Origin of the sequence: Lentzea sp. NPDC102401 (genome assembly GCF_044765805.1) — a bacterium.
In the GTDB taxonomy this organism is placed as follows: domain Bacteria; phylum Actinomycetota; class Actinomycetes; order Mycobacteriales; family Pseudonocardiaceae; genus Lentzea; species Lentzea sokolovensis.
This window is the reverse complement of record NZ_JBIWKS010000009.1, coordinates 1-229,450: the sequence shown is the minus strand read 5'-3', so window position 1 is coordinate 229,450 and position 229,450 is coordinate 1. Positions and strand designations below refer to the sequence as shown.

Here is a 229,450-nt window from a genome sequence, read left to right as displayed (position 1 = left end):
TGTCCGACGTGCTGGCCCGCGTCGAGCCGTTGATCGCCGCCCAGGCCGTTTCGGTACCGCTGTTCCAGATCGTCGATCTGCTCGGAGTTCTGCCGTCGGCGGTTTCAGGCGTCGACACCGGGGCACCCCTGGCGGGCGTGCTCAGCGGTGCACCCGAATGGCGGCGTCTCGACAAGTAGCCGGCGGGTGGGAAATCGCGTTGCGCGAATCCTTTTCGCGTTGCTACTTTCGGCCGTTCTCGTTGACAGAATTTCACTCGCCCGGTCAACGAACGCTGGCGCCCGGTAATCGGGCCATTGCGGCGTGCAACAACCTGTTTCCATTGGGTCACGATCCCCCTCTCAGGTAGTGACCGCCACCTCCACGGGTTCTTACCGTGCTGCCCACGATGTGCCGGTTCGGGGCGCGTATGGCACATCAACGTTATGGGCGTGCATGCCGACCAGGCCACGGCCGCCCAGTGCTAGGAGGGCACGTGTCGATGAGGAGATCCAAAGCACTTCCGGCGATCGCGCTGGTCGCCAGCGCGTCTCTCGTGCTGGGTGCCTGCGGTGGTGGCGGAGGAACCAGCGACGCCGACGGTGGCGACGCCACGGTCGCGGAGATGGCGACGGCCCGCGGTGAGTCCGCGGACGGCTACACCGCGCCGGATACGAAGCAGAGCGACCAGGTCGTCGTGTCGACCGACAAGCCGTTCACCTCGTACAACAACGCGACCGAGGACGCCAACCAGTCCTACAACACGTTCGCGTTGACGCTCGTGCAGCCTGGTGCTCACCTGCTGAACGGCAACAACAAGGTCATCCTGAACAAGGACGTCATGGAGTCGATCGAGGTCACCTCGAAGTCTCCGCAGGTCGTGACGTGGAAGCTGAAGAAGGGCGTCAGCTGGTCCGACGGCGAGGCCTGGGACTGCGACGACTTCTACATGGCGTGGTTCACGCAGAGCAACTCCTCGAAGAAGGCCGACGGCAGCAAGTACTTCAAGCCGGCCGGCACCACCGGGTACGACCTCATGAACGGTGAGTGCAAGGACGACCAGACGTTCGTCGGCACCTTCACCGCTCCGTACCCCGACTACGAGGACATGTTCAACAACGACGTCCTCCCGGCGCACATCCTCGAGAAGAACGCCGGCGTCGCGGACATCACCAAGCTGAACAAGGACTCCGCCGCCGCGGACATCCAGAAGGCCGCTGACTTCTGGAACGAGAAGTGGAACGGCTTCACCAAGGACCTCATGCCCGGTGCGGGCACCTACGTCCTGACCGGCTTCGAGCCGAACCAGTCGGTGACGCTGGAGCGCAACCCGAAGTGGGCCGGCAAGCCCGGTGGTCCCGCCAAGATCATCCTCAAGGCGATCCCGGACCCCGTCGCGCAGGCGCAGGCACTGGAGAACGGCGAGCTCGCCGTCAACTCCTTCGCCCAGCCGGACGCGAACGCGGCCACGAAGCTCAAGGGCCTCAACGCCCAGGGCGTGACGTTCGGCGCGGGCCCCGGCCTGTCGTTCGAGCACCTCGACATCCAGATGAAGAACCCGGTGCTGGCCAAGGAAGAGGTCCGCAAGGCCTTCTTCATGTGCGTCAAGCGCCAGGACATCATCGACAAGCTCATCAGCGAGGTCCAGGCGGACGCGAAGCCGATGGGCAGCCTCATCTTCTTCCCGAAGGACGAGGGCTACAAGGACGTCTACGCGGACAAGGCCAAGGGTGACGCGGCCGAGTCCAAGAAGATCCTGACCGACGCCGGCTGGGCGCAGGGTGCCGACGGCGTGTTCGCGAAGGACGGCGTCCGCGCCTCCTTCCGGATCAGCCACACCGACATCCCGCGTCGCAAGCAGACCGTCGAGCTGATCCAGGGCCAGTGCAAGGAAGCCGGCATCGAGGTCAAGGACGACACCGACCCGAACTTCCTCGACGAGCGCGTCTCCGCGGGTGACTACGACGTCGCCCTCTTCGCGTGGTCCGGCTCGCCGTTCAAGGGCGGCAAGAAGTCGATCTACGAGACCGGTGGTGGCCAGAACTGGCAGAACCTGACCGTGCCGAAGGCCGACGACGCCATGAAGCAGGCCGTCTCGCAGACCGCGATCGCCGAGTCCCTGAAGTACTGGTCGCAGGCCGACGAGGCGCTGGCCGGTGCTTACGGTTCGCTTCCGCTGTTCCAGATGCCGAACATGTGGGCCTTCAAGGGTCTCGACCGCGTGTACTTCCAGAGCTACTACGGCGCGCTGTGGAACGCCAACGAGTGGCAGACCAAGTAAATCGCCTTAGCTCATCAGCTGAAGTGCGCAACGCCTGACCGGGCGGGGCCGGACCACGAGTCCGGCCCCGCCCGAGCCGGGTTGCCCCCTAGGAGCCCGCCCGTGATCCGCTACATCATCCGGCGCCTGCTGATCTCCATACCCATCCTGCTGATCGGCAGCTTCGCCTGTTACGTCCTCGTCGCGACCGCCGGAAACCCGTTGGCGGAAATGCGATTCCGGCCCGGTGTCACCGAGGCCGACATCAAGGCCGCGGAGATCTCCCTGGGCCTGGACAAGCCTGTGATCATCCGTTACTGGAACTGGCTCACCGACTTCCTGTCGGGAGACTGGGGCCAGAGCATCGCCCTCGGTCAGGCCAAGACCGCTGTCTTCCCGGCCGTCACCGACGCGCTGTGGACCACCGGACGCCTCGTCATCGGCGCCGAGCTCCTCGCTCTGACACTGGGTGTCTCGGTCGGCGTGCTCGCCGCCGTGCGCCAGTACTCGATCTTCGACTACCTCGCCACCAGCACCGCGTTCCTCATGTTCTCGATGCCGATCTTCTGCGTCGCGGTCATCGTGAAGAACTACGGCATCCAGTTCAACAACGTCCTGGAGTCGATGGGGCTGGACCGCTGGCTCACCACCGCGGGCCCACGGCCGGGTGGCTTCAGCGGCAGCTTCGGTGAAGTGATCTTCAAGTACACCGGCACGTTCCTGCTTCCGACGGTCGCGCTGATGCTGATCAGCTTCGCCGCGTACAGCCGGTTCGAACGCGCCTCGATGCTCGAGATCCTGCACTCGGACTTCGTGCGCACCGCGCGGGCGAAGGGCATCTCGCAGAGCCGCGTGATCTTCCGGCACGCGTTCCGCAACGCGCTGATCCCCGTGGCCACGCTGTTCTCGCTGAACTTCGGTGGCGTGCTCTCCGGCGCGATCATCACCGAGACCGTGTTCGGCTGGGCCGGCATGGGCACGCTGCTGGTGAACTCCGTGCGGCAGTTCGACCCGCCGATGCTGATGGGCTGGCTCGCCATCACGGCCACCCTGATCGTGCTGTTCAACCTGATCGCCGACGTCGTGTACGGCATCCTCGACCCTAGGATTCGCCTTGGCTAACATCAACCTGGCGTCCGAGGGCGGAGTGGTGAACAGCGCTCCTCAGTCAGATTCCCACGAGTTCGACGCCTCCACGACCCGCACCCAGGGCCAGCTCGTCCTGCGGCGCTTCCTGCGCCACCGGCTCGCGATGGTGAGCCTCGGCGTCTTCGTCTTCCTGGTGCTCTTCGCGTTCGTCGGCCCGTTCATCTGGACCTACGACTTCGAGGACGTGACCAGCAAGTCCTACCAGCCGATGAGTGGCACCCACCCGCTCGGCACCACCCAGGTGGGCAAGGACATGCTCGCGCTGCTCATGCGCGGCACCGGCTACTCGCTGCAGATCGCGTTGATCGTGGCCGCCCTGGCGACCGCGATCGGCGTTACCTTCGGCGCCCTGGCGGGATATCTGCGCGGTTTCGTCGACACGGCGCTGATGCGCCTGGTCGACCTGCTGCTGATCATCCCGCAGATCGCGGTCGCCGCGATCGTCGTGAAGGGCTTCTCCGGCAGCTGGTACGTCGTCGCGCTGGTGCTCGCCGCGTTCGCCTGGATGCAGATCGCCCGCATCACGCGCGGTGAGACGCTTTCCTTGGCTCAGCGGGAGTTCATCGAGGCGGCGCGGGCCTGTGGCGCCTCCACCTCGCGGATCATCTTCAAGCACCTCGTGCCGAACATGATCGGCAGCATCACCGTCAACGCCACGCTGGCGATCGCGTCCGCGGTGCTCACCGAGGCCGCGCTGTCGTTCCTGGGACTGGGCGTCCAGCCCCCGGACACCTCGCTCGGCGTGATCGTGCTGGAGAACTACGGGCAGTTCCTGAACCGGCCGTGGCTTTTCTGGGGTCCGTTCATCGTGCTCGTGTCGCTCTCCCTGGCCGTCAACTTCATCGGTGACGGTCTGCGCGACGCGTTCGACCCGAGGCAGACGAAGGTGCGTGCCTGATGACCACTGTTTCCGAACTGTCGGAGGACTTCCTGCCCTCCGGCACCACCGCACCGCTGTTGTCGGTCAAGGACCTGTCGGTCACCTTCCCGACCGATGACGGCGACGTCCGCGCCGTGCGCAACGTCTCGTTCGACCTCAACGCAGGCGACGTGCTCGGCATCGTCGGCGAGTCGGGCTCCGGCAAGTCCGTGTCCTCCATGGCGATCATGGGCCTGCTGCCCCGCAACGCGGTCATCGACGGCTCGATCCGCTACCGCGGCGAGGAGCTGAACGGCCGCAGCTACAAGCAGATGCAGCCGTTCCGCAGCAAGCACATCTCGATGATCTTCCAGGACCCGATGACGTCGCTGAACCCCGTCTACACCGTGGGGTGGCAGCTCGCCGAGACCTATCGCGCGCACCACAACGTCTCCAAGAAGGCGGCGTGGGCCAAGGCGGTCGAGTCACTGGAACTGGTCGGCATCCCGCAGCCGGACAAGCGTGCGAGCCAGTACCCGCACGAGTTCTCCGGCGGCATGCGGCAGCGCGTGGTGATCGCGATGGCGATCATCAACGACCCCAGCGTGATCATCGCCGACGAGCCGACCACCGCGCTCGACGTGACGGTGCAGGCGCAGATCCTCGACACCATGCTGCGCATCCAGACCGAGACCGACGCGGCGATCGTCATGATCACGCACGACCTCGGTGTGGTCGCGGGCATGGTCAACCGCGTGCAGGTGATGTACGGCGGCACCGTGGTCGAGTCCGGCCCGGTCGACGACGTCTTCGAACGGCCGCGGATGCCCTACACGGTGGGACTTCTGGGTTCGGTCCCGAACCCGGCCACCCTGGGCAAGCGGCTCACCCCGATCAAGGGCGCGCCGCCGTCGCTGGTGAACCTGCCGACCGGCTGCTCGTTCTCGCCGCGCTGCCCGCTCGTCTCCGACGTGTGTCACGAGTGGGAACCGCTGCTGGAGGAGGCCGGCGCCGCGAACCACACGACGCGGTGCCACCGCTGGGAGCACCTGGCGACGTTCGAGCAGCCGCAGAAGCTGTTCCTGCACGACGAGATCGGCACGGTGGAGAACCCGGCCGCGTTCGCCGCGGCCAACCCTGACGAGTCGCTCGAAGTGACGGCCGTGCACGGATCCCTGATCACCGAACTGAAGGATGAGGAGGCGAAGTGACCGCGCCACTGCTGGAGGTCACCGACCTCGTCAAGGAGTTCCCCGTGCGGGGCAAGGGCATCATCCCGCGCAACACCGGTTCGGTGCAGGCCGTGTCCGGGGTGTCGTTCACGCTGCACCCCGGTGAGACGCTCGGCCTCGTCGGCGAGTCCGGTTGCGGCAAGTCCACGACCGGACGCGCGATCCTGCAGCTGCACAAGCCGACCTCGGGCTCGGTGAAGTTCGAGGGCCGCGAGCTGACGTCCATGAGCGCCAAGCAGTTGCGGCCGCTGCGCAAGGACATCCAGATCGTCTTCCAGGACCCGTACGCGTCGCTGAACCCCAAATGGCAGGTCAACGACATCATCGCGGAACCGCTGGTGATCCACGGTGTCGAAGGTGGCGTGCAGCGGCGGGTCAACGAACTGATGGAGCTCGTGGGCCTCAACCCCGAGCACCGCAGCCGTTACGCGCACGAGTTCTCCGGCGGTCAGCGCCAGCGCATCGGCATCGCCCGCGCGCTGGCGCTCAACCCGAAGTTCCTGGTGCTGGACGAGCCGGTGTCCGCTTTGGACGTCTCGGTGCAGGCCGGTGTCGTGAACCTGCTGGAGGAACTGCAGGAGCGGCTCGGGCTCGCGTACCTGTTCGTCGCGCACGACCTCTCGGTGGTGCGGCACATCTCCGACCGGGTCGCGGTCATGTACCTCGGCAAGATCATCGAGATGGGCGAGCGGGAAGCCATCTACGGCAAGCCGATGCACCCGTACACGCAGGCGTTGCTGTCCGCGGTTCCCATGCCGGACCCGAAGAAGGAACGCCAGCGGCAGCGGATCGTTCTGACGGGTGACGTGCCGTCGCCGGTCAACCCGCCGTCGGGGTGTCGCTTCCGCACCCGGTGCTGGAAGGCGCAGGACATCTGCGCCACCGAAGAACCGAAGCTGGAAAGGCGCGGTGGACCGGAGGGAACGTTGTCCGCCTGTCACTTCGCCGAGGAACGTTCGGTCGTTTAGCACCTCGCTGACCAGGTTCTTTCGGCCTGGCGCGGGGATCGCGAGATCGCGTCGGTCATCCGGTCAACCGCTCCTGTCGAATTCGGCGAAGCCCAATTCGACAGGAGCGATTCGGCCGGACGACCGACTTCCCGGCGATTTCGCCGCCCCTGCGGAGAAGGGGCCTTAAACACCGCTTTACTCTGATTCGGTGACGCTGACTGCCCCACCACGGTTGCTCTTCGTGCACGCCCACCCGGACGACGAGAGTCTCTGGACCGGCGGCACCATCGCGCGCTACGCCTCGGCCGGCGCGCACGTCACGGTCGTCACCTGCACGCTGGGGGAAGAGGGCGAGATCATCCCGCCCGCGCTGGCCCACCTCGCCGCCGACGCCGCCGACCAGCTGGGCGGGTACCGCGTGGGCGAGCTGAGATCAGCCTGCGCCGCGCTCGGCGTGACGGACCACAGATTCCTCGGCGGCATCGGCCGCTGGCGCGACTCCGGCATGGTCGACGTGCCGTCCAACGCGAAGGCGCGCGCGTTCGTCCAGGGATCGCTCGAAGACCAGACCGCCCAGCTGGTCGAGATCCTGCGCGAGGTCAAGCCACAGGTCGTCGTGAGCTACGACGCGTTCGGCGGCTACGGCCACCCCGATCACATCCGCGCGCACGAGATCACGGTCGCCGCGTGCGCCCAGGTCTCCGAGGTCGAGCGGGTCTTCTACGCGGTGACGTCCCGCGACGCCACGAACGCCGGTGTGGCCGCGCTGGAGAACGTCCCCGAGGCGTTCCGGCTGCCCGAGCCCGGCGAGCTCCCGGTGACGCCGGATGAAGAGATCACAACGGTTGTCGACGTGTCGGAGCACCTGACGGCCAAGCGCCGCGCTTTGCGTGCACACTCGACGCAGGTCAGTGTGTGGGACGGCGGATACGCGTTGTCGAACGACATCGCGCAGCCGCTGGTCGGTGCCGAGTACTACGTGCTCGCGAAGGGCTCACCGGAGGGTGCGGCCGCGGATCTTTTCGGAGGCCTGGGTGACCGTTAGTGCGATGACCGCAATCGCCGCCGGGTTGTTCTGGCGCTCAGCAGGGCACCTCGCGGCCCCACCCCCGCGCCCCCGTATGCCCGATATGAGGACGCGGGGGTGGGACCACGATGCACCCGTCTGACCACCAGAACAACGCGACGACGGTTAGCGGTCACCGCACTGGCTGGCGAGTCGTCTTCCTGCTGCTTCTGTGCGTCGAGGCAGCAGCACTCGCCGTGCTGGAAACGATGTTCCTGCCCCTGCGCTTCGACGGCACGCTGCTGCCGAGGCTGGGGGACTGGCCGTTCCCGATCACCATCGTGGTGGCCGCCGTCACGACGCCGTTGCTGGTGTCGTGGGCGGCCTCGCTGTCCGAGCGGGTCTTCACCGCCGCGCTGCCGCTGATCGTGTGGTTCCTGACGCTGATGGTGTTCGGCTACTTCGAGCCCGGTTACGCCGCGGGCAGCCCCGTCCTGCTGCTGCAGGACTGGCGCGGGCTGTTGTTGCTCGCCGGCGGCGCGTTGACGGGTGCGGTGGCCGTGGGGGCCGTGATGGCGCGCAACGCTGCCAACCGGCCCGGCCTCTACGAGACCGCCGGGATCCAGTAGCGGTAGCGGTGGTGCTCGGTGCAGCCGAGTTCCTCGTACAGCCTGATCGCCGGTTCGTTGTGCTCGGCGACCTGCAGCACGCACGTCGTGGCGCCCTGAGCGAGTCCCCAGCCGGCCAGCTCGCCCATGAGCCGCCGTGCGAGGCCCTGACGGCGATGTGACGGCCGTACGGCGAGCCGGGCGACGTGCAGGACGTCTTCGACCACGGCGCCCCGCACAGCCGCGATCACGATCCCGTCCTCGGTGATCGAGGCGAAGCAGACGTTGCCGCCGCTGCCGAGGACGTGCCGCTGGGCGGCGGAGAGCTCGGATCCGGCCGTCAGCTCCCACCATCCGGGAACATCACGGCTCTCGGCCACGCCGTCGGCGAACTTCTCCAGCGGGCCGGTCATCACCAGCGACTCCGCCCCGCCGGGGTGATCCAGGTCGACGATCCAGCCCGCGGCGGCGAACTCGGGTTCCGGTGATGAGCCCTTGATCACGTGGGCGGTGGGTTTGATGCCGTGCTCGCGGGCGAACACTTGAGCGGCCCTCAACGCGTCCGGTATCGGCATGCCGGGATCACCGCAGGTCAACGTGCTGTTGGCGCGGCCGGTGAAGCCGTCGGCGGCACGCATCAACCAGTCTCCAAGCGGAACTTCTGCCAGGACGGGCCATGCTCGCGCGCAGAGTGATTCCAGGTGATCCACGGTGTGCACACGTCCATCCTGACTATGTTGGCGAGGGAGTTTCCGGTCAGGAGTTGTGACGTGGCACACCGCACAGCTAAGGCAAGCCTGACCGGGTGATACTCGAACGTGCCGCGTACTCTCCGGCTTGCGCGGTGTGACCGATGAAGTTGGAGAGCGCAGTGACTTATGTGATCGCCCAGCCGTGCGTGGACCTGCTCGACAAGGCCTGCATCGAAGAGTGCCCTGTCGACTGCATCTACGAAGGCGACCGGATGCTCTACATCCACCCCGACGAGTGTGTGGACTGTGGCGCGTGCGAACCCGTGTGCCCGGTGGAAGCCATCTACTACGAGGACGACGTCCCCGATGAGTGGAAGGACTACACCAAGGCGAACGTCGACTTCTTCAACGAGCTCGGCTCGCCCGGTGGCGCGTCGAAGGTCGGCAAGGTCAGCGCCGACCCGGAGTTCGTGAAGGTCCTCGCGCCGCAGGCCGAGGGGCATTGATCATCAACCGCAGGGGCCCGGCGCTGCCGGACTTCCCGTGGGACCTGTTGGCAGGCCACGCCGCCAAGGCGCGCAAGCACCCCGGTGGCGTGGTCGACCTGTCGGTCGGCACCCCTGTCGACCCGGTTCCCGCGGTGATCCAGTCCGCGTTGTCGTCGGTCGCCGACATCCCCGGCTACCCGACCACCCACGGCACTCCTGAGCTGCGCGCGGCCTTCGTCGCCGCGGTGGAGCGCCGGTACGGGATCGTCGGCGTCGCGGAGGCGGCGGTGCTGCCCACGATCGGCTCCAAGGAGCTCGTGGCGTGGCTGCCCACCCTGCTCGGTGTCGGGCCGGGCGACGTCGTCGCGGTGCCCGCCGTCGCGTACCCCACCTACGAGGTGGGCGCGCTGATGGCGGGGGCCGAGGTCGTGCGCCTGGCCGACGGCGAACCGCCGCCCGCCGGCACGAAGCTGGTGTGGCTGAACTCGCCGTCGAACCCGACCGGCCGAGTGTTGTCGGCCGAGCAGCTGCGTGACGCTGTCGCCGCCGCACGCGCGGTCGGTGCGATCGTGGCGTCCGACGAGTGCTACCTCGCGCTGCCGTGGGACTCCTCGCCGGTGTCGGTGCTGCATCCGTCCGTTGTGGACTCCTTCGACGGTGTGCTCGCTGTGCACTCGCTGTCGAAGTCGTCCTCGCTCGCGGGCTACCGGGCCGGGTTCGTCACCGGCGACCCGGAGCTGATCGCGGGCCTGCTCGAACTGCGCAAGCACGCCGGCATGATCGTGCCGCGGCCGGTGCAGGAGGCCATGCGCGCCGCTCTCGAAGACGACGCGCACGTGGCCGAGCAGCGGTCCCGGTACCTGGCCAGGCGTGAGGTGCTCAAGCCCGCGCTGGAGGCGGCGGGGTTCACCGTGTCGCACTCCGAGGCGGGGCTCTACCTGTGGTCGTCGCGCGGTGAGGACGCCTGGGAGACGATCTCGTGGCTGGCCGATCGCGGCATCCTCGCGGCACCCGGCACGTTCTACGGACCGGCAGGCGAGAAGCACGTCCGGATCGCGCTCACGGCCACCGACGAGCGGATCGCCGCTGCCGTGGAACGCCTCAAGGCTTGAGGGCCGACCAGACCCTGCGGGTGAACTGGTTGGGCGGCACCGCGTCCGTCGTCAGACGCACGCTGGTGCTGATCTCCTCGCCGCTCAGGCCCAGGCCCAGCACGAGGTGCCAGTGCAGGTCCCAGAGGTCGGAGAACGCGTCCAGTTCCACGTCGGCGTCCGCGCTGACGTGGAGCACCGCCGGTTCCGCGACCCGCACGACGCGTTCGACCGCCCGCACGTCCCGCGTGTTGGTGCGGAAGCTGAACGCCAGGTCGACCGTCTCGCTGTCGAGCCCGTACGTCGCGTACGAGTGGCATCGGTGGTGCGGCAACGACAACGGCTGGTTCGTCTCCAGGTAGAGGTCGCCCTCGAACCGCAGCGTCGGCGAGTGCTGGCTCAGCGTCGCGCGGGCGCTGACGAACTCCCAGCCGGGCATGTCCAGCTTGGGCACCAGCAGTTCCAGCACCTCGCTGCGGCGCGCGGACCGCGTGCGTTCACCGGAGCGCCACGGGATTTCCCTGCTGTACGGCTCTTTCTTCGTGACGAACACGTACGGCGCGTTGTCGGTCTGCAGACTGAGGACGACGACCGTGCGGCCGCGCGCCCAGTCGAACGCGACGGTGGTCAGACCTGGTGCCACGCCGTCGAAGTGGCTCTCGACCCGAGGCCACCAGCTCGACAGCTCCTCGGCCAGCGCGCCTTTGACGTAGCGACCCTTCTCGTCGACGCCGACGATCCACATGGCCTCCGACCCGCGCGCGGCGTTGCACAGCGCGGCGATCTGACGGGCGGCCTTGCCGTGGTCGATCGGCCACTGCGTCTTGAACTCGACGAAGGAGTCCTCGGACTGGGCCCCCTCCAGGGCACGTTCGATCGCGGCGCGAGCGTTCAACTCAAGTCGCTGTTTCAGCACGTGCACCTCCTGGAGCCGGCAAGGGCCCAGTCTGCCTTCGCAGACCGGGCCCCGGACACCGAGTTCCGCGTCCTCAGTCGTTCGCGTGCAACGCGGCGTTCAGTTCGACGCCGGTGCCCTTCCGGGGCTTCACCTTCACCGTGCCGGTCACCGAGTCCCGGATGAACAGCAGGTTCGATTGTCCGCTCAAAGTGACCGCCTTGACGACCTCGCCGTCCGGCAACGTCACCTTCGTGCCGGCGGTGATGTAGAGGCCCGCCTCGATCACGCAGTCGTCGCCGAGCGAGATGCCCAGACCGGCGTTCGCGCCGAGCAGGCAGCGCTCGCCGATGCTGATGACCTGCTTGCCGCCGCCGGACAGGGTGCCCATGATCGACGCGCCGCCGCCGACGTCCGAGCCGTCGCCGACCACGACGCCGCCGGAGATGCGGCCCTCGACCATCGAGCTGCCGAGCGTGCCGGCGTTGAAGTTCACGAAGCCCTCGTGCATGACCGTGGTGCCGGACGCGAGGTGGGCGCCGAGCCGGACCCGGTCCGCGTCGCCGATGCGGACACCGGACGGGAGGACGTAGTCGACCATGCGCGGGAACTTGTCGACGCTGAAGACCGTCACCGGGCCGCGCAGGCGCAGGCGGGTGCGGGTCTGCTCGAAGCCGTCGACCGCGCACGGGCCGTGGTTCGTCCACACGACGTTCGTCAGCAGGCCGAACATGCCGTCGAGGTTCGCGCCGTGCGGCTTGATCAGGCGGTGGCTGAGCAGGTGCAGGCGCAGCCAGATGTCGTAGGTGTTCTCCGGGGCGGCGTCCAGGTCGATGACGACCTTGACGCCGACGACCTCGACACCGCGCTCCAGGTCCTCGCCGAGCAGCTTCGCGGCGGCCTCGCCGAGCGCTTCCGCGATCTCCGCGGACGAGACGCGGACGGTGCCGAGTTCCGCCGAGTCGCCGAGGGCGGGGGACGGGTACCAGGTGTCGAGGACGGTGCCGTCCGGGGTCACAGTGGCCAGGCCGATGCCGTATGCGGTGCTCACGGCTACCGAGCTTAGTCCGGTGCTCACACTCCGCCGCAGCTCGTGCTCGATCGCACGCGGGGCCTCCGCGTGCGGTACGAGCGCACGAAAGCTCCCCGCGTGCGGCCGAGTTCGGCTGGTCAGTCGGGCACTTCCGCCGAGAAGTACAGCGAGCCCAGGTCGCCCCTGGTCGCGATCAGGGCCTCGTTGCACTTCGACTGCCGCGCGTCGGTGCTGGACACGTTGTCGACCCGCACCTCACCGCACCGGTGCGCGTCGAAGTCGCCGATCGAGGTCATCAGCCGGGGCAGCACCTCGCTGACGTCCTGCCGGACGTGCTTGCCGCGCAACGACGTGTCCAGCCGCCGGGTCATGGTGCTGACCTCGCCGACCCACCCGGCGCAGTCGGCAGGGGTGAAGCTGTGCTGCGAGCCGCACGGCGCGGTGAACAACGCCCGGATCTCGCCGCACTGCCGGTCGCACGCGGCAGGAGCCTCGCCGCAGCCGGTCGCCAGGAGCAGCAGGGAGATGACCAGGAGTGTGCGCTTGATCACGCACAGCACGGTATCGGCTGAACGGCCCAACGCCCAAGCCGCCTGGGTAGGGTGACCGCGTGTCCGACACACTTGATCTCTTCGCCGACCCGATCGACCTGACGACCTCGCTGGTGGATGTGCGCAGCGTGTCCGGGGAGGAGGCGGAGATCGCGGACCTCGTGGAGCGGTCGCTGCGACTCCACGCGCCCCACCTGGAGATCACCCGATCAGGGAACGCGGTGCTGGCCCGCACGAACGCCGGCAAGGACCGTCGCGTGGTGCTCGCCGGGCACCTGGACACCGTGCCGATCAACCAGAACTTCCCGAGCCGTCGCGAGGGCGAGATCCTGCACGGCTGCGGCACCGTCGACATGAAGGGCGGCGACGCGGTCATGCTCGCGATCGCGGCCCTGAGCGAGAACGCGCGCCACGACCTCACGTTCGTCTTCTACGACTGCGAGGAGATCGAGGCCGAGCGCAACGGGCTCACCAGGATCGAGCGCGAGCAGAAGGACTGGCTGATGGGCGACCTCGCGATCGTGTGCGAGCCGTCCAACGGCACGGTCGAGGCCGGCTGCCAGGGCACGATGCGCATCGAGATCAGGACCACCGGCAAGCGCGCCCACACCGCGCGGGCGTGGATGGGCCGCAACGCCATCCACGGCCTGGGCGAGGCGCTGCGCAGGCTGGAGGCCTACGTGCCGCGCCAGCCCGAGATCGACGGCTGCCACTTCCACGAGGGTCTGCAGGCCGTGAAGATCAGCGGCGGCGTCGCGGGCAACGTCGTGCCGGACGAGGCCGTGCTCACGGTCAACCACCGGTTCGCGCCGGACCGCACGGTGGAGCAGGCCGAACAGCACCTGCGCGAGGTCTTCGAGGGCTTCGACGTCACCGTCACGGACTTCGCGGCCGGTGCGCTGCCGGGCCTGAACGCCCCCGCGGCCCTGGAACTCGTCCAGGCCGCCGGTGGCACGCCGGTCGCCAAGCTGGGATGGACGGACGTGGCGCGGTTCGCGGCGCTGGGGATGCCCGCGGTCAACTTCGGGCCGGGCGATCCGACGCTCGCGCACACCCAGGAGGAGAACGTGCCGGTCCAGCAGATCACCGGCTGTTTCGCCGTGCTTAAGCGATTTCTGCTGGACTGATCACTAGAATCTCAGTGATGACGGAAGAGAAGAAGAACGGCGCCGTCGACGAGCGCCCATCGGAGAAGCGTCGCGGCCCGGTCGTGGAGCGGCGTGATCGCAAGGACGACCGCACCACCACCACTGACCAGCGGCTGCTCGACTCCCGCGGCCCGTCGGACTGGGTGCACACCGACCCGTGGCGGGTGCTGCGCATCCAGGCCGAGTTCGTCGAGGGGTTCGGCGCGCTGGCCGAGGTGCCGAGCGCGGTGACGGTCTTCGGATCGGCGCGCACCGGCCGTGACCACCCGGAGTACCAGACCGGGCGTGAGCTGGGCGCGGCGCTGGCCGAGGCCGGGTTCGCGGCGATCACCGGTGGTGGCCCCGGCGCCATGGAAGCGGTCAACCGCGGTTGTTCGGAGGCCGGTGGCTTCTCGATCGGGCTCGGCATCGAGCTTCCGTTCGAGCAGGGCCTCAACCCGTGGGTCGACCTCGGCGTGAACTTCCGCTACTTCTTCGTGCGCAAGACGATGTTCATCAAGTACTCGCAGGCGTTCATCTGCCTGCCGGGTGGTTTCGGCACGCTCGACGAACTGTTCGAGGCGCTGACCCTGGTGCAGACGAAGAAGGTCACGAAGTTCCCGGTCGTCCTGTTCGGAACCGAGTACTGGCAGGGTCTTTACGACTGGATCCAGAACTCGGTGCTCCCCGGTGGCAAGGTCGGCGAGAAGGACCTCGCGCTGCTGCACCTCACCGATGACATCGACGACGCGGTGCGCGTGGTCAAGGACGCGCACAAGGCATGGGCGGACACGCACTGATGTATGTCGCTGTCTACTGCGGAAGTCTCGCGACCGTCCCGCAGAGCTACATCGACCTCGCCGCCGAGGTGGGGCGCCAGATCGCGGCACGCGGCTGGCACCTCGTCTGGGGCGGCGGGCAGACGTCGATGATGGGCGCTGTCGCACGGGAAGCACGTGCGGGCGGCTCGCACACCTACGGTGTGATCCCGAAGGGCCTGGCCACCAGGGAGATCGCCGACCGCGAGTCGACCGAGCTGCACGTGGTCGACACCATGCGCGAGCGCAAGAAGATGATGGACGACAAGGCGGACGCGTTCCTGACGCTGCCGGGTGGCATCGGCACCGCCGAGGAGTTCTTCGAGGTGTGGACGGCCGGTGTGCTGGGCATGCACGGCAAGCCCGTCGTGCTGCTCGACGTCGACAACCACTACAAGGGACTCGTCGAGTGGCTGACCGAGCTGCGGGACAAGGGTTTCGTCTCGCACGCCGCGTTGCAGTCGCTGATCGTCACGGACGACGTGTCAGTCGCTCTTGACGCTTGCGTCGTCTAGTCCCTTGGCCTGAGCCAGGATCTGGGTCTCCGGCAGGAGATCCGGCAACGGGCGGTACGGCGTCGCCGTCACCTCGAACCGCTTGCCGGACACCACCCTGCCCTGCCAGGAGCCCGCGATCTCGCCGTCCACCAGCACGGCGCCGCGCCGGCCGAGGACGCGGAAGATGTCCTTCTGCGCGGCCTTGTCCGGCAGCAGCAGGTCGCGGTCACGGGCCTGCAGGTACGGGTCGGTCGGCGGCAGCAGGCGGACCTCCGGCGGTTCGGCGTCGGCGATCTCCAGGTCCTCCGGCAGCCACGCCTTCTCACCCTCGACGGTCACCTCGACCAGGCCGTCCTTCGGCCACCGCTTCTTGACCTCGCGCGTCGACGTGCCGAAGTAACCGGCCACTTCGGACGGTCCGGCGGGGCCGTGCAGCGTCAGGTACCGGTGCACCAGCTCGTCGAAGCCCGCGGTCCTGCGCGGGACGCCCGGCCAGCCGTGGATGCGTTCGAACGTCACGGTCTTCTCCTCCGGGACGATCCGGAGACCCGCCGGCAGTGCGCCGAGGCGGAAGATCGGGTCGCTGACGTGCTCGGTCTGGCAGCCCCGGCACGGCTCGATCGTCTGCTGGGGAGCCAACGGGGTCAGGGCCTTGCTCACCTCGCCCTTGGTCATCGGCTTCGTGACGATCGACCTCATCGCGGTGGCGATGTGCCGCAGTGCCGCCACCATGTCGTCCGCCTTCGGCCGTGAGGCACGAGCGCGGGCGTCGGCGTCGCTCCACGGCCACAGCGCGCGGGAGAACGCCTTCAGCTCACCGTCGCGGTGCAGGTGGGGGGCACCGCGGACGGACCAGATGAGGGTGAAGTCCTCCGTCGACGGTGCGCTCAGGCGCGCGGCGAGACTCAGCAGGGCCGAGCCGGAGGTGTTGTCCTGGATGCCCAGTGACAGCACCGCCAGCTCGGCCGCGTCAGAGATCCGCCGGTCCAGTTCGTGCTGATGGATCCGGTGGAGGAGCACCTGCTGCCGGGTGAGGTCCACCCGGACATTCTTACGCCTTCGGAACCGTGAGGCTCGACGGTCCGAAGGTGACGGTTGAGCCGCGAGTTGATTCCGTCAGATAACGCGGGTCCACCGTGTCGATCACGAGCGCCAGCCGGTTGCCGGGTGCGACGTTCCACACCGTCGGTTCCAGCTCCACGTCGAGCGTCTGCGTGCGGCCCGCCCCGGTCACCTTGACCGGCTTGTGCGTGATCAGCGCGCCGAGCCCGAGCGGCCCCACCTCGTACAGGTACGCGAACAACGTCGTCGTCTCCGCACTCGGTGTGACCTGGAGCTTGAGCTTCGGCGTGCCGGCCACCGTCGTGCCGCGGGGGTAGTACGGCCCGCTCCACACGCCCGCGACGTTGCGGTCGACGAACGGCAGCGACACCCCGGTCGGGATGTTCAGGAACCCTTGCAGCGCACCGGAGAGCAGGATCGTGCCGCTGTCGGCCACCGTGCCCCAGCCCGCGGCGATCCGCCTGCCGTCGAGCTGCACGGTGTCCACGTTGCCGTTCGGCCAGGCGCCGAACGACTTCCACGCGCCGCCGTTGTTGGGCTTGAGCCGCACCGGCTGTTCGGCGTCGATGCCGTTGGCCGTGCCCTTGACGTAGCGGTCGAACCAGCGGCCGACCGACTCCCAGATCTCGTTGGGCAGCCCCGCCGCGCCGAACAGTTCGGCGGTGGCGTGGTCACCCGGCGAGAGCATGAGCCGCTTCGGGCCGGTCAGCCTGCCGTAGAAGTCCGTGATCTGGCCCGGCGCGAAGATGCCGTCGTTCCAGGCGTTGCCCAGCATCACCGCCGTGCCGTTGGCGTTGATCTGCGCGATCTTCTCCGCGGCCGACCGTTCCGCGGAGATCGGGACGACCTCCCAGAACCGGCCGTCGCGGTAGGCGTCCTCGGCTTCCTGCAGGACCGGTCCGGGACGTCCGGTGGCCTTGCCCGCCGCGAGCAGGACCTCGACGGCCTGCTTGTTGACGGTGTTGTTGGGGTAGAGCGAGCGGGCCAGGTCGGTCCACGTGCTCAGCGCCGCCGCGGCCTTGATGCGCTTGTCGTTCGCCGCGGCCAGCAGGGACTGCCCGGCACCGTAGGAGATCCCGGCCGCGCCGACCTTGGTGCCGTCGGCGTGCGCGTTGGCGATGGCCCAGTCGATGACTTTGCTGACGTCCCCGACGGTGTCCGGGCCGGCCACGTCGATCTGACCGCCCGAGTCCCAGAAGCCGCGGCTGGTGTAGCTCACCACGACGTACCCGGACTCCTTGGCGAGCTTGGCCGCCGCGCCCACGTACTCGATGTTGGGAACCGCCCAGCTGGACGGCATGACGAGCAACGGGAACGGGCCGTTGCCCAGTCCGGTCGGCTCGACGACGAGGGCCTTCAGCACGGTGCCGCCGACGCCGGGGATGGACCGGTACGAGATCTGGTGTCCAGGGGCCGCCGTGGCGGCAACGGGAGCACCGAGCAGGGTGGAGAGGAGTACCAGCACCAGAACAAGTGATCGTCGCACTCTGGTCCTCCTTGACCATGACGTAGATCACACAGGGTTTGTTACTGCGGAGTAAACCAGGTGGCTACTCATGAGTAGCAAGAAGCTGTGAGCCAGCTCACTGTCTACGCTGGGTGGTGTGAACCGATTCCGCGTCACTGAGTTGCCGAAAGACCGCGTGCTGGTCGTTGCGCATCTGACCAGCGCGGACGCAGTGACGCAGGCCGTCGCCGACGGCGCCGATGTCGTCGAGTTCGAGGGTGAACTGGAGTTGCCGTCACTGCGCGAAACGTTGGATGTGGTGACGATCCCAGCGGGGGACGAGGACTTCACGCTCGCGGCTGCCACAGTGGCTGCGATGTCCGGAGCACGCGCGGTTCGTGCTTCCGACGTACGGCAGGCGAGGAAGGTCGTGGAGATGGTCGCGAGCGTGACGGGCACCCGTCCGCCGGTCCGGGCGATGCGGGCGCTCGCCTGATGCTGCCCTCCGTCGAAGCCTGGTTCGCCTCGCACACCTGGCAGCAGCCGACCTGGACGCCGGACGAACTGGTCGCGTTGAAGCGCGGCCGGACCGTGTCCGTGGTGCTGCCCGCGCTGAACGAGGAGGAGACCGTCGGGGACGTGGTCTCCGTGGTCAAGCCCCTGCTCGGGACCTTGGTCGACGAGTTGGTGGTGATGGACTCCGGGTCGACCGACCGGACCGTGGAGGTCGCTTCCGCAGCAGGGGCACGGGTCGTGTCGCGCGAGGACGTGGTGCCCTGGCTTCCGCCGTTGCCCGGCAAGGGCGAGGTGCTGTGGCGGTCGCTGGCCGCGACCACGGGGGACCTGATCGTCTTCCTGGACTCCGACCTGGTGGATCCGGAGACCGCGTTCGTCACGGCGTTGCTGGGGCCGTTGCTGCTGGACGCCGACGTGCATCTGGTGAAGGGGTTCTACCGGCGGCCGTTGCGGCTCGAGAGCAGTGGTGGTGGTCGGGTCACCGAGTTGGTGGCGCGGCCGTTGCTGAACACGTTGCGGCCGGAGCTTTCCGGTGTGGTGCAACCGCTCGGCGGCGAGTACGCGGCCACCCGGTCCTTTTTGGAGTCGGTGCCCTTCGCGGCCGGCTACGGCGTGGAGATCGGCTTGTTGCTCGACGTGCACCGGGTGCACGGGCTGTCCGCGCTGGCACAGGTGAATCTGGGCGTTCGGAAGCACCGGAACCGGTCGTTGCTGCAGCTCGGTGCGATGTCGTCGCAGATCATGGGGACGGCACTGGCCCGGTGCGGTGTTGTCGCGGACTCCGGGCCGTTGACGCAGTTCGTGCAGGTCGGCGGCGAGTGGCTACCCGACTCGACCGACGTGCTCGTGGCTGATCGCCCCCCGATGACGCACGTGATCGAAAAGGGCTAGCTGCTCGGTCCGGTGGGTGACGACCAGGGCCGTGCCCTGGGAGTTGTTCAGGATCTTGCCGAGCACGCGGTCGGCTTGTTCCGGGTCGAGGCCTTCCGTCGGCTCGTCCATGAGCAGGACCTCGGGGTCGGCCAGCACTGATCTCGTGAGGATCAGGCGTTGCCGCTGGCCGCCGGAGATCTCCTCACCGCGTTCGCCGACGACCTGGTCCCAGTCGAGGTCCAGCTCGGCGATCCCGGCCGCGCGGTCGAGTTCCTCCTGCGTGGCATCGGGTTTGGCCAGCAGGACGTTCGTGCGGACCGTGGTGTGGAAGACGTGCGCGTCGGCCAGCGCGCCTTTGCTCGGTTCGAGGCGGTGGGCGATGGCGTTGAGCAACGTGGTCTTGCCCGCGCCGCTCGGGCCGACGATCGCCGTTTTGCCCTGCAGGTCAGGGGTTTCTGTCGGGTAGACCGGTTCGGGTTCGTCCGTGGGTTCCTGGCTCGGTCTGGTCATCGCCGCGAGCGGGACGGTGATCTCGAACGTGGCGATCGCGGCCATGACCAGCCAGGCCGGCTCGTGCAGGGCGAGCATGAGCAGGGCCACGCCGAACTGGACGGCGATCGCCAGCGGGGTCAGGTCGCGGGTGCGTTCCTCGCGGGACAGCTCTTTCGCGATCTTGGTGGCATTGCGGAGTTTCTCGTCGAACAGGCCGTAGGCGATCAGTTCTTCCTTGCTGTGGACCAGTTCGGTGGTGTGTTCGGTCAGCCTGGCGCGCAACGGGGTCAGGTCCCGCGGGGTGCGGATCGCGAGCCAGGGGAGCAGGGTCAGGGTGATCAGCAGACCGGCGATCAGCGGCAGCGAGAAACTTGACGCGACCGTGACGACGGCGCCGACCAGGGCTGCGGTGATCCACGGCAGGGTGGCGCGGAGTCTCGTGTCCAGCCGCTGGTCGACGTTCGTGACGATGCGGGTCAGCGCCGTGCCGGACGGGATGTGACTGCGGTGCGCGAGGTCGTCGTAGACCTGGCCGCGCAGTTCGACGGCCTCGCTGAGCACGGCCTTGTGGCTGGTCAGGCGTTCGAGGTAGCGCAGCGCGCCCTTGGCCAGCGCGAGCGTGCGGACGGCGACGATCGCCACGGTCAGCGCCTGCATCGGCGGGTGCTCGGCGGCGCGCATGATCAGCCAGGTCGCCGTGGCGGTGAGGCCGACGCCGGCCAGTTCGGCGAGCGTTCCTACGAGGATTGCGAGCTTCACACCGTCACCGTCCTGTCGACCTCGGTGAGCAATGTCGGGCGGTGCGCCACGATCACCGCCGTCCTGCCTCGCGTGAAGTCGCGCGTTGCCTTGAGCACCAGCGCTTCCGTTTCCGCGTCGAGGTGCGCGGTCGGTTCGTCGAGCAGGAACAACGCGGCCTGCTGCCGGTCCAGGGCGTTGGTCAGTGCCACCCGCTGCTGTTCGCCGGACGAGAGGTTCGCCGGGACGAGCGTGGGCCGTTGCGGTACCCACGACAGGGCTTCCAACCACTTCTCGTGGTCGAGCTCCTGGAGATCAACGCCGCCGACGAGCACGCGCCCGTCGTCGGGTCGCACGAAACCCAGCAGCAGCGCCAGAATCGTGCTCTTGCCCGCGCCGCTCGGGCCGACCAGCGCGATCCTTTCGCCGGGTTGGATGCGCAGCGAGAAGTTCCTGAGGCTGCGCACTGAGACGTTGTCGAGCACGATCTCGGCCTGGGCGAGATCCGGCGGCGCCTGGCCTGTGACTTCTTTTCGTACAGGCACTTTGGCGAGCACCTCCCGGCCCTGGGCGCTGGCGTGGTACTGGGCCCCTGCGGCTCTGAGCGGCAGAAACGCTTCCGGGGCAAGGAAGAGCACGAGGAGCGCGGTGTACAGCGGCACTCCGCCGTCCAGGAGCCTGAGCCCGACCGGCACGGCGACCATCGCCACCGACATCGTGGCGACCAGTTCCAGCACGAACGCCGACAGGAACGCGACTCGCAGCGCGGACATCGTCTCGGTCATGTGCTGCGCGGCCAGCTTGCGGACCGTCGTGGACTGAGCTTCGGCCCGCCCGAACGCCCGCAGCGTGCCGATTCCCTTGACCACGTCGAGGAAGTGCCCGCCGAGAGTGGCCAGCGCGTCCCACTGGCGGGCCGTTCGTTCACGGGTGTGCGCGCCGACCAGCGCCCCGAAGATCGGGATCAGCGGCAGCGTCGCGAGGATCGTCAGAGCCGCGGTGAGATCGGCGAACGCCAGCCTGATCACCACCGCGAGAGGCACGACCACGGCCAGAACCTGTTGTGGCAGATACCCGACGACGTACGGCGTCACGTCGTGCACGCCGCGAGTGACCAGGGTGGCGACCTCGCCGGCCTTGGTGCCGGGCGAGCGCAGGAACGCCACCCGCAGACGTGCGCGAGCCCGTTCGGCGGCCCGATGAGCCCACTCTCGGTGCACCCACCACACCAGCACCCTTGCGCTGATGACCAGGCACAGCAGGACAAGCCCGGTGCCGCCGCTCAGCACCGACGCCAGGAGTTCGGCCTGGGCCAGCACCAGGAACGGGATCGGGATCAGCGCGAGGAGATGGCGACGATCGACCATTGCACCAACACCACCAGCGGGATGATCGGGATCGCGACCCACGCGAGCAGGCCGAGCGTGTCGTCGTGCGCCATGAGTCCGGTGACGTCGATCGAGCTGAACGCGAGCGGGATCGGCAGCGCGCACAGCAGCGCGGTGACCGGGAACAGCTTCCACTGCCGGGCCTGGAACACCCAGCCGTGCACCGCGAACAGCACCGGCATCACGAACGCGACCGGCCATGGCGCGTGCAGCAGATGCGCCAGGAACAACCCCCAGCCCACGGACACCATCAGCGCGCCCGTGAACACCAGCCACCACCACAACCGCAGCTGCACGGCCGCCATGAACAGCACCAACCCGGCCAGGACCAGCGTGAACGTGCTGTGCGCGCCGGAGAGCAGTTCGCCTTCGAGGCGCGGGAACGCCGCGAACAGCACCCCGATCGCGGCGACCAGCCACACCTCGTTGCCGAGGAAGAACGGGTTCATGCGTTGTAGAGCGACCTCGCGTCTGCGGAACGGCAGCAGAAGTCCTGTGCCGTAGTCGAAGCCGGCCAGCGCGAAGTAGCCGACGGTCAGCGTGCCGAGCACGACGAGCCAGAGCGTTTCCATCACAGCGTCACCACCAGCGGCGAGACAGGAGCGGGCGTCACGTCCGGACCACGGCGGACCGCACGTGCGATCAACGCCCAGTCGGTGACGGCCAGCACGACGAACAGGAACGTGAAGACGATGAGCGACAACAGGATCTGCGAGGAGTCCACATGCGACACCGCGTCCTCGGTGCGCAGCAGGCCGTAGACCAGCCACGGCTGACGCCCGATCTCGCGGAACAACCATCCGAAGATGGCCGCCACGAACGGCAGCGGAATGCCGATCACCATGAGGTACAACGGAAAGCGCATCCGGATCACGGCGTCCTTGATCAGCAACGGCAGCGTGAGCCAGCTGACCGTCGTCAGCGTCATCCCGATGATGATCATGAACCCGAGTGGTGCCCCGATCCACGGCGCCGCCTCGGTCTTGTGCGGCTGGTACTGCGCGATCACCGGGAACTGCGCGAACCCGGCTCCGATCAGTGACGGCGTGGCCAGGGCCGTGGTGACCACGCCCATCCGCAGCGACCTCCGGAAGAAGTCGACCTCGGGCGTCCGCCTGATGAAGTGGTACGCCGAGACCCCGGTCATGAACACGCCGCCGACCGTGATGGACGCGAAGATCACGTGCATCAGCGCCGAGGTGAAGGTCGGGTTCGACAGCAACGCGTTGAAGTCGTCCAGCCGCACCACGTTCCCGTCGATCCGGTAGCCGACGGGGTGCTGCAGGAACCCGTTCGCCGCCATGATCCAGAACGCCGAGGCGAACGCGGTCAGTGCCGTCAGGTACAGCAGCGACAGGTGCACCCAGCGGTTCACCCTGCCCCAGCCGAAGATCCACAGACCGATGAACGTCGACTCCAGGAAGAACGCGATCAGCGTCTCCATCGCGAGCGGCGCGCCGAACACGTCGCCGGCGTAGGTCGCGAGGCCCGACCAGTTCAGTCCGAACTGGAACTCCATCACGATGCCGGTGACGATCCCCAGCGCGTAGTTGATCACGTAGATCCGTCCCCAGAACCGCGTCATCCGCTCGTGCACGGGCGCACCGGTGATCGTGAACCTCGTCTGCATGATCACCAGCAGGGTGACCAGACCCAGTGTGAGCAGCACGAACAGGAAGTGGAACGAGGTCGTCAGCGCGAACTGGAGGCGGGCGAGATCTACTGCGGTCATGGGTAGGGACGCTATGTGTAGGTCCGCTACTTATGAAGGCTCGAACGCGCATCTCAGGGGGATCTCAGGGCTGACCCTGAGCGGAGATTTCAGGGACCGCCGCCAGGGCTCGATCAGTAGACTCGCTACCCATGAAGCCCGACGCGCTCCGCGGCCACCTCGACGCGTTGCTGCTGGCGACGCTCGACGACAGGCAGCTGCACGGCTACGCGATCATCGAGGCGCTGCAACAGGGCAGCGGAGGGGCGCTGGACCTCCCGACGGGCACGGTGTACCCGGCATTGCGCAGGCTGGAACGGGCAGGCCACGTCGTCAGCGACTGGAGCACGGTCGGCGGACGCAAGCGCAGGACCTACAAGCTCACGCAGGCGGGGAAGCGCGCCCTGAACGCCGAACGCACCGCGTGGCGCGAGTTCACGACGGTCATCGACGGGGTGCTGGGAGGTGACGGCAAATGGGCACAGACGTGATCGAGCGCTACGTGACCGATCTCGGGTCACGGTTGCAGGGTTCTAAGAAGCAGGTCAGCGAGCTGCTCACGGAGACCCGCGACAGCCTCGCCGACGCCACCGAGGCGCACCTGGACCGCGGACTCACCGAGCGGGAGGCGCAGAAGCGCGCGGTCGAGGAGTTCGGCCCGGTGCGCGAGATCGCGAACGAGTACCAGGCCGAGTTGGCCGTCGCCTACGGCACGCGCACGCTCATCTGGCTGGCGATCGTGCTGCCGCTGATGCACATGGCGTGGGAGTACGGCCGGATGCTGCTCGTCGGCCCGTGGCAGGACTTCGGCGCGATGCCGCCCGCCTGGTACCTGTTCGTCGCCAAGGCCAACGACCTGACCAGCGGCATCGCGTCCGGGGCAGCGCTGGTGGCGTTGATCCTCGGCCGGGTGCTCGCCCGCAGGTATGACGCGAAACTGCTGGCCAGGATCGGCGCGACCATCGCGATCGCGGCTGTCGGCGCGGTGCTGCTGGGCAACGTCTCGATCATCGTGGCCACCGCGCACCTCGACGTGTCGCGGCTCGTGCAGTCGTTGCCGATGAGCATCGCGAGCCTGATCACCTGGATCGTGATCGTTCGTCTCGGTCTGCTCGCTCGCCGCTGCCTGAGCTGTGCCACGATCGTCGCGTGACCAACGCCCTGATCTACCTGATCGTGATGATCGCCGTCGCGGCAGTGGTGTTCCTGCTCGCGGCGTTGGTGTTCGGGCGCGGCGAGGAGCTCGCGCCGCTGCCGCCCGGTGCGTCGCCCACGCGGCTGCCGTCCGGCGACATCACCGCGGAGGACGTCCGCGAGCTGAAGTTCCAGCAGGTGTTCCGCGGCTACAAGATGTCCGAGGTCGACTGGGCGTTGCAGCGGCTCTCGACCGAGGTCGAGACGCTGCGGGCGCGCGTCGCGGAGCTTGAGGACGCCGAGAACCTGGAGAGCAGTGAGCACGGAGCTTGAGCTGACCGTCGAGGTGGCGGCGCCGCCGGACACGATCTTCCGGGCCATGTCGGACTGGGAACGCCAGTCGGAGTGGATCTTCGGCACCACCGTGAAGGTGGTCGCCGGTGACGGGAAGTCCGTCGGCAGCGAGATCGACGCCGTCACGCTGGGCGTCTCGGACCGCATGCGGATCACGCGCTGGGACCCGCCGCACGCCGTCGAGGTCCTCCATCTCGGCCGCGTCGTGCGCGGAACCGGTGTGTTCGCGGTGCGCGGCAGCCGTTTCGTGTGGTCGGAAAGCCTTGACGTGCCGTTCTTCTACCCGTTGGTGAAGCCGCTCTTCGTGCTGATGCTGCGACGGTCGTTGCGGCGCTTCGCCCGTTTCGCCGAGGAGTACCGGTGATCGTCCGCTGTCCCTGGGGCGACTCGACCCCGGACTACGCCGAGTACCACGACACCGAGTGGGGCGTGGAGCTGCACGGCACCCCCGAGTTGTACGAGCGGATGTCGTTGGAGGCGTTCCAGTCCGGGCTGTCGTGGATCACGATCCTGCGCAAGCGCGCGGCGTTCCGGGCGGCGTTCGGCGACTTCGACCCCCACCTGGTCGCGAAGTTCGGACCCGCCGACGTGGAACGGCTGATGGCCGACGCGGGCATCGTCCGGAACCGGTTGAAGATCGACGCCGCGATCCACAACGCCCGCGTGATCGTCTCGGAGGGCGTCGACCTGGACGCGCTGCTGTGGTCGTTCGCGCCCACTGATCACGTGCGGCCCGCGACGTTCGCGGACGTGCCGGCGATCACGGACGAGTCGAAGGCGATGGCCAAGGAACTGAAGAAGCGCGGCTTCAAGTTCCTCGGCCCCACCACGTGCTACGCGCTGATGCAGGCGACCGGCATGGTCGACGACCACATCGCCACGTGCTTCCGAGCTACTTCCCGCTGAACTTCGGGGCGCGCTTGTTCACGAAGGCGTCGACCGCCTCGCGGTGATCCTCGGTCGCGCCGCAGTCGGCCTGGGTGCGGCGCTCGGCTTCCAGCGCGTCCTCCAGGGTGCCGTCCGCCGCCGCAGCCAGCGCTTCCTTGATCTTCGCGTACGCCGTCGTCGGGCCCGCGGCGAGCTTCGCGGCCAGCAGGTGCGCGGTGGACAGCAGTTCCTCGTCCGGCACGACCTGGTTGACCATGCCGACCCGCAACGCCTCCTCGGCGCCGACGGGCTGCGCGAGCAGCATCATCTCCATCGCGCGGCCGTGGCCGATCAGTCGCGGCAGCGTGTAGGACGCGCCGGAGTCCGCGGTCAGGCCGACGTTCGCGAAGGCCATCAGGAACTTCGCCGACTTGCCCGCGATGCGCAGGTCGGCGGCGTAGGCGAAGGACGCGCCCGCGCCCGCCGCGCTGCCGTTGACCGCGGCGATCACCGGCTTCGGCATGCCGATCAGCTCACGCACGATGGGGTTGTAGTGCTTCTCGACGGTGTGCAGCGGCGCCGGATCACCGGCCTGCAGCAGGCCGATGTGCTCCTTGAGGTCCTGACCCGCGCAGAACGCCCTGCCCGCACCCGTGATCACCACCGCGCGCACCGACTCGTCCGCCGAGGCTTCACGAAGCGCGGCGAGGAACGACTCCTTCAGCGCGACGGTGAAGGCGTTGAACGACTCGGGGCGGTTGAACGTGAACGTGCGCACACCATCGGCGTCGTCGACGAGGAGCTCGGACACTGGACCTCCATCAAGCAGTGGAAACGTTGCGCACCGGCCGCAGGCACTCGTCGACGAACCGACTCGTGCCCGGCGCCAGCCGCAGCGTCTGTTCGTCGAAGAACGACGCTGCCGCGTGGCCCGGCCAGTCCGATGGCAACAGTTCAGCAGGAAGACCGGGATCGCGGAACAGGAACTTCCGCCAGGCGTGCAGCAGCTGCTGTGACGCCGCGAACGCCGCCGCGTCGTCCGTCTCGTCCACAACGGACACCTGCTCGTGCCAGTGCGCGACGAACCCGGCGTAGTCGCGGCCCAGCTCGGCCAGGTCCCAGGCCTTCGCGGCGAGCTCGGCGTCCGCACCGTCGTGTGAACCGTGAAAAGTTCGTGCGGGAACCTCTCCGGCGGCCAGCACGTCGGCCAGCTCCGGGGACGGCCGGGGAGCGATCCACGTCACGGGACCGAGCGCGCCGTAGCCGAGCAGTTGCAGTTCCGACGCCAGGTGATCGCGCGAGTCGCGGCCGGGGATCTCCTCCAGCACCACCACGTGCCAGCGACCGTCCCACGTGGACGGCCCGGTGCGGTAGATGCGGGCAGCGGCCTCGTCGAGCCGCCGTTCCCCGCGAGGTGTCATCGCGTATCCAGGCCCGTCAGGCAGCCGGGAGGGCTGCAACCAGCCCTGCCGGACCGTGCGGGACACGGCCGTGCGGACGGCCGGCGCGGCGAAACCCAGGGGCTCGAGCAGCCGGACGAGCGCGGCGATGGTGGCGGCGCCGCCGCGTTCGCGAAGGTGGCCGCCGTAGACGTCGAAGAGCGCGGAACGGGCTCGCACCCGGCCCATCCTGTCACGCCGCGCCCAGCTGCGCCGAAAGTGTTGCCTTGTCGTGAAAACAGGTGTTGATCAGGCACAAGTCAAGATCGACAAATGTCACCAGGACTCGCCAAAAGATCGGTTCGGTTTCGCCCCTGAGTCGCCATAGGGGAGAATGGAGCAGATCCGGCCCTGGCCGGACGGGGAAGATGTTGACGGAGGGAGCACGCGATGGCGGCCATGAAGCCCCGGACCGGCGACGGTCCCCTCGAGGTCACCAAGGAGGGACGCGGCATCGTCATGCGCGTGCCGCTCGAGGGTGGTGGGCGCCTCGTCGTCGAGATGTCGGCGGACGAGGCCAGCGCCTTGGGCGACGCGCTGAAGGCCGCCGCCGGCTGAGGCCTCCCGGTGAGAAGCACGTGAAGCCCCGGTTTCCACAGTGGAGACCGGGGCATCGCTTCGTTCCCGCCCTGGGTGAACTCGGTTCGGCCGGTGGGTGAGAATGAACGGTCCTTGATGCAATAGGGGAGGTCCAACCGTGGCGTCGACGGTGCCGTCAGTGCCAACCAAGCTCGTGGACGTCGAGGTGGCCACCTCGACGCGCCGCAACGTTCCGGCGGTCGTGCTCGCGGCCACCGGACCGGCGCTGGGACCGGGCGGCGACGGCATCGACGTCTCCGACCTGACCGGCAAGGCCGGCGAGGCGGTGCGGCACGACGAGGCCTGGACCCTCGGCGTCGGCACCGGGACGCTCGCCGACTACCGCATGGCCGGTGCGTCGCTCGTGCGCGCGCTGAGCGGCGAGGACGCGCCGAAGACGGCCGACGTCCTGCTGACCCCGGACTTCGACGCCGACAAGATGCGCGCGTTCGTGCTGGGCGCGGCGCTCGGTGGTTACCGCTTCAAGGTCACCGGTGAGGACGGCCCGCAGCGCGTCGGCTCGTTGCGGCTGATCACGGCCGACGACGGGTTCGAGGAGGTGCTCACGTCGGCCGCGCTGAAGGCCCACGCGCTCGCCACCGCGACCTCGCTCGCACGTGATCTCGCCAACACCCCGTCCAACGTCAAGGACCCGCGCTGGCTTGCCACGACCGCCGCCAGGCTGGCGGACAAGGTCGACGGGCTGCACGCCACCGTGCGCGACGAGAAGTGGCTGGCACAGCAGGGCTTCGGCGGAGTGCTCGCGGTCGGCGGCGGATCCGCCCGCCCGCCGCGGTTCCTGGAGCTGACGTACGGCACCACCGGTCCGCACCTGGTGTTCATCGGCAAGGGCATCACGTTCGACACCGGCGGCATCTCGGTGAAGCCCGCGGACGGCATGCACCTCATGCGCACCGACATGGCCGGCGGTGGCGCGGTGATCTCCGCGCTGCTGGCCGTGGCGCGCCGGCGGCTGCCGGTCAGGGTCACCGGGCTCGTTCCGTGCGCGGAGAACCACGTCTCCGGCTCCGCCTACCGGCCCGGCGACGTCGTGCGCCACTACGGCGGCGCGACCACCGAGGTGCAGAACACCGACGCCGAGGGCCGCATGGTCCTGGCCGACGCGATGGCGTACGCGGTGAAGAACCTGAAGCCCGACCTCGTCGTGGACGTGGCGACGCTGACCGGCGCGATGAAGGTCTCGCTCGGCCTGCGCACGGGCGCGGTGTTCAGCGCGTCCGACGAACTCGCGGCCGAGGTCGTCGCCGCGGGCGCGAACGTCGGCGAGAAGTGGTGGCGCATGCCGCTGCTGGAGGAGCACGTCAGTGCCGTCTCCAGCGAGGTCGCGGACTACAGGCAGTGCCCGCCCGGACCGGGTGGCATCACGGCGGCGCTGTTCCTGCAGAAGTTCGCGGGCGACGTGCCGTGGGCGCACCTCGACATCGCGGGTCCCGCGCGGTCGGAGAAGGTCTACGACGAGGTCGTCGCGGGAGCCACGGGCTTCGGCGCGCGGACGCTGATCGAGTTGGCTGAAAAATATTCACGTTAGTCCCTACGATCAGCCCATTCGAGACGGCGACGTTCCACGGCATGATGTGAGCGCCTTCACACCGTCGTAGAGGAGCGCTCGTGTTACTCCGCCTGGCTCTCGCCGTCTCGTTGGTATTAGCGGCCATATCTCCCGCCACCGCGGCCACGCCGTGGTGGGAACCGGTGGCGCGGCCCGCACAGGACTCGCAGATCAACGTGACCGGAGAGCCCTTCAAGGGCGTCGACGGGCAGGGCAGGGTGCGCGGGCTCGTCGACGCGCACAACCACCTCATGACCAACGAGGGCTTCGGCGGCAAGCTGATCTGCGGCAAGCCGTTCTCGGAGCAGGGCATCGCGGACGCGCTGAAGGACTGCCCCGAGCACTACCCGGCCGGTCTGGGCGCGATCTTCGAGGCGATCGTGACGGGTGACCTCGACGGCCACGACCCGGTGGGCTGGCCGACGTTCAAGGGCTGGCCGTCCTCCACGACGGTCTCGCACCAGCAGAACTACTACGCCTGGCTGGAACGGGCGTGGCGCGGCGGCCAGCGCGTGCTGGTCCAGGACCTGACGAGCAACGCCACGCTCTGCATCATCCACCCGTTCAAGGACAAGCCCTGCGACGAGATGCAGTCGGTCCGGCTGCAGGCCCAGCGCACCTACGAGCTGCAGGCGTTCGTCGACAAGCAGTTCGGCGGCGCGGGCAAGGGTTGGTTCCGCATCGTCACGTCGGCCGAGCAGGCGCGGGACGTGGTCGCGCAGGGCAAGCTCGCGGTGGTGCTCGGCATCGAGACCTCTGAGCTCTTCGGCTGCCGGACGTTCCTCGACATCCCGTTGTGCAACAAGGGCGACATCGACCGCGGCCTCGACGAGATGTACGCGCTCGGCGTGCGCAGCGCGTTCCTGTGCCACAAGTTCGACAACGCGCTGTGCGGCGTCCGGTTCGACTCGGGCACGCAGGGCGGTGTGATCAACGCGGGTCAGTTCCTGCGCACCGGCCAGTGGTGGCAGACCGAGCAGTGCAAGGGCCCGCAGCAGGACAACCCGATCGGCACCGTCGGCCCGAACGCGCTGATCCCGGCCTCGGCCGTCGCGCCCGCGTACGACCCGGCCAAGCGGTGCAACGTGCGCGGCCTGACGTCGCTCGGCGAGTACGCGGTGCAGGGCATGATGCGTCGGCACATGATGATCGAGGTCGACCACATGGGCGTGAAGGCCGCCGGCCGCACGCTGGACCTCGCCGCACAGGCGAAGTTCCCCGGCATCATCTCCAGCCACAGCTGGATGGACGCGCAGTGGACCGAGAAGGTCTACCAGCTCGGCGGGTTCGTGGCGGGCTACGAGAACAGCCCCGAGGGGTACGTCTCCCAGGCGGCCGCCGCGGAACCGTTGCGGCGCAAGTACGACGTGGGCATCGGGTTCGGCTCCGACTACAACGGCGTCGGCTCGCACCCGGCGCCGCAGACCGGCGTGACCTACCCGTTCCGCAGCTACCCGGACGGCCCGCTGGTCGACCGGCAGCGCACCGGTGAGCGGGTCTGGGACATCAACGTCGACGGCGGCGCGCACATCGGTCTGCTGCCGGACTGGGTCGAGAAGGTCCGTCAGCTCGGCGGTGACCAGCTGGTCCAGGACATGCTCGGTGGCGCCGAGTCGTACCTGAGGACGTGGTCGGGCACTCAGCGCTGGACGCCGTGAGTCCTGAGCGCGTGTTCGCGGAAGGCGCGGACGGCGGGCGGCAGCGGGTGGTCCTTCAGCCACGTCAGCCCGAAGATCCGGCCGGTGCGCGGGGTCAGCGGTAGCTCGCGCAGTCCGGGAGGTGGAGCGAACTCGGCGTGGGTCAGCAGTGCCACGCCGAGGCCCGCCGCCACCAGGCCCCGCACCGTCTCGATCTCCTGGCACTCGAAGACGTAGCGGGGCCTGAACCCGGCGGCCGCGCACATGTCGTCGGTGATCTGACGCAGGCCGTAGCCGTGCTCCAGGGTGATCAGGTCCTCACCCTCCAGGTCCTGGACCCGCACTGACTTCCTGGACTCCAGCCGGTGCTCCGCCGGCACGACGACGATCAGGGGCTGCTCGAACACGACCACCGACTCGAACTCGGGACCGACCGGCGGCGGGGCGACCAGCGCGAGGTCGATCTCGCCGCTCACGAGCTTGTCGATCACGGCCTGACGGGCGTTCTGGACCAGGCCGAACCGCACGTGCGGGTGCTCGGCGCGATAGCCGCGGACGAGTTCCGGCACGACCGCGCGGCCGAGCATGTGCAGGAAGCCCAGCACGACACGGCCCTTCTCCGGGTCGAGCTCCTCCTCGACCTCGCGCAGACCCGGTTCCAGCGCGGCCAGCGACCGGGTGGCGGCCTCGGCCAGCAGCCGGCCTGCCCGCGTGAGACGGACGCGCCTGCCGCTCTTCGTCATGATCGGTGCGCCGAGTTGCTCACCGAGCTCGGCGATCCAGCGGCTGACGGTGGGCTGGGGGAGCCCGACGCGTTCTGCGACCCGAGTCACGTGCTCGTCGGCGGCAAGTGCTTTCAGCACCGCCAGCTTCGGTGCCAGCTCCGATTCGTCCACGGATCGATTCTGGCGCATTTCCGTATTGGACGTATGGCTTAGCGTCGATCGTGTGAACAGGTTGACCGCGGCCATCGCCGCATCGGGGTTCGCGTGCTTCGCGCTGCTGTACACCCCGCAGCCGGTCATGCCGCAGATCGCCGCCGAGTACGGGCTGGGGCCGGGCAGCGCGTCGCTCGCGCTGTCCGCGGCGACCCTCGCGCTGGCCGTGGTGGTCGTGCCGATCGCGATGCTGTCCGAACGCGTCGGGCGTCGGCCGGTGATCGTGGTCAGCGTGCTGGTGGCGGCGTTGCTCGGGCTCGTGCTGCCGTTCGCGCCGAACTACGAGGTCTTCCTGGGCCTGCGGGTGCTGCAGGGCGTCGCGGCGGCCGGGGTGCCCGCGGCGTCCATGGCCTACCTCGCGGACGCGCTGGACAAGAAGAAGCTCGGCGCCGCGATGGGCGCGATGATCGCCGGGAACAGCCTCGGCGGGATGTCGGGGCGGCTCGTCACCGGGATGACGGTCGACTGGCTGGGATGGCGCGGCTCCGTGCTGCTCGCCGGCGTGTTCGGGCTGGTCGCGGCCCTGGTCGTGGTGTTCTTCCTGCCGAAGGCCAAGGCGATGCCGAAGCGCGCGCCCAGTGGCATGAAGGCGGCGTTGAAGGACCCGGTGCTGCTGTCGATGTACGTGGTCGCCGTGCTTCTCGTGGGCGCGTTCATCTCGTTCTACAACGTCGCGGGCTTCCAGCTCACCGGTCCGGCCTGGCTGGAGACGCTGGTGTTCCTGTTCTACGGGTTCGGCAGCACCTCGGCGGCGTTCGCGGGCAGGCTGGCCGACAGGTTCGGCCGCGGCAAGGTGCTGCTGCTGTGCATCGGCGTGGTGGCTCTCGGCGCCCTGGCGAGCCTGGTGTGGGTGCCGCTCGGCCTGGCGATCGTCACCGCCGGGTTCTTCGCGTCGCACACCACGGCGAGCGGCTGGGTCGCCGCACGGGCACCGGAGCACGCCCGCGGCCACGCGTCCGGGCTGTACCTGGCCGGGTTCTACGTGGGCAGCAGCGTCGGCGGGACGTCCGGCGCCACCGCGTACGAGGAGTGGGGCTGGGGCGGCCTGGTCCTGGTGATCCTGGGCTGGCTCGCCTTGGCGGCGATGCTGGCTCAGAACTCCAGGGCGAGGGTGACGCGCGAGTCGACCGGCGCGATGGTGGTCTTGCCGAGGCGTGACAGGTCCACCGTTCCGTCGACCATGCCGACCGAGACCGAACGGGTGTCCGCCGGGACCTCGACCACGATCGCGAACGGCAGCGGGCCGCCGTCGTAGCGGGCGCCGACCTGCCGGGCGGTCGACCCGTCCGGCAGCGTCACGGTGATCAGGTCCTTGGTGAGGAGGCCGCCCGCGGTGTCGGGCAGGTTGCCGGTCGCCTCGACCCGCACCTCCAGCAACGCCTTGTCCGGCGCGGAGATCGTGGCCACGTCGTACTGGCTCTCGCCGAGCTTGACCGGGCGCTGCCGGCCGAGCCTGACCCCGGTGACCTTCATGCCGAGCTCGCGGTCGCCGAAGCGGATCTTCTGCGTCTGGTCGGAGAACTGCGGGGGAGCGGCGGCGCGCTGCAGCACGTGCGGCGGGCTGTCGGTGCGCTTGCCGGACGGGACCTCGGCGCGCTGCTCCAGCGACTTGGCGCCGAGCGTGCCGAGCGTGAGCGACTCGGTGCCCTGCTGCGGGTCGGGCACGGTGTAGACGACGAACACCGAGCCGTTGGCCGGCAGCCGGTCGGCGGGCAGCACCTGGCGCTTGCCCGGCACCTCCAGCGCGAGCTCGGACGGCTGCGGGGCGAATCCCTGCCAGTTGGTGCGGTGGAAGCCGCTGTCGGTCTCGTTGAGCTTCTCGACCTTCATCCTGACCACGCGCAGCCGTGACCCGGCCTCCGCGCGCACCGTGCCCTCGGCGGTGAACCAGACGTCCGGGTTCGCCCAGCCGGTGACGGCGGTGCCGAGCAGGTCGTCGCGCAGCTTGATGTCGGCGTTGCCGAGGCCGAGGTCGACGTTGTTGCGCTTGCCGTCGTCGGGCAGCACGGCCAGGAAGTCGCGCCCGGCCGTCAGGTCCTGCTGCTTGGACGGGTCGAACTCCTTGCCGTCGGTGCGCACGAGCTTGCCGGTCGGCGTGCTGCGGTTGCCCTTCTCCGGCACCTGAGGTGACTGCACCTCGTAACGGACCTCGTCGCCCGTCTTGGTGACTTCCTTGAGCGGCACGGGCACCCAGTCGGTACCGGCACCGGTGCCGGGGACCTGGACCGGTCCGCACCACAGCCGCTTGTCGACCTCGGACTCAAGACCCGTCTTCTGGAACCAGCAGCTGACCGCGGCGGCGCCCGCCCGCGCTACGTAGCCGTACTCCAGCGTGTACGCGAGCTGCGCCTCGGCGTTCGCCTGCAGGTCAGAGGCCTCGGCGAGCTTCTTGCCGTCCACCGTGAGCTGGACCGCGGCCGGCTGGGCGGCGGGAGCTGTGGCACATCCGGTCACTGCCAGAAGGACCGTCAGACCCAGCACCGCACAACGCACAGTCCTCGCGCCCCTCACCAGTTGAAACCACAACGTCACTACTGGTTAAAGGCGGCGTTCACACTTTGGGGTTGCCCTGGGCGAGTGTGGCTCAAATCACACTGCGGTAGACCTCGACTGTTTGCGCGGCCATCGTCGACCAGGAGAACTCCTGCTCAGCGCGGGTGCGTCCGGCGGCCCCGAAACGCTTCGCGCGCTCGGGGTCTGTGACGAGTTCGTTGATCGATTCGGCGAGCTGCTGTCGATATGTCGACAAATCATTCTCGTCGTAGTGGACGAGAAGGCCCGTCTCGCCGTGCACGACGACTTCGGGGATGCCGCCGACGTCGCTCGCGACGACCGCCGTGCCGCACGCCATCGCCTCCAGGTTCACGATGCCCAGCGGCTCGTAGACCGACGGGCACGCGAACACCGTCGCGTGGCTCAGGATCTGCCGGACCTCGGCGGGCTGCAGCATCTTCTGGATCCAGAAGACACCCGGACGCGCCTGGGAGAGCTCGCTGACCGCCTGTCGGGTCTCCTCGGCGATCTCCGGTGTGTCCGGTGCCCCGGCGCACAGCACGATCTGCGCTTCCGGATCGATGTGGTGCGCGGCCGCGACGAGATGGCCGACGCCCTTCTGACGAGTGATCCTTCCCACGAACGCCACGATCGGCTTCGCGGGATCGATTCCACGAGACGTCAGGGCGTCCGTTTCCCCGACCGGGTGGTAGGCGACGCTGTCGATCCCGTTGCGGACGACGTGCACCTTCGCCGGGTCGAGCGCGGGGTAGGCGTCGAGCACGTCGATCCGCATGCCCTCGCTCACGGCGATGACTGCGTCGGCGTGTTCGTACGCCGTGCGCTCCGCCCAGGAGGAGATCCGGTATCCGCCGCCGAGCTGCTCGGCCTTCCACGGCCGGCGCGGTTCCAGCGAGTGCGCCGTCACCACGTGCGGGATCCCGTGCAGGAGTTTGCCCAGGTGACCGCCCATGTTGGCGTACCAGGTGTGCGAGTGCAGGAGGTTCGCCGCGGACACCGCGGCGGCCATCTCAAGATCGACCGCGAGGGTCGTCAGAGCCGCGTTCGCCTGCTCCAGGCTGTGCGGTGGGTTGTGGGCCGTGGCGTCCGATCGGGGTGCACCGAAGCAGTGCACGTCGACGTCCACGAGCTCGCGAAGATGGGGCACGAGGAAACCCACGTGCACACCAGCTCCACCGTAAACCTCCGGCGGATACTCCCGCGTCAGCAGCGCAACTCGCACGCACTCACCGTAGATCACGGACGTCCCTGTTGGGACAAACCGGTTTGCGTCTGGTTCGAGAACGATCGCACGGATAGGGTCACATACCGTGAAGGGGCAGCCGCACGTTCTCGGAATTGTGCTTGCCGGTGGTGAAGGCAAGCGCCTGTGGCCACTGACGGCCGACCGCGCGAAACCGGCTGTGCCCTTCGGGGGCAACTACCGGCTGGTCGACTTCGTGCTGTCGAACCTGGTCAACGCGGGGCTCGCGAAGCTCTGCGTGCTGACGCAGTACAAGTCGCACTCACTGGACCGCCACATCTCGACGACGTGGCGCCTGTCCAATGTGCTCGGTCAGTACGTGACACCGGTACCGGCGCAGCAACGCCTGGGCCCGCGCTGGTACACGGGCTCGGCGGACGCGATCTTCCAGTCGCTGAACCTCGTCCACGACGAGAAGCCGGACCACGTCGTCATCTTCGGCGCCGACCACGTGTACCGGATGGACCCCGGCCAGATGATCTCGCAGCACGTCGAGTCGGGCGCGGCCGTGACCGTCGCCGGTATCCGGGTGCCGCGCAACGAGGCCAAGGCGTTCGGGTGCATCGACAGCGATGCGTCGGGGAAGATCACCCGGTTCCTGGAGAAGCCTTCCGAGCCGCCGCACGTGCCGGACGATCCGGAAGTGACTTTCGCTTCAATGGGCAACTACGTCTTCACGACCGAGGCGTTGCTGGACGCGCTTCGCGGGGACGCGTTGAACCCCGACTCGGACCACGACATGGGTGGCGACATCATCCCCATGCTGGTGGACCGGGGGAAGGCGCACGTCTACGACTTCCAGGACAACGACGTGCCCGGCGCCACCGACCGGGATCGCGGGTACTGGCGGGACGTCGGGACCATCGACGCCTACTACGACGCTCACATGGATCTTGTTTCGGTCCATCCGATTTTCAACCTGTACAACCAGTTGTGGCCTATTCGGACGGCCACGCCGCCGTTGCCTCCCGCGAAGTTCATCGCTGGAGGGTCCGCTGAGGACTCGATGGTGGGGCCAGGGTCGATCATCTCCGGGAAGATCCACGGGTCGGTGATCTCTTCCGACGTGACGGTCGAGGTCGGGTCCGTGGTGCAGGGGTCGGTGCTGTTGCCCGGAGTTCGGATCGGCAAGGGTGCTGTTGTTCGGCGGGCTATTTTGGACAAGAACGTTGTTGTGCCCGACGGTGCGTTGATCGGTGTGGACGCTCCTATGGACCGTGAGCGCTACACGGTGTCCGCGAGCGGCGTCACCGTCCTGGGCAAGGGCGTCCGCGCCTACTGACTCGCCGCACGCGGGGACCTTTCGTTCGGTGAGACCGAACGAAAGGTCCCCGCGTGCGATGTTTCAGGGGCGGCGGGCTGCCACGAGGAGGCCGTCGCCCAGCGGCAGGATGACGGGCACGAGGCGGTCGTCCTCCTTCACCAGGCGCGCGATGTCCCGCATGGCCTGGGTCGAGTCATCCCGTTTGCTGGGATCCACGACGGCGCCGTGCCACAGGACGTTGTCGAACGCGATCACGCCGCCCGGGCGCAGCATGCGGACGCCGTGTTGCAGGTACTGCGGGTACTCGGGCTTGAAGGCGTCCACGAAGACGAGGTCGTACGCCGCGTCCGTCAGGCGTGGGAGGACGTCCAGGGCCTTGCCCATGATCAGGCGGGTGCGCGACGGGGAGATGCCTGCCGCCGCGTAGGCCTCGCGGGCAGCCCGTTGGTGTTCCGAGGCCACGTCTATCGAGGTCAGGATGCCTGATTGGGGCATGCCCGCCAGCAGGTAGAGGCCGCTGGTGCCCGCGCCGGTGCCGATCTCGACGACCGCGCGGGCCTGGAGTGCGGTCGCGAGGAACCGCAGGGCGGCGCCTCCGCCCGCGCCGATGGGCACGCAGCCCAGTTCCTGGCCGCGTGCTCGTGCTGCCAGGTGTACGTCGTCCTCGGGGAGGTACTGCTCGACGTACTCCCGCAGGGCCGATTCCGGGGTCACGGAGTAGCAGGTTAGTGCTTCGAGTGCCCAAAACGGGTGAACGTGGCCCGAACCGAGATTCTCAGGGTGCTCTCAGCCCACTCTCACGATCGTTTAAAGCGCGCGGGAGAAGGTACAGAAGCAACAAGCCAGGCTCTAGTCGGGAACAAGCCGGACCCGTCGCCCGTTGAGCCGCATAAGGGTCGCCGGGCGGCCCACATGGAGGTGCCGAAACACCTGATGCGCACGCAGTCGAGTTCTCCGGAGGCCGTCGCGCCCATCGAGACGGCCGACTGGACGCCGCCCTCGTGGGACGCGATCGTCCGTGAGCACGCGGACAGGGTCTACCGGCTCGCGTACCGCTTGACCGGCAACCAGCACGACGCCGAGGACCTGACGCAGGAGACCTTCATCCGCGTCTTCCGGTCGCTGGCGTCGTACAAGCCGGGCACCTTCGAGGGGTGGCTGCACCGCATCACCACCAACCTCTTCCTCGACATGGCACGCCGGCGCAGCCGCGTGCGCATGGAGGCGCTGCCCGAGGACAACGACCGCCTCGAGGGTGACGACCTGTCCCCTGAGGAAATCTATGACGAGAACCACCTGGACCCCGACCTGCAGGCCGCGCTGGACGAGCTCCCGCCGGAGTTCCGTGCCGCGGTCGTGCTCTGTGACGTGGAAGGTCTTTCCTACGAGGAGATCGGCGCCACGCTAGGGGTGAAGATGGGTACGGTGAGGAGCAGGATCCACCGGGGCCGCCAGGCTCTGCGGGTCGCGCTCGAACGCCGTCGTCAAGAATCGTTGCTGGAGGACTCTGCATGACCGACCTCCGTGGTTGGGGCCTGCCTGAGCAGCATCTCTTGCCGGATGCCGTGGTCGCGTTCGTGGACGGAGAACTGTCCTCGACCGCCCACGAGCGAGCCTCCGCGCACATCCAGCGCTGCGGCTTCTGCGCATTCGAGACCTTCACGCAGCAGCAGGCGCGCTCCGCGGTGCGCACCGCTTCGACGCCCACGGCGTCGGCCTCGCTGCTGGACAGGCTCGGCGCGATCCCCCAGGAGGTCGAACTGCCGTCCGCTCCGGACGGGCTCGCGATCACCGAGGACGGTCAGTTCGTCGCCGTGCAGAGGACGGACAAGCCCGCGTTCGGCTCAGGGCCGGTGCTGGGTTCGTCGAGACCTCTGGGCAGCAACGGCTGGTTCAGCGGCCGCCGTGCCCGCCAGGGTGCCGGCGTCGTCGTGAGCGGCATGTTGCTGGGCGCGCTCGCGTTCACCACGCCGGAGAGCGAAGCGCCCGCCACGACGCCGGTTCCGCAGAACGCCGGCGCGATCTTCGCGACCACCCCCTGACAGTCATTTCACTGTTCGTGAGGCACGCTGTAGTTCAGCACTCCTAGCGGAAAACTCGGGGAGAGATGAGCCAGCAGCCGCCCAACGGCCAGACGTCCACACCCGTTTCCGGAGTGGACGACGGAGCTCATCGCCGGCTCCGGCCACGGCCACTGGTGCAGCCGACGGTCGACCCCGCGTCCGCCACCGCCTTCGGCCGCCCGGACGGTGTCGCCGGGGCGTTCGCCGCGCGCGACGTGCCCGTGTCCCAGCTCCAGTCCGCGCCACCGCCTCCCGAGTCCCTCGTGACGGCGTTCGGTCGTCAGGGCTCTCAGGAGCTGTTGCAGCGGCCGCCGCAGCCCGTGTCCGACCCGGATCCGGACATCGATCCGGTGTTCTGGGGCGACAAGCCCGCCGGTGACCCGTGGCGCGACCCGGCCTCCGGTGCCGTGATCGGCCCGCCCGCCGTCGGTGAGGACCCGCCGGGCGAACCTGAGCGCAAGCCGGAGCCCGGTCCCCAGCTGAGCGTTCCCGAGCTGCTGTTCGGTCGTCGGGTGAAGCCCGCCGCGATGGCGTTGCTGCTCACGGTCGCGCTCGTGCTCGGCGCCGTCGGCGGTCTCGTCGGCTGGCTGATCGGCCGGGCCGGAAACCCGCTGACCGACTCGACCGTCACGCTGGCCGAGATCACCGAGGGCAAGGAACGTCCCGCCGGTTCGATCTCCGAGATCGCCAAGCGCGTCACACCCAGCGTCGTCTCGATCGAGTTCAAGGGCGCGAACGTCGCGGGTGTCGGTTCCGGCGTCATCATCGAGGCCGGCGGCTACATCCTGACCAACGACCACGTCGTCGCCCCGGCCGCGCAGGACTCCTCTGCCAAGCTCAGCGCCGTCTTCACCGACGGCACCCGCGCCCAGGCCCGCGTCGTCGGCCGCGACCCCAAGACCGACCTCGCGGTCATCAAGGTCGAGGTCACCAACCCCACCGTCCTGCAGTTCGGCAACTCCGACGACCTCCAGGTCGGCGACAGCGTGATCGCCATCGGCTCGCCGCTGCAGCTGTCCAACACCGTCACCGAGGGCATCGTCTCCGCGCTGCACCGCCCGGTGACCGCCGCCGGCGAGAACGGCGGCCCGCAGGTCACCTACGACGCGATCCAGACCGACGCCGCCATCAACCCGGGCAACTCGGGCGGCGCGCTGGTCGACTCGCGCGGCGCCCTGATCGGCATCAACTCGTCGATCCGCACCGAGACCGGCGGTTCGGTCGGCCTCGGCTTCGCGATCTCCGGCAAGCAGGCCCGCAAGATCAGCCAGGAGCTGATCCGCAACGGCCAGGTCAAGCACGCGGACATGAACGTCAACGTCAAGTCGGTGTCCGCCGAGACCTCCGAGGGCGCCCAGGTGCAGAACGTCCCCGCGGGTGGTGCCGCGGCGGCCGCGGGCATCCAGGAGGGCGACGTCATCACCAAGCTCGGCGACCGCATGGTCCGCAACGCCGCCGAACTGGTCGTCGCGGTCAGGGAGCACGAAATCGGCGAAACCGTGCAGGTGGTGCTGGCACGCCAGGGCCGTGAGCTCAAACTAGACGTGACATTGAAGAGCGACTGAGAAGTAGGCTGAGACCTGTGTTCGACAGCATCGGATGGGTAGAGATCCTCATCATCGTCGTCGCGGGTCTCTTCATCCTGGGGCCCGAACGCCTGCCATCGGCCGCGGCCTGGCTGGGCAAGACGGTGAGGCAGGTCCGCGAGTACGCGACCGGCGCGCGGGAGCAGTTGAAGCAGGAGATGGGCCCGGAGTTCGAGTCGCTCCGCAAGCCCCTCGAAGACCTGCGGGAGCTGCGCAACTTCGACCCGAAGCGCGCGGTGACCAAGCACCTCTTCGACGACCCCGAACCGACCAAGTCCAACGGCTACCCGACGCCGTCGACCCCGCCCGCGGCCGAACAGCGTCCGCTCGCACCGGGCGAGCGTCCACCGTACGACCCGGACGCGACCTGACCTCGTTCTGAAGTAACGCGGGGGGGGGGGGGGGGGGGGGGGGGGGGGGCGGGGGGCCCCCCCCCCCCCCCCCCGCGTTACTTGTGAAGCAGGGTTAGCGGCCTGCGGGGGAGACGTTGAGCAGGCGTCCCGCCAGTCCGCGCGAACGGACCGACAGCTTCGTGGCGATCTCGGTCAGCACCTGGGCGGCGGCCGAGTCCGGCACCGCCTGCACGATGGGCGTGCCCGAGTCGCCGTTCTCCCGCAGGCGCGGGTCGAGCGGCACCTGGCCGAGCAGCGGCACGTCGGAGCCGATGGCCTTGGTCAGCGACTCCGCGACGGCCGCGCCGCCACCGGTGCCGAAGACGTCCATGCGCGAACCGTCGGGCATCTCCAGCCACGACATGTTCTCGATGACACCCGAGACCCGCTGACGGGTCTGCAGCGCGATCGACCCGGCACGCTCGGCCACCTCGGCGGCGGCCTGCTGCGGGGTGGTGACGACCAGGATCTCGGCGTTCGGCACGAGCTGGGCGACGGAGATCGCGATGTCGCCGGTGCCGGGCGGCAGGTCGATCAGCAGCACGTCCAGGTCGCCCCAGAACACGTCCGCGAGGAACTGCTGCAACGCCCGGTGCAGCATCGGCCCGCGCCACACGACCGGCGTGTTGCCCGGGGTGAACATACCGATCGAGATGACCTTCACGCCCTGCGACTGCGGCGGCATGATCATCTTCTCGACCTGGGTGGGACGGCCCTCGACGCCCAGCATGCGCGGGATCGAGTGGCCGTAGATGTCCGCGTCGACGATGCCGACGGACAGTCCGCGAGCGGCCATCGCCACGGCGAGGTTCACGGTCACGGACGACTTGCCGACGCCGCCCTTGCCGGACGCGACGCAGTACACGCGCGTCAGCGAGCCCGGCTGGGCGAACGGGATGACCGGCTCTTCCGCGCCGCCGCGCAGCGTCTTGCGGAGCTCGGTGCGCTGAGCGTCGCTCATCACGTCGAGGTCGACTCGCACGGACGAGACGCCGTCCAGCGCCGAGACGGCCGCGGTGACGTCCTTGGTGATCTTGTCGCGCATCGGGCAGCCCGCGACCGTGAGGAAGATGCCGACCACCACGACGCCGTCCGCGCCGACCTCGACGTCCTTGACCATGCCGATCTCGGTGATCGGGCGGCGGATCTCGGGGTCCTGCACACCGGAGAGCGCCTTGCGGACGTCCTCGACGGTGGGGAGTGGCTGTGTGGTGGTCACCTGCCCCATGCTACGTCCGGTTCGCGCCTCTCCTACCGGCCGGTCACTTCTCCGCACAGGCCCAGGTCGTAGCCGGGAGGGCGCTGTCCGTAACATCGACGCCCGTGCCGGAATCGGGTAGTTCCCGGTTGCCCACCCGTGTCGAGCTAGGGGTGTGGCGATCGTTCCTCCGCGCGCATGCACGGATCACGAGGGTCCTCGAGGCCGAACTGATTGCTGAGCAGCGCCTATCGCTCGCGGCGTACGACGTGCTGGTTCAACTGGCCGAGACGCCTTCCATGCGCATGCGCATGACCGAACTGGCCGACGCCGTCCTGCTGTCCCGCTCTGGCGTGACCCGCCTGGTGGACCGACTGGAACGGGCAGGCCTCGTCGGGCGGGAACGCGCAGACGGTGACGGACGCGGCATCGTGGCCGTGCTCACACCGCTGGGCGCCGAACGTTTGCGCAGTGCCTCCACCACCCACCTCGCCGGCGTCGCCGAGCACTTCGGGGAGAGCTTCGGCCCCGGTGAGCTCGAGGCCTTCGGCCGCACGTGCGATCGCCTGGCCGCGGACGACGTCTTTCCGTGATCACGGTGGTGGGACTGGTGCACGTCGAGGCTGGCCGCCTCCTCGTTGTTCGCTCACGCAACAAGAAGGCCTTCTACCTTCCCGGCGGCAAGATCGAGCCAGGTGAGACCCCCGTTGACGCCGTGCGCAGGGAGGTCAGGGAAGAACTCGGCATCGAACTCGACGGCCCCGAGGTCCTCAAGCGCTACGTCGCCCCGGCCTACGGCGAGGGTGAGGGCGCGATGGTCGACATGACCTGCTTCACGGCCTCGCTGCTGGGCACGCCGCGGCCCACGAGCGAGATCGCCGAACTGACCTACGTGACGCGGGACGAGTACCGCGGGCACACCGAGACCGCACCCGCGATCCACGAGGTCCTGGCGGACCTGGTCGCGAGTGGACGGATCAGGACGTGATCCGGCGCACTTCCGCCATCACGTCGGCGTCCACGTCGGCCGGAGACAGTTCCGGGTAGTACTCCAGCGTCTCGTAGATGTCGCGCAGCGCCGCCAGCTCTTCCGCCTCCGGCAGGTCGTGGCTGAAGTGCTGATGCACCCACTCGGCCAGTTCCCGCGGTGACATCTCTCCGGCGAGCGTGCGCCGGGCCATCAGCCGCAGTCCTTCCTCTCTGCCGCCGTCGCTTCGGTACTCGTGGTGGTCGAGCCCGAGTTCCCGCAGCGCGTCCTCCATCAGCGGCGGAACCTCTTCCCACGCATGTTTCAGCGAGGCTCCGGCCAGCATGCTGACGGCGGGACCGTCGACGCCCGCGACAACCAGCTCGCAGGCCGCGAGCACGACGTCGGTGTCCCTGGTCTCGTTCACGTGCCACAGCGCCACGACGTCGCGGAACTCCTCGACCGTCAAGGCCGGACCTTCTTCAGGTTGTTCTGCTCCTTCACCAGCTTCTCCAGCTCACCGCGGATGAAGTCGCGCGTCGCCACCTCGCCCAGCGCCAGCCGCACGGCGGCCAGCTCCCGCGCCAGGTACTCGGTGTCCGCCTTGGTCTGCGCCGCCCGCGACCGGTCCTCCTCCAGCGACACCCGGTCCCGGTCGTCCTGCCGGTTCTGCGCGAGCAGGATCAACGGCGCGGCGTAGGCGGCCTGCGTCGAGAACGCCAGGTTCAGCAGGATGAACGGGTACGGGTCCCATCGCAGCGACACGGCCACGAGGTTCACCACGATCCAGGCGAGCACGATCAGCGTCTGCCAGAACAGGAACTTGCCGGTGCCGAGGAACCGCGCGAGTCGTTCGGAGAGCTGGCCGAAGGTGTCGGGGTCGATCGAGAAGCGGAAGCCGCGTGGTTCGCGCGGCAGGTCGAGTCTGCGCCGAGGCAGTTCAGGCATGGCTCAGTCCCGTCTCGCGCCAGTTCGCCGGCAGCAGGTGGTCCAGCACGTCGTCCACGGTGACGGCGCCGAGCAGGTGCTCGGCCTCGTCGAGCACCGGGGCGCACACCAGGTTGTAGGTCGCGAAGTAGCGCGTCACGTCGCTCAGCGAGGCGTCCGCCGACAGGGAGGTCAGGTCCGTGTCGAGCACTCCGGCGACGAGGTCGAACGGCGGTTCGCGCAGCAGTCGTTGGATGTGCACGCAGCCCAGGTAACGGCCGGTCGGCGTCGCGGAGGGGGAGCGGCACACGAAGACCATCGACGCCAGCGCGGGCGTGAGGTCGGGATTTCGCACTCGTGCCAACGCTTCCGCGATCGTCGCGTCCGGCGTGAGGATGATCGGTTCCGGTGTCATCAGGCCACCGGCCGTGTCGAACGAGTACTCCAGCAGGCGCCGGACCGGGGCCGACTCCTCCGGTTCCATCAGTTCCAGCAGCCGGTCCTTCATGCCTTCGGCGAGCTCGCTGAGCAGGTCCGCCGCGTCGTCCGGGTTCATCGCCTCCAGGATGTCCGCGGCGCGTTCCTCGTCCAGGTGCGACAGGACGTCCTTCTGGTCGTCTTCGGACAGTTCCTCGATGACGTCCGCGAGCCGTTCGTCGTCGAGCGCGTCCGCCACCTCGTAGCGGCGCTTGGGCGGCAGCTCGTGCAGGGAGTTCGCGACGTCGGCCGCGCGCATGCCCTCGAAGACCGCCACCAGCTGGTGCGCGCTCTGCGGCTGGCCCGCGATCTCGTTCACGCTCAGGCCGGCGACGTCCTCCCACCGCCACACCTGCACCGGCCCCTTGAGACTGAACCTGCCGGTCCGTTCGCGCCCGGCGACGCGGACCATGCGCCAGTCGCGGGTGCGGGTCACCTCCATCGCGGCGTCCACGACCACCGCGGTGGCGCCGTCCCCGACCTGGATCTTGGCGTCGAGCAGTTCGCCGATCACCAGCACCTCGTTGACGCGCTGGTGGAACGGCCGCAGGTTCACCGATCCGGTCGCGAGCGTCACGGCGTTCGGCTCGATCGAGGTGACCCGCAGCATCGGCACGAAGATCCGCCGGCGCGTCACGAGCTCGACGACCATGCCGAGCACGCGCGGCGGTTGCCGGTCGATGCGGAGGCTGATCACGACGTCACGGGCCTTGCCGACGGGTTCGCCGTCGGGGCCGAACACGGGAAGTCCGGCCAGCTGGGCGATGTAGATCCTGTTCACAGCCACCACAACACCCAGGCTAGATCAGGTCCGGGCCGCCCACCCGGCAATGTCGGCGCAGATCACCGCCATGTCCGCCATGTCCTCCTCCAGGCACCAGATCCAGTTGGCGACAGCGCGGTGCAGCGTCCAGTCACGCGCCTTCGCGACGTCCAGCTCCCCCGCGTCGCAGATCGCGAGGAAACGGTCGGTGAGCCCGCGGTGGCCGTCCAGTTCGTCGAACCTGTTCCACAGCAACGGAATCACGCAGTACTCGGGATCGCCGGACAGCGGTTTCGGGTCGATCACCAGCCACGGCTCGCGGTCGCCGCGCAGCACGTTCTGGTAGTGCAGGTCCTCGTTGACCAGCGTCGTGCCCATCGGCCTCGTCCCGGCCTCGCGGGCGGCGTCGAGCAGCTTCGCGGGGATCGCGGGATGGCTTCGGAGGGTGTTCGTGAAGCGCCGGATCTCGCCGGGAGCCTCGACACCGCGGTGGCGGCGCAGCAGCTCGCCGATCACCCCGATCGCCAGATCGACCGGCTCGTCGTCGAGCGAGTGCTGGTCGAGGCGTTCCAGCAGCAGTGCGCCGAGCTCCTCGTCGTGGCCGAGCAGCTGGACGGCGCCGTCGCCGTTGTAGAGCTTGAGCGCCAGCGGTTCCTGCGCGGTCTCGTCGTCGACCCAGCTGAGCTTGAGCACTGCTGGATGGCCGTCCGCTCTGCGGACCGGCAGCACGACGGCGCAGAACCCGTTCATCAGCGCGCCGTCCGGGGTGAGCTGCCAGCGGGCGCACGCCTTGGTGGCGAGCTTCGGCAGCTTCGCGACCCACTCGCCGGCGCCGTCGCCCAGACCCTCGCCGAAGCCCTCGGGCACGGTGATCATGAGCCGAACTCCAGCCGGTACACGGCGTCCCACTCCGGTGTGGTGTTGAGCCGGGCGGTCTTCAACGCCAGCGCCGTCTCGCCGTCCGGCTCCGTCAGGTGCGCGACGGCGGACGCGTCGATGAGGTGGGAGTGCGTGCTGGGGGAACGGACGGTGACGGTGACCTCTGCTCCATCGGTCAGTCCCGGCACCTCCGGTTCGGTGCCGCCGGAGATGATCCACAGCGCGTCGGCACGCCAGTGCGCGTGCACGAGACGGGGTTCGTGGCCGGGTGAGGTGATCCAGACGGCCGCCGCTTTCCGCAACGCCGCGTCCAGTACTCGAGTGATCTCCACCGGTTCAGCCTGCCAGGCTTTGTGAAACGGGACTCAGCGAATATGCGCCCGGAGATGATGCGTGCCACTGTGGCGCTCATAGTTACCGGCCGGTACAAGGAGGTACTCCAGTGGTCGACCAGCAGCGTCCCCGTCGCTCGTGTCTGGCGGTCCCCGGCTCGAGCCAGAAGATGATCGACAAGGCGCGCACGCTGCCGGCGGACCAGGTGTTCCTGGACCTGGAGGACGCCTGCGCCCCGCTGGCCAAGCCCGACGCCCGCAAGACCATCGTCGCGTCGCTCAACGAGGGCGGCTGGGGCGACAAGGCCCGCGTCGTCCGCGTCAACGACTGGACGACGGAGTGGACCTACCGCGACGTCACCGAGGTCGTCGAGGGCGCCGGCGCGAACCTCGACTGCATCATGCTGCCGAAGGTCCAGACGCCCGAGCAGGTCGTCGCGCTCGACTTCCTGATCACCCAGATCGAGAAGACGATGGGCTACGAGGTCGGCAAGATCGGCATCGAGGCGCAGATCGAGAACGCCCTGGGCCTGAACAACGTGAACGCGATCGCCACCGCGTCCCCGCGCGTCGAGACGATCATCTTCGGCCCCGCGGACTTCATGGCGTCGATCAACATGAAGTCGCTGGTCGTCGGCGAGCAGCCGCCCGGCTACGACGTCGGCGACGCCTATCACTACATCCTGATGCGGATCCTGATGGCCGCGCGGGCCCACGACAAGCAGGCCATCGACGGCCCCTACCTGCAGATTCGTGACGTCGACGGCTACAAGCGCGTCGCCGGTCGTTCCGCGGCGCTGGGCTTCGACGGCAAGTGGGTGCTGCACCCCGGCCAGATCGACGCGGCCAACGAGGTCTTCAGCCCGAAGCAGGACGACTACGACCACGCCGAGAACATCCTCGACGCGTACGAGTTCTACACGTCCGAGGCGGGCGGCAGGCGCGGCGCGGTGATGCTCGGCGACGAGATGATCGACGAGGCGTCGCGCAAGATGGCGTTGGTGATCTCCGGCAAGGGCCGTGCCGCGGGCATGACGCGCGCGAACGTGTGGACGCCGCCGGAGGACTGATTCCGTTACGGATTGTGCGCTACTTCACCATGAATGTCACTGGACGTGTTCGATCGTCACAGGTTGCGTTCAAAACTGGTGAAGTGGCGCACAATCCGTCACCGAAGTTTGCGGTTCGCCCCCGGCATGGGGGCATGCTCTGGGCATGTCACGTTCGAGTAACGGCAAGACGAGCAGACGGTTGCGGCTCTTCAAGCGTCGCGAGGACGACCTGCTCGAGCGCAGCTTCCGCAGCTGCCCGGGATGCGCTTCCGACGTCCACGTGTTCGCCGACGTCTGCCGCCACTGCGGCGGCGCCCTGGAGATCGCCCTCGCGGGCTGAGGTCCGCTAGTAGGTGTTGCCGTTCGCGGCCGCGATGATCGCGATGATGATGAACGCGAAGTAGAGCAGCCATCCGGCGATGACGAAGTAGCCGACGATCAGGCCGGCCATGGCCATCCCGTGCCCTTCCTCCTCGCCCCGCCTGATCTTCCCCATCGCGATGTGACCGAAGACGACGCCGACGATCGCCGTCACGCCACACGACACGAAACCCACGCAGGACAGAACCAGTGAGAGAATCGCGCTCTGCTGCGACTTCGGCGGCATGGGCGGCGGGTAGCCGTAGCCGTAAGGCGGCTGCTGGCCGTACGGGCCGGGCTGGCCGTAAGGCGGCTGCTGCTGGGCGTACGGATCCCCCGGCTGCTTCGGGTTGTACGGGTCGTAGGTCATGCGGGTCCCCCTAGAAGTGGTGAGGCGGGATCTTAAGGTCCTGCCTTTCAGTTCGTCGCGCGTGGGTGCGCGATTACACCTGTCAGGGATGCTGTTTCGGTACAGCAGGTGTCGCTGTTGTTGCGGAGAGCACACCCCGGTCGCAAACGGGCGTTAACCGGTCCATACTCGCCGGTAACCAAAGCCTTGGAAGGGAAGTGCGATGGCGCGCCTCGCCCAGACCGCGGGTCTCACGGACATCCAGGAAGAAATCCTCGCGACCGTTCGCACGTTCGTGGACAAGGAGATCATCCCGCACGCCCAGACGCTGGAACACGGCGACACGTACCCCGCCGACATCGTCGAGGGCATGAAGGAGATGGGTCTCTTCGGCCTGACGATCCCGGAGGAGTACGGCGGCCTGGGCGAGTCCCTGCTGACCTACGCGCTGGTGGTCGAGCAGATCGCGCGGGGCTGGATGAGCGTGTCCGGCGTCATCAACACCCACTTCATCGTGGCGCACATGCTCAAGCAGCACGGGACGCCCGAGCAGAAGCAGAAGTACCTGCCGCGCATGGCCACCGGTGAGGTGCGCGGCTCGTTCTCCATGTCCGAGCCCGAACTCGGCTCCGACGTCGCGGCGATCCGCACCCGTGCCGTGCGCGGCGACTCCGGCTACACGATCAACGGCCAGAAGATGTGGCTGACGAACGGTGGCACGTCCAACCTCACCGCCGTGCTGGTGAAGACCGACGAGGGCGCCGAGAAGCCGCACCAGAACCTCACGACGTTCCTGGTCGAGAAGCCCGAGGGCTACGGCGAGGTCCTGCCGGGCCTCACGATCCCCGGCAAGATCGACAAGATGGGCTACAAGGGCGTCGACACCACCGAGATGGTGTTCGACGGCTTCGAGATCGCCGCGGACCAGGTGCTCGGCGGTGTCACCGGCCAGGGCTTCCGGCACATGATGGACGGCGTCGAGGTGGGCCGCGTGAACGTGGCCGCCCGCGCGTGCGGCATCTCGATCCGCGCCTTCGAGCTCGCGATCGAGTACTCGCAGCAGCGCAGGACGTTCGGCAAGGCCATCGTCGAGCACCAGGCCATCGCCTTCAAGCTCGCCGAGATGGCGACCAAGGTCGAGGCAGCACACCTGATGATGGTCAACGCCGCGCGGCTGAAGGACTCGGGCCAGCGCAACGACGTCGAGGCCGGCATGGCGAAGCTCATCGCCTCCGAGTACTGCGCCGAGGTGACGCAGGAGTCGTTCCGCATCCACGGCGGCTACGGCTATTCCAAGGAGTACGAGATCGAGCGCCTGATGCGCGAGGCCCCGTTCCTGCTGATCGGCGAGGGCACCTCGGAGATCCAGAAGACGATCATCTCGCGCGGCCTGCTGCGCGACTACCAGTCACGCGGCTAGCCGCGAGTTGACGTTCGTCCGTTAGGGGCCAATCTTTCACGGGATTGGTCCCTGACGGTTTTCGCCCGCGGGCCATAAGGTTCGCTCACTTTGAGCACAGATCTGACACTTCCGAGACCTGTGTCGCCGCCACACGTGGTCCGTCTGGAGCTGGACACGTTCTCCGGCGTCGACCGTCCCGCGCTGGCCAGGTGGTTCGGCGACCTGTTCACCGGCGTGCTCGCGCCCCTCTGCCCGGCCTCGGTCGAGGAACTCGTGGCAGTGGCGCGCGACTACCACCCTTCCGACACAACGCCCTGGGGTCCGCCGGGTTATGCCCGGCTCCTGCTCTCTTCGGGTGACTTCACCCTTCCGTCGTGGTCGGCCGCCCTCGACGACCTGCCGTCGTTCCTGCGCGTGCAGCTCGTCCAGCTCGACTCCCAGGGCCTGCCCCTCGTGGACGACGGCTGGTGCGCGGAGATCCTGCTGAAGGACGATCCCGCCTTCCCGCACCAGATCACGGTCACGGCCGCGCGCTCGTTGTTCGGCGGTTGGATCTCCCATGCGGTGCAACAGAAATGGCTGGCGGTGTTCCGCTCGGGTGCCACGCTCGCGCAGGCCTGCGGTGGCTGGATCACGCTGGACCGCGTCGGCGTGCGGACCGCGCACGAGGTCGCCGCCGGCGTGGGCCTGGACGAATCCCTTTTCATGGCAGCGGAGTTGTCGCGCGGCCCGCACTGGGCGACGTTGCTGGGACCGCGTCAGGTCGCTGCTTTGGGCGGCGTGCAAGAAGTCTGCGCCACCGCGCCGGTTGTCGCTGTCGAGCATCTGGGTGGCGGCCGCATTCTTCTGCAGCTGACGGACCACCTCGACGAGGTGCCACCGGACGTCCTGCGCAAGCTGACCGAGTTCCTCACCCCGGTCCTGCACTGACCCGGCGAGATGCGCTGTCGTTTGGGACCCTGTCCTCCGTGAGGCCTTCACCGAAGACTGACGTGCTCATGGCCCTGGACGCCGCCCTGCGCTCCACGGGCTTCGTCCGCCGCGGCCACGTCTGGCTCCAGGAACGCGGTGACGGCGTCGCCGGCTGGCTCGGCTTCGGCCTGGCGGGTTCGGTGGAGGTCACCCCGCTGGTCGGCGTCTGCTTCCAGCGCTACGACGAGGTATGCCGCGCTCTCGGCGTCGGAATCCCCACCACACCTTTCGTTTCCGCACCCCTCGGTTCGCTGATGGGCGAGAAACCCTTGTGGCGCTGGACCTTCGAACCCGGCGGCGACCACACCGCGACCGCTTCCTCTTTGGTGAGCGCGTTTCTGAAGCACGGCAAGCCGTACATCGACAAGCACGCGAAGTGGGACGCGCTGGCCCGTGACCTTGTCGCGAGGCCCGAGTCGTTGCTCGACTTCGAACGGGCGCGGAAGCTGGCGATCATCCACGTGCTCAACGGGAACGCCGGTGCGGCCGGCGAGGTGCTGAAGAAGGAGCGGGAACGAGTCGCGGACAGCAAGGACGTCTACGCGAGGTCGTACCGCGCGTTCGCACACCGGTTCGAGCTGGTGTTCGCGAACTAAAAAACGAACACGTGTTCGAACCTGCTGGTGTCCATCTGGTGTCAAATGACCAGACTGCATTCGAAATGTCCGAACTCACAGTCTGCTCACACGTGATGGTCATCACCCATTCGGACTATAGGTATCGGACCGTTCGTTTGTGACTATTCGGCCGTAGATGTTTAGTCCGCGTGTTGTCGGGGGACATGCGCGTGACCACGGGGGACCCACTTGTTCGACCGCCGAGGGGCGGCGGGGCAGTCACGCCTGCGCGCGCCCAAAAAACTTGTCGGAGCACTTCTGGCCGTGACGATCGCGGCCACCGCTGTCGTCGTCACCGCCGGCGCGCCGAAAGCTCCACCGGTAGCAGTTCCCGTCACCGAGGCGCCGGACACCGGCAGTGCGCTGGTGGCCGCTCGCGCGCAGGGCACCGAGGTCGAGGCGCTAAACATGCGCACCTCGACGCGTGAGGTGTTCGCGCAGCCGGACGGGCGACTCAAGGCACTTCTCTCGGCGGCCCCGCAACGAGTGCAGAACGACGGCAAGTGGACGTCGATCAACACGGACCTCGCTCCCGAAGGCGGCGGAATCGCACCCAAGGCCACCGGGACCGGCCTCGTCTTCTCCGGCGGCGGTGCGACCGAGCCGCTCGTGCGGCTGAGCAAGGAAGGCAGGTCGTTCGAGCTGACCTGGCAGGGAAACCTGCCGACGCCGGCGCTCGACGGCCCGGTCGCGACCTACTCCGAGGTCCTCCCCGGCGTCGACCTGCGGATGATCGCGCGCAACGACGGCTACCAGCAGCTCCTCGTCGTGAAGAACCGCGAGGCGGCGAAGGAGGTCGCGCGCGTCCGGTTCGGCGTCAAGACCGACGGGCTCACGCTCAAGCCCGGTGAGAACGGCGCGTTCACCATGGTCGACGCGGCCGGCGCGACGGTGTTCGAGGTGCCCACGTCACTGATGTGGGACTCGAAGAAGCAGGAGAACCCGGAGGCGCCGCGCACCGACCAGCAGGTCGTCGGTGTGGAGCTCGCCGCCGACTCCCTCACCCTGGTGCCGCACCAGGGCATGCTCACCGATCCCGCGACGGTCTACCCGGTGTACGTCGACCCCGGACCGCACACCGGCACGAACGACGGCTGGACGACGGTCTACGACGACGGCACCAACGCGATGCGCGAGGGCACGCACTGGAACGGCTTCAACACCCAGGCCGAGGACCCGAACGCCTGGTGGATCGGGATCAACCCCACCGCCAGGTCCGGCAAGGCCTACGGGTGGAACCTGAAGACCAGGACGTACTTCCAGTACAACACCAGCTTCCTCGCGGGCAAGGACATCTCCTCGGCGAGGCTCGACGTCGCGGTCGTGCACTCGCCCACGTGCAACGTGACGCACAACCACCGCCTGTACCAGTCCCAGTGGGACGTCGGTTCCGGCACGAACTGGAACAACCAGCCGGCGGACTGGGGCTCGATCAGCGAGATCGGGATCCCGGCCGTGTACAGCGGCTGCTCGGGGCACAAGTACCTCTCCTTCACGGCGGGCAACTTCCCCGACCAGATCGACAAGGGCGGCAACTCGACGTTCTCGATCCGCGCCGCGGACGAGGGCAACCAGGACTACTGGCGGAAGTTCAACCCCGGCGAGTCGAAGCTGGTCATCTACTACAACGGCACCCCGAACACGCCGACCGAGCCGTCGACCGACCTGAACCTGCAGGCGTGTGCCAACTGCGACGGCATGCCGTGGGTCGGCGACTCCACGATCCAGCTGCGCGCGCGACTGTCCGATCCGGACGGTGACCAGGTCAACGGCGTCTGGGACGTGTACGACGACGTCGTTCCCGGCGATCCGGCGAAGCAGAACAAGCGCGTGCTCTCGTCCGGTCCGCACAACTCGGGTTCGCTGGCGGCGAAGGACGTCTCGCTCGTGAACGTCGAGGACAACCGCCTGGTCACGTGGTTCGTGGCGGCGTCGGACGGCGCGAAGCAGGGCGGCTACGTCATCGGGCCGAAGCAGTTCCGGGTCGACCGCAAGGCACCGGTGAACACGCCGGACGTCACGAGCCTCGCCTACCCCGCGGACAACCGGTGGCACGGCGGCACGACCGTGCCGGGCAGCTTCACCTTCACCGCCAAGGACGCCGACGTCGACAGGTTCGAGTACACCTGGAACGACGGCCAGTGGGGCGACGGCCAGGGGAGCGGCTCCGTGAACGCGGACCGGTTGGGCGGCACCGCCACCGTGACGCTGACGCCGCCCGGTGACGGGCCCCGCGACCTGTTCGTGCGCGTCAGGGACAGGGCGGGCAATCCCGGTCCGAAGCAGATCCACCACATCTACGTCCGCGCGGGCAGCGGCGCGATCGCCCAGTACGCGTTGGACGGAAACGTCAACGACAGCGCTTACTTGGGCGACCGGCACGGCACGACGCAGGGCAACGCGAGCTACGTCTCCGGTCCGCTGGGTTCCGCGTTGAGCCTGGACGGCTCGGGCGCCCACGCCACCGCGCCCAACGCGCTGCGCACGGACACGAGCTTCTCGGTGTCCGCCTGGGTGAAGGTGGACGCCGTCGACGACCACTGGGGGACCGCGGTCTCCCAGGACGGCAACGCCACCTGCGGGTTCTGCCTGAGGTACGAGGGTGGCTCCCGGCGTTGGGTGTTCCTGATGCCTCACAAGGACTCCGTCACGGAAAACGGAGTGGCTTTCGTGAGGTCGACGGAGGAACCCACCCCAGGGGCGTGGACTCACCTCACGGGTGTGTACGACGCGGCCGGCCTTCAGATGAAGCTGTACGTCAACGGCGAGTTGCAGGGCACCGCGCAGGCCAGCACCACACCGTGGAACGCGGCGGGCGGCCTGAGAATCGGTCAGGGGAAGGTCGGCAGCGCGAGCGACACCTGGTGGCGTGGTGGCATCGACGAGGTCCGGTTGTACGACCGCGTGCTCACCGACACCGAGGTGCGCGCCGAGGTCCGGCGCGACAACGTCCAGGTGGGCCACTGGCGGTTCGAGGAGGACCTCGCGACGGTCGCGCGCAACTCCGCGGCCACAGGCGAGTCCGCGGCGCTGTCCGGCGGTGTCTCGTTCTTCGAACAGCGGTCCCAGCCCAAGGACTACGCGCTGCGGTTCGACGGCTCCGGCCAGGTCCGCACCACAGGCCCTGTCGTGCGCACGGACAAGAGTTTCAGCGTCTCGGCCCACGTCACGCTCGCGGACACGAACGTCCCGATGACGGTGCTGTCGCAGGACGGCCCGGACTCCAGCGGGTTCGTGTTGCAGCAGAAGGACGGCCGCTGGCAGTTCGGCATGACCGAGGGCAACGGCAACACCGCCTGGAACGTGCTCGCACAGACCGGCCCCGGCACCGCGGTCAAGGACACGCCGACGCACCTGACCGCGGTCTTCGACTCCGGCACCAAGAAGGCGACGCTCTACGTGAACGGCCTGCAGCCCGCTGTGAGCGCCGCCGCGACCAAGCCGTTCTGGGACTCGGCCGGCGCGTTCGTCATGGGCAACGACCAGCAGGGCGCCGCTCTGCAGGGTGACCTCGACGACGTCCGGGTGTACAGCAGGACCCTGGCGGCGGACGAGATCGCCGACATCGTCGAGCTCGACGCCGGTCCCCTTCGCCAGTGGCGAATGGACGACCTGGGCGTCGACACGTCCGGCTACAACGGAACCGCGTCCCTCGGCGACCCGGTCAGCTGGGTCGGTGGGCAGAGCGAGAACTCCGACCCGAAGGACCTCGCTGTTCGTCTGACCGGTGTCCCCGGCGCGTCGCTCTACGCCGCACACGTCCTCGACACGTCGCGCAACTTCTCCGTCAGCGCCTGGGCCAGGCTCGACAAGGTCGTCGCGAACCAGTCTCCGACGGTGTTGTCGCAGGACGGCACCACGACGAGCGCGTTCCAGCTTCAGGCGACTCCGGACGGCCACTGGGCGTTCGCGATGTTCGAGGCGGACCAGGCAGGCGGTGGCGCGCGCCACGACCGGGCGATCGGTGCGGTGGCTCAGATGGGCGTGTGGACCCACCTGGTGGGTACCTACGACGCCGCGCGCGACGTGATGACGTTGTACATCAACGGTGTCGAGGCAGCGACCGCCGCGCACCCCAACGCGTGGAACCACGCAACGGGCCAGTTCCGGATCGGTCGCGGCCTGTGGAACAGCGCGCAGGCGGACTACTTCCCCGGAGCGATCGACGACGTCGAGGTCCACAACCGCGTCCTGTTCGCGGACGAGATCCGCGACAAGGCGGGCCGTGACCTCAGCCTCGTGCACAAGTGGCAGTTCGACGAGGGTGTCGGTGCCACTGCGGCCGATGCCGTTGGTGGCAAGGCGGGCACGCTGACCAACGCCACCTACGCGCCTGGCCACCTCGGCAACGCCTTGAGTTTCAACGGCACCAACTCCGCGGTGTCGACGGGCGCGGTGGCCCGCACCGACCAGGACTTCACGGTGTCGTCCTGGGTGTACATGCCGAGTGCGTGTTCCACGAAGTGCAAGAGGGTCGCTGTCAGCCAGGACGGTGTGCACAACAGCAAGTTCCGCCTCGGCTTCCTCAAGGACCGCGAGCACCTGGGCAACTGGATCTTCGAGATGACCGAGGACGACACCGACCTGACGAAGGTGACGATGGCAGCGGTCTCCGCGGTGCCGTCCGACATCGGCAAGTGGGTGCACCTCGTCGGTGTCTACGACAGAGCCACCAAGCAGGTCCTCCTGTACGTGGACGGAAGCCGGGTCGGTGAAGGCATGGTCAACTCGGTGTGGCAGCCGGGCGGCGGCGTCCAGATCGGCCGGGCGAAGCTCGGGAGCAACCCCGCCGAGTACTGGGCGGGCTCCGTCGACGACGTTCGGATGTACACGGGTGCGCAGACCAGTGAGGGCGTGTTCGGCCTCTACCAGTCCTACCCGTCGCAGGACCAGCCGGTCGCCACGCTGCCAGTAGCGGACGCCGGTCACTGGAAGCTGGACGAGACCACCGGGACGACCGCGGCCGACAGCAGCGGCAAGGGCAACAACGTCACCTTCAGCACAGGCACGAGCTGGGTCGGTGGCCGCACGAACGCCGCTGTCTGGCTCGATGGTTCCGGTGCCGCCGAAACCTCAGGGCCGATCATCGACACCTTGAGCGGCTTCACCGTCTCCGCCTGGGCGTACGCGCAGGCCGGCATCACCGGGAACCGCGCGATCCTGGGACAGGACGGTACGAGGCAGAGTGCGTTCGTGTTGTCCTACAACGGCGACTCGGGCAAGTGGGCGGTCGTCCAGCCGAGCAAGGACGAGGACGGAGCGCCGACGACGGTGCTGGTCTCGACCGAGCCGGTCAAGGTCGACCGGTGGACGCACCTCGCGGTCGTGTACGACGCCAACGCGAAGCAGCTCCGCTTGTACGTCAACGGTGTTCTGTCCGCGGTGAAGGTCGGCGCGGTCCTGTTGAACGCCACCGGCCCGTTCACCATCGGCCGGAGCAAGTGGAACGGCGTGAAGGGCAGCTGGTTCTACCGCGGTATCGACGACGTCCGGGTCTTCAGCCGCGCGCTGACGTCGGGCGAGGTCAACAAGGTCCACGACGACGTGCCGGCCAACGACACCGGTCTCTGGAAGTTCGACGAGAACGACGGCAAGGACAGCACGTGGCGCAACAACACCATGACGACCTCGGGTGGCGTCTCGTTCGTGCCGGGCGTGATCGGCAACGCGCTCAAGACGGATGGCACCGGCTCCGCGGCGACGCAGTGGTACGGCGTCAACACCCGTGACAGCTTCACCGTCGAGGCCTGGGCGAGGCTGGAACGCGACGACAAGACCTACACCGTGCTCGGCCAGGACGGCACCAACGTCAGCGCGTTCGTGCTCCAGTACCGGCCGGAGTCCAAGAGATGGGTCTTCGCCGCACCCGTGCAGGACTCCGACCAGGCGCCGATCGTGAAGGCGCAGTCCGCCGATCCCGCCGTCACGTGGCGCTGGACGCACCTCGCCGGCGTGTACGACCACGGTGCAGGCCAGTTGCGGCTCTACGTCGACGGCAAGCTCGCCGGCAGCGAGTCGGCCCGGTTGTGGCCTGCCGAGGGCGGGTTCACGGTGGGCAGGGCCAAGTGGGAGGGCAAGAACGCCGACGTCTTCGCCGGAGTCATCGACGAGGCGCGCGGCGTGGACGGCATGATCCCGGAGTCGAAGATCCTCGAGCACGCGTCGCGCCCGCTGCCGGCCGCCGGCTACCTCGGCCGGTACGTCAGCATCAACGGCACCGGCGAGCACTACACGGGCCTCACCTCGGTGGCGCCGCTGCCCAACTACCGCTACGAGGGGGTCGCGGGCCAGCCGGTGTCGCCGACCGAGCCGAACACGCAGCGCCTGTACTCGTGCAAGTCGGGCAACGACCACTTCAGCACGACCGCGGCGGACTGCGAGGGCGCGGCGCTGATCGGTGAGACCGGAGCGGTCTACTCGGTCAAGCCGACCAACATCCCGACCGTCGAGCTCAACCAGTGCGTGGTCAACGCCGACCGGTTCACGTCCCTGGCCTCGGACTGCGAAGGCCAGACCAAGGTGAAGCGCATCGGTTACCTGCGCGCCTACACACCTCTCGTCCGCTACCTCACGACGCAGTTCCCCTGGGACCACTGGAGCACCACCCAGGGAGTGCTGCCCGGCTACAAGTCGGAGGGCGTCCTCGGCTACCTGGCGATGACCAACGAGCCGGGCACCACCACGCTCTGGGTGTGCCGGGAAGGCACCGACACCTTCAGTTCGCTGGACTCGACCTGCGGCGGCAAGCAGAAGCTCGGTGGCGTCGGCAACATCTGGACCACACCGCCGGCGGGTATGGCCTCGAAGGAGCTGTTCCGCTGCCGTGCCAACGGCGTCGGCAACAGGTTCGACTCGGTGAACTGCGAAGGCCACCCGGTCGAGCAGTCGCTCGGGTACGTGCTCGTGAGCCCGCCGACCACCGCCGCGACGTTCTGACCTCTGGGGAGAAACGAACACCATGAAGCTCAAGCGCGCCCTCGTCAGAGGGCTGGCGGTCTGCCTCGCGCTCACGGCGGTCACCGCGACCGTCGAACAGCAGGCGATCGCCGCAGGCGGACCGTCGGTGAACGCACCGGACGTGAACTCCGTACCGGTGACGAACGGGGTGTTCTCCGCCCGAGGCCAGGACGACGCGTCCGCACGGGCGTTGCAGGGCAACCAGCCGGAGGCCGGTTCCCAGCAGGGCGGCGGCTCGTTCGCGGCGACACCCTTCTCCCAGTCGGCGTCGTGGGAGGTGTCGAAGCAGAGCGGTGACTTCGCCTGGTCGTACCCGCTGCGGGTGCCGCCTTCCCCCGGCGGGTTCAACCCGTCGCTCGGTCTGTCGTACCGGTCGTCCGCAGTGGACGGTCTCACCTCGGCTACGAACAACCAGCCGTCCTGGATCGGTGACGGCTGGGACCTGTCTGCGGGATTCGTCGAGCGTGCCCACGGTGCCTGTGCCGACGACACCACGGGAGGCACGACTCCGCCGAAGACCGGCGACCTGTGCTGGCGCAGTGACAACGCCACCGCCTCGTTCGGCGGCAGCGGCGGAATGCTGATCAAGGACGACGCCACCGGCGCATGGCGGCTGAAGCAGGACGACAGGTCGCGGGTGGAGAGGACCACCACGGCCGGCAACGGTGACAAGTTCAACGAGTCCTGGAAGATCACGACGGTCGACGGGACCCAGTACCTCTTCGGAACGCGCCCTGACTCGAAGTCGACGTGGACCGTCCCGGTGTTCGGCGACGACGCCGGAGAGCCCTGCCACGAAAGCACCTTCGAAGCGTCCTCCTGCGACCGTGCGTGGCGCTGGATGCTCGACAAGGTCATCGACCCGCGTGGCAACGTGATCCTCTACAACTACGACACCGAGATCAACAAGTACGGCAAGAACCTGAAGGACACGGCTGTTCCCTACGTGCGTGCGGGCACGCTGAAGTCCGTCGAGTACGGCCTGCGCGACGACGTGAACGCTCCTGCCACCGGCAGGGTCGAGTTCGGTCTGGCCGACCGCTGCGTGAAGGGCAGTGACTGCTCCTTCGCGAAGAAGGAGAACTGGCCGGACGCCGCTGTCGCCGAGAACTGCGACGGCACCACCTGCAAGGACAAGTACAGCCCCACGTTCTGGTCCACCAAGCGCCTGTCGACGATCACCACGCAGGTGCGCAAGGGCGACGGCTACCAGAACGTCGACCGCTGGACCCTGCAGCACGAGTTCCCGAAGACCGACGACGTCTACCAGGCCGCTCTGTGGCTGAAGGGCATCACGCACGCGGGACTGGTCGGCGGCGAGATCTCGTTGCCACAGGTGAAGTTCGAGGGAACGGCGAAGCCGAACCGCGTCGACACGCCCACCGGTATCGGGCCGCTCAACCGCTACCGCGTCACCGGCGTCGTCTCGGAGGCCGGCGGCACGACGACGATCAGGTACGCGGACCCGGACTGCGTGCCGGGAACGTCGATGCCGGCCAACCCCGAGACGAACGACAAGCGCTGCTATCCCGTGAAGTGGGCGCCGAAGGACGGCGCCGAACGGGAGGACTACTTCCACAAGTACGTGGTGGAGTCGATCACCACCTCCGACCGCGTGGCGGCCAGCTCCGACCAGATCGTGAAGTACGAGTACCTCGACGGTGCGGCCTGGCGCCGCAACCAGTCGGAGTTCGTCAAGGACGAGAAGCGGAACTGGAACGAGTTCCGCGGCTACGGCCGCGTCCGGGTGAAGGCCGGGCACGAAGGCAACCCCGAGCAGCCGGTCACGATGACCGAAGAACGCTTCTACCGCGGCATGAACGGCGACAAGCTGCCCAACAACGGCACGCGCGTCGCCAAGGTCAAGGACTCGGAGGGCGTCGAGCGCGAGGACTCGGACTGGCTGAGCGGGCTCAGCTTCGAGACCCAGGTTCACGACGGCACCGGTGAGACCGTCACCTCCAAGACCATCTCCACCCCCACCTGGGCAGGTCCGACGGCGACGCGGGGCGACTACAAGGCCTACTGGGTGGGGAACGCCTCCACCACGTCCTACACCGCGTTGCGGTCGGGCGGCTGGCGCAAGACGAAGACCGAGAGCAAGTACGACGACCACGGCCAGGTGACCGAGAGCAACGACCTCGGCGACCTGACCACGGCGTCGGACGACCGGTGCACCCGCACCTCGTACCGGCAGGACTCGGCCAGGTGGATCTGGTCCTCCGCGCTGGAGTCGGAGACGGTGGCCGTCCACTGTGGAGAGACTGCGGTCTTCCCGCAGCACTCGCTCGGTGCCGGCAAGTACACCTACGACGACAACGGGAACGTCGCGAGCGTTGCCACACTGGACTCGCGCCCGGCAACCGGCGCTGTCTTCGCAACGGTCGTCACGACGACCTATGACAAGTACGGTCGTGCGTTGACGTCGACCGACCCGCTCGGCAACGTGGTGACCACGGAGTACGCGCCCGCTGCCGGAGGTCCGGTCACGAAGGTGGTGGTGAAGGACCAGCTCGGCCACATCACCACGACCGAGGTCGAACCCGCCTGGGGTGTGGGGACGAAGCTCGTCGACCCCAACGAGAACATCACCGAGGGCCAGTACGACGCTCTCGGCAGGACCGTGCGGGTGTGGCAGGCGAACCGTCCCCGCGACGAGTACCCGGACGACCCGAACGTCAAGATCGACTACGACGTCAGCCAGGACAAGCCGAGCTCCGTCAGGACGACCGCCGTCAACGCCGTCGGCAACTACGTGAGTGGAACCGTCGTGTTCGACGGTCAGTACCGAACTCGTCAGGCGCAGAACGCGACGACCGGCGGCCGTCTGGTCGTCGACACGAAGTACGACTCGCAGGGCCGGGTGAGCCGGACGACGCAGCCGTTCTTCAACTCCGGTGCGGTCGACACGAACCTGCTGAGCTTCTCCGAGAACGACGTACCGGGACTCACCCGGACCGCGTTCGACGGCTCTGGCCGTCCGACCGCGTCGATCTACCAGGCCGGTGGGCAGGAGAAGTGGCGCAGCACCACCGCGTACGGTGGTGACCGAGTGGACGTGACGCCGCCGTCCGGTGGTACTCCGACCACGTCGGTGACCGATGCCCGTGGGCAGATGACGGAGCTGTGGCAGTACAAGGGCGCCACCGCGAGCGGTGAGCACGACGTCACCAGGTACTCCTACTCCGCTGCTGGAAACCTCGCCGCGACAACGGATGCGGCCGGCAACACCTGGCGCTGGCACCACGACCTGCGCGGCCGGCTGGTCAAGTCGGAGGACGTCGACCGAGGCGTCACCGAAATGACCTACGACGTGGCCAACCGGCTCACGACGAGCAAGGACGCGCGCGGAACGGTCCTCACCCACGAGTACGACGCCGCTGGGCGCAAGACCGCGGTGAAGTCCGGCGGAACGCTCCTGACGAAGTTCGAGTACGACACCGCCGAGTACGGCAAGGGTCTGCCGGCGTCGACGACGCGGTACGTCAACGGCAGGGCGTACATCAACCGGGTCCTGTCCTACACGTCGCTCAACAAGCCCTTGGCCGCCGAGGTGGAGATCCCCGACGTCGAAGGACTGCTCAAGGGTGTCTACAAGCGGTGGTTCACCTACAGCCCGGACGGAACCGTCACCGGTGAAGGTCTCGGCGCGGTGCCCGCGGCGAACATGCCGACCGAGTCAGTGGTGCACGGGTTCGACGAGTTCGGACGTCCGAGGAACACGACCGCGTCGCTGACTGGTCAGGGCACCGACAACCTCGTCAACACGACGGCTTACACGAGGCTCGGTGAGCTCTACCGGCTCGAAATGGGCAACACCGGCAAGCGCACCTGGTTGTCGTACTACTACGACAACAGCACCCGCCGGATGAACCGCTACATCGTCGACGCGGAAGTCGCGGCGCCGATGCAGGCGGACGTGAACTACGCCTACGACCAGGTCGGCAACATCACCTCGGTCGCGGACACGACGCAGGGACAACTGCCGGACCGACAGTGCTTCCAGTACGACCACCTCAGGAGGCTGACCGAAGCCTGGACGCCGACCGCGGGGTGTGACGTGGCGAAGTCCACGGGTTCCCTTGCGGGTCCCGCGCCCTACTGGCACTCCTACACCTACGACCAGATCGGCAACCGGCGCACGGAGGTCCAGCACGCGGCCTCCGGCGACACGACGAGGACGTACGACTACCCGGCGACGGGCGCGCCGAGGCCGCACGCCGCGAACTCGGTGACCACCACCGGTCCCGGCGGAAGCCGCCTGGACCAGTTCGCGTACAACGAGATCGGCGCGACGACCAGCCGGAAGGTGGCCGGCGCCGACCAGACCCTCGAATGGGATGCCGAAGGCCGGGTCACGAAGGTCACCGAAGGCTCGAAGGTCTCCGAGTTCCTCTACAGCGCCACCGGAGAGCGGCTCATCCGCCGCGACGCGGACGCGACCACCCTGTACCTGGGTGACGAGGAGATCAGGCTGGCCAAGGGCGCGACCGCGCCGACCGTGACGCGCTACTACCGCCACGGCGGCCAGGTCGTAGCCATGCGCGAGGGCAAGACCAAGGTCACGTGGCTTGCCTCCGACATGCAAGGCACCGCACACGTCGCGATCGACCGAGCCACGATGAAGGTCGATCGCCGCCGCCAACTCCCGTTCGGCGCCCCGCGCGGCACCAACCCGGTGTTCCCGGGCGAACGCGGGTTCGTCGGAGGGACCAACGACAGCGCCACGGGTCTGGTGAACATCGGCGCTCGTCAATACGACGCCGCGCTGGGCAGGTTCATCTCGGTCGACCCGATCATGGTCGTGTTGGACCCGCAGCAGTGGAACGCCTACGCGTACGCCAACAACTCGCCGATCACGTTCAGCGACCCGACCGGCCTCGCGTACTGCGACTACAACGTGTGCGAGGGCGACACCGGCTACAAGCCGAACGGCCAGCGCAACAACAAGGACGGCCAGTGCGTCCAGTACTGCGGCAACCCGCACAACGCACCGCCGCAGTCGAAGCCGAAGCCGGCACCCGCGTCACCCAAGATGTGCTCGACGTCGAGCGGCTACCCGGCGGCCGCCCCGTGCGGCTCGCAGGGCAGCGGCACGGCCGGCAAGAACGCGAGTGGCTATCCGGCCTGTCCAGGATGTGGCTCGAGAGGAAGCTCGGCGTTCACGCACCTGGTGCTCGACGGCCTCGGAATGGTCCCCGTCATCGGCGAGCCCGCCGACCTGACGAACTGCGCCGGGTACGCGACAGAGGGCCAGACGACTGACGCCGTCCTGGCCTGTGCAGGCGCAATTCCGCTTATTGGTTGGGGCGCGACCATCTACAAGTGGGTCCGCAACGCCGACCATGTGAAGGACGTCGGCCGCGGTGCCGAGGACGTCGTGGCGGCGGGTGCCAAGTGCGTCAACAGCTTCAGCGGTGACACGCAGGTGCTGATGGCGGACGGGTCGACCAAGCGGATCGACGAGATCGAGGTCGGCGACGAGGTCGCGGCCAGCCAGCCGGAGAGTGACAAGGTCGAGAAGCAGACTGTTGTCGCCGTCATCATCACCGACGAGGACAAGAGTTACGTCGACCTGACGGTGTCGACGCCTGAGGGCCCGAAGGTGATTCGGTCGACGGCGCACCACCCGTTCTACAACGCGACAACCGGTGAATGGGAGGACGCCGGTGAGCTTGAGGCCGGTGATCTGCTCAACACCCCGGGCAACGGCCGAGCTGAGCTGGTCTCGACCCACCACTACTTCTCGTTCATGCGCACCTTCAACCTCACGGTTGACGTTGTGCACACCTACTTCGTGGTCGCGGGCGCAACCCCGCTGCTGGTGCACAACACGGGACCCTCGACGTGGTGCACGGATGCGATGCGACTGGACGAGGCACCTGATATCGCTACAGGGCATGCCAACAAGAAGCACGGAAACGAGTTTCCGGGTGTGTCTGCCGAGGAACTCACCAAGCTTGCGCAGGACACGATCAGAAATCCGGCGCGGCAGAAGGATCTGGGTGGTGACAGGAAGGCGTTCCTCAACAAGGACGGGTCCACGATCGTGATCCACGATCCGCACCACGCGGACGGCGGTACGATTTTCCGGCGAGAACCGGAGAAGCTGGATGACTACTGGGCGGGGTTGAATTGATGTCGGAGAGTGGTGTTGCACCCAGTCGTGTGCTCAGCTCTGACGAAGTGGAGCTGCTCCGCAGGGCGCTTCTGGAGTGGGGTGGACCTGCCCACTGCAGTGAGGAAATGGCCGTGGGAATGGGGTTCAGGAGCGTTCAAGATCTGCTGGAAAAATGCCAGTCCTTGAGAGTGGAGCTTCATGAGGACCGCCCGCTCGAGGCGGTCGACTGGGCGCGGGTGCTGCTGGCGGTGGAAGTCGTCTTCGTGAGCGATCTCGTCGGCTCTGGCGTCGAATGGTCGACGACTACCGGCTTCGACGATGCGACCACTCTCTTGCGGTTGCGGGCGATCCAGCGAAAGTTGGCGAATACGATCAGTCCTTATTACGGAAAGACCCCCGCGTGAATGAGTAGATGGCCCGCGAGCGGAAGTTTCGGAGGCGTCCTCGCGCTGAAGCCCTGACTTCGCTGGCTGACTGATCCGTGCCGGACGGCGTGGTGACCGTGACGTGGTCGCGGACGCCACGCCGTCTTGTTCGGTCGATGCGTCGGCTGGCGAGTGCGGCATCGGCGAAACGCCTCACTTCCGGCAAAACACCCGTAGGCGCTTCGGCACCCCGCACCGGGCACTGGCAGGATGAGACGATCAGCGCGTCGCGACAGAGGTGGTCCCTGTGACGAGTCCGTTCGCCAACCCGAACCGGCCCGGCGTCCCCCCGCGCCTGCCCACCCCGCCGACGGGGTGGCCGATCGGCTCGTACGCCACGTACGAGGAGGCGCAGCGCGCGGTCGACCACCTGGCCACCGAGGACTTCCCCGTGCAGGACGTCATGATCGTCGGCGTCGACCTGATGCTGGTGGAACGGATCACCGGCAAGCTCACCTGGAGCCGAGTCCTCATGACCGGTGCGGCGAGCGGCGCGTGGTTCGGTCTGTTCGTGGGGCTCTTGCTCACCCTCTTCAGCCCCGAGCCGGGGGTCACCGTCGGGCCGGTGCTCACGGGTCTGATCACCGGTGTGTTCTTCGGGCTGGTGTTCGCGGCCGTCGGGTACGGGTCGGCGCGCGGTAAGCGGGACTTCCAGTCGGCCAGTCAGCTCGTGGCAAACAGGTACGACGTGTTGTGCCATCCGAAGTCGGCCGAGAAGGGGCGTGACCTGCTCGCACGGCTGGCGATGCGGCCGGTGAACCCCGGCAATTGAGACGCTCTACATGCCCATTGGTTCTGAATCGTTGCCTCTCTTGGTTGCGGCTCGTGATCACCCGGCCTAGGTTCATCTGACCGGTCCGCCCGGTGCGGCCGGTGGCACGACGAGGTGCCGGGCGCTGCGGTCTGGCTCCTCCGTGTAGTCGGGAAGGAGGCAGGGCCGATGGGTGCGACACGGCGCTATCGACTTGCCGCCGGAGTGGGAGCCGCGGTACTCGCGGCAGGAACGCTCACGGCGTGCGGGTCGGGCGACGGCGGCATCACCGTCAACGTCTACAAGTATCCCCAGGAGAACTTCCAGGCCATCGTCGACAGCTGCAACGCGAAGGCCGGCGGGCGATACAACATCGTTTACAACAAGCTGCCGCGTGAGGCGGACGGTCAGCGCGAGCAGATGGTGCGCAGACTCGCGGCCGAGGACGACAGCATGGACGTCCTCGGGCTCGACGTCACGTGGACCGCGGAGCTGGCGAAGGCGGGCTGGATCAAGGAATTCACCGGCTCCGTCAAGTCCCAGGTGGAGAGCGGCACGCTCAAGACGCCGCTCGACACGGCGACCTACGAGGGCAAGTTGTACGGAGCTCCGGACAACACGAACGTCCAGCTCCTGTGGTACCGCTCGGACCTCGTGCCCACGCCGCCGAAGACGTGGGACGAGATGATCTCCATGGCCGAGGCGCTGGTGGCGGAAGGGAAGCCCGGCCAGATCGTCGCGCAGGGGAAGCAGTACGAGGGGCTCGTCGTGCTGTACAACACCCTCGTCAACTCCAACGGCGGCACGATCCTCGACGAGAACGGCACCAAGGCCGTCGTCGACGAGAAGGCCGTGCAGGCGTTGGCGGCGTTGAAGAAGCTCGCCACGTCCAAGGCGATCGACCCGTCGTTCTCCAACGCGGCCGAGGACAACGCACGCCTCGCGATGGAGAACGGCAGTGCGGCGTTCCAGCTGAACTGGCCGTACGTCTACGCGGCGGCGCAGAAGAAGCCGGACTTCGCGAAGAACTTCAAGTGGGCGCCGTACCCCACCGTGAGTGGTGACGCCGCCAAGGTCACCGTCGGCGGGATCAACTACGCCGTCAGCAACTACACCACGCACGCGGACGAGTCGTTCGACGCGGTGTTGTGCTTGCGCGGTGCGGAAAGCCAGAAGGTCGCCGCGCTGAAGGACGGTGTGCCGCCGACCATCGAGGCCGTCTACGACGAGCCGGAGATGGCCGAGGCGTACCCGATGCGCGACGACATCAAGGAGACGCTGAAGAACGCGAGTGTGCGGCCGCGCACGCCCGCCTACCAGAACGTCTCGACGGTCATCTCCACGATCCTCTCGCCGCCCGCGAGCATCGACCCGCAGGCGACGGCGGACAGGCTGCGCAAGGAACTGCAGGACGCTCTCGACTCGAAGGGGGTGCTGCCGTGAGCCAGACAGCAACGGAAGACACGGCGACGACCGGGGCGACGCCTGCATCGGTCGCCCCCAAGAAGAAGGTCGCGCTGAGCGAGGGCAAGAGGGCCGAACGCCGACTCGGCTGGCTGCTCTGCGCGCCCGCCGCGATCACCATGATCGCGGTGACCGGCTGGCCGATCCTCTACTCGCTGCTGCTGTCGATGCAGAGGTTCGACCTGAAGTTCCCGGACCGCACCGAGTGGATCTGGTTCGACAACTACGTCACGGTGCTCAGCAGCCCGTACTGGTGGGACGCGGTCTGGGTGACGGTGTTGCTCACCGTCGTCACGGTCGCCGTCGAACTGGTGCTGGGCATGTCGCTCGCGCTGATCATGCACCGGGCGCTGGTCGGCCGCGGCATCGTCCGCACGACGACGCTGATTCCGTACGGCATCGTCACGGTCGTGGCCGCGTTCTCCTGGCGCTTCGCCTGGACGCCCGGCACCGGCTACCTCGCCGAGGCGCTCGGTGGCGATCCCGTGCTCACGGAGAAGATCCCGGCGCTGATGGTCGTGGGTCTCGCGGAGATCTGGAAGACCACGCCGTTCATGGCCCTGCTGCTCATGGCGGGCCTGGCGCTGGTGCCGGACGACCTGCTCAAGGCCGCCGCGATGGACGGCGCGAACGGGTGGCAGCGGTTCATCAGGATCACCGTGCCGATCATGAAGCCGGCGATCCTCGTGGCACTGCTGTTCCGCACGCTCGACGCGTTCCGCATCTTCGACAACCTCTTCGTGCTCACCGCGGGTTCGCAGGGCACGTCGTCGGTGTCGATGCTGACCTACAACAACCTGATCAAGGGCTTGAACCTCGGTATCGGATCCACGATGTCCGTGCTGATCTTCATCATGGTCGCGATCATCGCGTTCGTGTTCATCAAGCTCTTCGGCACCGCTGCCCCCGGCAGTGACGACGGAGGGAAACGCTGATGGCGGGCATCGGAGGAGCGGAGACCCCGGCCAAGAAGTGGGGCTGGGGCGTTCTCAACACGGTCGTCGTGATCTACGCGCTGATCCCGGTGCTGTGGATCGTGTCGCTGTCGTTCAAGTCGGCGGCGACGTTGTCCGACGGCAACTTCATTCCTCGCGAGTGGAGTCTGGAGAACTACCAGAACATCTTCTCGACGTCGGAGTTCACGCGGGCGTTGATCAACTCGATCGGCATCGCGATCATCGCGACCGCGATCGCCGTGGTGTTCGGCACGATGGCCGCCTACGCCATCGCGCGGCTGGAGTTCCCCGGCAAGAACCTGCTGGTGGGCGTCTCGCTGCTGATCGCGATGTTCCCGCAGGTCTCGCTGGTGTCCCCGTTGTTCGAGATCGAGCGCTCGCTCGGCCTGTTCGACACGTGGCCCGGCCTGATCCTGCCGTACATCACGTTCGCGCTGCCGCTCGCGATCTACACCCTGTCGGCGTTCTTCCGCGAGATCCCCTGGGAGCTCGAGAAGGCGGCGAAGATGGACGGTGCGACGCCGGGGCAGGCGTTCCGTCGCGTCATCGCGCCGCTGGCCGCACCGGGTGTGTTCACGACGGCGATCCTGGTGTTCATCTTCTGCTGGAACGACTTCCTGTTCGCGATCTCGCTCACCTCGACCGAGCAGTCGCGGACCGTGCCGGTGGCGCTGTCGTTCTTCACCGGCAGCTCGCAGTTCGAGGACCCGGCCGGGTCGATCGCGGCGGCCGCCGTGGTCATCACCATCCCGATCATCCTCTTCGTGTTGTTCTTCCAGCGCCGGATCGTCGCCGGCCTGACCTCCGGCGCCGTCAAGGGGTGAGTTGACCAATGGCAGAGATCGTTCTGGACAAGGTGACCAAGAGGTACCCCGACGGCGCGCTGGCCGTGCAGGAGGTCAACCTCGAGATCGCCGACGGCGAGTTCATCATCCTGGTCGGACCGTCCGGCTGCGGGAAGTCCACCACGCTCAACATGATCGCGGGCCTGGAGGACATCACCGACGGCGAGCTGCGCATCGGCGGGCAGCGCGTCAACGAGAAGGCGCCCAAGGACCGCGACATCGCGATGGTGTTCCAGTCCTACGCCCTCTACCCGCACATGACGGTGAAGGAGAACATGGCCTTCCCGTTGCGGCTGGCCAAGGTCGACAACGCGACGGTGGAGAAGAAGGTCAAGGAGGCCGCGGAGATCCTGGACCTCACGCAGCACCTCGACCGCAAACCGTCCAACCTGTCCGGTGGCCAGCGGCAGCGCGTGGCGATGGGCCGCGCGATCGTGCGCAACCCCAAGGCGTTCCTCATGGACGAACCGCTGTCCAACCTGGACGCCAAGCTGCGCGTGCAGATGCGCACCTCGGTGTCGCGCCTGCAGAAGCAGCTCGGCACGACCACCGTGTACGTGACGCACGACCAGACCGAGGCGATGACCCTCGGCGACCGGGTCGTGGTCATGCGCGGCGGTGTCGTGCAGCAGATCGGCGCGCCTCAGTTCCTCTACGACCAGCCGGCGAACCTGTTCGTCGCGGGCTTCATCGGCTCCCCGTCGATGAACTTCGTGCCGGCGACGCTGGAGAACGGCTCGTTGCGTTCGATCCTCGGCGACGTGACGCTGACGGACCGGGTGCGGCAGCTGGTGGAGGGTGCCGACGCGCCCCGCGAGGTGATCATGGGCATCCGCCCGGAGCACTTCGAGGACGCGGCACTGGTCGAGGCGGCGGCGCTGTCGTCGGGCGGCAAGTTCACGCACCAGGTGGACGTGCTGGAGTCGATGGGCTCGGACAAGTACGCCTACTTCAACCTCACGGGCGAACAGGCGGCCTCGGCGGAGCTCCAGGAGCTCGCGGCGGACGCGGGATCGGACGACGTGCCGGGTGACGGCATCTCGCTCGTGACGCGGCTGTCCTCGGCGTCCGACGCGGTGGAAGGCGCTTCGTCGGAGATCTGGTTCGACGCGGACAAGGTGCAGCTCTTCGACCCGTCCAACGGCAGGAACCTGACTTACACGGAACGGTGAATTCTCGTTTTCCGGGCCGCCTTCCCCTCGCGGGAAGGCGGCCCGTTTTTGTCACTCGAACGAGTGAGGGCTAAAGCCCTCGTGCACCTGGGACTGATTAGTCCGGCCCTATCTGCCCTGCCGAACTCGGTTCGCCATTGGGCGCTCGGCAGCGACATCTCATCGAAACGTGCTCTTCGCATCTCCGGACAGTCCGCACGCTTGTCGAAGGCGGGTACAGGACCACAGGGGAGTTCGGGAACCGCCGCCGAGTGAAAGAGAGCGTGCAATGGGGATCCTGGACGGTAAAGCGGTCGTCATCACGGGGGCAGGCCGAGGGCTGGGCGAGGCCTACGCCATGCACGCCGCCCTCGCCGGCGCGTCCGTGGTGGTCAACGACAACGACGGTGACCTGGCAGAACGGGTCGCGGAGCACATCCGCGAGTTCGGCGGCCGCGCTGTGGCCTCGAACCACACGGTCGCCGATCCCAGCGAGGCGGCCAAGATCGTGGACCTGTGCGTCGACGAATTCGGCCGTGTCGACGGCCTGGTGAACAACGCGGGCCTGAACTACGAGACCGCGCCGTGGGAGGACGACCCCGAGACGATCAAGCAGGTGGTCGAGGTGAACGTCCTCGGCGTCATCTATGTCGGAATCGCGGCAATGCGGGCGATGCGCGCCACCGGTGGCGGCTCCATCATCAACATTTCCTCCGGCGCCTCATTCGGCCAGCGCAAACTCGCCACCTATTCGGCGACCAAGGGCGCGGTGGCCTCACTGAGCTACTCGTGGGCTCTCGACCTGGAGTCCGAAGGCATCCGCGTGAACGCCGTGTGCCCTGTCGCGCACACGCGGATGGTGTGGAAGTCGGAACGTTCCCTGCGCGCCATCCCGGCTGACCGGACGCCGGGCAAGGTGGCGCCGCTCGTGCTGTTCCTGCTCTCGGACCGCGCCGAGGGCATCACCGGGCAGGTCATCCGGTGCAACGGCAGGCAGCTGCACATCGTCGGGCAGCCGTACTTCAAGCAGCCGATCCTGGAGAGCGACAACTGGGACACCGCTTCGGTGGAGCGGGCGTTCACGGGCGTGTTGCAGGCCCACCTCGAACCGTACGGGTTGGAGAAGAGGATGCCTCCCCGGCTCCGTGCGCTGGTGGAGCCTTCACAGACCGCCTGAGCCCGCGGGGGAGGTGTCGCTCGGCGCCCCGGGCGGCGCCTCCTCTACTTCCAGGCCGGATACGCGGGCGCGACCTCGGCGTAGCGCTCGCTCCAGTTCGGCGGGGTCTCGTTGCGCAGGAAGGCTTCCGCGCGGTCGAAGAACGCGTGCGTGCCGGGCGCGAATCCCTTGGCGTTGCGTTCGGACAGTCTGCGGTGGGTGAACTGGAGCAGGGTCTCGTCGCCGTCCGCGGTGAGCTCGTAGCGTACGACGCTGTCCTCCACGATGCGCTGGTGCCACTCGTGTTCGAAGACCGCGCGGCCGTTCGCCGGCGGCTGCCACGTCAGGATGCGGCCCGTGACGCGCTTGGCCTCCATCGGCGCGGGCGGGTCCTCGGGCTCGATGACGACCGTTTCGCCTTGCGGATCAACGGTTCCCTCACCGAACCACGCCTTGCGCTCGGCGTCGTCGGTGATGGCCGCCCAGACGCGGTCGATCGGGAACCGGAACCTGCGGTGGAACGTGAGGACGGCGTGCTCGCCTTCGGCGGTGATGGTGCCGAGGTCGTTCATTCGTTCTCCAGGTGCTGTCGAAGTGCGTCGAGGTGATCGCGCCAGAAGTGGCGGTACGGGGTGATCCAGTCGTCGATGCGTTGCAGGCCATCGGGTTTGAGCGCGTAGACGCGGCGCTGACCGTCCGGTCGCACCTCGACCAGGCCCGTCTCCCGCAGGACGCGGAGATGGCGGGACACGGCGGGCTGGGTCAGCGCGGGCAGGCTGTCCACGAGTTCACCCGCGGTGCGTTCGCGTTCGGCCAGCAGGCTGATCAGGTGCCGCCTGTTCGGTTCGGCTACTGCCTCGAAGACGTCCACGGTCAGTTTTATAACCCAGCACGTATATAAGCGCAAGTGCATATAGGCGTCCTGGTGACGTTTGCGCACGTCACACGGATGGCTGCGGAAATTGTCAGTGTCGCCTGTCACCATCGGGACATGGCCGAACGTAAACCCAGAGTCACCGACTGGAGACTTGTCGTGCAGTCCCGGCTCGACCGGGTGCGCGCGGATCTGGCCGCGCTCGGCCCGTCCGATCCGGTCGATCCCGAGGGCGACGTGTGGCGTCGCACGGCCGAGGAGCAGGCCGCCGTGGTCGAGGCGATGCTCGGCAGTCGCGAGCCGTGGTGGCGCATGCTGCCGTCGTGGTGGTCGGGCTGGCACATCGAACGTGCCTGGCGCGCCCTGCACGAGGCCGAGGTGGCCACGATCTCGGCGGAGCGCGGGTTCCTGGGGCGGTTGCCGGGTCTGCAGGCACGGGTGGCGCAGTACCTGGACGACGACGATCCGCGCCGCCGAGCCCTGGAAGCGTTGCGGCCGGGGGAGTTCACGCCCGCGGTCGAGCGCGCGATCGTGGTGGACGCGCTGCGTGCCGCCTACGACAACTCCGACTTCGCGCACGCGGGCTCCCGCGCGCTGCGCAACAAGCTGATCGCCGCGTCCCTGGTGCTGTTCGTGATCAACACGGTGCTCGGCGTCGTCGGCATCGTGAAGCCGGGCATCATCCCGCTGTGCGTCGACCCGAAGGAGAACGCACTGCCCACGGTCTGTCCCGGCGGCACGGCGAAAGCGTCCGGTGTGGACGTGTGGCTCGTGCAGGTGCTCGGCTCGTTCGGCGCGGTGCTGGCCTCCGTGGTCCTGCTCTTACGCCGCCGGCCATCGCTCTCGCCGTACGTGATGATCGGGTACCAGGCGCTGATCAAGATCATGCTCGGGGCGGCACTGGCGGTGGTCGGCATCCTGGCACTGGGCGCCGGCGTGACGAGCGGGCTGATCGGCATCCCTTCGGCGGCCGCCTTGCTGCTGTGGGCGGTCATCTTCGGCTACGCGCAGCAGATCGGCACCCGGCTGCTCGACAAGTACACCGACGAGGTGCTGGACCAGGCGCGGCCGCTGCCGGACGCGGACGGGCCGCGGGTGGCACCCCGGTGAGCGCGGGTCAGCCGGCCGTGCGCTGGTAGCCGATCAGCTCGCCGGTGCTCTGGTACCGGGTGAAGCCCGCCTTCTCCAGCACGCGGGCGGAGGCGGGGTTGGCCGGCTCGACGTTCGCGTGGACGGTGTGCACGCCGTCCAGCTCCAGCGCGAACGCGGTCAAGGCTGCGGTCGCTTCCGAGGCGTAGCCGCGTCCCTGGCGCGAGGGCACCACGCCGTAACCGATCTCCACCCTGCCGTCGGAAGGAGGCCAGAACAGGCCCAGCGATCCCACAACTTCATCGGTTGCCCGCTCGATGATCAGGCGATGGCCGGACGGAGACAGCCAGACCGGGTTCTCCAGGAGCACCCCGGCGATCACGACGTCGCCCTCGGAGGGGAAGTCGGCCGCCCACGACGGCAGGCGCGTTTCCCCCACCACGGCCTTCACGTCGAGCTCGGACCACGGACGCAGGATCAGGCGTGCGGTTACAAGATCAGTCACTCGGGCACGCTAGCCACGACCGGTGCGGCCGTGCGAGCGAGTTTCCTCGCGCACGGCGTTGATGACCTCGGCGTCCCATCGGTGCGTGCGGATGAGCCGGTACCGCTCCGCCGCGACCCACATGTACGCCTCGGTCTCGGTCCGGGCGCCGATCATGTCGGCCTGCCGCAGCATCGCCACGACCGGCGTGTACTCCTCGGCGTACCAGCGGCGCGCGACCTCGGCGCGGTCGAGGAACTGGCCCGTGTCCTGCATCAGCCGGAACCCCCACGCCTCGACGTGCTCGCCGAGTTGGGCGTAATGCCACGGGTCGGACAGCACCACGGCGGCACGGGCCTCGCCGGCCAGTGGCACGCGGTCCAGGAAGAGGCGCCGGTAGTCCTTCACGATCAGGTCGCCGCGGTACCGGATGCCGGAGGAGTTGATCCGCGTGATCACCTGCGTCACGTACGCGTCGATCGTGGTCAGCCCGAGGGCGTGCGCGACCGACACGCGGTGGTGGCCGTCCATGATGAAGTGCAGCTCGCCGATCCGGTAGACCTCGATCGGCGGCACGCTCTCGCCCCGGCGCGCGGCCAGGGCCAGTCGCTGCCACCGCTCGCGGACGCGGCCGGACGTCGGGCGGAAGCGGCGGTCGAAGTCGCGGGTGCGGTCGACGCTGCCGACGATCGAGTCCAGCCGGATCGACTGCAGGCCCAGGCGCTTCTCCGACGCCATGCCCAGCGCCTCCACCACCTCGTGGAACGGCAGCATGATGTTCACGTCGTCGGGTTCGCGGCGCAGCCAGGCGGCGAGACGCGACATCACCTGGCGCCGGCGGGCGCGCAGGAAGTCGCTCTCGGCGTCGGCGACGGGGAAACCGGTGTCACGTCTCATCGCGACCTCCCGAGATGTCCAGCACCTTCTGCGGAACCACGTTGATCACCCGGGTCGCGCCCAACGCGCGGTCCGGGCGTGGATGGCCGTGCGGATGAATGTGGCCGTGCAGCATGAACGACGGCTGCAACCGCGAGACAAGTCCGCGTAAACACTCGAAGCCGCGGTGCGGCGCGTCGGGTTCGTCGCCGCAGTCCAACGGCGGCGAGTGGGTCAGCAGCACGTCCACGCCACGTCCGTCCCGCAGCCTGCGCCACCCGGCCAGCCGGGACACCCGGCGGGCGCGGCGGGCCTGCTGCCGTTCCGTCCACTGGTTCGGGCCCTTGTTGTAGCGGATCGAACCACCGAGACCGGCGATCCGCAGGCCGGCGACGTCGACCACGCGTTCGTCCGCGTTCACCGCACCGGCTGGACCTGGCCAGCGCACCGGAACGCCCGCCTTGGTCCACAGGCCGCGCACGTTCGAGTAGCCCGACAGGTCGATGTCGTGGTTGCCGGGGACGAACACCAGCGGCTTGTCCAGCGCGTTGGCCAGGTGTTCCAGGTAGTCGAACGGCAGGTCACCCGCCGCGACGATCAGGTCCACGCCGCCGTGCTGGTGCACCTGATCGGTCCACAGCTGTTCGACCACCTCGTCCGCGACAGCCAGAATCCGAGCCATCCCAGCACTGTAATGAGGACTTTCCCCACATGACGGGCGGCAGCGCTGCCATTAGCGTGTTCACCGTGCTTGCCGAGCTGTTCGCCACGGCTGCCCACGGATGCCGCGACCGCAGTCCGCTGACCCAGCGACTCCTCACCGACGCCGCCGCAGACCTCCGGCGGGGTGGCGTCACGACCAGGATCATGGCGGGCTCCGAACGCGACCGGGAGGGCACCGCGCCCGGTCTGCGGTTCGCGGGCGCCGTCCACCGGCTCGTGCTCGAAGGCCGCGCGCCGGGCCTCGCGAAGCACTACCCGTCCGTCGGAGGCCAGCCGAACCTGCCGACGCTGTGGGAGGACGCGCTGCCCGCTGTCACCGAGCACGCGGACGTCCTGCGGCAACGCGTCCTGGCCACGGTCGTGCAGACCAACGAACCCGGCCGCAGCGCGCCCCTCTACGGCGGCCTGATGGTCGCCGCGCAGGAGGCGGCGAAAGCGGCCGACAGGCAGGTGCCGTTCTGCGTGCGGCTGCTGGAGGTCGGCGCGAGCGGCGGGCTCAACCTGCGCCCGCACCACGTCGGCTACCGGCTTCCGGACACGGTTCTCGGCGATCCGGACAGCCTGCTGGTCCTCGACCCGGAGTGGACCGGCAGGCCACCCGCGGATCTGGGTCACCGGCTGCGCGTCGTCGGCAGGGCGGGCTGCGACCTCACCCCGGTCGACGTGTCCACAGAGGACGGACGGCTGCACCTGAGCTCGTTCGTCTGGGCCGATCAGCTCGGCAGGTGGAACCGCCTGAGGGACGCGCTCGACCTGGCCGCCACGGATCCCGTGAAGGTCGACCGGTCGGCGGGCCCGGAATGGCTCGCGAACCAGCTCGCCCGCGCCGAACGCGACGTGCTCACCGTCGTCTGGCATTCGGTGGTGTGGCAGTACGTCTCGCCCGCGGACAGGGCGATGGGCAGGGCCGTGCTGGCCGACGCGGCCGCGAAGGCGACACCCACGTCACCGTTGGCACTGCTGGTCTTCGAGCCGCGTCGCACGGACGACGACTACCGGTTCGAGCTGCTGCTGAAGCTCTGGCCGGCCGGGATCTCGCTGAACCTCGGCCACGGCGCGGGCCACGGCACGCCGTTCACCTGGGACGTCACCCCTTGGGAGTGACGACGGGGTTCACCACGTACCGGCCGTCCTGCATCTCCACGGGCAGCCGGAACTCCGCGCGGATGCCGTCGTGCGTGTACTCGACGACGACGGCACCGTCGCGGTAGACGCCACGCTCCACCCGTGCGGTCTGGAACTGGTCCGCGGTCGACTTCGCGACGTCCTCTCCGCCGACCGCCAGCAACGGCTCCAGCTTGTGGAAGTCGTGTGCGCGCAACGCGTTCGTCACCTCGGAGGCGAGTTCATCCGGTGACGCGGTGCCCGGTGACGGCCAGGCCGCGATGCAGACGAACACCATCGCGAGCCAGCCGATCGGGAACACCAGCAGCCAGAACCTGAGGTTCGTCAGCCGCGCTTTCACGTCAGGGCGTTCCGCTGATGAGCACGAACACGGTGGTGATCCAGCAGAGCAGGAACGCGAGGATCCAGAAGCGGATGTTGGTGAGAATTCTGGTCATGACAGGGCCCCTCTACAACGAAGGATGCGGGCGAAACCGGGACTAGAGCCAGCGATTTCGGCGCAGTATTCGGTAGAGCGTCAGGCAGGCGATCAGGACCAGGCTCATGATCAGCGGGTAGCCGAACTTCCACTTCAGCTCGGGCATGTAGTCGAAGTTCATGCCGTACACACCGACGACCATGGTGGGCACGGAGATGATCGCGACCCACGAGGTGATCTTGCGCATGTCGGTGTTCTGCTGCAGCGTGATCTTCGCGAGCGTCGCGTCGACCAGCGTCGTCAGCAGTTCGTCGAACGCGGTGACGCGCTCGGACACCTCGGTGAGGTGGTCGTCGACGTCGCGGAAGAACGCCCGCACCTGCTCGGGGATGAGCGGCGTGTAGCCCTCCGCCAAGCGGCGCAACGGGTTCGCGAGCGGCATCACCGCGCGGCGCAGCTCGACGACCTCGCGCTTGAACATGTAGATCTGCTCCGCGCTCACCTCGGTGCGCGGCGCGAAGACCCGTTCCTCCATGCGGTCGATGTCGTCCTCGATGTGGTCGGTGACCTCGAGGTAGTTGTCGACCACCTGGTCGGCGATCGCGTGCATCACCGCGGACGGGCCGATCTCCAGCCGCTCCGGGTCGGCCTCCAGCACGTGCCGCAGCTTGGAGAGACCCGAGTGGTTGCCGTGCCGCACGGTGATGACGAAGTCCTTGCCCAGGAACACCATGATCTCGCCGGACTCGACGATCTCGTTGGCGGTGTCGGGGGATTCGTTCGTCACGTAGCGCACGGTCTTGAAGACCATGAAGAGCGTGTTGTCGTAGCGCTCCAGCTTCGGGCGCTGGTGCGCGTGCACCGCGTCCTCGACCGCGAGCTCGTGCAGGCCGAACGTCTCCGCGATGCCCTCGATCTGCTCGGCATCCGGCTCGTGCAGGCCGATCCAGACGAACCCGTCCTTGCGCTTGCTGACCTCTTTGACGGCGTCCGTGTGCGTCCAGCGGCCGGGCAAGCGCTTGCCGTCCACGTACACCGCGCAGTCGACCACGTAGTGCGACAACGGCACGGCGATGTGCGGAGCCGGGCGCTGCTGGGCGCCACGTCCGCGGATCGAGGGCAGGCTGGGCATGGTGGGTTCCTCCAGGTACACACGCCGGCGTGAACGTGCTGATGCACGACGGGCGTCCTGACCGGTGGAACGGAACTTCTAGATGGATCTAGAAAGCCACCTCGGTGAGGACGCGCTTGGTACTGGCAGGGTGGGGGTCCTTGCTCATTTCGGGGTCCTCACCTCCTAAGGGCGAAAGGCACGGGTGGTGGAAATCCTCACACACCGGTTGCCGAGGGTACTCCCTCCGCGTAAAGACTGTCTCCCCACCTGAGTCAGATCTCGATCACACGTAGTTGGAGGCGCGGTGCAGTTCGGTCGGTACTACGAGGAGTTCGAGGTCGGAGCGGTCTACAAGCACTGGCCAGGCAAGACGGTCACGGAGTACGACGACCACCTGTTCTGCCTGCTCACCATGAATCACCACCCGCTCCACATGGACGTGAACTACGCGGAGAACACGACGGACTTCGGCAAGAACGTCGTCGTCGGCAACTACATCTACTCGTTGCTGCTGGGCATGTCCGTGCCCGACGTCTCCGGCAAGGCCATCGCCAACCTGGAGATCGAGTCGCTGCGGCACGTGAAGCCCACGTTCCACGGTGACACGATCTACGGTGAGACCGAGGTGCTCGACAAGACGCCGTCCAAGTCGAAGGACGACAGGGGCGTGGTCTACGTGGAGACTCGCGGCTACAAGCAGGACGGCACGGTCGTGTGCGTCTTCAGGCGCAAGGTCATGGTGCCGAAGCAGTCCTACGGTGACGCTCGCGGTGGCGAGCAGCCGGGACGCCCTGAACCCAAGGAGTGAAGTGACTTCTCTGGATCTGGCACAACAACGGTTGCGCGCGTTCGCCGAGGAGGCCGCGGCGACGTCGCCGCTCTACGAGCACCTCGCGTCGCGTGCCGCCGCCGATCCGGAGGTCGCCGAACTGCTGACCGCCGCCAGCGAGGACAACGCCACGGGCGAACTCCTGCTGGCGGCGGCGCACCGGCTGGTGCAGGCCGAGCCGTTCCACCAGCTCTCGAACTACTACCCGTCGCTCGGCGGCACGTACGGCGCCGACGAGAACACCTGGCCGTTGTTCCGGGACTTCCTGCTGGAGCGCGGCGACCGGGTGCGGACCCTGGTGAGCACCCAGGTGATCCAGACCAACGAGGTGCGGCGCGCGGCCCTGCTCTACCCGGCTGTCGTGGCCGCGGCGAAGCAGGCGGGCGGGCCGATCGGGCTCGTGGAGGCCGCGACGACCGCTGGCCTGCTGCTCGGGCTCGACCAGTACTCGTACCGCTACCAGACCGCGGAGGCCGGTCAGCTCGTCGCCGGGCCGACGAAGGCCGCGCTGGGGCTGCACTGCGCGCTGGAGCTCGCGCCGGGCGCGGCACTGCCGAAGCTGCCCAAGACGGTCAAGGTGGCCGCGAAGGCCGGCATCGGGGTGGCGCCCGCCGACCTGGCCGACGAGGACGCCTACGCGTGGCTGGAGGCCTGCGTGTGGGCCGACCAGCCGGAACGGCTGCGTCTGTTCGGGGTGGCCTGCGGGGTGCTGCGCAAGAACCCGCCGCGCCTGGTGACGGGCGACCCGCTCACGGACCTCGCCAAGGCGGTCGAGCCGATCGACGCGCCGCTCGTCGTGATCTCCAGCGGGTCCGGACTGGACCTCGTGCCCGCATTGTCGGCTTTGGGAAGACCTGTCTGGTGGGCCGCGCACGAGGCCGGTGAGCTGCGGCTCATCCAGGTGCGTGACTCAGGCGTGGAGACGACCACTCTGGCGACCACCGAGGCTCACGGGCAACGTCTCGTTTGGCGTTGAACGCGGCCCCACTAACGCGTGAACCCTGATCAGGCCCTGGGCAGGCAGTTCCACTGGGAGAGCGCTTCCATGAGGCCATCCGTGGTCGGAAGTGTGTCCAAGGTCGCACCGTCGACCCAAGCGACATCCGATGCGTCGTCGCCCGCTCGGAGCACACCCGATGTGACCTGGCATTCGTAGTCGAAGATCGAATAAACCCCATTCGGGGCCGGTCGCTCCACGTGGCCGACGAGGCGTCCAACGGTGACGGAGAGTCCCGTCTCCTCGACCAGTTCCCTAGTCACGGCAGTCTCATCTGTCTCATCTGGCTCCACGCGACCCCCTGGGATCGACCACATGCCCTCACCAGGAGGATTGGCGCGTCGCACGAGCAGTAGTCGCCCATTCGAGTCATGAACGATGGCTCCGACGCAACGGATCGTGCGCTTGCTGCTGGCCGTCACGATCACGAAGCGTAGTCACACCGGAACGGCGGTGCTCTTCGCTACCCCGGCTGCGGTACAAATCTCCCAAGGTGCTGAATCGTGCTGTACAACGGTCACGAACGGCGCCAAACGGGTGCGACGCGGACGGGGTGGACACCGTGAACTTGAAGAAGATTCTCACTTTCGCTGGAATCGCCTTGCTGCTCTTCTTCCTCATCGCGGAGCCCCAGCAGGCGGCCCAACTGGTGCAGAACATCCTCAACTCGCTGAGGACCGCGGCTGAGGCTCTGATCACCTTCGTGCGCTCCGTCTTCTAGGCTTCCTGGTAACCGGCTACCCATCGCGGTGGCCGGGGGAGCAGGATGGACAGGGCAGTGCCTGGTACCAGGAAGGGCTGGTAGCGCATGTTCGCACCACGTGATCCGGACGACTACCTGCTCCAGAGCGAGCGTCGGGTCATCCGGGTGCGCAGGCACTGGTCCTATCTGATCTGGGACGTCCTGGAGGCGGCGGCGCTGCTCGCCGGCTTCATGATGATCTCGTACCTGCTCCCGGCGAACGCGGGCGTGATCCAGAACGTGCTGTGGTACGGGGCTTTGCTCGTGTTGCTGCGCGTTGCGTACTTCATCATCGAGTGGTGGGTGGAGCGCATCGTCGTCACCGACAAGCGCTTCATGCTGACCTCGGGCGTCTTCGAGACCAAGGTCGCGATGATGCCCATCACCAAGGTCACCGACCTCACCTACGAGCGCACCGTGGGCGGACGCATGTTCGGCTACGGCACGCTCATCGTGGAGTCGGCGGGTCAGATCCAGGCGCTGAACCGCCTGGAGTTCCTGCCGAACCCCGAAGAGGTCTACGACGCCATCTCGGAGCTGACCTTCGGCGACAAGAAGGCCCAGGCCGAGCGGTTCTCGATGATCAAGGCTCAGCGTGCGGCGCGCGGCAAGAAGATGGTCCCGTAACACGGGTCGTTGGTGACGTCGTCCACACTGGACGACGTGGTCATCGATCTGCACACCCATTCGTCCGAGTCCGACGGCACCGACAGCCCCGCCGACCTGGTGAGGGCCGCGTCCCTCGCGGGACTCGACGCGGTGGCGATCACGGACCACGACACGGCGGCGGGGTGGGCAGAGGCCATCGCGGCGTTGCCTCCCGGGCTGAGGCTCGTGCGCGGAGCAGAGCTGTCGTGCTCCTCGCCGGACGGCTACGGCCACACCATCACCGTTCATCTGCTGGCGTACCTGTACGACCCGACGCACGCCATGCTGATGAAGGAGCAGTCCCGCCTGCGCGAGGAGCGCAGGCAGCGGCTGCAGAAGATGGCCGAGATGATGCAGGCCGACGGCTTCCCGATCGACCCGGTCGACCTGATGTCCCGCCTGCCGTTCGACGCGCCGGCCGGACGCCCGCACCTCGCCCAGGCGCTGATCCGCGCCGGGGTCGTGACGTCCGTGGACGAGGCGTTCGCGACGTTCCTGACCGGCGGCCAGTACTACGTGGGCCGCACCGACACGCCCGTCGAGCGCGCGATCGAGATGATCACCGAGGCCGGCGGCGTCACCGTGCTCGCGCACCCCTTCGCCCGTTCCCGCGGCCCCGTCGTGGCGCCTGACGTCGTACGATCGCTGGCTTCCTGTGGGTTGGCCGGTGTCGAGGTGGACCACCCGGACCACGATCCCGAGACGCGACGGTCGCTCCGTTCGCTCGCCGACTCGCTGGGCCTGATCGTCACCGGGTCGAGTGACTACCACGGCACGAACAAGACGGTGCGGCTCGGCGCGGAGACGACGGCGCCGGAGATGCTGGATGCTCTGGCCGAGAGGGCGACAGGCGGCAAGATCCTCGTCGGATAGGGCGGTGTTGCGGTGTTCAACCTGCGGCTCTTCATCGAGGCCTCGATCACGTTGCTGGTGATCATGGACCCGCCGGGGACCGTGCCCGTGTTCCTGGGCCTGGTGGGTCGCAAGTCCCGCGAGGCGCGCAAGCAGGCGGCACGGCAGGGCGTGCTGGTGTCGTTCCTGGTGATCACGCTGTTCGCGGTGGCCGGCAACTCGATCCTGGCCTACATGCACATCGGCATCCCCGCGCTGCAGGGCGCGGGCGGCCTGCTGCTGTTGCTGATCGCGCTGGACCTGCTCACGGGCAAGGGCGCGACCAACCACCCCGAGGTCGAGGACGTGAACATCGCCCTCGTACCGCTGGGGACACCGCTGCTGGCCGGCCCCGGTGCCATCGCCGCGACGATCGTGTTCGTGCGTCAGGCGGACGGGGCGTGGGGTTCTTACCTCGCTCTGGCCGCGGCGATCGTGGCCGTGCACCTCGTGCTGCTGGGGACGCTGCGGTCCGCCGGCCTGCTGATCAAGGTGTTCAAGGAGAGCGGGATCCTGCTGATGGCCAAGATCGCCGGTCTGCTGCTGGCCGCGATCGCCGTGCAGCTCGTCGCGTCGTCGGTCGCGGGCTTCATCGCCTCGGGTGTCTAGCGCTCGATGTGGGCTTTCGCGCCGTCGATGATGATCGGGCGTTCGATCAGGCTCGGGTTGGCGACCATGTGCGCGATCCACTGGGCGCGGTCGTGCTCCAGGTCCTTGGGGTAGGCCGCTTCCTTGGTGCGGGCGATCTCCCAGGGTTGCTTGTTCAGCAGCGTCAGGACGTGGTCCAGCTCTTCGGCCGTCGGGACGTCGTCGAGGTAGCGGCGTTCGGTGTACTCGACGCCGTTGTCGTCGAGGCGCTGCTTGGCGGCGCGGCTCTTCGAGCAGCGCGGGTTGTGCCAGATCTCCATGGGGCGAAATGTAGCGACCGACTTCCCGACGAACTCGCCGCCATCTGCGGAGCAGGGGCAATCAAAAACTGTCAGGGTGCCTGAGTAACTTGGTTGGGGTGGAACAACTCGGCTTCGACTTCGGCACCGCGGCACCACGTCGGCTCGTTCGCGTCACGCCCGCGAAGCTGTCGACGTGGACGAGCTGCCCGCGCCGCTTCCGCATGACGTACCTGGACCGTCCCTCGCCACCCAGGGGCGGCGCGTGGGCGCACAACACCCTCGGCGCCGTCGTGCACAACGCGCTGAAGGCCCTCTTCGACCTGCCGCCGGACCGCCGCACCCCCGACCAGGCCGTGGCGCTGCTGAACCGGCAGTGGAAGTCCGAGGGCTTCCGCGACGTAGACCAGGCCGCCGAGTACCGCACCCGCGCCCAGGGCTGGGTGCACGACTACGTGAGCGCCCTTGACGTCGACTTCGAACCACTGGGCGTCGAACGCTGGGTGTCGTCGCCGACCGAGCGCATCGTGGCCGAGGGCCGGGTCGACCGCATCGACTACCGCGACGGCGAGCTCGTCATCGTCGACTACAAGACCGGCCGCCACGTCCTGACCTCCGACGACGCGCGCGGCTCGCAGGCACTGGCCCTGTACGCGCTGGCTGCCCGCCGGACGCTGCGCAAGCCGTGCCGCCGGGTCGAGCTGCACCACCTGCCGTCGGGGTCGGTGGCGGAGTGGGAGCACACGGAGGAGTCACTGGCCCGGCACGTCCGGCGAGCCGAGGAGGCCGCGGACGAGATCGACCTGGCCACCGAGACGCTGAAGGCCGGCGGGGACCAGGAGGTCCTGTTTCCGCCGGTGACGGGGCGGCAGTGTCAGTGGTGCGACTTCCGGCGGAGCTGTCCGGAGGGGCAGGAGGCGGCGCCGCCGCTGGACCCCTGGGCGTTGCTGGCGCCGTAGCCGGATGCGGAACCCTTGGGCGTGCTGGCGCCGTGGCTGGCGCGGAACCCTTGGGCGTGCTGATGCCGTATTCGGTGCGGGACCCGTGGGCGTGCTGGCGCCGTGGCTGGTGCGGGACCCGTGGACGTGCTGATGCCGTGGCTGGCGCGGGATCCCTCGGCGTTGCTGATCCCGTAGCCGGTGCCGGACCCGTGGGCGTTGTGAGCGCCGTAACCGGCGCGGGGCTCCCGAGCGTTGCTAGCGCCGTAGCCGGCGCGGGGATTCCTGGGCGTGCTGACGCCGTAGTCGGCGCAGCACCCCTCTGGTGTGCTGGTGCCGTCGTCAGCGACTGGCCCCTGTGCGTTGCCGGGGTCGTAGCCGCGACCGGAAGGGTGCCTGGAGTGCGGCTTTTGTCGTACACGGCCGTCGCGGTGTCCGGGGTATGACTACCCGCGCAACCCGGACCCGTAGGGTGGCGGGAGTGGACGTGGAAGCAGCGAAGCGACCGTCGCGGACCTACGGAATCCTGCGCGCCGTGAGCGGAGTGCTCGCGGTGGGCCTGGTGCTGCTCGCTTTGGGGAACATCGGCGTCCAGTTCTACGCGAACTCCCGCGATCTGCCTGGACCTGGGACGTTGTCCGTCATTGCGCACGTCGTGGCGGCGTTGCTCGTGGTCGGCGCTCAGATCGTGGCCGACCGGTACGCGGACTGGAAGGCGCCGGTCGCGTCGCTGGCGGTGCTGGTCGTGAGCGCCGCGACGCTGTGGACGTTCTGGTGGGCCTGACTCGCTGATCCGGTGGGGACCGGGCGGCTCTCCGGACTCAGGCGGACGCGGCGTCGCTGTGGATCAGGCCGATGCTCAGGGCCTTCATCAGGGCCTGGGCGCGGTTGGAGACGCCCAGCTTCTCGTAGAGGCGTGAGACGTAGGTCTTGGCCGTCGACGGTGAGACGAACAGGATGCGCGCGATCGTCGGGATCGACTCGCCCTGGCCCAGGAGGATGAGCACCTCGCGTTCGCGCGGGCTCAGCGTCAGGCGTGCGGTGTGGCGGCGGGCCATGGCCGTGGCGAGGCCCGTGGCGGTGAACGACGAGGCCGCCACGGAGGCGTGGAGGATCGCGCAGAGGATTTCCTCGACGGGGGCGGACTTGCCCACGAACGCCGAGGCGCCGGTCTCCAGTGCGCGGAAGAGCACGTCGTCCTCGCCGTGTGAGGTGAGGACGACTATGCCCAGCGCCGGATAGCGGTCGCGCAGTTCGCGGGCCAGGCGCAGGCCGTTGCCGTCCGGCAGGTTCACCGCCACGGTGACCACGTCCGGAGCGGCCGCGGCGATGATCGCGTGGGCGTCGGCCGCCGTGCTCGCCTCGTCGACGACCTTCAGGTCGGGGTTCTCGGCGGCGAGCATTTTCAGGCCGAAGCGGGTGAGTGTGTGTCCGTCGACGACAACGACTTTGACTTCCATGAGCCGCCCCTCTCGCTGAAGGTTCAACCCGCATGTCGTTCCAGACACAGCAATTGGTTACACCGAACGGAGTAACAGAGTCCTCGGTCCTGAAAGGACAGGGACCTACAGATTCATCAGCACGCGGGCGATGCTGATGGCGCCGGGGCCGATGATGATCACGAACATGGCCGGGAACAGGCACGTGATCAGCGGGAACAGGATCTTCACCGGCACCTTCTGGGCCTGTTCCTCGGCACGTTGACGGCGGCGGACACGCATTTCGCGAGCCTGTTCGCGCAGCACGGAGGCGATCGGGACGCCCAGCTCGCCGGCCTGGGCCAACGCCGAGACGAACGCGCGGAGCTCGGCGACGGTGGTGCGCAGGGTCAGGGCTCGCAGCGATTCGTTGCGAGACTTTCCTATTTGCATCTCCTGCAGGACGCGGGCGCATTCCTGGGCGAGCGGGCCCGTGGTGTTGCGGGCCACCTGGGCCATGGCCGCGTCGAAGCCGAGACCCGCCTCCACGCACACGGTGAGCATGTCGAGCGCGTCGGGCAGCGCGCGGCGGATCTTCTCCTGGCGCTTCTGGCCCGCGTTGAGCAGCAGCAGGTCGGGCAGGAAGAAGCCGGACACGGCACCGAGCACGAGACCGGCGACGAGCCAGCCCGCCGAACGCACGCCGAGCAGCCCGCCCAGCCCCGCACCGAGCAGCAGCCCGAGGCCCTTGGCGGCCAGCACTCGGTCCGGTGTCCACGTGACGGGGTTGCCCGCGAGGTCGAGGCGGCGTTGCAACCCCGACGCGACGCCGGCCGGGGACAGCCGCAGAGCGATCGACCGCAACCAGCTCGGCGAGACGACGGCGTCCGGCTTCGCCGCCACCGAGGCCGAGTAGCTCGTCTCGATGAGCGCGAGAGAACCGGCTGCGGTGACGCGTGGCTTCACCACGAGAGCGAAAGCCCCGAGGAACACCGCGAGCAGCAGGCAGCCAACACCGAGGTACAGCGCCATGTCACACCTCCACGCGCACGAGCTTGCGCATCCACAACGAGCCGAGCACGACCAGGACGGCGGCGCACGAGAGCATCACGATGCCGATCAGCGTCGTGTAGAGCGGCCGCATGTACTCCGTGCGGAACAAGAACAGGAACGCCGCGAGGAAGACCGGCAGTCCGATCAGGACGTACGCGGACAGGCGGCCCTCCGCGGACAGGGCGCGGACGTGCCGGCGGGTCTGCGAACGGTCCCGCATGGTGGCGACGGTGTTCATCAGCACCTCGGCGAGGTTGCCGCCCACCTGACGCTGGATGCGGATCGCCATCACCACCCACGCGAGGTCGTCGTTGCGCATCCGGGCGGCCACGCGGTCAAGCGCGTCCTCCAGTTCGGCGCCGATCCGGGTGGCGGCCAGCGCGCGCGAGAACTCGCCCGCGGTGGGCTGGGTGTCGTCGCGGACGACGGCGTCGATCGACTGCGCCAGCGAGAAACCAGATCGCAGTGAGCTGGCGACCAGCTGCAGCACGTCCGGGAGCTGGTCGGCGAACGCGGCACGGCGCTTCGAGGCCCGCACCCGCACCACCAGTGCCGCCAGCAGCCAGCCGAGCAACGCGCCCAACGGCACGCCGATCCACCACGTCGTCAGCAACGTCAGCAGCGCGGCGAGCCCCGCACCGGCGCAGAGGCGCAGCAGGGTCCACTCGGCCGGACTGGCCTTCAGCCCGGCCAGGTCCAGCCGGTCGGCGAGGCGGGCGGCGCCGTCCTCGCTCATCACCCGGCGCGTCCAGTCCACGGCGGTCTGCGCGGCCTGACTCTCTTCCTGCGCAGCGGGTTCCTGCGCCCCGTAGTGCTCGAGGTGCTGTTCCAGCTTGCGGCCGGCGGCCGATCGGCGCGGCGTCAGCAGCATGATCACGACGACGAACACCACCAGGAACGTGCCCACGATCAACGCCACGACCGCCCAGTTCGTCCCAGGGGCCGCGGCAGGTGCGACGGCCGGAAGAGGCGCGGGAGCGGTGACGGAAGGCGCGGCGGCGACCGAGGGCACGGCCAGAGCGGCGAAGGCGGCGGCCAGAGCGGAGGCGTCGGAAGCCGTCAGCAGCCGCCCGCCGGCAGCGGCGGAGATCCGGCGCAGCGCCTCGTCGCTGTACTGGAAGCCGATCACGTCGGTGGGTACACCGGCGGACGCGACCGCGGAAACCGCAGCGTCCACAGTGGAACGGGAAACGGTGTCCTCGCCGTCGGACACGATCACCATCCGTCGCTCGGAAATCCCCTGCAACGCCGACAACCCGACCGGAACGGCGTCGAACAACGACGTGTCACCCTTGGCCTGCAACGATTCCAACGCGCCGGAGAAAGCGACTCGGTCCGCGGTGGGCGCGAGCACCAGCGAAGGCCGTGACGAGAACGCCACCAGCCCGACCTGGACGTCGGCGGGCAACGACGACACGTACGTGGAGATCGCCTGCCGCGCGACGACGATCCGGTCCGGTGCCATCGACCCGCTGGTGTCGAGCAGCACCACGACGCCGCGAGTCGGCGCTGCAGAGGCGAAAGCGCTGAACAGGAACGTCAGCAGCACGCCGACGACGAAGCCTGCCATCACCCTGGTCATCGCGGACCACCTCCGAACAGGTGCGGTGGAACGTCGATCCCGCGATCGCGCAACCGCTCCACGAAGTGCGGCCGCAACCCGGTCGACTGCAGCGTGCCCCGGTAGAAGCCGCGCTCGTCGACCCCGGCGTGGAAGTCGAACGTGAAGATGTCCTGCAGCGTCACGATCTCGCCCTCCATCCCGACGACCTCGGTGATGTGGGTGATCCGCCGCGTGCCGTCCTTGAGCCGCGACTGGTGCACGATCAGGTCGATCGCGGACGCCATCTGCTCGCGGATCGCCCGCGCCGGCAGGTCCACGCCCGCCATCAGCACCATCGTCTCCAGCCGGGACAACGAGTCGCGCGGCGAGTTGGAGTGCACGGTGGTGATCGAGCCGTCGTGGCCGGTGTTCATGGCCTGCAACATGTCCAGCGCCGCGCCGTCGCGCACCTCGCCGACGATGATCCGGTCGGGCCGCATCCGCAACGCGTTGCGCACCAGATCCCGCACGGCCACCTCACCGCGCGACTCCACGTTCGGCGGCCGGGCCTCCAGGCGCAGCACGTGGTCCTGGCGCAGCTGCAGCTCGGCGGCGTCCTCGATGGTGACGATGCGCTCGTCCGCGGGCACGAACGACGACAGCACGTTCAGCGACGTCGTCTTGCCGGAGCCGGTGCCGCCACCGATCAGGATGTTCATCCGCCCCCGCACGCACGATTGCAGCAGGTGCGCCGTCGCGGGCGTCAGCGTGCCGAACCCCACCAGGTCGTCCACGGTGAACGGGTCGGCGGCGAACTTGCGGATCGTCAGCACCGAGCCGTCCAGCGCGATCGGCGGCACGACGGCGTTGACGCGGCTGCCGTCGGGCAGGCGCGCGTCGACCATCGGCGACGCCTCGTCGACCCGCCGGCCGACCTTGGCAACGATCTTGTCGATGGTGCGGCGCAGGTGCGACTCGTCCGCGAACGCCACGGGCACCGGTTCCAGGCGCCCGGCGCGTTCGACGTAGATCTGGTCGAACCCGTTGACCATGATCTCGGAGATGCCGGGGTCGCGCAGGTAGGGCTCCAGCGGTCCGTGCCCGAGGATCTCGTCCAGCACCTCCAGCGCGACGCGGGCGCGGTCGGCGTTGGTCAACGGTGTCTCGTCGCGTTCCAGCACCGCCTGCAACGTCTGGCGCACACGGGTCTCCAGCTCGCGCTGGTCGAGGTGCGCGTCGTAGAGCTTGGGGCCCAGCACCTCCAGCAGACCGGCGTGCACGCTGCGCTTGACCTCGGCGAACGGGTCGGCGGCGCGGCTCGCGCGGCGCACCGGCGGCGTCGGTGACGATGCTTCCCGTTGCGCGGCAATGCGATTGGCCAGGCTCATCGGAACCACCTCCTCGAGGACCTGGAGGCGGCGGCGGGCTCGGCGAGCACGTGCTCACGGGCGAACCGCGAGATGGCCTCGCTGACCGGGTGCCTGGGCAGGTCGATCACGATCGGGTTGCCCTTGTTGACCGAGATCGGGACGTCACGGCTGGACGGCACGTGCGCGCGGATGTCGCTGCGCACCACGCGGTCGATGTCGTCCATCGAGAGCCCGACCTTCGCGTCGGACCGGTTGAGCACGACCGACCGGATGTCGTGCGCGTACGAGAGCAGGTCCAGCATGTCCAGCGTCACGCGCAGGTTCTTCAACGCCGGCACGTCCGGCGTGGTCAGCAGCACGTGGTGGTGCGAGGCGTCCATCGCGGCCAGCACGTGCTCGCTGAACGCGGACGGCGTGTCCACCACGACGAAGTCGAACATCGTCGGCAGCACCTCCAGCAGTTCGCCGACGAGCGCAGCCGGAATCCGTTCCGCGTCACCGGGCTCGACCGGCGCGAGCAACGCGCTCAGCCCTGGCCGGCACGCGGTGAGCAGCGACGACGCCCCCGCCACGTCGACGTGGCCGACCATCCCGAGCCCGTGCACGATCGTGCGGACCGGCTCGGCCCGCAGGCAGATGCCGACGTCGCCGAACGCGAGGTCGAGGTCCACCAGGCAGACCGACCGGGCGCCACCGGCCGCGAGCGACGCGGCCAGGTTCACCGCCAGTGTCGTCTTGCCGCAGCCGCCCTTCGCGGCGAAGACCGTGATCACCTGGCCGTTCCTGCGCTCGTCCGTTCTGGGTAGTGGCACGCCGGCGACCTGCGAGGACAGGGCCCGCGACCGGGCGCAGGCGTCCACCAGGGCCGCAAGGTCGTCCCGCGCGACGACCTCCCGCACCCCGGCTCGCAACGCGCGGGTCAGCACCGCGACGTCGAGCACGTCGCGCAGCAGCACGACTCCGGCCGACGGACGTTCGACCCGCAGGCCCGCGGTGAACGCCAGTGCCTCGTCCAGGCCGATGGCCGAACCGATGACGACGAGGTTCTCCAGGGGGTCGGTGGCGAGCAACCGCGAGGCGTCGCCCAGGGTGGCCGCCGTGCGGACGTCACCGCCGAGCGCGGGGGAGAGCTGTCCGGCGAGGGCGGCCGGTTCGCACAGGATCGTCATGGCATGCCTCAGTTTCCGAACAGGGAGCGGTTGTCGACGCCGTTGCCGGGCGCGATCTCGGACTTGCCGCCGAGCAGCGCGAAGTAGAGCGTTCCCGTCTGCTGGCCGTGGATGAGCTTCTCGGCGTCCGCCTGCTTCACCGCGACCGTGACGATGGCCTTGCCGACGTCGCCGTCCTCGGCCGCCTTCTTCTCGTCGACGACGGAGAGGACCTCCAGGCCGGTCAGCAGCAGGCGGGTGGACTGGTTTCGTTCGTACTGCTTGGAAAGACCGTCGCCCGCCGGGGTGTTGCCCTTGCCGTCCATCACGGTGAAGGTGTCGAAGACCGCGACCTTCGAGCCCTTCTGGATGAGCCCGCCCGCGCGTTGCCAGGCCTCGGTCGGCACGGTCACGGCGATCATGCCGTCCGGGATCGAGATCCCCTTGGCCAGTGACGCCTGCTCGGTGAACAGCGCCCTGGTGAGCAACTGGCCCATGGGGATCTCCGACGACGTGACGAGTGCCGCCACCGAGGAGTCCACTTCGGACATCGCGTTCTCCGGAACGCTGCTCTTGGGCATCTGCTGCTGCTCGATGAGGTCCTTCAGCGAGTCGGCGCTCGTGCCGGCAGGGATGCGTTCCTTCGCGACGAGCACCGTCACGGCCTGCTGGCCCGCGATCGCGCGGGTGTCGGCGCCGCGGACGTAGAGGAACACCCCGGCACTGCCGCAGACGGCCAGCAACACCGCCAGGGTGATGACGAATGCGCGGTTCTTCATGACGACTCCTGGATTTCAGCCGATGAGCTGGACGATGCGGAGGCCGAGATCCGGGCCGCCGATGGTGCCGTTGTTGGGCATGAGGCCCTCGACGAAGTAGCCCGCGACGCACTTGTCCGAGCCCTTGCACTCGTTCTTGTTCGTCAGCCAGTCCTTCTTGCTCGCGCCGGGCAGCCAGTAGCCGGTGACGACGAAACCCGCGAAGCCCGCCAGCGTGTACGTGCCGCCGGTGCCGGTGCCGGTGACCAAGGTGTAGATGGGGAAGTAGACGGCTTCACGTGAGCTGAACGCGGCGGCCAGCGCGGTCTTGCAGTCGCTGCCGGCCGAGGCGCCGGTGTCCGCGCTGTAGGTGCTGTCCACGATGTCCACCGAGCAGTCGGAACCGGTGTCGTCGACCCAGCCGAACATGCCGGGACCGTCCGACCCCGCCGGGCCGCTGGGACAGGTGGTCCCGGTCGTGGTGTGCAGTTTCAACACGCGGTGCACCGACGACGGCGGCGTGGCGGGCGGTGTCGGACCGAAGTCGGTGCCGCTCGACGTCGCCTCGTTCCACTCGCACCACGAGATCGTCAGAGCCATCGTGGTCGCGGTCTTCGGCGGACCCCACCGGGCACGGGCACACGCGGCGACCCGCGAGCCCTCGTAGGAACCGTTGTCCAGCAGGGAGCGGGCGAACATCGGCGGCAGCAGGGTGCCGCCACCGGACGTCTGCGTCGAGGTGTGCACGTCCACGTACGTGACGCCGGTGGCCGGTTTCGCGGGGCAGTCGGTCATCGTGCCCGCCGGCGCCGGGCAGGAGGGCAGGACGCCGCCCTTGTCGTAGCCGCACACGACGTCCACAGTGGACGCGCCGTCTTTGGCGTTGTGGTTGGCGAAGTAGTTGGACCTGTTCACCAGACAGGAGTCGGCGGCGCAGCTGTGGGCGACGGCGAGCGCTCCCGCGTCGGCCCCGTTCTGCAGCTCGGCACGCTCCTTGAAGAGGAAGCCGACGTCGATCACGATGGCGCCCATGCCGAGCAGGACGCCGAACCCGAGCAGGATGCTGATCAGCACGCCGAGCGCTCCCCGGTCGTCACCCCTGGTCATCCGCACGGCATGACTCCCTCGGCGCTCAGCGTGATGGGGGAGCCGAAACCGCCGCCGCCGAACAGTCCGGCGAGACCGCCGACCGGCGTGATGAAGTCGTAGGTGTGGGTGACCACGACTTCGGCGCTGTCCTCGCCGGGGGTCCCACCCGCCGGGCAGGCGTCGACCGAGACGTCGACGTCGTCGAGGCCGGTCGCGGCGAGCACCGCGCGACCACCGGGGTCTGGCTGGCCGAGTGCTGCGACCCGGACGCCTTCCCGCGCGGCCTGGGTCAGGGTGATCTGGGCGCGCACGGCCCAGCCGAAGTCCACGATGCCCATCACGAGGACGAGCACGATCGGCATCAGCAGGGCGACTTCGACAGCGGTCGCGCCGCGATCGCGAGCAAGGTTCGTCATGACCGCTCCGAAGAAAGGCGCGCGGCCGGCCGAGGGGAGTGCCGGCCGCGCGGGACAGGAGACTTCAGCCATCGATGACGTCGGCGACGAGCTCGAACATGGCGGCCATGTTCTCGCCGACCGCGGTGATGGCCACCAGGGCGGCGACCGCGATCAACGCCAGCATCAGGCCGTACTCGACGGCCGTGGCGCCGCGGTCCGACTCGTGCGGACGCCGCACGGTCAGATCAGTTCGCCGGCGATCTGGTTGAACAACGCCAGGAGGTTCACACCGACCGCTGTCACACCGACGATGATGACGATCGCGATGAGGGCGACCATCAGGCCGTATTCGACGGCGGTCGCGCCTCTGTCGTCGTCTTCGCGCTTGGTGCGGCTGACGAACGTCTGCACGTGGCTGAGGAAGGTGAGCATGGCGGTCTCCTGAGGAAGGTGAGATCCAAGTCGGGACGCCGCAACTCTGCGTGATGTGGAACGGTCGCCGGTATCGGGCGATGAGGTGTAACAAAACCGCAGATCGGGGGACATTGTCGGCCGACAGGGGGACACGCTGTAGGTCCTTCGGTCAGACCTGGTGTCGTCACGTTCCGTCGCGATCGTACGCGCCCTACCGTCGGCCGCATGATGGTTCTCTGGGCCGCCGGCGGTGCACTGGGCGGGCTCGCCTCGGGTGTCGCGCTGCGCGAGCTGGTCGGCCGGTTCACGCGCACCGGCATCGCGCTGCCGTTGGTGTCAGCGGCCGTTCTCGCCGTGCTCGCGCTCAAGTTCGCCGGCTCGGTCGAGGTGCTCGCGTTCGCGTGCCTGGGCGCCGTCGGCGTCGCGCTCGCGTTCGTCGACACGGCCGTGCACCGGCTGCCGGACGTGCTGACGCTGCCCGCGTACCCGTTGGTGCTGCTCCTGCTCACGGTGGCCGCGCTGACAGGCGGCACGTTCGGCGCGCTCGGCCGGGCGGTGCTCGGCGGGCTCGCGCTCGCGTTCGTCTACCGCGTGCTGGAGTTCGTCAACCCGGCGGGGATGGGCTTCGGCGACGTGAAGCTGTCGGGCGTCATCGGGATGGCGCTCGGGTGGCTCGGCTGGCCGGTGCTGCTGTTCGGCGCGGCCCTCGCGTTCGTCCTGTCCGCCGTCGTGTCGCTGGTCCTGTTGCTGCTGCGGCGGGTCACGCTCAAGAGCGCGTTGCCCTTCGGGCCGTTCATGTTGCTCGGCGCGTTCACCGCGGTGCTGTTGTCCTGACGTCAGGAACTCAGCCAGGCCCGCCACGTCGGCAGCAGCGTGGAGATGAGTTCCAGCGGAGCCTCGGTGTTCGGCGAGTGCATCACGCCGGGCAGCACGGCGAAGTCCGCGTCCAGCCGTTCCGCCATGTCGCGCTGGGCGGCGGGCGTCCACGCGTCGTCCGCGTCGCCGCACACCACCAGGCAGGGCGTGCCTGACGAACGCAGCGCGCGGGCCAGCTTCGCGACCTGGTCCGGTTCGAAGCGCAGGCCGTTGCCCATGCCGAGCAACGCCGCGGCCCGCGACTTGAGGAACCTGGTGCGGTAGAAGTCCTTCAGCTCCTGCGGCAGCGCCACCCAGGCCGGGTTCTGCGACGACCGCAGCTCGTTCAGCCTCTGGGTGCCCTCGACGCCCTGCTCGGCCAGCACGTGCTCGCCGACCTCCAGCACGGCGCGGCGTTCGCCCGCGGGCAGTTCGGACGGGCCCGACGACATCAGCGTCAGACCGGCGATCGGGGCGCCCGCGAACACGGCCGCCCTGGACACCAGGCCGCCGTAGGAATGGCCGAGCAGCAGCACTTTCCGGCCGTCCGAGGCGATCTTCCCGATCAGTTCGGCGAGCACGGAACCCAGCGGGCCAGGCCGGTAGAGCGCCTCGTCGTCCGGGCCGGCGGAGTCCTGCTGGCCGGGCAGGTCGATCGCGACGACCTCGAAACCCGCGTCCGCGATCGGGTCGATCATCGGCGCGAAGTCCTCTTTGGAACCCGTGTAGCCCGGCACGAGCAGCACGGTCGTGCGCATCGCGTCGTCGCCCATCGCGGGCGCGCGCAGAGCCGCGATCGTGCCGTAACGGCCCGGAAAGTCGACGCGTTGCGCCCGGTTCGGGCTGATCTGCGAGTACACGAGCTGAACTATCGCAGCGCGACCAGGGTTTCGCCACGCTGCTCGAGCACGACGGGACCGGCTGTGGCGAGTTGCACAGGGCCGGTGTGGCCCTCGCGGTTCAGCTTGATCGTGCCCACGACGGCACCGGTGGCCTGCTCGTACACCCGCAGGCCCTCCTTCACCGGGATGAGCGCGCGGCCCGCGAGCGTCGTGCCGGCGCCCAGCGCGCCCTCGGCGGTCCACAGTGGAGCGAGTGTCTCCAGTGACAGCGCGACCGTGCGGGAACCGCTGAACCAGAAGGCGTTCGTCTTCGTCGTGAAGACGCGCGCCACGTGGTTCGGCGGGTCGGTGAAGTCGGCGTCGGGGATGTCGAGCGGTGCCTCGCCGACCTGGTTGCCGGTCTCCGTGTCGAAGATCTGCAGCCGGCTCGGGCCCGGCACCGCCACGGCGACGAGCTTCTCCGTGATGGCGACGATCTGCACGTTCTTGCCGCCGGTCATCGCGGTCGAGAACACCTTGGGCTCGTCGGACTTGTCCGGGTTCGGCTTGAGCACCGTGACCCGCTCCGACGCGTCGTCCGGGCAGCGTTCGATGATCGCGAACTTGCCGGACGTGACGGCCATTGAGCCGTACGTGCAGCCGACGCGCGGCTGCTTGCCCGGGTTCACGATCGCGCGCAGCGAGCCGTACTCGAGCGAACGCACCAGGTCGTCACGCCGGTAGACCTCGACGAACTTCGAGCCGGTCGTGATCAGGTGCGAACCCTCGTTGAGCAGTGCCGTGCCCGGTTCCGCATCGCCGTTGCGCTGCGCCCGCCGCTCGCCGGTCACGCCGTCGAGCGAGGTGAGCTCCGAGCAGTTCGTGCCCTTGGAGTACAGGGCCATCGCCCTGCCCCACGCCGAACTCACCACGCACAGCGGCAGGTCGCGCTTGTACGTCCACCGGACGTCCCCGGTCAGCGGGTCGCGCCCGTTGACCTCGCCGCCGTCGCCGGTCACGACCGTCGACGGCTTCTCCTCGCCCGTGTCCTTCGACGCGGTCTGCACGACCACGGGCGACTGCGAGGCGCCGCTCTTCGCGCGCCACACCTCGCCGAGTGACGGCGGTAGCGCGGTGACCTCGGGCAGCTGCTCCCACGACGAGGGCCCGGTGACCGACGTCGTGGCACGAGCATCGCTGAACGCCCAGGTCAGCACGGACGCGGTCACCGACACCACGGCGATCAGCGCGACCGCGACGAAGTCGGCGCGGGTGCGCCAGGAGCGGGCGGGCGGACGTTCCTCGACGGGCTTGGACTCGGGCACGCTCTCGTGCGCGGGCTCGTCGAGGACGTCCTCGACGTCGGTGACGTCGGAACCGGGGGACGACATGTGATCAGTCTGCCGAAGGTGCGGCCTGTTCGGCAGAGCTTCGGCGACGCCGACGCCTGCGCGGCTTGTCCGAGGCGGCCTTCGCGGAGCTCTCGCCGCCCTCGGAGGCCGGCGTCTGCTCGCCCTCCTGCGTCACGCCCGCGCGGCTGCGCGTGCGCGAGCGGGACCGCTTCGGCCTGGTCTCCTCGGTGTTCGCCTCCGGAGCCTGCTCGGCGCCCGCGGGAGTGGAGCCGGGACGACGACTGCTGCGGCGCTTGCGCTTGCCGGTGTCGAGCTTCTCCTCCTCCTCGGCGTCGAGGCCCGCGCGGGTGCGGTGGCTCAGCGGCAACCGGCCCGTGGAACCGGACGGGATGCCCAGGTCGGCGTACAGGTGGTCGGACGTGGAGTACGTCTCCACCGGCAGCGGCTGGCCGAGGCCGAGCAGGTCGTTGACCGAGGCCCAGCGGTGCGTCTCGTCCCAGTCGACGAACGTGACCGCGACACCGTTGCGTCCGGCACGGCCCGTGCGGCCGATGCGGTGGACGTAGGTCTTCTCGTCCTCAGGGCACTGGTAGTTGATGACGTGCGTCACGTCGTCGATGTCGATGCCGCGCGCGGCGACGTCGGTGGCGACCAGCACGTCGACCTTGCCCGCGCGGAACGCCCGCAGCGCCTTCTCGCGCGCGCCCTGGCCCAGGTCGCCGTGCACGGCGGCCGCGGCGAACCCGCGTTCGGTCAGGTCGTCGGCGACCTTCTGCGCGGTCCGCTTGGTGCGCGCGAAGACCATGGTCAGGCCTCGGTCGCGGGCCTGCAGCGCGCGGGCCAGCATCTCCGGCTTGTCCATCGAGTGCGCCCGGTAGACGAACTGCGAGGTGTTCTCGTGCGTCTGGCCGGCGTCGTTCTCCTCGGCACGGATGTGCGTCGGCTGGTTCAGGAACGTGCGCGCCAGCGTGATGATCGGGCCCGGCATGGTCGCCGAGAACAGCATCGTCTGCCGCTCGTCGGGAACCATGTTCAGGATGCGCTCGATGTCGGGCAGGAAGCCCAGGTCGAGCATCTCGTCGGCCTCGTCCAGCACGAGCATGCGGACCTTGCCGAGCACCAGGTGGCGCTGTTCGGCAAGGTCGAGCAGGCGGCCGGGCGTGCCGATGATGACATCGGCGCCCTTGCGGAGCTGCGCGATCTGCCGCTCGTAGGGGATGCCGCCGTAGATCGCGGCGACCTTCACGCCGAGGTGGCGCGACGCGTCGGTGAGGTCGTGCGAGACCTGGAGACACAGCTCACGGGTGGGCACGACCACAAGGGCCTGCGGGGTGCCGTCGCCGGGCAGGTCGACGCGGTGCAGCAGCGGCACGCCGAACCCGAGAGTCTTGCCCATGCCGGTGCGGGCCTGGCCGATGAGGTCGTCACCGGCGAGAGCGATGGGGAGCGTCAGCTCCTGGATGGCGAAGGTGCGTTCGATGCCGGCTTCGCCGAGCGCCTTGACGATCTCGTGACGCACGCCGAGCTCGGCGAACGTGGGAGATTCGGACTGCACCGGGGCGTCTGCCAGCAACGGGTGCGACGTGTCTTCTTCGGGAACTCCGGCCTCGCTGTGTTCGAGTGCCACCGGGTCCAGATGTGCTTCTACTTCAGCGGTCAGGGTGATCAGCCTCTCTCGTACCCAGCGCGTACGAGCCCTGGCCGGGCCTCTCGACCGCGCTAGATGAGCAGCTGCGGGAAAGGTGTACGCGCACAATTCCGGCGCCCGCCCAAGGAAAAAACTGGGCAACTGCGTGGTCGTCACACTCGTCACGCCGGGCGTCCGAGGCCATTCTACCTGCCCAGACACTTTTGACCACTAGGCTTGGTCACCATGGGTGTTGCGGAGGGTGTTGTCGATCTTCTGGGAGCGCTTGCATATGGCGAGCTCTCGGCTTTCGACCGGATGACGGAGGACTCGCGCACGGCGCCGACATTGGCGGGACGCGCGGCGCTCGCGCAGATGGCCGCAGCCGAGATCGGGCATTTCACGATGCTGCAGAAGCACCTGGCCACCGAGGGCATCACCGTCGAGGACGCGATGACGCCGTTCGTGAAGGGTTTCGACGCGTTCCACGAGTCGACGAGCCCCAAGTCGTGGCTGGAGTCGCTGGTGAAGGCGTACGTCGGCGACGGGCTGGCGGCGGACTTCTACCGCGAGATCGCGGAGTGGCTGGACGCGCCGACCAAGGAGCTCGTGCTGCACGTGCTCGCCGACACGGGTCATTCGGCGTTCGCTGAACGCGAAGTCCTGGCCGCCGTCGAGACCGATCCGCGGGTGCGCGACCGGCTCGCGCTGTGGGGCCGGCGGCTGCTCGGTGAAGCGTTGACGCAGGCCCAGTACGTGGTGGCGGAGCGGGACGGCCTCTCCGAGCTGATCATCCGGGGCTCCGGGGACCTCGCCGGGATCGGTCAGCTGTTCCGCCGCCTTCAGCAGTCGCACGCGCGGCGCATGACGCAGCTGGGTCTGGGCTAGGTAGGCTCGCGACTAGATTTTTCTCTTGAGCACGGAGGTCAGCGTGGAGGTCAGGATCGGCGTCGCGGACAGCGGGCGCGAACTCGTCGTGACCAGTGAACTCAACCCGTCCGAGGTCGAGGGTCTGGTGGCGGACGCGGTGTCCGGCAAGTCCAGCGTGCTGACGTTGGTGGACGTCAAGGGTGCGCGGTTCGTCGTGCCCGCTGGCCGCGTCGCGTACGTGGAGATCGGCCCGCAGGACTCGCGCAAGGTCGGGTTCGGCGCCTGAGACGGCAGAACGTGAGAAGGCCCCGGTCCCAGCGACCGGGGCCTTTCTCGTTCGGGAACGGCGCAGTATCGATCACCGCCCCCGAACCCGCAGTCCGGCTGGGCGTAGAGGTCGCCTGAAGCGGTGACTTCGCTGGTAGGAGCATGTTTGCGCACCTAGCGTGACGGAGTCGTCACGCTGCTGAGGAGTGCTATGCGCGCCGCCCTGCTGGTCCTGTTGCTCGTGGTCTCGGCAACGACCTTCACCCTGCCCGCGCAGGCCTATCAGACACACGCGGCCGGGTCGTGGTCCACGAGTTCCGCGTTGCCGGCGGTGAACGCGTCGGCGCGTTCGACGCTGACGTCCGGTGCGGTCGTCACGGCGTCGGTGTCGGGGGCGAACCTGCGGCTGACCACGCTGAACTCGCCTCCCGGTGACCGTGGGGCGGTGCCCGGCAACTTCCGGCCGCAGATCCCCGCGAACACGGCGTTGATCGGCCTCACCGCGGCCGCCGCGGGGTGTGCCGCGTTCGTCGACTGCTTCAACCGGGGCACGCTGACGTTCTCCTTCAACCGGCCGGTGCGCGACCCGGTGCTGCACATCGCGGGCAGCGGCGCGACCATCGGCAACACCGGTAGCACGCACGTCGCGCACACCGTGACCACGCCAGGAGTGACGCTGGACGGGCCGCTGGCCGGCGCGACGAACATGACGATCGGGCAGAACGGCACCCGCATCGAGGCGCCGAACCGCAACCTCAACGTGCTGTGCAACTCCAACGGCGCGAGGTCCGCTCCCGCGTCGTGCGGCAGTGTCCGCATGAACGGCACGGTCAGTTCCGTGAGCTTCCAGGTCGACATGCTCACCAACAGCAGCAATCCGACTGACGACTTCTACGTCGCGGGCGTCTCGGTGGACGAGGACTTCGGTGACGCGCCCGCGAGCTACGACACCGGTGCGGCGGCCAGCCACGTCGTCGGTGATCTGGCGCTGGGTTCGGGCGTGTCGGTCGACAACCCCGCGACGATCAACCTCGGTTCGACCACGCCGAGCCCCAAGGCCGTGGCGGCGGGCGCGGACAACAACCTGCCCAACGGCGACGACCTCGACGACGGCGTGGCGGCGTTCCCGCGGCTGGCCAGGTCGAACGCCGGTGACGACTACTCGGTGCCCGTGACGTTGTCCGGAGCCTCGCAGGCCGGCCGGGTGTGCGCGTGGATCGACTTCAACGGCAACGGCTCGTTCGACACCAACGAACGCGCGTGTGCGAACTTCGCGGCCGGCGCGGGATCCGCGACGACCACCTGGAAGATTCCGCAGAACGTCAAGTGCGGCAACACCTATGCGCGGTTCCGGGCGAGCTACAACACCGACCAGACAGCCAACGCGACAGGCCTCGCCGACAGCGGTGAGGTCGAGGACTACCGGCTGCCGGTCGAGTGCCTGGACATCAGGAAGTCCACTCCCCAGACCGCCGCGAACCCCGGCGACCAGGTGCCTTACACGGTCACCATCACCAACTCCGGCGCCACGGACGTCACCGGCCTGACCGTGTCCGACGACCTCACCGAGGTGCTGGACGACGCGACGTTCAACAACGACCAGGCCGCGACCTCGGGCTCGATCTCCTACACCGCACCGAAACTCACGTGGATCGGTGACGTCGCCAAGGGCAAGACGGTCACGCTGACCTACTCCGTCACGGTCAAGAACCCGATCACCGGCGACCACCAGCTGCGCAACGCGGTCGTGAGCAGCGCGGGCAACTGTCCGCCGGGCTCGACCGATCCGGACTGCTCGACCACGGTGAACACGCCGGGACTGAAGATCGAGAAGTCGGTCGACCGGCAGTCGGCCAACCCCGGTGACACGGTGAAGTACACGGTCAAGGTCACCAACACCGGCAGGACGCCGTTGGACGCGATGTTCGTCGACGACCTGACGAAGGTGCTCGACGACGCGACCTGGGGCAGCGCGACGGCTTCCTCCGGCACGGCCGCGTTCGCCTCGCCGAAGCTGACCTGGACGGGTGCGCTGGCCGTCGGCGCGTCGGCGACCGTCACCTACACGGTCGTCGTCACCGGCAACGGCGACAAGCAGCTGACGAACGTGGTCACCTCGGAGACGCCCGGCAACAACTGCGTGCCGAGCTGCACGACCGACACCCCGGTGTCCGGCGTCCGGTTCGAGAAGCAGGCCGACAAGCAGTCGGTGAACCCCGGCGAGACCGTGACCTACACCGTCACCGTGACGAACACGGGCAAGACTCCGTTGCAGGGAGCCACTTTCACCGACGACCTGGCGAAGGTGCTCGACGACGCGGAGTGGGTGTCCGCGACGGCGTCCTCGGGCGTGGCGGAGTTCGTCTCGCCCAAGCTGACCTGGACCGGCAACCTGCCCGTCGGAGGGTCCGCGACCGTCACGTACTCGCTGAAGGTCGGCAACCCGGTCAAGGGCGACTTCCAGCTGGACAACGCGATCACGTCCAGCACGCCGGGTGGCAACTGCCCGCCGGGATCGACCGATCCGAAGTGCGGCACCACCACGCCGGTCGCCGGCCTGAAGATCGAGAAGGCCGTCGACAGGCAGTCCGCGAACCCCGGCGACACCGTCACCTACACGGTCAAGGTCACCAACACCGGCAAGACCTCGCTCAACGCCACGTTCTCCGACGACCTGTCGAAGGTGCTGGACGACGCCGAGTGGGGCTCCGCCGGCGCTTCCGCCGGCACGGCCACGTTCGCGGCTCCGAAGCTGAACTGGAGCGGCACTCTCGCGGTCGGCGGTTCGGCGACGATCACGTACACGGTGAAGGTGACCGGCAAGGGCGATCACCTGCTGGACAACGTGATCACCTCGACCACGCCCGGCAACAACTGCCCGGCGGACTCCACCGATCCGGACTGCCGCACGTCGACGCCGGTCTCCGGGGTGGAGATCAAGAAGCAGGTCGACCGGCAGTCGGCGAACCCCGGTGACACCGTGAAGTACACGGTGACCGTGCGGAACACCGGCAGGACCCCGCTGAACGCCTCGTTCGCCGACAACCTGACGCAGGTCCTCGACGACGCCGCGTGGGGCTCGGTCAGCGCTTCCTCGGGCACGCCGTCCTACACGGCTCCGAAGCTGACCTGGAACGGTCCGCTGGCGCCCGGCGAGTCGGCGACGGTCACGTACACCGTCGTCGCGAACGGCAAGGGCGACAAGCAGCTCACGAACGTCGTCACCTCCGAGACGCCCGGCAACAACTGCGTGCCGAACTGCACGACCACGACGCCGGTCTCGGGTGTCGAGTTCGAGAAGTCGGTGGACCGGCAGTCGGCCAAGCCCGGCGACACCGTGAAGTACACGGTGACCGTGCGGAACACCGGCAGGACTCCGTTGCAGGGTGCCACCTTCACCGACGACCTGACCAAGGTCCTGGACGACGCCCAGTGGGTTTCCGCCGAGGCCTCCACGGGCTCGGCGTCCTTCGCGACCCCGAAGCTGACCTGGACGGGCGATCTCGCGGTCGACGGCACGGCCACCGTCACGTACACGGTCAAGGTCGGCGATCCGGCGGACTTCAAGCTGGACAACGTGATCACGTCGACCACGCCGGGCGCCAACTGTCCCGGTGGCGAGAAGTGCTCGACCAGCACGCCGATCGCCGGACTGCGGATCGAGAAGTCCGACGACCGCGACCAGGTCGTGCCCGGTGACACCGTGACCTACCAGATCAAGGTCACCAACACCGGCCAGACCGTCCAAACAGGAGCGTCGTTCACCGACGACCTGACCAAGGTGCTGGACGACGCGGTCTACAACGACGACGCGCAGGCCACGGTCGGAGCGGTCACGCTGGTGTGGCCGAGGCTGGAGTGGAAGGGCGACCTGCCGATCGGCGGCACCGCCACGATCACCTACACGGTGACGGTGAAGAACCCGAACCCCGGCGACAAGAAGCTCAACAACAAGGTCACCTCGGACACGCCCGGCAACAACTGCCCGCCGGGCTCCACGGACCCGTCGTGCAGCACCGAGACGCCCGGCCGTGAGCTGACGATCGAGAAGAAGGCCGACAAGCAGTCCGCGAACCCCGGTGACTCGGTGACGTACACCGTGACGATCACCAACACCGGTCAGGTGCCGCTGGTCGGCGAGAAGGTGACGGACGACCTGTCCGGCGTGCTCGACGACGCCTCGTGGGTGTCCGTGCAGGCCTCGACGGGCAAGGCGGAGTTCGCCGCGCCGACGCTGACGTGGACCGGTGACCTCGCGATCGGCGCGACGGCGACGCTGACGTACGTGGTCAAGGTCAACGACCCGATCAAGGGTGACCACAAGCTGGCGAACGTGGTCAGCAGCGAGGTTCCCGGCAACTGCCCGCCGGGCTCGACGGACCCGAAGTGCTCGACCACGACCCCGTTGCCCGGCATGGAGATCGTGAAGGAGGTCGACCGGAAGTCCGCGAACCCCGGCGACACCGTCACCTACACCGTGACCGTGCGGAACACCGGCCAGACCGAGCTCAACGCGTCGTTCCGCGACGACCTCACCAAGGTCCTCGACGACGCGACCTGGGGCGGCACGAGCGCGGGCACGTTCACGTCGCCCGTGCTCACCTGGTCCGGGACGCTGCCGATCGGTGGCTCGGCTGTCGTCAAGTACACGGTCGTCGTGACCGGCAAGGGTGATCACCAGCTGACGAACGTCGTCACGTCCGACACCTCCGGCAACAACTGCGTGCCGAGCTGCACGACCGACACCCCGGTGTCCGGCGTGGAGATCAAGAAGACCGCCGAGCCCGCGTCGACCAAGCCGGGCGACACCGTGAAGTACACGGTGACCGTGCGGAACACCGGCAAGACCGTGCTCGACGCGTCGTTCCGCGACGACCTGACCGGTGTGCTGGACGACGCCACGTGGGTCGGCACGAGCGCCGGTGTGTTCGCCTCGCCCGTGCTGACCTGGTCCGGGCAGTTGGCCGTGGGTGAGACGGCGACCGTCACGTACACGGTGAAGGTGACGGGGGCGGGGGACAAGCGGCTGAAGAACGTCGTCACGTCGGACACCTCGGGCAACAACTGCGTCGACGGCTGCACGACGGACACGCCGGTGGCCTCGTTGAAGCTGGTGAAGAAGTCGGAGCCGGCCACGACGAAACCCGGTGACACCGTCAAGTACACCGTGACGATCAGCAACACCGGTCAGACGGTCCACAGTGGAATCTCGGTCTCCGACGACCTGACCGGAGTGCTGGACGACGCGACGTGGAACGGCGATCAGGCGGCGTCCGCCGGCGCGGTGTCGTTCGTGTCGCCGAAGCTGACGTGGACCGGTGATCTGGCCGTGGGTGCGTCGGTGACGGTCTCGTACTCGGTGAAGGTCACGGGTGCGGGGGACAAGCGGCTCAAGAACGTGGTGTCGTCGGAGACTCCGGGCACGGACTGCTCGGATGGCTGCACGACGGACACCCCGGTCGCGGGCCTGGAGATCGTGAAGAAGGTCGCGCCGGACAAGCCGGTGCCGGGCGACGTCGTGACGTACACGGTGACGGTCCGCAACACCGGCCAGACGCCGCAGAACGCCTCGTTCAGCGACGACCTGACCGGCGTGCTGGACGACGCGACGTGGAACGACGACGCGGCGGCGACTGTCGGCGAGGTGACCTACGCATCTCCGAAGCTGAGCTGGAGCGGTGCTCTGCCGATCGGGTCGCAGGCCGTCATCACGTACTCGGTGAAGGTGACCGCGGCCGGCGACCACCGGCTGACCAACGTCGTCACCTCGGACGACCCTGGCGGCAACTGCCCGCCGGGATCGACGGACCCGAAGTGTTCGACGTCGACCCCGTTGCCGGGCATGGAGGTCAGCAAGTCCGTCGACGTGCAGTCCGCCAAGCCTGGCGACACCGTCACGTACACGGTCAAGGTGCGCAACACCGGCCAGACCGCGCTGGCCGGGGCTTCGTTCTCCGACGACCTGAGCAAGGTGCTGGACGACGCGACGTTCGGGAAGTGGACGGCGTCGAGCGGCACGGTGAGCGTTGTTCCTCCGAAGCTGACCTGGACCGGTGACCTGCCGGTCGGCGTGACGGCGACCGTGACCTACACCGTCGTCGTGAACAACCCGGTGTCCGGCGACTTCAGCCTGGACAACGTCGTGACGACCGATACTCCGGGCGGCAAGTGCGTCGAGTGCGCGACGGTCACGCCGATCGCCGGGCTGAAGCTGGTGAAGACGTCGGAGCCCGCGTCGACTAAGCCGGGTGACGACGTCCGCTACACCGTGACGATCAGCAACACCGGCAAGACGGTCCACAGTGGAATCTCGGTCTCCGACGACCTGACGGGCGTGCTGGACGACGCGACGTGGAACGGTGATCAGGCGGCCTCAGCGGGTTCGGTTTCCTTCGCGGCACCGAAGCTGACGTGGACCGGTGATCTGGCGGTCGGCAAGTCGGTGACCGTCACGTACTCGGTGAAGGTGACCGGCGACGGCGACAAGCGGCTGAAGAACGTGGTCTCGTCGGACGTCCCGGACACGGACTGTTCGGAAGGCTGCACCACGGACACCCCGATCGCCGGCTTCCAGATCGTGAAGAAGGCGGACAGGGCCGAGGCCAGGCCGGGCGAGAAGGTCACCTACACGGTCGTCGTCACGAACACCGGCGCCACGATGCTGCGCGACGCCGCGTTCGTCGACGACATGACCGAGGTGCTCGACGACGCCACGTACAACGGCGACGCGGCGTCGACCTCGGGCTTGGCGACCTACGCGGCACCAAAGCTGACGTGGAAGGGCGATCTTGCTGTCGGTGCGTCCGAGACGGTGCGGTACTCGGTGACCGTCACGAGCAAGGGCGACCTGCGGCTCAAGAACGTCGTCACGTCGGACACCCCCGGCTCGAACTGCCGCGACGGCTGCGCGGTCGAGGTGCTGGTGCCGAGGCTGGAGATCCTCAAGAAGGCCGACCGGACCTCGGCGAAGCCCGGTGATCTCGTCGCCTACACCGTGACGGTCACGAACACCGGCCAGACCACGTTGCCGGCGGCGAGCTTCGTCGACGACCTGTCCGGCGTGCTGGACGACGCGTCCTTTGTGGACACGAACGCCGGTGTGTTCGCCAAACCGAAGCTGACGTGGACCGGCGAGCTGGCGATCGGGGCCACGAAGACGGTGACGTACCGGGTGCGCGTCAACGACCCGCCGACCGGGGACTTCAGGCTGCGCAACGTGGTCACGTCGGACACGCCGTCGAACTGCCCCGGTGAGAAGTGTGGCACCGAGACCCCGGTGTCGGGCCTGGAGATCGTGAAGAAGGCGGACCGGACGGACGCGAAACCGGGCGACCGGATCACCTACACCGTGACCGTCAGGAACACCGGCCAGACGCCGGTCACCGGGTCGTTCACCGACTCGCTGGCCGACGTGCTGAAGGCCGCGACGTGGGGCGGAACCGACGCGGGCACGTTCGTGTCGCCGGTGCTGACCTGGTCCGGTGAGCTGGCGGTCGGGGCCTCGGCGACGGTGACGTACTGGGTCACCGCCGGCGGCTCCGGTGAGCTGCGCAACGTGGTGACCTCGGACGTGCCGGGCTCGAACTGCAAGCCCGGCGGCTCCGACCCGAGGTGTTCCGCGACCGTGAAGGTGCGGCAGGACCCACCGATCGCGTGGACCGGTTTCCCGGCCCTGCCACTGGCGGCGTTCGGCCTGGTCCTGCTGCTCGCGGGTGTGCTGATCCGGCGAAGGGCCTAGGCCGGCTCTTCGATCTTGTAAGGCGGAGTGGAGATGCCACCGACCCGGTAACGGCCCCACGGGTCGGGGTCGGTGAGCGTCCCCTCCGCCTGCCCGGTGGGGGTGCGCAGCACCGCGGTCCGCGCGCCTCCTTCGACCCGGCTCGTGACGTCGTCGTGCTTCTTGATCCGCCCGTACCAGTGGTAGCGGCCGTCGATCGGCTGGAAGTAGCCCCGCAGGTCGACCTCGACCGCGACTTCTTCTTCTCCGAAGACGAGGGTGGCGGTGCCGGTGTAGCCCTCTTCGTCGTGCTCGTGCTCGCTCATCAGTCCACCAATCGGAGCGGGGTGAGTGGCTTTGCCGGGTCTGCCTGCACACCCGCCGAGCGCAGCAGCCCGTCGATGGCGTGCCAGATCAGCGTGGTGAGGTACTCGCTGAGGTTCGTGCGGGACATCGTCTGGCGGTCGAGCCACCAGTCGCCCGCGTTCTGCACCATGCCGACGAGCGCGTGCGCCCACGGCTCGGCGCCGCCGGAGTCCATCTCGAAGGAACGCAGGTAGTCGCCGAGGATCCTGGCCAGCGTCGACGCGATGAGGTTCTTGTCCTCGGCGACGACGTCCTTCTCGACCGGACGGTCCACGAAGGACCCCTTCACCACGAACCGGTAGAGGTTCGGGTTCTCCTCGATCACCGACAGGTAGGCGTCGACGATCCCCAGGATGCGGCCGCGGATCGGGCCGTCGGCGATGAGCGCGGGACCCATCCGGTCCATCAGCAGCTCGGTCGCCTTCTGGCCCACTGCCAGGTACAGGTCGGACTTGTCGGTGAAGTGCCGGTACAGCACGGGCTTGCTGACGCCCGCCTCCGCGGCCACGTCCTCCATGCCGACGTCGGGACCTTTCCTGGCCACGGCGGCGATCGTGGCCTCCACGAACTCCGCCCTGCGCTGCTCGCGATGACCCTTCCACCGCTCACGTCGCGCGTCCGGCCCCTTGACAGTGCGTGCCATGTGATGCACGCTACCAGAAGTAACCGTTACCTCAAGTAACACCTACCGGGGAGGGCAACCGATGAGGGTCGCCGATCGGGAGAAGACAGCGGAACGGCTCCTCAAGTCGTCCGCCGAGAAGTTCTACGACCCCGAGGTGGACATCGACTGGTCCGCACCTCTGGTCGACGGTCTCTTCTACATCCCTGAACAGCGCATTTCGCTCTACGGCACGCCTCTCTACGACTCGCTCTCGCAGGAGCAGCGCATCGAGCTGTCGAAGCACGAGCTGGCGTCGATCGCGTCCGTCGGCCTGTGGTTCGAGCTGCTGCTCATGCAGATGCTCGTGAAGATGGTCTACAACACCGACCCGACCACGCGGCACGCCCAGTACGCGCTGACCGAGGTCGCCGACGAGTGCCGTCACTCGACGATGTTCGCGCGCCTGGTCGAGCGGATCGGCTGCCCGGCCTACGGGCCCACGCGCCACACGCACCGCATGGGCAAGCTGCTGCCGATCATCGGCTACGGCCCCGCGATGTACGGCTCGATCCTGGTCGCGGAGGAGATCCTCGACCGGTTGCAGCGCGAGGCGATGACCGACGACACCGTCCAGCCGCTCGTGCGCATGGTGAACCGGATCCACGTGCTGGAAGAGGCGCGGCACGTGCGGTTCGCCCGCGAGGAGCTGCTGCGGGGCATGTCGGAGCTGAAGGGCTACGAGCTGCCGTACCAGAAGTGGCTGGTCGGGTACGTGTCGATGATGATCACCCGCTCGATCATCAACCCCGCCGCGTACGCCGCCGTCGGCCTGGACGTCCGCGAGGCTCACCGGCAGGCGCTGGGCAACGAGCGGTTCCAGGAGATGATCCGCTGGGCGGGCGAGCGGATCATGACGTTCCTCGACGAGGCCGGACTCGTGGGAAGGCCGGGGATGCGCTCATGGCGTCGCTCGTTCTTGATCGGCTGAACGTCGTCACGTCGGGGACTTCGCCCTCCGACGTGACCGCGGTCCTGCTGCACGGCTGGACCATGGATCTGACCACCTGGGACCGCGTCGCCGCCGCACTGCCTGGCCGGGTGGTGCGGTACGACGTGCGCGGTCACGGTGGTTCGGCCGGCGGCACCGGGACGATCTCCGAGCTGGCCGACGACCTGGCGGCCGTGCTGGAGGAGCACGTTCCGACGGGCCGGATCGTGCTGGCCGGCCATTCCCTGGGCGGGATGACGATCATGGCACTGGCCGAGCAACGGCCCGAGCTGTTCGCGCGGGTGTCCGGGGTGGCGTTGATCGCCACGTCGTGCGGGAACCTGCCCCGGCAGAGCGGCGTCGAGCGGATTGCCGGGAAGTGGCTGGTCAAGCGTCCCAAGGTCGGGTTCGGGCGGCTGATCGCGCCAGGGCTGCGGGTGACGTTCGGGCGTCGTCCGCGGTGGGCCGACGTGCGCGCCGCCGCGGCGATGGCGGGCAACACGAGCGGTGCGGCGTTCGTCGGGATCCGGGAGGAGCTGACGCTGCACCAGCGGCGGGAAGCGCTGGCCGTGCTGGCGGACATCCCGGCGGTCGTGATGGCCGGGTCCTGGGACGTGCTCACGCCGATGCGGCACTCGCGGGTGCTGGCCGAGGCGTTGCCGAGCGCGCAGTTCGTGATCTATCCGAAGACCGGGCACATGCTGCCGCTGGAACGGTCAGAGGACGTGGCGAGACGGATAGCCGCGCTGATGTGACACCTCAGGAGGCGAACGCCTCCGCGTGCTCGACGGCCCACTGCCGGAATGTCCGCGGCGGGCGGCCGATGACCTGCTCGACGGTCGGCAGCACCTTCGCCTCGTCGAGCGTGCCGTCGACGTAGAAGCGGAAGAAGGCGTCCACGTACTTCGCCGGCATCGCCGCGCTCATCTCGGCCCGTGCCTCGTCGTTCGTCTGCGGACGCAGGACGAGGTCACGGCCGAGCACGTCGCCGAGCACCTGCAGCCGGTCCGCGGGCAGCAACGACTCCGGACCGCTGAGGTGGTAGATCTGCCCCTCGTGGGCGGGGGTCAGCAGTGCCTGGACGGCGACCGCCGCGATGTCGTGCGGATCGACGTTCGCGACTCGCACGCCCGCGAACGGCTCGTGCACCACGTCGCCCTTCCGCAACTGCGGGGCCCACCGGAGCGAGTTCGACATGAACGCGGTTGGCCGCAGGAACGTCCACGGCACACCGGACTCCCGCACGGCGGCCTCGGATTCGGCCATGTAACGGGAAACCGCGTTGTCCGGGTCGCCATCGCCCGCGGAACCACCGGACAGCAGCACGACCCGCGCCGCTCCCGCCCTGCGCACCTGGTCGAGCACCCCGGGCATGTCCTGGTAACCCGGCAGCAGGAAGACCGCGTCGACTCCTGCGAGAGCGGGCCCCAGACTCTGCGGTTCGTTCAGGTCGCCTGTGACGGCCTGCGTCCCTGGCGGTGCCTCGCCCTTGCGCTGGAGCGCGCGCACCGGCGTGCCCGCCGCGATGAGCGTTGCCACCACTTCCGCGCCGACGTTCCCCGTGGCTCCGGTGACGAGAATCATGCTGCCCCCTCAGATCGATGATCCAAGGGGAACGGTACTCAGCGTCGTCAGTGCTGGAGCGGGAAACCGCCACCGATGCCGCGCCACGCCAGGTTCGAGATCAGCGCGACGGCGTCCTCCTTCGGTACCCGCCGGTTGTCCGCGAGCCACGACCGCGCCGTGACCTGCGACAGCCCCACGAGTCCGACGGCCAGCAACCGGGCACGTTCGGGGTCGAGCCCGGCGTCCGCGGTGATGGTGTCGGTGATGGCGTCCACGGAGTCCGTGGTCGCGCGCTCCACGGCCGACTGCACGGCCGGTTCGGAGCGCAGGTCCGACTCGAACACCATGCGGAACGCCTGGCCCTCGCCGTCCACGAAGTCGTAGAAGGCGGCCACGGCGGCGCGCACGCGGAGCTTGTTGTCCGTGGTGGAGCCGATGGCGGTGCGGACACGGCCGACCAGCTCGTCCACATGGGACTCGAGGAGCGCCATGTAGAGCTCGAGCTTGCCCGGGAAGTGTTGGTAGAGCACCGGTTTGGACACGCCCGCGCGCTCGGCGATCTCGTCCATCGCCGCGGCGTGATAGCCATTGGTGACGAACACGTCCTGCGCCGCTGCCAGCAGTTGCGCACGGCGGGCGGTGCGCGGCAGTCGAACGCCCCTGCCTGCGGGTGCGCTCTGCGCCGTCTCCGTCATGGTGCCTCCAGCACGAGTGATCCGGCCGTCGGACAGGGGTTGCCAGACCGAGGCTGAGAGCAACCTTACTCGCTGGTAGCCCACATCCGGGAACCATCTGGGCGTTCTTTCCCGCATCCTGGTCCGGTGAGCACCATCATTCCCGCCCCGTTGTCCACGGTCGCGCTGCCGCCGCTGGACAAGACCCAGACGCCGTGGCCAGGTGAGTTTCACCAGGTCGACGCCCACGAGGTGCACGTGAGGGTCACCCCTGGCGACGGGCCGCCGGCCGTGTACGTGCACGGGCTTGGCGGGTCCGCGACGAACTGGACAGATCTCGCGGCGCAGCTGAAGGACCACGTCAGCGGCTACTCGATCGACCTGCCCGGGTTCGGCCGGTCGGAGCCGATTCCCGGCTACGACTTCAGTCTCGCCACGCACGCCCGCACGGTGATCAAGTACCTGGAAACGCTCTCACAGCCGGTGCACCTGCTCGGCAACTCCATGGGAGGCGCGATCTCCGTGATGGTCGCCGCGAGCAGGCCGGATCTCGTGAAGACGCTCACGCTCGTCTCGCCGGCCGTGCCCGACCTCAGGCCGCGCCTCGACCGCATGTCCGATCCGCGGATGGCGCTCGCCGTCCTGCCGATCATCGGGTCGAAGGTGCGCCGCGAGCTCGCGAAGCTGAGCGCGCACCAGCGCACCAGGCAGATGCTCGAACTCTGCTTCGCCGACCCGAGCGTGGTGCCCGACCACCGCATCGAGGAGTCGATCAAGGAGAACGAGGAGCGCGCCCGGCAGAAGTGGGCGGGGCAGGCGCTCAACCGCAGCACGTTCGGCCTGATGCAGAGCTGGCTCACGCCCGGCCCGAGGTCGCTGTGGCGGCTGCTGCCGTTGGTCAAGGCGCCGACGCTGGTGCTCTGGGGCGAGAACGACCGGCTCGTCAGCGTGCGGAAGGGACCACGAACGGCACGGTCGCTGCCCAAGGGGCGACTGCTGGTGCTTCCCAAGACAGGCCATGTCGCCCAGATGGAGCGGCCCGCCACCGTGGCGAGGGCCGTGCTGGGCATGTGGGAGGCGGTCGATCGACACTCATGGTGATGAACGACGGCCTTACGGGGGATGTGGGACCCTGGACCACGTGAATCGCGCCCCCGAGCGAGGACGTACTGCTCCGCCCGCTGACCGCTACCGCCGCGGCGAGCGCCGGACCAGCGCGGAACCGCTTGCGGCCTCCTGGGAACCGGAGGGCACGCAGGCCCTGCGAAGGCCGCGCAAGCGTCGCGGCGTGAAGAAGCTCGTCGCCAACTACGGGTGGCGGATCTACGCGATCCCGGTGCTCCTCGTGCTGACCGCGCTGGTGGTGCTCGACACGGTCCAGCCCAAGTCCCCCGCGATCGGTGGCCCCGGCACGAACGCCGCCGAGACCCCCGCCAGCACGCCTGAGGTGCCCGCGACCGAGCTGCCGGCCAAGAAGCCCGACCTGAAGATCCCGACCGCCGAGTTGCCGGCCGGTCCGGACTTCTCGCAGGACGGCGTCGGCACGTTCAAGGTGATCGCCGGCAACGGTCCGCGCGTCGGCGAGGCGAACGCGCCGAAGTTCCGCAAGTACGCGATCGCCGTCGAGGACGGTGTGAAGCCCGCCGACTACAACGACGACGCGGCCGCGTTCGCGCGCACGATCGACGGAATCCTGTCCGACCCGCGCAGCTGGGTCGGCACCAAGCAGGTCGCGCTGCAGCGGGTCGAAGCGAACCAGAACCCGGACTTCTTCGTGGCGCTGACCACCACGAAGACGACCCACACGCTGTGCGGCAAGGAGATCCCGTTCGAGACCTCCTGCTGGAACCCCGGCACCAAGCGCGTGATCATCAACGTCGCGCGCTGGGTGCGCGGCGCCATGGTCTACGGCCCTGACCTGGCCGGATACCGCACCTACGTGATCAACCACGAGGTCGGTCACGCCCTGGGCAACGGCCACGCCGCCTGCGGCGAGAACGGCGCGCCCGCCCCCGTGATGATGCAGCAGACGTTCGGCGTCTCGAACGACTTCGTGTCTCAGCTCAACGCGGGCCAGGACGTCGTTCCCGCTGACGGCAAGGTGTGCACGCCGAACGCGTTTCCCGCAGGCTGAGACAGCTTTCCAACGGGGAAGAGTCGAGGCAGGGTAGACGTTGTCTCGGACACGGAGACATTCGTCGAGGAGGACCAGCATGGCGCTTCCGCCGCTCGTTGAGCCAGCCGCGGAGCTGACCAAGGAAGAAGTCGCGCGCTACAGCCGCCACTTGATCATCCCGGACGTCGGGGTGGACGGGCAGAAGCGGCTGAAGAACGCGAAGGTGCTCGTCGTCGGCGCGGGCGGCCTTGGTAGCCCGGCACTGCTGTACCTGGCCGCGGCCGGGGTCGGCACGCTCGGCGTCGTCGACTTCGACGTCGTGGACGAGTCGAACCTGCAACGCCAGGTGATCCACGGCCAGTCCGACGTCGGCCGCCCCAAGGCGGAGTCGGCCCGCGACTCGGTCGCCGAGATCAACCCGTTCGTCAAGGTGATCCTGCACCAGACGCACCTCAACTCCGAGAACGCGCTGGAGATCTTCCGCGACTACGACCTGATCCTCGACGGCACCGACAACTTCGCCACCAGGTACCTGGTGAACGACGCCGCGGTGCTGCTGGGCAAGCCGTACGTGTGGGGTTCGATCTTCCGGTTCGAGGGCCAGGTCAGCGTCTTCTGGGAGGACGCCCCGGACGGCCAGGGCCTCAACTACCGCGACCTCTACCCGGAGCCGCCGCCTCCCGGCATGGTCCCGTCGTGCGCCGAGGGCGGCGTGCTGGGCGTGCTGTGCGCGTCGATCGGCTCGATCATGGTGACCGAGGCGATCAAGCTGCTCACGGGCATCGGCGACCCGCTGCTGGGCCGCCTGATGGTCTACGACGCACTGGAGATGTCCTACCGGACCATCAAGATCCGCAAGGACCCGGAGTCGCCGAAGATCACCGAGCTGATCGACTACGAGGCGTTCTGCGGTGTCGTGTCCACGGATGCGCAGCAGGCGGCCGCGGGCAACACGATCACGCCCCTGGAGCTCAAGCACAAGCAGGAGTCCGGTGAGGACTTCCTGCTGGTGGACGTCCGCGAGCCGCACGAGTACGAGATCGTGAAGATCCCGGGCTCCGTGCTGATCCCGAAGGACAGGATCCTGTCCGGGGAGGCGTTCTCCGAGCTGCCGCAGGACAAGCCGCTGGTGCTGCACTGCAAGTCCGGTGCTCGTTCGGCGGAGGCGCTCGCGGCGCTGCACAAGGCGGGCTTCTCCGACGCCGTGCACGTCGGCGGCGGTGTGCTGGCGTGGGCCCGCGAGGTCGACCCCAGCCTGCCGACCTACTGATCGCGTGACGGCGACTGCAAGTACTGCCAACGGCCTAGCCGGTAGTACTTGCAGTCGCTCCAACTCTGGGCTGTTCGGGTGGTGGCATGAATCACGGCGTGTCAGGGTCCACCACCCGGACGGTCTAGCCAGGTAGCGTGCCCGACCGTGACCCGGTCCCCCGAACCGCCCCCAGCGCACGTGCGTGCGGCGTTCGGGGCACGTGACGCCGAGCCAGAGCTGATCGACGGCGGCCCCGCCTGGCGGTGCGGCGACGCCACGATCAGGCCGGCGCCCAGACCCGCCGAGGCCACCTGGATCGCCAAGACCCTCGACGGCCTGGACGTCCACCACCTGCGCATCGGCAGACCCCTGCGTTCCACGGACGGCAGATACGTCGTCGGTGGCTGGTCCGCCACGAAGTTCCTGGCCGGCCGGGCCGAGGCGCGCCACGACGAGGTCATCGCCGTCGCCCAGCGCCTGCACCAGGCCACGGCCGAGCTGCCCAAACCCCGTTTCCTCGACGCGCGCACCGACGTGTTCGCCGTCGCCGACCGCAAGGCGTGGGGCGAGGAGGACGTGCCGCTCGACGCCGACCTCGGCGGCAGGCTGTTCGACCTGCTCAAGGACACGCAGAAGCCGCTCAACCTCAAGCCGCAGGTCGTGCACGGCGACCTGTTCGGCAACGTGCTGTTCGCGGGCAACGCGCCGCCGGCCGTCATCGACTTCACCGCCTACTGGCGTCCCGCCGAGTGGGCCGCCGCCGTGATCGCCGTGGACGCCGTCGCGTGGGGTGGCGCGGACTCCGGCCTGTTCCACCGGTGGAGCCATCAGGCCGAGTGGGAGCAGGCGCTCGTGCGCGCGATGCTGTTCCGGCTGGCCGTGCACGCGCTGCACCCGTTGTCAACGCCACAGTCCTTTGCGGGCTTGGAACGAGCTGCTCACCAGGTGACGGCACTGCTCTGAGCGGGCCATTTTCCACCGACGAAACATTGCGGAGCATCGGGTTAACGCGGGCTTCTTAGCGTCAGCGGCGTGACCCATTGCCCCTACTGCGCGCTGCAGTGCTCCATGAGCGTCATCGACGGCCAGGTGGCCCCTGGTCCCGGTGGGCTGTGCCAGAAGGGCTGGACGGCGGGGGAACTGCTGCGCCATCCCGGCCGGCTCACCACACCTCTTCTGCACGGTCAGCCGGTGTCCTGGGACGAGGCGCTGGACTTCGTCGCGGCGCGGATCACCTCCTACGAACCCGACGAGGTCGCCGTGTTCGGCGGCGGCGGGCTGACGAACGAGAAGGCGTACGCGCTCGGCAAGTTCGCGCGCGTCGCGTTGAAGACCTCGCAGATCGACTACAACGGCCGGTTCTGCATGTCCTCGGCCGCCGCCGCGGGCAACAAGGCGTTCGGGCTGGACCGCGGGCTGCCGTTCCCGCTGACCGACCTGCGCGGCGCCGACACGGTGCTGCTGGCGGGCTCGAACCCGGCCGAGACCATGCCGCCGTTCCTGCGGCACCTGGAGGGCGCGCGGCTGATCGTCATCGACCCTCGCCGCACCCCGACCGCCGAGCGCGCGACGCTGCACCTGCAGCCCGCGCCGGGCACGGACCTGGCGCTGGCACTGGGATTGCTGCACACAGCGGTCATCGAGGGCGTGATCGACAAGGAGTACATCACCTCCAGGACCTCGGGTTTCGACGAGGCGTGGCGGGTGGCGGCGGGGTGGTGGCCCGAGCGCGTCGAACGTGTCACCGGCGTGTCCGCCGCCGACCAGCGCGCCGCCGTGCACATGCTGGCCGGGCGGTCGTACGTGCTGACCGGGCGCGGCACCGAGCAGCACGCGACCGGCACCGACAACGTCTCGGCGTGGATCAACCTGGCGCTGGCGCTGGGACTTCCCGGCCGGGCCGGTTCCGGTTACGGCTGCCTGACCGGGCAGGGCAACGGCCAGGGTGGCCGCGAGCACGGCCAGAAGGCCGACCAGCTGCCCGGCTACCGCAAGATCGACGATCCCGTTGCGCGGCAGCACGTCATGGACGTCTGGGACGTGTCGTGGCTGCCCGGTCCCGGGCGCAGCGCTTACGAGCTGCTGGTCGCCGAGGACATCAAGGCGATGCTGGTGTTCGGCAGCAACCCGGTGGTGTCGGCGCCGCGGGCGTCCGGTGTCGTCGACCGCTTCAAGGCGCTGGACCTGTTGGTGGTGGCGGACTTCGTGATGTCGGAGACCGCGGCGATGGCCGACGTCGTGTTCCCGGTGACGCAGTGGGCCGAGGAAGACGGCACGATGACCAACCTCGAAGGCCGGATCATCAGGCGCCGCAAGGCACTCGACGCACCTCCCGGTGTGCGCAGCGACCTGGAGTTGTTGCACGGACTGGCATTGCGGCTCGGCGTCGGTTCGAAGTTCCCCGTCGAGCCGGTCGAGGTCTTCGAGGAGCTGCGGCGGGCGTCCGCCGGCGGTCTGTCCGACTACTCCGGCATCACCTACGAGCGGCTGGAGTCCGAGCAGCTGCACTGGCCGGTGCCGTCGGTGGATCATCCCGGCACGCCCAGGCTCTTCCTGGACGAGTTCGCGCATCCCGACGGCCTGGCGCGGTTCATCCCCGTCGACCACCGCGGCCCCGCCGAGCCGCCGGACGAGGAATTCCCGTTGCAGGCCACCACCGGACGGGTGCTGCAGCACTACCAGTCGGGTGCGCAGACGCGGCGGATCGGCGAGCTGCTCGCGGCCGTTCCCGAGATGTACGTGGAGGTGCACCCCGACACGGCATCGCGGGCGGGGCTTGCCTCCGGCGAGTCCGCGCACGTCGTGTCCCGGCGGGGAACGGTGACGGCGGTCGTCCGGTGCGTGCCGAGCATGCGCGCCGACGCGGTGTTCCTGCCGTTCCACTTTCCCGGTGACGGCCGGGCGAACCTGCTCACCAACCCCGCGCTCGATCCCACGAGCCGGATGCCCGAGTTCAAGGTCTGCGCTGTGCGATTGGAGCCGGCTTGACTTCGCCTCCACTTGGAGGTGTCGGGCTCACACCCTGACTTTCCTGCTTCTTCACCCATTGGAAGGGAGGTTGCGACAGTTGCCTCGCCAGCTAACGCCGGGTCGGTCTCACACCGTCTCCACAGGCTGTAGCCGCCAGCCCGGCGGCCAGAATGTTCTTCGCCGCGTTCACGTCTCTGTCGTGGGTCACACCGCATTGGCATGTCCACTCCCGCACGCGCAGCGGCAAGGCATCAGTTGTCGCCCCGCAGTTGGAGCACATTTTGCTCGACGGCAACCACCTGTCGACTGCGATCGCCTGACGGCCGTACCACGCGGCTTTGTATTCGAGCATCTGGCGGAGTCGCGACCAGGAGGCGTCGGAGATCGCACGTGCCAGTCGGCGGTTCCGTCGCATGCCGGACACGTGCAGGTCCTCGAATACGATCGTTTGGTTCTCACGAACGAGTCGAGTGGTGAGCTTGTGCAGGAAATCCTGCCGGCGGTCGCAGATTCTGGCGTGTACGCGCGCAACCTTGAGTCGCGCCTTCTCCCGGTTCGCCGATCCGGTCTGCTTGCGCGAAAGAGCTCGCTGCGCACGAGTCAACCGGAGCCTGTCCCTGTTTTCATGCTGCGGATTGGAGATCTTTTCTCCGGTGGAGAGCGTCACCAGTGCCGTCACACCTACATCAATACCCACCACAGCGGTCGTAGGTGCGTGGTGATCCACAGTGTCTTCCACCAGAATCGACACGAACCACCGTCCAGCGCGGTCCATGGACACGGTGACCGTGGACGGCTGAGAGCCTTCCGGCAATGGGCGGGACCACACGATGGAGAGCGGCTCGGTCATCTTGGCCAGCGTGAGCGTGTCTTCGCGCCAGCGAAACGCGGACCGCGTGTATTCGGCCGATGCGCGAGACTTCTTGCGCGACTTGAATCGCGGATGCTTTGCGCGCCGGTCGAAGAAGTGTCCGAACGCGGCCTGCAGGTGGCGCAGAGCCTGCTGCAGCGGGACGCTGGACACCTCGTTGAGGAACGTCAGGTCACTGGTCGACTTCCACGCGGTGAGCATGGCCGAAGTGTCGTTGTAGGAGATCCGCCTTTGGTCACGGCTCCAAGCCGTGGCGCGGACTTCAAGTGCCTTGTTGTAGACCAGGCGCACACACCCGAACGTGCGCAGCAGCTCCGCTGCCTGCACATCGGTGGGATGGAAGCGGTACTTGAACGCCCGCCTCACCAGGGTTGTGGCCATCGTTCACATTTTCTCAAACCTTCACATTCGGCAGATTTCAGGGTGGCTGTACAACGTGCCCTGGCGGAGCGGATGTCGAGTACTTCTCGGCTAGCAGACAGTGTTATCTGCCGATTGGAGTTCCAATGAGGCGAGTAGTGATCGTCGGGTACGGCATGGCAGGGGCGCGGCTGGCGGACGAGTTGCGCCGTCGGGACCCCGAAATCTCGATCACCGTGATCGGCGCGGAGCCGCACGCCGCGTACAACCGAGTGCTGCTGTCGACCGTCGTGGCGGGCTCGATGACGCCGCAGTCGACGCGGCTGCACGACGACAGGTGGGCCGCGGACCACGACATCGACCTGCGGCTGGGGACCCAGGTCCGTGAGATCGACCGCGCCGGCCGGACGATCGACGGAATTCCCTACGACTCACTGGTTCTCGCCACCGGCAGCGTCCCCTGGGTGCCGCCCGCCGAAGGTCTTGTGGAGGACGGCAAGCTCGCCCCCGGTGTGGTCGCCTTCCGCACCCTCGACGACTGCGCCGAGATCGAGGCCAAGGCCTGCAAGGGCACACCCGTCGCGGTGCTGGGCGGCGGCCTGCTCGGCATCGAGGCCGCGCGTGGCCTGGCCGGACGCGGTTGCCTCGTCACCGTCGTGCACCCCGTCGGCCACCTGATGGAACGCCAGCTCGACCCCGGCGCCGGCAGCGTTCTCGCCCGCACGCTCGGCAAGCTCGGCATCGAGTTCCGGCTGAACGCCATGGCCGCCAAGTACCTGCCCGGCGACGGCCTGATCCTCGACGACGGCACGCACGTTCCCGCCGAACTCGTCGTGGTGTCCGCGGGTGTGCGCGCCGAGACGTCGCTGGCGGTGAAGGCGGGACTGACCGTCGACCGCGGCATCGTCGTGGACGACGCGTTGCGCACCAGCGACCCGCGCATCCACGCGATCGGGGACTGCGCCCAGCATCCCGGCACGGTGTCGGGGCTGGTGCAGCCCGCGTGGGACCAGGCAGCCGTGCTCGCGGACCGGCTGACCGGCGCGAACCCGGCCGCCCGCTACCGGGGGACCTCCGTCGTGACCCGGTTGAAGGCACGGGACGTCGACCTGGCGGCGCTGGGCGACGTGCACACCGACGTCGACTGCCCTGACTCGGAAGTCCTGTGCTTCCAGGAACCCTCGCGCGGCCGGTACGCGAAGCTCGTGCTGCGCGACGACCGGGTGGCGGGCGCGATCGTGCTCGGCGCGCCGGACGCGGCCGCCACGATCACCCAGCTCTACGACCGGGGCATTCCCGCGCCGACCGACCGCCTGGCGTTGTTGCTGGGCCGGGCGCTGCCCGCCGAGGCCGCATCGCCCGCCGACCTGCCGTCCAGCGCCGTGATCTGCCGGTGCAACACCGTCTCCAAAGGACAGATCGTGTCGGCCTGGCGGGCGGGCGCGGAGTCGTTGCCGCAGCTCGCGGAGGCCACTCGCGCGACGACCGGGTGCGGTGGCTGCAAGGACGCGGTGTGCGGACTGATCGACTGGCTCGGGGCCTCACAGCCCGCCTCGGCGTGATGTGCGGTGGAGTTGCCGCCGCCGTCATCGGCCAGAGCGCCCTGGTAATGCGCGTTTCCTAGGTTTCCCGGCAACGCCGACCCCGCGGAGGACTTCAATGAGCTGGATCGACCACTGGGAGCCGGAGAAGCCCGAGTTCTGGGAGAGCAGGGGCAAGCGGATCGCCCGCAAGAACCTCGCGTTCTCCGTTCTCGCGGAGAACCTCGGTTTCAGCGTCTGGGTGCTGATGAGCATCGTCGTCGTGAGCCTCGGCTCCGTCGGCTTCGCCTTCAGCGTCGGCCAGCAGTTCTGGCTGCTGATCGTGCCGAACCTGGTCGGTGCCGCGCTGCGGGTGCCGTACACGTTCGCGGTGCCGCGCTTCGGTGGCCGGATGTGGACGACGATCAGCGCAGGGTTGCTGCTGATCCCGTGCACGATGCTGGCCTACGCCGTGGCGACGCCGGGCACGCCCTACTGGTTCTTCCTGCTCACCTCGGCCGCGATGGGCCTCGGTGGCGGTAACTTCTCGTCGTCGATGGCGAACATCTCGTTCTTCTACCCCGAGGGCAAGAAGGGCCTGGCGCTCGGCCTGAACGCGGCCGGCGGCAACCTCGGTGTCGCGGTCACGCAGCTCGTCGTGCCGATCGTGATCACCATCGGTACCGGGATCCACCTCGCCTACGCGGCGCTGATCTGGATGCCGTTCATCGTGGTGGCCACGGCCTGCGCGTGGTTCTTCATGGACAGCCTCACCCAGGCCAAGCCGGACGGGCAGTCGTACAGGCTCGCTCTGTCGAACCCGCACACCTGGGTGATGTCGTTCCTCTACATCGGCACCTTCGGGTCGTTCATCGGGTTCTCGTTCGCGTTCCCGTCGCTGATCAAGATCAGTTTCGTGGACTACAAGGGCTGGGTGGCGCTCGCGTTCCTCGGCGCGCTGATCGGCTCGGTGGCCCGGCCGCTCGGTGGCTGGCTCGCGGACCGGATCGGTGGTGCGAAGGTGACGCTGGGCACGTTCGTCGGGCTCGGGTTGGGCACGGTCGGCGTGATCCTCAGCGTCGACCTGCGGAACTTCGCGCTGTTCTTCGGTTCGTTCATCGCGCTGTTCGTGCTGGCCGGAGTGGGCAACGGCTCGACGTACCGGATGATCCCGGCGATCTTCCGCACCCAGTCCGACGACGACAAGTCCGCGAAGCGCCAGGCGGCCGCCGTCGTCGGCATCGCGGGTGCGATCGGCGCGGCCGGTGGTGTGCTGGTGAACCTCGTCTTCAAGTTCTCGCTCGAAGGGGCCTCGAAGAGCCTGACGCCCGCGCTGACCGCGTTCCTGGTCTTCTACGGGCTCTGCGTCGGCACCACCTGGTGGTTCTACCTGCGGCGCAACGTGTTCGCGGAGCGTCCTTCGCTCGCCTACGCCGGCGTGTGACGCACACCGCGCTGAACTGCGAAGAGAGTTTCCTTTAACAACCGCGAAATGTTGCGGACCTTGGGATGACACGCCGCCCGGTGAGCATACCGGGCGAAGGAGGGATGCCCGATGACCCAGACCCTGGTCGTGATCGGCAACGGCATGGTCGGCCACCGGCTCGTTGAGATCCTCCGTGACTCTTCGTGGCGGATCGTGGTCTTCGGTGAGGAGACCCGCCCCGCCTATGACCGGGTGGCGTTGTCGTCCTATGTGGACAGCTGGAACTTCGCCGATCTGGAGCTCACGCCGCTGAGCGGCTGCGAGATCCGGCTCGGTGAGAAGGTCGTGTCCGTCGACCGGGAACGTCGTGTCGTGGTCGGTGCGTCCGGCGTCGAGGTCACGTACGACGCGTTGGTGCTGGCCACCGGTTCGGTGCCGTTCGTGCCACCCGTTCCGGGCCGCGACCTGCCCGGTTGCCACGTGTACCGGACGGTGGACGACCTGGACGACATCCGGGCGACGATCGAGGCCGCCGACCGGCCTGGACGGCACTCCGGCATGGTGCTCGGCGGTGGCCTGCTCGGGCTCGAAGCGGCCAACGCGTTGCGCGGCATGGGAGTCTCGCCGCACGTCGTGGAGATGGCGCCGCGGCTGATGCCGATCCAGGTCGACGAGGGCGGTGCCGGGCTGCTGAAGCGGCTGGTCGAGAAGCTCGATCTGACCGTGCACACCGGTACTTCGGCCTCCTCGATCGAACGCGACGGCACGCGGTTGATCGCCAAGCTGGCCAACGGTGTCGAGCTGGACCTCGACGTCGTGGTGTTCAGCGCGGGCATCCGGCCGCGCACCGATCTGGAGCTGGGGCTGGAGCTGGGGCCGCGCGGCGGCTACCTGGTCGACGCCGCCTGCCGGACCGCCGATCCGCGGGTGTTCGCGATCGGCGAGTGCGCTGCGGTCGACGGTGTGACGTACGGGCTCGTGGCTCCCGGTTACGCGATGGCGGAGGCCGTCGCGGACCAGCTCGGCGGCGGCTCCAGGGTGTTCCCCGGTGCGGACATGTCGACGAAGCTGAAGCTGCTCGGGGTGGACGTGGCGTCGTTCGGCGACGCGCACGCCCAGACCGAGGGCGCGCTGGAAGTCGTGGTCAACAACGCGGTCGCCGGCACCTACAGCAAGCTCGTGGTGTCGGACGACGCTCGCACGTTGCTCGGCGGCGTGCTCGTGGGTGACGCCTCGTCGTACCTGTCGTTGCGTCCGTTGGTGGGCAAGGAAGTTCCGGCGGCACTGTTGCAGCCGGGCGGGGCCGTCGACGTCGAGATGCCCGCGGACGCACAGGTTTGCTCGTGTCACGCGGTGACCAAACAGACGATCACCGACGCGATCCAGTCCGGTGTCGCCTGTGATGTCGCGGAGCTCAAGGCGTGCACCAAGGCGGGCACGGGTTGTGGCTCGTGCGTGCCGATGCTCAAGAAGCTGCTGACCGACTGCGGTGTCGAGCAGTCCAAAGCGCTGTGCGAGCACTTCACGCACTCGCGGGCGGAGCTGTTCGAGATCGTCCGCGCCACCCGGATCACCACCTTCAGCGACCTGGTCGCGAAGCACGGCAGCGGCCGCGGCTGCGACATCTGCAAGCCGGCGGTGGCGTCGATCCTGGCGTCGCTGAACAACGGGCACATCCTCGGCGAGGCTCAGGTCTCGTTGCAGGACACCAATGACAGGTTCCTGGCGAACCTGCAGCGCAACGGCACGTACTCGGTGGTGCCGCGCATCCCCGGCGGCGAGATCACGCCGGAGAAGCTGATCGTCATCGGCGAGGTGGCGCGCGACTACGGGCTCTACACGAAGATCACCGGCGGCCAGCGCATCGACCTGTTCGGCGCGACCGTCGACCAGCTGCCGTTGATCTGGCGCCGGTTGGTGGACGCGGGCTTCGAGTCAGGGCACGCGTACGGCAAGGCGTTGCGCACGGTGAAGTCCTGCGTCGGCACGACCTGGTGCCGTTACGGCGTGCAGGACTCGGTCGGGCTCGCCATCGAATTGGAGCTGCGCTACCGGGGCCTCCGGTCGCCGCACAAGCTCAAGTCGGCCGTCTCCGGGTGCGCCCGCGAGTGTGCAGAAGCCCGCAGCAAGGACTTCGGTGTGATCGCCACCGAGAACGGCTGGAACCTCTACGTCGGCGGCAACGGTGGCTTCACGCCCCGGCACGCGGACCTGCTGGTGTCCGATGTGGACACAGCGGAGCTGATTCGGATCATCGACCGGTTCCTGATGTTCTACATCCGCACGGCGGACCGGCTGCAGCGCACCTCGGTGTGGCTGGAGGGGCTCGACGGCGGGCTCGACCACCTGCGCGAGGTCGTCGTCGACGACAAGCTCGGCATCTGCGAGGAGCTGGAGGCGGCGATGGCGGAACACGTCTCCGACTACGCCGACGAGTGGCGCGGGGTGCTCGAGGACCCGGAGAAGCTCGCTCGCTTCACGTCGTTCGTCAACGCGCCCGGCACTCCCGATCCCACGATCGAGTTCCGTTCCGAGCGTGGTCAGCGCGTCCCCGTTCAACTCGGCATCCCGGAGGTCGTCAGGTGATCGTCTGTGACTTTGGTGTGTTGCGTCCGGAACAGGGTGTCGCGGCGTTGCTGCCGGACGGCTCTCAGGTGGCGGTGTTCCTGACCGCTGACGGCTCCGTGCACGCGTTGGACAACATCGACCCGTTCAGCGGGGCCGCGGTGTTGTCACGGGGCATCGTGGGCGACCGCGGTGGCGTTCCCGTCGTGGTGTCACCGGTCTACAAGCAGGCGTTCGAACTGGCGACCGGCAAGTGCCTGGACCAGCCTTCCGTTTCCGTTGCCGTGCATGAAGTGCGAGTGCGCGACGGCGTCGTGGAGCTGACATGACGGGGCCGTTGGCGGGCTTCACCATCGGCGTCACGGCGGCTCGCCGTGCCGATGAGCTCATCGCGATGCTGGAGCGCAAGGGTGCTTCGGTGTTGCACGGGCCTGCCTTGCGGATCGTGCCTCTGCCCGATGACGCGACCCTGCACGCGGCGACGCTGGAACTGGTGTCGTCGCCTGTCGACGTCGTTGTCGCCACCACGGCGATCGGGTTCCGCGGGTGGTTCGAGGCCGCCGAGGGGTGGGGACTGGCGGGGCGTCTGCACCGTGCGCTGGAAGGCGCGGTGGTGTTGCCGCGCGGTCCCAAGGCCAAGGGGGCGGTTCGGGCGGCCGGGCTGGTCGAGGCCTGGTCGCCCTCTTCCGAGTCGAACGCGGAGCTGTTGCAGTACCTGTTGCGGATGGGCGTGTCCGGTAAGCGCGTCGCCGTTCAGTTGCACGGTGAGCCGCTGCCGGACTTTGTGAACACCTTGGCTGCTGCTGGGGCCGAAGTAGTCGAGATTCCTGTTTATCGGTGGGAGCCTCCGGCTGATATCGGTCCGTTGCAGCGGTTGATCGAGGCTGTGATGGCGGGGCAGGTGGATGCCTTGACGTTCACGTCGGCGCCTGCGGCTTCTTCTGTTCTGCGGACGGCTCCCGACTACGGTGCTTTGGTTTCCTGCCTGCGCCGGGATGTTCTCGTGGTCGGCGTTGGTGCGATCACCGCTGGGCCGTTGGTGGCTGCCGGAATTCCTGTCGTGCAGCCTGCTCGGTCCCGGATCGGGTCGATGGTCAGGGAGCTGGCTCTGGAGTTGCCTTCGCGGGCGTTGCGGCTGCGGATCGCTTCCATGGACATGGAGATGCGGGCTCAGGCCGTGGTGATCGACGGTGAGTTGCGGCCTGTCGCTCCTGCGCCGATGGCGGTGCTGCGGACCTTGGTCGCCGCTCGTGGGCGGGTGGTCTCGCGCCAGGATCTGTTGGCTGCTCTGCCTTCTGGCGGTGAGGAGCATGCTGTGGAGACCGCGATCGGGCGGTTGCGGACCGCTTTGGGGTCTCCGCAGATGGTGTGCACTGTGGTGAAGCGTGGTTACCGGCTTGCGATGGAGCCCGCGTGAAACTTGTGCTGGCGTTTCATGGGACGCGTGATCCGCGTGGGATTGCGGTGTGTTCGGAGATCGCCGCCTTGGTTCGTCCTTCTGTGGACGTTCCTGTGGAGGTCGCGTTCGCGGACGTGGTGCAGCCCGACGTTCGGTCCGTTGTGGACGGTCCCTGTGTTGTGGTGCCGGTGTTCCTGGCTGCCGGGTATCACGTTCGTGTGGACATTCCCGCGCAGATCGGGCGGCGGCCCGGGGTGGTGCTGACGTCGCCGTTGGGGCTGGACGCGGTGCCGGCTGTGCGCGATCGGTTGCGGGAGGCAGGTGTCCGCCGCGGCGATGCAGTAGTGCTCGCCGCGGCGGGATCGTCTGATGCGCGGGCGCTGGCGACCGTGCGTGCCGCAGCCGCGTTGATCGGGGCGGCTGCGGTGGGATATGTGGCGACCGCGACGCCCCGCGTGCCCGACGTCGTCGCCGGGCTGCGGGGGCGCCGCGTGGCCGTTGCCTCGTGGCTCCTGGCACCTGGGGCATTCCACGGGTCGCTCGCCGAGTGCGGTGCGGATGTGGTCTCCGAACCGGTCGGGGCGCATCCTCTTGTGGTCGATGCTTTGTTGCGCAAGTACTACGAGGCTCGGGCGGTTCTGCTGCGAACAGCATGAGGGTTGGTGGGGAACGGCCTCAATGGAACTGTTCCATTGGGCGGTTTGACAGGGATTGAGTTTCGCTGGGCGGGTGCGGGCTGGGTGCGGGCCGTTCCTGTTCCAGCGGGGTTGGTTGCGTTCCGTGCGGGTGGTCGCCTTGCGAGGGTGGTTCTGCGGGGCGTGACGGAACTGAGCGGGGTTGCGATTGGGGCTTGACCTTGAGCCTCTGGCGGGATGCTGGACGGCCGGAAAAGGCCGGGCTGAAAAGCGCCCGGCCGTGCCCGTGAGGGGAGCATCCCGCCCACTCAAGGTAAAGCCCCAATCGCCTTGAGGGGCCCGAACCGCAACCCAGGCGGTAGAGGTTCAGACGGCTCGCTTCGCATCGCCACGCCAGGCTTCGTCCGTGGTTGCCTTGCGTCGCTGGCTTCCGGGTGGCACCGCGCGCCGGACCTTCGTAAGTGGTCGCCGTGCGTTGGCGGGCGTCGGGTGGCACCGCGCGGGTCGTTTTGCGTTGGCGGGCATCGGCCGTGCGGGTCGGCTTGCGTTGGCTCGTCGCGTTCCAGCGGAGGGGGCTTTGCGTGCGGGCCGTCACCTTCGAGGGTGGTCCGTAGGCCGTGCCTTGCAGCGGCGCTACCAGAGGCCCGGCACCTCGGGCTCCTCCTTGCGGGCGTCCTCCCAGCGGTACTCCCGCAGGTTCACCTTGCCGTCGAGGTTCGGAACGCCCTCCTCGTGCAGCATTTGGAGTTGCGTGTCGCGGAGGTGCGGGGCGCAGGTGCCGTCGGCCTTGAGCACGCGTTGCCACGGCAGGTCGTGGCCGTCCTCGTTGAGGATTCGGCCTACCAGCCGTGGCGACGGTGCCTTCGCGAGATCTGAGATGTCGCCGTACGTGGCGACTCGTCCGCGTGGGATCGCCTTGATGAACTCGCGGACTCGCTCGTGGATCTCTTCGTCCATGCGGTGATTCTAGCTAGATGCCCTCGGCCCAGCTGGCGACGGCGGCGTGGTAGTCCGGGGCGTTCGGGGCGTAGTTGATGGAGTGGCCGTAGCCGTTGAGGACGTAGGTGTCCAGGCGGGGGACCGCTGGGAAGAACGGGGCCTCGTCCGCCTTCAGCGCGGCTGGGGAGGAGCAGTCGCTGCCCATCAGGGGAAGTCCTGAGCTGCAGAAGTGGGTGTCGTTGCCTACGACGATGAGGACCGGGACGTCGATGTTGCGCGAGATCGGGATGATGACCGTGTTGAGCAGGATGGTGTCCACGGCCTCGGTTACGGCGAAGACGTCCTTGGTGGCCTCGTCGTACAAGATCGAGCCCGGGATCAGTGGGCCCGGTTTGTGGAACGAGTTGTAGCGGGTGTCCGGCATCGTGGTGAGGTAGCCGAGGTCCAGGCCCGCCGGGATCATGTTGGTCAGTACCGGGACGACGGTTATGTAGTTCATCTTGTGCGTGAAGCCGGTGACCAGGACGCCGTCCACGTCGCGGTTCGTGCCCGCTTCGATCATCGCCATCGCGGAGCCGATGGAGTGGCCGGCGACGATCACCTTGGTGAAGCGGGGTTTCAGGGTGGTGATGACCTGGTGGACGGCGCTTGCCTGGGTCGTGGCCGTCACGAAGGTGCTGAGGGGCTTGGAGCTCCTGCCGGTGCCGATGCGGTCCAGGGCGAGGGTGGCGAAGCCCGCGTTGTTCTGGGACTGCGTGAACGAGTGGGTCGACGGTTCGTAGCCGACGTCCCAGTAGGTCCTGTCGTACGTGCCGCCCGGGATCAGGACCTGCACCGTGGTGGCGCCCGCCGGGACGCAGAGCCTGCCCGCCATGGTCTCCTGCGAGGTCACCAGTGGGGTGAGGCCGATTCGCACGGGATAGGCGACGTCCTGGCAGGACGTGGCGGCGTTGGCCTGGAGCGGGGCTAACAGGGTTGCGGTGGCGAGCAGAGCCGCGGCGGTGAGCCTGCGGAAACGCATGGGAGAACTACCTTCCGGCTAGTTGCGGGGGACGGCTTTCATGAGCAGGCCGTTCGGGTACGGCGCGGACGTGAACTTCACGCGCGCCGGACGGGTCGGGACCAGTCGCCAGCGTGCCGCGATGGTCGCGAGGGTGATGACGATCTCGGTCTGGGCGAAGGTGTTGCCGAGGCACTGGCGGTTGCCGCCGCCGAACGGGATGAACGCGCCGCGCGGGAGGGCGGCGGCGAACTCCGGAGTCCAGCGGTCGGGCCAGAAGCGTTCCGGTGAAGGGAAGTAGCGCTCGTCGTGGTGCAGCGCGTGCGGGCTGACGATCACCTCGGCACCCGCGGGTAACGACACGTCGCCGAGTTGGACGTCGGTCAGCGTTCGGCGCATCACGAACCAGATCGGGTACTTCCGCAGCGTTTCCTGCACGATCTGGGCCGTGTACCGCAGAGAGTGGACGTCGGCGAACGTCACCGGGCGGTCGCCCACGACCGCGTCGACCTCCTCGTGCAGCCTGCGTTCGATCTCCTGGTCGTTGCCGACCTCGTACAGAGCCCAGGCCAGGGCGATCGCGGTGGTCTCGATGCCCGCGGTCAGCAGGGTCAGGACCTCGTCGTAGGTCTGCTGGTCGGTCATGCGGGTGCCGTCCTCTTCGGCGAGCAGCAGCATGGAGAGGACGTCGCCGTTGTCGGTGCCGTCCGCGCGCCAGCTCTCGATCACCTGCAGCACAACGGCTTTCATGCGGGCGATGGCCTCGTCGAACTCCCTGTTGCCCGGAAGCGGGAGTTTCTCGACGAACGTGGGGGACAGCGCGCGGATCATGCCTTGCTGGATGACCGTGAAGATGGACCGGCGGACCTCCGCGACCGCGCGTTTGCCGATCTCCGTCGAGAAGAGCGTCTCACCGACGATGGTGACCGCGAGCTCCTGCATGTCGTTCTCGATGGTGCGGATCTCGCCTGGTTGCCAGCGCGCAGCCAGCGAAGCAGCAGCACGAGCCATCGTCGAGGCATACGCTTCAATCCGTTCCCGATGGAAGGCCGGCTGCATCATCCGGCGCTGGCGCAGGTGGTACTCGCCGTTCGACAGCAGCAGGCCCGTCCCGAGATACGGCTGGAACTTGTCGAACATGGCGCCCTTGCGGAACTTCGATCCTTGCGACACAAGCACTTCGTGAGTCAGCGAAGGACTCGTGACGAAGTGCGCGTGCAGTGGGCCGAGATCGAGACGCACCACGTCGCCGTGTTCGTGCAACGCGTCGGTGAACTTGGCGCGGTGGGCGAGCATGGACGGGGTGTGCCCGAGCAACGGCCAGCGGCGAGGGGCCACCGGGACGGGCATTCGGACTCCTGAGGAGTTGGGCCGAATGGGGACGGACCACCCTAGGAGCCGTTTGGGGGAAGACGACAGTGCCTGAACGGGTGGTTCCCCATCACTCTGATGGTTCAGTGCGCACGCCGCTCGGGTGACTAAGCTCGTGCGTCATCCCCGATCCGCCACGAAAGACCGAAGAGGTGTTCACCGTGGCAGAAACCCAGAACTGGGTACCGCTCGGCATCGACACGAACGTCCCGAGCATGGCCCGCGTCTACGACTACATCCTCGGCGGTGCCCACAACTTCGCCGCCGACCGGCAGGTCGGTTCCCAGATCGAGACCCTGGTCCCGGGGCTGCGCCACGTCGCCAGGGTCAACCGAAGATTCCTCGGCCGTGCCGTGAACTTCATGATGGACCAGGGGATTCGCCAGTTCCTCGACATCGGTTCCGGCATCCCGACCGTCGCGAACGTGCACGAGGTCGCGCAGGAACGCGACCCGGCCGCGCGCGTCGTCTACGTCGACAAGGACCCCATCGCCGTCGCGCACAGCGAATTGATGTTGGCTGACAACAGGAACGCGGCCGTGGTGCACGCCGACATGCGCGACCCGGAGGCCGTGCTGTCGAGTCCCGAGGTGAGGCGGTTGCTGCGCCGCGACGAACCGGTCGGGCTGTTGATGCTGCTCATGATGCACTGGGTGCCCGACGAGGACGGTCCGGAGAAGCTCGTCGCCCATTACCGCGACGCGCTGCCCGCGGGCAGCTTCCTGGCGCTGACGCACGTGGCGAAGGATCAGATCGACGACAACGTCGACCAGGCCGCCGCGGTGGTGAACAGCAGCAAGAGCGCCGACCAGATGCACATGCGCACGCACGCGCAGGTCAGCGCGTTGTTCGAAGGGTTTTCCCTGGTGGAGCCCGGTTTGGTCGGCTGCGGGGAGTGGCGTCCGTTCGGGCCTGGGGATTTCGCCGACGAGGCGTCGATGAACATGTTCTTGTACGCTGGGGTCGGTCGTAAGGACTGAAACCACGCTGTAGTGTCGGAGGATCACACGGTTGGCGCAATGGGCGTCGACTGCCGGTGGGTAAACTGCCGGACACTCTCCAACCCATACAGGGCAACGGGAATGACGAATCCAAGCCGAAGACCCGATGCCGCTCCACCCACGGACACCGCCGCCGTCCGAGCGCGAGAAGCCTTGTCGCGCAAGTGGAGCTACCTGGTCAGCAGTGTTGTCGTAGTCGCGCTGAGCAGGGATGAGCTGGACGCCGAACTGGGCGCCCAGCTCGACGCATTGTGCGCGGCACTGCACGGCGAACCGTTCGACCCTGCTCCGTTCGAGGAGGTCGGCGAACGGCTCGTCGCTCTCGGGTACGTGAACGAGCCCGGCCTCAAGCGCACCGTCGACGTTCTAGGCAAAGGCTTGCTGGCGCTTCCGGAGTTCGCCGCGAGCGACCAGCACACCGTCCGCGTCGTCGGCGGCATCGGTGCGCTGACGTGCGGCTTCACCGCGGCGCGGGCGCGCTCGATCCTGGACCAGCAGGAGAGCATGCAGCGCTCGCTGCTCAAGGCCGCCCATGACGCGCAACGGGATCAGCGCCAGAGCGAGGCGAAGTTCGAGGGCATCGCGTCCTCGTCCACCAACGGCGTCCTGATCGTCGGCCTCGACGGGCGCCTCGCGTGGGGCAACGACTCGATCGCGGTGATCATCGGACGTCCGCCGGAGCCGGGCACCCGGCTCGTCGAGCTCATCGCGCCGACGTCGATCATCGTGTTCCGCGAGATGATGGAACGGGTACTGTCCGAACGCGACGAGTTCGAGCGGGAACCGATGCACCTCGTGCGCGGTGACGGCGAGTTCGCCAAGGTGACGCTCACGGCGTCGCTGCTGCGGGACGACGAGGGCAAGCCCAGTCATGTCCTGGTGATGGCGGACGACGACACGGAACTGGCGCTGCTGCAGGGAGAACTGCGCCGCCAGTCGCTGCACGACGTGCTGACCGGACTGCCGAACCGGCAGTTCTTCACCACCCACCTGGAAACCGTGCTGCGCAGGGCCGATCCCGAGTTCGGCGTGACGATCCTGCACCTCGACCTCGACGCGTTCGGCCTGGTCTGCAACAGCCTCGGCGCACGGGTCGGCGAACACCTGCTCCAGCACGTCGCGCGCAGGTTGCGGGCCGTGCTGTCGCACGAGCAGGCCATGATCGCGCGGTTCGACGGCGACGAGTTCGGGATCGTCGTGGAGAACACCGCTCTGACGCCGGACATCGCGACCACGATGGCGGCCATCAACGCCGACCTGGGCGAACCGACCTATGTGGACGGTCATGGCCTGGCGGTGTCGGTGAGCGCGGGCGTGGTGCACCGGCCGTTGCCCGACGTAGACCCGGTGGAACTGCTGCGCACGGCCGACCTGGCGTTGCGGCAGGCCAAGCGCGACCGCCGCGGGCAGTGGGAGTTGTTCCACACCAGCGAGGACGCGGACGGACGGCGCGACGCCGCACTGGCCGTGGTGATGCCGGGAGCCTGGGAGCAGGGCGACATCGGCGTGGTCTACCGGCCCGTGCGCGAGCTGGCGACCGGCGGCCTGGCCGGCGTCGAGGCGTTGCTGCACTGGGATCTGTCCGAGCGCTGCGCCGCGCTCGCGGACGACAGCGGGCTCATCCTGCCGATGGGCGAGTGGCTGATCAGGATCGCGGCCGGCCAGGCGCAGTGGTGGCGCCAGCGCGGCGAGCTCGACCAGCAGTTCGGCGTGCGGCTCACGCACCACCAGTCGACCGACGCGGACCTGGTGTCACGGGTCGCGAAGGTGCTGGAGGAGACCGGGATGCCGCGCGGAAGGCTGACCCTGAGCATGCCGGTCGGCGTGCTGGGCGTGGCCGACGCGGCGGACAGCCTGAGCACGCTGGCGGACATGGGAGTGCGGGTCGCGCTCGACGACTTCGGCCTCGGTCCGCGTGACCTGGCCTGGCTCTCGGAACTGCCCGTGGTGTCCGTGCTCGTGCCACAAGACCTGGTGCGACGCCAGGATCCTCGTTCCGCCGCACTGATTCCTGCCGTGCATGAACTCGGCGCGAAAATCTGCGTCGACGGCATCGAGACCGCCGAACAAGCGAAGTGGTGGACGGAAATGGGCGCCGACCTCGCGATCGGCGCCCACGTCGGTTCCCCGCTCGACGCGGGAGAGTTCCTGCAGAAGCTGGTCTAGTGGCGCGTCTCGGAACGTCGGCGAGGTAATCCACGCTCAGCAGGGCACCACGATGCACCCGTCTGACCGCGAATTCCCCCGGCAACGTTCCGAGACGCGCCACTAGATCGTGCGCTGCCACGCGACCACGGCGTCGTGGTAGCGCGCGGCGGTCTCGGTGTCGAAGTTGAAGACGTGCCCGTACCCGTTGACGACGAAGCCGTCCACTCGCGGTGCCTTGGGGTAGAACGGCTTCTCGGACCTGACCAGGGCGTCCGACGACGAGCAGTCGGCACCGAGCGGCGGGGTGCCGCAGAAGTAGTCGGCCGAGGTCTGGACGGTCATCACCGGCACGTCGATGAGGGCGCTCACGGGCAGCACGAGGTTGGACATCAGAGCGGTGGTGACGAACTCACCGGCCGAGACGACGTCCTTCGTGGCCTCGTCGAGGTCCACCACCGCGGGCACGTTCGGGCCCGGCGCGTGGAACATGGTGTAGCGGCTGCCCGGCACCGTGGTCAGGTAGCCGACGTCGAGGCCGCGCAGGCTCAGCTTCGAGTCGAGCGGCGCGGGGATCAGGTTGGTCAGCGCGGGCACGGCCCTGATGTAGTCCCACTGGTGCGTCATGCCGGTGATCAGGACGCCGTCGACGTCGCGGTACCTGCCCGCCTCCGCCATCGCGATGGCCGAGCCGATCGAATGCCCGCCCACGAGCACCTTGGTGAACCGCGGACGCAGGTTCTGGATGACCTGGTGCACCGCCTCGGCCTGGTTCGGGACGTCGACGAGGATGCTGAGCGGCTTGGTGCTCTTACCGGAGCCGATCCGGTCCACGACCATGGTCGCGACGCCCGCGCCGTTCATCGCCCGCGTGACCGAACGGGTCTCGCCGTTCACCGGGATGTCCCAGTACCCGCCGGTGTACGTGCCGCCGGGCACGAGCACCTGGACGGTCGTGGCTCCCTGCGGAACGCACAGCCTGCCGTACATCGTCTGCCGGATGAGCCCGAACTGAACGGGCGTGTACACGTCCTCGCAAGTTGTCTGCGCAGCGTTCGCCGGCGTGGGTACCGGTATGAACGCGGCGAGCAGCACGGCGGCACAGAGCCGACGGAAACGCATGGGGGAACAACCTCCAGCTAGCGGGGGACGACCTTCATCATCAGGTCGTTGGGGTAGGCCGCGTTGGTGAACTTGGTGCGCACGGGCCGGTCGGGGACCAGCCGGTAGCGCGAGCAGACCGTCGCCACGACGATGGCGATCTCGGTCAGCGCGAAGTGGTTTCCGATGCACTGGTGGACGCCGCCGCCGAACGGGACGTACGCGCCCTTCGGCAGCAACGCGGCGCGCTCGGGCGTCCAGCGGTCCGGGTCGAAGCGCTCGGGGTCCGGGAAGTGCTCCGGGTCGTGGTGCATCGTGTACGGGCTGAGGATCACCTCGGTGCCCGGCGCCAGGACGGCGCCGCCGAGTTCGACCTCCTCGGCCGTGCGGCGCATGATGAGCCAGAGCGGGTACTTGCGCAGAACCTCGTGCGCCACCTGACCGATGTACGTCAGCTTCGGCACGTCGTCGATCGTCACCTGACGTCCGGCCAGCACGTCGTCGATCTCCGTCTGCACCCGCTGTTCGACCTCGGGGTTGGCGGCGATCTCGTGGAAGATCCAGGCCAGTGCCAGCGCGGTGGTCTCGATGCCCGCGGTCAGCAGCGTGACGACCTCGTCGAAGACCTGCTCGTCGGTCATCGGTTCGCCGGTCTCGGGGTCCCTGGCGGCCAGCAACATCGTCAGCAGGTCCTGGTGGTCGGTGCTGGAATCACTGCCGTCGCGCCGGCTCTCGATGACCTCGTGCACGATCGCGCGCATCCGGGCGATGGCCTCGTCGAACTCGCGGTTGGCCGGGATGGGCAGCTTCTCGACGAACCCCGGTGAGAGCGCGCGCAGGATGCCGTTCTTGATGATCACGAAGACCGACCGGCGGGCCTCGTCGATCGCCTTGCGGCCGATCTCGGTGGAGAACAGCGACTCGCCGACGATCGTGACGGCGAGGCCCTGCATGTCGGCTTCCAGTTGCCGCACCTCGCCGGGCCGCCAGCTCTCCAGCAGGTCGAGTGCCGCGCGGGACATGATCTTCGCGTAGCCCGCGATCCGGTCGCGGTGGAACGCCGGCTGCATCATCCGGCGCTGACGCAGGTGGAAGGACCCGCTCGACACCGCCAGCCCGTTGCCGACGAACGCGCGGAACTTGTCGTACATCCGGCCTTTGTGGAACTTCGGTGCGTCGGTGACCAGCACCTGATGCGTCAACTCCGGGCTGGCGACGAAATAGGTCCGCATCGGCCCTAAGTGGACTTCGACGAGTTCACCCTGACCTCGCAGATTCCTGGTGAATGCGAATCTTTTCCTGAGCATAGGCAACGAGTGCCCGAGAAATGGCAGCCTGCCGGGTGCCACCGGGACGGACATCATCGCTCCTCGCGGGGGAAAGAGATCGGGCCACCCTATGAGTCGTTCGGGGCAGAGTGACAGTGCCCGATCGGGTGGCGTCCGTTCACACTTGCGGCGTAGTCGAGTGCGCTTTGTGCATGACTAAGCTAGTGCGTCCGCAACCTGAAGAGGTGGTCAGCGTGTCCAGCGAGCAGAACTGGATTCCACAGAGCGTGGATGTTTCCGTGCCCAGCGCGGCGCGGGTCTACGACTACCTGCTCGGGGGCGCGCACAACTTCGCGGTCGACCGCGTCATGGGGGACAAGGCCGAGCAGATGATGCCGCACTCCCGCAGTGCGGCCAGGCTCAACCGGGCCTTCCTGCGCCGTGCCGTGCGCTTCATGACCGATCAGGGCGTGCGGCAGTTCCTGGACATCGGCTCTGGCATCCCGACGGTGGCCAACGTGCACGAGGTCGCGCAGGAGGAGGCGCCAGAGTGCCGCGTCCTGTACGTGGACCGCGATCCCGTCGCGGTCGCGCACGGCGAGCTGATCGTCGCGGGCAACGACCGGGTCGGCGTGCTGCAGGCGGACATGCGCGATCCGGAGAGCATCCTGAACAGCGGTGAGCTGAACCGGTTGCTCGACCTCGACCAGCCGGTCGGTCTGCTGATGCTGTTCATGGTGCACTGGGTGCCGGACGAGGCGGACCCGCAGAGCCTGCTCAAGCGCTACCGGGAGGCCCTGCCCAGCGGGAGCTTCCTCGCGATCTCGCACATGGCGGGCGACCACGTCAACGACGAGGCCAGGGCCGTGACCGACCGGATGAGCAAGTCGGGCGGCGGCGACGTCACCTATCGCGACCGCGACCAGATCGAGTCGTTCTTCGGCGATTTCGAACTGGTCGAGCCAGGACTGGTCAAGTACGCCGAATGGCGACCTGCCGGTCCGGGTGACATCTCGGACGATCCGGCGGTGAACAGGATCGCGTTCGCGGGCATCGGCCGGAAGCCATAACGATTATCGATGGTGTGAAGTTGATTCACACGGCCGGTTGAGGTGTGACCGACTGTGCGTGGGTAAACTGCCGGGACCTTCTGAGTCATTGCGAGGCTGTCCTCGAATGTCCAACCCGGGTCGAATATCTGATGTAACGCCCTCGCCGCAGGACAATGCGCGGGCGCGGATGACGCTTGCCCGGAAATGGTCGTATCGCCTGCTCAGTGCGGTGGCGATTCCGCTGGGGCGCGAAGACCTGGACGAGGAACTGCACATCCGCCTGGACGCGTTGTGCGCGATGCTGCACGAAGAACCGTTCGTCACTACCCCGATCGAGGCTGCCGGCGCTGATCTGGCGACGCTCGGTCACCTCGGGAAGTTCGGGCTGCGCTGCACGAGCGAGGTGCTCGGCAAGGGGCTGCTGGCGCTGCCGGAGTTCCAGCCGGTGCAGCGCTACGCGGAACGGATCGCGCTCGCGATGGGCGCGCTCGGCGCCGGCTTCACCGCGGCCAACGCCGAGTCGGTGCTCGCGCAGCAGGAGAGCATGCAGCGCTCGTTGCTCAAGGCGGTCCGCGACGCGAACTGGAACCTCAAGGAGAGCGAGGCCCGGTTCAACGAGGTGGTCACGTCGTCCACCAACGGCGTGCTGATCGTCGACCTCGACGGGCGCCTGCTGAAGGTGAACGCGGCCATCGGCCAGATCCTCGGGCACACCTCCGACGAGCTCACCGGCGTGCCGCTGCTCGACCTGATCGAACCGGCCTTCACCGAGATGCTGCGGGAGGCGATGACCGACCTCGGCGCCGGTTCCGTCGACCGCGTCCGGCAGTCGCAACGGTTGCTGCGCAAGGACGGCGAGTCCGCGCGGGTCACGCTGACGGCGTCGCTGCTGCGCGGTGCCGACGACGAGCCGGTGCACTTCGTCGTGGTGGTCGAGGACGGCACCGAACTGGCGCTGCTGCAGAACGAGCTCAAGCGGCAGTCGCTGCACGACGCGCTGACCGGTCTGCCGAACCGCCAGTTCTTCACCACCCAGCTGGAGATCGCGCTGCGCAAGAGCGATCCCGAGCACGGCATCACGGTCTTCCACATCGACCTCGACGCGTTCGGCATGCTGCGCGACACCTTGGGCGGCCGGGTCGTCGAACGGTTCCTGCAGCACGTGGCGCAACGGCTGCAGACGTTGCTGGCGGGCGAGAAGGTCATGATCGCCAGGTTCGGCGGCGACGAGTTCGGCATCCTCGTGGAGAACACCGCGACCACGCCGGGCATCGACGCGATCATGAGGAGCATCAACGACGACCTGGCGCTCGAACCGACCTTCGTGGAAGGCCACGGGGTGTCGGCGTCGGTCAGCGCGGGCGTCGTGCACCGGCCGGGCGGCGACGTGGAACCGCTCGACGTGCTGCGCGCGGCGGAACGGTCGTTGCGCAGGGCCAAGAAGGGCAGGCGCGGGCAGTGGGAGCTGTTCCACGCCGGTCAGGACGCCGAAGAACGCCGCGACGACGCGCTGGCCCTGGAGATGCCGGCCGCGTGGGAGAACGGCGAGATCACCGTGCGGTACCAGCCGATCGTCCGGCTGACGGACGGTTCGGCCGTCGGCGTCGAAGCGGAGTTGAGCTGGGACAGGCCGGGATCCGGCGTGCTGGGCCACGACCGATGCGCTGAGCTCGCCGAGCAGACCGGGCTGATCCTGCCGCTCGGCGGGTGGCTGATGCAGGTCGCCGTCGGACAGTCGACGTGGTGGCGGCAGCGCGGGCAGTTCGACAAGCCGCTGGCCGTGCGGCTCACCGCGCACCAGGCGTCCGACGCGGACCTGGTCTCACGGGTGGTGGAGGCGCTCGACCAGGTCGGGATGCCCGGCGAGAAGCTGATGATCAGTGTGCCCGGCGCGGTGCTGGCCGGGGCCGACGCCGCGGACAACGTCGCGGTGCTGGCGCGCATGGGCGTTCTGACGGCGATCGACGACTTCGGCATGGGGCCGCTGGACTTCGGCCTGCTCGCCGCCGACGTGCCGCTGCGCGCCGTGCGGGTGGCGCGCGGACTGGTGGAGAGCCGGTCCGAGTACGTCGCCGCGCTGCTGCCGTTGCTGCGGGAGCGGGGCGTGGCGGTCGCCGTGGAGGGGATCGACAGCGCCGAACTGGCCGCGTGGTGGCATGACGCCGGTGCGGAATTCGCGACCGGCGACCACTTCGGGGTGGCTCGTGAGCCCGGTGAGTTCCTGGAGAAGCTGGATCTCCGGTGACCGGACGGGGTCGGGGTCACGTCCGGCCACCGGAGGAGTTGGAGTGGTCTAGCCAGTGAAACCGGCCAGGGCCTTGGTGAATTCGTAGGTCTGCTGGTTGATGCCGCTGCATGAGGAGCTCATTGCCCCGCAGTTACCGCGGTCCCGGTTCACGGCCCAGAACGAGACGCGCGACAGGTGCCTGGAGTTCGCCCAGCCCACGATGTCGCGGAAGTTCTGCGGGGTGACGGTCTCGCCGGTGTCGGTCTTGCCGTTCATCGACGACAGGCCGCTGCGCCGGTACGCCGCGTCGTCCGTCAGGCCGAAGGTCGACTTGACGTGGTTCTTCAGGCCGTCGACGGCGCTCTTGGTGTAGGCGAACATGTCGCCGCCGCTGCCCCAGTCGAACGGCATGACGGCCCACGTGTCGATCGGCGTTCCGAGTTCCTTGGCGCGGGTGACCAGGCGCTTGCCCCAGGAGTTCGGGCCGGTGCGGTCGGTCGGCATGGTGATGACCGTCTTCACGCCGGGGTTGTTCTGCTTGATGATCTTCAGTGCGCCGAGCACCCGGTCCTGCGTGGTGTTGTTCTCGAACTCCGCGGCCTCGATGTCGATGTCGATCGCCTTGAGCGCGTAGGCGTCGATCACCTTCTGGTAGGCGCCCGCGAGTGCGCTCACGGAGCTGCAGGACTGGCCGAGCTTGTTGCCGGACCAGCCGCCGATCGACGGCACCGCGTCACCGCCGGCCGCGCGGATCGAGTTGATCAGGGTCTTGTCCGACCCGGTCAGCGAGCGGTTGCCGTCCCACTGCGGGTTGCACGTGCCGTTGCTCAGGATGAACGCGAGCGTGAACGACCTGATGCCCGTCTGCTGCATCACCGTGGCGGGGTTGGGCTGTCCGCCCCACTGGTAGAGGTACGGGGCCGCGAGCACGGGGTTGACGGCCGCCTGTGCGGTCGTGGGCAGCATGATCGCCGCGCACGTGGCAGCGACAGCGCCGACGAGGAACCGCTTCATCAGTCCTCCAAAGACTGCTCGGTCCAGGGCGGCGGAGCTGGCAGTGAGGGGGCTCACAACGTCTTCAAAAATGGACTAGACCACCACTATCTGTCAAGAAGGTAGACGAAATCGCCGCCTGCCCGCCGGGCGGCCTTTGACGATCTTGTCGGTGCCGCGTGGTGCAATCGAGTCGTGGCACTTCCACCCCAGCTGGTCCGCCGGAAGCCGGAGACGCGCCCGCGCCCCCGGTGGGACGCCGCTGCCCAGCGGGTCTTCTCCCGCGAGGGCTTCGTCCGGGTGCTCGGCGGCCCCGGCACCGGCAAGACGACGCTGCTCGCCGAACTGGCCGCGCACGTCGTGCTGGAGCACGGGGCCGATCCCGAGAACGTGCTCGTGCTGACGGCGAACAGGCGCGCGTCGGTGGCGTTGCGCGCGCAGATCACGCAGCTGCTGACGGGGCATCTGTCGGCGATTCGCGAGCCGTTGGTGCGCACCGTGCACTCCTACGCGTTCGCGGTGCTGCGCAACCAGGCCGTGCTGCTCGACGAGCCGCCGCCGCGGTTGCTGTCCGGGCCGGACCAGGACGCGATGGTGCGCGAACTGCTCGCCGGTGACGTCGAGCTGGGCGCGTTGAAGTGGCCGGAGCGGTTGCGCCCGGCCCTGGAGCTGCCGGGGTTCGCCCACGAGCTGCGGGACCTGCTGCTGCGGGCGGCGGAACGCGGTCTCGGGCCGGAGGACCTGATCGAGCTCGGCGAGCAGCACGGGCGGGACGAGTGGGTGGCCGCCGGGCGGTTCGGGGCGCAGTACGAGGCGGTGAACCTGCTGTCCGGCATGGACTCCGCGACGGCGTACGCCCCGGCCTACGACGCGGCCGAGCTGGTGTCGTCGGCCTACGCGGCGTTCATCAACGATGAGGACCTGCTGTTCGGCGAACGGCGGCGCGTGCGGTACCTGCTGGTCGACGACGCGCAGCACCTCGACCCGATGCAGTACTCGCTGATCCGCTCGCTCGGGTCGGGGGCCGCGCGGTTCGTGCTGGCAGGGGATCCGGACCAGGCGATCTTCACGTTCCGCGGCGCCGATCCGGAGATCCTGCGGGACGTCGACGGCGAGACCGTGGTGCTGCGGCAGTCGCACCGGATGATGCCCGAGGTCAGGGACGCGGTGGCCCGGCTCGCTGCCCGGCTGCCCGGTGCTTCTCCGTCACGCCTGGTCGATCCGGTCGAGGGCGAGGGGTCCGTGCAGGTGCGGTTGCTCGCGTCGGCCGCGCAGGAGGCGACGTGGGTGGCGGACCAGCTGCGGCGCTCGCACCTGGCCGACGAGGTGCCGTGGTCGCAGATGGCCGTGGTGGTGCGGTCGGCGACGTTGTCGTTGCCGGTGTTGCAAAGGGCATTGCTCGCCGCCGGTGTGCCGGTGTCCGTGGCGTCGGACGAGTTGCCGTTGGCGCAGCAGCCTTCCGTGCGTCCGTTGCTCGCCTTGATTCGTGCCGCGGCCGCGCCCGGAACGTTGGACGAGGACACGGCGGCCATGTTGCTGTCGTCGTCCTACGGCGGTGCGGATCCGTTGGCGCTGCGGCGGTTGCGGCGTGGTCTGCGGCGACTGGAGATGGCGGCGGGCGGGGACAGGCCGAGCGGCGAACTGCTGGTCGAGGTCGTGGAGACCGCGGACCGGCTGGCGGCGCTGGAGGACGCGGAGTCGTTGCCCGCGCGGCGGATCGGGCACCTGCTGGCGTTGGCGCGCAAGGCGATCGAGACGGGGAAGTCCGTCGAGGTCGTGCTGTGGGACCTGTGGACGGCGACCGGACTGCAGGACCGGTGGGTGGCGCAGTCGGCCCGGCGCGGCATGCCCGGCATGCAGGCCGACCGCGACCTCGACGCGATCGTGGCGTTGTTCGAGGCGGCCGCGAAGTACGTCGACCGGCTGCCGGGTTCGGGCGTCGCCGGGTTCGCGGACTACCTGGAGTCGCAACGGATCGTCGGCGACACGCTGGCCGCCTCCGCCCCGACCGGGGAGGCGGTGTCCGTGCTGACGGCGCACTCGGCGGCCGGCCGCGAGTGGGAGGTCGTCGCGGTGCCCGGCGTGCAGGAGGGCAGCTGGCCGGACCTGCGGCTGCGCGGCACCGTGCTGGGCGTCGAACGCATGGTGGACGTGCTGGCGGGGCTGGAGCCGTCGGTGTCGGCGGTGGCGCCGATCCTGGCGGAGGAACGCCGCCTGCTGCTGGTCGCGGCCTCGCGGGCCCGGTCGAAGTTGCTGATCAGTGCCGTGCGTGGTGAGGACGAGCAACCGTCGCGGTTCCTGGACGAGATCGAGTCGTCCGCTGAGGACGAACGGAAGCTGCACCGCCCGCAGCGCGGTCTGGTGCTGGGCGAGCTGGTCGGCGAGCTGCGCCGGGTGGTGTGTTCGGACACGGAGGACCCGGATCGTCGTTCGCGAGCCGCGGAGCAGCTGGCCCGGCTGGCCGAGGCCGGTGTGCCCGGCGCGCACCCGGAGTCTTGGTACGGCCTGGCGGAGGTGTCCGTCGACGCTCCACTGTGGACGGAAGACCAGAAGGTCAGCGTGACGCCGTCGACCATCGAGGTGATCACGAAGTGCCCGTTGCGCTGGGTCGTGGAGCGGCACGGCGGCCAGGACCCGGCCGAACTGGCCTCGGTCACGGGCACGCTGGTCCACGCGCTGGCGCAGGCCGCGGCCTCGGGAGCGGACTCCGCGCAGTTGCGGGTGAAGCTGGACGAGGCGTGGGCCGCGGTGGACGCGGGCGCCCCGTGGTTCTCCCGCCGCGAACGCCAGCGCGTGGAGAAGATGCTCGACACGTTCCTCGCGTGGCTGACGATGAGCCGCAGCCAGCTCACGCAGGTCGCGGTCGAGGAGGAGATGGTCGTCGAGGTGCCCAAGCGCGACGGCGGGCCGTGGTTGCAGGTTCGCGGCCGGGTCGACCGTCTCGAACACGACGAGGACGGCCGCCCCGTCGTGATCGACCTCAAGACCGGCAAGAGCCCGGTGTCGCGGGAGGCGTCGCAGGAACACCCGCAGCTGGCCGTCTACCAGCTGGCGTCGTCGCTGGGCGGCTTCACCCACATCGGACTCGGAACCGAGCCAGGCGGTGCCCGCCTGCTCTACGTGGCGAAGGAGGACAAGAAGACAGGAGCCGTCGAACGCACCCAGGCGCCGCTGGACGAGCAGGGCGTGCGGGCGTGGCTGGAGGTCGTGCAGGGTGCCGCGGAGTCGGTGCTCGGGCCGCAGTACACGGCTCGGGAGAACGCGGACTGCGATCGTTGCCCGGCGCGCACGACGTGCCCGGTGCACCCCTCCGGACGGCAGGTCAGTGAGTAAGTACTGTTGACCTGCGCGTTTCTCGTTCTCGAACTGTCGGCGAACACACCGTCCCGGGTGGTGCGGACACGTTCGGCCTGGGTAGGAAGATGTACCGGTGACCGTCAGCCCGTTTGAGATCGCGGAGGCGCTCGGGCTGAACAAGCCGACACCCGAGCAGGCCGAGGTGATCGCCGCACCCGCGCAGCCCGCGCTGGTGATCGCGGGCGCCGGATCGGGCAAGACCGAGACCATGGCCGCGCGCGTGGTGTGGCTGGTCGCGAACGGGCTCGTGCTGCCCGATCGCGTGCTCGGCCTGACGTTCACGCGCAAGGCCGCGCGCCAGCTCGCTGATCGCGTGCGTGCCCGATTGCGCAGGCTCGCGGGATCGTCCCTGTTGGACGAGCTCGATCCCAGCGGTGAGCGCAAGATGGCCGTGCTGACCGGCGAGCCCGTGGTGCTGACGTACCACGCCTACGCGGGGCGCCTGGTGACCGAGCACGGGCTGCGGTTGCCGGTGGAGCCCGGCGTGCGGCTGCTGACGCAGACGGCGTCGTGGCAGCTCGCGCACCGGGTCGTGTCGACGTGGGCGAAGGACCTGGACACGGACAAGGTGCCGGCGACGGTCACCGGATACCTGCTGTCGCTGGCCGGTGAGCTGGGCGAACACCTGGTGACGCCCGAGGCGTTGGAGGCGCACGCTCTTGAGCTGTGCGCGTTGATCGAGAACGCGCCGCGCGCGCCTCGCCAGCGAGAGGCGCTGCCGGAGAAGCTGAAGGAAATCGTTGCGGCGCAACGGTTGCGGATCGCGATGCTGCCGTTGCTGGACGCGTACCAGCAGCGCAAGCGCAAAGAGGCCGCTTTGGACTTCGCGGACCAGATGTCGCTGGCGGCGCAGCTGGCCTCGTTCGACGAGGTGTCCACCGGAGAACGTGAGCGGTACGGCGCCGTTCTGCTGGACGAGTACCAGGACACCGGGCATGCGCAGCGCGTGCTGCTGCGGTCGTTGTTCGGCGAGGGCGAGCCCATGCCGGTGACGTCGGTGGGCGACCCGGCGCAGGCCATCTACGGCTGGCGCGGGGCGTCCGCGGCGAACCTGCCGCGCTTCGCCGACGACTTCCCGCCGACGCGGAAGTTCGGGCTGCTGACCAGTTTCCGCAACCCGCCCGAGGTCCTGGAACTGGCGAACGCCGTGTCGCTGCCGCTGCGCGAGGCCGGTCTGGACGTCGAGGAACTGCGAGCGCGGCCGGGCGCGGGGCCTGGCGACGTCCGGCTCGCCCTGCACACCGACATCCGCGCCGAGCTCGACTGGATGGCGGACAACGTCGCCGCGCAGTGGGAGGCGCACCTCGACGCCGAGGGCGCTCCGCCGACCGCCGCCGTGCTGGTGCGCCGCCGTTCGGACATGGCCGCCATCGCCGCGGCCCTGCGCGAACGCGGCCTGCCGGTCGAGGTCGTGGGCCTCGGCGGCCTGCTGGACGAGCCCGAGGTGCGCGACCTGGTGTCCGCTCTGCGGGTTCTCGTCGATCCCCTGGCAGGCACCGCCGCCGCTCGTCTGCTGACCGGTTCGCGCTGGCGGCTGGCGGCCGTCGACCTGGCCGCGTTGTGGTCACGGGCCCGTGAACTGGCGGGCGTCGCACCGCGACAGTCCGTTGTGGATGATCCGTTGCTGGTCCTGGCGGACGCGTTGCCCGGCGAACACGCCGAACAGGCGGGCCTCGCCGACGCCCTGGACGATCCCGGCGACCCCGACGCCTACTCCACCGACGGCTACCGGCGCATCCGGCGGCTCGGCGGCGAGCTGGCGACGTTGCGGCGCAGGCTCGACCAGCCGCTGTCCGAACTGGTGGCCGACGTCGAACGCACGCTGCTGCTGGACATCGAGTCGATGTCGCGCCCCGGCATGGTCGGCCGCGCACACCTCGACGCGTTCTCCGACGTCGTCACGGACTTCGCCGCCGCCTCCCCGTCCGCGACGCTCCCGTCGTTGCTCGACTACCTCTACACGGCCGAGCACGCGGAAGACGGCCTGGAACCCGGCGAGGTCGAGGTCTCCGAGGACCGGGTGCAGATCCTGACCGTCCACTCGGCGAAGGGCCTGGAGTGGCGGATCGTCGCGCTGCCGCACCTGGTCCGCGACGTGTTCCCGGGCCGCAAGAAGTCCTCGTGCTGGCTCAAGTCCGTGACCGAACTCCCGGCTCCGCTGCGTGGCGACTCGGCCGACCTGCCCACGCTGAAGCTGTCCGCCGGCTACAACCGCAAGGAGGTCGACGAGGCGCTGACCATCCACGCGGAGGAGTTCGAAGAACGCCGCCTGGTCGAGGAACGCCGCCTCTTCTACGTGGGCGTGACGCGAGCCGAGCACAGCCTGCTGATGTCGGGCCACTGGTGGGCGGAGGCCGGCGACAAGCCGAAGGGCCCGTCGGTGTTCCTGCAGGAGATGCACGAGGTCCTGCAACGCGACACCGCGCCCGGCGACATCTCCGTCTGGACCCCGGAGCCCGACGCCGACACCCCGAACCCACTGGCCGAGGACGTCAAGACCTCGCAGTGGCCGGCCGACCCCTTGGGCAAGCGCCGTGACGCCGTGGTCGAAGGCGCGACGATGGTCCTCTCAGCCCTGGACGCCCTGCGCAACGCACCACCGGCCCCACTGCCGCTGATCTTCGACGAGCCTGTTCCCGAGATCGTCGACGAGGACTACCCGCCCCCCACCGACGAGCCCCCGGACGACGACTTCCCGCCAGAGCCGGAACCACTCCCGGACGACGTGGTCCCGGACGACCCGGAAATGCCTCTGGACGAAGACCCGGAAGGCTGGGCCCGAGACGTGGACGTGCTGCTGGCCGAACGCGCGGCCTCGCAGAACCGCCGCGAACAGGTGGCACTCCCGGACCACCTCTCGGTCTCCCAGCTGGTGGAGCTCGCGAAGGACCCGGACCTGCTGGCCCGCCGCCTGCGCCGCCCACTCCCGTTCCCGCCGAACCCGCTGGCCCGCCGAGGCACCGCCTTCCACACCTGGCTGGAGAACCGCTTCGGAGCCACCCGCCTGCTCGACATCGACGAACTCCCCGGTGCGGGCGACGCCGACGCGGCCCCGGACGCGGATCTGGAGCGCCTGAAGGAGTCGTTCCTGGCCAGCGCCTGGGCGGACCGCACCCCGCACGACGTGGAGGTGCCGTTCGAGGCGGAGTTCGACGGCATCTCGGTGCGCGGCCGCATGGACGCCGTCTACCGCGACCCGGACGGCTGGACCGTCGTCGACTGGAAGACCGGCGCCGTCCCGGAAGCGGAGGCCCTGCCGGCGCTGTCGGTGCAGCTCGCCGCGTACCGGCTGGCTTGGGCCGCTCTGGTCGGCGCGCCGCTGGAACAGGTGCGGGCGGCTTTCCACTACGTGCGGCACGACCACACGGTGCGGCCGGCGGACCTGCTGGAGGAGCAGGGCCTGAAGGACCTGATCAGGTCCGTGGAGTCGTGATCTGGCGCGTCAGGCCTGAGGGCTGCTGCCGGCCGGCGCGTGCGACGCCTTCAGCACCCGCTCGTACAGCACCTCGAGCAGCCACCGCCCGAACAGCGACGGCCCGAACTCCGGCGAGCGGTCCTCCGGCGGCACCATGAGCTCGGCGGTGGTGTCGTCGCCGACCACGACGCCGATGCCGTAGTAGTCGAGTTCGATGTACGACCAGGCCTGGGACTCCTCGGTGCGGGGGAGCATCACCGCGCACGGGGCCAGGGTCAGGAGGGTGCCGCACGACTGGAGGGCGCGGTCCGTGGTGGACTCGCTCACCAGGACGCCGACCAGTTCCACCGCGGCCACCGGGAGGCGGTCGTGTGCGTCCGGCTCGAACCACGAGCGGAACCACGACGGGTCGGCTCTCGGGGGCCAGCCGTTCGCGGTTCTCCACTCGTGCACGTCGGGCAGCAAACGCACCACCGCGGACACCTGCTGGCCCAGAACGGCGACGTCGGGTACGACGACTCCGTCCCAGCCGAGCGCGGTGGCGGCGCGTTCAAGGAGCGAGTGCACAGGGCGCATCCTAAGGTTCCTCGCGCGGAAAATGACAGCGTTTGCGGGACACTTGGTTAAGGATTACCCAGGGTGGTCATGGTGAGCCTTTGGCGACTTTCCACGCCCATGCGACGAGCGGGATCTGCAGTGGCAGGCGGCCGTAGGCGATGGCGCGGGCTTTGGGTGATTTGTCCCGGAAATCGAGAGCCATTTTCACGTTCGCCGGAAACACGGCCACGAACAGCGCGACTGCCGCGAAACCGCCCAGTCGGCGCGTTCGGGGAGTGGCCACGGCCGCTGCCACGGCGAGTTCGGCCACGCCGGACGCGTACGTCCACTGCCGCGGGGTGCCGGGCAACGAGCGGGGGACGATCGCGTCGTAGTACTTCGGCCTGCTGAAGTGGGTCGCTCCGGCCAGGCCTAGCAGTGCGGCGAGCGCCAGCGCCGACCGCGCTCGGGAACGGGTTGGTTCCATGCGGTCACCCTGTCATGCCTACGCCGCGTAGGCGAGGTGGGACTGGCCTATTCTCCACGGGCGTGGCAGGTGATTCTCGTCATTCCGAACGCGCCGCTGTCGCCGCGCTGACCGATTCCTTCGTCGCCGGGCTCTGCGACTGGATCACGATTCCGAGCATCGGGGTGGATCCCCGGCATCACGTTGACGTGCGGAGATCTGCCGAGTGGCTCGCCGATCAGCTTCGCCGCGACGGGTGGCCGGAGGTCGCGATCTGGGGTGACGGACCGGCGCTTCCCGCCGTGTTCGCGTGCTGGCCCGCGGCGGATCCGGAGGCGCCGACCGTGCTCGTCTACGGGCACCACGACGTGCAGCCGGTCGACCCGGTGCAACGCTGGGAGCATCCGCCGTTCGAGCCCGTGATCAGCGGCGACGAGATCAGGGGGCGGGGCGCGAGTGACGACAAGGGGCAGGTCGCGATGCACCTGCTCGCGGTGAAAGCACATCTGGCCGCCACCGGACAGAATGCTCCGGGCGTCACGCTGAAACTCTTCGTCGAAGGCGAGGAGGAATCGGGTTCGCCGCATCTGCGAAAGCTGCTCGAAGATCACCACGACGAACTCGGTTGTGATCTTGTGGTGTTCACCGACACGGCATTGCACGAACGCGACGCACCGACGGTCAACACCGGGCAACGGGGTGTTCTCGGCGGCGAGATCACGTTCTTCGGCGGCACCGACGACGTCCATTCCGGGCGTGCGGGCGGCGCGATTCCGAACCCGGCGACGGCGCTCGCGAAACTCATCGCGGCGCTGCACGACGACGACAACCGGATCCAGCTCGAAGGCTTCTACGACGACGTCGCGGAACCGACCGCAAAAGAACGCGAGGACTACGCGGCGCTGCCGTTCGACGAGCGGACGTGGCTGGCCCACAACGGAGGCGGCGCCCAGGCGACGCACGGTGAGACCGGCTACAGCACGTTCGAACGGATCTGGGTGCGGCCGACCGCCGAGATCAACGGCATCAACAGCGGCTACACCGGGCCCGGCCTGAAGACGATCATCCCGGCGTCGGCCACGGCGAAGATCAGCTTCCGGCTCGTGCCCGACCAGCAGCCGCACAGGGTCGCGGAGCAGCTCAAGCAGTTCGTCGCGCGGCACACGCCGAACGGCATCAGGGCCGAGGTGAGCTTCCGGGGCGAGGGCGTGCCGCCGTACGCGATCAGCCCGGACGACCCGGCGAACGCCGCGGTCAAGGACGCTCTGGAACTAGCCTTCGACCAGCCCGTGAGGTTCGCACGGGCCGGCGGATCGGGACCTGCCGCGGTGCTGCGGGAGCGTCTCGGGGTGCCCCTCGTCTACCTCGGCGCGACCTTGCCGGATGATCGCGTCCACGCGCCGAACGAGCGCGTAGTGGTGCCGTTGCTCCTCAAAGGCGCGGAGGCGGCCGCTCACCTGTGGCGGATGCTTGCGAAAGCAGAAATCGCGAAGAGGTTGTCCCGATGAGCCTGTCTGAGGAAGCGTCGCACTCGCTCGTCGGCGTGATCAGGATGCCGGACCAGGCGCAGAGCCCTGCCCGCGCGATCCTCAAGCGCGTCGTGGGAGCGATGGCGGCGTTGCTGCTCGCGGTGCTGATCGTCTACTTGGACCGTGACGGCTACCGCGACGTCAACGAGGACGGCGTGTCGTTGCTCGACGCGTTCTACTACGCGACGGTGTCTCTCTCGACGACCGGCTACGGCGACATCACGCCCGCGTCGTCGTCGGCGCGGCTGGTCAACGTCCTGGTCATCACGCCGTTGCGAGTCCTGTTCCTGATCGTGCTGGTCGGCACGACACTCGAAGTTCTCACCGAGCGCTCCCGTCAGGCGTTGCGCATTCAAAAGTGGAGGCGGGTTGTGCGGGACCACGTGGTGGTCGTCGGTTACGGCACGAAGGGACGTTCGGCGGTCGCCGCGCTGCTCGGTGACGGGGTCGAGCCCGGCTCGATCGTCGTCGTCGACACCGTGCAGGAGTCGCTCGACGCGGCGTCCGCCATCGGCCTCGTGACCGTGCATGGGTCCGGTACTCGTAATGACGTGCTGAGGGTCGCCGGTGCGGCCCGTGCGCGCGCGATCGTCGTCGCCCCGAACAGGGACGACACGGCGGTGCTGGTGACGTTGACGGCCCGGGAACTCGCCCCCAAGGCGCAGATCGTGGCGTCGGTGCGGGAACGGGAGAACGAGCACCTGCTCAAGCAGTCCGGCGCCGACTCGGTGGTCGTGTCGTCGGAGACGGCCGGTCGCCTGCTCGGCATGGCCACCGCGACGCCGTCCGTCGTGGCGATGGTCGAGGACCTGCTCACGCCGGACGCGGGCCTCGCGATCGCCGAACGCGACGTCGAGAAGAGCGAGATCGGCGGGTCACCGCGGCACCTGTCCGACATCGTGCTCGGTGTGGTGCGCGGCAAGACGCTCTACCGGGTGGACGCTCCCGAGGCGGACGCGATCGAGCCGGGCGACCGGCTGCTCTACGTCAAGAAGGTCACTCCGCCCGGCGAGGAGTAGGAAGCACGGACGGTGCCCGCCTCGATGAGGCGGGCACCGGATCAGCCAGTGGTCAGAACCACAGGCGCCACGACTGGTCCACGAAGGTCGCGCAGTCGAACTGCACCAACTGGGCGCCGTCCGCGTTCCCTTGAACGAGCAGGCACTTGCCGCTGTTGACGTTCCTCAACCAGTACCACTCGCCGGTGATGCCCGCGAAGTAGTGGAACGTCCAGTACTGGTCGATGAAGTCCAGGCACTGGTACTGGACGACCGGGGCCCCGTTGGCACCCCCGCGGACCAGCAGGCACTTGCCGCTGTTGACGTTGCGGATCTGGTACTCCAGGTTGCCCTTGTGCTCGTAGGTCCACTTCTGGTCGTTGAAGCTCAGGCACTGGTTCTGAACGACGGGCGTGCTGTCGGCCCCACCCCGGACCAGAGCGCACTTGTAGCTGTTCTCGTTCTGCAGCCAGAACGGCGCAGAGGCCATCGTGCCCATCTGTGCCGGAGCGACCTTCTCCGGCAAAACAGGTGCCGGTTCCGCGCCAGCAGGCGCAATGGCGCCGAGCAAGCCGAGCGCCACCCCGAAAAATGCAATCGTGATTCGAATTCTCGCACGCTTCAAAGAATCCCCCAGGCTGAACAAAGGTGTGAGCGACAGAAATGATCGAACACCCGTAACAGCAGCTCAGAGTCATCGGGGGCGCAGTTTTCGCTGCGTCGCGAAGTGTCTTCATCCCCAGGTGGACCTCGATGCCCCCATGCTCGGTCCAGGGCACCACGATATTGCAGAATTCTACAGCGTGATATAGGCCGAACGTGCCAACCTAGGAAATTGATCCCTGTCGAGGACCGGGCAGCACGGCCGGTGCGCGCAGAGGCGCGTAGCGGAACAGGAACGCGTAGAAGCCACCCGCCAGCGCTGCCATGCACAGCAGCAACGCGGTGAGGCGGCGCCCGACCGGAAGTCCGACGGGCAGGGAGGCGGCGGAGGACACCATCTCGCCGCCGGTGTTGATGATCTCGACTGTCTCGCCCTTGGTGTGGCCGCAGCCGTCGAGCTTGGCCTGCTTCTTCTGGCCGCCGGCATCCCACTCGACCGTGTCCATGCCCTGGCCGCACGAACCGCTCTCGACGACGGTCGCGGTCACGGGTCTGGGGGGTTCCTCGGCGCCCAGCACCCTGGCCGGCACCAAAAGGGCGATCGCGACCCCGATCCCGACCAGTCCGACGACCAGCAGGATGAACACCCATCTGTCCGGGCTTCGCGGAACCGCCACACTGCGATGTTCGCAGACGCGGCGGCCCGCGTGGAGCCCAGGTTTACTTCGGCAGCTGACGCAGCTGGTCGACCTTGACGGTCTTGCCGTCGGACACCGTTCCGGTCACGGCGACGAGGTCACCGTTCTTCGGCTTCTCGCTCACCGACGACAGGTCGAGCGGCGTCTGGAGTCCGTCGACCTGCACCAACGTGGCGTTGTTGCCGTTGACGTCCTTGACGGTGCCGCGCACCTGCGCCTTGGCCAGCGCCACGTTCAGCGCCTTGCCGTCCTTCGCGCGCACGGTCACGCGCTGGTCGGCCTTGAGTCCGGCGAGGTCGCCACCGCGCAGCTTCGTCGCGCTGTCGGTGGTCAACGACACCTCGCTGCCGTCGTCCTTGGTGATCGTGAGCTTGCCGGTCTCGACCGACTTGACCCGGCCGACGACCAGGGTGCTGTCCTTGAGCTTGGCCTTGTCCCCGCGGCCGGGCTTGCCGGGACCTCCGGGGTGGCGTTCCGCGAACGCCGCGGCCGGACCGCCGGGACCCTCGGCCGCCGTCGCGACAGCGATACCGCCGACGGTGAGTCCGACGGCCGCGACGATGGCGCCGGCCCACGCTGATTTCTTCGACATGCGCCCAGGGTGCGCCTGCAATCTGAGCGCAAGCTGAAGGCGAGTCGCCCGAAGTCCCGATGATCAGCAGAATGGTGGGGTGTCCGCCAGGGTGTTGGTGATCGAGGACGCCGAGGCGATCGGCGCCGCGGTGTCTTCCGCGTTGCGTGAGTCCGGGTACGAGGTGCAGCACCGGCTGGACGGGCGCCAGCTGGAGACCGATCTCGGCCGCTTCCGCCCCGACCTGGTCGTGCTCGACGTGATGCTGCCCGGCCGCGACGGCTTCCAGCTGCTGGAGGTCATTCGCCGTTCGTCGGGTGCCGGCGTGGTCATGCTGACCGCGCGCGACGGAGTGCCGGACCGGCTGCGCGGGCTTTCCGGCGGTGCCGACGACTACGTGGGCAAGCCGTTCGTGCTGGCAGAGCTCGTGGCACGGGTGTCGGCGGTGCTGCGGCGGCTCGGCAGGACGCCGTCGACCGTGCAGGTCGGCGACCTGGTCGTGGACGCCGACGCGGGTGTCGTCATGCGCGCCGACCAGCCGATCGAACTGACCGCGACCGAACTGCGGCTGCTGGTGTACCTGGCGGCGCAACGCGGGCGCGTGGTGTCCAAGACGCAGATCCTCACGGCCGTGTGGGGCTACGAGGACTACGACCCGAACCTGGTCGAGGTCCACGTCAGCGCCGTGCGTCGCAAGATCGAGGAGCACGGCACCAGGCTCGTGCACACCGTTCGTGGCCTTGGGTACGTGCTGCGGGCCGAGGAATGAACCTCCGCACGGTCTCGCTGCGCCGCCGCGTAGCCGTGTCGGTGCTGCTGGTGCTGTTCCTCGTGCTGGTGGCGCTGGTGATCTCGGTCGACCGCACGTTCGCCGGGCAGTCCTCCAAGGACGTCGACGGCGTGCTGAACAGCACCGAGACGCGCGCGGTGGAGATGCTGAAGAACGGCAGGCGCCCGGCCGAGGTCGTGGGAATGCTGACGAAGCGGAACGTCCACGTCACCATCGAGCTGCCCAACGGCACGACCGTCGGCAGCGCGCCCGACGAGGGCCAGTTCACGCGCCAGGTCCGCAACGTCGGCCGCAACAAGGTCACCCTCTACGCCGACACCGAGGCGATCTCGCAGGCGCAGCACCGGTTGCGGAAGCTGCTGGTGCTGCTGGGGCTCGGGGCGATCGCCGTCACCGGCCTGTTGATCATCGTGGTGGTGCGGCGGGCGCTGGCCCCGCTCGACGCCATGACCTCGCTCGCCCAGGCCATCGCCGACGGCCATCGGGGCGGACGGCTGAACCCCTCGCGGACCGACACCGAGCTGGGACGGACGGCGGCCGCGTTCGACGGGATGCTCGACTCGCTGGAGGGCTCCGAGCAGCGGACCCGGCGGTTCGTCGCCGACGCCGCCCACGAACTGCGGACGCCGATCACCGGCGTGCAGGCCGTGGCCGAGGCGCTGGTGCAGGCCCCGGTGGACTCGCCTGACCGGGACCAGATGTCGTTCCTGCTGGTCAGAGAGGCACGCAGGGCCGGGCGGCTGGTCGACGACCTGCTCGCGCTGGCCCAGCTGGACGCCGGGTACGAGATGCAGCGCGAGTCGGTGGACCTGCTGGGACTGGCCGAGGCAGAGGTGGCCAGGACCCGGTTCGTGGCACCGGACTTCGACATCGCCGCCGAAGGAGTCCCGGTCGCCGTGGTCGGTGACGGGCAACGACTCGCGCAGGTGCTGGCGAACCTCGTGGACAACGCCCGGCAGGCCACCGGTCCACAGGGGACCGTCCGGATCCGGGTCGACCTGACCGGGTTCACCGTGTCCGACAACGGACCGGGTGTGCCCGAGGCCGAACGCGAGCGGATCTTCGACCGGCTCGTCCGGCTCGACGACGCCCGCGACCGGCGTTCGGGCGGGTCCGGGCTGGGACTGGCCATCGCCCGAGGGGTGATCCGGGCGCACGGCGGGGACCTGACCTGTGAGCCGTCCGAGCAGGGAGCGGTGTTCCGCGTGGTGCTGCCCGCGGTTAATCCGGTCGCTGAGCCGGGCCGCGTTTGATTCCATCGGCGGGTGGACGTCGACGTGGTGGTGCAGTGGGTGAAGACCGAGTGGACCAAGGAGTCCCGCGGTCAGCCGGGGGCGACCCGGCGCAACGCCGCACCGGTCGGGTTCGCGTTGCCGCACCTGAAGCCCGCCGTGCACGAGGTGCGGCTGTGGGAACGGAACGACTTCGAGCCCGTGTGGTCGAAGGAGAGCGACGAGCTCGACCGGATCGCGCTGACCCTACGCGAGGACGACGACGTGCTGTCCGTGCAGCTCCAGGACACCATGTGGGCCACGCCGCGACGGTGGAACCGGCCGTCCCCGGTCCGGCTGGCGCGCGGCGAGTGGGTGCGCTGGCAGATCAACCACCGGTGGCAGCGGCCACGGGATGGCGGCTACAACTACCTGCTGACCACGCTGAACCTGGCGTACGGATCACCCGGTGACGCGAAGGTGTTCCTGGGAACGCCCACGCGTCACGTCGACGAGCAGACCTACCTGCGTTAACCCACCTGCGGGGCAGGAGCCGCGAACGTGTTGCAGGCGTCCGTCGAGTTCGCCTTGAAGCCCGCGGCCGCCCACTGCGCCTGGTTCTGGGCGGAGCCGTGCGCGTTGTTCTCGGGCTTTTCCTCGACGGCGAACTGGAAGTCCTCCTGCGCCTGACGCGCGAGGCTCGCCGTCACGGAACCGCGTCCGGCGGCCGACGCCAGGAACATGCCCGCGAAGCAGTTCGCCTGCAGCTCGATCCGGCGGGACATCTCCAGCCCCGCCGGGGTCTTCTCACCCGCGTCGGTGATCTTCAGGTCCGCCGCCCGCAGCAGGCCCGTCAGCGCCTGGACGTGGTGGCCGTACTCGTGGGCGAGCGTGGCCAGGTGAGTCGCCGGGGCGTCACCGCCGCCGTTGTCCCGCAGGCGGGCCGTGGGCATGTAGATCGTGCGGTTGCGGCCGCAGTAGTAGGCCACCGCGTGGTCGGACTCCGGCGCCGCGCCGCACGGGCCGTCCTTCAACTCAGGCGAGGCGTCCAGGGCCGGCTTGTCGAACGGCAGGTTCGCCGTCGTCAGCAACGGGCCCCAGGCGCCGTCCAGGCACGCGACGCCCGCCGCGTAGTAGGCAGCCAGTTCGCGGTCCGCGACGCCGAAGGGCGGCATCGCGCAGGTGACCTGTGGCAACGAGACCGGCTTGACCAGGAACGGGTGGTCGGCCAGCCGGTAGACCGCCCGCGGGCGGATCGGGGTCGACGGCTCGGTCGACGGCGACGTGGCCGGCCGCGAACCCGCCAGCGCGTGACCGGTGACCACTCTCGGGCGACTCAGTTGACCGATCCCGAGGACGAACGCGACCACCAGCACGAACACTCCCGCGAGCACGACCGGGTTGTTCTTGGCTGGTTGGGTCACGTTCTCCCCTTCCTAGGAGACAGAACCCGGGTCCGCTGCCCAGGTGTTGCACTCTGAAGCCTTGTTCGACTTGTAACCCCGGTCGACCCAGGACGCGTTGTTCCTGGGTGTGCCGTGGTCCTTCGTCGGGTAGATGTCGTAGTCGCCCCGGTTGCCCGCGTCGGTCAGGGCCACCCGGATCACGTCTATCGGTATCGCGCCGTGGGACAAAGGGGCCAGCGACATGCCGCCGAAGCAGGTGGCTTGCAGCTCCATCCGGCGGTTCAGGTCGAGGCCCTTCGGAGTATCCCATCCGCCCGCGTCGTACTGCGCGCGGTCCGAGGCTTTGAGCATTCCGGTGAGCCACTGGATGTGGTGGCCGTACTCGTGGGCGAGCTGGCCCAGGTACTTGCCGGGGTGGTTCGGGTTGTTCGGGTTGCGTTCGGCGGCGTAGGCGTTCGCCGTCCAGTAGATGCCGCCCTGGCAGTACCGCGCCGTCTGGTCCGGGCGGACGGTGCCGCACGGGTACTGCGCGCTCTCGGTGATGATGTGCAGCTCAACGGGCTGGTACGGGAGGTTCGCCGCGTTCAGCGCCGGCTTCCACATGCTCTCGATGCACGGCAGGGCGGCGCGCAGGAAGCGGTCCTGGCCCGCGGGGGAGTAGTCCATCGCCGGGAGGTTGCAGCCCGAGATCGTGTTCGCGCCGAACCCCGGCTTGAGGAACGGGTGGTCCGCCAGCGCGTAGACGGCCTTCGGGCCCGCCGGGGTCGCCGGAGCCGAAGGCGTGCGGGACGCGGACGTGCGCGTCGGGGCGGACGTCTCCGTGGGCGTGTCGGTCGTGGTCGGAAGGGTGAACGTCGGGCTCTGCGTCGTGTACGCCGAGTAGCCCGTGTCCTTCACCTTGCTGTTCAGGGTCGCCGCGAGGGCACCCACCGCGCCGAGGCCGAGGATCACGACGCCGCCCAGGATCAGGGCGATCATCGGGCCGGTGCTCTTGCGGCGCGGCGGCATGCCCGGATACGGCCCGTAGCCGGGAGGAGGCGGGCCCCACGACGGCTGCGGCGGCGGCATGACCTGGCCGGGCGGTGGCGGGCCGTAGTAGCCGGGAGGCGGGCCCTGCGGCGGTGGCGGCCCGTAGGGAGGCGGCGGCGGGCCTTGCGGCGGACGCTGTCCGAGCGGTGCGGGCATCGGCGGCGGGCCGACCGGGCGCGGTGGCGGCCAAGTGCCCGGCGGTGGTTGCGTCATCGCCTGAGGTCCCCCCAATGGTCATCCTGGGTCGGGTACGAGCATAGGCGGACCGGGATCGCGCGTCCCCCAGCCGGGCTAACACGTCCCGTCCACGTACTTGAGACGCACGGGCCAGGGGATCGGTTCATGAGACGTCCCCGGAGCTCGCCGCCCAGGTGTTGCAGGCCTTGATGTCGTTCTGCTTGTGGCCGTGCATCACCCAGCGCTCGTTGTTGGGCGCGCTGCCGTGATCAGGCCTGCGGTCGTAGTCACCGCGTTTGCCGGAATCGCTCAGGCCGGTGTTCACGACCTCCATCGGCACGACGTTCTTGTGCGAGAACGGCGCGAGCGTCATCCCGCCCAGACACGTCGCCTGCAGTTCCAGCCTGCGGTTGAGCTCCAGGCCCTTCGGCGTGTCGAACCCGCCCACGTCGTACTGAGCCTGGTCCGAGGCGCGCAGCAGGCCGGTCAGCCACTGGATGTGGTGGCCGTACTCGTGACTGAGCTGGCCCAGGTAGACGCCGGGGTGCCGGACCGTCGAGCCGCCCTCGTTCGAGTAGAAGTTGCCGGGCCAGTAGATGACGCCACGGCAGAACATCGCCGTCGAGTTGGCCTGGCGCGAACCGCACGGCGTCTGCACGCTTCCCGTGAACACCTGCAGCTCGGCCGGCTGGTACGGCAGGTTGGCCGCCTTCAACGCCGGTTGCCAGGCCTTCTCGATGCACGGCAGCGCGGCCGAGAGGAACCGCTCCTCGCCGGCCGGGCTGTATTCCATCTGCGGCAACGGGCACGAGGCGATGTCGTTCGCGCCGATCCCGGTGCCGAAGATCGGGTGGTCTGCGAGCTTGTAGATCGCCTTCGGTCCCACCGGGGTCGGCTGCGTGCTCGACGTCCGCGTCGACGAGGTGCGTGTGGACGCCGTCGTCGTGGTGGTCGTTGTCGTCGTAGTCGTTGTGTAGGAGTAAGTCGGGCTGTACGTCGTGTAGTTCGAGTAGCCCGTGTCCTTCACCTTGCTGTTCAGGGCCGCCGCGAAGACGCCGATCGCGCCGAGGCCGAGGACCACCACGCCGCCGAGCACGAGCGCGACGATGGGACCGTTGTTCCTGCGCGGCGGCATTCCCGGATACGGCCCGTAACCGGGAGGAGGCGGGCCCCAGCCCGGCTGCGGTCCCGGCATCATCGGGCGGGGCGGCGGAAGCGGCGCGCGTCCGGGCGGCGGGCCGTACGGGAGTGGCGGGCCCATGCCGTACGGGGGAGGTCCCTGAACTGGGCGGGGAGGCATCGGCGGCCCGTACGGCGGTGGGGCGGGCAGCGGAGGTGGTCCCACCGGGCGTGGCGGAGGCCAGTGGCCTGGTGGCGGTGGGTGTGTCATCGCCGAAGATCCCCCAGATGGCGTCTGTACGAAAGTCCGCCGGAGCATATGAGGACTCCGCTATTGTCCGCAGCCGTGTTGAAGAACTGGGGAGCGGCGATCTTCGTCGCCGTCGCGCTGACGTCCACCACGGCTGCCGGCGCGCTCGCGCAGCCGCTTCCCGGCACCGTCAGCACCGAGGTGCGGATGAAGCTGGAGCGCGACGCCAGGCTGTCCGTCACCGAGACCGTCCAGGTGCCCGACGGCAAGACCGTCAAGCGGACCGTCCCCTTGCGACTGGCGGTGGGCAACGAGCTTGAGCGCCAGTACCAGGTCACCGACGCCAAGGTCGACGGCAAGGGCAGCACGTCCACGAGCGACGACAGTTTCTCCGTCACGCTCGAAGGCGGCCAGTCCGTCCTGACCTACACGGTCGTCGGCGCGGTCGCCCCCGTCGGTGACGTGCTGGAGGTCCGCTGGCAGGTCGCGGGCGGCTGGGACACCGAACTGGACAGGGTCGCCGTCTCCTTCTCCGCACCCGACTCCCCGACGTCGGTCAACTGCCTCGCGGGCCCCGTCGGCTCGTCCCAGCCGTGCACCAGCGCCGACCTCGCGGACGGCAAGGGCGTGCGCGCGCAGGAGATCAAGCTCGGCGCCGGCGAACGCGTCGACGTCGCGATCGGACTGTCCGCCGGGGTCGTGCCGCCCAACGCCGTCGTGGTCGAGCAGTCCGGCCTGGCGGCCGCGTTCGCTCTCACGCCGGTCAGCGGCGCCGCGCTCGGCGGGCTGCTCGTGCTGCTGCTCGGCGGTGTCGCCCTGCTCTGGTACCTGCGCGGCCGGGACGCGGCGGCGCTCGCGAGCGAGGTCGGCGCGGTGACCGTGCTGGTCCGCGACCAGAGCGGCCGGGTCGCGTTCGCCTCACCCGACGGCGTGCTGCCTGGCCAGGTCGGCACGGTCGTCGACGAGCACGTGGACGTGGTCGACGTGACCGCCACGGTCATCGACCTCGCCGTCCGCAACTACCTGTGGATCACTGAAGTAGAAGGCCACGACTGGCAGATCGTGCGCCGCAACCCGGTCGACGACTCGCTGTCCGGCTACGAGAAGGCCGTCTGCGAAGCCCTTCTGCCCCACGGCGTGGACGCGGTGAGCGTGTCGGAGCTGCGCGGCCGGCAGATCGACCTCGCGGTCGTCCGGGAACGGCTCTACGCGGACGTCGTGGAGAAGCGCTGGTTCGTGCGCCGCCCCGACGCCGAGCGGAACCTGTTCTGGTGGGCCGGCATCGTGATCGCCGTGCTCGGCGTGGCCGCGACGGTCGTGCTGGCGCTGACGATCGGCAACGCGCTGTTCGGGCTCGTCGTCGCGGTCGGTGGTGTCGCACTGGCGTTCGGCGCTCGGTCGATGCCCGCCCGCACCAGGCGCGGCAGCGAGTTGCTGGAGCACGTCCGCGGCCTGCGCGGCTACCTCCACGGCGTGACGCCCGAGGACGTGCCAGAGGCCGACCGCGAACTGGTGTTCTCCCGGTCGCTGCCGTACGCGGTGGTGCTCGGTGAGACCGAGCGCTGGCTCACGACGTTCGGTCAGCAGGACCTCTACTGGTACGGCAACTCGGGAACCAACACGGACTTCCGGCGCAGCTTCCCCGCATTTCTCGGGGCGCTCGACGGAGTGCTCGCCCAGGCGGGCCACCTGCGATCGCTCCGGACGCCGAACCCGTAGTCTTGCGCCATGGCCTCACCCGAACTGCACAGGTTCACGTTGCCCAACGGCCTGCGGGTGGTGCTCGCCCCCGACGCCAGCGCACCGGTCGTTGGCGTCAGCGTGCACTACGACGTCGGCTTCCGTTCCGAGCCGGAGGGGCGCACCGGGTTCGCGCACCTCTTCGAGCATCTGATGTTCCAGGGCAGCGAGAGCCTGGAGAAGCTGGCCCACTTCCGGCACGTGCAGTCGTCGGGCGGCACGTTCAACGGGTCCACGCACCCCGACTACACCGACTACTACCAGGTGCTGCCGAGCGCGGCGCTGGAGCGGGCGCTGTTCCTCGAAGCGGACCGCATGCGCGCGCCGAAGCTCACCGACGAGAACCTCCGCAACCAGATCGACGTGGTGAAGGAGGAGATCCGGCTCAACGTGCTGAACCGCCCGTACGGCGGGTTCCCCTGGATCCTCCTGCCGGCGGTGCTGTTCAAGACGTTCGCCAACGCGCACAACGGCTACGGCGACTTCGTCGACCTGGAGAGCGCGACGGTCGACGACTGCGCGGAGTTCTTCGATACCTACTACAGCCCGGCGAACGCGGTGCTGACGGTGGCGGGCGACCTCGACGTCGAGACCACGAAGACGTTGGTGGAGAAGCACTTCGGCGACGTGCCCGCACGGCCGCGCCCGGAGCGCCCCTCGTTCGCCGAGCCGGCCCCGCAGGGCGAGGTGCGGCACGAGCACGGCGACGCGCTGGCCCCGCTGCCCGCGATCGCGATCGGCTACCGCGTGCCGGACCCGGTCACCGACATCGACGGCTACCTCTCCTACCTCGTGCTCGCCGGCGTGCTGGCGGACGGCGACGGCTCGCGCCTGCAGCAGCGCCTGGTCCACCGCGAGGGCATCGTCATCGACCTGAACGCCGGCTGCGGCCTGTTCGGCCCGCTCGAGGCCCGCGACCCGGACACGTTCAGCATCACCGCGATCCACGCCGCCGAGGTCTCCGCGGACCAGGTCATCGCGGCCATCGACGAGGAACTGCAGAAGCTCGCGCAGGAGCCGCCGTCGGCCGAGGAGCTCGCGAAGGTCACCGCCCGCTGGGCGTCGACCATGCACAAGGAGCACGACCGGCTCACGAACCGCACGCTGGGCCTCGGCTCCGCGGAGCTGCTGTTCGGCCGCGCCGAGCTGATCTACGAACTGCCTGAGCGGATCGCCTCGGTGACCGTCGACGAGGTGTCGGCCGCAGCCAAGGCGCTGCGTCCCGACGCCCGCGCCCTTCTCTTCGTCAAGCCCACCGGAGGAGCCCAGTGACCTCGGCCAAGACCCACCGAACCGCCGAGGAGATCGGACGCACGTCGACCGGCCCGCGTCCGCTGCCGGAACTGGGCTCGCAGAAGGTGTCCGCCGAGCTGTCCACTGTGGACACGACGCTGCCGAACGGCCTGCGGGTCATCGCGGTGCAGCGCGCCACGGTGCCGATGGTCGAGGTGAGGCTGCGCGTCCCGTTCGCGGACCCGGCCGGCATCAGCACCGGTTCCCAGCACTCCGCGGTGGCCGAGATCCTCGCGAACACCGTGCTGACGGGCACCGAGAAGCGTTCGCGCGTGCAGATCGACACCGAGCTGGCACTGGTCGGCGGCGAGCTCGACGCCGTGGTCGACCCGGAGCGCCTGAGCTTCACCGGCAACGCCCTGGCCACCGGCCTCGGCACCGTGCTGGAGGTGCTGGCGGACGTCCTGACGAACGCCTCGTACCCGGCGGACGAGGTCGAGCGCGAGCGCGCCCGTCTCGTCGAGCGCATCTCGCTCGCCCGGTCGCAGCCGAACGTCATCGCACGCGAGGCGTTGCAGAAGCTCCTGTACGGCGACCACCCGTACGCCAAGGAGATGCCGCAGGCCGACGAGGTCGCCGCCGTCACCCGCGACGACGTGGTGGCGTTGCACGGCAAGGCTTTGCTGCCGCGCGGCTCGGTCCTGGTCGTCGTCGGCGACGTCGACCCGGCTCAGGCCGTGGCCCAGATCGGCGAGGCCCTGGGGGCGTGGCAGGGCGACGGCGAGGCCGTCCAGCTGCCGCCGCTGCCCGCGGTGTCCGGTGGCGACGTGGTGCTCGTGCACCGCGCCGGTGCCGTGCAGTCGCAGATCCGCCTTGCCGCGCAGGCGATCCCGCGCACCGACGAGCGCTACCCGGCGCTGCAGCTCGCGAACCTGGTCTACGGCGGGTTCTTCTCGTCGCGGCTGGTCGAGAACATCCGCGAGGACAAGGGCTACACCTACAGCGCCCGGTCGCACCCCGAGTTCACCGTGCACGGCGCGACGCTGCTGATCGACGCCGACACGGCGTCCGACGTCACGGCCGCGGCGCTGCTGGAGACCCGGTACGAACTGGCGCGGCTGGGCCTCGTGCCGCCTTCGGAGTCCGAAGTGGACACCGCGCGCAGCTACGCGGTCGGCACGCTGCTGACGTCGACGTCCTCGCAGTCCGGTCTGGCGTCGTTCCTGGTGAACCTCGTCGGCCTGGGCCTCGGCCTCGACTGGCTGGTCGCGCACCCGCAGCGCCTCGCGGCCGTCACGCCGGAGCAGGTGGCCGCGGCCGCGCTGGAGTTCTTCGCGCCGGCCAACTTCACCGGCGTGCTCGTCGGTGACGCCGAGCAGCTCAAGCCGAAGCTCTCCGCACTGGGCGGGGTCTCGTTCGAATGAGTTTCGAACTAGTCGGTCTGCCCGCGCTGTCGCGCTTCGGGGTCGACCGGTGCGAGCCGTTGCGCGGCGACGAGGAGAAGCTCGCCGCGCTCTGGCCCAAGGCGCGGATGCTCGTCGTGGACACGCGCGGCCGCACGCTGGTCGCCGATCGCGGCACGCGGGTGGTCGACCGTCCTGCTCTCGAGTTCGGCGACCAGCCGCCCGTGAACGCCGTCCTGCTGGGTGAGCAGGACGGCGTGGCCTGGTTCGCCGTGCTGATGCCCGCCGTCGAGGAGGGCGAGGTCCCCGCCACTCGGGTCTGGGGCCCGCCGGAGCTCACGGACGAGCCGCAGTGGCTGGACCTCAGGCAGGCCGGCGCCACCCTGGACGACACGTCGGCCGGTCTCTTCACGACTGCCGCCGCGTTGTTCCAGTGGCATCGGCTGGGCAAGTACTGCGCCAAGTGCGGCGCCAGGACGGTGCTGGAGAAGTCCGGCTGGGCCTCGGTGTGTTCGGGGTGCGGGCGCGAGGAGTACCCGCGCACCGACGCCGCGGTGATCTGCCTCGTGCACGACGGCGCCGATCAGGTGCTCGTCGCCCGTGGCCCGGAGTGGCCGGAGGGCCGGTTCTCCGTGCTGGCCGGGTTCGTCGAGGCCGGCGAGTCGCTGGAGGCGTGTGTGGCGCGGGAGGTCTCCGAGGAGGTCGGCGTCGCGGTCCGCGACATCCGCTACCTCGGGTCGCAGCCGTGGCCGTTCCCCCGGTCGTTGATGATCGGGTTCGAGGCCGTGGCCGACCCCGCCGAGCCGTTGCGGCTGGCCGAAGGAGAGATCGCCGAGGCCAAGTGGGTCTCGCGGGCCGACGTGCGGAAGGCGATCGACGAACCGGGCAGCGTCCCCGGCCTCGGGCTCGCCGGTGGCGCGTCGATCGCGTTCCGGATGCTGCAGAGCTGGTCGCGCTCGGTGTAGTGGGGTTGCGCCGATCGGCCTGTTCCGGTTCGGTCTACGCATGACCAATCCGGAGCTCGAGGCGCGCAACGCCGCTCTGCGCGGCCAGGTCGACTCGATGCTGGCGAACCTCGAACAACAGACCGCCCAGCTCAAGCAGGCGCAGGCCGAGGCGATGTCCAAGGTCGGCCGCGCGAGTTCGCCCGACGGCCTGGTCGAGGTGACGGTCAACGCCGGTGGCATCGTCACCGGCGTCACCTTCGCCCCGGCCGCGTTCGACCGCAGCACACCGGAGAAGCTCGGCCAGAGCGTCGTCGCGACGATCCAGCAGGCCGCCCTCAACGCACGGGCGCAGGCCGACGCCGTGCTCACCCCGTTCACCGAGGGCCTCCCCGACCTGCCCGACTTCTTCCCGGGCATGCCGTCGATCAAGGACCTCATCCCGACCCCGCCGCCGGTCGTGCCGCCGGCACCGCAGGCGCGGCAGAACGACGACGAGCCGCCGGAGTCCTTCATGGACCGCCGCGGGAGCCAGTGGTGACGGGCTTCGAGGTAGACCCGACGGCACTGCGTTCGCAGTCGCCGAAGTTCTCGGTGGCGGGCGACAAGCTGCAGACCGCCTGGGAGACCCTGCGGGGCGTCCTCGACGCCAACAACGGCTGCTGGGGCGGCGACGACGCGGGCAAGGAGTTCGCCAACTCCTACCTGCCCATCGCCGACCAGGCCCGCCAGGCGTTCCCGGCGCTCACCGAGGGCATCCACTCGATCCGCGACGGCCTCGACGCCTCCGCCGACACCTGGGAAGCCGTCGAACAGGCCAACCGCAGGTCGCTCGGGGGTAAGTGAGCCATGGGCATCGAGATTCCCGAAGCCGTCCAGTGGCTCACGCCGATCGTGGTCGGCGCCTCGTGGCCGGAGGGTGACGAGGAGAAGCTGCGCGTCATGCGGGACGCGTGGACGGCCGCCGCGAAGTCCGTGGAAGAAGTGCTCGGCGACGGCGACAACGCGTCGAAGGCCGCGTTGGGCTGCATGAGCGGGCAGACCGCGGAGAAGTTCGAGGAGTACTGGAAGAAGTACACCGAGGGCGACGCGTACCTGGTCAACCTGCAGCAGATCTGCACCGACCTCGCCGCGGGCTGCGACAACGCGGCGTTGGGCGTCGAGTACACGAAGCTCAGCATCATCTTCGCTCTGGGCATCCTCGCGATTCAGATCGCCGCGATGATCGCCTCGGCGGTGGCCACGTTCGGCACGTCGACCGCGGGCATCCCGATCGCACAGGCGGCGACCCGGATCACGGTCCAGATGGTCTTCCAGCAGCTGATCAAGCAGATCGCCATCAACATCGCGATCAACGTCGGTGTCGACGCCGCCATCCAGACGATTCAGGTCGTGTCAGGTGAGCGGAAGTCGTGGGACTTCGGCAAGACGGCCGACGCGGGCATTGCGGGCTTCGCGGCCGGTCTCGCGTCGGGCGCCGTTGGTGTCGGCAGCACCGCGCTCGGAAACGCGTCGAACAACTTCGTGCAGGCCGCAGGGCGTGGTGCCGTGGAAGGCGCCATCTCGGGTGCTGCCGGCAACGTGCTGAACAACGTCATGCACGGCAAGTTCGCGCCGGAGGACTTCGGCTCGGCGATCGTGTCCGGCGCTACCTCCGGCAGCGTCGGCGGCGCGATCGGCGGCATGCAGACCAGGCACGAGGGCCTCCAGAACACCTGGGCCACCGGGTCCTACAGGGACCCCGACACCGGCATCGTCACGACGTCCGGAGAGAACACGCAGGGGCACACCTATCGGACCCCTGACGGGTCGACCACGCACGCCAACATCCCGAACAACCCGTACGAGGGCGGATGGAGGTCCGACCGGGCGAGCAACATTCCTGGCGATGGCGGCCCGAACAACGTCAACGACCCGACCGACAGCGACTACCAGGTCAAGTCCTCGGCGAACCCGCCGCGGATGGTCGGGCACCTCGACCTGCCGGACCCGCCTCCACCGCCGAAGAAGTAGCTAGCGCCAGGGTTGCCAGCCAGGGATCGGGGCGTGATCCGCACGGGCCTCGCCCCAGGCCGGGCTGCCCGGGGGCAGCACGTTGTGCTCCGCGACGCGCATTCGCCTGCGCACGCGCCACCAGTCGGCCAGCAGCCACGTGGTCAGGGGCACGGTGATCAGGATCCCGCCCCACACCACGAGGCCCAGGCTGATGAACATCCAGGCGAAGTTGCCCGTGAAGGAGGCAACGAACAGCCGCCATCCGATGCCGACGGTCTTGTAGTTGCCACGGTCGGTCCCGGTCGTCCGTCGCACCGCCCAGTGACGCAGCTCGCGCCACTCCTCGATCGACATGTGCGTGGGCGGCACAGGTGAACCGCTGCGCGACCTGATCAGCTCGGCGACCTCGCCGGGCTGCTCCACCGGCAGAATCCACTGTTGAGGCCCGGCCACCAGACGCAGCATCGGGCTCTTCCCGACGAGCATCTCGATGCCACCGGGTACGCGCCACATCTCCGAATCCGGCGAGGTGCCCGGTTGCACCAGCGTGACGTCACCCAGCCACATCGCCTGGGGATGGACACCGCCGTCGTGCGACTTGTTCAGCTTGTGCACCAAGCGATCCCGCTGCACGTACAACGACGCGCCGTTGCGCAGCGGCACCCGCACCTCGACCTTGTGGCCGAGATGCGCGCCGAGCCGGAACATCCGCCCGCCGAGGTGTCCCAGCAGAGGACACAGCACCAGCAGGACCGGTATCCAGACGTAGCCGCCTTTGCCCAGCAGCCACAACACGCTCATCGGCACCGGGAGAAGGGCCAGCCGTCCCCAGGTCCGCGGCACGTTGCGGTTCAGCAGCCACACCACGCCCGCGACACCCGCGAACGCGGTCGCGACCCACGGCACACCTGGTGTGGTGATCAACGCGGCTGCGGGCAGTGCGACGGTTCCTGCCAGCGCGAGCGTCGCACCGACCAGCCAGCGCACTGCGAGTGGGGGCCCGGTGAGCGACACAGCCGGTCCTTGCGTCGGAGTGGTCCGATGGCCGGTGGCAGGCGGAGCCTCCCCGGCCTCGTTCATCTCCTGTGCGGCGGTGGCACCTACGTGGACGCCGGGCAGGCCCGGAACCCGGGACCGCACCAGGGAAACGAACTTCCGCGGATCGTCCACCGGCAGCACCTGGTTCCCGGAGGTGGTCCGCAGAACCACGACCTCACCCGTGGGGACTGGCAGCCCACGACCATCCGGCAGCGTGATCCACGGTGCCTCACCAGGGACCGCCTCGCGTGTGCCGATGCCCAGGAGGTCGGTGAAGCCGTAGGACACCCTGGCCGGTCCGCCGGAGGACATCCGTCCGCCGCCGGACACCGCCTTGATCTCCAGGCCCGCGTCGGTGACCTCGACCGCGTCGGTGTACCAGCTGGGCCGCGGATCGACGCGGAACTCGAACAGCACCTTGCCCGGCGCGCGCTTCGACACCAGGTGCGTCAGGTACGTCGCGACGAACGGGACGCCGACGATGATCGGCATGTTGATCAAGGGGTTCTTGCTGCCCATGACGATCACGAACGTGATCGCGGCGACGGCCGACACGCCCAGCGCGGCGAATGGCCAGTGGTGCGGCTTCATGGGCCTCATCTTGGCAGCTGAGGTGTCCTCGCGCGGGTGAGCCAGGCCGCGTAGGAGTGCCAGCCGACTTCGGGGAACTCGGCGTGCAGCGCGGGCACGTCCAGGTCGAGGCCGATCTCGGTGAAGTGGCGGAACATCGCGGCGAGATCGGTGGAGTACCGCTCCGCCTGGGCCATCGGGACCTCGACGAACTCCGTGCCGCGCAGCGCGGCCATCTCCGGGCCGGTCAGGTGGTCGCTCGCGATGTCGATGCGGCGACCGGAGAATCGGGCCGGCTGTTCGAACGCCAGCGCGGCCATCGTGGCGATGTCCTGGGGTGCGACGACGTGCAGCTTCAGCCAGGCGGGGATGGGCAGGGCGACTGGGCCTTCCCGGCCCATGAACGCGGCCGGGCCCAGGACCGTCCAGTGTGGATGGTGCGCGGCCAGGTGGCGTTCGATCTCGGCCTTGGTGTCGAAGTGCGGGATGCCGGTGCCGCGGCCGGCGTTGGTGGCCGAGGTGAAGACGACGTGCGGGACGTGCCTGGCCGCGTCCACCGCCGCCTTGCCCTGTGCCACTTCGGCCGGGCCGCTCAACGGGGTCATCAGGAAGACGCCGTCGGTGTCCGCGAACGCCGCGTGCAGCGAGTCCGGGTCGTCGAAGTCGCCGTGGACGTCGTTGGGGTGACTGGGTTCGCGGGTCATGCGGCTGACCTCGTGGCCGCGTTCGGTCAGCAGGCGAGCCACCGCGCCGCCCTGGGTGCCCGTGGCACCGGTGACGGTGATTCTCATCGCGGGCCGATCCAGGAGATGTGGCCGTCCGGGCGAACGGTGGTTTCCAGGCCGTCGAGCACGGTGGTGGTTCCCTTGCCGTCGGAGAGATTCAGGCCGGGGACGAACGTGCCCGCCAGCGGCTGGTCGCAGCCCGTCTCGTAGCGGATGTCGGTGCCCTGGACCATCGCGGAGATCCGGGTCTTGACCTCGGGGAGGTCGAGCAGGTCGCTGACGAGCGAGTGGAGTTCGCGCGACCGCGGGTCCGGGCGGGTCAGCGCGACCTGGGCCAGGGTGTTGCGCAGGACGCGGTCGGCGACCGGGTGGCGTTCGGTGGTGTAGGTGTCGATCAGGGCCGAGTCGCCGGTGGCGAGTTTCCAGCCCAGGTTGAAGGCGTCCTGCAGGCCCAGGTTGAGGCCCTGGCCGCCGAACGGCGAGTGGACGTGCGCGGCGTCGCCGGCCAGCAGGACGTTGCCGCGGCGGTAGGTCGTGGCCTGGCGGGTGTTGTCGGTCCAGACGGTGGCGGTGTGGACGTGCCTGATCCGGACGTCGTGGCCGCTCACCCGGCGCAGCGCGGCCTCCAGGGTGTCGCGGGTGACCTCGCGGGTCGCCGGTGGGCCGTCGTACTCGATGAGCATGATCCGGCCCTGCAACGGCCCGGACGCGTACACGCCGGTCGCGGTGCGGTGCCAGCCGTTCGGCAGGTCGCCGTCGAGGTCGACGACCGCCTGGTGGCCGGTCAGGGTCGGGCCGGTGCCGGGGAAATCGAAGCCCGCGAGCCCGCGGACGGTGCTGCGGCCGCCGTCGCAGCCGACCACGTACTCCGAACCGAGGTCCAGGTCGGTCACCTCGACGCCGCGGCGGATCCGCGCGCCCAGGTCGAGGGCGCGGGCTTCGAGGATGCGCTCCAACGCCTGCTGGGTGAGCATCGTGAGCGGCAGACCGTCCAGTTTGAACAGTCCGGCGAAGTGACCGGTGGAGCGGCGGACGGGCCACGCGAGGCGGGCGACCTCCTCGACGCTCGCGGCGTCGATGGCGGGGCCGAGGCCGCGCATGGCGAGCATCTCGCGGGTGCGGCCGCTGATCATCTGGGCCTTGATGGTGCCGGACTGGGTGGTCAGGCGTTCCAGGACGGTGGTGCGGACGCCCTGCAGGGCCAGTTCGCACGCCAGCATGAGGCCGACCGGGCCGGCGCCGACGACGGTGACGTCTGAAGCTTTCATGCTCAACATTTGAGCGTGAAAATGTCTCGCCGTCAAACTTGATTTAGACTGACGTGGTGACGGAGCCGATCTACTCGTGGCTGTACGTGCAGCAGGGCGTGGACGCCGTGAAGGCCGCGATCGGGCGGCGCATGGAGGCCGAGGCCGCGTGCTCGTTGCTGGAGCACGTGGCGCTCTACCAGCTGCACCACAACGGCGGGCGGCTGCAGATGTCCGAGCTCGTCGAGCTGCTGGACGTCAGCCCGTCCGGGATCACGCGGCTGATCGAACGGCTGGTCAAGCGCGGCTGGGTGGTCCGGGAGCAGCCCGCGGACAACCGGCGGCTGGTCATCGCCGTGCTCACGCCCGAGGGCGAGAAGGCCTGCGTGGGAACCACGGCACGGGTGTACCGGGAGACGCTGGCCGAGGAGTTCACCGAGCTGCTGAGCGAGCGTGACCTCGCCGACCTGCGCCGGATCGGCCGCAAGTTGATGGAGGGGCACGGGCGTTGGGACGTGAAGAGGTTCGCGCCCTCAGAGGAGTGACGGCAGGACGTGCTCCTCGGTGACCATCAGGCCCGTGGTGGCCATGGTCTCGGCGAGGGCCGGATCCCAGCTCGCTTCCTCGGGCCGGCTGTTCAACGTCGGCAGCTCGACCCCACGCGCGATCAGCGTGGCGACGGCCTCGCGGTAGTCGGCCGCCGACATCCGCCAGGCGGTGCCGCCGGTCCAGGCGAGGACCTCGTTCATCACGCGGATGCCTTCAGGAGTGAAGTCGTGGTGGCACCGGACGGTCCTGCCGTCGAGGTGGTGCCTGGCCTGCGGGGTGAGGCCGTCCGGGAGCACCATCAACGGGCCGGGCACACCGGATTCGAGCAGCCGCGGGCTGTGCACGACCGTGATCTCCTGTGCTGCCAACGAGTCGTTGAGCGTCAGGTAGCCCTGCGAGGTGAGAACGGGGTTGCTGTAGGCATCGGGCAGGATTCCGGCGCGTTCCCAGTCGGTGCCGGCCAGCCGCAACGCCTTGCCGACGATGCGGGCGAGCGGGCGGCCGTCGTCGAGATCGTTGCCCGCCAACGCGAACCGGGTGGTCCAGCGCCGCGGTTCCTCATGAAGCTTCGCGAGGATTGCGGCGGCCTGGTTCGCGATCATCGGCAACGCGGGCTGCGGGATCTTGCCGTACCTGCGGACGTGCTCGATCCACTCGGCGGCCCAAGGCGCCTGCAGCAAACCGTGCTCGCGCAACGCGAACTTCAGCACGGCGTCCGCTGTGGACGCTTCCTGAGTGGTGGACAGGCCGACCGGCTTGCCGTGCACGGATTCCAGAACCTCGGGCAACGTGCTGCCGTGCGCGCGGACGTGTTCGTCCAGGCGTGCCAGCGAGATCTGACGGCGCGCCGGGTGGGCGACGGGCTTGCGCAGCAACTCGCCGAGGACGGTGGCGGTGCGGGCGTCCTCCACGCGGAAGCTGAAGGCCGACCGGCCGCCGCCCTCCATGGTCTCGCGGGCGAGGCGCCAGAGGTCCGCGAGTTCCGGGGAGTCCATGTTCACGGCGTCCAACCTAGGCCTTGACAGAACGCGCTGGTGAGCGGAGTCTGCCTAACCATGAGCGTTCTGCCTAATCGTGATAGGCAAGCCGAACGGCGTGAGGCAACTCGGCGGGAGATCGTCGACGCCGCGTGGGAGATCGCGCGGCGCGACGGGCTGGCCGCCGTCACGTTGCGGGAGGTGGCGGCCATGATCGGGATGCGGTCGCCGTCGCTGTACTCGCACTTCGACTCGAAGAACGCGATCTACGACGCGATGTTCGGGCAGGCCTGGACGCTCTACCTCGCCGAGATGCGCGAGCGCCCGCTGCCCGCCGAGCCGCGGGAGGCGGTGCTCGCGATCGCCGAGCACTTCTTCGCCTTCTCGCTGGCCGACGCCGCCCGCTACCAGCTGCTGAACCAGCACGCCATCCCCGGCTTCACGCCCTCGGAGGCCGCCTACGCGCCGTCGGTCGAGGTCATCGGCCTGCTGCAGGACACCCTGCGGGGCCTCGGTGTCCCCGCCGGCGCCGACGTGGACCTGTTCCTGGCCCTGTGCGGCGGCCTGCTCGACCGGCAGCTCGCGAACGAGCCAGGAGGGGACCGCTGGCTGCGGCAGCTGCCCCGCGTGATCGACATGTTCGCCGACGAAGTCGGCCTGCCCGGACCGTCCCTGAGGAGCTCACGATGACCGCCGCACTCACCGCCAGACCCCGCGCCTCCGCGCTCGACCGCGACATCGCGATGCGGCTCGCCGCCACCGAGTACGACCGGGTCGTCGCCCTGTTGGAGGGGCTCGCGCCGCAGGACTGGGCCAAGCCCACGGACTGCCCCGCGTGGGACGTCCGCGCGGTGGCGGCGCACCTGCTCGGGATGGCCGAGATGTCCGCGTCGATGCGCGAGAGCATGCGGCAGGTCAAGGCGGCTCAGGCGCGCGGCGGGGTGTTCATCGACGAGCTGACGGACCTCCAGGTGACCGAACGGGCGGGCATGGCTCCCGCCGGCATCGTCGCCCGCTACGCCGAGGTGGCCCCGAAGGCGGTGAAGGCGCGGCGGCGCATGCCGTGGTTCGTGCGCAGGCAGAAGATGCCGGCCGCCCAGGTGGTCAACGCGCGTGAGGAGACGTGGACGCTGGGGTTCCTGTCCGACGTGATCATGACCCGGGACCCGTGGATGCACCGGATCGACCTCGCGCGGGCCACGGGCGCGCCCCTGGTGCTGACGGCCGAGCACGACGGTGTGCTGGTCGACGACGTGGTCCGCGAGTGGCACGAGAGGCTGGCCCGCCCGGTCGCGCTGCGCCTGACCGGGCCCGCGGGCGGCACCTGGGGCGAGGGCGGTCCGGAACTGGAGTTCGACGCGGTCGAGTTCTGCCGCGCGCTCTCCGGTCGCGGGACCGCCCCGCTGGACACCGAGGTGCCTTTCTAGGGGTCGATCCGGTCCAGCGCCGCGCCGTCCCACGTGGTCTGCGTGCACGCGACGCCCCGGCCGTTCTTGGGCCGCAGCACGTCGAAGATGTGCATGCGCGGGATCTTGTCCGACACGCCCCAGCCGCTCGGCCAGGTGATCACCCAGTCCATGTCGAGGTCGACCAGCAGGCCCAGCATGCGCGCGATGGTCGGGTCGTCGAGGCGTTCGAATGCCTCGTCCAGCAGGACCAGGCGCAGCGGGTCGAACTCGTCGCTGACGGCGTCGTAGAAGCTCGCCGCGGCCGCGAACAGCGTCACGTACGAGATCAGCCGGGTCTCGCCGGACGAGAGCTGGCGCAGCCGCCGTTCGCGCGGGTTGCCGTCCGGGCCAGTGTCGGCGACGGTCACCGTGAACTGGTGCCACGTGCGGTAGTCGAGGGCGCGCGACAGGATCTCGGCATAACCGCCGGAGTGCGTGTCCCGCTCGTTCTCGATGCGTTCGGTGAAGACGCGGCGCAGCGTGGCGTCCTGCTCGGGCGTGCGTTCGCCGAACGGCAGCCGCACGAGCGCAAGCGCTTGCCGCGTCGAGTCGTCGAGGGCGCTGGACGACTTCCACGCGAGCTTGACGTGCACGCCCTGGCTGGAACGCGCCTGGCCGAGCACCTCGTTCATGCGCTTGGTGAGGCTCTCGGCGACGGAGATCTGGCCGCGCAGCCACTCGGCCAGGTCGCGGATCAGGTAGTCGGCGAAGACGCTCTGGTACTGCTCGTCCAGGAACCCGCGCTGCTCGGCCAGCTTCGTCGTGACCTGGCGGGCGGCGACGGCGACGGGCTTCGCGCCCTCCTCGCCGGTCACCGTCACGGTCAGCAGGCCCGCGTGCTGCTCGGCGGCGATGTCGTGGCTGCCCGCGAGCGCGGTCTGCAACGCCTGCAGCTTGGCGATCACGGTCGCCTCGGTGCCGCCGCGGCGGTCGGGCGTCTCGGCGATGGCCTGGCGCACCTGGGCTTCCTCGGGAGCCTCCGGGAACGCCGCCGCCAGCAGGCCGGGGGCGCGGACGGTCGCCTGGAAGTTCGCGGAGGCGCGTTCCAGGGCTTCCGAGGCGTCGGTGACCTGCGTGGAGTTGCTCTCCAGCAACGCTTCCAGCTTCGCGGCCTGCTCACGCGCGGTCGTGATGCTCTCGCGCACGCCCTTGAGGTCCTCGCGCATCTTCCTGCGCGACTTCTCCAGCGACGTGAGCTGCTCGCTGATCTCCTTGGCCTCACCGCCGACCGCGTCGGTCAGCTCGGCCAGGGTCCCGGCCTGGGCCGCGTAGTCGACGCAGCGGCTGTCGGCGTCGGCCTCCGCGGTCTGCCGGTCGGCGACGGCCTCGTGGTAGCGGTGCGAGGCGTCGGTGAGGTCGGAGATCGTGCCCTGGCAACGCCTTCGCACCGCGTCGCCGAGCAGGTCCGCGGTGCGCTGGGCCTCACCGGCGGCCGCCTGGGCCTGCCGGAGCGCCTCGGTGTCGGACGGCAGGCCGGCGTCACCCGCCTGCCGGGTGAGTTCGCCGCGGGCCGCTTCGAGCCGGGAGTTGGCGTTCTCCAGGGCGTCGCGCAGTTCGAACGTGCGCTGCTGGGACCGTGCCGCGGACTCCTCGGCCGCCTGGACACGGCTGTGCTTCGCGATCAGCTCGCCGTCGGCGGGGAACGCCGCGAGGTGCGCCTCCCAGGTGGCGACGTGCTCGTGGGCGCGCGCCAGTTCGTCCTCGGCGGTGCCGAGCCGGCTGCGCAGGTCGGCGAGTTCCTCTTCCAGGGCCACGATTCGGCGGCCTCGGGCGGCTTCCCGCGCGCCCGCGCCGATGAACTCGGCCTCGGGCTTGGTCCAGCGGCCGGTCAGCACGCCCGTTCGCCAGTCGCCCGTGGTGGTCATGTCGTCCAGCGACACCGCTTTGAGCAGGTCCGCGACGAACGTCTCCGGCACCGGCGAGCCCTCGACCGCCGGCACGAGGTAGTCGGTCAGGGAACGGCCGTCGGCGGCGGGCCTCGGCACGGCCAGGACGTCGTTCAGCTCGGCGTCGGCCGGGGTCACCCAGGCGTCCAGCAGGCCGCTCGCCTGCAGCGCCGCTTCCAGCCCGGCCCGTTCCCCGTCGGTCAGCGACGGCACGAAGTCGACCAGCCGGTAGAAGGGCGCGCCGACAGCGGAGTCGCGGTCCGCCGACGTGTACTGGCCCGGCATCGGCACGCGCTCGTTGCCCGAACGCAGTCCGATGAGCTCCTCGTCCAGGGTGTCGAGGCGAGCGCGCAGGTCGGTGCGCTGCTGGGTGAACGCGTGCGCGGCGTCGCGAGCCGTCTGCACGAGCGGACCGGCCCATTCACGGGCGGTCGTGCTCAGCGCCTTCGCGGCGGCCGGATCGGCGGTCCGCGGCAGCTTCAGCGCCTCGGCAGGACGTTCGTCGCGCAGCGGGCCGCTCGACGTCCACACCTCGACCTGCTCCAGCCAGGCCTGCACGACCTCGGCCAGCTCCTGCATCTCCTGGTTGCGCAACGAGGTCGACTCGGTCGCGCCGAGCTGCGCGTCACGGGCCTTCTGCCGCAACGACTCCACCTCGCGCTGCTGCGCGTCCAGGGCCAGCGCCTGCTCGTGCAACGCCAGCGCGAGCGCACCCCGTTGGCGGGCAAGGGAAGCGATGCCCGAGGTCTGGTCGACCACCGTTGTCAGCGCGGCCAGCACGTCCTCGGTCGCGGCGGCGGGCGGCACGCGGCGTTCGATCGGCAGCGGACCGGCCTCGGGATCCGGCTTGGCGCGCACCGAGGCCGTGGTCACGGTGGCTTCGGCGGCAGGGACCTGCGGCACGTCCGGCGCGAGGTCCGAGTCCATCCCGGCCAGGCGCAGGTTCTCCCGCAACGGGTCGCTCAGCGCGTCGGCGGCCTGGAGATCCTCCGCGAGGCGCTTCAGGAGCCGCAGCACGTTGTCGACGGACGCGTCCTCCTGGGCGCGCTGGCGGTGAGCGGTTTCGAGGGCGGCGACGGCGGAGGACCGCATCTGCGCCACCAGGTTCTCGCGCGTCTTGAGGTCCTGCAGGTCGCGGAACGCGGGCAGTTCCTTCAGCGCCGCGATGGTCTCCTCTGCCTGCTGCTCACCGGTCTCCATGTCGACCAGGGCCTGCTCCGACGCCGTGCGCTCCATCCGCGTGAGGTCGAGCTCCTGCGTGAGCTTCGCCTGCTCGCGCCGCAGCTTCCCGACCGACTTCTCGGCGCCCTCCAGCCGTTCGGCCGCGCTGCGCAGACCGCCGAACGCGTAGTCGCTGTAGGTCTTGAGGAACGTGCCGAGCGCACTGTCCGCAGAGGACAGTCGCACGATGTTCTCGCGGATCGACTCCAGGTCGTCGAACGACGTCGCGAGCTGCTCGACCATCGCCTGGTCCAGCGGCGGCAGCGCGTCGCTCAGGATCTGTTCGAGCTGGCCCTCCAGCACCTTCAGGCCGACGTCCGGGTTGCGCAGCGTCCGCTGGAGGTGCAGCAGGTCGCCATAACGCGCCGCCGGAACGCCGTAGACGGTCTCGGCGACCTTCGCGCGGAACGCCGGCTCCTCGAACATGCAGTCCGCGCCGATCAGATCGCGCAACTGCGCAGGGCCGTGCGGAACGCGTTCCGGGCCCGCGAGCTGCAGTTCCGCGCCGACGCGCATCGGCGTGACGAAGCGCCACGAGTCCGTGATGGCCTGCGAGGTCTTGGACGCCTTCACGCCGAGACCGCAGGTCAGGTACTCGTTGCCCGAGTGGTCGGCGGCCTCGCGGATCAGCTCGACCCACGCGTAGCCGATGCGGTTCGGACCGCCGTCGTAGTCGTCCAGCATCAGGCGCCGCAGGCTGACGGTGTCGAAGCCCTTGGAGCCGAGCTGGCGCAGGTCGCCGTCCAGGCACAGCGGGAGCAGCAGCTCCAGCGTGCGGGACTTGCCGGAACCGTTGGTGCCCTGGAAGATCGCGCGGCCACCGGAGAAGTCGAACGTCTGCTCGGTGTACTGCCAGATGTTGACCACGCCGCCGCGGTGCAGCCGCCACCTGCTCATGACACGTTCTCCTCGTCGAACAGGGACCAGCTCGGTACTTCGGACACCACGACGGGTTGTTCCGGTTGTTCTCGTTCCGGGTCGCCGTCCGGGGACGGCAGCCAGCGGTGCGCGGCCGCGCTGACGGCCCACGCGCCGTCTTCCTGTTGTGCCGCCAACCCCATGCGGCGCAACAGTTCCGTCACCTCGGCGACCAGCCGGTCGAGGTCGTCGGTGAACTGCTTCGACCACGCGGCGGGATAGTCCTCGACCAGTCCGGCGCAGACCTCGCGCAGCCGTTCGACGGTGACGACGTGCCGTGCGGGCGCGTCCTCGTCCTCGCTGTCCAGCAGGTCCGGCAGCGCGAGCAACGTGATGCGGGCGACCGTCGAGACGCCGGGGAACGACAGGTCGGTCAGGAAGTCCTCGGGGTCGGCGGCGAGCACGCCCTCGACCCTGCACTCGGTGTGCAGGCCGAAAGCCTGTTCCAGAAACGCCGTTTCCTTGCGCTGGTTGCGGCGCAGCCACTCCGCCTGCTCGTCCGGCAGGTCCGCGTAGAGCACCAGCGGCGTCTCGACCAGCTTGCGCCGCACGGCGTGCTCGATGCCGCGCGGACCGGGACGTGCCGCGAGTTCGATGAGGTGGGCGGGGTTCCGGGCCTCGCCGACCGGGCCCGTCACGAGCTGGCCCAGCAGGTCGGTGTCGATCGTGATCAACGCTTCCTGGGGCAGCACGTCCTGGGCGACCGAACCCTCGGTCTCCTGCAGCACGCCCAGGGAGACCAGGTGGCGCAGAGCCGCGGTGAGGGCACGCCGTTCGGTGACGTCGTCCGGTGCGTCGATGCCCGCTTCCACCGCGGCGGAACGGATGTCGGCCACCAGGCGGGACAGCAGCGTCTGGCGGCCGATGCCGGTGAGGACCGCGAGCGTGAGCGCCAGGTACGCGTAGCCGCGCGGGGACATGCTGAGCACGCCGCGCGTGTCGTCGTTGCCAGGACCCGACTTGTAGAGGCGCGCGAACCGGCGTTCCACGACCAGCCGGTAGCCGAGCAGGCCCGCGAACAGGTCCTGCAGGGTCGCCCGGTGCCGGTAGACGAGGCTGAGCAGCTCGCCGTCCGGGCCGTCACTGCGCAGCAAAGGCCTGCGCAGCAACGTGCGCGCGCACCGCACCACGTTGGCGGCGTCGATGTCGGAGAGGTTGTCCAAGTGGTTCATTGCTTCAGTGCCACCGTCGCGTCGTGCAGGGTGAGCGTCCCGGCGGCCGACCTGATCTGAGTCGTCGTGCCGTGGGCGATCTCGAGTTTGAGGCCGCGCACGGGGTCGCTGGCCGATCCGCTGTCGTGCGGGGAGTCGCGCTGGGCCATCGCGAGCGTCAGCAGCTCGCAGAAGACCTCCAACGCGCCGTGCGTCAGTGTGGTGTTCTCCAGGTTTCCGGCGGCTTTGGTCAGTTCCGCGACGTGCCGTGCGCGGATCTCGTCCGCCTCACGGGCCTCCGCCAGCAGCGACTGCTCGGTCATCGGGTCGTCGAGGATCCTGGACGGCCTGCCGCGCCCGCCCCGGTCGCCCCGGGTTCTGACGCTCACGGTGACGTCGCAGACCGGGCCGTCGCGCCACGGTGTGCGCTCGTTGTCCGAGTCGTGTTCCGGCGCGGGGGAGAGGTGCCGGGCGCTGTAGAGGCCGAACGCGGACGCGTAGATCTCGTGCGCCTCTTCGCGAGTCGAGTTGTCGAACCAGCTCGCGAGCTTCAGCAGTTCGGCGCGGCGTCCTGGCAGGAGCCCACCGCCGGACGTCGCGCGCTTCACACTGGCCAGGAGGCTGCCGATCGCGCGGGCCGTGGCCTCTCTCAGCGCTGTGACCTGGCTCGGACGGCCTGGACGGTCGACGAACCAGTCCGTCAGCTCCTGCCAGTCCTCCGGCGTGCGGCCGCGGGCGCGTTCGACGTTGTGGCCGAGGTCGGTGCCGAGGAGCCGCAGGAGTTCGGTGCGGGCCTTCGTGAAGCCGGCCAGGGCCTCCGCGATCGGGGGCGTGTACTTCAGGACGTCCTCGACGACCCGCTGGATGTACTCGACCAGCAGGTTCCGGAAGCCGGCGATCTCCTCGGGCGCGAGGTGGTTCCTGGTGACGACCTGGCCGAGGTAGGCGTAGAAGTCGCGGACCGTCGCCGCGAGCTCGGCGTGCTGCAGGAACAGCGTGGTGACGCGTTCGGCCAGCAGTTCCTTGGTCTTGTCGCCCTCGTTGAGCAGGGCGACGGAGAGGCTGCCACCCAGTTCGTTGAGGCCGCGTTCGATGGCGGGGAGCAGTTCGCGGGAGACCTCGCGGGCGCCTTCCGGGACCCGCAGCAGCTCGTCGACGTCCCGTTGGACGCGGACGGCGAGCTTGGAGACCTGGTAGCGGACGCTGCCGTGCTGGAACTCGGCGATGCTGGCCGCGACGACCTCACGCCGGCCCTGGACCAGGTTGCCCCACTCGACCAGCTGCTTGAGGCGGTTGATGACGTTCTCGATGCGGCTCTCGCCCTGCTCGACCCTGCCCTCGCGCTCCTGACCCGCGAGCGCGCCCGCGACCTCGCCCGCGCTGAGATCCGCGAGCAGCGTGGAGGTGAACAGCCGCATGATCGCCAGGTACGTGCGCTGGTGATCGCGCGCGTCCAGATAGGCGTACAGCTTCAGCCGCTTGTGCTCCACGACCGGCCACCCTAATGCGCGTGCGGGTGTGCTGCGGCGCTACGGTGCCTTCGACGAGCTGGGGAGGCTGCCGTGGGTGCGGGTCGCGCGATGGGGTTGTTGCTGGGCGTGGCGGCGGACGCGGTGTTCGGTGATCCCCGCCGATTTCACCCGGTAGCGGCATTCGGGTCGTCGGCCGCGGCCCTCGAAAAGCGTCTTTACGCGGACTCACAGGCCGCCGGTGCGGCGTACACGGCCGTGCTGGTCGGCGGGACCGTGGCTGCCGGTGTCGCCGTGGAGCGTCTCGCACGCCGCCACTGGCTGACGCAGGCGCTGGCGACGGGCGTGGCGACCTGGGTGGTGCTGGGCGGCAACTCCCTGGCCACCGAGGGCACGTCGATGGGCCGCGAACTGGCCGACGGCGACCTCGATGCCGCGCGGGGCCGCCTGCCCAACCTGTGCGGCCGCGACGCCGCGAGGCTCGACACCACGGGCATGGCGCGCGCGACCGTGGAGTCCGTGGCCGAGAACACCTCGGACGCCGTCGTCGCCCCGTTGTTCTGGGGCGCGGTCTACGGGGTCCCCGGCCTGCTGGGCTACCGCGCCGCCAACACACTGGACGCGATGGTCGGCCACAAGTCGCCGCGGTATCTGAAGTTCGGCTGGGCCTCGGCCCGCCTGGACGACCTGCTGAACCTGCTGCCCGCACGTCTGGCGGCTCTTCTGACGGTCGGCGGCGCCCCGGTCGTCGGCGGCTCGGCCTCTCAGGCCCTGGAGACCTGGCGCCGTGACGCGTCAGCGCACCCGTCGCCCAACGCGGGCCAGGTCGAAGCGGCGTTCGCCGGCGCCCTGGAGATCCGCCTGGGCGGCCGCACCGTCTACTCGCACGGCGTAGAAGAGCGCCCGGTGCTCGGCCACGGCCGAAACCCGGACTCAGGTCACGTGACGCGTGCCGTGGAGCTGTCCCGCGTCGTCGGCTTGGGCGCGGGCCTCGTCAGCGCCTTCGTCGCTCTCTTCCGCAAGTAGCTCGGCGATCGACTTCTTTTTCTTCTTGCCCTCGTAGAGCACGCCACCCGGCCGTGCCTCGCGAATCGTGAAGTACAGCCAGCCACCGACCGCCATGACCCCGAACGCGATCCACTGCAGCGCGTAGGAGAAGAACGGACCGGACTCGAGCCGGGGCAGCGGCAACGTGTCCAGCGCACCCGGCTGGTTCTCGATCAGCTGGTAGTAGCCGGGCTCGATGTTCTCGCCGACCGCGTTGTTGTTGATCGAGTAGATCTGCTTGCGGCCGTCCTGCTCGAACGCGGGCTGGTCGTTCGACTCGTTGGGCCGCGCGAGCCCGATGAGCGTGACCTCACCCGTCGGCGGCTGGGCGAAGTCCGGCGGCTTGATCCCGTTGACCGGCCGCACGTACCCGCGGTCGATCAGGATCCGGTGGCCCGTGGTGGTCTCGAACGGCGTGATGACCTCGAACGCCGCCTCACCCTGCACGGTCCGAAGCCGCGCGAGCGCTTCGAGCTCCGGCAGGTAGCGGCCCTTGATCTCGACCTTCTGCCACTCGTCGTGCCGCGCACCGAACTGGGCGGGATCGCTCTTCAACGACTTGGTGATCGCGGAGTTCTGCTGCTGCCTCTCGTCGTTGCGGCCGAACTGCCACGGCGACAGGAAGTAGACGCAGGCACCCGCGAACACCCAGACGGCCAGGGTCAGCGCCAGCCAGCCCGGCTTGAGGAGGAACTTGAACCGCACGTCCTCACGGTAGATGCGTGAGCTGGACCTCGTGGAACTGGGTCACGAACCCCTCGCCCTCAGGACTCGCCGCCATGATCCCGGCCTTGGCTTCCTCGCCGGGCGGGAAGTAGGCCTTGCGCAGCAGGTTCGCCGGCTCCTGACCGTCGGTTCCGTACCGGATCCACACCGCGTCACCCTTGCGTTCGGCGCTGATGGTGAAGCGCTCGAACGGCTCGGTGAGCGCCAGGTTCCAGTCCGAGAAACCACGCGTGACCACCGTGCTGGCCTGCCGCTTGCCGTCGAACACCTCGACCCCGGCCTTGATCCAGTTCTCGCCGTCGATCAGCAGCCCGACGCCGGCGTGGTCGTACTGCGCCACGTACTCGCCGGTGAACGTCGCTGTGATGGTGAAGTCGCCGGTCAGGCTCACGCCGTAGAGGTGGCCGTTGTCGCGGACGATGCCGTTGCCGGTGAGGCGCCAGAAGTCGCTGCCGGGGTCGGCGTGCACGGTGAGAGGGTCGGTCGACCACTTCCGCGGTTCGTTCAGCCACGTCCAGCCGGTGAGGTCCATTTCCTCATCCTGGCACGCTCGACCAGCCGAAACGACCGTCTGGCGACGGCCCTCATCGGTCCGTCCGATCACCTTGGCCGATGAACCCGGCCGGTGTCGGTGCTCGCCGGTACTTTCGAGGCGATGGACAGGTTCAAGGCTTGTTGGGATCGTTCCGAGATGCGTGACGCGCTGGCCAGGCGCGACATCGGGACGGTCTTCAGGCTGCTCGTCGAGGACGGCGTCGCGCAGCGGGAACTCGCGCAGATCACGCGGCAGAACCAGTCCGAGATCTCCGAGATCATCGGCGGTCGCCAGGTCATGGCTTACGAGTTGCTCGAACGCATCGCGCACAGCCTCGGCATTCCACGGGGCTACCTGGGGCTGGCGTACGAGGCGATCAGCCGTCCGGCGTCGCAGGACGAAGTGTCGAAGCGAGCTTCGTTCCTGGCCCACGCGGCCGAGACCGTGATCGGCCAGCCGGTGTTCGGCAACGCCGAGCGGGTCGAGCACGTGGCGGAGGCGACGCCGTTGCCCTCCCAAGTGGCAGCGAGCGACGTCGAGATTCTTCACCGTGTGCTGCGAGACCTGACCGGACTGGAGTCCCAGTTCGGCGGAGGGGCGGTGCTCGCGACGGTCGAGGGGCAACTTCGATGGTCGCGGGGCCTGCTCGGCGTCTCGATGCGCGACGCGACCAGACCGGCCTTGTTCGAGGCGGTGGCGTTGCTGCACCGGCGTGCGTCGAGCGCGGCGTTCGACATGGGCAGACTCGATCAGGCGCGAGAGCACCTGCTCGCGGCGTTGGAGCTGACGCAGGACTCGCGGAATCTGCCCCTCCAAGCCATGTTGTTCTACTGCGCGGGCCGGATGGAGCAGTACCACGGGCCACCCGACGCGGCGTTGAGGTTGTTCCAGTTCGGCTATCCCGTGGCGCTGGCGTCGAAGTCACCGCGGCTGTGTGCCTTGCTTGAAGTGCGTGAAGCGCGTTGTTACGCGGTGATGGGCAACCGCGAGTCGGCGGAGCGGTCGTTGTCGCTGGCTACGGAGAACTTCCACGCTGACGGCGACTTTCCCGAATGGCTGGAGTTCTTCGACGAAGCGGAACTCCTCGCCGCCATCGGTGTTACGTGGGCTGAACTGGGTGAATGGGGCAAGGCCGTCGCGGCGCTTCGCCGAAGTCTGCGTCATCGAGGCGACGGATTCGCGCTGGCGCGGTCATTCGACCTCGCCGAGTTGGCGACGTGCCACCTCCGCAGCGGCGACGTCGACGAGGGCATGCGGGTGGCGGCGAGATCGCTGGACCTCGCCGAACAACTCAACAGCAGACGCGCTCTGGACCGCTTGGGGCCGTTGGATCGAGCGGCTCGGCGTGGCGGCAGGGAGACGTTCGGCGTTGTGCAGCGGATCACAGAGATCCGCGAACGCAAGGTCACGGCTTCCTGAAGAAGTGGCCGGTCCTCAGAGCCGCTCGCGAACCCACGCGATCAATCCCGGCATCGCCGCCTCCGTCATGACCAGCACCTCGTCGAACCCGGAAGCGTCGCCGTAGTACGGATCCGGCACGTCCGCGCCGTCGGCGTCCGGGTCGAACGAACGGAGCAGCCGCACGCGGTCGGGATCGGCCATCCGGCGCAACGCACGGGCGTGCCCGGCGTCGAGCGCCACCAGCAGATCCGCGTCCAGGTGGTCGGGGCCGACCTGGGCGGCGACGTGGTCGGTGGGATATCCGTTGTCCGCCAACGTCTTCAGTGCGCGAGGGTCGGCGGGGTCGCCGACGTGCCATCCGCCGGTTCCGGCACTGGACACCCGGACCTCGGAGGACAATCCTTCCCGGGACAGCCATTCTCGGAACACGAGCGCTGCCACGGGGGACCGGCAGATGTTGCCGGTGCAGACGAACGAGACGTGCATGGAACGCAGCCTAAGTGGTGCCGCCGCACGGTAACGCTCAACCGCTGTCGCAAGATGTATGGACAAACGACATGGAGGCCGCCCATGCAGACAGGTACCGACGTGCCCCCGCAACGGGAGATCATCGGGTGTACCGACGCCCTCGGGCGCCGTCGTGCGTTCGAGGTGTACCTCAACGAGAAGGGTCGCGTCTGCTTCCGCACCCCGCCCGGTGAGTCCGCGCAGCTCGACGCCTTCCAGCTGGACGAGCTGATCAGCCACCTCACCGAGCTCCGCCGCTACATGCAGTGACGCGGGCACCTGAGCCCGTCGCCTAGAATTTCCGGCGATGACCAGCTCAGATCTGCGCCACCACGGTGACGTCGACGCCGCGCCAGGTCTCGCCGACTTCGCCGTCAACGTGCGGGTGCCGCACCCGCCCGATTGGCTGCGCGAACGGCTGGCCGCGGCGCTCGACGGACTCGGGCGTTACCCCTCGAAACCGGCTGAAGAACGCGCTCGTGAGGCCGTCGCACGCCGCCACGGGCGCTCACCGGACGAGGTTCTGCTGCTCAACGGTGCCGCGGAGGGCTTCGCGCTGCTGCCGAAGCTCGCGCCGCGCCGTGCCGCGATCGTCCACCCCGGGTTCACCGAGCCCGAGGTGGCCTTTCGCGATGCCGGAATTCCGGTCGAACACGTGCTGCTCGACGGCGACTTCCAGCTGCGTGACGTGCGGTCGGACGCCGACCTGACCGTCATCGGCAACCCCACGAACCCGACGTCGGTGCTGCACGAGGCCGCCAGGCTCAAGGCGCTGCCCGGCAGGCTGGTCGTCGACGAGGCGTTCATGGACGCCGTTCCCGGTGAGCCCGAGTCGCTCGCCCACGACCCCGACGTGCTGGTTCTGCGCAGTCTCACCAAGACCTGGGGCCTCGCCGGCCTGCGCGCCGGCTACTTCCTCGGCGACCCGGAGACCCTCGCGCGGCTCGCGCACGGCCGTCCGCACTGGCCCGTGGGCAGTCTCACGCTGGAGGCGATCACGGCGTGCTGCGAGCCGGAGGCGCTCGAACAGTCCGCGGGCTTCGCGAAGGAGGCCGAACGCCATGCGGCCTACGCGTTGGAGCAGCTCCAAGACCTCGTCGTCGTTGCGCCGAAAGGGCCGTTCCTGCTGATCAGAGCACCGAGGGGCACGCGGCAAGCGTTGCGGGACAAGGGGATCGCGGTACGACGCTGCGACACGTTCCCGGGACTTGATGACACGTACCTGCGCGTGGCGATCCGGCCGCCGGAGGAGTTCGCCGTGTTCGTGGACGCGTTGCGGGTAGTGATGGAGGAACAGGCGTGAAGCTCGCCGACGTGATCGCGGTCCTGGAGTCCGCGTATCCGCCGAAGACCGCCGAGAAGTGGGACGCGGTCGGCCTGGTCTGCGGTGATCCGCAGGAGGAGGTCGGCAGGGTCCTCGTCTGCGTGGACCCGACGTCGTCCACTGTGGACGAGGCGGTCGAACGCGGCGCGCAGCTCGTGCTCGCCCACCACCCGTTGCTCCTCAAGGGCGTCAACGGGGTTCCGGCCGACGACCCCAAGGGTGCGTTGGTGCACAAGCTGATCCGGAACGGCGCCGCCTTGTATTGCGCGCACACCAACGCCGACAACGCGCTTCCGGGCGTCTCGGACGCGCTCGCGAAGGCCATCGGGCTCACCGTCACCGGCCCGCTCGACGCCACCCCGCACGCCCCGAAGGACGTGCTGACCACGTACGTGCCGGCCGCGGACGCGGAGCAGGTGCTCAAGGCGCTGACCGAGGCGGGCGCGAGCGCGGCCGGCGAGCTGACCGGGCACGAGGAGACGCGCATCGAGGTCGTCGTGCCACGCGCACGCCGCAACGCGGTCATCAGCGCACTCCGGGACGCCTGCGAGGAACCAGGCTTCACGTTGCAGGAAACCGTCGGTCTGCCGGGCGACACCGGTTCGGGCCGAATCGGTGAGCTCGCGGAACCCGAGCCGCTCAGGGCGTTCGCCCAGCGGGTGGCCGACGCGCTGCCCGCCACAGTGCAGGGCGTGCGGGCGGCGGGAGACCCGGAACGCCTGATCAAACGGGTCGCGGTGTGCGGCGGGGCGGGCGACAGCTTCCTGAACGCGGTGAAGCGCGCCGGCGTCGACGCCTACGTCACAGCCGACCTCAGGCACCACCCGGCTTCGGAGCACGTCGAGTCCGGCGGCCCCGCGTTGGTCGACGTCGCGCACTGGGCCAGCGAGTGGCCGTGGTGCGAGCAGGCGGCGGAGATCCTGCGGGAGGCCTTCGGCGGTAGGGTCGACGTACTCGTCTCCACTCGCCGGACCGATCCGTGGACCGTCGGTGCGACGAGCACAGCAGCAGGAGGACATGCGTGAAAGCCGATCCCGCAGTGCAGCGCAGGCTGCTCGACCTGGCCGAGGTCGACGCCGAACTGGCGCGTGTCACCCACCGTCGCCGCACGCTGCCCGTAATCGCGGAGATCAACGAGGTCGAGCAGCAGGTGCGGACGAAGCAGGACGCACTGGTGGCCGTGGAGACGACGCTCACCGACCTCGACCGCGACGTGAAGCGCCAGGAGACCGAGATCGAGCAGGTCCGCGCCCGCGGCGAGCGCGACCGCAAGCTGATGCAGTCAGGTTCGGTCGGCGCCAAGCAGCTCACCGAACTGGAACACGAACTCGCCACCATCCAGCGCCGCCAGGGCGTCCTCGAAGACGACCTGCTGGAACTGATGGAGCGCCGCGAAGCCGTCGACGCCGACGCGTCCTTCGCGCGCGTGGAACTCGACAAGGCCCGCACCGCCCTGGAAGACGCGAGCCGCCGCCGTGACGAGGCCCTCGCCGACCTGGAGGCGACCGAGACCCGCCGCACCGCCGACCGTACGGTGATGGCGAAGGGTTTCCCGGACGACCTGCTCAAGGCCTACGACCGCCAGCGCGAGCAGCGCGGCATCGGCGCGGCCCTGATCCAGTCCCGCCGCTGCGGCGCGTGCCGGATCGAGCTGGACCGCAGCGCGGTGTCGAAGCTCAAGGAAGCCGCGGCCGACGAGGTCGTGCGTTGTGAGGAGTGCGGCGCGATCCTGGTCCGCACCACGGAATCAGGTCTGTAGCCAGATCCGAAGCCGACGAGGGGACTGCCCGGCGGGCGGTCCCCTTTTCTCGTCATTCGCCCCGCACGCGACGCAGACGCAGCGCCGAGACGAGGAAGAACACACCGCCGATCGCCGCGTAGCCCGCGAGGTTGCTCAGCGTCGCGTTGTCACCGCTCGCCTGCAGGAAGAACGACGTGCCCGCGAGCGTGGAGATGGCACCGCTGATGATCATCGGCCACTGACCGCCGAGGCTCCTGCGCACGAGACCGGCCGCGAGCTGCGCCACGCCGGACACGACGGCCCAGACACCCCACACCTGCAACACGGCCGGAATCCCGGACGTCACGGCGAACGCCAGACCCGCCGCCGCGAGCGTGCTGACGGCGATGTTGGCGTAGAGGGCGGCGGAGGCCCGCCCGCCCCGTGCCGCGCGGCTGTCGACGACGATCGCCGCCACGTCGAACAGCGGGTAGAGCACCAGCAACGTGCCGCTGACCGGCCCGATCTCGGCCCCGGTGAGGAACAACAGCACCGCCCACACGATCGCGAAACCGAAGCGGACGAGGTAGAGCGTGCGGAGGGCGGGGGCGAGGGTCGTGGACGGGGCTGCGTCGATGCTCACGAGGTGTCCTTGAGGTAGGGAGAACGTTCTTTCTACTTCGAGGCTGTCAGCACCCTGCCGACGTTGTCAAGACCGAACGTTCTCTCTGCTACCGTCGAAAGGGTGACCCGCACCGTGTCCGACGCCAGGAACCGCCTGCTGGGAACGGCCAGCCGGCTGTTCTACGGGGAGGGACTGCACTCCGTCGGAGTCGACCGCATCCTCGCCGAGGCGAAGGTGACCCGCGCGACGATGTACCGCCACTTCGCGGGCAAGGAGGACCTGGTCCTCGCCTACCTTGCGGAGGCCGACAGGGCGACCCGCCAGAACGTCGAGGCGGGCGTGGCCGCGGCCACGAACGACGCGGACGCCGTGCGCGCCGTCGCGAGGGGGATCGCCGGGCACATCCAGATCGAGGGCTTCCGCGGCTGCGCGTTCCTCAACGCCGTGGCGGAGTACGCCGATCCCGCGCACCCCGTGCACATGGCAGTGCAAGCACACCGCAAGTGGTTCCTCGACACCGTCACAGACCTTCTTGCACGCGTCGGCAACGCTCCCGCGGAACTCGACGGCCGACACTTCGTCATGCTGCGCGACGGTGCGATGGCGGCCGGCTGCCTCTCGGATCCGGGTCCGATCGGAGACACCCTTTGCGACGCGGTCGAGGGCATCATCAAGGCGCGCACGTCACCTCAGGCCTGACCGGCGTCGGCCTCCAGCCAGGGAACGATCGCGGCGACGGAGTCGTCGGGTCTGGTCATGGGACGGCCGATCACCCTGCGCGTCCGTTATCTGACCGTCCGAGTTCCGGTATTTCGGCCCGGTGAATCGGGTCGTCTGCGGCGAGCGCCGGTGCCGCAGGCGTGTTCCGCTGGCTGATCAGCGAGTTTCAGGAGGTTGCTCATGTCTGGTCTGCTGATCAAGAGTTTCAACGCACCCGAGGAGTCCCGCCCCTTCGAACAGGGCACGGGCCATCTGGACCTCATCAACTCCGACGCCGGTGCGGTCGGCCGGGCCGTGTTCGAGCCGGGTTGGCACTGGGCCGAGCACGTGAAGCCCATTGCCGGGACCGACAGTTGCCAGGTGGCGCACAAGGGCTACTGCGTGTCCGGCCGGATGAAGATCGTCATGGACGACGGCGAGGAGGCGGAGATCGGCGCGGGCGACTTCATGATCGCCGCACCGGGCCACGACGCGTGGACGGTCGGCAAGGAGGCCTGCGTCATGATCGACTGGCAGGGCATGGACGACTACGCCAAGCGGTGATGCCGGGCCGATGCGCGAGAGGGCTGGAACGTTCCGGCGTTCCAGCCCGTTGGTCGGTCTCGAGTCCACCGAGAACGACAGCTGGGGGTCAGCACGTGCCGCAGCCCGCGATCCATCTCGGTTCCCGCGCCACGACCGTGGAGAGGAAGGGCCGGTCCGTGCACGAGCGCTGTCCGGCCGCGTAGATGTCCGCTCTGAGCTGCCGGAGATAGAGCGCGCCGGGCATCAGCTCCACGAGCTCCTCTCGGCAGTGCGAGCATCTCGTGCTGTGCTGCCAGAACTCGTCGGTCTCCTCGGCGGTGAGCATGCCGAGCAGGAAACTGCCGGCGGACACAGCGTGCGGACAGGCGTCGGTCACAGGCTCTCCTCCACTTCTGGGCGTCGGAAAAGGGTGGACGAGCGGCGGCGTGGGGCACAGGCCGCCGCCCGTCCGGAGCGGGCGACCCGGTGAGGGGAATCGGGTCGCCGGATGTCCTGGCGCGTCAGCGGTTCGAGCGGGTGGGTCTGCCAGGCTCGCGGTCGGACTTGCCGGGCTTCTCGCCGAGCAGGCCGGCGCAGAAGCCGGGCACCCGTTCGGCGCCGCCCGCGGCCGTGATCAAGGCGCTGAACGCCGGGTTGTCGTGCGACTTGCCGTGTTCGGAGCCCGCGCCCGCCGTGTAGGCCTGGCACAGGCCCTTGAGTGACGGCGAGGGAGAGGCGGCGCCGTTGTCCGGCTTCTGCTCCGGTCCCTTCGACGTCGCGGCGGTGGTGGTGGACGTCGTGCTGACGACGTTCGTACCCGCGGGTGTGGTGGGTTCCTCGCGCTGCTGACCGGGCAACGTGCCCGCCGCGGCGGCCAGCGCGATGCCACCGGCGGTCAGTGCCGCGACACCGGCGATCTTCACAGCGAGCAGGTTCGCCAGTGCGGTCCTGAGCATCCGGGATCTCCATCGCTGAGGGGCGGGAGCGAGACGAGCGTCGCGGAACGCCGCCAGGGCGGCCTGCTCACCGGCCAGCTCCCGGTCGCGGGCCGGCGCACCCGCCGCCGCGAGCAGGTCGCTCAGCCGGTCGCGTCCGGCGACCGGCGGCTGACCGGGCGCACTGCGCAGCAGCTGCTCCGCGGTGTGCCGGTCGATGCGACGGGAACGGTGGGTGCTCATCTCATGTCCTTCAGCGTCAGGGCTCGGTTTTCTGTCACTCCGACGGTGTCGGCCCTGGTGGAGGCGTTGCGGCGAGGTGCTCGGCCAGCGTGCGCAGACCGCGGTGCGCCGCGGTGCGCACGGCGCCGGCCCGCTTGCCGAGCACCTTGGCCGCGGCCTTCGCGTCCAGGCCGACGACGACCCGCAAGAGCACGGCCTCGGCCTGCTCCCGCGGCAGCCTGGCGATCAGGGCCAGCGCGGCGTCGGTGGCCGCGGAGTCCAGCGCCGCCTGAGCGGTGTCCTCCGGCCCAGCCGGTTCGGCGACGTCCTCGACGGTCCCGTGCACGACCGGCCGGCGCTGCTGACGGCGGAGGTGGTCCATCGCGCGGTTGCGGGCGATCGTGGTCGCCCAGCCGCGGAACCCGTCGAGGTCTCCGCGGAACGATCCCAGGTCCCGCGCGATCTGCAGCCAGGCGTCGGACGCCACGTCCTCGGCATCGGCTCCGACCAGCACCTGGAGGTAGCGCAGCAGCTTCGGCTGGATGTCTCGGTAGAGAGTGCGGAAGGCGTCCTCGTCGCCTCGCCGCGCCGCCGCGAGGACCGTGTCCTCAGAGGAATCGCCGGGACTCGCGCGGCGCATCGACCACGCGACACCGGGGATCTCACCGCTGTCGCCGAACCTCGCCGCACTCTGCACGCGCGGCATCCTGAACGACTATTCGTCTCGTGCCAAGTCTTCGCCGTCCGAGCGGAGGCGTGCACGTCCACTGTGGATCGTCCACTCCGCGCAGGTCAGCGTGTGGCTCGTGGGGGTCAGGTGCCGGAGATGAACTGCTTGATCATCTTCAGCGTCCGAGGAATGACCTGCTCTCCATCCCCACGGCTTTCGTTGGAGACGGGCGGGACGGTCACATCACTAGCTCGCGAGAGCCGACTCGTTCGCACTGGACAGTCGCTGCGCCCTGTGCGCGAGAACGATCAGGACCAGGGGCGCGAGCACGTCGTAGATCAGGATGCCGCCGGTGTTGCCCGGTGCGTGGTTGCCGGCCGCGAACCACTGGTGGATGTGACCGATCGTCGCGCCCCACAGGAACATCCCGGCACCCAGGCCGACGAGTGCGCGTTCCCTGGTAGTGGCCGACGGGGACGCGGCGCGGAAGGCCAGGACCGCGAGGGCGAGGTTGGCGAAGGCGATCTCGAACTCGAACGGGGTGCGGGCGAAGCCGATGGCGGCCGCCATCTCGTCCGGGATGACGAGGAACGCGATGACGAGCCACAGGCTGCCGCAGCCGAGCGCGGCGCCCGCCCACCACCGCTGCCAGGTCTCGAGCTTCGCCGCGCGGGACGTGCTGTGACGGGTGCGCACGGCCGCGCCAACGACCGCGATCAGCAGCCAGAGCAGGGGGAACGAGGTCTGGGCGAGGTAGGAGAAGGTGTCCATGGCTTGAGTCTTGCATGGTTAATATTAACCGCGCAACATTCATGTAGGATCGACACCGTGGACGACGGACTTGCGGACCTGTTGCATCGGGTCGTGTACCTGCTTGGAGAATCGGCCCGGCAGCGGGAGACCGGCCAGGACGGGCTCACCTACGGCCAGTTGCGGTTGCTGGGCACCCTGGAGGAGATCCAGCCGGTGACACAGCACCAGCTCGCGCAGGCGTTGTCGGTGTCCGACCCGGCGATCAGCAGAGCCCTGCGGCCGCTGGAGGCGGCAGGGCACGTGGAGGTCCGCGTCGACCCCGAGCACGCGCGTCGTCGTCTGGTCAGCCTCACCGAGGCAGGCGGCAAAGCGTTCCACGACAACGGGAAGCCGATGTACGACGAACTGCGCACCGCCCTGCTCGGCGCGGGCTTCCCCTACGAGCGGTATCTGAGCGACACCCTTCGCCTGGCCGAGATCCTGGAGGATCCTCCGAGGCGCACCTGACGGCCTGGTGAACCGAAACGTGTCGCGCGTGACGAGATGGCGATCTAGGTCATGGTCGATTCGCCCGGCGACCCGGAGGAGCTGCAAGGGCTCTACGAGCGGCTGAACCTGGAGATCGTCTACAACGCAACAGGGCGGACCTGGGTGAAGTCGGCGAGCCGCCACCTGCCGTTGAGTACAAGCTGCTGGCGGACAACTACCGAGCTGAACATCGACGACTTCCTGGCCGTGGTTCACCCGGTCGGCGGCGAGGACACCGATGGCCTGCTCGAGTTCGCCGAGCGGGTGCTCGGGTGGTTCCGGGCGCGCCGGGAGGATTTCCCGGGACAGGTCTGCGGGACAGGTGCGAAAGGGCTCCTACCTCGACAGACAGTTGAAGCGCGTTGACGGGACGGGGTGAGCCGGCCTGTCCCGTCTGCAACGATGAAGGCTGATTGCCGGGGTTCTCGGGGTGAACTGGTCCGGGATAGGACACCGGGTACGGGAGTGTTGCTCAGCCACCGGCGCACGACAAAGCAAAAGAGGCCGTCCATGAGACGACCTCTTCGCGTGTGGTTAACGCTCGTGTCCGAGGGGGGACTTGAACCCCCACGCCCTTTCGGGCACTAGCACCTCAAGCTAGCGCGTCTGCCATTCCGCCACCCAGACTGATGTGAACAGAATACAGGGCGTCCGGAGGGGCCTGAACGCGGGGTTACGATCGGCCCGTGAAGGTGATCGTCGAGGCTGACGGCGGCTCGCGGGGCAACCCCGGTCCTGCTGGATACGGCGCGGTTGTGCGGGACGAGCTCAGTGGCGAGACGCTGGCCGAGCGCAAGGGGTTCATCGGTGTCGCCACCAACAACGTGGCCGAGTACCAGGGGCTCATCGCGGGGCTCAGGGCGGCCAGGGAGCTGAACGCCGAGATCGTGGACGTGCGGATGGACTCCAAGCTCGTCGTCGAGCAGATGTCCGGGCGCTGGAAGATCAAGCACCCCTCGATGCAGCCGCTCGCCCGGGAGGCGCAGGAGGTCGCGAGCGCCTTCGGGAAGATCACCTACGAGTGGATTCCGCGCGAGCGCAACAAGCAGGCGGACCGGCTGGCGAACGAGGCCATGGACGCCCAGAACAAGGCCGAGAACGAACCCGAGGCCAAGGCGGAGGGTGCCAAGCAGCCGCATTGGAGTGGTGCGATGGGGGAGCCCACGCGCGTGATCCTGTTGCGGCACGGGCAGACCAGGCTGTCGGTCGACCGGCGTTACTCGGGGCGCGGTGATCATCCGCTGACGGAGCTGGGGCTGGAGCAGGCGGAAAAGGCCGCCGCGCGGTTGTCCAAAATGGACGGCATTGCGGCCGTCATCTCCTCGCCGTTGCAGAGGGCTCAGCAGACGGCGAAGAAGCTCGCGGACAGGATCGGGCTGGAGGTCGTCACCCATCAGGGGCTCATCGAGACCGACTTCGGCACGTGGGAAGGGCTGACGTTCGCCGAGGCGAGCGAGCAGGACCCCGAGGTGCACCGGCGGTGGCTGGGCGACACGAGTGTGAAGCCGCCGAACGGGGAGAGCTTCGACGAGGTGCACGCGCGGGTGCGCAAGGCGCGTGCCGAGATCATCGCCAAGTACGGCGGCAAGACGTTGGTGCTGGTCAGCCACGTCACGCCGATCAAGACCATGCTTCGTCAGGCGCTGGACGTCGGGCCGCAGTTCCTGTTCCGGATGCACCTGGACCTGACGGGCGTGTCGATCGCCGAGTTCTACCCCGACGGCCACGCGTCGGTGAAGCTCGTGAACGACACCTCACACCTCAGCTGACCTTGCGCAGCCGGGGCGTCAGCGCCGCGGTGAACCGGTCGGCCGCCGCTTCCAGAGCGGCGGCCGCTCCGGGCGTGTTCACGTTCTGGTCCAGCACGAACTCGCCGCGCACCACCTGGTCCGCGCCCTTGGCCGCGAGCAACGGGTGCAGCGCGTAGTCCATCGCCACCAGGAAGCCCTGGCTGCCACCCGTCGCCAACGGCAGCACGGCACGTCCGCGCAACGCCTTCTTCGGCAGCAGGTCGAGCAACGCCTTCACCAGTCCGCTGTACGCCGCGCGGTACACCGGCGAGGCCACCACCACGCCGTCCGCGGACAGCACACTGCTCACGGCACCGGAGATCTCCGGATCGCGCAGGTCCTCGGTGAGCAGCGACAACGTGGGCAACGACCGCACGTCGAGCAACGACACCCGGTGCCCCGCGGCCCGCAGCCGCTCCTGCACGAACGACACGACGACACCGGTCGGCGCGGAGTGGGACGGCGCACCGGAGATGATCAGCAGATCGGACATGACAAGGCACTCCCTGAGGTCGCGGGCACGAAGAACGCACTCAGCGGAGGCAACACAGGCTTGCTGCCACGCGGCCGTAGTCGACGTGGCGACGTCGTGTCATGACGGAAGTCAACCAACGTCCGCACCGGTGGACAACCGCTCCCAGCCGCTGGGATATCCTGGTCAGCGCGGATGAGTCGGCAGGGCGGCCGCGGCAGGCTGTGTCAGTTGACGCAGGTTGTCGAGGAAAGTCCGGACTCCACAGGGCAGGGTGGTTGTTAACGGCAACCAGGGGTGACCCTCGGGACAGTGCCACAGAGAACAGACCGCCTCGGCGAAAGCCGCGGTAAGGGTGAAACGGTGGTGTAAGAGACCACCAGCGCCCCAGGTGACTGGGGCGGCTAGGTAAACCCCACCCGGAGCAAGGCCAAGAGGGCACCGGATCGCGAGTGAAGGTGCTGCGCGAGCGTTCGAGGGCTGCCCGCCCGATGCTCGCGGGTAGGCTGCTAGAGCCTGTCGGCAACGGCAGGCCCAGATGGATGGCCGCCGACTGGGACCTCGGTCCCACGAACAGGATCCGGCTTACATGCCGGCTCATCCGCCTGTATGCATGAAGTCATGCTCTCGCATCTGGAATGCGCCCGTTGCGGCCGCGAACACGACGCCAACGCCGTCCAGAACCTCTGCCACGAGTGCGCGTCGCCGCTGCTGGCGCGCTACGACCTCACCCGTGTGGCCCGTCCGACGACCGAGAACTCGCTGTGGCGCTACCGCGACGTCCTCCCGGTTCGCGACCCCGATCCGGCGTTCAGCCTCGGCGAGGGCATGACCCCGCTCGTGCCGCTGCCCGCACTGAGCCGGGCGCTGGACGCGAAGATCCTCATGAAGGACGAGTCGCTCATCCCGACCGGCTCGTTCAAGGCCCGTGGCGCGGCCGTCGGCGTGGCCAGGGCCAAGGAGCTCGGCATCGAGGGCATCAAGATGCCGACCAACGGCAACGCGGGCGCCGCCTGGGCCCTGTACGCGGCGCGCGCGGGCATCCGCAGCGTCATCGCGATGCCCGAGGACGCCCCGCTGATCACCCGCGAGGAGGTCGAGGCGAGCGGCGCCGAGCTGCGGATCGTGCCGGGCACCATCGCCGACGCCGCCAAGGCCATCGCGGACGTCGACCTGTTCGACGCCTCCACGCTTCGAGAGCCCTATCGCATCGAGGGCAAGAAGACGATGGGCTACGAGATCGCCGAGCAGCTCGGCTGGCGCGTCCCCGACGTGATCATCTACCCGACCGGTGGCGGGGTCGGGCTGATCGGGATTCACAAGGCGCTGCACGAGATGCGCGAACTCGGGTGGATCGGCGGAAAGCTGCCGCGCCTGGTCGCCGTGCAGTCCACCGGATGCGCGCCGATCGTGAAGGCGTTCGACGAGGGCAAGGCCGAATCGGCGTTCTGGGACGGCGCCTACACCGATGCGTTCGGCATCAACGTGCCGAAACCGTTGGGGGACTTCATCATCCTCCAGGCCATCAGGGAAACCAATGGCACGGCGGTGGCGGTGACCGACGAGCAGATCGCGGCCGACCGCGCCGAAACCGCCCGTCTCGAAGGCGTGTTCCTGTGCCCGGAAGGCGCCGCGACGATCAGCGCGGTCCGGTCGCTGCGCGAGGACGGCTGGCTCACGGCGGACGACGAAGTGGTCGTGCTGAACACCGGCGCGGGCATCAAGTACCCAAGTGTCCGCCTCTAAGTCCTCTGTTGCCCCAAGGGTGTTACAGAATTACGGCCGTTCGAGTGGTGCGCCCGTCGTAAAAGTCCACTCTCGGTATCACGGCGAATAAAGCCAGATCCTCCTGTCAGACGGTCGGCCCCTGCAGCCGGCCGTCTCCAAGGGAGGGAACAGACATGCAACGCAAGCTGACGGTGGTGCTGGCCCTGTCCAGTCTCGTCACCGCGGGAGCGGTCGGTGTCGCGACCGCCGACGCCACGGAACTGCCCGTCTACGGGGTGAAGAGCTCCGGTCTCGACCAGGAACAGGCGCAGAAGCTGCAACGGGCGTTCGGCCTCAAAGACGTCCAGAGATCCGAGGCGGGCGCGGTGTCCTTCGCGGACGAGCAGCGCTACCAGTACCTGCCGACCGTCGACAAAGGACAGGGCAGGCCCGACGAGGACGGCAACGCCACCACGCAGACCGCGCTCGACACCGAGGCGATCAAGCGCATCAAGACCATCCCCACCGAGGACGCGGCCAAGCGCGCGCAGGAAGGCCTGAGGGCGGCGGGTGTGCTGCCGGCCAACGCGACTCCCAGCGCGCAGTACACGACGTTCGAACTGTCGGACGTCAACGGCCGCAACGCACTCACGGCCAACCTCGACACGAGCGTCTCGTACACGTTCCAGCTCGACGGCCTCCCGCTGGAGGGCGAGGGCGCGAACATCCGAGTGTCGTTCGACGCGCAGGGCGTGACGGCGGTCAGCCACGCCGCCCGCACCTACGACAAGGCCGGCACCGTCAAGGTGAACGACCTCGAGTACGGCGCCAAGCTGTGCCAGAAGTACCTGGGCGCCTCGGTGAAGCCCGAGGTGAGCTACGTCTACGTCGCCCCGCCGCTGGAGGAGAAGGTCGACGAGGTCGAGCCCTCGTTCCGCTGCGGCGGTCGCAACGACGACGGTGGCGCGCCCCAGGCCATCACCCTGCCCGCCGCGGTCGGCGCCGAGCTGCCGCAGCCGGGACCGGGCCAGGAGCCGCGGCCCGAGCAGCAGTTCAAGAGCCAGGCAGTCGGCACCCAGGTCGGCAGCGAGGGCACCGGCAACTGCTCCGGCCTGCCCAACACCGTCGCCAACATCGGCACGTTCAACACCGAGGCGAGCAACCACGGCATCGCCCGCGACTTCACCTGGCTCAACGCCAACGCGTGGGAGAGCGACTTCAAGGACCCGATGTTCGCCGGCGGTGACGACACCAACTGGGCCGACGACGTCGACCTCACCTACTGGCAGGGCCACGGCTCCGGCACCGGCTTCTACTTCACCGGCTGCTCCAACCACACCGACAACAAGCTCGCGAACACCGACGCGCGCTGGGGTCAGAACGACGTCGAGTGGATGAGCCTCTTCACCTGCCAGATCCTGGAGGACAGCACCGGCGGCCAGACCTGGGCGCAGCGCTGGGGCCAGGCCTTCCGCGGCCTGCACCAGATCAACAGCTTCACGACCGTCAGCTACAACTCCGCCAACCACGGCGGCAAGTTCGGTCACTACATGTGGCGCTCGCCGTTCCTGTGGTGGAACAACCCGATGAAGGTCCGTGACGCGTGGGCGCAGGCCAGCATCGACACCCAGCCAGCGTCGGTCCGCTGGGCGACCATGGGTCCCGTCACCACGACGGGTGGACTGGGCAACTTCAACGACTACTTCTGGGGCAAGGGCACGGGCGTCGGCCCTGACTACGCCTCGACCGGCCTGTTCTGGCGGATCTCCGGCGCCTCCTAGAACCGGACGCGCGACGAAGCCCGGCGACCCCTCGGTCGCCGGGCTTCACCGGTTGGCCGGCCGGCCGGAAGGCATCCTCAGTACGGGCCGGAACGGCTGCCCCGAGTTGTAGAGCTCCTCCAACTCGGTCACGTAGGCGAGCACCGCGGGATTCACGATGTCGGCGAGCGACCGCACCCCCGCCTGGGGCTCGTAGGAGGCGAGGTAGGTGGCCGCCGCACGCGCGCGTTCCAGCACCGACCTGTCGAAGTTGATCGTCCTTTGGACCCGGCGCCGGGATTGCGTGCTCTGCCCGGTAGGCTCATCCACGCCTGGAGCATTAGGGGAGGCTGTGATTCCGTCCACACTTCCGTCCGGCACGAGGTCAGGTTCGAGCATGGGCGAATCTCCTCGGAGTCGTCGCTCCGGATTGCGCCCGCCGTGTCTGTCGACGGGGTCGCGAACCGGCCGATCAGAGCATTCACATGGATGTACACGTGCGCATGTTTAGGACGCACGCACTGTGGGTGACCAGGGCGTTCGCAGTCGGGTGAACCTTGGCGGCGACGGAGAGAATCTCGATCCGGGTGTTCCCCACTGACGTCTCCTCAGTGATGATGTGTCGGCCAGATTAGACGTAATTCCTCCCAGGGGGAACGGCCAGATGATCTACACCCCGCAGCAACAGCCCCACACGTCGTGACGAACTCGTGTTCTACTCGTAGCGCAAGCCCCCGCGCACTCTGGAGTACCGAATGACCGCCATGGACCTGGTGACACTCGCTCAGCAGCAGCCGACGGTGCCGGGCACAAGCAATGTCCGCGACTGGATCCTGAACAACATCGTCCCCCTGCTGCTGCTGACGGTCGCGCTGCTCCTGCTCTGGCTGGGAGGCGGCAAAGGCGACAACGCGGGTGTCATGCGCCGCCTGGGCGGCGTGATCGTCGCGCTGGCCATCATCGGCCTCGCCGTCACCACCGACGCCGGCGCGAACATCGGCAAGTGGCTCGCCGGCTTGTTCGTCGGAGGCTGATCCGTGCGGGTCCGCACTGACGACGAGGTCTACCGGGTCGACGCCGTCTGGCTCGGTCCGCCCAAAGCGACTTTTCCCTGGCGCGCGCGATACGTCGCGTGGGGCGTCGGAATCGTCGTTTTCCTCGTCGTACTCACGATCGAACGGCAGATGGGCGTCGGGTTCGGGTTCTTCTCGACCGCGTGGGCCCTCGTCGCGACGATCATCCTCACCCGTTTCATCACCCAGCGGATCAGCCATGAACGGCCCCTCACGGCCGTCATGTCGATGTGGGTCCGCGAGCTGACGGCACCTCGAGAGCGCACGGCAAGCACCGGCGGAGCGGCCAGTGCCGCCCGGATCCGGGTCAGTCCGCAGCGGCCTCGTCCCAAGTTGAGCAGGAAACAACAACGACGGGCGAGACAGCAGGCCCAGCCCCGCCGGACGTCAGACAGCCGTAAGAAGGAGGTTCGCGGTGTTCGGACGCCGGCGAGACCGTGACCGTCGCTCCGCCCAGCACATCGCCCAGCACGCCGCCGCGGACCCGCGCGAGCGCGACAGGGCAGCGTATTCCAAGCGCGGCCGCCGCCTGCCCGGCGAGCAGTCCGTGCCGAGCTACACACCGTCGATCGCGGCCCGCAGCATCGACGGTCACCTGCTGCGCACCGGCCAGGAGGTCTACGCCTGGTACCGGCTCGCGCCGCAGCGCTGGTCGTTCCGCAGCGACTCGCAGCGTCAGGACCTGATCGCGGCCATCGCGGGCCAGTACGCCGAACTGCAGGGCCGCTGGATGCATCTGCGGGTCACGACGCGGCCGTACCCCATCCGCATGTGGGCGGAGGCGCACGTGCACAACGCCGTCAAGCGCCTGCCGGACACTCCCGGCACGCTGTCGTTCGACGACTACATGGTCGGCGAGCAGCAGCAGCTCATGGGCCGCTCGATGGCGGAGAAAGAGGTCTACCTGGGCGTTCAGGTGCAGACCCGCAACATGATGGACCGCGCGGTCGAACGCGCGGCCCCCGTGCTGCGCAAGGTCTTCCCGGACGCCGTCGACGCCGAACTGGTGGCGCTCGACTCCGAGGTCGAGCACCTCGACCAGGTGATCGGGTCCGCGGGTCTCGAAGGCCGTCCCGCGACGGCCGAGGAGATGTCCTGGCTGATGCACCGGTCGTGCTCGCTGGGCCTGCCCGCGCCGCGCAACCTGCCCGCCGTGCCCGGCGCCGCGTGGGAGCCGGAGGACCTGGCGTCCTTCACCGACGCTGCGGACTTCCACCAGGAGCCGTACTCACCGACGGTGACCGTGCGCGGCCGCACCGGCTCGAACGCGGGCATCAAGCGGCACGTCTGCGTGCTGACGGTCGGGCTGATGCACGGCCTGCAGATCCCCGAGGTCGACGACCCGTGGGTGCAGCGCGCCGACCGGCTGCCCGCCTCCGTCGAGTGGTCCGCGCGTATTTACGTGCGCAAGCCCGAAGAGGTGTCGGGCGAGCTGTCGCGGCAGATGAGCAAGGTCCGCTCGCAGGTCCGGCACTACACCGACGAGCACGAGCTGGAACCGCCGCAGTCGCTGGCCCGCCAGGCCGGCCGCGTGCTGGAGATCGACGACGAGATGACGTCGGGCTTCACCGCGCTGGGCACCCGGGTGCGCTCGTGGTGGCGTCTTGCGGTCTCCGGTCCGACCGAGCGCGAGGCACTGCGGCTCGCCCAGTCGTTGCTGGAGCTGTACAAGCCGAAGGTCTCGATCGACCACCCCGAGGCCCAGTACGCGATCGCCCGCGAGTTCATTCCGGGCGAGCCGCTGTCCAACGGCGCGTACCTGCGCCGAGGCAGCGTGTTGTGGGCCGCGTCCGCCGTCCCGACCGCGACGGCCGAGGTCGGTGACCGCCGCGGAATCCTGCTCGGCGAGACCGTCACGGCCACCCGCCGCCCGGTCGCGTGGGACCCGTGGATGGCGCAGGAGCTCCGTGACGCCTCTGGTCTGACGGCGATGGTCGCGGGCCTGGGCGCCGGCAAGTCGTTCCTCGGCGGCGGCATGGTCTACAAGACCCTGCGGGCCGGCGCGCACTGGACGTTGCTCGACCCGTCCGGTCCGCTGTCCGCGCTGTGCGAACTGCCGGAGTTGCGGCCCTACGCGCGGCCGATCAACCTGCTCAACGCCCAGCCGGGGATTCTGAACCCGTACCGGGTGGTCGCCGAGCCGATGCTCGACCACTTCCTCGACGAGGAGGACCCGGAACGGGCCTGGCGCCGGGAGAAGGCCCTCGCGGCCGCGACCCGCCGTCGTCTCGTGCTGGACGTGCTCACCGGGCTGCTGCCCTACGAGGTCGCCCGGCTGCCCCAGACGCGCATCACACTGCTGCGTGCGGTCCGCACGGTCGGTGGCCGGTTCGACGCCCACCCCGGTCTCGTCTTCGAGGCGCTGCGCCGGGACGCGTCCGAGCACCACGAGCACGCCGTCGTCGTCGCGGACTTCCTCGACGAGATGCGCGAGCGCATGTCGTTGCTGATCCCCGAGGAGAACCACGACCCGTACAACGAGGTGCGCGACGACCGCCTCACCGTCCTGACGATGGCGGGCCTGAACCTGCCGAAGGACGGCGTCGGCCGCGAGCACTGGACGGACGCGGAGTCGCTCGGCGTCGAGATGCTGAACCTCGCAGCCTGGCTCACCCAGCGCTCGATCTACGAGAAGCCGAAGGACCAGCGCAAGGGCGTCTGGATCGACGAGGCGTTCTTCCTCTCCGAGGTCCCGACCGGTCGCGTGCTGATGAACCGCTTCGCGCGTGACTCGCGAAAGTGGAACGTCCGCGTGCTGCTGTCGTCGCAGATCCCCGCCGACTTCCTGAAGATCCAGGGCTTCGTGACGCTGCTCGACTCGGTCTTCGTCGGCCGGCTCGACGACGACTCGGCGCAGGCGGACGCGCTGCGGCTGCTCAAGGTGCCGATCGGCGCCGGGTACGAGCAGGTCGTCGCCTCGCTCGGCCGCCGCCCCGGTGGCGAGCGCAACGCGACCGAACGCGACCGCGCGCCCCGTCAGTTCATCTTCGGCGACGGCGCCGGTGGCGTGGAGCGGATCCGCATCGACTTCAGCGGCCCGCACCTGGAGCACCTGCGCAACGCCCTCGACACGACCCCCGATGCCAAGCGCGACAACGGCAAGGGCGAGCTCGTGCCGGCGGACGATCCCGACGCGGCCCCGAAGCCGCCCGCCTACGTGCCCGACGAGATCGACGACGAACTGGCGGCGGACATGGAACTAGGACTGACGGAGGAAGAGGCCCAGCTGGTGGCCCACGGTGACGGCACCAACCGCCACCGGGACGGCGGCGCATGACGGCGCTGACGATCGTGCTCGCGATCGCCGCCTTGCTCTGGGCAAGGCGGCGGTTCGCGCTGCGCGCGTCAGCACGGACGAGGTCGGTCGGCCTCGTCGCGGCGATCCTGGCCTTGCAGGTCGTCATGGGTGCCCCGATGGCGCACGCCCAAACCTGTGGCGAGGCACCGAACCCGGAACGTCCCGGCGCCGGCATGGTCGGCGCGCTCGACCCGCCCGTCGGCAACGGCCTGCCCGGCTCGCCGTACCTCGAGTACGGCTACGCGGGCATGGTCTGGCACAACTACAACGCCAAGTGCAACGTCCTGCCCGACGCCAACGCCACGCTCGACACGTGGGCGGGCAACGAGCTGTTCAGCATCGGCAAGAACATCGTCGGCGCCACGAACGCGTTGCACTACACCGTGATGGGCCGCGGTCTGCTGGTCCCGCTGGACGACGCCGTGAAGAACGGCGTGCAGAAGGTCTACGACAACGTCTACCTGCGCTGGTTCGGCCTGGTGGCGCTGCTCCTCGCGATCCTGATGTTCCGGCAGATCTGGACCGGCGACTTCGCCGCGATCTCCAAACGCGGGCTCTGGGCGCTGGCGGCCATGTGGCTGGCGACGTCCACACTGGCCTTGCCGCAGTTCTACAACCTCCTCGACAACACGCTGGTCTCGAAGACTTCGGAGATCCAGGCGGGGTTCATCGAGGCGCCTGAGGAACAAGGCACGCTCCACGTCCTGCCGACGAAACTGCACGACGCCGTCGTCTATCAAAGCTGGCTGCGCGGCGCGTTCGGCACACCCGAGGCGCCACAGGCGGCCGAGTTCGGCCCGCGCATCCTCAAGGCGCAGGCCTGGACCACCGCCGAGATCGCCGAGGGCAAGGACGGCGACCAGGCAGCGCTGGACGCGAAGAAGGCCGAGTGGAAGGCCCTGGAAGCGCAGCTCGGCACCTCCAAGGGTTACTTCGACGGCACCGACGGCAGCCGCACCGGCGCGGGTTTCCTGGCACTGCTGCAGTCCGTCGCGTTCTCGCTGTTCCAGTTGTTCGCGAAGGCCGCGGTGCTGCTGGCCCAGCTGCTGCTGCGCATCCTGACGCTCGCCGGGCCGCTCATCGGCCTGGTCGCGCTGCTGCACCACGACCTGCTGCGCAAGGTCGCCCGCGCCGCCGCCGTGACGGTGTTCAACGTGCTGGTGCTCGCGGTCCTCGCGGGTGTCCACGCGCTGCTGCTGCAGGCGATCTTCAACGCGACCGGGCTCTCGTTGCTGACGCGCACGTTGCTCGGCCTGATGCTGACACTCGTGTGCTTCGTGATCGGCAAACCGTTGCGCCGCATGTGGCAGATGGTCGAGATGTCGGTCGGTTCGGCCAGCAACGTCCTGCCGATGAGCGGTGGCGTCTGGTCGAAGATGATGGGCCGCAAGAAGCAGACCGGCCCGACGCCGCAGGACGAGTTCTGGGAGTCCGTGCGGGACAGCGACGCCGAGGGCGACGCGGCACCGCAGCGCGGCCGCGGCCGGGTCCGTCCGGAGGCCTCGAACCCGGTCATGGCGACGGCCCAGCGGCTCGACCGCGACTCGCAGCCGGGCCAGATCGTCAGCGGCTCCCACGGGAACGGCGTCCGAGCGGGCGCGCTGCCCTCGGGATCGGGTCCGGCGGCGTTGCCCGTCGCCCGGTCGCGCGTGGTGGACAGCCCCACGGTCACCGACAGGCAGTGGGACCGGGTCGACGACGCGGTGCTCGTGCCGTCGCGTTCCGGCGGCGGCTACTCCGCGCCGGCGCAGGAACCGCGAAGGGCCGAGACAGAAGTCGTGGCGGGGCGTCCGGTGCACGTGATCTACCGGCCGTCGCGCGGCTTCGAAGTCCGGGACAACAGCTGACGATGTCTGATTTCTGGGGAGGAGCGTAGATGCCGATCCGTACCAACCGCGGCCGTGCCGCGGTCTACCGCAGGCTGTGGGGCTGGCCGCTGCGTTCCCCGCGGCACCTGGGCGCCTCGATCATCATCTTCGTGGTGCTGGTCGTCACGCTCGGCGTGGTCATCCCCAAGGTGCTCGACCGCAAGGCCACGGACCCGTCCGCGGCCGGTCAGACCTCGGCGTCCTCGTCGGGCACCCAGGTCGGTCAGCTGCCGGGCAGCAGCGGAGTCTCGCTGCCGACCAAGCAGCCGCCGCCCACGAACGCCGCGTCGGCCGCCCCTCCCGCGGCGGACGCGCAGCTGATCGCCGAGCTGTGGGCGGAGAACTGGATCAAGCCGCCGCCGGACAACGACGTCACCAAGTGGCTCGCGCAGCTTCGTCCGTACACGACGGAGGAGTTCCTCGCGCAGATGGCGACGATCGATCCGAAGAACGTGCCGGACAAGATCACCCAGAAGGTCGCGGCCAAGCGGTCGACCGTGTCCTCGGCGGACTTCGAGGTGGGAACGGACACCGGCAAGGTCGTCATCACGTTGATCAAGCTCTCGCCCAGCAACGAGTGGCGGGTCAACGGCTACACGAAGGCGAGTTGACCCATGCGCGTGATGTTGCTGATCGGGGCGCTCGCCGCGATCCTCGTGGTCGCGGTGGCGACGTCGGGCGTGTCGCAGGTGGTCAGCAACTCCACGAACCCCGCGGCCGGCGGGAACATCCTGAAGATGAGCTGCAACGCGGCCATCGGGCCGTGGGACGCGGGTGGCGGCGCCGCCAGGGGGCAGGCCGACGCGGCGCGCCTCAACGAGGAGCAGCGCAACATCGTCGCGCGGATCATCTCCATCGGCCAGGAGCGCAAGCTGCCGCCGCTCGCGTGGCAGATCGCGATCCAGGCGGGCATGACCGAGTCGGGCCTGCGCCCGTTGAACTACGGCGACCGCGACTCGCTCGGCATCTTCCAGATGCGTCCGTCGATGGGCTGGGGCACCCCCGCCGAGGTGATCGACCCGACGTACGCGATCAACAAGTTCTACGACGTGCTGCTGAAGGTGCCGGACTGGGAGAACAAGCGGCCCGGTGACTCGGCGCAGGCGGTGGAGCGCTCGGCGTTCCCCGACCGGTACCACAACTGGGAGTCGATGGGCGCGTTCCTGCTCAGCGAACTGGGCGCGATCAGCGACCCGGCGGGCTGCGGCTCCGGCGCGGGGGAGTTCCTGCTGGCGTCGAACGCGGCGGGCATCGCGATCCAGTTCACCAAGGAGCAACTGGGCGAGCCGTACCTGTGGGGCGGCAACGGCCCGGACGCGTGGGACTGCTCCGGCATCCTGGTGAAGGCCTTCGGCGCGGCCGGTGTGAGCATCCCGCGCGTCGCGAACGACCAGTACGAGAAGGGCGGCGCCCACCTTCCGGTGCGCGACGCCCAAGCCGGTGACTTGATCTTCTGGGCGTACAACACAGCGGACCCGCGCTCGGTGCACCACGTCGGCATGTACCTCGGCAACGACGAGTACATCCACGCCCCCCAGACGGGTGACGTCGTGAAGATCAGCAAGATCAACTGGAATTATCAAGAGTTGATGCCGCTGGCCGTCCGGCCGGGCGTGTAGATCGCGGGGAGGCGCTGCATGTTCAACCACGACCCCATCCCGAGGCCTACCGGACCACCCGCGTCGAGCGCACCAGTGCGTGACCACATGGCGGCCGGTGCTCCGGGAGTCTCTGCCGACTACGTGGTGATCCCGCGTGCGCTGGCCGAGGCGATGCCGTTGCCGTGGCAGCAGCACATGGTGCACCTGCTCGCGGACTTCCACCGGACCTACGGCCACCTGAAGTGGCCGGTCTACCGCGTGGTGCCGTCGCGCTACGAGAAGCTCGCCGATCTCGACGAGGAACAGCTGGCCGAGGTCGGCGCCATCATGGAGATCGACTCCGACGGATCTCTCGTCTACCGGGACCGTTCCGGACGTAAGATCGAGAACGCCGAGGACCGCACGGTGCTGGTCTCGTGTTTGGACCCGATCCCGTCGGAGTACGCCAACGCCAACCAGTCGACGCCGCCGCGGGGATTCCCGGCGCCTTTGGGAGGCGAACGCAGATGAGTGACAGCAGTGGTTGGTACTTCTGCCTGACCCACCAGACCGTGGAGCAGGGCAAGGGCTGCAAGGGCCCTGACCGGATGGGCCCGTACCCGGACGAGGCCACCGCGGCCCGTGCCCTGGAGATCGCCAGGGAACGGACCAGGGCGGCCGACGAGTCCGACAAGAAGTGGCGCGGCGACGACGAGGACTGACCTCGTCGTCCTTAGTCTGTGCGGGTGGCTTCCCTGGTGATCCGCACGGGCCGTGCGGACGTGTCCTTCGACGGCATCCGCACCGAGTTCAGCCTGCCGTCAGCCTTTGACGCGGCCGTGCTCGCCGAGGCAGAGGCGGCGATCTCCCGTTCCGCGGGAGATCGCCCCGACCTCACCTCGCTGCCGCTGGTGACGATCGACCCGCCCGGCGCCAAGGACCTGGACCAGGCGCTGTGCGTGCTGAAGTCCGGTGACGGCTTCGTCGTGCACTACGCGATCGCCGACCTGGGGTTGTTCGTGACGCCCGGCGGCCCGTTGGATCTCGAGGTCCGACGGCGCGGTCAGACCATCTACCTGCCTGACGGCAACGTGCCGCTGCATCCCACCGTGCTCTCCGAGGGCGCGGCCTCTCTCTTGCCTGGCGTCGTGCGACCCGCGGTGCTGTGGACGTTCACCTGCGGGGCCGACGGCGTTCCGACGGCTGTCGAGGTGCGACGGGCGTTGGTGCGGTCCACGGCCCAGTTCGACTACGAGTCGGTGCAGAAGTCGTTCGACGCGGGTGATCCGCACCCGTCCGTGGCGGCGCTGGCCGAGTTCGGGCCGCTGCGGCGCGAGTTGGCCCGTCAGCGCGGCGCGATCGAGCTGCAGCTGCCCGAGCAGGAGATCGAGTCCAACGGGGACGGCTGGAAGCTGGTCACCAGGCCACGGGCCGCGGTGGACTCGTGGAACGCCGAGATCTCGCTGATGACCGGTATGGCGGCCGCGTCGATCATGCTGGAGGCTCGCACAGGCATCCTGCGCACGCTGCCCGACCCGGACCCCGAGGCCGTGGCCTCGCTGCGCAAGGACGCGGCGGCCCTGAAGGTGGACTGGCCCGCGGACCTGTCGCCGGGCGCGTTCCTGGCCGGCCTGGACGCCTCGACGCCGGAGGCGTTGGCGCTGTTCACGGACGCCACGCGGCTGCTGCGCGGCGCGGGCTACTCGGCGTTCAACGGATCCGTTCCCGAGGTCGTCACGCACGCGGGTGTCGCGGCCCCGTACACGCACGTCACCGCACCTCTCCGCCGCCTGGTGGACCGCTTCGCCACCGAGGTGTGCCTGGCGGTCACGGCGGGGCAGGAGCTGCCGTCCTGGCTGGCCGAGGCGTTGCCGCAGCTGCCGTCGCTGATGGGGTCCTCGGACTCGCTGGCGTCGAAGGTGGAGCGGGCGTCGCTGGACCAGGTCGAGGCGTGGGTGCTGGCCGGACGGGTGGGGCAGGAGTTCGACGCCGTGGTGCTGCGGTCCGGCGACAACGACGCCGAGGTGTTCGTGTCCGCTCCGCCGATCCTCGCCAAGTGCACCGGGAAGCACCTGCCGGAGGGCGAGCGGATCCGCGTCCGCCTGGCCGAGGCGGACCCGGTAGAACGCCGGGTGCGCTTCGAGCACGCGCGCTGACCGCACGCGGGGAGCTTTCGTGCGGTAGAAGCGAACGAAAGGTCCCCGCGTGCGGCAGAAGCGGGCGAAGGTCACGTTGGGCAGCCCGCTTCCGGCGGGTCGTGTGAAGATGCAGGGGTGACTGACATTCGTGACCTCACCGTCGGCGTCCTGGGCGGCACCGGAGCCCAGGGCAAGGGCCTCGCCATCCGCTGGGCCAGGGCGGGCCTCAAGGTGATCATCGGTTCCCGCAGCGCAGACCGGGCGGAGCTGGCGGCCAAGGAGATCGTCGAGATCGCCGGCGGCGACGTCCGGGGCGCGGACAACTCCGACTGCGCGGCCGACTCCGACATCGTGCTGGTCGCGGTGCCGTGGGATGGGCACGGGGACCTGCTGGCGTCCCTGCGCGACCAGCTGGCCGGGAAGATCGTCATCGACTGCGTGAACCCGCTCGGCTTCGACAAGCAGGGGCCGTTCGCACTGCCGGTCACCGAGGGCAGCGCGGCCCAGCAGGCCGAGCTCCTGCTGCCGGAGTCCAAGGTCACCGCCGCGTTCCACCACGTGTCCGCCGTGCTGCTGGCCGACCTCGCGGTGTCCGAAGTGGACATGGACGTGCTCGTGCTGGGCGACGACCGCGAGGCCACCGACACCGTGCGGGAACTGGCCGAGCTGGTGCCGGGCTTCCGCGGCGTCTACGGCGGGCGGTTGCGCAACGCGCACCAGGTCGAGGCGTTCACCGCGAACCTCATCGCGATCAACCGCCGGTACAAGACCCACGCCGGCCTGAAGATCACGGGAGTCTGATGCTTCCCGTCGACGACCTCGGTGAGCCGGTCCCGCTCGACCAGCCACGACGTGTGGTCAGTCTGGTGCCGTCGATCACCGAGGCCGTCGCCGTCAGCGTGCCCGGAGCGCTCGTCGGGGCCACGGACTACTGCACCCATCCGTCCGATTTGGACGTTGCGCGGGTCGGCGGCTCGAAGTACCCGGACGTCGACAAGGTCCTGAGCCTGAAACCGGACCTCGTGATCGCCAACTCCGAGGAGAACCGCGCCGAGGACGTGGACCGCCTGCGCGCCAACGGCGTCAACGTCTGGGTGACCGAGGCGCCGAAGACGGTCCCGATGGCCCTGGCCTCGCTCAGGAGGCTCTTCGGGCTCGGCTGGGACCTCGAACCGGAGTGGCTCACGAAGGCCGAAGACCTCTGGCGCGAGACGGCACCGGCGAAGCTCACGGCGTTGATCCCGGTCTGGCGCCGCCCGTGGGTCGTCGTCGGCCGCGATACCTTCGCCACCGATGTGTTGCGCCGCCTGGGAATCGAGAACGTCTACGCCTCCGACGAGGAGCGCTACCCGCGTCCGAGCCTGGAGCAGCTCAACGACAGGCGCCCCGACCTGGTCATCCTGCCCGACGAGCCGTACGCGTTCACCCACGAGGACGGCCCGGAGAGCTTCCCCGGACTGCCGTACGTGCTGGTCAACGGCCGGCACCTGACCTGGTACGGGCCTTCGCTCGTAGAAGCAAAACGTAGTCTTCAGAGGGCACTCGACTACGGCCAGGGTTGACAACCACGGGTGGATTCGCGGAACTCCCGGCGCTGCCAGGATTCTCGGCCATGGGGAAACTAGCCGCGATCATCGCGACAGCCGCCGCCACCGTCACGCTCACCGCCCTCCCGGCCAGCGCCGAACCCGTCGTCGTCTACCAGCTCGCGGGCAGCACCCGCTGCCTCGCCGACACCGGCAGCAACGTCGTTCTGAAGCCGTGCAACGAACTCTCCGACGAGCAGCGCTGGATCGTCCCGATCAGCGGTGGCGTCGACTGGCCGCACAACATGGCCACCGACAAGTGCCTGGCCGCGACCTCGTCCGGTGACGTGCTCGGCCAGGCCTGCACGACGAGCGCCGGCCAGCGCTGGCGCCGCGTCGCGTCAGGTTCCTCGTTCCAGTTCCGCAACGTGGGCACCAACAAGTGCCTCACCGCGCAGGTGACGGTCGCGACCTGCACGACGTCCAGCGCGAAGTGGAACGGTCTGCGTTAGTCCCGGAACCGATCCGTCGCCTCCAGCAAGGCCGCGAGGATGCCGGGCTCGTCGTACGCGTGCCCGGCATCCGGCACCAGCACCAGGTCCGACTCCGGCCACGCCTTGTGCAGGTCCCACGCCGACACCGCGGGCGTCGCGATGTCGTAGCGGCCCTGCACGATCACGCCGGGAATGTCCTTCAGCCGCACGGCGTCCCGGATCAGCTGCCCCTCCTCGAACCACCCGTGGTTCACGAAGTAGTGGTTCTCGATCCGTGCGAACGCCAGCGCGTACTCCGGCACGGCGAACTCCGCCACCAGCTCGGGCCGAGGCAGCAACGTCACCGTCGCACCCTCCCAGGTGCTCCACGCGACCGCCGCCGGCCCGTGCACCTCGGGATCGTCCGAGGCCAGCAGCTTCGCGTACAGCTCGACCGGATCACCCGAGAGACCGGCGAGCGGCTCGCTGAACTTCTCCCACAGATCGGGGAACAGGTTCGCCGCCCCGCCGCGGTAGTACCAGTCCACTTCGGACGAACGCAGCGTGAAGATCCCGCGCAGCACCAGCTCCGACACGCGCGACGGATGCTTCTCGGCGTACGCCAGCGCCAGCGTCGAACCCCAGGACCCGCCGAAGACCTGCCACCGTTCGATTCCCAGCGACGTCCGCAGCTGTTCCATGTCGGCCACGAGGTGCCAGGTCGTGTTCAGCGACAGATCGCCGGACATCGACGCGTGCGGCAGCGAACGCCCGCACCCGCGCTGGTCGAACAGGATGATCCGGTAGGCGGACGGGTCGAAGAGGCGCCGGTGCGACGGCGAGCAGCCGCCGCCGGGGCCACCGTGCAGGAAGACGACGGGCTTGCCGTCCGGGTTGCCGCACTCCTCCCAGAACACCAGGTTGCCGTCACCGGTGTCCAGGTGGCCTGACGTGTGGGGCTCGATCTCCGGGTACATGGGCCTATCGTCGGACACATGGCGCAGTTCTCGCAGGAGACCTCCACCACGGGGGCGTTCGTCCGTCAGCCGAACCGCTTCACCGCGCGGCCGGAGCCAGAGCCAGGCCGCTACCGGCTCGTCGTCAGCCTCGCCTGCCCGTGGGCGCATCGCGCGGTCATCGTCCGCAAGCTCCTCGGCCTCGAAGACGCGATCTCACTGGCCGTCGTCGATCCGATCCGCGACGAGAAGGGCTGGCGTTTCCAGGGCACCGACCCGGTCCTGGGCATCGACTACCTCAAAGAGGCCTACGACAAGGCCGACGGGAACCACGAGGGCCGGGTCACCGTCCCCGCGCTGGTCGACACCACCACCGGCGAGGTCGTCACCAACGACTACCCGCAGATCACCCTGGACTTCAGCCTCAAATGGCGCCCGGAGAGCACCCTCTACCCGGAGCACCTGCGCCAGGAGATCGACGGCTGGATCGAGCCGATCTTCCACCACGTCAACAACGGCGTCTACAAGGCCGGTTTCGCCACATCACAGGAGGCGTACGAGGAGGCCTACACGGCCCTGTTCACCGGCCTGGACCGCATCGAGGAGCACCTGACCGACCACACCTACCTGGTCGGAGAGCAGCTCACCGAGGCCGACATCAGGCTCTGGACCACGCTCGTCCGGTTCGACGCGGTCTACCACGGCCACTTCAAGTGCAATCGGAACAAGCTCACCGAGATGCCGAACCTGTGGGCCTATGCGAAACGCCTCTACGCCCAGTTCGGCGACACGGTCGACTGGGACCACATCAAGCGCCACTACTACGTGACGCACCACGGCATCAATCCGACCGGAATCGTGCCGGCGGGCCCAGACCCGGAGGTCTGGACCCGCTGAGCGACGAAACTCAGTGGAAGGTGTGCTCGGGGCCGGGGAACTGCTGCCCGCGCACCTCGTTGGCGAACTCGGTCGCCGCTCCGAGCATGATGTTGCCGATGTCCGCGTAGCGCTTGACGAACCTGGGCGCCTTGCCGCGGTTCAGGCCCATCATGTCCTGCCACACCAGCACCTGGGCGTCGGTGTCCGGACCGGCGCCGATGCCCACGGTCGGGATGACGAGGTCGTGCGTGATCTGCTTCGCGACCTCGGCGGTCACCATCTCCAGCACGACCGCGAACGCGCCCGCCTCCTGCACGGCCAGCGCGTCCTGCACCACGACGTCGTGGTTGTCGTGACGCCCCTGCACGCGGTAGCCGCCGAGCTGGTGCTCGGACTGCGGGGTGAAGCCGATGTGCGCCATGACCGGGATGCCCGCGGCGGTGATCGCCCGGATGTGCGGCGCGAAGTACGCGCCACCCTCCAGCTTGACCGCGTGTGCCTGGCCTTCCTTCATGAACCGGACGGCCGTCGCGACGGCCTGCTCGACCGACACCTGGTAGGAGCCGAACGGCAGGTCGGCGACGACGAGAGAACGCTTGACCGAACGCGTCACCGCGCGTACCAGCGGCACGAGTTCGTCGACCGTGACCGGCAGCGAGGTCTCGTTCCCGTAGACGGTGTTCGACGCCGAGTCGCCCACCAGCAGGACGGGGATGCCGGCTTCGTCGAAGATCGAGGCGGTGAACGTGTCGTACGAGGTGAGCATGGGCCACGCCTCGCCACGTTCCTTCATCTCACGCAGGTGGTGCACGCGAACCCGCTTGGCCGGGGGCTTCTGGCCCGCTCCGGAGCCGTAGGGCGCGGAAACATCGGCAGTGGTCATCGTCGACCGGTCCTTTCCTCGAGGCCCGCATCAGCGGGTCCCCGGGCGCTTGGTGCACGGTTGCCGAACTCCAGAGTGGCACCGTCAGCCGGAAACGGAACGCAGATGCGGTTACCGTCACACGCGTGGCCGCACGAATCACCGAACTGGTACTCGACTGCACCGATCCCGAACGCCTTGCCGCCTTCTGGGGAGAAGTTCTGGGCTACGAGATCCTCGACCGCGACGACGTGTCGGTGGAGATCGGACCGGAGGACCGGCGCACGACGCTGCTGTTCCTGCGCAACCCCGACCGCAAGCTGCAGAAGCTCCGCCTGCACATCGACGTGCGGGCGACCGACCGCGAGCAGGACGAGGAACTGGAGCGTCTTCTCGCCCTCGGCGCCACGCGTGCCGACATCGGTCAGGGCGAGAACGTGAGCTGGTACACGCTCGCCGACCCGGAGGGCAACGAGTTCTGCCTGCTCAGTGGTCGGGTAGACCCCTGAGCACCTCCCGGACGGCCATGACCACGGCGTCCGGGCGGTCCATCTGAATCATGTGCCGACTGCCGGGCACCGGCACGTTGCGTCCCCACGGCACGAGGGCGGCCAACGACCGGTGCTCCGGCCAGACCTTCCGTCCGGCCGTGAGCACCAGGAACGGCACACGAGGCAACGGCCGGCGCGCCCGCAGTCGTTCGAGCGTCGCCACCTGACCGGGGTACGACGCGAGCTCCCACAACACCGCCCGCCCGACACCGGGCCGCCGGTAGACGAGTTCGACCAGGTCAGAGGGCGCCGGATCGGTCACGCCGAGCGTCGAGACGGCGGTCAGCAGGTTGCGGAACGAGTGCCCGTACCGCCGCGTGAACCGGGCGCCGAGCCAGCGGCTGCCGAACGCCCGCATGCCCTGCGCGACCACCGCCGACAGGTCGAACGGGGCTCCCGCGCCAGGCGCCTCGGCGTCCGGATCGAGCAGGATCACCCCGTCGACCCGGTGCGGCCGCAGTCGCGCGTAGGCCTCGACGTGCATCGACGCCATCGAGTGCCCGACCAGGATCGCCCGCGGCACCCCGCGCAGCACCGCGTCGAGCACCGCCACCTCCCGCGCCAGCGACGGTCCGCGCCGGGCAGGACCGCTCAGCCCCAGACCGGGCCGGTCGAACACGATCACCCGTGCGAGTGGTTCGAGCAGACGGACGGTCCGGTCCCAGTCGAACCAGGCTCCGCCCAGGCCTGAGCTGAGCACCACGACGGGTGCCTCGACACGCCCGGAGGACGCGACATGCACTCGTCCGGCCGAAGACGGAATCATGGCGGTCATCGGCTGACCTCAGGAGATGCAGTGGCACCGGCGTGGAAGTGGAAGACCGCGGGCACGATCGCGACGATCGTGCAGTTGGCCGGGGCGTTGTCGCTGCTCAGAGTGATCCTGCCGGAGGACAGCTGGTTCACCGACGTCGCGGACGGCATCGGGTACTTCTTCGGTCTGCCGATCGACGGCAACCTGTTCATCGCCATGGTGTTCTTCGTCCTCGGCGCCGCCCTGCGCAGGCACAAGCGAGCGGCGCTGTGGACGCTGCTGCTGTTCCAGGTCATGGGCCTGGTGCTGGTCGGCTTCATCATGGTCATCCTGGCCCTGGCGCCTGAAGAAATCCTGGATGAGGGCGAGAAGCCGCACTGGGTGTTTCTCGGTGCCGGCGTCGCCACCTCGCTGGTGTTCGTGGTGTTGCTGTTCGTGGTTCGGGAGGCGTTCCCGGCCCGCGTCGCCCGTGGTGCGTGGCGGCGGGCGCTCGCGTCGTTCGTGCTGGGCATGATCGCGCTGGTCCTCGTCGGCTGGGGACTCGCCGAGATCTTCCCCGGCAAGCTGGTCGAGCAGCTCGACAAGGTCGCGTGGGCGGCGAACCAGGCGACGGGTGAGGTCGTCCGGCTGGGCAGGCTCGACATCCCCGAGGGCCCGCAGTGGCTGAGCGTGCTCCTCGGTCTGGGCGGCACGCTCGTCGCGGCCCGCGCGATGTACATCTTCTTCCGCGGTGTCCGGTCGCAGAGCATGATCACCGCTGAGCAGGAGCTGGACGTGCGCCGGCTGCTGGCGGCGGAGGGCGAGCCCGACTCGCTGGGCTACTTCGCGACCCGGCGCGACAAGAGCGTCGTGTTCGCGGCGTCCGGCCGGGCGGCGCTGACGTACCGGGTGATCGGCGGCGTGACGCTGGCGTCGGCCGACCCGATCGGCGACGAGGAGCACTGGCCGGAGGCCGTGCTGGCGTGGCTGTCCGAGGCACGCACCTACGGCTGGATGCCCGGAGTTCTGGGCGCCTCCGAACGAGGAGCACAGGTCTACTCCGACGCCGGCCTGAAGGCGTTGGAGATCGGCGACGAGGCGATCCTGGACGTCCGCGAGTTCAACCTGGCCGGTCCGGAACGGCGCGGGCTGCGCCAGGCGGTGTCGCGCGTCGAACGGGCCGGGTACACCACGCGGGTCCGCCGCCACAGCGAGATCGCGCCGGACGAGATGGCGTCCATTCTGGACCTGGCGGAGGCCTGGCGCGGTGCCGAGACCGAGCGCGGGTTCTCGATGGCGTTGGGGCGCCTGGGAGATCCGAGCGACGGCCGATGCGTGATGGTCGAGGCCTACGACGAGTCGGGTGCGCTGCGCGGCCTGCTGTCGTTCGTGCCGTGGGGCCGCCGGGGCGTGTCCCTGGACCTGATGCGCCGCGACCGGGCAGCGGAGAACGGCCTCAACGAGTACATGATCGCCCAGCTCGCGGCCGCCGCCGGACACCTCGGCGTGCAACGGATCTCGTTGAACTTCGCGATGTTCCGCGCGGTGTTCGAGGAGGGCGAGAAGATCGGCGCCGGCCCGGTGCTGCGGGCGTGGCGGCGGGTGCTGTCGCTCGCCTCGCGGTTCTTCCAGCTGGAGTCGCTGTACCGCTCGAACGCCAAGTACCTGCCGGAGTGGGAGCCGCGTTTCCTGTGCTACCAGCGCTCCCGTTCGCTGCCGCGGGTCAGCATCGCCGCCGGTGTCGCCGAGGGGTTCGTGCCGTCGCTGCGGTCGTTGCGCAAGCGGGCGTTGCAGAAGACCGACGTGAGCTCCGAGTTCGCGCTGAAGGTCGCCGAGATCGACGCGATCCGGATCGAACCGAAGGCCGTGCGCAGGCCGGAGCAGGTCCGGGTGCGGATCGCGAAGGTCGAGCGGCTCCTGTCCCAGGGCGTCGACCCGTATCCGGTCGGGTTCTCCCGCACGGATCTTCTTGCCGGAGCACGGGAACGCTTCGGCGAGGACGTGTCGGTGACCGGACGCGTGGTGGCGCTGCGGGAGATGGGCAAGCTCTGCTTCGCACGGATCCGGGACTTCAGCGGCGAGATCCAGCTGATGCTGTCCGTCGACACGCTGGGTGACGCGCTGACGTCGTGGAAGTCGGACGTCGACCTGGGCGACCACGTCGGCGTGACCGGCAAGGTGATCAAGTCCGACCACGGCGAGATCTCCGTGCTGGCCTCCTCGTGGACGATGACCGCGAAGTGCCTGCACCCGTTGCCGGACAAGCGGAAGGGCTTCACCGACCCGGAGGCTCGCGTCCGTCAGCGCTATCTCGACCTGGTGGTGAACCAGGACTCGGCGCACCTGCTGAAGCTGCGCAGCGACGTCATCCGCAGCGTGCGGGAGTTCCTGCACGCGCAGGAGTACCTCGAGGTCGAGACGCCGATGCTGCAGGCCGTGCACGGCGGCGCGAACGCACGGCCGTTCGTGACGCACATCAACGCCTACGACATGCGGATGTACCTGCGGATCGCGCCGGAGCTGTACCTGAAACGGCTGTGCGTCGCGGGCGTGGACCGGGTGTTCGAGCTGAACCGCAACTTCCGCAACGAGGGCGCGGACGCCACCCACAACCCCGAGTTCACGATGCTGGAGGCCTACCAGTCCTATGCGGACTACCGGGTCATGCTCGACCTGGTCCGCACGCTGATCCAGCACGCGGCGCGCGAGGCGTTCGGTTCCGAGGTGGCGCACCGGCCCGACGGCACGTTCGACCTGTCGGGACAGTGGCCGGTGATTCCGGTCTACACAGCGGTTTCCTCGGCCCTGGACGCCTCGATCACCCCGGACACGTCGGTCTCGGAGCTGCGGTCACTGCTGTCCGCGCGAAATGTGGAGATCAACGACGACTGGGACCACGGCCAGCTGGTGCAGGAGGCGTACGACTCGTTCGTGGAGGCCTCCACCGTCGGCCCGACCTTCTACATCGACTTCCCGACGTCGGTGTCGCCGCTGACCCGGCAGCACCGCGTCGACCCGCGCCTGGCCGAGCGGTGGGACCTCGTCGCGTTCGGCGCGGAGATCGGCACCGCCTACTCGGAGCTCACCGATCCCCTGGAGCAGCGGCGCCGGCTGGAGGCGCAGTCGTTGAAGGCCGCGTCCGGTGACGTCGAGGCGATGGAGCTGGACGAGGACTTCCTGCGGGCGCTGGAGCACGGCATGCCGCCGACCGGTGGGCTCGGCATGGGCGTGGACCGGTTGCTGATGATGCTGACCGGCACGTCGATCCGGCAGACCGTGCTCTTCCCGTTCGTCCGGCCGACCTGACGCGGGGGTGCCATCATCGGGCGCCATGATCGGACGACGGCACCACGTGGTTCTCGACTGTCCCGACCCCGCCGCTCTCGCCGCGTTCTACTCGGCGCTGCTCGGGCAGCCCATCACCTACCGCGGCGACGACTGGGTGGTGGTGGCGGACGACGACACGACCTCCGGCCTGGCGTTTCAGCGGGCCCCCGGTCACCGGCCGCCCACCTGGCCGGATCCGGCCGTGCCGCAGCAGTTCCACCTCGACGTCATGGTCGAGGACCCGGCGGACGCCGGGCCTCGCGTGGTGGCGCTGGGCGCGACCGGTCTCGGCGGTGACGTCTACGCAGACCCGGCGGGGCACCCGTTCTGCCTCGTGCGCCGTCCGGCCTGGGCGCCACCCCTGCCGCGGTGATCCGGCTCAGTGATCGAGGTACGCGAGGACCGCTTGGACGCGTCGGTCGCCCGTGCCGTCCTCGCTGTTGAGGCCGAGCTTCAGGAAGACGTTGCCGATGTGCTTGTGCACGGCTCCCGCGCTGAGAACGAGCTTCTCGCCGATGGCGGCGTTCGACAGCCCTTCCGCCATCAGGCCGAGGACCTCGCGCTCTCGCGGTGACAGCACGCTGAGCGCGTCGTCCGCCTTGCGCCGCACCAGAAGCTGCGACACGACCTCGGGGTCGAGCGCCGTGCCGCCGTTCGCGACGCGGTGCAGCGAGTCGAGGAAGTCCGCGACCTTGCCGACGCGTTCCTTGAGCAGGTAGCCGACACCGCCGCCTCCCGCACCGGCGAGCAGTTCGTGCGCGTAGCTCTGCTCGACCCAGGCGGACAGGACCAGCACCGCCAGCTTCGGGTGCCGGCGCCGTGCTTCGACCGCGGCCCGCAGGCCTTCGTCGGTGAACGTCGGCGGCATCCGCACGTCGACCACGGCGATGTCCGGCTCGTGCTCGGCCACGGCCTTCAGAAAATCGTCCGGGTTGTCCGCGGCCGCGGCCACGTCCAGCCCTTCGTTGCGCAACAACAACGTGAGCCCCTCGCGGAGCAACGCGTCGTCTTCGGCGATCACGATGCGCACGGTCACCTCCCCACCGGCAGCACGACGGTGAGCACAGTGGGCCCACCCTCGGGACTGCTCATGTCCGCGCTGCCGTCCAGCGCCGCCACCCTGCCACGAATGCCTTCCAAGCCCGTCCCCTGCTTCTCGTCCGCGCCACCCTTGCCGTCGTCGTGCACGAGAACGGTGAGCTGGTCGTTCTCCACGCCCAGACTGACCCAGGCGTGCCTGGCGCCACTGTGCTTGGCCACGTTCGTGAGAGCCTCGGCCACCGCGAAGTAAGCGGCAGCCTCCACCGCCGCGGGCAACCGCCCGAGATGCTCGGCGGTGAGCACGCACGGCACCGGACACCGCGCCGCCAACGCCTGGATCGCCCCGTCCAGCCCCAGATCTTCCAGCACCGGCGGATGAATGCTCCGCACGACGTTCCGCAGCTCCTCCAACGCGTCGCCCGCCGCGTCCTGCGCCCTAAGCAGGGCCTGCGCCGCGTTGTCCGGGTTCTGCTTGAGCGTCCGCTCCGCGATCCCGAGCATCATGACCACGCCGACCAGCTTGTTCTGCGTCCCGTCGTGCAGGTTCCGCTCGATCCGCCGCAGCTCCGCCCCGTGCGCCTGCAACGCGGCGGCCCGCGTGGCGACGACCTCGGCCAGCCGCTTCTCCAGCGACGCCTTCGGCGGCGCGAGCAGCTTCCGCGCCCACCGCGCGTCCAGTGCGGCCAGCCGCGGCAACTGCGTCAGGATCAGCGCGAGCACGATCGCGATCGGCACGCTCAGCAGCGCCTTCGCCCACGAGTCGACGTGCAGCCCGAACGAGTTCTCCATCCCGCCGGGCACCACCCACCAGAGCAACGCCGCCGCCGGCTGCTGCACCAGCGCGCCGAAGATCCCGATGGCGACCGCCCCGAACACCGTGCCGAGGAAGGCGTGCACGCCCAGCCACATCCCGTCGCGCCGGCTGTCCGGATCGGCCAGCACCCGCTGCGCCCGGTGCAACCACGGCCCGTCGAGCGGCGGCGGCGACGGCACGTCGACGCCGGTGAACCGCGCGAGCCGCAGCCGGTCGAGGTCCACGATCCGGCGGATCCACGGCGCGGTGACCGGCAGCAACGGCAGCACGACCACGGACAGCAGCAGGACGCCGATGGCGAGCCACGCCGCGATGGCCGTCAACAGGCCGCTCGCGAGGTAGACCAGCGCCGCCCAAATCCGTTTCATACGGGCAAAGGTAGCGGTCTGACCAGGCGCGGCGCGGTAGAGCAGGCTCTACGAATCAGCCCTCGCGCCAGCCGTTGGTGATCGGCAGCCGGCGGTCCCGCCCAAACGCCTTGTTCGAGATCTTCGTGCCCGGCGGGTACTGCCGGCGCTTGTACTCGGCCTTGTCGACCATCCGCAGCACCCGGTCGACGAGTTCCGGCGAGTGCCCGGCGGCCAGCAGGGCGTCGTAGCCCTTGTCGTCGTGGACGTAGTCGTCCAGCAGCGCGTCGAGGATCTCGTAGTCCGGCAGCGAGTCGGTGTCGACCTGGCCGGGGCGCAGTTCGGCCGACGGCGGCTTGGAGATCGAGTTCTCCGGGATGGGCGGGGTCTCGCCGCGCTTCTCCGCCTCGGCGTTGCGCCACTTGGCGAGGTCCCAGACCAGTGTCTTCAGCACGTCCTTGATCGGGGCGTAGCCGCCGACCGCGTCGCCGTAGATGGTCGAGTAGCCGACGGCGAGTTCGGACTTGTTGCCGGTCGCGAGGACCAGGTGGCCGTTCTGGTTCGACAGCGCCATCAGCAGCATGCCGCGGCACCGGGCCTGGATGTTCTCCTCGGCCAGGCCGGTCAGCTTGAGCTGCGAGACGTACGTCGACACCATCTCGCCGATCGGCTCGGTGGTGAAGTGCAGGCCCGTGCGCGCGGCCATGTCGGAGGCGTCCGAACGCGAGTGCTCGGACGAGTAGGAGGACGGCATCGAGACGCCGTAGACCGAGTCGGCGCCGAGGGCGTCCACGGCCAGTGAGGCCACCACGGCGGAGTCGATGCCACCGGACAGACCGAGCACCACGGACCGGAAGCCGTTCTTGTGCACGTAGTCACGCAGGCCGGTGACCAACGCGTGCCACACCTCTGCCTCGTCGGACAGCGGTTCGAACACGCGCGGCGCGGGCAGCGGCTCGTAGGTCGGAACCGCGTCCGACAGGAACACGCGGCGCACGGAGAAGTCGCCGATCTGGCCCTGCTGGTAGTCGCGTCCGCCGGGCAGGTCGAAGTCCGCGAACATCAGGTGCTCGACGAACTGCGGCGCGCGCCCGATCAGTTGGCCGTCGGCCGCCACGACGAGCGAGTCGCCGTCGAACACCAGCTCGTCCTGGCCGCCGACCAGGTTGCAGTAGGCGAGAGGCGCGCCGGCTTCGGCCGCACGACGCGCGACCAGCGGCAGCCGCTGGTCGTCCTTGTTGCGCTCGTACGGCGAGGCGTTGGGCGAGACCACCAGGTCGACCCCGGCGTTGCCGAGGGCGGTGATCGGGCCGCCGTCCTGCCACAGGTCCTCGCAGATCACCATGCCGACCTCGACACCGTTGATCCGCACGACGTCCAGCGACGAACCAGGCTTGAAGTACCGGCGTTCGTCGAACACGCCGTAGTTCGGCAGGTGGTGCTTGTTCTGCCGCGCGACGACACGGCCGCCGTGCAGCACGGCGACGGCGTTGCGCGGGCCGACGGAGTCGTGCTCCAGGTACCCGACGACAGCGGCGATGTCGCCCAGTCCCGCGGTCTCCAGCGACCCCGCCAGCGCCTGCAGGGCCTCGCTGGAAGCGCGGGCGAACGACGTGCGGATCGCCAGGTCCTCGACCGGGTAGCCGGTCAGCACCATCTCGGGGAAGACGACGAGGTGAGCGCCGCCCTCACGGGACTTGCGCGTCCACTCCACGACCAACGACGAATTGCCGGCGAGGTCACCAACAGTGGCGTTGACCTGGGCGAGCGCGATCCGAAGCTGCGGCATGCCCTCATCATCTCCCATACGATCGGGCTGTGGCCCGTCTCTTGAGCGTGTTGCTCGTCATTCCGCTGCTCGCGTCCTGCACGTCGATCATCGAGGGGACGTCCAAGCCCGGCGTCGTCTTCGAGAAGACGGGTCCGGCCGGGACCGTGCCCGCCGGTCTGGAGGAGTTCTACGGGCAGAAGCTCGGCTGGGAGGACTGCGCTCCCTATGCGACCACCGGGTCCAGCAGGGAGGCCTACGGCACCAAGCGTGACGTCGAGTGCACGCGCTTGAGGGTTCCCCTCGACTACGGCAAGCCAACCGGCGACACGATCACGATCGGCGTGCTCCGGTACAAGGCGACCGGGCAGAAGATCGGCTCGCTGCTGACCAACCCCGGCGGCCCCGGCGCGTCCGGCATGGCGTCGGCCGCGGGCATGATCACCGAGTACCGCAAGACCGAGCTCGCGGCGAAGTTCGATCTCGTCGGATTCGACCCGAGGGGCATCGGCGCGAGCGAGCCGGCGGTCAAATGTCTGACCGGACCGGAGCGCGACGCGGAGCGTTTGGACCTCGATGTGGACACGAGTCCGGCCGGAATCGCCCAAACGGAGCAAGAGAACCGGTCATATGCCGAGAAGTGTGCCGCCGAGACAAAATTCGGTGCATCAATGCTCGCCAACTTGGGCACGCGGGACGTAGTTAAGGACATGGATGTCCTCCGCTCTGCGCTCGGCGACGCGAAGCTGAGCTACGTCGGGTACTCGTACGGCACCCGGATAGGCACTGAGTACGCCGAGACCTTCCCCCAGAACGTGCGCGCACTGATCCTCGACGGCGCAGTCGACCCCACCCAGGACCAGCTCGCGTCGCTGGTCGCCCAGGCAGCCGGCTTCCAGAAGGCCTTCGACGAGTTCGTGAAGTGGTGCAAGGCGAAGAAGGACTGCCCCCTCGGCGACGACGCCAACGCGAGCTTCCGCCAGCTGACCACCCCGTTGATCCAGAAGCCGGTCGACGTCGGTGATCGCAAGCTGTCCTACAACGACGCCATCACCGCGGCGATCCAGGCGATGTACTCGGAACAGCTCTGGCCGATCCTGCTCAACGGCCTCCAGGAGCTGAAGAGCGGCAAGGGCACAACGCTGTTGCGCCTCGCCGACGCGTACTACGACCGCGATGACCAGGGCAACTACTCGACCATCACCGACGCGTTCAACGCAGTGCACTGCGTGGACGACGCACGGTTGACGGACAAGAACGCCCTGCTCGAGACCGCGAAGCAGTACAAGGCGGCGGCGCCGTTCCTCGACGACGGCAACCCGCCGGGCGCGGCCCTCGACGCGTGCGCGTTCTGGCCCGCGCCGGTGAGCGCCACCATCGCGCCGCCCAAGGCCGACGGCATCCCGCCGCTGCTCGTCATCTCCACGACCGGCGACCCCGCGACGCCGTACGAGGCGGGCGTGAACCTGGCCAAAGCGCTCAACTCGCGGCTGCTCACGTTCGAAGGCGTCCAGCACACGGTCTTCCTGCAGGGTGACCGGTGCGTGGACGCCGCGGGTGTGAAGTACCTGGTCGACCAGACCTTGCCCGCCGACGGAACCCGGTGCGCCTAATGACGAAGAGGCGATCCCGAGTCACCGCGGCCTTGTTCGCCTTGATCGTTCTGCTCGGTACGTCCACGTCCTTCGCGCGCATCGACGGCTCGCCCGTCGCCGGCCGCAAGGGCATCGAGCGCTTCTACTCGCAGGTGTTGTCGTGGGGTGCGTGCCAGCCCTACGCGACCGATGCGAAGAGCAAGACCTTGTACGAGCGCGAGGGCATCCAATGCGCGCGTCTGCAGGTCCCGCTCAACTACGAGAAGCCGGACGCGGGAACGATCACCGTGGGACTGCTGCGCCGGCCCGCCACCGAGAAGGACCGGAGGGTCGGTTCTCTCGTGCTGAACCCCGGTGGTCCGGGAGGTTCGGGCATGTCGCACGTCGCGAACATGCAGCCGAACAACCCGGTCGGCAAGCGGTTCGACGTGGTGGGTTTCGACCCGCGCGGCGTGGGGGCGAGCCTGCCCCGCGTCCAGTGCCTGACCGACGCCGAACGCGACGCGCAACGGCTGCGGCCCAAGGGCGAGAGCGCGAACCAGACCGAACAGGAGAACAAGTACTTCGTCGACCGCTGCGCCGAACGCAGTGGCCTCGACCTGCTGCGCAACGTCGGCACCCGTGACGTCGTGCGGGACGTCGACGTGCTCCGTGCCGCGCTGGGGGAGAAGAAGCTGAGCTACCTCGGCTACTCCTACGGCACGCGCATCGGGACCTTGTACGCCGAGATGTTCCCTCGCAACGTGCGCGCGATGGTGCTCGACGGCGCGGTGGAGGTCGACGGCGACAAGGTGGCCGCGTCGGCGCGTCAGGCACAGGGCTTCGAGGAGTCGTTCCAGCGGTTCGCCGGCTGGTGCGCGCAACGCGACTGTCCCATCGGGAAGGACGCCGTCACGGCGGAGTCCAAGTTCCGGCAGATGATCGAGCCGCTCAAGAAGACCCCGATGCAGGTCGGCGACCGCAAGTTGTCCCACTCGGACGCGAACACCGCCATCATCCAGGCGATGTACACCGACCGGCTGTGGGAGACCGCGCTCAAGGGCCTGCAGGAACTGCGGCAGAACAAGGGCACCACCCTGCTGCAGCTCGCCGACCAGTACCTCGGCCGCGCCCCGGACGGCACCTACAGTCGCATCCAGGACGCGTTCGTGGCCATCCGCTGCGTCGACGAACCGCCGATCAAGGACCGGGCCACCCTGGAGTCCAACCGTCGGAGGCTGTTGGAACTGCTGGGCAACGACACGATCCCCACCGACGAGACCGCTCTCGGCCCGTGCGCGTTCTGGCCGGCCCCGCACACGTCGGAACCGCATCCGCCGAACGTGAACGGGCTGCCGCAGGTGCTGGTGGTGTCGACGACCGGTGACCCGGCCACGCCCTACCAGTCCGGCGTGGACCTCTCACGGGCGTTGGGCGCGCGTTTGCTGACGTACAACGGAAACCAGCACACGGCGTTCCTCGCGGGCATCAACTGCGTGGACGGCGTGGGCACGAACTACCTGGTGGACCTGAGGCTGCCCGAAACGGACTCGGTCTGCTGACGGCTGTGTTCAACCCTTTTTGGGCAGAAGGACCGAACCCAGCGCTCCGAGCGCGCAAATCACCGCCGTGATCAGGAAGATCTCGTGGTACTCGGTGAGCAGTGCCTCGGTGAGCTCGCGCTGGTACTCGGCCATCTGCCGTTGGAACTCAGCGGGTTCGACGCCGAACGGCAGCGGCGTGTTCAGGCCTGCCGTGAGCTCGCGGAACCGGTGAAGTCCCCACGCGGACAACGCCGCCACTCCGACGAGCATGCCCGTCATGCGCGCGACGACGACGAACGCCGACGCCACGCCGTGACGCACGGCGGGCACCACCCGCAGCACAGCACCGGACAACGGCGCGATGACCAGGCCCAGCCCGAAACCGGCGATGGCCAGGTCACGCGTGAGCACGAGTCCACTGACGTCAGCGGGCCACTGCGCGATGAACACGTACGACACCGACGCCAGCGCGAGTCCGCCGAAGGACACCCAGCGGTCGCCGAGCCGTGACGCGAGGAATCCACCCAGGACAGCGCCGACCGGCAACGCGATCAGGAACCTGGTCAGCAACGTCGCCGCGGACGCCGAGTCGCGGCGCAACACCGTCTGCGCGAACAACTCCACGTCGACCAGCGTCACCATCAATGCGGCGCCGGCGGCCAGCGACACCCCGAGCACGGCCCAGAACGGCCGCCACTGCACACCTTCGGGGTCGATGAGCCGCACGGCACTACGGCGTTCCCACAAGAAGAAGCCGCCCAGCACGACAAACGCCGCGATGAGCGTCGGCCAGCCCCACGACGGCAGCACGGACTCGGCGGGCGTCGGGTTGTAGAGCGCCACCACCAGCAACGACAAGGCAAGAGCGAGCAACACCCCGCCCACGACGTCGATACGCACCTCGCGCCGTGTGTTCGGCACGGACCGTTGCACGATCACCATCGCGATGACCGCCAACGGGATGTTCACCCAGAAGATCCACCGCCAGCTCTGCGGCTCCCACGCCTCGAACAACGGCATCGCGTTGAACAGCGACGCCACCGCGATGCCGTACAGCGTGCCGAGAACGGACCCCAGCTCCTGTGCGGCGCCAACGGTCCCGAGCGCGGACGACCGTCGTTGCTCCTCCCACAGGTCCGCGACCAGCGCCATCGTCACCGGCAGCAACGCGCCCCCGGCGAGGCCCTGCACGACCCGGCCCAGGACCAGCAGCGGCACGTCCGCGGCCAGCGCCGTGATCACCGAGCCCACCAGGAACCCGAGCAGCGAGATCTGCAGCACGAACCGCCGCCCGAGCCGGTCCGACAACTGCCCGAGCAACGGCATGCCCGCCACGTACCCGAGCAGGTACCCGGTGACGATCGGCGTCGCCTGCTCCAGCTCGTTCACCGCGATGCCCAGGTCGCGCACCATGTCCGTGAGGACACCGACGACGACGTACGCGTCGAGCGCGCCCAGCAGCACAGCCGCGCCGGACGCGGCGAGAGCGACTGTTCTCATTTCCTGGGCTGCATTAGGCCGGGGCCGTCACGGTGACGGGCTTGTCGAAGTCGGTGAGTCCGATGTCGACCTTCTGACCAGTGGGAAGCTCGAACAGCGCGCTCTTGAGCTTGTTGTCCTTGTCGATCGAGAACGTCGCCTTGACGTCCGCGGAGATGCCCGGCACCAGCCCGGCCGCCACGTCCTTCGGCACCGTCGCCTCGACCACCGACACGTCACCGGAAGACTTGGTCTTCGCGTCCTTGGACGAGGAGAGCACCTTCGCGACGCCCTTGTCCGGGTTCAGGATCGCGGACGGGTCGTACACCTGGCCCGCGAACGCCGCCGGCAGCTTCGTGAACCCGCCGGTCGGGCCCTTGAAGTGCAGGTTTCCCCCGGTCAGCACGTACTCGATGGACAGCAGCTGCCCGCCGAACGTCACCTTCGCGGTGCCCTTCGAGTCCCCCGCCGAGGTGAGGTCGCCGTCGGCCTCCTTCACCGGCACGTCCGGCAGCTCACCATCGACCTTGATGGTGAAGTGGACGCTCTTGACCGAGCGCATCGACTCAGCCGATTTCGAGAGCAAGGTCGCACCATCGGGGAGATCTCCCCCGGACGTGCAGCTCGTGAGCAGGGCGAGTGCGCAAACCAACAACCAACGGGCGGACATGCGTTGATCGTAGAGAGTCCCGAGCCCTTAAGCTGCGCCCTATGGACCGCCAGCAGGAGTTCGTGCTCCGCACGCTAGAGGAACGCGACATCCGGTTCGTCCGGCTCTGGTTCACGGACGTCCTGGGCTTCTTGAAGTCCGTGGCGGTCGCACCGGCCGAGCTCGAGGGCGCCTTCAGCGAGGGCATCGGGTTCGACGGGTCGGCGATCGAGGGTTTCGCCCGCGTCTACGAGTCGGACATGGTCGCGAAGCCGGACCCCGGCACGTTCCAGGTGCTGCCGTGGCAGACGCCGGAGGGCACCAACTACTCCGCGCGCATGTTCTGCGACATCACCATGCCGGACGGTTCCCCGTCGTGGGCCGACCCGCGCCACGTGCTGCGCCGCACGCTGTCGAAGGCCAGCGAGGCCGGGTTCACCTGCTACGTGCACCCCGAAATCGAGTTCTTCCTGCTCAAGGACCTGCCCGGCGACGGAAGCGAGCCGATCCCCGCCGACAACGGCGGGTTCTTCGACCAGACCTCGCACGAGACCGCCACGCACTTCCGCCGCCACGCCATCGAGGCGCTGGAGGCCATGGGCATCTCCGTCGAGTTCAGCCACCACGAGGGCGCACCCGGCCAGCAGGAGATCGACCTGCGTTACGCCGACGCGCTGACCATGGCGGACAACGTCATGACGTTCCGCTACGTGATCAAAGAGGTCGCGATCACGCAACGCGTGCGCGCCTCGTTCATGCCCAAGCCGTTCTCGGAGCAGCCGGGCTCGGGCATGCACACGCACTTCTCGCTGTTCGAGGGCGACCGCAACGCGTTCTACGACGACGAGGACCCCTACCAGCTCTCCGACATCGGCAAGCAGTTCGTCGCGGGCATCCTGAAGCACGCGCGCGAGATCTCCGGCGTCACGAACCAGTGGGTCAACTCCTACAAGAGGCTGATCGTCGGCGGTGAGGCCCCCACGGCCGTGTGCTGGGGTCACGCGAACCGCTCGGCATTGGTCCGTGTGCCGATGTACTCGCCGGGCAAGTCGTCGTCGCGCCGCGTCGAGGTCCGCTCGCTGGACTCCGCGTGCAACCCGTACCTGGCCTACTCGGTGATCCTGGCCGCCGGCCTGCGGGGCATCGAGAAGGGCTACGAGCTGCCGCCGCCCGCCGAGGACGACGTGTGGTCGCTGACGGACCGCGAGCGCCGTGCGGCGGGGTACGCGAACCTGCCGCAGAACCTCGGCGAGGCGCTGACCGAGATGGAGAACTCGGAACTGCTGCCCGAGGCGCTCGGCGAGCACGTCTACGACTTCTTCCTGCGCAACAAGAGGACGGAGTGGGACGCGTACCGTCGAAGCGTCACCCCGTACGAGTTGCGCACTCTTCTCCCCATGCTGTGAGGCAGATACGTGCTCTCCGTGACTGAGGTACCCGAGTTCCAGCCGACGATCTGCGCCTGCACCGTCGCCACGGCGGCGGAGCTGCCCGCGGTCAAGGTCCTGTCCAGCTCGTTCCTCGCGGAGCACCCCGAGGGCCGGTTCGTCGCGCTGATCGTCGACGCGCAGTCGGAGCGCACCGGTCCCGGGCTGGTCTCGCCGACGGAGATCGGTGTCACCGAGGACGAGTTGCACGTGCTCGCGACGTCGCTCGACGCCGCGGAGCTGAAGGCCGCGATGGTGCCGCGGCTGCTGGAGGCGCTGCTGTCGCAGGGCATGCCCGTGCTGTACCTCGACCCGTGGGTGCGGGTGTTCGGGTCGCTGACGAAGCTCGTGCTGGAGGCCTTGCGCACCGCACCGGTCGTGATGCTGCCTCGCACGTTGCGGCCGTTGCCGTCCGACGGTCTGCAGCCCGGCCCCGCCGACCTGCACGACCAGGGCGCCTTCGACCCCGGGTTCATCGCGGTCGGCAAGGGTTCCGAGCCCTACCTGACCTCGTTGGACATGCCGGCGATCGTGCCGCACTTCGTCGTGCGCGACGCACGGCTCGGGGTGTCCGTGTGGAACGTCGCGGACCGCCCGTTGCATCGCACCGAGTCCGGTTCTCTGGCCGTGATCGGCCAGGACCTGCTGACCGTGCACTTCCGCGGCTTCGACCCGCGCCGGCCCTGGTTGCTGTCCGCCGATTTCGCCGAACGTCCTCGCGTGCTGCTGTCGGAGCACTCCGAGGTCGCCGAACTCTGCCAGGCCTACCGCGCCGAACTGGTGCGCAGCGGCTGGTCCGTCGCGCCCGTGCCGTACCGGTTCGACTCCCTGATCGACGGGACCCAGATCCCGTCCGAGCTGCGGGCCGACTACCGGGCCTCCGCGCTGACGCCGCCGCCGGCGTTCGGTGAGGACGGTGGCGGCGGGTTCCTCATGTGGGCGTGCGAGGCGACCGAGCACGGTGGCACGCGGTGGGCCGACGCGGTGTGGCGTGCGGACACCTCGCTGCAACAGCAGTTCCCCGCGCCTTTCGCCGCGGACGCCGAGGCCTGGCGCGAGTGGTGTGCCGGGGTCGGTGTCGCTTCCGGACGGTTGCCCGCGCCCGCCGTGCCGCAGCCCCGGTCGGAAGGCCCGGCGCTGCTCGACCAGCTCGGCGTGTCCGTCGTGGGCTCGGGACCGCTGGCCGAGCTGATGCTCGCCGCCGCGCGTGCGTCCGGACTGCCCGTGTCGGCCGCCGCCGGTTATCCCGTCGTGGTGCGCGCTTCTTCTTGGGACGAGGTGCCTGCCGGACGGTTCGTCGTCGACGTCGCGTTGGACGCCACGGCTGCGGACGACCGCACGGGCGTGAACGAACTTTGGCTCTCGTCCGAGGTGTCGCGTGCCGCCGCCGAACGCATCGGCGGGCCCATCGTGCGTGTGGTGCCTGTGCCCGTGCACGACGTTGGCGCACGTGAGCACGAGTCCGGCGAAGTGGTGGTGTTCGCGGCGCTGGCGGACCACGAGCTGGACCGGCCCGGCAACGTGCTGGGCGCCGTGTCGGCGTTCCTGACCGCGTTCCCCGACCGCACGGACGTCGAGCTGCGGATCGCGGTGTCCGGCGCGGTCGAGCACCCGGAGGCCGCCGAGCGACTGCGCCTCGCCACCGGCTCCGACCCGCGGATCTCGCTGATCGACGACCTCGACGTGGCGGCCGTCGCCGATGCCGTGGTGTCGCTGCACCGCGGTGGGGCGGACGACCGGATCGCGTTGCGTCTGGCCGAGCTGGCGGTGCGGGGAGTCCCCGTAGTCGCGTCGGACCACGGCGCCGTTGCCGAACTGTTCGGCAAGACAGCGGTTCTCGTGCCGTGTCACCAGGGCGCCGAACCCGACGTGCAGGCCGCCGCGAAGTTACTGCGTTCATTGGCCGACGACCTGCCCACGGCCGAGGCGCTCGGTGCGGCCGGACGTGAACACGTGTTGTCCGTGCGCTCCGTCGCACGCGTGGCCGAAGTTCTCCGTGAACGCGTCGAGCACGCGTACCGAGGGTGGCGAGCACGCCGGCCGAAGCCGAAGGCCGAGGTCGACCCGATGCTCGCGCTGCAGTCGGCCAAGCACGCGTTACTGCGGCAGCCGACCGTGGACGGCCCTCATCGGACGCCGATGGCACCCGCGCTGCGCAAGGTCGTGCTGCGCGCGCTGGACCACTACGACAACCACATGCGCCAGGTGCTGCACACCCTGATCGACGGGGTGGAGCGCACGGTGTCCGAGCTGGTCAACCGGCAGGACGCGCTGAAGGCCGGCGTCGGCGCAGGTGAGCTGGAACTGCTCCGCGCCGAGGTCGAGCAGGTCGCGCAACGCCAGTCGCACTTCGCCGACCAGCTGATCGGTGTCGACGACGGGGTCGTGCGCGTGCGCGCGGACATGGCCGGGCAGGGCCGCCGGCAACGCGACGTCGAGGACGCGGTCGTCGCCGAGGCGGCCAAGCGCGCGAAGTCCGACGAGGTGCTGGCCGAGCGGATCGACAAGCTGACCGTCGCCCTCGACCGGACCCTGGACCGGATCGACTCGCTGGAGTCGAAGGTCGTCGAGGTGTTCCGCGAGCGCGACACGCGCCTGGACGCCGCCCTTCGCACCGCCCATCAGGCACAACAGACCGCGGACGCGTTGCGGCGCGTGGTCGTTCGTCAGCACGAGAACGCCGGTGACGCGCCCGCCGTGCGTTCATCGCTGGTGTTGTGCGACGCGGGCATGATGCGACTGCCCTCCGACGACGCGTTCATGCTTCCGCTGTTGTCGTCCAACGGCGTGTGGGAGCCGGAACTCGCGGAACTGCTCGACTCCGTGCTGGAACCGGACGGCATCTTCCTCGACGTCGGCGCGTACGTCGGCTACCACTCGATTCGGGTGTTGTCGCGCCTTGGGCTGATGGGCGCCGTTGTCGCCGTCGAACCGGACGCGTCCGCCGCCGCTCTGCTCAGGCACAACGTCTCGGCGAACCTTCCCGCCGCGGTCGCCGATCGGATGACCGTGGTCGAGGGCGCCGCGTGGGAGAGCGCGGGCGAGCTCGCCGTTTCACCGACGTTGACCGGTGGTGTGTCGGTGTCGCCGCTGGCCGCCGATGCCGGGGAAGACGTGGCACGGGTGAAGTCGGTGCGCCTGGACAAGGCGCTCGAGGAGATCGCCCTGGTGCAGGGCATGAAGCTTTCCGTCGTCAAGGTCGACACGCCTGGACGTGGGCATCGCGCTCTCGCGGGACTCGTCCGGTTGTTGCGTCGTGACAGGCCGCACGTGTTCCTCGAGTTCTCCGCGACCTCGACGGCGGACTTCGGTGACGATCCGGTGACGGTGCTCAAGGAGTTCGGCGTCTGGGGCTACGACCTGGTGCCGGTGGCGACGCGTCAGCCGGCCTCGGCGGACCAGATCGTGCGGGCGATGGAGGGACTTCGTTCCATCACCCTGTGGCTGCGACCGCGTCCTGTTGGGGCCAAGACGGCTGCTCCCGCGCCGTCCGTGCCGATCAAGCAGCCCGCTGACCAGGCGATTTGACTTTGATCGTCCCCATCAGTAACTTTCTCCAAGTCGCAAGCGAGACCCCGGAACGAGCGGTTGACACCGCGGATCGGGCCGGGTAAAGTCTCACGGCGTCAAACCCCCAGAAGTAAATAAGCGGCCTAACGTGCTGTCCGGGATCTGAAAATGACCCCGATTTGACACCGGGAAAGCCACTCAGATAACTTCTGAACCAAGCAAAAACTGAATGCGAAGCGAGTTTGCGCGGAGCCTGAATCGCCGAAAACGACGATTTGACAAAGCGAAAACGAACTGGCTAAGCTTTCAACACAAGCCCCGAGAGAAAGCCTCCGGAAACGGAGACTGGAACCGGTGAGCGCGTGTTCTTTGAGAACTCAACAGCGTGCCGAAACACAGCCAGTAATATATGAACTACCTCCTCGTCGAGGTAGTTCCTTTGAGGCAAGACTAGATTGATGCCAGACATATTCCGTCTGGAGCGATCAAACACAATCCTTATTGGAGAGT

General features: G+C 68.9%; 214 protein-coding genes, 1 tRNA gene and 1 other RNA gene (1 of these 216 cut by a window edge). 127 read left to right on the top strand and 89 right to left on the bottom strand.

Going from position 1 to position 229,450, the window contains the following annotated elements:
• The 8 genes from ACIRG5_RS29520 to ACIRG5_RS29485 form a co-directional block, all read left to right on the top strand.
• Positions 1-179, top strand: partial view of an ABC transporter family substrate-binding protein gene (locus ACIRG5_RS29520; RefSeq protein ID WP_402910408.1) — the 3' end only. It extends 1,486 nt beyond the left edge of the window; the window shows 179 of its 1,665 coding nt (coding positions 1,487-1,665); its start codon lies beyond the left edge, outside the window; its stop codon occupies positions 177-179.
• A 302-nt stretch (positions 180-481) separates the two neighbouring features.
• Positions 482-2,260 carry an ABC transporter family substrate-binding protein gene (locus ACIRG5_RS29515; protein ID WP_402910866.1) on the top strand — a complete coding sequence of 593 codons (1,779 nt, stop codon included), beginning with the start codon at positions 482-484 and terminating at the stop codon, positions 2,258-2,260.
• Between the two features lie 102 nt (positions 2,261-2,362).
• Positions 2,363-3,361: an ABC transporter permease gene (locus ACIRG5_RS29510; RefSeq protein WP_360037782.1), complete on the top strand. Its 999-nt coding sequence runs from the start codon at positions 2,363-2,365 to the stop codon at positions 3,359-3,361.
• 1 nt (position 3,362) lies between these two features.
• Entirely contained in the window at positions 3,363-4,286 is a 924-nt protein-coding gene (locus ACIRG5_RS29505) for an ABC transporter permease (protein WP_402910863.1), read from the top strand.
• Positions 4,286-5,458, top strand: a complete 1,173-nt coding sequence (locus ACIRG5_RS29500) for an ABC transporter ATP-binding protein (RefSeq protein ID WP_402910406.1) — start codon at positions 4,286-4,288, stop codon at positions 5,456-5,458. Before ACIRG5_RS29505 ends, ACIRG5_RS29500 begins: the two co-directional genes overlap by 1 nt.
• Complete coding sequence (locus ACIRG5_RS29495) at positions 5,455-6,447, top strand: ABC transporter ATP-binding protein (protein ID WP_093602475.1); 993 nt, start codon at positions 5,455-5,457, stop codon at positions 6,445-6,447. Before ACIRG5_RS29500 ends, ACIRG5_RS29495 begins: the two co-directional genes overlap by 4 nt.
• 190 nt (positions 6,448-6,637) lie before the next feature.
• Positions 6,638-7,474, top strand: coding sequence for an N-acetyl-1-D-myo-inositol-2-amino-2-deoxy-alpha-D-glucopyranoside deacetylase (gene mshB / locus ACIRG5_RS29490; protein ID WP_402910402.1), 837 nt, complete (start codon positions 6,638-6,640; stop codon positions 7,472-7,474).
• 110 nt (positions 7,475-7,584) lie between these two features.
• Positions 7,585-8,064 (top strand): hypothetical protein, encoded by a 480-nt coding sequence (locus ACIRG5_RS29485; RefSeq protein WP_402910399.1) that lies wholly within the window; start codon positions 7,585-7,587, stop codon positions 8,062-8,064.
• On the opposite strand, the gene ACIRG5_RS29480 is transcribed toward ACIRG5_RS29485, so the two are convergent.
• The gene (locus ACIRG5_RS29480) at positions 8,040-8,681 is read right to left on the bottom strand and encodes a GNAT family N-acetyltransferase (RefSeq protein WP_402910397.1); all 642 of its coding nucleotides are present in this window, start codon (positions 8,679-8,681) and stop codon (positions 8,040-8,042) included. The two genes, ACIRG5_RS29485 and ACIRG5_RS29480, sit on opposite strands and share 25 nt — an antisense overlap.
• A 233-nt stretch (positions 8,682-8,914) precedes the next feature.
• On the opposite strand from ACIRG5_RS29480, the gene fdxA reads away from it, so the two are divergent.
• Positions 8,915-9,241 carry a ferredoxin gene (gene fdxA / locus ACIRG5_RS29475; protein ID WP_030480843.1) on the top strand — a complete coding sequence of 109 codons (327 nt, stop codon included), beginning with the start codon at positions 8,915-8,917 and terminating at the stop codon, positions 9,239-9,241.
• A 2-nt stretch (positions 9,242-9,243) separates the two neighbouring features.
• Complete coding sequence (gene dapC, locus ACIRG5_RS29470; RefSeq protein ID WP_402910860.1) at positions 9,244-10,335, top strand: succinyldiaminopimelate transaminase; 1,092 nt, start codon at positions 9,244-9,246, stop codon at positions 10,333-10,335.
• On the opposite strand, the gene ACIRG5_RS29465 is transcribed toward dapC, so the two are convergent.
• From ACIRG5_RS29465 to ACIRG5_RS29455, 3 genes are all read right to left on the bottom strand, one after another.
• Positions 10,325-11,230 (bottom strand): hypothetical protein, encoded by a 906-nt coding sequence (locus ACIRG5_RS29465; protein WP_319980231.1) that lies wholly within the window; start codon positions 11,228-11,230, stop codon positions 10,325-10,327. The genes dapC and ACIRG5_RS29465 overlap by 11 nt on opposite strands.
• Before the next feature lie 73 nt (positions 11,231-11,303).
• Positions 11,304-12,260 carry a 2,3,4,5-tetrahydropyridine-2,6-dicarboxylate N-succinyltransferase gene (dapD, locus tag ACIRG5_RS29460; RefSeq protein WP_402910393.1) on the bottom strand — a complete coding sequence of 319 codons (957 nt, stop codon included), beginning with the start codon at positions 12,258-12,260 and terminating at the stop codon, positions 11,304-11,306.
• Between the two features lie 119 nt (positions 12,261-12,379).
• Positions 12,380-12,793 carry a hypothetical protein gene (locus ACIRG5_RS29455; protein ID WP_402910391.1) on the bottom strand — a complete coding sequence of 138 codons (414 nt, stop codon included), beginning with the start codon at positions 12,791-12,793 and terminating at the stop codon, positions 12,380-12,382.
• A gap of 59 nt (positions 12,794-12,852) precedes the next feature.
• On the opposite strand from ACIRG5_RS29455, the gene dapE reads away from it, so the two are divergent.
• Genes dapE through ACIRG5_RS29440 form a run of 3 tightly spaced genes read left to right on the top strand, consistent with a single transcriptional unit; the run spans position 12,853 to position 15,253 of the window.
• The gene (dapE, locus tag ACIRG5_RS29450) at positions 12,853-13,920 is read left to right on the top strand and encodes a succinyl-diaminopimelate desuccinylase (RefSeq protein WP_402910389.1); all 1,068 of its coding nucleotides are present in this window, start codon (positions 12,853-12,855) and stop codon (positions 13,918-13,920) included.
• A 17-nt stretch (positions 13,921-13,937) separates the two neighbouring features.
• On the top strand, positions 13,938-14,720 hold the full coding sequence (locus tag ACIRG5_RS29445) for a TIGR00730 family Rossman fold protein (RefSeq protein WP_402910386.1): 783 nt from the start codon (positions 13,938-13,940) through the stop codon (positions 14,718-14,720).
• Entirely contained in the window at positions 14,702-15,253 is a 552-nt protein-coding gene (locus ACIRG5_RS29440; protein ID WP_402910383.1) for a TIGR00730 family Rossman fold protein, read from the top strand. The genes ACIRG5_RS29445 and ACIRG5_RS29440 overlap by 19 nt, the downstream gene beginning before the upstream one ends.
• Here the strand turns inward: ACIRG5_RS29440 and ACIRG5_RS29435 are convergent.
• Both ACIRG5_RS29435 and ACIRG5_RS29430 read right to left on the bottom strand, forming a co-directional pair.
• Entirely contained in the window at positions 15,224-16,276 is a 1,053-nt protein-coding gene (locus ACIRG5_RS29435; RefSeq protein ID WP_402910380.1) for a winged helix DNA-binding domain-containing protein, read from the bottom strand. The genes ACIRG5_RS29440 and ACIRG5_RS29435 overlap by 30 nt on opposite strands.
• 10 nt (positions 16,277-16,286) lie before the next feature.
• Positions 16,287-17,783, bottom strand: a complete 1,497-nt coding sequence (locus tag ACIRG5_RS29430) for a CocE/NonD family hydrolase (RefSeq protein ID WP_402910378.1) — start codon at positions 17,781-17,783, stop codon at positions 16,287-16,289.
• A 118-nt stretch (positions 17,784-17,901) separates the two neighbouring features.
• Between ACIRG5_RS29430 and ACIRG5_RS29425 the strand changes: the two genes are divergently transcribed.
• Together ACIRG5_RS29425 and ACIRG5_RS29420 are read left to right on the top strand one after the other, a co-directional pair.
• A complete protein-coding gene (locus ACIRG5_RS29425) occupies positions 17,902-18,240 on the top strand; it encodes a hypothetical protein (protein ID WP_402910375.1) in 339 nt (112 codons plus the stop codon).
• The gene (locus ACIRG5_RS29420) at positions 18,240-19,151 is read left to right on the top strand and encodes a glucosyl-3-phosphoglycerate synthase (RefSeq protein ID WP_402910373.1); all 912 of its coding nucleotides are present in this window, start codon (positions 18,240-18,242) and stop codon (positions 19,149-19,151) included. Before ACIRG5_RS29425 ends, ACIRG5_RS29420 begins: the two co-directional genes overlap by 1 nt.
• Here ACIRG5_RS29420 and ACIRG5_RS29415 read toward each other — a convergent pair.
• From ACIRG5_RS29415 to ACIRG5_RS29400, 4 genes are read right to left on the bottom strand one after another with little or no spacing between them, the layout of a single operon-like run.
• On the bottom strand, positions 19,083-20,384 hold the full coding sequence (locus tag ACIRG5_RS29415) for an amino acid ABC transporter ATP-binding/permease protein (protein WP_402910370.1): 1,302 nt from the start codon (positions 20,382-20,384) through the stop codon (positions 19,083-19,085). The two genes, ACIRG5_RS29420 and ACIRG5_RS29415, sit on opposite strands and share 69 nt — an antisense overlap.
• Positions 20,381-21,730: an ABC transporter ATP-binding protein/permease gene (locus tag ACIRG5_RS29410; protein ID WP_402910367.1), complete on the bottom strand. Its 1,350-nt coding sequence runs from the start codon at positions 21,728-21,730 to the stop codon at positions 20,381-20,383. Before ACIRG5_RS29410 ends, ACIRG5_RS29415 begins: the two co-directional genes overlap by 4 nt.
• Entirely contained in the window at positions 21,700-22,323 is a 624-nt protein-coding gene (locus ACIRG5_RS29405; RefSeq protein WP_402910365.1) for a cytochrome d ubiquinol oxidase subunit II, read from the bottom strand. Before ACIRG5_RS29405 ends, ACIRG5_RS29410 begins: the two co-directional genes overlap by 31 nt.
• Positions 22,323-23,483: a cytochrome ubiquinol oxidase subunit I gene (locus ACIRG5_RS29400; protein WP_402910362.1), complete on the bottom strand. Its 1,161-nt coding sequence runs from the start codon at positions 23,481-23,483 to the stop codon at positions 22,323-22,325. Before ACIRG5_RS29400 ends, ACIRG5_RS29405 begins: the two co-directional genes overlap by 1 nt.
• A gap of 131 nt (positions 23,484-23,614) precedes the next feature.
• Here ACIRG5_RS29400 and ACIRG5_RS29395 point away from each other — a divergent pair, with 131 nt between their 5' ends.
• The 5 genes from ACIRG5_RS29395 to ACIRG5_RS29375 are packed head-to-tail and all read left to right on the top strand — an operon-like array spanning position 23,615 to position 25,856.
• A complete protein-coding gene (locus ACIRG5_RS29395; protein WP_319980217.1) occupies positions 23,615-23,953 on the top strand; it encodes a helix-turn-helix transcriptional regulator in 339 nt (112 codons plus the stop codon).
• On the top strand, positions 23,938-24,615 hold the full coding sequence (locus ACIRG5_RS29390) for a permease prefix domain 1-containing protein (protein WP_402910359.1): 678 nt from the start codon (positions 23,938-23,940) through the stop codon (positions 24,613-24,615). Before ACIRG5_RS29395 ends, ACIRG5_RS29390 begins: the two co-directional genes overlap by 16 nt.
• Positions 24,612-24,929 (top strand): DivIVA domain-containing protein, encoded by a 318-nt coding sequence (locus ACIRG5_RS29385; RefSeq protein WP_402910357.1) that lies wholly within the window; start codon positions 24,612-24,614, stop codon positions 24,927-24,929. Before ACIRG5_RS29390 ends, ACIRG5_RS29385 begins: the two co-directional genes overlap by 4 nt.
• Positions 24,913-25,314, top strand: a complete 402-nt coding sequence (locus ACIRG5_RS29380; protein ID WP_330270948.1) for an SRPBCC family protein — start codon at positions 24,913-24,915, stop codon at positions 25,312-25,314. Before ACIRG5_RS29385 ends, ACIRG5_RS29380 begins: the two co-directional genes overlap by 17 nt.
• Positions 25,314-25,856 (top strand): DNA-3-methyladenine glycosylase I, encoded by a 543-nt coding sequence (locus tag ACIRG5_RS29375; protein WP_402910857.1) that lies wholly within the window; start codon positions 25,314-25,316, stop codon positions 25,854-25,856. Before ACIRG5_RS29380 ends, ACIRG5_RS29375 begins: the two co-directional genes overlap by 1 nt.
• On the opposite strand, the gene ACIRG5_RS29370 is transcribed toward ACIRG5_RS29375, so the two are convergent.
• Positions 25,843-26,628 carry an enoyl-CoA hydratase-related protein gene (locus tag ACIRG5_RS29370; protein ID WP_330270947.1) on the bottom strand — a complete coding sequence of 262 codons (786 nt, stop codon included), beginning with the start codon at positions 26,626-26,628 and terminating at the stop codon, positions 25,843-25,845. The two genes, ACIRG5_RS29375 and ACIRG5_RS29370, sit on opposite strands and share 14 nt — an antisense overlap.
• A 10-nt stretch (positions 26,629-26,638) precedes the next feature.
• A complete protein-coding gene (locus ACIRG5_RS29365; protein WP_402910353.1) occupies positions 26,639-27,436 on the bottom strand; it encodes a PaaX family transcriptional regulator C-terminal domain-containing protein in 798 nt (265 codons plus the stop codon).
• Positions 27,437-27,646: 210 nt separating this feature from the next.
• Here ACIRG5_RS29365 and ACIRG5_RS29360 point away from each other — a divergent pair, with 210 nt between their 5' ends.
• The 3 genes from ACIRG5_RS29360 to ACIRG5_RS29350 all read left to right on the top strand — a co-directional run bounded on the left by ACIRG5_RS29360 (position 27,647) and on the right by ACIRG5_RS29350 (position 31,063).
• Positions 27,647-27,814, top strand: a complete 168-nt coding sequence (locus ACIRG5_RS29360; protein ID WP_065914675.1) for a DUF3117 domain-containing protein — start codon at positions 27,647-27,649, stop codon at positions 27,812-27,814.
• A gap of 160 nt (positions 27,815-27,974) precedes the next feature.
• Positions 27,975-29,384: a leucyl aminopeptidase family protein gene (locus ACIRG5_RS29355; protein ID WP_402910350.1), complete on the top strand. Its 1,410-nt coding sequence runs from the start codon at positions 27,975-27,977 to the stop codon at positions 29,382-29,384.
• Between the two features lie 80 nt (positions 29,385-29,464).
• Complete coding sequence (locus tag ACIRG5_RS29350) at positions 29,465-31,063, top strand: hypothetical protein (RefSeq protein ID WP_402910348.1); 1,599 nt, start codon at positions 29,465-29,467, stop codon at positions 31,061-31,063.
• On the opposite strand, the gene ACIRG5_RS29345 is transcribed toward ACIRG5_RS29350, so the two are convergent.
• Positions 31,045-31,938, bottom strand: a complete 894-nt coding sequence (locus ACIRG5_RS29345) for a LysR family transcriptional regulator (RefSeq protein ID WP_402910346.1) — start codon at positions 31,936-31,938, stop codon at positions 31,045-31,047. The genes ACIRG5_RS29350 and ACIRG5_RS29345 overlap by 19 nt on opposite strands.
• A 52-nt stretch (positions 31,939-31,990) precedes the next feature.
• Here ACIRG5_RS29345 and ACIRG5_RS29340 point away from each other — a divergent pair, with 52 nt between their 5' ends.
• A complete protein-coding gene (locus ACIRG5_RS29340; RefSeq protein ID WP_402910343.1) occupies positions 31,991-33,235 on the top strand; it encodes an MFS transporter in 1,245 nt (414 codons plus the stop codon).
• 1,329 nt (positions 33,236-34,564) lie between these two features.
• Here the strand turns inward: ACIRG5_RS29340 and glgA are convergent.
• Complete coding sequence (gene glgA, locus ACIRG5_RS29335) at positions 34,565-35,716, bottom strand: glycogen synthase (RefSeq protein WP_402910340.1); 1,152 nt, start codon at positions 35,714-35,716, stop codon at positions 34,565-34,567.
• 88 nt (positions 35,717-35,804) lie between these two features.
• On the opposite strand from glgA, the gene glgC reads away from it, so the two are divergent.
• The gene (glgC, locus tag ACIRG5_RS29330) at positions 35,805-37,019 is read left to right on the top strand and encodes a glucose-1-phosphate adenylyltransferase (protein ID WP_093602423.1); all 1,215 of its coding nucleotides are present in this window, start codon (positions 35,805-35,807) and stop codon (positions 37,017-37,019) included.
• A gap of 63 nt (positions 37,020-37,082) precedes the next feature.
• Here the strand turns inward: glgC and ACIRG5_RS29325 are convergent, their stop codons facing one another.
• A complete protein-coding gene (locus ACIRG5_RS29325; protein ID WP_402910336.1) occupies positions 37,083-37,715 on the bottom strand; it encodes an O-methyltransferase in 633 nt (210 codons plus the stop codon).
• A gap of 219 nt (positions 37,716-37,934) precedes the next feature.
• Here ACIRG5_RS29325 and sigE point away from each other — a divergent pair, with 219 nt between their 5' ends.
• From sigE to tatB, 4 genes are all read left to right on the top strand, one after another.
• Positions 37,935-38,516, top strand: coding sequence for an RNA polymerase sigma factor SigE (gene sigE, locus ACIRG5_RS29320; protein ID WP_169746025.1), 582 nt, complete (start codon positions 37,935-37,937; stop codon positions 38,514-38,516).
• Positions 38,513-39,043 (top strand): zf-HC2 domain-containing protein, encoded by a 531-nt coding sequence (locus tag ACIRG5_RS29315; RefSeq protein WP_402910334.1) that lies wholly within the window; start codon positions 38,513-38,515, stop codon positions 39,041-39,043. The genes sigE and ACIRG5_RS29315 overlap by 4 nt, the downstream gene beginning before the upstream one ends.
• 65 nt (positions 39,044-39,108) lie before the next feature.
• A complete protein-coding gene (locus ACIRG5_RS29310) occupies positions 39,109-40,629 on the top strand; it encodes a trypsin-like peptidase domain-containing protein (RefSeq protein ID WP_402910331.1) in 1,521 nt (506 codons plus the stop codon).
• Positions 40,630-40,646: 17 nt separating this feature from the next.
• Entirely contained in the window at positions 40,647-41,021 is a 375-nt protein-coding gene (tatB, locus tag ACIRG5_RS29305) for a Sec-independent protein translocase protein TatB (RefSeq protein WP_330270937.1), read from the top strand.
• A 94-nt stretch (positions 41,022-41,115) separates the two neighbouring features.
• Here the strand turns inward: tatB and ACIRG5_RS29300 are convergent, their stop codons facing one another.
• Positions 41,116-42,261, bottom strand: a complete 1,146-nt coding sequence (locus tag ACIRG5_RS29300; protein ID WP_402910329.1) for an Mrp/NBP35 family ATP-binding protein — start codon at positions 42,259-42,261, stop codon at positions 41,116-41,118.
• A 104-nt stretch (positions 42,262-42,365) separates the two neighbouring features.
• Here ACIRG5_RS29300 and ACIRG5_RS29295 point away from each other — a divergent pair, with 104 nt between their 5' ends.
• On the top strand, positions 42,366-42,833 hold the full coding sequence (locus ACIRG5_RS29295; protein WP_035913526.1) for a MarR family winged helix-turn-helix transcriptional regulator: 468 nt from the start codon (positions 42,366-42,368) through the stop codon (positions 42,831-42,833).
• On the top strand, positions 42,830-43,228 hold the full coding sequence (locus tag ACIRG5_RS29290; RefSeq protein ID WP_402910326.1) for an NUDIX domain-containing protein: 399 nt from the start codon (positions 42,830-42,832) through the stop codon (positions 43,226-43,228). The genes ACIRG5_RS29295 and ACIRG5_RS29290 overlap by 4 nt, the downstream gene beginning before the upstream one ends.
• Here ACIRG5_RS29290 and ACIRG5_RS29285 read toward each other — a convergent pair.
• Genes ACIRG5_RS29285 through ACIRG5_RS29265 form a run of 5 tightly spaced genes read right to left on the bottom strand, consistent with a single transcriptional unit; the run spans position 43,218 to position 46,585 of the window.
• Positions 43,218-43,676, bottom strand: coding sequence for a hypothetical protein (locus tag ACIRG5_RS29285; protein WP_402910324.1), 459 nt, complete (start codon positions 43,674-43,676; stop codon positions 43,218-43,220). The genes ACIRG5_RS29290 and ACIRG5_RS29285 overlap by 11 nt on opposite strands.
• Entirely contained in the window at positions 43,673-44,155 is a 483-nt protein-coding gene (locus ACIRG5_RS29280) for a DUF1003 domain-containing protein (protein ID WP_402910321.1), read from the bottom strand. Before ACIRG5_RS29280 ends, ACIRG5_RS29285 begins: the two co-directional genes overlap by 4 nt.
• Positions 44,148-45,401 carry a magnesium transporter MgtE N-terminal domain-containing protein gene (locus ACIRG5_RS29275; protein ID WP_402910319.1) on the bottom strand — a complete coding sequence of 418 codons (1,254 nt, stop codon included), beginning with the start codon at positions 45,399-45,401 and terminating at the stop codon, positions 44,148-44,150. The genes ACIRG5_RS29280 and ACIRG5_RS29275 overlap by 8 nt, the downstream gene beginning before the upstream one ends.
• Positions 45,402-45,416: 15 nt before the next feature.
• Positions 45,417-46,250: an aminoglycoside phosphotransferase family protein gene (locus tag ACIRG5_RS29270; protein WP_402910317.1), complete on the bottom strand. Its 834-nt coding sequence runs from the start codon at positions 46,248-46,250 to the stop codon at positions 45,417-45,419.
• Positions 46,247-46,585, bottom strand: a complete 339-nt coding sequence (locus ACIRG5_RS29265) for a hypothetical protein (protein ID WP_402910314.1) — start codon at positions 46,583-46,585, stop codon at positions 46,247-46,249. Before ACIRG5_RS29265 ends, ACIRG5_RS29270 begins: the two co-directional genes overlap by 4 nt.
• Positions 46,586-46,695: 110 nt before the next feature.
• Here ACIRG5_RS29265 and ACIRG5_RS29260 point away from each other — a divergent pair, with 110 nt between their 5' ends.
• Complete coding sequence (locus tag ACIRG5_RS29260) at positions 46,696-47,655, top strand: CoA ester lyase (RefSeq protein WP_189158275.1); 960 nt, start codon at positions 46,696-46,698, stop codon at positions 47,653-47,655.
• A 145-nt stretch (positions 47,656-47,800) separates the two neighbouring features.
• Entirely contained in the window at positions 47,801-47,977 is a 177-nt protein-coding gene (locus ACIRG5_RS29255; RefSeq protein WP_319980195.1) for a hypothetical protein, read from the top strand.
• A 6-nt stretch (positions 47,978-47,983) separates the two neighbouring features.
• Here the strand turns inward: ACIRG5_RS29255 and ACIRG5_RS29250 are convergent, their stop codons facing one another.
• Positions 47,984-48,367, bottom strand: a complete 384-nt coding sequence (locus tag ACIRG5_RS29250) for a DUF4190 domain-containing protein (protein WP_402910310.1) — start codon at positions 48,365-48,367, stop codon at positions 47,984-47,986.
• Positions 48,368-48,569: 202 nt separating this feature from the next.
• Here ACIRG5_RS29250 and ACIRG5_RS29245 point away from each other — a divergent pair, with 202 nt between their 5' ends.
• The 12 genes from ACIRG5_RS29245 to ACIRG5_RS29190 all read left to right on the top strand — a co-directional run bounded on the left by ACIRG5_RS29245 (position 48,570) and on the right by ACIRG5_RS29190 (position 71,184).
• Positions 48,570-49,766, top strand: coding sequence for an acyl-CoA dehydrogenase family protein (locus ACIRG5_RS29245; protein WP_093602395.1), 1,197 nt, complete (start codon positions 48,570-48,572; stop codon positions 49,764-49,766).
• 120 nt (positions 49,767-49,886) lie between these two features.
• Complete coding sequence (locus ACIRG5_RS29240) at positions 49,887-50,678, top strand: hypothetical protein (RefSeq protein WP_402910307.1); 792 nt, start codon at positions 49,887-49,889, stop codon at positions 50,676-50,678.
• A 38-nt stretch (positions 50,679-50,716) separates the two neighbouring features.
• Positions 50,717-51,316 carry a hypothetical protein gene (locus ACIRG5_RS29235; protein ID WP_402910304.1) on the top strand — a complete coding sequence of 200 codons (600 nt, stop codon included), beginning with the start codon at positions 50,717-50,719 and terminating at the stop codon, positions 51,314-51,316.
• A gap of 285 nt (positions 51,317-51,601) precedes the next feature.
• Entirely contained in the window at positions 51,602-58,273 is a 6,672-nt protein-coding gene (locus ACIRG5_RS29230; RefSeq protein WP_402910301.1) for a LamG-like jellyroll fold domain-containing protein, read from the top strand.
• A gap of 22 nt (positions 58,274-58,295) precedes the next feature.
• A complete protein-coding gene (locus ACIRG5_RS29225; protein ID WP_402910299.1) occupies positions 58,296-64,433 on the top strand; it encodes an RHS repeat-associated core domain-containing protein in 6,138 nt (2,045 codons plus the stop codon).
• A 113-nt stretch (positions 64,434-64,546) separates the two neighbouring features.
• Positions 64,547-64,819 carry a hypothetical protein gene (locus ACIRG5_RS29220; protein ID WP_402910296.1) on the top strand — a complete coding sequence of 91 codons (273 nt, stop codon included), beginning with the start codon at positions 64,547-64,549 and terminating at the stop codon, positions 64,817-64,819.
• A 268-nt stretch (positions 64,820-65,087) separates the two neighbouring features.
• Complete coding sequence (locus tag ACIRG5_RS29215; RefSeq protein ID WP_402910293.1) at positions 65,088-65,612, top strand: general stress protein; 525 nt, start codon at positions 65,088-65,090, stop codon at positions 65,610-65,612.
• A gap of 168 nt (positions 65,613-65,780) precedes the next feature.
• Positions 65,781-67,034 (top strand): ABC transporter substrate-binding protein, encoded by a 1,254-nt coding sequence (locus tag ACIRG5_RS29210; RefSeq protein WP_402910290.1) that lies wholly within the window; start codon positions 65,781-65,783, stop codon positions 67,032-67,034.
• Entirely contained in the window at positions 67,031-67,990 is a 960-nt protein-coding gene (locus ACIRG5_RS29205; RefSeq protein WP_402910287.1) for a carbohydrate ABC transporter permease, read from the top strand. The genes ACIRG5_RS29210 and ACIRG5_RS29205 overlap by 4 nt, the downstream gene beginning before the upstream one ends.
• Positions 67,990-68,835: a carbohydrate ABC transporter permease gene (locus ACIRG5_RS29200; protein WP_402910285.1), complete on the top strand. Its 846-nt coding sequence runs from the start codon at positions 67,990-67,992 to the stop codon at positions 68,833-68,835. The genes ACIRG5_RS29205 and ACIRG5_RS29200 overlap by 1 nt, the downstream gene beginning before the upstream one ends.
• Before the next feature lie 8 nt (positions 68,836-68,843).
• Complete coding sequence (locus ACIRG5_RS29195) at positions 68,844-70,028, top strand: ABC transporter ATP-binding protein (protein WP_402910283.1); 1,185 nt, start codon at positions 68,844-68,846, stop codon at positions 70,026-70,028.
• A 268-nt stretch (positions 70,029-70,296) separates the two neighbouring features.
• Positions 70,297-71,184: an SDR family NAD(P)-dependent oxidoreductase gene (locus ACIRG5_RS29190; RefSeq protein WP_093602373.1), complete on the top strand. Its 888-nt coding sequence runs from the start codon at positions 70,297-70,299 to the stop codon at positions 71,182-71,184.
• Between the two features lie 44 nt (positions 71,185-71,228).
• On the opposite strand, the gene ACIRG5_RS29185 is transcribed toward ACIRG5_RS29190, so the two are convergent.
• Both ACIRG5_RS29185 and ACIRG5_RS29180 read right to left on the bottom strand, forming a co-directional pair.
• The gene (locus ACIRG5_RS29185; protein ID WP_402910281.1) at positions 71,229-71,735 is read right to left on the bottom strand and encodes an SRPBCC domain-containing protein; all 507 of its coding nucleotides are present in this window, start codon (positions 71,733-71,735) and stop codon (positions 71,229-71,231) included.
• Positions 71,732-72,034 (bottom strand): ArsR/SmtB family transcription factor, encoded by a 303-nt coding sequence (locus ACIRG5_RS29180; protein WP_402910279.1) that lies wholly within the window; start codon positions 72,032-72,034, stop codon positions 71,732-71,734. The genes ACIRG5_RS29185 and ACIRG5_RS29180 overlap by 4 nt, the downstream gene beginning before the upstream one ends.
• A gap of 120 nt (positions 72,035-72,154) precedes the next feature.
• On the opposite strand from ACIRG5_RS29180, the gene ACIRG5_RS29175 reads away from it, so the two are divergent.
• Positions 72,155-73,147 (top strand): hypothetical protein, encoded by a 993-nt coding sequence (locus ACIRG5_RS29175; RefSeq protein ID WP_319980181.1) that lies wholly within the window; start codon positions 72,155-72,157, stop codon positions 73,145-73,147.
• A gap of 7 nt (positions 73,148-73,154) precedes the next feature.
• Here ACIRG5_RS29175 and ACIRG5_RS29170 read toward each other — a convergent pair whose 3' ends face one another.
• Genes ACIRG5_RS29170 through ACIRG5_RS29160 form a run of 3 tightly spaced genes read right to left on the bottom strand, consistent with a single transcriptional unit; the run spans position 73,155 to position 75,168 of the window.
• Positions 73,155-73,631 (bottom strand): GNAT family N-acetyltransferase, encoded by a 477-nt coding sequence (locus ACIRG5_RS29170; protein WP_402910275.1) that lies wholly within the window; start codon positions 73,629-73,631, stop codon positions 73,155-73,157.
• A gap of 9 nt (positions 73,632-73,640) precedes the next feature.
• Entirely contained in the window at positions 73,641-74,507 is an 867-nt protein-coding gene (locus ACIRG5_RS29165) for a chromosome partitioning protein ParB (protein WP_402910272.1), read from the bottom strand.
• The gene (locus ACIRG5_RS29160; protein ID WP_402910270.1) at positions 74,497-75,168 is read right to left on the bottom strand and encodes a metallophosphoesterase; all 672 of its coding nucleotides are present in this window, start codon (positions 75,166-75,168) and stop codon (positions 74,497-74,499) included. Before ACIRG5_RS29160 ends, ACIRG5_RS29165 begins: the two co-directional genes overlap by 11 nt.
• Before the next feature lie 65 nt (positions 75,169-75,233).
• Here ACIRG5_RS29160 and ACIRG5_RS29155 point away from each other — a divergent pair, with 65 nt between their 5' ends.
• The gene (locus ACIRG5_RS29155; RefSeq protein WP_402910267.1) at positions 75,234-76,313 is read left to right on the top strand and encodes a DUF2332 domain-containing protein; all 1,080 of its coding nucleotides are present in this window, start codon (positions 75,234-75,236) and stop codon (positions 76,311-76,313) included.
• Here the strand turns inward: ACIRG5_RS29155 and ACIRG5_RS29150 are convergent.
• Entirely contained in the window at positions 76,297-76,674 is a 378-nt protein-coding gene (locus tag ACIRG5_RS29150; protein ID WP_402910264.1) for a hypothetical protein, read from the bottom strand. The genes ACIRG5_RS29155 and ACIRG5_RS29150 overlap by 17 nt on opposite strands.
• A gap of 139 nt (positions 76,675-76,813) precedes the next feature.
• Entirely contained in the window at positions 76,814-77,884 is a 1,071-nt protein-coding gene (gene corA, locus ACIRG5_RS29145) for a magnesium/cobalt transporter CorA (RefSeq protein ID WP_402910262.1), read from the bottom strand.
• A 286-nt stretch (positions 77,885-78,170) separates the two neighbouring features.
• On the opposite strand from corA, the gene ACIRG5_RS29140 reads away from it, so the two are divergent.
• Both ACIRG5_RS29140 and ACIRG5_RS29135 read left to right on the top strand, forming a co-directional pair.
• Positions 78,171-78,674, top strand: coding sequence for a MaoC family dehydratase (locus ACIRG5_RS29140; RefSeq protein WP_093602356.1), 504 nt, complete (start codon positions 78,171-78,173; stop codon positions 78,672-78,674).
• A 1-nt stretch (position 78,675) separates the two neighbouring features.
• Positions 78,676-79,671: a DUF2332 domain-containing protein gene (locus tag ACIRG5_RS29135; protein ID WP_402910260.1), complete on the top strand. Its 996-nt coding sequence runs from the start codon at positions 78,676-78,678 to the stop codon at positions 79,669-79,671.
• Between the two features lie 29 nt (positions 79,672-79,700).
• Here ACIRG5_RS29135 and ACIRG5_RS29130 read toward each other — a convergent pair whose 3' ends face one another.
• Entirely contained in the window at positions 79,701-80,039 is a 339-nt protein-coding gene (locus ACIRG5_RS29130) for an NUDIX hydrolase (protein WP_402910854.1), read from the bottom strand.
• 215 nt (positions 80,040-80,254) lie between these two features.
• On the opposite strand from ACIRG5_RS29130, the gene ACIRG5_RS29125 reads away from it, so the two are divergent.
• From ACIRG5_RS29125 to ACIRG5_RS29110, 4 genes are all read left to right on the top strand, one after another.
• Entirely contained in the window at positions 80,255-80,413 is a 159-nt protein-coding gene (locus tag ACIRG5_RS29125; protein WP_169746024.1) for a hypothetical protein, read from the top strand.
• Positions 80,414-80,500: 87 nt separating this feature from the next.
• Positions 80,501-81,061, top strand: coding sequence for a PH domain-containing protein (locus tag ACIRG5_RS29120; protein ID WP_319980173.1), 561 nt, complete (start codon positions 80,501-80,503; stop codon positions 81,059-81,061).
• A gap of 36 nt (positions 81,062-81,097) precedes the next feature.
• Positions 81,098-81,955, top strand: coding sequence for a PHP domain-containing protein (locus ACIRG5_RS29115; protein ID WP_402910258.1), 858 nt, complete (start codon positions 81,098-81,100; stop codon positions 81,953-81,955).
• 12 nt (positions 81,956-81,967) lie between these two features.
• A complete protein-coding gene (locus tag ACIRG5_RS29110) occupies positions 81,968-82,582 on the top strand; it encodes a MarC family protein (RefSeq protein ID WP_319980172.1) in 615 nt (204 codons plus the stop codon).
• Here the strand turns inward: ACIRG5_RS29110 and ACIRG5_RS29105 are convergent.
• The gene (locus tag ACIRG5_RS29105; RefSeq protein WP_402910256.1) at positions 82,579-82,881 is read right to left on the bottom strand and encodes an ArsC/Spx/MgsR family protein; all 303 of its coding nucleotides are present in this window, start codon (positions 82,879-82,881) and stop codon (positions 82,579-82,581) included. The genes ACIRG5_RS29110 and ACIRG5_RS29105 overlap by 4 nt on opposite strands.
• A gap of 98 nt (positions 82,882-82,979) precedes the next feature.
• On the opposite strand from ACIRG5_RS29105, the gene ACIRG5_RS29100 reads away from it, so the two are divergent.
• On the top strand, positions 82,980-83,819 hold the full coding sequence (locus ACIRG5_RS29100) for a RecB family exonuclease (protein ID WP_402910254.1): 840 nt from the start codon (positions 82,980-82,982) through the stop codon (positions 83,817-83,819).
• Positions 83,820-84,279: 460 nt separating this feature from the next.
• Positions 84,280-84,582: a hypothetical protein gene (locus ACIRG5_RS29095; protein ID WP_402910252.1), complete on the top strand. Its 303-nt coding sequence runs from the start codon at positions 84,280-84,282 to the stop codon at positions 84,580-84,582.
• 37 nt (positions 84,583-84,619) lie between these two features.
• Here the strand turns inward: ACIRG5_RS29095 and ACIRG5_RS29090 are convergent, their stop codons facing one another.
• The 10 genes from ACIRG5_RS29090 to ACIRG5_RS29045 form a co-directional block, all read right to left on the bottom strand.
• Positions 84,620-85,258 (bottom strand): response regulator, encoded by a 639-nt coding sequence (locus ACIRG5_RS29090; protein ID WP_402910250.1) that lies wholly within the window; start codon positions 85,256-85,258, stop codon positions 84,620-84,622.
• 105 nt (positions 85,259-85,363) lie between these two features.
• Positions 85,364-86,248: a type II secretion system F family protein gene (locus ACIRG5_RS29085; protein ID WP_402910248.1), complete on the bottom strand. Its 885-nt coding sequence runs from the start codon at positions 86,246-86,248 to the stop codon at positions 85,364-85,366.
• 1 nt (position 86,249) lies between these two features.
• Positions 86,250-87,851 carry a VWA domain-containing protein gene (locus tag ACIRG5_RS29080; RefSeq protein WP_402910246.1) on the bottom strand — a complete coding sequence of 534 codons (1,602 nt, stop codon included), beginning with the start codon at positions 87,849-87,851 and terminating at the stop codon, positions 86,250-86,252.
• A complete protein-coding gene (locus tag ACIRG5_RS29075) occupies positions 87,848-89,200 on the bottom strand; it encodes a CpaF family protein (RefSeq protein ID WP_402910244.1) in 1,353 nt (450 codons plus the stop codon). The genes ACIRG5_RS29080 and ACIRG5_RS29075 overlap by 4 nt, the downstream gene beginning before the upstream one ends.
• Positions 89,197-90,351 carry a CpaE family protein gene (locus ACIRG5_RS29070; protein ID WP_402910242.1) on the bottom strand — a complete coding sequence of 385 codons (1,155 nt, stop codon included), beginning with the start codon at positions 90,349-90,351 and terminating at the stop codon, positions 89,197-89,199. The genes ACIRG5_RS29075 and ACIRG5_RS29070 overlap by 4 nt, the downstream gene beginning before the upstream one ends.
• Before the next feature lie 8 nt (positions 90,352-90,359).
• Positions 90,360-91,109, bottom strand: coding sequence for a Flp pilus assembly protein CpaB (gene cpaB / locus ACIRG5_RS29065; protein ID WP_402910240.1), 750 nt, complete (start codon positions 91,107-91,109; stop codon positions 90,360-90,362).
• Positions 91,110-91,124: 15 nt separating this feature from the next.
• Entirely contained in the window at positions 91,125-92,195 is a 1,071-nt protein-coding gene (locus ACIRG5_RS29060; RefSeq protein ID WP_402910851.1) for a pilus assembly protein TadG-related protein, read from the bottom strand.
• On the bottom strand, positions 92,192-92,593 hold the full coding sequence (locus tag ACIRG5_RS29055; protein WP_402910238.1) for a TadE/TadG family type IV pilus assembly protein: 402 nt from the start codon (positions 92,591-92,593) through the stop codon (positions 92,192-92,194). Before ACIRG5_RS29055 ends, ACIRG5_RS29060 begins: the two co-directional genes overlap by 4 nt.
• 64 nt (positions 92,594-92,657) lie before the next feature.
• Positions 92,658-92,813 carry a Flp family type IVb pilin gene (locus tag ACIRG5_RS29050; RefSeq protein ID WP_402910236.1) on the bottom strand — a complete coding sequence of 52 codons (156 nt, stop codon included), beginning with the start codon at positions 92,811-92,813 and terminating at the stop codon, positions 92,658-92,660.
• Between the two features lie 2 nt (positions 92,814-92,815).
• Positions 92,816-93,007 (bottom strand): Flp family type IVb pilin, encoded by a 192-nt coding sequence (locus ACIRG5_RS29045; protein ID WP_402910234.1) that lies wholly within the window; start codon positions 93,005-93,007, stop codon positions 92,816-92,818.
• A 207-nt stretch (positions 93,008-93,214) separates the two neighbouring features.
• On the opposite strand from ACIRG5_RS29045, the gene ACIRG5_RS29040 reads away from it, so the two are divergent.
• Positions 93,215-93,823, top strand: coding sequence for a prepilin peptidase (locus ACIRG5_RS29040; protein WP_402910232.1), 609 nt, complete (start codon positions 93,215-93,217; stop codon positions 93,821-93,823).
• A 2-nt stretch (positions 93,824-93,825) separates the two neighbouring features.
• Here ACIRG5_RS29040 and ACIRG5_RS29035 read toward each other — a convergent pair whose 3' ends face one another.
• Genes ACIRG5_RS29035 through ACIRG5_RS29025 form a run of 3 tightly spaced genes read right to left on the bottom strand, consistent with a single transcriptional unit; the run spans position 93,826 to position 97,644 of the window.
• Positions 93,826-94,704, bottom strand: coding sequence for an alpha/beta fold hydrolase (locus ACIRG5_RS29035; protein WP_402910229.1), 879 nt, complete (start codon positions 94,702-94,704; stop codon positions 93,826-93,828).
• Positions 94,705-94,712: 8 nt separating this feature from the next.
• Entirely contained in the window at positions 94,713-96,056 is a 1,344-nt protein-coding gene (locus ACIRG5_RS29030; protein ID WP_402910227.1) for a hypothetical protein, read from the bottom strand.
• Between the two features lie 4 nt (positions 96,057-96,060).
• Positions 96,061-97,644 (bottom strand): DEAD/DEAH box helicase, encoded by a 1,584-nt coding sequence (locus tag ACIRG5_RS29025; RefSeq protein ID WP_402910225.1) that lies wholly within the window; start codon positions 97,642-97,644, stop codon positions 96,061-96,063.
• A 246-nt stretch (positions 97,645-97,890) separates the two neighbouring features.
• On the opposite strand from ACIRG5_RS29025, the gene ACIRG5_RS29020 reads away from it, so the two are divergent.
• The 3 genes from ACIRG5_RS29020 to ACIRG5_RS29010 all read left to right on the top strand — a co-directional run bounded on the left by ACIRG5_RS29020 (position 97,891) and on the right by ACIRG5_RS29010 (position 106,519).
• The gene (locus ACIRG5_RS29020; protein ID WP_319980163.1) at positions 97,891-98,532 is read left to right on the top strand and encodes a ferritin-like fold-containing protein; all 642 of its coding nucleotides are present in this window, start codon (positions 97,891-97,893) and stop codon (positions 98,530-98,532) included.
• Positions 98,533-98,575: 43 nt separating this feature from the next.
• Complete coding sequence (locus ACIRG5_RS29015) at positions 98,576-98,800, top strand: DUF3107 domain-containing protein (RefSeq protein WP_402910847.1); 225 nt, start codon at positions 98,576-98,578, stop codon at positions 98,798-98,800.
• A gap of 192 nt (positions 98,801-98,992) precedes the next feature.
• A complete protein-coding gene (locus ACIRG5_RS29010) occupies positions 98,993-106,519 on the top strand; it encodes a GEVED domain-containing protein (RefSeq protein WP_402910223.1) in 7,527 nt (2,508 codons plus the stop codon).
• On the opposite strand, the gene ACIRG5_RS29005 is transcribed toward ACIRG5_RS29010, so the two are convergent.
• Both ACIRG5_RS29005 and ACIRG5_RS29000 read right to left on the bottom strand, forming a co-directional pair.
• Positions 106,516-106,824, bottom strand: a complete 309-nt coding sequence (locus tag ACIRG5_RS29005) for a DUF4873 domain-containing protein (RefSeq protein WP_319980161.1) — start codon at positions 106,822-106,824, stop codon at positions 106,516-106,518. The two genes, ACIRG5_RS29010 and ACIRG5_RS29005, sit on opposite strands and share 4 nt — an antisense overlap.
• On the bottom strand, positions 106,824-107,507 hold the full coding sequence (locus tag ACIRG5_RS29000) for a TetR/AcrR family transcriptional regulator (RefSeq protein WP_319980160.1): 684 nt from the start codon (positions 107,505-107,507) through the stop codon (positions 106,824-106,826). The genes ACIRG5_RS29005 and ACIRG5_RS29000 overlap by 1 nt, the downstream gene beginning before the upstream one ends.
• Before the next feature lie 61 nt (positions 107,508-107,568).
• Here ACIRG5_RS29000 and ACIRG5_RS28995 point away from each other — a divergent pair, with 61 nt between their 5' ends.
• Positions 107,569-108,456 carry a diiron oxygenase gene (locus ACIRG5_RS28995; RefSeq protein WP_402910220.1) on the top strand — a complete coding sequence of 296 codons (888 nt, stop codon included), beginning with the start codon at positions 107,569-107,571 and terminating at the stop codon, positions 108,454-108,456.
• A complete protein-coding gene (locus tag ACIRG5_RS28990; protein WP_402910217.1) occupies positions 108,429-109,211 on the top strand; it encodes an alpha/beta fold hydrolase in 783 nt (260 codons plus the stop codon). The genes ACIRG5_RS28995 and ACIRG5_RS28990 overlap by 28 nt, the downstream gene beginning before the upstream one ends.
• A gap of 4 nt (positions 109,212-109,215) precedes the next feature.
• Here the strand turns inward: ACIRG5_RS28990 and ACIRG5_RS28985 are convergent, their stop codons facing one another.
• Together ACIRG5_RS28985 and ACIRG5_RS28980 are read right to left on the bottom strand one after the other, a co-directional pair.
• A complete protein-coding gene (locus ACIRG5_RS28985; protein ID WP_402910214.1) occupies positions 109,216-110,040 on the bottom strand; it encodes an NAD(P)H-binding protein in 825 nt (274 codons plus the stop codon).
• 47 nt (positions 110,041-110,087) lie between these two features.
• Entirely contained in the window at positions 110,088-110,717 is a 630-nt protein-coding gene (locus tag ACIRG5_RS28980) for a TetR/AcrR family transcriptional regulator (protein ID WP_360386336.1), read from the bottom strand.
• Positions 110,718-110,843: 126 nt separating this feature from the next.
• Between ACIRG5_RS28980 and ACIRG5_RS28975 the strand changes: the two genes are divergently transcribed.
• From ACIRG5_RS28975 to ACIRG5_RS28955, 5 genes are all read left to right on the top strand, one after another.
• Positions 110,844-111,797: an alpha/beta fold hydrolase gene (locus tag ACIRG5_RS28975; protein WP_402910210.1), complete on the top strand. Its 954-nt coding sequence runs from the start codon at positions 110,844-110,846 to the stop codon at positions 111,795-111,797.
• Positions 111,798-111,837: 40 nt separating this feature from the next.
• Entirely contained in the window at positions 111,838-112,830 is a 993-nt protein-coding gene (locus tag ACIRG5_RS28970) for a DUF3152 domain-containing protein (protein ID WP_402910207.1), read from the top strand.
• A gap of 79 nt (positions 112,831-112,909) precedes the next feature.
• A complete protein-coding gene (gene moeZ / locus ACIRG5_RS28965) occupies positions 112,910-114,082 on the top strand; it encodes an adenylyltransferase/sulfurtransferase MoeZ (protein ID WP_402910204.1) in 1,173 nt (390 codons plus the stop codon).
• A 147-nt stretch (positions 114,083-114,229) separates the two neighbouring features.
• The gene (locus ACIRG5_RS28960) at positions 114,230-115,027 is read left to right on the top strand and encodes a TIGR02569 family protein (RefSeq protein WP_402910202.1); all 798 of its coding nucleotides are present in this window, start codon (positions 114,230-114,232) and stop codon (positions 115,025-115,027) included.
• 105 nt (positions 115,028-115,132) lie between these two features.
• Positions 115,133-117,052, top strand: coding sequence for a molybdopterin oxidoreductase family protein (locus ACIRG5_RS28955; RefSeq protein ID WP_402910845.1), 1,920 nt, complete (start codon positions 115,133-115,135; stop codon positions 117,050-117,052).
• 91 nt (positions 117,053-117,143) lie between these two features.
• On the opposite strand, the gene ACIRG5_RS28950 is transcribed toward ACIRG5_RS28955, so the two are convergent.
• Complete coding sequence (locus ACIRG5_RS28950) at positions 117,144-118,286, bottom strand: RNA-guided endonuclease InsQ/TnpB family protein (RefSeq protein WP_402910199.1); 1,143 nt, start codon at positions 118,284-118,286, stop codon at positions 117,144-117,146.
• 125 nt (positions 118,287-118,411) lie between these two features.
• On the opposite strand from ACIRG5_RS28950, the gene ACIRG5_RS28945 reads away from it, so the two are divergent.
• From ACIRG5_RS28945 to ACIRG5_RS28920, 6 genes are all read left to right on the top strand, one after another.
• On the top strand, positions 118,412-119,827 hold the full coding sequence (locus tag ACIRG5_RS28945) for an FAD-dependent oxidoreductase (RefSeq protein WP_402910197.1): 1,416 nt from the start codon (positions 118,412-118,414) through the stop codon (positions 119,825-119,827).
• A gap of 97 nt (positions 119,828-119,924) precedes the next feature.
• On the top strand, positions 119,925-121,229 hold the full coding sequence (locus tag ACIRG5_RS28940; RefSeq protein ID WP_402910194.1) for an MFS transporter: 1,305 nt from the start codon (positions 119,925-119,927) through the stop codon (positions 121,227-121,229).
• Between the two features lie 111 nt (positions 121,230-121,340).
• Entirely contained in the window at positions 121,341-123,797 is a 2,457-nt protein-coding gene (gene nirB / locus ACIRG5_RS28935; protein WP_402910191.1) for a nitrite reductase large subunit NirB, read from the top strand.
• Entirely contained in the window at positions 123,794-124,105 is a 312-nt protein-coding gene (gene nirD, locus ACIRG5_RS28930; RefSeq protein ID WP_319980150.1) for a nitrite reductase small subunit NirD, read from the top strand. The genes nirB and nirD overlap by 4 nt, the downstream gene beginning before the upstream one ends.
• Positions 124,102-125,193 (top strand): uroporphyrinogen-III synthase, encoded by a 1,092-nt coding sequence (locus ACIRG5_RS28925; protein ID WP_402910189.1) that lies wholly within the window; start codon positions 124,102-124,104, stop codon positions 125,191-125,193. The genes nirD and ACIRG5_RS28925 overlap by 4 nt, the downstream gene beginning before the upstream one ends.
• Positions 125,145-125,831, top strand: a complete 687-nt coding sequence (locus ACIRG5_RS28920) for a sirohydrochlorin chelatase (RefSeq protein ID WP_402910186.1) — start codon at positions 125,145-125,147, stop codon at positions 125,829-125,831. Before ACIRG5_RS28925 ends, ACIRG5_RS28920 begins: the two co-directional genes overlap by 49 nt.
• Before the next feature lie 612 nt (positions 125,832-126,443).
• Here the strand turns inward: ACIRG5_RS28920 and ACIRG5_RS28915 are convergent.
• From ACIRG5_RS28915 to ACIRG5_RS28905, 3 genes are read right to left on the bottom strand one after another with little or no spacing between them, the layout of a single operon-like run.
• Positions 126,444-126,767, bottom strand: a complete 324-nt coding sequence (locus ACIRG5_RS28915) for an MGMT family protein (RefSeq protein ID WP_330270886.1) — start codon at positions 126,765-126,767, stop codon at positions 126,444-126,446.
• 13 nt (positions 126,768-126,780) lie between these two features.
• Positions 126,781-127,770 carry an alpha/beta hydrolase gene (locus ACIRG5_RS28910; RefSeq protein WP_402910181.1) on the bottom strand — a complete coding sequence of 330 codons (990 nt, stop codon included), beginning with the start codon at positions 127,768-127,770 and terminating at the stop codon, positions 126,781-126,783.
• Positions 127,771-127,788: 18 nt separating this feature from the next.
• Positions 127,789-129,099, bottom strand: coding sequence for a cytochrome P450 (locus ACIRG5_RS28905; protein WP_402910179.1), 1,311 nt, complete (start codon positions 129,097-129,099; stop codon positions 127,789-127,791).
• Between the two features lie 182 nt (positions 129,100-129,281).
• Here ACIRG5_RS28905 and ACIRG5_RS28900 point away from each other — a divergent pair, with 182 nt between their 5' ends.
• Positions 129,282-130,100, top strand: coding sequence for an SAM-dependent methyltransferase (locus ACIRG5_RS28900; protein WP_402910177.1), 819 nt, complete (start codon positions 129,282-129,284; stop codon positions 130,098-130,100).
• Between the two features lie 174 nt (positions 130,101-130,274).
• Positions 130,275-132,287 carry a putative bifunctional diguanylate cyclase/phosphodiesterase gene (locus ACIRG5_RS28895; RefSeq protein WP_402910174.1) on the top strand — a complete coding sequence of 671 codons (2,013 nt, stop codon included), beginning with the start codon at positions 130,275-130,277 and terminating at the stop codon, positions 132,285-132,287.
• Between the two features lie 102 nt (positions 132,288-132,389).
• Here the strand turns inward: ACIRG5_RS28895 and ACIRG5_RS28890 are convergent, their stop codons facing one another.
• Both ACIRG5_RS28890 and ACIRG5_RS28885 read right to left on the bottom strand, forming a co-directional pair.
• Positions 132,390-133,295, bottom strand: coding sequence for an alpha/beta hydrolase (locus tag ACIRG5_RS28890; protein WP_402910172.1), 906 nt, complete (start codon positions 133,293-133,295; stop codon positions 132,390-132,392).
• A gap of 110 nt (positions 133,296-133,405) precedes the next feature.
• Positions 133,406-134,728 carry a cytochrome P450 gene (locus ACIRG5_RS28885; RefSeq protein WP_402910169.1) on the bottom strand — a complete coding sequence of 441 codons (1,323 nt, stop codon included), beginning with the start codon at positions 134,726-134,728 and terminating at the stop codon, positions 133,406-133,408.
• 161 nt (positions 134,729-134,889) lie between these two features.
• Here ACIRG5_RS28885 and ACIRG5_RS28880 point away from each other — a divergent pair, with 161 nt between their 5' ends.
• Together ACIRG5_RS28880 and ACIRG5_RS28875 are read left to right on the top strand one after the other, a co-directional pair.
• On the top strand, positions 134,890-135,705 hold the full coding sequence (locus ACIRG5_RS28880; RefSeq protein ID WP_402910166.1) for an SAM-dependent methyltransferase: 816 nt from the start codon (positions 134,890-134,892) through the stop codon (positions 135,703-135,705).
• A gap of 211 nt (positions 135,706-135,916) precedes the next feature.
• Positions 135,917-137,932 (top strand): putative bifunctional diguanylate cyclase/phosphodiesterase, encoded by a 2,016-nt coding sequence (locus ACIRG5_RS28875; RefSeq protein ID WP_402910163.1) that lies wholly within the window; start codon positions 135,917-135,919, stop codon positions 137,930-137,932.
• Positions 137,933-137,980: 48 nt separating this feature from the next.
• Here ACIRG5_RS28875 and ACIRG5_RS28870 read toward each other — a convergent pair whose 3' ends face one another.
• Positions 137,981-138,928: a chitinase gene (locus tag ACIRG5_RS28870; RefSeq protein ID WP_402910161.1), complete on the bottom strand. Its 948-nt coding sequence runs from the start codon at positions 138,926-138,928 to the stop codon at positions 137,981-137,983.
• A gap of 174 nt (positions 138,929-139,102) precedes the next feature.
• Here ACIRG5_RS28870 and ACIRG5_RS28865 point away from each other — a divergent pair, with 174 nt between their 5' ends.
• Positions 139,103-142,240, top strand: coding sequence for an ATP-dependent helicase (locus ACIRG5_RS28865; protein WP_402910158.1), 3,138 nt, complete (start codon positions 139,103-139,105; stop codon positions 142,238-142,240).
• 97 nt (positions 142,241-142,337) lie between these two features.
• On the top strand, positions 142,338-145,697 hold the full coding sequence (locus tag ACIRG5_RS28860) for an ATP-dependent helicase (protein ID WP_402910155.1): 3,360 nt from the start codon (positions 142,338-142,340) through the stop codon (positions 145,695-145,697).
• 9 nt (positions 145,698-145,706) lie between these two features.
• Here the strand turns inward: ACIRG5_RS28860 and ACIRG5_RS28855 are convergent, their stop codons facing one another.
• Both ACIRG5_RS28855 and ACIRG5_RS28850 read right to left on the bottom strand, forming a co-directional pair.
• Entirely contained in the window at positions 145,707-146,246 is a 540-nt protein-coding gene (locus ACIRG5_RS28855; RefSeq protein WP_402910152.1) for a hypothetical protein, read from the bottom strand.
• Positions 146,247-146,322: 76 nt separating this feature from the next.
• Entirely contained in the window at positions 146,323-146,703 is a 381-nt protein-coding gene (locus ACIRG5_RS28850) for a hypothetical protein (RefSeq protein ID WP_319980134.1), read from the bottom strand.
• 62 nt (positions 146,704-146,765) lie between these two features.
• On the opposite strand from ACIRG5_RS28850, the gene ACIRG5_RS28845 reads away from it, so the two are divergent.
• Both ACIRG5_RS28845 and ACIRG5_RS28840 read left to right on the top strand, forming a co-directional pair.
• Positions 146,766-148,190: a M20/M25/M40 family metallo-hydrolase gene (locus tag ACIRG5_RS28845; RefSeq protein WP_402910149.1), complete on the top strand. Its 1,425-nt coding sequence runs from the start codon at positions 146,766-146,768 to the stop codon at positions 148,188-148,190.
• Positions 148,187-149,230: a potassium channel family protein gene (locus tag ACIRG5_RS28840; RefSeq protein WP_402910146.1), complete on the top strand. Its 1,044-nt coding sequence runs from the start codon at positions 148,187-148,189 to the stop codon at positions 149,228-149,230. The genes ACIRG5_RS28845 and ACIRG5_RS28840 overlap by 4 nt, the downstream gene beginning before the upstream one ends.
• Before the next feature lie 52 nt (positions 149,231-149,282).
• Here the strand turns inward: ACIRG5_RS28840 and ACIRG5_RS28835 are convergent, their stop codons facing one another.
• The 3 genes from ACIRG5_RS28835 to ACIRG5_RS28825 form a co-directional block, all read right to left on the bottom strand.
• Positions 149,283-149,792, bottom strand: coding sequence for an RICIN domain-containing protein (locus ACIRG5_RS28835; RefSeq protein WP_402910143.1), 510 nt, complete (start codon positions 149,790-149,792; stop codon positions 149,283-149,285).
• 244 nt (positions 149,793-150,036) lie between these two features.
• Positions 150,037-150,489, bottom strand: coding sequence for a hypothetical protein (locus ACIRG5_RS28830; protein WP_402910140.1), 453 nt, complete (start codon positions 150,487-150,489; stop codon positions 150,037-150,039).
• Positions 150,490-150,532: 43 nt separating this feature from the next.
• On the bottom strand, positions 150,533-151,102 hold the full coding sequence (locus ACIRG5_RS28825; protein ID WP_402910138.1) for a hypothetical protein: 570 nt from the start codon (positions 151,100-151,102) through the stop codon (positions 150,533-150,535).
• 79 nt (positions 151,103-151,181) lie between these two features.
• Between ACIRG5_RS28825 and ACIRG5_RS28820 the strand changes: the two genes are divergently transcribed.
• From ACIRG5_RS28820 to ACIRG5_RS28810, 3 genes are read left to right on the top strand one after another with little or no spacing between them, the layout of a single operon-like run.
• Complete coding sequence (locus ACIRG5_RS28820; RefSeq protein ID WP_319980126.1) at positions 151,182-151,850, top strand: response regulator transcription factor; 669 nt, start codon at positions 151,182-151,184, stop codon at positions 151,848-151,850.
• On the top strand, positions 151,847-153,124 hold the full coding sequence (locus ACIRG5_RS28815; protein ID WP_402910135.1) for a sensor histidine kinase: 1,278 nt from the start codon (positions 151,847-151,849) through the stop codon (positions 153,122-153,124). The genes ACIRG5_RS28820 and ACIRG5_RS28815 overlap by 4 nt, the downstream gene beginning before the upstream one ends.
• A gap of 12 nt (positions 153,125-153,136) precedes the next feature.
• Entirely contained in the window at positions 153,137-153,616 is a 480-nt protein-coding gene (locus tag ACIRG5_RS28810; RefSeq protein WP_402910132.1) for a hypothetical protein, read from the top strand.
• Here the strand turns inward: ACIRG5_RS28810 and ACIRG5_RS28805 are convergent.
• From ACIRG5_RS28805 to ACIRG5_RS28795, 3 genes are all read right to left on the bottom strand, one after another.
• The gene (locus ACIRG5_RS28805; RefSeq protein ID WP_402910130.1) at positions 153,613-154,506 is read right to left on the bottom strand and encodes a neutral zinc metallopeptidase; all 894 of its coding nucleotides are present in this window, start codon (positions 154,504-154,506) and stop codon (positions 153,613-153,615) included. The genes ACIRG5_RS28810 and ACIRG5_RS28805 overlap by 4 nt on opposite strands.
• Before the next feature lie 12 nt (positions 154,507-154,518).
• Positions 154,519-155,730 carry a neutral zinc metallopeptidase gene (locus ACIRG5_RS28800; protein WP_402910127.1) on the bottom strand — a complete coding sequence of 404 codons (1,212 nt, stop codon included), beginning with the start codon at positions 155,728-155,730 and terminating at the stop codon, positions 154,519-154,521.
• Positions 155,731-155,857: 127 nt separating this feature from the next.
• Positions 155,858-156,955, bottom strand: a complete 1,098-nt coding sequence (locus ACIRG5_RS28795) for a neutral zinc metallopeptidase (RefSeq protein WP_402910126.1) — start codon at positions 156,953-156,955, stop codon at positions 155,858-155,860.
• A 204-nt stretch (positions 156,956-157,159) separates the two neighbouring features.
• On the opposite strand from ACIRG5_RS28795, the gene ACIRG5_RS28790 reads away from it, so the two are divergent.
• From ACIRG5_RS28790 to ACIRG5_RS28760, 7 genes are read left to right on the top strand one after another with little or no spacing between them, the layout of a single operon-like run.
• Positions 157,160-158,782, top strand: coding sequence for a DUF2207 domain-containing protein (locus ACIRG5_RS28790; RefSeq protein ID WP_402910125.1), 1,623 nt, complete (start codon positions 157,160-157,162; stop codon positions 158,780-158,782).
• A 9-nt stretch (positions 158,783-158,791) separates the two neighbouring features.
• Entirely contained in the window at positions 158,792-160,075 is a 1,284-nt protein-coding gene (locus ACIRG5_RS28785) for a pitrilysin family protein (protein WP_319980119.1), read from the top strand.
• Positions 160,072-161,460 carry a M16 family metallopeptidase gene (locus ACIRG5_RS28780; protein ID WP_402910121.1) on the top strand — a complete coding sequence of 463 codons (1,389 nt, stop codon included), beginning with the start codon at positions 160,072-160,074 and terminating at the stop codon, positions 161,458-161,460. The genes ACIRG5_RS28785 and ACIRG5_RS28780 overlap by 4 nt, the downstream gene beginning before the upstream one ends.
• A complete protein-coding gene (gene nudC, locus ACIRG5_RS28775; protein ID WP_402910118.1) occupies positions 161,457-162,404 on the top strand; it encodes an NAD(+) diphosphatase in 948 nt (315 codons plus the stop codon). The genes ACIRG5_RS28780 and nudC overlap by 4 nt, the downstream gene beginning before the upstream one ends.
• A gap of 40 nt (positions 162,405-162,444) precedes the next feature.
• Positions 162,445-162,924: a YbaB/EbfC family nucleoid-associated protein gene (locus ACIRG5_RS28770; RefSeq protein ID WP_402910116.1), complete on the top strand. Its 480-nt coding sequence runs from the start codon at positions 162,445-162,447 to the stop codon at positions 162,922-162,924.
• Positions 162,921-163,229: a WXG100 family type VII secretion target gene (locus ACIRG5_RS28765; protein WP_402910114.1), complete on the top strand. Its 309-nt coding sequence runs from the start codon at positions 162,921-162,923 to the stop codon at positions 163,227-163,229. Before ACIRG5_RS28770 ends, ACIRG5_RS28765 begins: the two co-directional genes overlap by 4 nt.
• A gap of 3 nt (positions 163,230-163,232) precedes the next feature.
• Positions 163,233-164,396 (top strand): hypothetical protein, encoded by a 1,164-nt coding sequence (locus tag ACIRG5_RS28760; RefSeq protein ID WP_402910111.1) that lies wholly within the window; start codon positions 163,233-163,235, stop codon positions 164,394-164,396.
• Here the strand turns inward: ACIRG5_RS28760 and ACIRG5_RS28755 are convergent, their stop codons facing one another.
• The 3 genes from ACIRG5_RS28755 to ACIRG5_RS28745 are packed head-to-tail and all read right to left on the bottom strand — an operon-like array spanning position 164,397 to position 167,979.
• Positions 164,397-166,007: a hypothetical protein gene (locus ACIRG5_RS28755; protein WP_402910109.1), complete on the bottom strand. Its 1,611-nt coding sequence runs from the start codon at positions 166,005-166,007 to the stop codon at positions 164,397-164,399. It abuts the gene before it with no gap.
• A gap of 5 nt (positions 166,008-166,012) precedes the next feature.
• On the bottom strand, positions 166,013-166,777 hold the full coding sequence (locus tag ACIRG5_RS28750; RefSeq protein WP_402910106.1) for an NmrA family NAD(P)-binding protein: 765 nt from the start codon (positions 166,775-166,777) through the stop codon (positions 166,013-166,015).
• Positions 166,774-167,979, bottom strand: coding sequence for an FAD-dependent monooxygenase (locus tag ACIRG5_RS28745; protein ID WP_402910103.1), 1,206 nt, complete (start codon positions 167,977-167,979; stop codon positions 166,774-166,776). The genes ACIRG5_RS28750 and ACIRG5_RS28745 overlap by 4 nt, the downstream gene beginning before the upstream one ends.
• Positions 167,980-168,035: 56 nt before the next feature.
• Here ACIRG5_RS28745 and ACIRG5_RS28740 point away from each other — a divergent pair, with 56 nt between their 5' ends.
• Positions 168,036-168,503, top strand: a complete 468-nt coding sequence (locus ACIRG5_RS28740) for a MarR family winged helix-turn-helix transcriptional regulator (protein ID WP_402910100.1) — start codon at positions 168,036-168,038, stop codon at positions 168,501-168,503.
• Here ACIRG5_RS28740 and ACIRG5_RS28735 read toward each other — a convergent pair.
• Positions 168,492-169,502 (bottom strand): DUF2399 domain-containing protein, encoded by a 1,011-nt coding sequence (locus ACIRG5_RS28735; RefSeq protein ID WP_402910842.1) that lies wholly within the window; start codon positions 169,500-169,502, stop codon positions 168,492-168,494. The genes ACIRG5_RS28740 and ACIRG5_RS28735 overlap by 12 nt on opposite strands.
• Before the next feature lie 60 nt (positions 169,503-169,562).
• On the opposite strand from ACIRG5_RS28735, the gene ACIRG5_RS28730 reads away from it, so the two are divergent.
• A complete protein-coding gene (locus tag ACIRG5_RS28730) occupies positions 169,563-170,174 on the top strand; it encodes a TetR/AcrR family transcriptional regulator (protein WP_402910099.1) in 612 nt (203 codons plus the stop codon).
• Complete coding sequence (locus ACIRG5_RS28725) at positions 170,171-170,911, top strand: maleylpyruvate isomerase family mycothiol-dependent enzyme (RefSeq protein WP_402910096.1); 741 nt, start codon at positions 170,171-170,173, stop codon at positions 170,909-170,911. Before ACIRG5_RS28730 ends, ACIRG5_RS28725 begins: the two co-directional genes overlap by 4 nt.
• Here ACIRG5_RS28725 and ACIRG5_RS28720 read toward each other — a convergent pair.
• The 3 genes from ACIRG5_RS28720 to ACIRG5_RS28710 are packed head-to-tail and all read right to left on the bottom strand — an operon-like array spanning position 170,908 to position 177,598.
• On the bottom strand, positions 170,908-174,936 hold the full coding sequence (locus ACIRG5_RS28720) for a TIGR02680 family protein (protein ID WP_402910094.1): 4,029 nt from the start codon (positions 174,934-174,936) through the stop codon (positions 170,908-170,910). The genes ACIRG5_RS28725 and ACIRG5_RS28720 overlap by 4 nt on opposite strands.
• The gene (locus ACIRG5_RS28715; RefSeq protein WP_402910087.1) at positions 174,933-176,129 is read right to left on the bottom strand and encodes a TIGR02678 family protein; all 1,197 of its coding nucleotides are present in this window, start codon (positions 176,127-176,129) and stop codon (positions 174,933-174,935) included. Before ACIRG5_RS28715 ends, ACIRG5_RS28720 begins: the two co-directional genes overlap by 4 nt.
• Positions 176,126-177,598 carry a DUF2397 domain-containing protein gene (locus tag ACIRG5_RS28710; RefSeq protein WP_402910085.1) on the bottom strand — a complete coding sequence of 491 codons (1,473 nt, stop codon included), beginning with the start codon at positions 177,596-177,598 and terminating at the stop codon, positions 176,126-176,128. The genes ACIRG5_RS28715 and ACIRG5_RS28710 overlap by 4 nt, the downstream gene beginning before the upstream one ends.
• A gap of 72 nt (positions 177,599-177,670) precedes the next feature.
• Here ACIRG5_RS28710 and ACIRG5_RS28705 point away from each other — a divergent pair, with 72 nt between their 5' ends.
• Positions 177,671-178,603 (top strand): cobalamin biosynthesis protein, encoded by a 933-nt coding sequence (locus tag ACIRG5_RS28705; RefSeq protein ID WP_402910083.1) that lies wholly within the window; start codon positions 177,671-177,673, stop codon positions 178,601-178,603.
• On the opposite strand, the gene ACIRG5_RS28700 is transcribed toward ACIRG5_RS28705, so the two are convergent.
• Together ACIRG5_RS28700 and ACIRG5_RS28695 are read right to left on the bottom strand one after the other, a co-directional pair.
• The gene (locus ACIRG5_RS28700; RefSeq protein ID WP_402910080.1) at positions 178,511-179,329 is read right to left on the bottom strand and encodes an SURF1 family protein; all 819 of its coding nucleotides are present in this window, start codon (positions 179,327-179,329) and stop codon (positions 178,511-178,513) included. The genes ACIRG5_RS28705 and ACIRG5_RS28700 overlap by 93 nt on opposite strands.
• Before the next feature lie 4 nt (positions 179,330-179,333).
• A complete protein-coding gene (locus ACIRG5_RS28695) occupies positions 179,334-179,882 on the bottom strand; it encodes a DUF1349 domain-containing protein (RefSeq protein ID WP_402910077.1) in 549 nt (182 codons plus the stop codon).
• Between the two features lie 159 nt (positions 179,883-180,041).
• On the opposite strand from ACIRG5_RS28695, the gene ACIRG5_RS28690 reads away from it, so the two are divergent.
• Entirely contained in the window at positions 180,042-181,304 is a 1,263-nt protein-coding gene (locus ACIRG5_RS28690) for a transcriptional regulator (RefSeq protein ID WP_402910075.1), read from the top strand.
• Positions 181,305-181,319: 15 nt separating this feature from the next.
• On the opposite strand, the gene ACIRG5_RS28685 is transcribed toward ACIRG5_RS28690, so the two are convergent.
• The gene (locus tag ACIRG5_RS28685; protein WP_319980097.1) at positions 181,320-181,772 is read right to left on the bottom strand and encodes a low molecular weight protein-tyrosine-phosphatase; all 453 of its coding nucleotides are present in this window, start codon (positions 181,770-181,772) and stop codon (positions 181,320-181,322) included.
• Positions 181,773-181,856: 84 nt separating this feature from the next.
• Here ACIRG5_RS28685 and ACIRG5_RS28680 point away from each other — a divergent pair, with 84 nt between their 5' ends.
• Genes ACIRG5_RS28680 through ACIRG5_RS28665 form a run of 4 tightly spaced genes read left to right on the top strand, consistent with a single transcriptional unit; the run spans position 181,857 to position 184,876 of the window.
• Positions 181,857-182,063 carry a hypothetical protein gene (locus tag ACIRG5_RS28680; RefSeq protein WP_030472678.1) on the top strand — a complete coding sequence of 69 codons (207 nt, stop codon included), beginning with the start codon at positions 181,857-181,859 and terminating at the stop codon, positions 182,061-182,063.
• Positions 182,064-182,100: 37 nt separating this feature from the next.
• Positions 182,101-183,096, top strand: coding sequence for an Rv2231c family pyridoxal phosphate-dependent protein CobC (gene cobC, locus ACIRG5_RS28675; RefSeq protein WP_402910070.1), 996 nt, complete (start codon positions 182,101-182,103; stop codon positions 183,094-183,096).
• Complete coding sequence (locus ACIRG5_RS28670) at positions 183,093-184,142, top strand: Nif3-like dinuclear metal center hexameric protein (RefSeq protein WP_402910067.1); 1,050 nt, start codon at positions 183,093-183,095, stop codon at positions 184,140-184,142. Before cobC ends, ACIRG5_RS28670 begins: the two co-directional genes overlap by 4 nt.
• Positions 184,139-184,876, top strand: a complete 738-nt coding sequence (locus tag ACIRG5_RS28665; protein ID WP_402910064.1) for a zinc ribbon domain-containing protein — start codon at positions 184,139-184,141, stop codon at positions 184,874-184,876. The genes ACIRG5_RS28670 and ACIRG5_RS28665 overlap by 4 nt, the downstream gene beginning before the upstream one ends.
• A gap of 52 nt (positions 184,877-184,928) precedes the next feature.
• Here the strand turns inward: ACIRG5_RS28665 and ACIRG5_RS28660 are convergent, their stop codons facing one another.
• On the bottom strand, positions 184,929-185,480 hold the full coding sequence (locus tag ACIRG5_RS28660) for a hypothetical protein (protein ID WP_402910062.1): 552 nt from the start codon (positions 185,478-185,480) through the stop codon (positions 184,929-184,931).
• A 102-nt stretch (positions 185,481-185,582) separates the two neighbouring features.
• Here ACIRG5_RS28660 and ACIRG5_RS28655 point away from each other — a divergent pair, with 102 nt between their 5' ends.
• Positions 185,583-186,161, top strand: a complete 579-nt coding sequence (locus ACIRG5_RS28655; RefSeq protein WP_402910060.1) for a TetR/AcrR family transcriptional regulator — start codon at positions 185,583-185,585, stop codon at positions 186,159-186,161.
• Between the two features lie 201 nt (positions 186,162-186,362).
• Positions 186,363-186,725, top strand: a complete 363-nt coding sequence (locus ACIRG5_RS28650; RefSeq protein ID WP_402910057.1) for a cupin domain-containing protein — start codon at positions 186,363-186,365, stop codon at positions 186,723-186,725.
• 88 nt (positions 186,726-186,813) lie between these two features.
• Here the strand turns inward: ACIRG5_RS28650 and ACIRG5_RS28645 are convergent, their stop codons facing one another.
• The 4 genes from ACIRG5_RS28645 to ACIRG5_RS28630 all read right to left on the bottom strand — a co-directional run bounded on the left by ACIRG5_RS28645 (position 186,814) and on the right by ACIRG5_RS28630 (position 189,284).
• Positions 186,814-187,083, bottom strand: a complete 270-nt coding sequence (locus tag ACIRG5_RS28645; RefSeq protein WP_402910055.1) for a hypothetical protein — start codon at positions 187,081-187,083, stop codon at positions 186,814-186,816.
• A gap of 124 nt (positions 187,084-187,207) precedes the next feature.
• Complete coding sequence (locus tag ACIRG5_RS28640) at positions 187,208-187,864, bottom strand: hypothetical protein (RefSeq protein WP_402910052.1); 657 nt, start codon at positions 187,862-187,864, stop codon at positions 187,208-187,210.
• 34 nt (positions 187,865-187,898) lie between these two features.
• Complete coding sequence (locus ACIRG5_RS28635; protein WP_402910049.1) at positions 187,899-188,540, bottom strand: RNA polymerase sigma factor; 642 nt, start codon at positions 188,538-188,540, stop codon at positions 187,899-187,901.
• A gap of 219 nt (positions 188,541-188,759) precedes the next feature.
• Positions 188,760-189,284 carry a DUF6790 family protein gene (locus tag ACIRG5_RS28630; RefSeq protein WP_402910046.1) on the bottom strand — a complete coding sequence of 175 codons (525 nt, stop codon included), beginning with the start codon at positions 189,282-189,284 and terminating at the stop codon, positions 188,760-188,762.
• Between the two features lie 57 nt (positions 189,285-189,341).
• On the opposite strand from ACIRG5_RS28630, the gene ACIRG5_RS28625 reads away from it, so the two are divergent.
• Together ACIRG5_RS28625 and ACIRG5_RS28620 are read left to right on the top strand one after the other, a co-directional pair.
• On the top strand, positions 189,342-189,773 hold the full coding sequence (locus tag ACIRG5_RS28625; protein ID WP_402910044.1) for a MarR family winged helix-turn-helix transcriptional regulator: 432 nt from the start codon (positions 189,342-189,344) through the stop codon (positions 189,771-189,773).
• Between the two features lie 51 nt (positions 189,774-189,824).
• Complete coding sequence (locus ACIRG5_RS28620) at positions 189,825-190,160, top strand: hypothetical protein (protein ID WP_402910042.1); 336 nt, start codon at positions 189,825-189,827, stop codon at positions 190,158-190,160.
• A gap of 178 nt (positions 190,161-190,338) precedes the next feature.
• Here ACIRG5_RS28620 and ACIRG5_RS28615 read toward each other — a convergent pair.
• Positions 190,339-190,421: transfer RNA gene (locus tag ACIRG5_RS28615), tRNA-Leu, on the bottom strand.
• A gap of 65 nt (positions 190,422-190,486) precedes the next feature.
• Here ACIRG5_RS28615 and ACIRG5_RS28610 point away from each other — a divergent pair.
• Complete coding sequence (locus tag ACIRG5_RS28610) at positions 190,487-191,563, top strand: bifunctional RNase H/acid phosphatase (RefSeq protein WP_402910839.1); 1,077 nt, start codon at positions 190,487-190,489, stop codon at positions 191,561-191,563.
• Here ACIRG5_RS28610 and ACIRG5_RS28605 read toward each other — a convergent pair.
• A complete protein-coding gene (locus tag ACIRG5_RS28605; protein ID WP_402910040.1) occupies positions 191,556-192,077 on the bottom strand; it encodes an NAD(P)H-dependent oxidoreductase in 522 nt (173 codons plus the stop codon). The two genes, ACIRG5_RS28610 and ACIRG5_RS28605, sit on opposite strands and share 8 nt — an antisense overlap.
• A gap of 175 nt (positions 192,078-192,252) precedes the next feature.
• Here ACIRG5_RS28605 and rnpB point away from each other — a divergent pair.
• From rnpB to ACIRG5_RS28590, 3 genes are all read left to right on the top strand, one after another.
• An RNA gene (gene rnpB / locus ACIRG5_RS28600) (RNase P RNA component class A) lies at positions 192,253-192,660 on the top strand.
• A 17-nt stretch (positions 192,661-192,677) separates the two neighbouring features.
• Positions 192,678-193,802, top strand: a complete 1,125-nt coding sequence (locus ACIRG5_RS28595) for a threonine synthase (RefSeq protein ID WP_402910038.1) — start codon at positions 192,678-192,680, stop codon at positions 193,800-193,802.
• Between the two features lie 155 nt (positions 193,803-193,957).
• Positions 193,958-195,544, top strand: coding sequence for a DUF6345 domain-containing protein (locus ACIRG5_RS28590; RefSeq protein WP_402910035.1), 1,587 nt, complete (start codon positions 193,958-193,960; stop codon positions 195,542-195,544).
• A 45-nt stretch (positions 195,545-195,589) separates the two neighbouring features.
• Here the strand turns inward: ACIRG5_RS28590 and ACIRG5_RS28585 are convergent, their stop codons facing one another.
• Positions 195,590-195,853, bottom strand: a complete 264-nt coding sequence (locus tag ACIRG5_RS28585; RefSeq protein WP_402910033.1) for a hypothetical protein — start codon at positions 195,851-195,853, stop codon at positions 195,590-195,592.
• A gap of 425 nt (positions 195,854-196,278) precedes the next feature.
• Between ACIRG5_RS28585 and ACIRG5_RS28580 the strand changes: the two genes are divergently transcribed.
• From ACIRG5_RS28580 to ACIRG5_RS28525, 12 genes are all read left to right on the top strand, one after another.
• Positions 196,279-196,557 carry a hypothetical protein gene (locus tag ACIRG5_RS28580; protein ID WP_170176263.1) on the top strand — a complete coding sequence of 93 codons (279 nt, stop codon included), beginning with the start codon at positions 196,279-196,281 and terminating at the stop codon, positions 196,555-196,557.
• 3 nt (positions 196,558-196,560) lie between these two features.
• The gene (locus tag ACIRG5_RS28575) at positions 196,561-197,037 is read left to right on the top strand and encodes a hypothetical protein (protein ID WP_402910029.1); all 477 of its coding nucleotides are present in this window, start codon (positions 196,561-196,563) and stop codon (positions 197,035-197,037) included.
• Positions 197,038-197,056: 19 nt separating this feature from the next.
• The gene (locus ACIRG5_RS28570; RefSeq protein ID WP_402910836.1) at positions 197,057-199,873 is read left to right on the top strand and encodes an ATP-binding protein; all 2,817 of its coding nucleotides are present in this window, start codon (positions 197,057-197,059) and stop codon (positions 199,871-199,873) included.
• Positions 199,870-201,741 (top strand): hypothetical protein, encoded by a 1,872-nt coding sequence (locus ACIRG5_RS28565; RefSeq protein WP_330270828.1) that lies wholly within the window; start codon positions 199,870-199,872, stop codon positions 201,739-201,741. The genes ACIRG5_RS28570 and ACIRG5_RS28565 overlap by 4 nt, the downstream gene beginning before the upstream one ends.
• A 29-nt stretch (positions 201,742-201,770) precedes the next feature.
• A complete protein-coding gene (locus ACIRG5_RS28560; protein WP_402910027.1) occupies positions 201,771-202,373 on the top strand; it encodes a hypothetical protein in 603 nt (200 codons plus the stop codon).
• 3 nt (positions 202,374-202,376) lie between these two features.
• Positions 202,377-203,381, top strand: coding sequence for a C40 family peptidase (locus ACIRG5_RS28555; RefSeq protein ID WP_402910025.1), 1,005 nt, complete (start codon positions 202,377-202,379; stop codon positions 203,379-203,381).
• Positions 203,382-203,456: 75 nt separating this feature from the next.
• Positions 203,457-203,873 carry a hypothetical protein gene (locus ACIRG5_RS28550; RefSeq protein ID WP_402910022.1) on the top strand — a complete coding sequence of 139 codons (417 nt, stop codon included), beginning with the start codon at positions 203,457-203,459 and terminating at the stop codon, positions 203,871-203,873.
• Positions 203,870-204,064, top strand: a complete 195-nt coding sequence (locus ACIRG5_RS28545) for a hypothetical protein (RefSeq protein WP_090011230.1) — start codon at positions 203,870-203,872, stop codon at positions 204,062-204,064. The genes ACIRG5_RS28550 and ACIRG5_RS28545 overlap by 4 nt, the downstream gene beginning before the upstream one ends.
• A 24-nt stretch (positions 204,065-204,088) precedes the next feature.
• A complete protein-coding gene (locus ACIRG5_RS28540) occupies positions 204,089-205,498 on the top strand; it encodes an RNB domain-containing ribonuclease (RefSeq protein WP_402910019.1) in 1,410 nt (469 codons plus the stop codon).
• Positions 205,499-205,615: 117 nt separating this feature from the next.
• On the top strand, positions 205,616-206,281 hold the full coding sequence (gene npdG / locus ACIRG5_RS28535; RefSeq protein ID WP_402910017.1) for an NADPH-dependent F420 reductase: 666 nt from the start codon (positions 205,616-205,618) through the stop codon (positions 206,279-206,281).
• Entirely contained in the window at positions 206,281-207,042 is a 762-nt protein-coding gene (locus tag ACIRG5_RS28530; RefSeq protein WP_402910015.1) for a helical backbone metal receptor, read from the top strand. Before npdG ends, ACIRG5_RS28530 begins: the two co-directional genes overlap by 1 nt.
• A 50-nt stretch (positions 207,043-207,092) precedes the next feature.
• Positions 207,093-207,518, top strand: a complete 426-nt coding sequence (locus ACIRG5_RS28525; protein WP_402910012.1) for an RICIN domain-containing protein — start codon at positions 207,093-207,095, stop codon at positions 207,516-207,518.
• Here the strand turns inward: ACIRG5_RS28525 and pip are convergent.
• Positions 207,515-208,456 (bottom strand): prolyl aminopeptidase, encoded by a 942-nt coding sequence (gene pip / locus ACIRG5_RS28520; protein WP_402910010.1) that lies wholly within the window; start codon positions 208,454-208,456, stop codon positions 207,515-207,517. The two genes, ACIRG5_RS28525 and pip, sit on opposite strands and share 4 nt — an antisense overlap.
• 18 nt (positions 208,457-208,474) lie before the next feature.
• Between pip and ACIRG5_RS28515 the strand changes: the two genes are divergently transcribed.
• Positions 208,475-209,332 (top strand): glutathione S-transferase family protein, encoded by an 858-nt coding sequence (locus ACIRG5_RS28515; RefSeq protein WP_402910008.1) that lies wholly within the window; start codon positions 208,475-208,477, stop codon positions 209,330-209,332.
• Between the two features lie 10 nt (positions 209,333-209,342).
• Here the strand turns inward: ACIRG5_RS28515 and panB are convergent, their stop codons facing one another.
• Positions 209,343-210,197, bottom strand: a complete 855-nt coding sequence (gene panB / locus ACIRG5_RS28510; RefSeq protein WP_319980072.1) for a 3-methyl-2-oxobutanoate hydroxymethyltransferase — start codon at positions 210,195-210,197, stop codon at positions 209,343-209,345.
• A gap of 125 nt (positions 210,198-210,322) precedes the next feature.
• On the opposite strand from panB, the gene ACIRG5_RS28505 reads away from it, so the two are divergent.
• The gene (locus ACIRG5_RS28505) at positions 210,323-210,685 is read left to right on the top strand and encodes a VOC family protein (RefSeq protein ID WP_402910005.1); all 363 of its coding nucleotides are present in this window, start codon (positions 210,323-210,325) and stop codon (positions 210,683-210,685) included.
• Here ACIRG5_RS28505 and ACIRG5_RS28500 read toward each other — a convergent pair.
• Positions 210,663-211,502, bottom strand: coding sequence for an alpha/beta fold hydrolase (locus tag ACIRG5_RS28500; RefSeq protein WP_402910003.1), 840 nt, complete (start codon positions 211,500-211,502; stop codon positions 210,663-210,665). The genes ACIRG5_RS28505 and ACIRG5_RS28500 overlap by 23 nt on opposite strands.
• Between ACIRG5_RS28500 and lysX the strand changes: the two genes are divergently transcribed.
• Both lysX and ACIRG5_RS28490 read left to right on the top strand, forming a co-directional pair.
• Positions 211,464-214,766, top strand: coding sequence for a bifunctional lysylphosphatidylglycerol synthetase/lysine--tRNA ligase LysX (gene lysX / locus ACIRG5_RS28495; protein ID WP_402910000.1), 3,303 nt, complete (start codon positions 211,464-211,466; stop codon positions 214,764-214,766). The two genes, ACIRG5_RS28500 and lysX, sit on opposite strands and share 39 nt — an antisense overlap.
• A gap of 25 nt (positions 214,767-214,791) precedes the next feature.
• Positions 214,792-215,160: a VOC family protein gene (locus ACIRG5_RS28490; RefSeq protein WP_402909998.1), complete on the top strand. Its 369-nt coding sequence runs from the start codon at positions 214,792-214,794 to the stop codon at positions 215,158-215,160.
• A gap of 6 nt (positions 215,161-215,166) precedes the next feature.
• On the opposite strand, the gene ACIRG5_RS28485 is transcribed toward ACIRG5_RS28490, so the two are convergent.
• Genes ACIRG5_RS28485 through ACIRG5_RS28475 form a run of 3 tightly spaced genes read right to left on the bottom strand, consistent with a single transcriptional unit; the run spans position 215,167 to position 218,778 of the window.
• A complete protein-coding gene (locus ACIRG5_RS28485) occupies positions 215,167-215,817 on the bottom strand; it encodes a response regulator transcription factor (RefSeq protein ID WP_360037315.1) in 651 nt (216 codons plus the stop codon).
• A 2-nt stretch (positions 215,818-215,819) separates the two neighbouring features.
• Positions 215,820-217,010, bottom strand: a complete 1,191-nt coding sequence (locus ACIRG5_RS28480; protein ID WP_402909995.1) for a sensor histidine kinase — start codon at positions 217,008-217,010, stop codon at positions 215,820-215,822.
• Between the two features lie 55 nt (positions 217,011-217,065).
• Entirely contained in the window at positions 217,066-218,778 is a 1,713-nt protein-coding gene (locus ACIRG5_RS28475; RefSeq protein ID WP_402909993.1) for an NAD+ synthase, read from the bottom strand.
• 29 nt (positions 218,779-218,807) lie between these two features.
• Between ACIRG5_RS28475 and ACIRG5_RS28470 the strand changes: the two genes are divergently transcribed.
• Positions 218,808-220,370: an alpha/beta hydrolase gene (locus ACIRG5_RS28470; RefSeq protein ID WP_402909990.1), complete on the top strand. Its 1,563-nt coding sequence runs from the start codon at positions 218,808-218,810 to the stop codon at positions 220,368-220,370.
• Complete coding sequence (locus tag ACIRG5_RS28465; RefSeq protein WP_402909987.1) at positions 220,370-221,893, top strand: alpha/beta hydrolase; 1,524 nt, start codon at positions 220,370-220,372, stop codon at positions 221,891-221,893. The genes ACIRG5_RS28470 and ACIRG5_RS28465 overlap by 1 nt, the downstream gene beginning before the upstream one ends.
• Positions 221,894-221,902: 9 nt before the next feature.
• Here the strand turns inward: ACIRG5_RS28465 and ACIRG5_RS28460 are convergent, their stop codons facing one another.
• Positions 221,903-223,375 (bottom strand): MFS transporter, encoded by a 1,473-nt coding sequence (locus tag ACIRG5_RS28460; RefSeq protein ID WP_402909985.1) that lies wholly within the window; start codon positions 223,373-223,375, stop codon positions 221,903-221,905.
• A gap of 13 nt (positions 223,376-223,388) precedes the next feature.
• Positions 223,389-224,024 (bottom strand): LppX_LprAFG lipoprotein, encoded by a 636-nt coding sequence (locus tag ACIRG5_RS28455; RefSeq protein WP_402909983.1) that lies wholly within the window; start codon positions 224,022-224,024, stop codon positions 223,389-223,391.
• 41 nt (positions 224,025-224,065) lie between these two features.
• On the opposite strand from ACIRG5_RS28455, the gene ACIRG5_RS28450 reads away from it, so the two are divergent.
• Complete coding sequence (locus tag ACIRG5_RS28450) at positions 224,066-225,409, top strand: glutamine synthetase family protein (protein WP_402909981.1); 1,344 nt, start codon at positions 224,066-224,068, stop codon at positions 225,407-225,409.
• 18 nt (positions 225,410-225,427) lie between these two features.
• Entirely contained in the window at positions 225,428-228,958 is a 3,531-nt protein-coding gene (locus ACIRG5_RS28445) for an FkbM family methyltransferase (protein ID WP_402909978.1), read from the top strand.
• Positions 228,959-229,450: the final 492 nt, after the last annotated feature.

Excerpts from the sequence above, each read along its gene's own strand:
- ACIRG5_RS29190 (WP_093602373.1), top strand. The coding sequence starts at position 70,297 with ATGGGGATCCTGGACGGTAAAGCGGTCGTCATCACGGGGGCAGGCCGA.
- ACIRG5_RS28745 (WP_402910103.1), bottom strand. The coding sequence starts at position 167,979 with ATGAAAGCTTCAGACGTCACCGTCGTCGGCGCCGGCCCGGTCGGCCTC.
- ACIRG5_RS29105 (WP_402910256.1), bottom strand. The coding sequence starts at position 82,881 with ATGGAGATCTGGCACAACCCGCGCTGCTCGAAGAGCCGCGCCGCCAAG.
- ACIRG5_RS28465 (WP_402909987.1), top strand. The coding sequence starts at position 220,370 with ATGACGAAGAGGCGATCCCGAGTCACCGCGGCCTTGTTCGCCTTGATC.
- corA (WP_402910262.1), bottom strand. The coding sequence starts at position 77,884 with ATGCCCAGCCTGCCCTCGATCCGCGGACGTGGCGCCCAGCAGCGCCCG.
- ACIRG5_RS28640 (WP_402910052.1), bottom strand. The coding sequence starts at position 187,864 with ATGAGCACCCACCGTTCCCGTCGCATCGACCGGCACACCGCGGAGCAG.
- ACIRG5_RS28840 (WP_402910146.1), top strand. The coding sequence starts at position 148,187 with ATGAGCCTGTCTGAGGAAGCGTCGCACTCGCTCGTCGGCGTGATCAGG.
- ACIRG5_RS29515 (WP_402910866.1), top strand. The coding sequence starts at position 482 with ATGAGGAGATCCAAAGCACTTCCGGCGATCGCGCTGGTCGCCAGCGCG.
- ACIRG5_RS28580 (WP_170176263.1), top strand. The coding sequence starts at position 196,279 with ATGACCGCCATGGACCTGGTGACACTCGCTCAGCAGCAGCCGACGGTG.
- ACIRG5_RS28940 (WP_402910194.1), top strand. The coding sequence starts at position 119,925 with ATGAGCTGGATCGACCACTGGGAGCCGGAGAAGCCCGAGTTCTGGGAG.
- ACIRG5_RS28695 (WP_402910077.1), bottom strand. The coding sequence starts at position 179,882 with ATGGACCTCACCGGCTGGACGTGGCTGAACGAACCGCGGAAGTGGTCG.
- ACIRG5_RS28595 (WP_402910038.1), top strand. The coding sequence starts at position 192,678 with ATGCTCTCGCATCTGGAATGCGCCCGTTGCGGCCGCGAACACGACGCC.
- ACIRG5_RS28565 (WP_330270828.1), top strand. The coding sequence starts at position 199,870 with ATGACGGCGCTGACGATCGTGCTCGCGATCGCCGCCTTGCTCTGGGCA.
- ACIRG5_RS28555 (WP_402910025.1), top strand. The coding sequence starts at position 202,377 with ATGCGCGTGATGTTGCTGATCGGGGCGCTCGCCGCGATCCTCGTGGTC.
- ACIRG5_RS29310 (WP_402910331.1), top strand. The coding sequence starts at position 39,109 with ATGAGCCAGCAGCCGCCCAACGGCCAGACGTCCACACCCGTTTCCGGA.
- ACIRG5_RS29500 (WP_402910406.1), top strand. The coding sequence starts at position 4,286 with ATGACCACTGTTTCCGAACTGTCGGAGGACTTCCTGCCCTCCGGCACC.
- ACIRG5_RS29020 (WP_319980163.1), top strand. The coding sequence starts at position 97,891 with ATGGGTGTTGCGGAGGGTGTTGTCGATCTTCTGGGAGCGCTTGCATAT.
- ACIRG5_RS29060 (WP_402910851.1), bottom strand. The coding sequence starts at position 92,195 with ATGACCAGGGGTGACGACCGGGGAGCGCTCGGCGTGCTGATCAGCATC.
- ACIRG5_RS28955 (WP_402910845.1), top strand. The coding sequence starts at position 115,133 with ATGAGCGTCATCGACGGCCAGGTGGCCCCTGGTCCCGGTGGGCTGTGC.
- ACIRG5_RS29090 (WP_402910250.1), bottom strand. The coding sequence starts at position 85,258 with ATGGAAGTCAAAGTCGTTGTCGTCGACGGACACACACTCACCCGCTTC.
- ACIRG5_RS29405 (WP_402910365.1), bottom strand. The coding sequence starts at position 22,323 with ATGGAAACGCTCTGGCTCGTCGTGCTCGGCACGCTGACCGTCGGCTAC.
- ACIRG5_RS29080 (WP_402910246.1), bottom strand. The coding sequence starts at position 87,851 with ATGACCAGGGTGATGGCAGGCTTCGTCGTCGGCGTGCTGCTGACGTTC.
- ACIRG5_RS28905 (WP_402910179.1), bottom strand. The coding sequence starts at position 129,099 with ATGCCCGTCCCGGTGGCCCCTCGCCGCTGGCCGTTGCTCGGGCACACC.
- ACIRG5_RS28685 (WP_319980097.1), bottom strand. The coding sequence starts at position 181,772 with ATGCACGTCTCGTTCGTCTGCACCGGCAACATCTGCCGGTCCCCCGTG.
- ACIRG5_RS28735 (WP_402910842.1), bottom strand. The coding sequence starts at position 169,502 with ATGGACTCCCCGGAACTCGCGGACCTCTGGCGCCTCGCCCGCGAGACC.
- ACIRG5_RS28715 (WP_402910087.1), bottom strand. The coding sequence starts at position 176,129 with ATGAACCACTTGGACAACCTCTCCGACATCGACGCCGCCAACGTGGTG.
- ACIRG5_RS28490 (WP_402909998.1), top strand. The coding sequence starts at position 214,792 with ATGATCGGACGACGGCACCACGTGGTTCTCGACTGTCCCGACCCCGCC.
- nudC (WP_402910118.1), top strand. The coding sequence starts at position 161,457 with ATGAGTTTCGAACTAGTCGGTCTGCCCGCGCTGTCGCGCTTCGGGGTC.
- ACIRG5_RS28785 (WP_319980119.1), top strand. The coding sequence starts at position 158,792 with ATGGCCTCACCCGAACTGCACAGGTTCACGTTGCCCAACGGCCTGCGG.
- ACIRG5_RS28990 (WP_402910217.1), top strand. The coding sequence starts at position 108,429 with ATGGCGTCGCTCGTTCTTGATCGGCTGAACGTCGTCACGTCGGGGACT.
- ACIRG5_RS29395 (WP_319980217.1), top strand. The coding sequence starts at position 23,615 with ATGAAGCCCGACGCGCTCCGCGGCCACCTCGACGCGTTGCTGCTGGCG.
- ACIRG5_RS29045 (WP_402910234.1), bottom strand. The coding sequence starts at position 93,007 with ATGCTCACCTTCCTCAGCCACGTGCAGACGTTCGTCAGCCGCACCAAG.
- ACIRG5_RS28945 (WP_402910197.1), top strand. The coding sequence starts at position 118,412 with ATGAGGCGAGTAGTGATCGTCGGGTACGGCATGGCAGGGGCGCGGCTG.
- ACIRG5_RS29315 (WP_402910334.1), top strand. The coding sequence starts at position 38,513 with ATGACCGACCTCCGTGGTTGGGGCCTGCCTGAGCAGCATCTCTTGCCG.
- ACIRG5_RS29280 (WP_402910321.1), bottom strand. The coding sequence starts at position 44,155 with ATGCCTGAACTGCCTCGGCGCAGACTCGACCTGCCGCGCGAACCACGC.
- ACIRG5_RS28620 (WP_402910042.1), top strand. The coding sequence starts at position 189,825 with ATGGTCGATTCGCCCGGCGACCCGGAGGAGCTGCAAGGGCTCTACGAG.
- ACIRG5_RS29185 (WP_402910281.1), bottom strand. The coding sequence starts at position 71,735 with ATGAACGACCTCGGCACCATCACCGCCGAAGGCGAGCACGCCGTCCTC.
- ACIRG5_RS29160 (WP_402910270.1), bottom strand. The coding sequence starts at position 75,168 with ATGGCTCGGATTCTGGCTGTCGCGGACGAGGTGGTCGAACAGCTGTGG.
- pip (WP_402910010.1), bottom strand. The coding sequence starts at position 208,456 with ATGTACCCGGAGATCGAGCCCCACACGTCAGGCCACCTGGACACCGGT.
- ACIRG5_RS28915 (WP_330270886.1), bottom strand. The coding sequence starts at position 126,767 with ATGGACGAAGAGATCCACGAGCGAGTCCGCGAGTTCATCAAGGCGATC.
- ACIRG5_RS29070 (WP_402910242.1), bottom strand. The coding sequence starts at position 90,351 with ATGACGATCCTGTGCGAACCGGCCGCCCTCGCCGGACAGCTCTCCCCC.
- ACIRG5_RS29210 (WP_402910290.1), top strand. The coding sequence starts at position 65,781 with ATGGGTGCGACACGGCGCTATCGACTTGCCGCCGGAGTGGGAGCCGCG.
- ACIRG5_RS28455 (WP_402909983.1), bottom strand. The coding sequence starts at position 224,024 with ATGTCCGCCCGTTGGTTGTTGGTTTGCGCACTCGCCCTGCTCACGAGC.
- ACIRG5_RS29440 (WP_402910383.1), top strand. The coding sequence starts at position 14,702 with ATGGGCGGACACGCACTGATGTATGTCGCTGTCTACTGCGGAAGTCTC.
- ACIRG5_RS28725 (WP_402910096.1), top strand. The coding sequence starts at position 170,171 with ATGACCGCCGCACTCACCGCCAGACCCCGCGCCTCCGCGCTCGACCGC.
- ACIRG5_RS28800 (WP_402910127.1), bottom strand. The coding sequence starts at position 155,730 with ATGACGCAACCACCGCCGGGCACTTGGCCGCCACCGCGCCCGGTCGGC.
- ACIRG5_RS28925 (WP_402910189.1), top strand. The coding sequence starts at position 124,102 with ATGACGGGGCCGTTGGCGGGCTTCACCATCGGCGTCACGGCGGCTCGC.
- ACIRG5_RS29200 (WP_402910285.1), top strand. The coding sequence starts at position 67,990 with ATGGCGGGCATCGGAGGAGCGGAGACCCCGGCCAAGAAGTGGGGCTGG.
- ACIRG5_RS28755 (WP_402910109.1), bottom strand. The coding sequence starts at position 166,007 with ATGAAGCCGCACCACTGGCCATTCGCCGCGCTGGGCGTGTCGGCCGTC.
- ACIRG5_RS29410 (WP_402910367.1), bottom strand. The coding sequence starts at position 21,730 with ATGGTCGATCGTCGCCATCTCCTCGCGCTGATCCCGATCCCGTTCCTG.
- ACIRG5_RS29010 (WP_402910223.1), top strand. The coding sequence starts at position 98,993 with ATGCGCGCCGCCCTGCTGGTCCTGTTGCTCGTGGTCTCGGCAACGACC.
- ACIRG5_RS29485 (WP_402910399.1), top strand. The coding sequence starts at position 7,585 with ATGCACCCGTCTGACCACCAGAACAACGCGACGACGGTTAGCGGTCAC.
- ACIRG5_RS28690 (WP_402910075.1), top strand. The coding sequence starts at position 180,042 with ATGCGTGACGCGCTGGCCAGGCGCGACATCGGGACGGTCTTCAGGCTG.
- ACIRG5_RS29480 (WP_402910397.1), bottom strand. The coding sequence starts at position 8,681 with ATGCGTGCCGCCGACGGCTTCACCGGCCGCGCCAACAGCACGTTGACC.
- cpaB (WP_402910240.1), bottom strand. The coding sequence starts at position 91,109 with ATGAAGAACCGCGCATTCGTCATCACCCTGGCGGTGTTGCTGGCCGTC.
- ACIRG5_RS29005 (WP_319980161.1), bottom strand. The coding sequence starts at position 106,824 with ATGAGCGAGCACGAGCACGACGAAGAGGGCTACACCGGCACCGCCACC.
- ACIRG5_RS28985 (WP_402910214.1), bottom strand. The coding sequence starts at position 110,040 with ATGATTCTCGTCACCGGAGCCACGGGGAACGTCGGCGCGGAAGTGGTG.
- ACIRG5_RS29445 (WP_402910386.1), top strand. The coding sequence starts at position 13,938 with ATGACGGAAGAGAAGAAGAACGGCGCCGTCGACGAGCGCCCATCGGAG.
- ACIRG5_RS29245 (WP_093602395.1), top strand. The coding sequence starts at position 48,570 with ATGGCGCGCCTCGCCCAGACCGCGGGTCTCACGGACATCCAGGAAGAA.
- moeZ (WP_402910204.1), top strand. The coding sequence starts at position 112,910 with ATGGCGCTTCCGCCGCTCGTTGAGCCAGCCGCGGAGCTGACCAAGGAA.
- ACIRG5_RS29270 (WP_402910317.1), bottom strand. The coding sequence starts at position 46,250 with ATGATCACCGTGCCCGAGGGCTTCGGCGAGGGTCTGGGCGACGGCGCC.
- ACIRG5_RS28995 (WP_402910220.1), top strand. The coding sequence starts at position 107,569 with ATGAGGGTCGCCGATCGGGAGAAGACAGCGGAACGGCTCCTCAAGTCG.
- ACIRG5_RS29420 (WP_402910373.1), top strand. The coding sequence starts at position 18,240 with ATGCTGCCCTCCGTCGAAGCCTGGTTCGCCTCGCACACCTGGCAGCAG.
- ACIRG5_RS29085 (WP_402910248.1), bottom strand. The coding sequence starts at position 86,248 with ATGGCGCTGTACCTCGGTGTTGGCTGCCTGCTGCTCGCGGTGTTCCTC.
- ACIRG5_RS28590 (WP_402910035.1), top strand. The coding sequence starts at position 193,958 with ATGCAACGCAAGCTGACGGTGGTGCTGGCCCTGTCCAGTCTCGTCACC.
- panB (WP_319980072.1), bottom strand. The coding sequence starts at position 210,197 with ATGACCACTGCCGATGTTTCCGCGCCCTACGGCTCCGGAGCGGGCCAG.
- sigE (WP_169746025.1), top strand. The coding sequence starts at position 37,935 with ATGCGCACGCAGTCGAGTTCTCCGGAGGCCGTCGCGCCCATCGAGACG.
- ACIRG5_RS28450 (WP_402909981.1), top strand. The coding sequence starts at position 224,066 with ATGGACCGCCAGCAGGAGTTCGTGCTCCGCACGCTAGAGGAACGCGAC.
- ACIRG5_RS29165 (WP_402910272.1), bottom strand. The coding sequence starts at position 74,507 with ATGAGACGTGACACCGGTTTCCCCGTCGCCGACGCCGAGAGCGACTTC.
- ACIRG5_RS29175 (WP_319980181.1), top strand. The coding sequence starts at position 72,155 with ATGGCCGAACGTAAACCCAGAGTCACCGACTGGAGACTTGTCGTGCAG.
- ACIRG5_RS29120 (WP_319980173.1), top strand. The coding sequence starts at position 80,501 with ATGTTCGCACCACGTGATCCGGACGACTACCTGCTCCAGAGCGAGCGT.
- ACIRG5_RS28910 (WP_402910181.1), bottom strand. The coding sequence starts at position 127,770 with ATGCGTTTCCGCAGGCTCACCGCCGCGGCTCTGCTCGCCACCGCAACC.
- ACIRG5_RS29250 (WP_402910310.1), bottom strand. The coding sequence starts at position 48,367 with ATGACCTACGACCCGTACAACCCGAAGCAGCCGGGGGATCCGTACGCC.
- ACIRG5_RS28480 (WP_402909995.1), bottom strand. The coding sequence starts at position 217,010 with ATGAAACGGATTTGGGCGGCGCTGGTCTACCTCGCGAGCGGCCTGTTG.
- lysX (WP_402910000.1), top strand. The coding sequence starts at position 211,464 with ATGCACTCGTCCGGCCGAAGACGGAATCATGGCGGTCATCGGCTGACC.
- ACIRG5_RS29075 (WP_402910244.1), bottom strand. The coding sequence starts at position 89,200 with ATGAGCCTGGCCAATCGCATTGCCGCGCAACGGGAAGCATCGTCACCG.
- ACIRG5_RS28525 (WP_402910012.1), top strand. The coding sequence starts at position 207,093 with ATGGGGAAACTAGCCGCGATCATCGCGACAGCCGCCGCCACCGTCACG.
- ACIRG5_RS28605 (WP_402910040.1), bottom strand. The coding sequence starts at position 192,077 with ATGTCCGATCTGCTGATCATCTCCGGTGCGCCGTCCCACTCCGCGCCG.
- ACIRG5_RS28500 (WP_402910003.1), bottom strand. The coding sequence starts at position 211,502 with ATGACCGCCATGATTCCGTCTTCGGCCGGACGAGTGCATGTCGCGTCC.
- ACIRG5_RS28980 (WP_360386336.1), bottom strand. The coding sequence starts at position 110,717 with ATGACGGAGACGGCGCAGAGCGCACCCGCAGGCAGGGGCGTTCGACTG.
- ACIRG5_RS28475 (WP_402909993.1), bottom strand. The coding sequence starts at position 218,778 with ATGCCGCAGCTTCGGATCGCGCTCGCCCAGGTCAACGCCACTGTTGGT.
- ACIRG5_RS28950 (WP_402910199.1), bottom strand. The coding sequence starts at position 118,286 with ATGGCCACAACCCTGGTGAGGCGGGCGTTCAAGTACCGCTTCCATCCC.
- cobC (WP_402910070.1), top strand. The coding sequence starts at position 182,101 with ATGACCAGCTCAGATCTGCGCCACCACGGTGACGTCGACGCCGCGCCA.
- ACIRG5_RS29400 (WP_402910362.1), bottom strand. The coding sequence starts at position 23,483 with ATGACCGCAGTAGATCTCGCCCGCCTCCAGTTCGCGCTGACGACCTCG.
- ACIRG5_RS28515 (WP_402910008.1), top strand. The coding sequence starts at position 208,475 with ATGGCGCAGTTCTCGCAGGAGACCTCCACCACGGGGGCGTTCGTCCGT.
- ACIRG5_RS28850 (WP_319980134.1), bottom strand. The coding sequence starts at position 146,703 with ATGGAACCAACCCGTTCCCGAGCGCGGTCGGCGCTGGCGCTCGCCGCA.
- ACIRG5_RS29195 (WP_402910283.1), top strand. The coding sequence starts at position 68,844 with ATGGCAGAGATCGTTCTGGACAAGGTGACCAAGAGGTACCCCGACGGC.
- ACIRG5_RS29055 (WP_402910238.1), bottom strand. The coding sequence starts at position 92,593 with ATGACGAACCTTGCTCGCGATCGCGGCGCGACCGCTGTCGAAGTCGCC.
- ACIRG5_RS29040 (WP_402910232.1), top strand. The coding sequence starts at position 93,215 with ATGATGGTTCTCTGGGCCGCCGGCGGTGCACTGGGCGGGCTCGCCTCG.
- ACIRG5_RS28630 (WP_402910046.1), bottom strand. The coding sequence starts at position 189,284 with ATGGACACCTTCTCCTACCTCGCCCAGACCTCGTTCCCCCTGCTCTGG.
- ACIRG5_RS28545 (WP_090011230.1), top strand. The coding sequence starts at position 203,870 with ATGAGTGACAGCAGTGGTTGGTACTTCTGCCTGACCCACCAGACCGTG.
- ACIRG5_RS29360 (WP_065914675.1), top strand. The coding sequence starts at position 27,647 with ATGGCGGCCATGAAGCCCCGGACCGGCGACGGTCCCCTCGAGGTCACC.
- ACIRG5_RS28650 (WP_402910057.1), top strand. The coding sequence starts at position 186,363 with ATGTCTGGTCTGCTGATCAAGAGTTTCAACGCACCCGAGGAGTCCCGC.
- ACIRG5_RS28680 (WP_030472678.1), top strand. The coding sequence starts at position 181,857 with ATGCAGACAGGTACCGACGTGCCCCCGCAACGGGAGATCATCGGGTGT.
- ACIRG5_RS29000 (WP_319980160.1), bottom strand. The coding sequence starts at position 107,507 with ATGGCACGCACTGTCAAGGGGCCGGACGCGCGACGTGAGCGGTGGAAG.
- ACIRG5_RS28750 (WP_402910106.1), bottom strand. The coding sequence starts at position 166,777 with ATGAGAATCACCGTCACCGGTGCCACGGGCACCCAGGGCGGCGCGGTG.
- ACIRG5_RS28460 (WP_402909985.1), bottom strand. The coding sequence starts at position 223,375 with ATGAGAACAGTCGCTCTCGCCGCGTCCGGCGCGGCTGTGCTGCTGGGC.
- nirB (WP_402910191.1), top strand. The coding sequence starts at position 121,341 with ATGACCCAGACCCTGGTCGTGATCGGCAACGGCATGGTCGGCCACCGG.
- ACIRG5_RS29030 (WP_402910227.1), bottom strand. The coding sequence starts at position 96,056 with ATGTCGTCCCCCGGTTCCGACGTCACCGACGTCGAGGACGTCCTCGAC.
- ACIRG5_RS29225 (WP_402910299.1), top strand. The coding sequence starts at position 58,296 with ATGAAGCTCAAGCGCGCCCTCGTCAGAGGGCTGGCGGTCTGCCTCGCG.
- ACIRG5_RS28760 (WP_402910111.1), top strand. The coding sequence starts at position 163,233 with ATGGGCATCGAGATTCCCGAAGCCGTCCAGTGGCTCACGCCGATCGTG.
- ACIRG5_RS28770 (WP_402910116.1), top strand. The coding sequence starts at position 162,445 with ATGACCAATCCGGAGCTCGAGGCGCGCAACGCCGCTCTGCGCGGCCAG.
- ACIRG5_RS28870 (WP_402910161.1), bottom strand. The coding sequence starts at position 138,928 with ATGAAGCGGTTCCTCGTCGGCGCTGTCGCTGCCACGTGCGCGGCGATC.
- ACIRG5_RS28825 (WP_402910138.1), bottom strand. The coding sequence starts at position 151,102 with ATGTCGAAGAAATCAGCGTGGGCCGGCGCCATCGTCGCGGCCGTCGGA.
- ACIRG5_RS29255 (WP_319980195.1), top strand. The coding sequence starts at position 47,801 with ATGTCACGTTCGAGTAACGGCAAGACGAGCAGACGGTTGCGGCTCTTC.
- ACIRG5_RS28730 (WP_402910099.1), top strand. The coding sequence starts at position 169,563 with ATGAGCGTTCTGCCTAATCGTGATAGGCAAGCCGAACGGCGTGAGGCA.
- ACIRG5_RS28885 (WP_402910169.1), bottom strand. The coding sequence starts at position 134,728 with ATGTCCGTCCCGGTGGCACCCGGCAGGCTGCCATTTCTCGGGCACTCG.
- ACIRG5_RS28720 (WP_402910094.1), bottom strand. The coding sequence starts at position 174,936 with ATGAGCAGGTGGCGGCTGCACCGCGGCGGCGTGGTCAACATCTGGCAG.
- ACIRG5_RS28815 (WP_402910135.1), top strand. The coding sequence starts at position 151,847 with ATGAACCTCCGCACGGTCTCGCTGCGCCGCCGCGTAGCCGTGTCGGTG.
- ACIRG5_RS29390 (WP_402910359.1), top strand. The coding sequence starts at position 23,938 with ATGGGCACAGACGTGATCGAGCGCTACGTGACCGATCTCGGGTCACGG.
- ACIRG5_RS28795 (WP_402910126.1), bottom strand. The coding sequence starts at position 156,955 with ATGGGCCCGCCACTCCCGTACGGCCCGCCGCCCGGACGCGCGCCGCTT.
- ACIRG5_RS28530 (WP_402910015.1), top strand. The coding sequence starts at position 206,281 with ATGCTTCCCGTCGACGACCTCGGTGAGCCGGTCCCGCTCGACCAGCCA.
- ACIRG5_RS28560 (WP_402910027.1), top strand. The coding sequence starts at position 201,771 with ATGCCGATCCGTACCAACCGCGGCCGTGCCGCGGTCTACCGCAGGCTG.